The following is a 220,716-nucleotide window of genomic DNA, read 5'->3' as shown; positions in this document are numbered from 1 at the left end:
GCGACCTGCTGCTGAACTCCTTGCCGGAGGGCACCGTCCGCTGGGGCGCCAAGGTCACGGAGGCTCGCCCGGTCGGCGACGGCCGGCACGAGGTGATGTTCGCCGACGGCACCGTCCTCAGCACCGACCTGCTGGTCGGCGCCGACGGGGCGTGGTCCCGGGTCCGCCCGCTGGTCTCCGACGCGCTCCCGCAGTACACCGGGGTGTCCTTCGTCGAGGTGGAGCTGCGCGACGCCGACGAGCGCCACCCGGAGAGCGCCGCCCTGCTGGGTGGCGGCATGTTCTTCGCCCTGGGCGAGGACCGGGGCTTCCTCGCCCACCGCGAGCCCGACGGCAGCCTGCACGTCTACACCGCGTTCAGGGCGCCGGAGGACTGGCTCTCCGGTGTGGACTTCACCGACCCCGACACCCGGACGGCGAAGGCGGCCGTGCTGGAGCACTTCGCCGGCTGGGACGAGCGGCTGCGCGCGCTGGTCGCCGACGCCGACGGCCGGCTCGTCGCCCGCCCGGTGCATGCGCTGCCGGTCGGCCACAGCTGGGACCGCACTCCCGGCGTCACCCTGCTCGGGGACGCCGCCCATGTGATGTCCCCGTTCGCGGGCGAGGGCGCCAACATGGCCATGCTCGACGGGGCCGAGCTCGGCGAGGCCCTGGCCGCGCACCCCGGTGACACCGAGGCGGCCCTCGCCGCGTACGAGAAGGCTCTCCTGCCGCGGGCCACAGCCGCCGCGGCCGCGTCGGCCGACGGCCTCGTGCTCTGCTTTCGCCAGGATGCGCCGCAGGGCCTGCTCGACATGTTCGCCGGCGGCCCGGGCCAGGCCGGCTGACCGGGCCGGCTGACCGGCACGTGCCCGCCTTCGGGACAGGTCGGGACGCCGGCGGCGGCGCCGTGGGGGCGGGCGGGAGGTGTCCGCGCCACCGGGTCGGGAGGGCCGGTCGGGAGGGCCGGTCGGGAGGGCCAGGAGGGGGCGGCGGGGTTTCCGGTGCCCGGATGTGACCACGGGCACATGGTTCGGTGCTGGCAGGTCCTCGACATCGGGCGTGTGAGAAGTCTGGCCAAGGTTCTGACTCCTCGGTAACTTACCCGTGCGTAGGCGGAGTTCGCCGCCTCGGAGTGCATGCGCCTCGACCCCCCACCCGAAGGACAGTCATGCCTGGAACCCCCCACCTCGTGCTGCCCGGAACCAGACCCGACACCCGTACCGGTACCGGTATCCGCCGCCGGATCGCCACCGCACTCGCCGGCTGCGGCCTGCTCGCGGCCACCGTGATCGGCGCCGTCCCCGCCCAGGCCGGCACCGCCCAGGCGGCCGCCGCCGACCCGGTCGCGGCCGCCAAGGCCCTGGCCGCCCCGCTGGTGCCGGGCGCCAACAACTGGTCCTGCCGGCCGAGCGCGGCCCACCCCCGCCCGGTCGTGCTGGTGCACGGGACCTTCGCCAACGGCTCCGTCAACTGGCTGCCCATCGCCCCCACGCTCGCCGCCGAGGGCTACTGCGTCTTCGCGCTGACCTACGGCGAGCAGCCCGGGATCCCGATCCTGCGCGCCATCGCTCCGGTGCCCGACTCGGCCCGCCAGCTCGCCACCTTCGTCGACGGCGTACTGGCCGCGACGGGGGCCGCCAAGGCCGACCTGGTCGGCCACAGTCAGGGCGGCGGCCTGACGCCGCGCTACTACCTGAAGTTCGAGGGCGGCGCGGCCAAGGTGCACACCCTGGTCGGCCTCGCCCCCAGCAACCACGGGACGACGCTGCTGGGCCTCGCCACCCTCGCGCAGTCCATCCCCGGCGCGATGGACATCGTCGGTTCCGCCTGCCCCGCCTGCGCGGACCAGGTCGTCGGCTCGGACGTCCTCACCAGGCTCAACGCCGGGGGCGACACCATGCCGGGCGTCTCGTACACCGCCATCTACACCCGCTACGACGAGGTGGTGACCCCGTATCGGACCCAGGCACTGACCGGTCCGGACGTGCACAACGTACTGGTGCAGGACCTCTGCCCGGCCAACAGCCCGGACCACGTGCTGATGGCCTTCGATCCGGTCGTGCGGCACGAGATCCGGCACGCGCTCGACCCGGCGCACGTCGGCGAGGCCGACTGCTGGGCGAACCTCACCGGCTGACCCGGCCCGGGTACGCACACCGGTACCCGGTACCCGCAGCCCCTGTTCGGGCCGCCGTCCGGGCCGCCGTCCCGGCCCCGAACCTGAGCGCCGAGGCCCCCACCTCGGAAGCCCCCACCCGAGGCCCCCACCTCGGAAGCCCCCACCCGAGGCCCCCACCTCGGAAGCCCCCACCCGAGGCCCCCACCTCGGAAGCCCCCACCCGAGGCCCCCACCTCGGAAGCCCCCACCCGAGGCCCCCACCTCGGAAGCCCCCACCCGAGGCCCCCACCTCGGAAGGCGCCCCACCCAGTGGCCCCCGCCCCGCACCGCGCGGGCGGGGGCCCGCGGCCGGTCCGCCGGCCGCCGCCGTCCTGAGTTCCGCCGTGAGGAGTTGGGAATGCACCTGAGGACACCACACCTGAGGAACCGACGCCCGCCTGTCCCGCACCCCGCCGTCCCGCACCCCGCCGTCCCGCACCCCGCCGTCCCGCACCCCGCCGTCCCGCACCCCGCCGTCCCGCACCCCGCCGTCCCGCGCGAGCCGGCACCCCGTACCGGCGCCGCCCGAAAGGCCGCCCGTACCGCCGCCACCGGTACCGCCGCCGCCCGCCCGGAGCCGCGCCGTCCGCGCCGCCGGGCTGCTGCCGTCCTGGCCGTCGCCGCCACGGTCCTCGCGCTCGCCGCGCCGACCCCCTCGGCCGGCGCCCCCGTCGCCGCGACGGACCTCTGCGCCGGCCGGTGCCTCGACATCCTGCCGCCGGGCGAGAACGGCAACGCGACCCTCGCGGACATCCTCGCCAACCGCGCCTTCGGCACCCGCCCGGCCCACACCGACGACCAGCTGGCCCCCTATGCGGCCCTCGCCCAGGCCTACCCCACGCTGACCGCGGCGCAGTTGGGCAGCTTCTTCAACGACGCCTCGTTCGGCGTGCCGGCCGGCCAGGTGGCCGGCAGCATCAGTCCCCGCCCGGACGTCACCATCGTCCGCGACAAGGCCACCGGCGTCCCGCACATCACCGGCACCACCCGCTACGGCACCGAGTACGGCGCCGGGTACGCGGCCGCCCAGGACCGCCTCTGGGTGATGGACCTGTTCCGCCACGTCGGCCGCGGCCAGCTCTCCGGCTTCGCCGGCGGGGCCATCGCCAACCGGCAGTTGGAGCAGAGCTTCTGGCAGGCCGCTCCCTACACCGAGGCCGAACTCCAGCAACAGGTGGACACCGCGTTCGGTACCGGCCCCCGCGCCCGGCAGGCCCTCGCCGACGCCCAGGCCTACCTGGACGGCATCAACACCTACATCGACAAGGTCTACCGCGACCGGACCTTCCCCGGCGAGTACGACCTGACCGGCCACATCGACTGGTTCACCAACGCGGGCGGGATCGACCACTTCCAGCTGACCGACCTGGTGGCCCTGGCCTCCGTCGTCGGCGCCCTGTTCGGCTCCGGCGGCGGCGGTGAACTCGCCTCCGCACAGGTGAAGTCGGCCGCCGTGGCGACGTACGGACCGGCCGCCGGCGATGCGCTCTGGTCCTCGTTGCGCGAGGCCGACGACCCCGAGGCGGTGCGGACCCTGCACGACGGGCAGAGCTTCCCGTACGCGCAGCCCCCCGCGAACCCGCAGGGCACCGCGCTGCCCGATCCCGGCTCGGTCGTGCCCGAGCCGATGGTCCACGACGCCACCGGCACCGGCGCCTCCACCGCGCCGACCGCCGCCGGCGTGCTGCCGGGGAACCTGCTGACCGCCAAGCACGGCATGTCCAACGCCCTGGTGGTGTCGGGGAAGTACACCGACGACGGCCACCCGGTGGCCGTGTTCGGCCCGCAGACCGGCTACTTCGCGCCCCAGCTGCTGATGCTGGAGGAACTCCAGGGCCCCGGCATCAGCGCCCGCGGCGCGGCCTTCGCCGGGCTCAGCTTCTACGTGGAGCTCGGCCGCGGCCAGGACTACGCCTGGAGCGCCACCTCCGCCGGCCAGGACATCACCGACACGTACGCCGTGCCGCTCTGCACGACCGACGGCACCCCCGCGACCCTCGCCGCCAACTCCTACCTGTGGCACGGGACCTGCACGCCGATGGAGCGGCTGGAGCGGAAGAACGCCTGGGCGCCGACCACCGCCGACGGCACCGCGGCGGGCTCGTACACGCTGGTGATGAACCGGACGGCGTACGGGCTGGTCCAGGCCCGGGGGACGATCGGCGGACAGCCCGTCGCCTTCACCTCGCTGCGCTCCACCTACCGCCACGAGGCCGACTCGATCGTGGGCTTCCAGATGCTCAACGACCCGTCCGCGGTGCACGATCCGGCGAGCTTCCAGCAGGCCGCGCAGAACATCAACTACACCTTCAACTGGTTCTACGCGGACTCCGCCCACGCCGCGTACTACAACTCCGGCAGCAACCCGGTGCGCGCGGCCGGGGTCGACCCCGGCCTGCCGGTGCTCGCCCGACCCGCCTACGAGTGGCTGGACTTCGACCCGGTGGCGAACACCGCCCGATACACCACGCCGGACCGGCACCCGCAGTCCGTCGACCAGGACTACTACATCTCCTGGAACAACAAGCAGGCGGACGGCGTGGGCCCGGCCGGCTTCGGCAACGGCTCGGTGCACCGGGGGGACCTGTTGGACGACCGGGTGAAGGCGCTGGTCACGGGTGGGACGAAGGTCGGGAGGGCCGCGTTGGTCCAGGCGATGGAGAGCGCGGCGCTGACCGACCTGCGGGCCGAGGACGTGCTGCCCGACCTGCTGCGGGTGATCCGCAGCGCACCGGTGACCGATCCGGCGCAGGCCGCCGCGGTGCAGAGGCTGGCGGCCTGGCAGGCTGCGGGCGGGCTGCGGCGGGAGACCTCGGCCGGCAGCCACGGCTACGCCGACGCGGAGGCGATCCGGATCCTGGACGCCTGGTGGCCGCTGCTGGCCGAGGCCGAGTTCCGTCCGGGGATGGGCGATCCGCTGTTCGCGGCGCTGACCGGCGCGCTCCAGATCAACGAGTCGCCCTCCGGCGGCCAGAGCGGCCCGCTCGGCGGCGGCCCGGTCTCCGCCAACGAGTCGGTGCCGCACAAGGGGTCCGCCTTCCAGTACGGCTGGTGGAGCTATGTCGACAAGGACCTGAGGGCCGTCCTCGGCGAGCCGGTGGCCGGCCCGCTGGCCCGGCCGTTCTGCGGCGGCGGCGACCTGGGCGCCTGCCGGCAGGCCCTGCTGGACAGTCTCAAGCAGGCCGCCGGCCGGACCGCCGCCCAGGTCTACCCCGGCGACGCCGACTGCGCGGCCGGCGACCAGTGGTGCGCCGACACCATCGTCCAGCGTCCGCTGGGCGGGGTGACCGACGCAAAGACCACCTGGCAGAACCGGCCGACGTACCAGCAGGTGGTGCAGTTCCAGAGCCACCGCTGACCGTCCGCGGCCCGCGCCCCTCCGGCCGGTACGGGGGAGGGGCGCGGTGCGGGCCGGGCCGGGATCAGCCGTGGAGGAGGGCGACGTCCTCCTGGTACGCCTCGAGGACGGCCCGGCGCTTGACTTTCAGCGAGGGCGTGAGCAGGCCGCGCTCCTCGGTGAAGTCGCCCGCCACGATCCGTACCCGGCCGTCGCCGGCCCGGGCGCGCGCTGGGTGGGCCACACGGTGGGTGGGCCGCGCGGTGGCTACGGGCGGGGAGCGGCGGGGGCCTCGGTCGCGGCCGGCCCCTCGGGGGCGTGGTAGCTCTCGCCCTTGGCCCGTCGCTCCAGGCCGATCCACATCATGTTCATCAACCGGCCTGCGGTGACCTGCGGTTGCTCGCCGGGGACGGCGAGCGCCCACTCGGCCAGCGCGTCCGCGGCGCCGACCAGGGCGTGCGCGACGGCGGCGGACTCCCGGCGCAGCGCGGCGTAGTCGCTGCCGTCGCCGCCGCGGGCGGGCAACTCCATCGACTGGCGGACCAGTTCGGTGACGGTGTCGATGATCTCCGAGCGGGACCTGGCGACCTGGGCAGCCAGCGAGTCGCTCTGGCTGCGGGCCTGTTGGTAGAGCACCACCCAGCTGGCCCGGTGCTCGGCCACGTAGGTGAAGAAGGCGGTCAGCCCGTGCCAGAGCCGGTCGGCCGGGTCGTCGCCGCGGTTCAGCGCCGCCGAGCCGATGGCGTTGACCAGGCGGTCGGCCTCCCGCGCGATGCACGCGCCGAAGATCTCCTCCTTGGATCCCAGGTACAGGTACAGCAGCGGCTTCGAGACCTGGGCGCCCTCGGCCACCTCGTCCATCGAGGCGGCATGGAACCCGTGCCGGGAGAAGACCTGCACGGCGGCGTCGAGCATCTGCTGTTCGCGCACCTTGCGGGGCAGCCGCTTGCGGCTGGGTTGCGGATCCATCGTGCAAGGGTATCCAACGGCTTCCTGAACTTACCGATCAGTAAACTTACTCTCGAGTAAGAATGCACTGAAGACCTTCAGCCTCGACCTGACCGACGATCAGAGGCGGCCGACGGATGGGTGATCACCGGTCAGAAGGCCTGGATCACCAACGGCGGGATCGCCGGGTGCACGTGGTGGTGGCCTCGGTGGACCCGTCGCTCGGCGCGCGCGGCCAGGCGGCGTTCATCGTCCCGCCGGGCACCCGGGGCCTGGCCGCCAGGTCCGCCGACGTCTTCCTGGACGAGGTCCGCGTCCCCGGGCACTGCGTGCTCGGCGGGAGGAGAAGCTCGACGAGCGCCTCGCCCGGGTCCGTGAGGGCGGCGCGGGCCGCGGGCAGGCGGCGATGGCCACCTTCGAGCTGAGCCGCCGACGGTCGGTGCACAGGTGCACAGGCGCACAGGCGCACAGGCGCTCGGGATCGCCCGGGCCGCGTACGAGTACGCGCTCGAGTACGCGGGGCAGCGCGTGCAGTTCGGCCGGTGGAGCGCTGCACCGGGACAGCAAGATCTACACCATCTTCGAGGGCACCAGCGAGATCCAGCGCCCCGTGATCTCCCGAGCCATCTCGGGCCTGCCGATCCGGTAGCGGACCTGTGCCGGCCGGGGCGCCGCCGTTCGTCCCGGGACGACACGGGGGAGTCCGGCGGCGGATGAAGCGCGCCATCCGGGTCGATCGGCCGAAAATGGGGCGATCACTCCCGAACCAGGACCGGGCCGCCGCCGGGCCTACCAGGGCCGAGGCCGTTCGGGAGGAGCGGACCCCGGCCCGGCGGCCGGGCCCGGTGGACGCCGGGTGCCCGCCCGGCGGCCGGGCCGGTGGAGCGGACGAGGGAGCTGGCGTGGGAGCGATGGCACGGTTCGGCGAACGGCTCAGGGAGCACGCCGGTGACCGCCCGGTCCTGCGGCGGTGGCCGAGCTGGGGTGCCGCCGCCGGGGCGGTGCTGTTCTACTGCCTGTCGCTCACACCGTCCATGCTGCCCCGCTCCTGGTGGCTGCAGGGCGCGGAGGCCGGGGTGACCGCCGCGATCGGGTACGGCTTCGGCGCGCTGCTCGGGGCGCTCGCGCGCCGGCTCGGGGCCCGGCCCGGGCCGCAGGTGCGCCGGATCGCCTGGGCCGTGCTGGCGGTCGTGGGCAGCGTCCTGGTGATCGCGGTGACGGCGCGGAGCGTCCGCTGGCAGGGGGATGTCCGGCGGGCGGTCACGCTGCCTCCGGAGATCTCCTGGTGGCGGTGGTCCCTGGTGCCGGTGCTGGCGCTGCTGGTGCTGGCGCTGGTCGTGCTGGTGGCCCGGCTGCTCCGGCTCGGCACCCGGATCGTCGTGCACGCCCTGGGCCAGGTGGTGCCGGGGGCGGTGGCGGCGGGCGCCGGGGTCGTGGTGGTGGCGGTGCTGGTGGTCGGTTTCGTCCAGGGGTTCCTGCTGTCCGGGGTGCTGAGCGTGGTCGAGGGCGCGGCCTCGCTGACCGACGAGGGGACGACGCCCGGCATCGTCCAGCCGCAGCTGCCGACCCTGTCGGGCAGCCCGGCCTCGCTGGAGTCCTGGCAGAGCCTCGGGTCCAAGGGCCGGGACTTCGTCGGCACCGCCGCGACCAAGGCCGAGCTGACGGCCTTCGCCGGCCACGAGGCCGTGGACCCCGTCCGGGTCTACGTCGGCCTGCGGGCCGCCGACACGCTGCAGGGGCGGGCGGACCTGGCCGTCGCCGAGCTGGAGCGCACCGGCGGGTTCAGCCGCAAGGTGCTCGCCGTGATGGCCACCACCGGCAGCGGCTGGATCAACAAGCAGGCCAGCGGGCCGCTGGAGTACATGTACGCGGGGGACAGCGCGATGGTGGCGATCCAGTACTCCTACCTGCCGAGCTGGGTCTCCGTCCTGACCGAGGACGAGGCCGTCGACGCCGGGCGGGCGCTGTTCGACGCCGTGCACGCCAAGTGGGCGACGCTTCCCGCCGCCGGCCGTCCGCGCCTGGTGGTGTTCGGCGAGAGCCTGGGCTCCTTCGCCACCGAGAAGGCCTTCGACGGGCAGCTGGACCGGCTGGCGACGGAGACCGACGGCGCCCTGCTGGTCGGCCCGACGTACGACAACCCGCTGTGGAAGCGGGTCACCGCCGACCGCGAGCCCGGCAGCCCGGTCTGGCGCCCGGTCTTCGAGGACGGCCGCTCGGTGCGCTTCGCCCAGGTGCCGGCGGACCTGGACGTCCCGGCCCGGCCCTGGGACGGGACCCGGATCGTCTACCTGCAGAACGGGTCCGACCCGATCGTCTGGTGGAGCCCGTCGATGCTGTTCAGCCGGCCGGAATGGCTGGAGGACCCGCGCGCCAAGGACGTCTCCCCGGCGATGCGCTGGTACCCGGTGGTCACCTTCTGGCAGGTGGTCTGCGACCTGATGGGCGCCAACAACGTGCCGCCGGGCTTCGGTCACCGCTACGGGACGCTCCCCACCGACGCCTGGGCGGCGATCGCGGCGCCGCCGGGCTGGACGGCCGCCGACACCGCGCGGCTGGCCGCGCTGATGGGCTCCTGAGGGCCGCGCCCGGCCCGCCCTCGCCGGGTCAGCCGGCCGGCCCTCGCCGGGTCAGCCGACCGGTCCGGGCGGGGCGCCTTTACCCAGGTGGACGTCGGGCGCGCCGCGCGGCGGGGGCGGCGTCGTGGGAGCGACCTGCGGCCGTGCCTGCGGTGGGGGTGGGTGCGGCGGGGGCGCGGCCGGGCCGGCGGTCAGCCCGGCGGCGGGCCGGAACGGGCGCCCGGCCTGCGCGCAGCGCTGCTCGAACCCCGGCGGGAGCCAGCCGCCGGTCAGCAGCCGGGGATGCGCGGGGAAGGACGTCAGCGCGGCGCGGACGAACATCAGCGACGCCCACGGCGTCTGCAGCTGGACGGTGGTGTACCCGCCGCCGTAGATGTCGTGGAACCCGGCCTCGAACAGGTCGGGGCCGGAAAGCTCGATCGACTCCAGGCCGTCCCAGGACAGGTGCAGCGGGCACTGCGGGTGGCCGAAGAACACGTGCCGGTCGGTGACCGTGAGCTCGCCCGTCCCGTCCAGCAGCCAGCGCGGCCGGGCGGCCAGTTCGGCGTTGCGCCGCCGGTTGGCGTTGCCGATCGCCGAGGCGGCCAGCGTGCCGATCACGAAGGCGGGCCCGCCGATCGCGAAGGTCGAGTTGTGCTGGTAACTGCCGTCGCCGAGCGGGCGCCAGCCCAGCCGGTGCGCCGGGCCCACCGCGAGCGCCCGCTCGCCCGGCTCCAGCCGGGCCCGGGTGGCCACCGGCGGTCGCTGGGCGAGCCGGCCGGCGTGGAGGTCCGCGAGGATCTCGCAGGTGTGCCAGAGGTACTCGTCCAGCACGGACCAGGCCGGCGCCTGGGGCAGCGGGGCCCCGCCGTACGCCGGTCCATGGGTGTATGCCATGTACTGCTTCCCCCCGGGAGCATGGGTGTCGTGTGCGCAGGTCGTCGGCGGCGGACGGCGCCCGCCCAATCTAGCGCGTCGGCCGGGGGCTCCGGGCGGATCAGCGGACGGTCCGTCAGGTGAGCACGCGCAGCGCGAACCCGGTCACGATGCCCAGGGCGTTGGTGGCCCAGTGCAGGCCGGCCGGGGCGAGCAGGCTGCCGCTGCGCCGCCGCAGTTCGCAGAAGAGGACCCCGGCCAGGCCGGTGAACAGGACGGTGCCGATCTCCACGACCACCACGCCGAGCACCGAGTCGCCGAACAGCGGGTTGAGGGCGGGCTTGTCGTCGGAGAGGTGCAGCGAGGGCAGGATGTGCCAGAGCCCGAAAAGGAGGGAGGAGCCGATGGTGGCGACCTTGACGTCCCACTCCTTGCGGAGCAGGCCGTAGAGCACGCCCCGGAAGGCGACCTCCTCCAGCAGGACGGTGCCCAGCGGGATCCGGACCAGCACCTGGAAGGCGACCGTGGCGCCGCTGTCGCCCTCGGTGCGACGGTCGGTGAACAGATCCCGGGTCGGCGGGAACAGGGCCCCCACCAGATAGACCGCGGCGACCAGGCCGATCAGGACGCCCGCCCAACGGGCGCCGCGACCCCAGCCGGCCCGGTCCAGGCCGGCGTCGGCCCAGGTCCCGCCGGCCAGGCGCAGCACGCCGAGCAGCACGGCGGCGGTCAGCGGCGCGGTGATCAGGTAGGCCCCGGGGGCGAGCCGGTTGTTGAGCAGGTTGACCAGCACCAGGACCAGCACGGTGACGGCCACGCCGGTCCGTACGCCGATCACGCCGCCGGCGCCCGGCTCGCTGCTCCCTCGATGCACTGTCGCCTCCTCACGGCCCGCTCTCCATCCTCGGGGCTGCGGGCCGGGATCGCCCGGGGGCGTGCCGGTGGGCGGGCCGGTGGGCGGGTCGGCGGAGAGGCCGGCCGGGGCGGTGGAGCGCCCGGCCGGCCTCGGCCGTCGTACCGGCGGGGCCGGGCGGTGGGACGAGGAGGGCGGTGCGGCGTGATCAGGCGGCGTGATCAGGCGGCGGGCAGCGCGGCGGCCCGGCGCCGGCGGAGCTGCAGTGCGGCGGCGACCAGCACGGTGACCGCGCCGAGCAGGCCGACCGCCGCCGCCAGGCTCCCCGCTGCGGGGGCCAGCCCGAGCAGGACCAGCGGGCAGATGAACTCGCCGAGGAAGAAGGCGGCGTTCCAGAGCCCGGTGCCCCGGCCGCGGTCGGCGAAGTCGAGCAGCGCCATCGCGCGGGTGAGCAGGGTCGGCAGCAGCATGCCGCCGCCCAGGCAGTTGAGGACGGCGCCGGCCACCAGGACGGGCATGCTGTCGGCGAGCCACATCACGCCGAAGCCGGCCGCGCAGAGCGCGAGCACGGCGGGCAGCAGCCGCTCGGCGTGGTCGGCGAGGCGGGTGAAGGTGAACGCGCCGATCACGGTGGCCACGCTGGCGGTGGCGGTGGCCAGGCCGATGGTGCTGGAGGCGGTGATGCCGAGGTCGTCCAGCAGGTTCGAGGTCATCACGGGCACGGTGTAGAAGACCACCGCGCCGAAGAAGGTGAGCGCGCAGGGGCCGGCCATCCGCCGCCAGGGGAAGGGGCTGGGGGCGTCCTGCGGGGAGGGAGCGGCGGCGGGCGTCGCGGCGCGGTCCGGGGTCGTCAGCACGGTGGCCATCAGCGGGGCCAGCAGCAGGCTCACCGCGTACGCCCAGAAGGGGGCGCGCCAGCCGGCCTCGCCGATCGCGCCGCCGACGGCGAAGAAGGCGGTGGCGGACAGGGCGCTGCAGATGGTCTGCAGGGCGAGGTAGCGTTCGCGCTGCTTGCCGGAGTAGTAGTCGCCGATCAGGGTGGTGCAGCAGGTCATGATGGCGGCTTCGACGATGCCGAGCAGGGCCCGGCTGGCGACGACGGCGCCCAGCGAGTCGAGCCAGAGCGGCGCGGTGCCGATCGGGGCGTAGAGCAGGCTGGCGCCGATCAGCAGGCGCTTGCGGCCGAGCCGGTCGACCAGCAGGCCGGCGAAGGGGGCCAGCAGGCCGAGGGCCAGGGCGGGGATCGTGAGCGCGACCGGCACCAGGGCCTTCGCGCCCGCGGTGGAGGCGAAGTGGTCCTGCATCTTGGGCAGCAGCGGGGCGATCAGGACGGCCCCGAGGATGGGCAGGCAGCTGCCGGCCATCAGTACGGCGGCCTGCAGGCGCGAGGCGGTGTGGGCCTCGGGGGTGGGCGGGGCCGCCTGGTCGATGGTGGCGGTCGTGGGGGAGGGCACGGTGAGTCTCCGTCAATGGGCGGGTTCGGTAAAGGTGAGGTATACACATAACCCTTTCGTCGTACCAACGTGGTGTCAGGTAGTGAACATCCGAGGCACGTTCGACGGATCTTCCTGTACCGCTCCGCAGCAGACGGCGCGACCGGGCGGGGCGCGACCGGACGCAGGACGCGACCGGACGGGCGGAGCGGACGGTCGGCGAGCCCGACCGTCCGCTCCGCCCGCCCACCCCTCGCAGGTCAGCCGAGTTGCCCCACCAGTGCGGCGATCCGGGCCGCCGCCGTGCCCGGCCCGGTCGGACCGGTGAACGACACCGCGGACAGCTCCGGCAGACGGCTGTGGCTCAACGCCGCCTCCTGGTACCGGAAGCAGCCGAAGTGCCAGTTGAGGATGCCGGCCATCCAGTCCTCCAGCTCGCGCACATAGCCGTCCAGGACCGCCCTGGCCTCCCGTGTCAGCTTGAAGTCGTCGTACAGCACCGGGAGTTCGTGCTCCACGACGTGCTGGAACTGCCGCATCCGGGAGTTCATCAGGTCGTCCACGATCGCGAGCGCCGTCGGGTAGTCGCAGTCGAAGAAGTTCTGCACCACGAGGACGCCGTTGTGCACCTCGCCCTCGTACTCGATCTCCTTCTGGTACGAGAACACGTCGTTGATCAGGCAGGCGTAGTCCGCCGCCGAGTTCTCCAGCGAGCGCAGCGGCCCGCTGCGGTAGATCTCCGGCGGCACCTGCCGGCCGTGCGCGAGCCGGCACAGACTCATCGTCAGGTCGGAGCCGAAGGTCTTGCGGCGCATCTCCAGGTAGTCCACCGGGTCGGGGACGCGGTTCTGCGCCTGGTTGGCCAGCTCCCAGAGCCAGCTCTCGATCATGTCCTCGACGGCGGTGCGGAACTTCGCCCGGGCATCCGGCGCCATCGGCCCGGCGGTCCTGGTCCACAGGTCCGCCAGACCGCGCTCCAGCGCGTTGGCGGGGGCCGGCGCGACGGCCCCGTCCAGCGGCATGAACAGCGAGAGCCGGGCGTTGCAGGCCTTGGCGCCGATCAGGTCGCGGGGGCGGCCGTAGACCACCGGGTAGTAGTCGTCCCCGTAGGTGCCCCAGGCCAGCCAGGCGGAAGTCAGGTCGAGTTCGGCCAGGGTGGCGTCCGGGTGGATGCCCGCCGAGCAGAGCGGCAGGTCGATGTCGGCGGCCCGCTTCTCGTCCCAGACGTGCGAGGCCGGGATGCCGGGCTGCGGCTGGAGCAGGCCCATCCGGCGGCACCAGTCGACGGTGTTGCGCCGGGAGGCGTCCAGGTGCGGGCTCAGCCGCAGTTCGAACGGCATCCGGAAGTCCGGCAGCCGGGACGGCCCGACCGGGCGGTGCGGTACGTGCGTGAAGCTCCGGGCCCGGCCCGGGCCGACCGAGGCGCCCAGGCGGGTGAGGTCCAGCGCCGAGGTCCCGAGCGATCCGGCGCCGTACGGCGACCAACTCGTGGGCGCCGTGCCGGAGCCGCCGCCGTTCATGTACCGGCTGGAGCGCATGTGCCACTCGTGGCCGCCCGACTGCCAGTCCTGCAGCCCCTTGACGTACGCCAGCACCCGCGCGCAGGCCAGCGGGTCGAGGCCGTGCTCGGCGAAGAGCGGGGCCAGCTCCGTCACGCAGGTGTTCTCGAACTGGTGCAGGCGCGAGGTGAGCAGCTCGTTGACCGCGTCGGCGGCCTCCTGGGTGGTGCAGCCGAGGAAGGTCTCCAGGACCAGGACGCCGTTGCTGCGCTCGCCCTCCTCCTCGGTCTCCCGCTGGTAGGAGAACAGGTCGTTGCGCAGGTGCACGCCGTCCGAGAAGGTGTCCTTGAGCACCCGCATCGGCCGGGAGGCGGCGATCACGGCCGGCACCTCGGCGCCGACCGCGTGCTCGATCAGGCCCGCCGACCAGGGCGCGCCGCCGACCTTGCGGCGCATCTCGATGTACTCGACCGGGTTGGGCGTGCGGCCGGCGTTGATGTTCGAGAGCTCCCAGAGCGACTCGTTGAGCAGGTGCTCGGTGCTCTCCGCGAACCGGGCCCGCCAGTCGGCGGACATGCTGGGTACCGTCCTGGTCCAGAGGTCCGCGAGACCGGCCTCGACCGGGTTGGTCGGCGCGGGCACCTCGGCGCCGAGGTCCAGCGGCATGAAGGCCGGCAGGCGGTCCAGGTAGGCCTTGCCGCCCTCGCGGTCCTGGGAGCGCTTGAAGATCTCCAGGAAGTGGTCGTCGAAGAAGAACACCCACACGTACCAGTCGGTCACCAGGGCGAGTTCCTCGGCCGAGGCGTCCGGGTGGGTGTAGGCGCAGAGCAGGGCGTAGTCGTGCGAGTCGAGGTCGTGCTCGTCCCAGATGCCGGAGCCTTCCACCATGCCCATCGAACGGGCCCAGGCCTTGGTGTGGGTGCGGGCGTGCTCCAGGTGCGGGTTCAGCCGGGCGGGGTGGGGGAGGTAGAACTCCGGCAGCTGGAAGGGCTGCGCGGGAGCGGATTTCGCGGACCCGGCCGCTTTCGTGGGGTCTGCTTTCGCGGGGTCTGCTTTCGCGGGGTCCTTTTTCGCGGGCCCGGCCGCCCCGGGGCTCGGCAGGCCCGGAACGGCGAGGCCGGGAATCGGGGCGCCGGGAATCGCCGGGGCGGAGTCCGCCGGCCGGGCGGGCGTCGGGCGCGGGTGCAGCAGGGTGGGGTTGGTGAGCCGGGGATTGGTGAGGCCCGGCCCCGGGAGCCCGGGGCCGCCGGGAACCGGGAGGCCGGGGCCGGGGCCGCCGGGGCCCGGCGGGCCGGCGACGGCGAGGTGCGGATTCGTCTGATCGGGCTGCGTCATGGGTGCCGTTTCTGATGCCGTGTCATCCGTTCGGCTCAGCATTACCCGGGCCCCCGAAGGCGTATCCGGCAACAGAAACAGTCATATCACCGGACAAAAATGGGGCCCCGCCGCATGCGGGGCCCCACCAGGTCGAACAGGTCGGAATCAGTTCCGGCGCACCGGACGGGCGTACGAGGGCATCAGTACGGACGTACGAGGAAATGCGCCGCGCCCGGAATTCCGACCTTCAGCAGCTCGTCCTCCTCGGGCGTGGTCGCGGTGCCGGTCTCCTGCTTGAGGATCGCGCGGGACAGGCTCTGCACCCACATCGCGCGCGGGCGGCGGCGGGCCTCCCAGGCGGCCAGGGCCCCGGCCACGTCCGGCGCGGTGTCCAGGCTCTCGGCCAGCACCAGGGCGTCCTCCACGGCCATCGCGGCGCCCTGGGCCAGGTGCGGCGTGCTGGCGTGCGCGGCGTCGCCGGCCAGCGCCACCCGGCCGACGTACCAGGCGTCCTCGACGGTGACCTGGGAGATCCGCGAGTACACCACCGCGGCCGGGTCGGTGACGTGGGTCAGGGCCGCGGCCACCGGGCCGGCGAAGGAGGTGAGGCGCTCGGCGAGCTGCTCGTGGGCGCGCTCCGGGTCCGGCCGGAAGTCCTCGGCCTCGGCGAACACCGTGCCCAGGTACATCAGGTCCTCGGTGATCGGGGTCAGCAGCGCCTTGGCGTTCCGGTTGCCGGCGCTCATCACCACGCCCCGGACCTCGGGGTCGCGCGGCACGGTGACCCGCCAGTTGGCGAAGCCGGTGTACTCGGGCTCGAAGCGGTCCCCGTACAGGCGCTTGCGCAGCGGCGAGCCGATGCCGTCGAAGCCGACCACCAGGTCCCAGCGGCCCGAGCTGCCGTCGGAGAGGGTGACGTCGACCCCCTCGCCGTCGTCGGCCAGGTCGGTGATGGTGGTGCCGAACCGGATCTTCGCGCCCGCCTCGGCGGCCGCCCGGCCGAGCACCTTCGCCAGCGCCGGGCGGGGGATGCCGTTGTTCGACGGGGCGTCCGCCATCCGCGGCTGCGGGATCTTGGCGAGGGTGGCGCCGGCCGGGTCGCAGATGGTCAGCACCTCCCACTCGAAGCCCGCCGCCAGGCACTCCTCCAGGACGCCGATCTCGCGCATCACGTGCAGCGCGTTGGAGGGCTGGATGATGCCGACGCCGAGGGCGTCGAGCTCGTCGCGCAGCTCGGCGACGTCGACCTGGTGGCCGCGCCGGGCCAGTGCGGTGGCCAGGGTCAGGCCGCCGATGCCGCCGCCGTGGATCAGGACGCGCAGGGGAGAGGACATGACGGGGGTCTCCAAGGGGGTGGGTCAGCCGACGGGTGCGGCCAGCGGTGCGGGCAGGGTCATCAGGTGGTCGACCAGGGCGAGCAGCAGGTCGCGGCCGAAGACCCGTTCGCGGACGTCGCCGAGCAGCAGCGGCACCTGCGGGTCGAGGTCCAGGGCGGCCCTGATCTCCTCCGGGGTGCGCGTGTTGCGACCGTGGAAGCAGTTGATCGCGACGACGAAGGGGATGCCCCGGCTCTCGAAGAAGTCGATCGACGCGAAGCTGCTCTCCACCCGGCGGGTGTCGACGATGACGACGCCGCCCAGGGCGCCGTTCACCAGGTCGTTCCACATGAACCAGAAGCGCTCCTGGCCCGGTGTGCCGAAGAGGTAGACCACCAGCTCGGAGCTGATGGTGATCCGGCCGAAGTCGAGGGCGACGGTGGTGGTGTCCTTGTTGTCGACGCCGCTCAGGTCGTCGACGCCGATGCTGGCCCGGGTCAGGTACTCCTCGGTGCGCAGCGGTGCGACCTCGCTGAGGGCGCCCACCAGGGTGGTCTTGCCCACGCCGAAGCCGCCCGCGATCAGGATCTTGACGGCGGCGGGTGCCGTCTGGCTGTTCGTCCCGATGGTCATGTTCTTCAGAGTCTCCGGAGTCCTTCGCGAACGGCCGTGAGCAGGCCGAGGTTCACGCCGCCGCCGCCCGCGGCCACCGAGAGCGGGGCGCGGGCGAGCAGCAGGCCCTGGGCGATCAGGTCGCCCAGCAGGATCTTGGTCACCGAGATCGGCAGGTTGAGACCGGCGGCCACCTCGGCCACCGCGGCCGGGCGGCGGCAGCGGTCCAGGATCAGGCGGTGCTCGGGCTGGAGCCCGCGCGGGGTCCGGCCGGCTCGGCCGAACTCCGCGCGGGGGCCGTCCTGGACGGTCGTCAGCACGGTGATGAGGGTGAGGTCGTCACGCTCCGGGGCGGTCCGGCCCCGGGTGATGGTGTACGGGCGCACCATCGTGCCCGACAGGTCGTCGTCCTCCTCCTCGTCGCTCCAGTGCGGCCTCACCCTCGGCCACCCCGGGCGGCGAACGCGTCGAACTCCGAGCGGGCCGGGGTGGTCAGCTTCTGGCCGACCTGCTGGACGAGGGTGTGCATGGCCACCGACATGACCTCGGCGTCGACGTCCTGCGAGGCCACCACCGCGAGGTGGGTGCCCTGAGCGGCCGCGATGATGAACAGCCAGAGGTCGGCGAGCTCGACGATCACCTGGTGGACCTGGCCGCCGTCGAAGAGCTGTCCGACACCGCGGGCCAGGCTCTGCTGGCCGGTGGCGACGGCGGCGAGCCGCTCGGCGTCCGACCGGTCGATGCTGCGGGAGTGGCTGACCACCAGGCCGTCGTCGGAGAGCAGAACGGCGTGCCGGGTTCCGGCCACCGAGTCGACGAGTCCGTCCAGCAGCCAGTCCAGGTCCTGATGGGTGGCTATCGTGCGCGTCATGTCCGGTCTTCCGTCCTAGGGGTGTTGGGATCCGTCCGCGGTCCGTCCCACGGGGACGGGCTCGGGGCGGGAACTGCGGGGTGCTGCTGGGTTCCGGTGTCCTCGCCCTGGCCGCGCGCGGCCCGGGACTGTCGCTGGAAGGCGCCGATGGCGGCCCCGGACCGGCGTGGTGCCGGACTGCGGAAGACGTCCTCGGCGGGGGGCGGGGCCTGCGCGGGCAGACCCTGCCCGGGTGGCGGCAACCGGAGTTCGGCGGCCAGGTGGGCCTGCCGGACCCGGCGCGGCAGCGGCTTCTCGTCGGCGGTCAGAGCCTCGCCGGACTGCCCGCCGTGGCCGTACGCGTCGGGCGGCGAGGCCCAGGAGGGCCGGGCCGCCGGCCGGTCGTGCCCGGTGGGGGCGTGCTCGGTGTACGGGTGGGTGGCGCCGCGGTGGCGGTCGTCGGCGTACCCGGCGGCCGGTCCGTCGTGCTCCGGGTAGCCGAAGGCGGGCGCCGGGTCGGCCTCGCCCGGGAACCGGTCGGGCGTGTAGCCGCCGGTCGGGAAGCCGTCCGCGGGGAAGCCGGGGACGGGCAGCCGGGGCGTCATCGGCCCGTCCGTCCCGAACCCGTCGGCCGCGAACCGGTCGCCGGCGAAGCCGTCAGCCGCCGGGGCGTCCGTCCCGAAGCCGGGGGCCGGGAACCCGTCCGTCCCGAAGCCGGCGGCCGGCCGGCTGCGCCGCGGACGGCCCGCGCCGGAGTACTGGGCCTCGGCGAACTCGGCCTCGGCGTAGGTGGGTTCGGCGAATCCGGGCTCACGGTGATCGGCTTCCGGCAGTTCGGGCAGCGACAGCACGGTCGCCATCGGCTCGGGCAGCGCGGCCGGTACGCCGGCCAGCGCCCGCCCCCGGTTGCGGGCGGGCAGCGGGATCGGCTCGACGGGTACGGCGTTCTCGTGCTCCGGATTCCCGTCCGAGACCAGCTCGGCCGGGACGAGCACGACGACCCGGGTGCCGCCGAAGGCGGACGGGCGGAACTCCACCCGCAGGCCGGAGTTGGCGGCGAGCCGGGCCACCACGTAGAAGCCGAGCCGGATGTCGTCGGCCTTGGCCAGCACGTCCATCCGGGGCGGCCGGCTCATCAGCTCGTTGGCCGCGGCGAACTGCTCCGGGTCCATGCCCAGGCCGCGGTCCTCGATCTCGATGGCCAGGCCGCGTCCGACGACGGCGGCCCGCACCTCGACGGGCGTGGGCGGCCGGGAGAAGGTGGCGGCGTTCTCCATCAGCTCGGCGAGCACGTGCGCGACCGGGCCGACCGCGCGCTCGGACAGCCACGGGCTGCCCTCGACGTCCAGCATGATCCGGCGGTAGTCCTGCACCTCGCCCTGGGCGGAGCGGAGCACGTCGAGCAGCGGGACGGGCTTGCGCCAGCGGCGCTGGGGCTGGCCGCCGGCGAGGATCACCAGGTTCTCCTCGTAGCGGCGCAGCCGGGCGGTCAGGTGGTCGAGGTCGAAGAGGCCCTCCAGGACCTCCGGGTCCTCGTGCCGGCGCTCCAGCTCGTCCAGCTTCTTGAGCTGGAGGCCGATCAGCAGCTGGGTGCGGCGGGCGATCCGCTGGAGCAGCCGCTCGAAGCCGCGGTACTGGTCGGCCTGCCGGACGGCGGTCTCCAGGGCGCTGGTGCGCGCGAGGTTGAGCGCGTGGCCGAGCTGGCCGAGCTCGTCGCTCGCGGTGGCCTCGCCCTGGTCGCCGACGGCCCGGCTCTCGGCCTCGACGTCGACCTGCTCGCCGCGGCCGAGGCGTTCCACCACCTCGGGCAGGGTGCGCTCCAGCTCCTGGGCCTGGCCCTGCAGTTCGAGGATCCGGCGGCGCAGCGAGCGGGTCAGGCGCCAGGTGGTGATGATCACGGCGACGACCGCGAGCAGGCCGACCAGGCTGGTCAGCGCGACCTTGACGAGCAGGGCGATGGTGGTCGACTTGCCGACCTCCACCACGCCGGCGGTGCGGGTCTCCATCAGCTTCACCAGCTGCGGGTTGACCTGGTCGACGGCCTGGCGCCACTGGTCCTGGAGCGGCGGGAGCTTGACACCGCCGCCGGCCTCGGTGGCGGCCGGGCGCATCAGCGCCTGCTCGACGGCGGCCTTGGCCTGCCAGGCGGCGCTGTTGGTCAGCGTCTGCCAGGCCGGCGCCTCGGCGGCCGGCAGGTACGGGGTGATCTTCGTGGTGATCAGGAAGGACTGGTTGCCGATGGACTGCTGGACCAGCTGGAGGTCCGCGGTGCTCAGTTTCCCGCTCTGCCAGCCGCGGGCCAGCACGGCGTCCTCGCGGGCGAGCATCTCCTTGGCCCAGAAGGCGTCGACCAGGGCCCGGGAGATGTACGTCATCTCACCGTTGTCCACGTGGCTGAGCGCGGTGAACAGCGAGAGGTCCACCGAGATGAGGTCGGTGTAGTAGCTGAACACGGCCTGCTGGTCGGCCGAGCCGCGGTCGATCATGGCGCGCTGCGCGGGCAGCTGCGTCATCGCCTGGCGGGCCTGGAACACCGCCGTCCGGACCTCGGCCGGGGCGTCCGCGGCGACGTCCTCGGAGAGCGCCTGGAAGGTCCGGACGGCCTCGTCGGTGAGCTGGCGCTGGCGGCGCAGCGCCTCGGTGGACGCGCCCGGGTCGACCAGCGCCTCGGCGCTGAGCCGGCGTTCCTCCTGGAGGTTGTAGTACACGATGTTGGACGGCTGTCCGGCCTTCTGGGCCAGCAGCCCCTGGCCGGCCTGCCGCTGGAAGTCGAAGATGGTCTGACCGCTGGTCACCGCCCACAGCGCGGCGAGCGCGAGGCCGGGTACCACCGCCAGGACGAGGAGCGCCGTTCGCAGGGACAGCCTGGGGGGCTTCTTTCCGGCTCTGCCGCCTCTGGGGCTCGGCGGCCCGGCGGCCGCCCCCTGACCAGGTGAAGCGGTCCGCCGATTGGCACGCGCGCGCAGAGCATTCTCCTCTGGGATGGCGGTGGTCCGTCGGGACGACCGTCTGGAGTATGGCTTTTGACGAAGCGATACTAGTCATACTGTGTTACGGGAGTGAAAGTGCGCCCGTCCTATGGACGTCGGGCGGGCATCACCCGAGGTGGCCTCCACGGTTCGTGCACGTTGTCCAGACCTGTCAACTCCACGGGCCCGGACCGATGTACATGCCGGAGCGCGCCGGCACCCGCCCGACGAGGTCCCGCGCCCGGCGGAACGCCTCCGGTCGGGGCGTCAGCACCCGCGTCCCCAACAGGACCTGGCCGGGCGTCGGCCGATCCGGCGAGACCCCTGGCCGCAATCGGCGCTGGTCGTCCGGCGCCCGTCCGGCCGGTGCGCCGGGGCCCGGGCACGCCGGACGTTGCGGGGGACCACCCGCGGCGCTGCGTACGGGGATCGCGCCCCGGTGCCGGCCCGCTCCCGGGCGGGGAGCGGCCGGCGCCCACGGGCGGGGCGACGGAGGACCTCGTCGCCCCGCCCCGAGGCCGTGGTCACTCCCGGGTACCGGTCCCCGGGGCCGACCGGGTGTCGACCTGTCCGGTACCGGTCCCCGGGGCCGACCGGGTGTCGACCCGTCGTCCTCGTGCTCCGGGGACGGCCCGACGGGAGTCCGGCCTGCGCGGGGCCTCCGGCGCCCCGGGAGTGCGCCGGAACCGGCCGAAACCGGCCTGCCGGGCGAGCTCGGATCGGCCCCCGCCCGCAGTAGGGTTGACGTACCGAGGACGTTGCGGACGCCGGCATCCGGACCGGCGTCGCCCCCGGACAGTCACCCGGTTCGTCGAGAGCCGGAGACGGGCACGCCATGGCCACCGACCGCACCTTCCCGTACCCGATCTTCCAGGCGCCCGGTCTGCTCGGTCCGGTGGACCGCCGCGGCGCGCGGTTCACCCTCGATCCCTCGCTCTCCCACACCGGCATGTTCGACGGCGCCTGGTGGCCGCGCTCGCGCGAGCTGGGCCGCGAACTGCCCGCCCTGATCACCGCGCTGCGCCGCCGGGTCGGCCCGATCCTGCACGTCGGCGTCGAGCGGACGGCCTGGCACACGGTGCCGGACCGGGTCACCGTCGACGGGCGGGTCGTACGCGTCAACTGCTTCTCCTCCAGCGTCCACACCATCGGCGTCGGCGGCGGGCACCAGGACCACTTCCTGCTGCTGGTCGTCCCGCCGCGGACCCGCCCGACCGTGGCCCGCACCGCGATGGCCTCGGCGGCCTCTCCCGGCAACAGCACCCTGGCGGCCCGGATCCTCACCGCCGCGTCCCTGGCCCGGCCCGCCGCGGCGGCCCGCACCACCCGGCGCAACGCCACGTCGAGCTGGCCGCCGCCGTGGCCGCCGCCGTGGCCCGTCCCGCTGCCGCCCGGGCCGCAGCCGTTGCCGCCGCTGCCGCAGCCCGGCGGCTGACCGGCGGGCGAGCGACGGGCGACCGGGGGCGGGGACGGGCGGTCGGGTCTGCCGGGGCGTGTGCTCAGGTCCCCGCCGCGGGCTCGTCCGGGCCGGTGCCGAGGCGTTCGACGGCGACCATCGCGGCGTCGTCGTCGAGGTGTCCGCCGGCGTGCGCGAGCAGGTCGCGGCGCAGCTGTGCGAGCAGCGCGGCCGGGTGTTCCCCGGCCCAGCGGCCGATCCGTTCGTCGAGGGGGTAGAAGCTCCGTGCGGAGTCACGGGCCTCGATCACGCCGTCGGTGTACATCAGCAGCCGGTCGCCGGGCCCGAACGGGAAGACCTCCACCTGGTAGCCGTCCGGCGTCAGGTCGCCGAGCCCGAGCGGCGGGGCCGGGCGGCGGGCGGTGAGGGCGGTGACGGTGCCCCGGCGCAGCAGCAGCGGCGGCGGGTGGCCGCAGTCGACCATCCGGATCTCGGTGCCGTCGTCAGGGATGTCGAGGATCACCGCGGTGATGAACGACTCGCCCGGATCTTCGCCCGGGTCGTCGGCCGCGGCGGGCTGGGCGAGGTCCCAGCAGATGCTGCCGTCCAGGTAGGTCGCCAGCTCGGGCAGGGTGGAGTGCAGGTGCGCGGCCGCCCGGAAGGCGCCGAGCAGCAGCGCGGCGTCGCCGAGCGAGGCCAGCCCCTTGCCGCGGACGTCGCCCACCAGCAGGCGGGTGCCGGTCGGGGTCCGGGCGACGGCGTAGAGGTCCCCGCCGATCTGCGCCTCGGCCTCGGCGGCGAGGTAGACCGAGGCCAGCCGCAGCGGTCCGATCCGGTCGGGCAGCGGGCGCAGCAGGACCCGCTGGGCGGCCTCGGAGACCGAGCGGACCTGGTGCAGCTCCCGCTCGTGCCGGTCGCGGAGCACGCGCAGCAGCACGATGAAGGCCGACACCCCGATCAGGGCGGCGACCTGCGCCAGGTGGTTGGCCGTGGTCAGCCCGTCCCGGAACAGGCCGATCAGGACCTGCGCGGCGATTGCCAGCAGCGCCGCCACGGTGGTGGCCCGGGCGCCGCCGAAGGAGGCGGCCAGGGCGGGCGCCACGATCAGCAGCGGCCCCAGGTGGATCTCCGGCGGCGCGAGGATGTCGACGACGGTGATGGCCACGATCAGCACGAGCGGGATCACCTGCAGTGCACGGCCGGGCCGCCACCACCCAAGGCGTCCGGGGGAGCTCTGCTGTGGGGACACGTCTCCTCTGTACACCGGGCCCGTGCACGGCGCCATGCGGCTCGCGGTCGGTGCCCCGGGCGGCGGGCCGGCGGGCGGGGTTCGGACGGGCGGTGGGCCGGCGGACGGTGGGTCAGTCCGCCGCGCCGTAGCGGGCCAGGTAGTCGGCGAACCGCGCGACGTCCTCGTCGTCCCAGTCGGTGAACCGCTCGGTGAAGGAGAGCCGCCGCTGCTCGGCGGCCTCCCGCAGCAGGGTCAGACCGGCCTCGGTGGGGCGCAGGATCTGGCCGCGCTGGTCGTCCGGGTCGGCCTCGCGGACCAGCAGCCCGAGCTTCTCCAGCGCGCCGACCTGCCGGCTCACGGTCGACTTGTCGAGCATGAAGTACGAGGCGACGTCGGCGGCCCGGCAGCCGCCGCGCTCGTTCATCAGGTCCAGGATGCTGTAGGTGACGAGCGAGAGGTCCGGGTGGAGCTGCGAGGCCTTGTGCCGGGCACGCCGGGCGAAGGCGGTGAGCTCCCGCTGGATGGTGTCGATCGACGACTCGCGGCCGCTCACGGGCACCTCCTCGGCTTCGGGCGGACCGGCTGCGCGGTGCCGCGGACACGGTGTTGCACAGTACAACGCCGGACGGGATCGGGCCTGCTCAGGGGGTGGGCCGCCAGGCGCGGGCGGCGGCGATCCGGCGCACCGCGCTGGGGTGGGTGGCGAACAGCAGCTCCAGCACCCGCGGCGGGTCGACGTCCGACACGTTGGCCACCGCCAGCCTGCGCTGCATCGCGATGAACCGCTCGCGATCCCCGGTGAGATCCAGTGCGTGCCGGTCCGCCCGCGCCTCCACCCGCCGGCTGACCGCGCACTGCGGCGGGCCGGCCAGCGCGCCGATCAGCGCCGCGCAGGCGGCCATCAGCGGCAGCACCCGCGGATCGGCGGCGGAGTCGGCGCCGGCCGTCGAGAGCAGCGGCTCCCAGCTCGTGAGCAGCCCCAGCGCGCAGACCGCCAGGGCCGCCCCGAGCGCGCCGAGCAGCGTCCCGGTCAGCACGTCCCTGGCCTTCACATGGCCCAGCTCGTGCGCCACCACCAGCTCCACCTCGCCCGGGTCGGCGGTGCTCAGCAGGGTGTCGTACGCGACGATCCGGCGGGTGGCGCCGAGACCGGAGACGTACGCGTTGAGGGCGGTGGTCCGGCGGGAGGCGTCGGCCACCAGCACGTCCCGCACCCGGACGCCGTCCCGGGCCGCCAGCGCCAGCAGGGCCTCCCGCTGCGGCCCGGGCGGCATCGGCGCGAAGCGGTTGAACACCGGCTCGACCACCAGCGGGAACAGGAAGGACAGCGCGGCGGTCAGCAGCGCGGCGCCGGCCGCCGCCGGGATCCACCAGCCGTCGGGGGAGTGCTCGGTCAGGGCGAACAGCACCAGTACCACGGGCAGGGCCAGCGCCAGGGTCAGGGCCAGGCCGCGCAGGGCGTCCGCGGCCCAGCCGCCCCAGCCCTGGGTGACCAGCCCGTACTCCCGCCGGACGGCGGTCACCCGGGCTCCGAACGGCAGCGCGACGGCCTGGCCGAGCAGGACCAGGGCGGCCGTCCCGGCCAGCACCGTGGCCGTCCGGCCGCCGCCGAACAGCCCGCCGGCCGCCGTCACCAGGCCTGCCCCGGCCGGGGTGAGGCCCAGCCCCAGCGAGAGCGCCAGCCCGGCCAGCCGCCCGCCGAGCGCCCAGGGGGACTGCGCGCGGCGCAGCGCGCGGCCGCGGGCGCGCTCGGCGGGGGTGAAGTCGGCCGCCCCCGGTGCGGGGTCGGTGCCAGGTGCGGGGCCGGTGTCCGTGTCCGTACGCATTCCACTCCCCGGGCTCGTGGGCCGGCAGCTGCCGGGTCCAGGATCGCGCACCGGCGGGGTCGCGCGCACCGCCGCGTCCGGCCCCGGGCCGCTCCCGGGTGGGGCGCGCCGGGGCCGCCGGGCGCCGCGCCGGCGCCGTGGGCGCCCGGCGACGTGCCGGTTCATGTGGAGGCGGAGTGAAGGGCACAAGGCCGGGTGGCGTAGTCTGTCCGCGCTCTTGCCAACCCCCGGGGGGACTCCATGCGCCGCGTCGCGCCCGTGCTCGCACTGCTGCTCGCCCTCGCCCCGGTGGCCGCCTGCGGACCCGACGACCCGCCCCGCGACCGTGCCGCGGACGCGAAGCCGGCCCCCACCAGCGCCCCGGCCACCACCGCCTCCCCGTCGGCCGCACCCCGGCCGGAGGGCGTGATCACGGTGGCCTTCGCCGGTGACGTCCACTTCGAGGGCCGGACCGAGAGCCGCCTGGCCGTCGCGGCGCCCGAGCACGCGCTCGGCCAGATCTCGCAGACCCTCTCCGACGCGGACCTCGCCGTGCTCAACCTGGAGACCGCGATCACCGGGCGCGGCACGCCCGAGCCCAAGCTCTACACCTTCCGCACCTCGCCGAAGGCCCTGGACGCGCTGAAGGACTCCGGCGTCGACGTCGTCTCGCTGGCCAACAACCACGCGGTGGACTTCGGCGCCGACGGCCTGACCGACACCCTGGCCGCCAAGGACGGCTCGCCGATCCCGGTGGTGGGCCTCGGCCGCAACGCCAAGGAGGCCTACGCCCCGTACCTGACGACCGTCCGCGGGGTGAAGGTGGCCGTGGTGGCCGCCAGTCAGGTCGAGGACCTCACCAACCAGAAGTGGCGGGCCGGTGCCACCAAGCCCGGGATAGCCTCGGCACTGGACGTCCCGGCGCTGCTGAAGGCCGTCGAGCAGGCGAAGAAGCAGGCCCCCGTGGTGATCGTCTACCTGCACTGGGGGGACGAGGGCAAGGCCTGCCCGACCACCGCGCAGACCGGGATCGCCAAGAAGCTCGCCACCGCCGGGGCCACCGCCGTGGTCGGCACCCACGCCCACACCATGCTGGGCTCCGGGATGCTCGGCAACACCTACGTCGGCTACGGCTTCGGCAACTTCCTCTGGTACGGCACCTCCGACTACCCGTTCTCCAACGAGACCGGGGTCACCACGCTGACCCTGACCGCGGCCGGCAAGGTCGCCGGCGAGAGCTTCACCCCCGCGCTGGTGGACGACGCCGGGGTGCCGCAGCCGCAGACCGGCGTGGCCGCCACCGCCGCCCTCAAGCGCCGTGACGGCCTGCGCGGCTGCACCGGTCTGGCCGCCGCCCCGGCGGCCCCGGCGGCCCCGGCGCCGTAGGTCCCGGCCCCGCCGTCGCGGCTGCGGGGCGGAGCGCTCACTGCTCCGCGCCGCCCCGGTGGTCGGCCTCGCCGGCCTTCCAGTAGCCCTTGGCCCGGACGCCTTCGCGCTCGAAGCCCCGCTCCCCGAGCAGGTGCCGGCGGATCCCGGTGACCGCCCCGGCCTCGCCGGCCACCCAGGCCGCGCCCCGGCCGGGCGGCAGGGCCGCGTCCCGGACGGACTCCAGCAGCAGCTCGCCCTTGCGGTGGCCGGTGCCGGCCCGGGGCAGCCAGTGCACGGCGGCGTCGGCGGCCGTCCGGCAGGGCAGGGTGTCCTGCGGGAGGCCGGTCTCCAGCAGGGCCAGCACCGGGAACCCGCGCGGCAGCGCGGCGAGCAGGGCGAGGGCGGCGGGCTGGGCGCTCTCGTCCGCGACGAGCAGCAGGTGGCCGGCGCCCTCCGGCGTGCGCAGCCGGCCGCGCGGCCCGGCGATCCGTACCGGCTCGCCGGGGCGCGCGGCGGCGGCCCAGCGGGCGAAGGGCCCCCGGCCGTGCAGGACGACGTCGAAGTCCGCCTCGCCCGGCCCGGGCCGGTGATGGCGGACGGTGTAGGCCCTGGACACCGGGGCGCCCGCCGGGTCGGCCACGGTGAGCTTGGCCCACTGGGTGGGCTGTTCGAAGGCGAGCGCGGGCAGGGTCGGCCCGGTCAGCGTGATCCGGACCATGGCGGAGGTCAGCGGGGTCACCGCCGTCACCACCGTGTCGTGGACGGGTCGGGGACGGGAGAAGGGCAGACGCATGGCGCCTCCTGGCTGGGGTCGGGGGTGGCCGGGCGGAGCCCGGGCGGGCCGGCTGCGGCGAGTGGGCCCGCGGGCACGCCGGGCCGCCGGCTCGCGGCCGGGGACGGGAAGCGGCCGGGGACGGGAAGGGGGGCACCGGCCCGTGACGGGCCGGGGGAGTTGCGGGTACGGGCGGTCCTGCCCGCGTACGGGCCCAGGTGCGTACCGGCGCGGTGGTGCGGGGCCGGTGGTGGCCCTGGGCCTCAGGCCGTACGGGCGCGCAGGGCCCGGTCGAGCTGCTGGTCCAGCTCGACGGGGTCGGCCGGGCCGCGGACCAGCAGGGCGCGGTAGTAGAGCGGCGCGAGCAGGGCGTCCAGCAGGGCGGCGGCTTCCTCGTCGCCCACGGCGGCCCGCGGGTCCAGCTCCGCCAGGCAGGTACGGACCCGCTCGGTGTCCCGGGCCCGCAGCTCGCGCAGGAAGCCGTCGTGCAGCAGCTCCGCCGTCCGGGCGTCGAGCTGGGCGTGGCCGACGAGGGCCTGCAGCACCCGGCCGGCCGGTGCCTCGGCCAGGAAGGCCGCGAACCGGTGCAGGTAGCCGCGCAGTTCGGCGACGGTGTACCCGGCGCCCTCGGCCGGCTCCGGCCAGGCCAGCGCCTCGCCGGCGTCCAGCACCAGGTTGTCGTACAGGATGTCGACCTTGGACTTCCACCAGCGGTAGATGGTCTGCTTGGCGACGCCGGCCCGGGCGGCGATGCCCTCGATGGTCAGGCCCTCGAAGCCGCGCTCCACCAGCAGGTCGTCGGTGGCGTTCAGGACGGCCAGGCGCGCGGCCTCGTTGCGGCGCGGCCCGCTGCTGGGCGGCTCGGCGGCGGGGCCGGACGGCCTGGTGGCGGCGATGGCGCTGGAGTCCTTCCGGGCGGCTGCGGGCAGGCCGTCGCGCCGGTGGCGGGGGCCGTGATCGGCGCCCATCCTCTCACGGTGCACCGGGCCGTCCGCCTGGCGCGCCCGGCCGCCGCCCGCCCGCAGGCGGCTCACCGGCCGGTCCGCCCGGCGCGCGGGAGCCCCACCGCGACACCGGCCGCGAGCAGGGCGACCAGCCCGCTGAAGATCACCCCGGCGGTGCGCAGCCCGGCCAGCTGGATCAGCACGCCGACCCCGATGACGGGCACCGAGAGCATCGAGTACAGGTTCGCGAAGAAGGTGGAGACCGCCTCGCCGCGGCGCTGGGGCGGGGTGCCGCCGTTGATCACGCCCAGGCCGTTGCCGACCGCGATGCCGGTGGCCAGGCCGTTCACGGCGGCGCCGGCCACCAGGGGTGCGGCGGACTCGGCGAGCAGGGCGGTGGCGATCAGCGCGGCGGCCAGCACCAGGCCGGCGCAGGCCACCGGCAGGGCCCGCGGCGGTGGCAGCGCCCGGGTGGCGAACTGGCCGAGGGCGGTGCAGGTGAAGGCGAGGAAGACGACCAGCCCGGTCAGCGCGTGGTTGGTGAGGTGCAGGAGGCCGCCCAGGAAGAGCCCGGTGACGGCGGTGAGGACGCCGAGCACGGCGAAGCCGGAGCCGGCGGTGAGCGCGGCCCGCAGGAAGGGGCCGCGGATCCCGGCCGGCACCCGCAGGGCCTGCAGCCGCAGGGTCGGGCGGGTGCGCTCGCGCACGCTCTCCGGTACCAGCACGAGGGCGGGCAGCGCGGCGGCCAGCAGGATCAGGGTGACCGTCCAGGGCAGCCGCAGCGGCGAGCCGGCCCACTGGGCGAGCACGCCGGAGATCAGGGTGCCGCAGGCCAGTCCGCCCATGTTGGCGCCGATCGCGACGCTCTGGGCCCGTGCCCGGCCCTGCGGCGGCGCCAGGTCGAGCAGGGCGGCGGTGGCGCTGCCGGTGATCAGCGCGGCGGAGAGCCCGGACAGCACCCGGGCGGCCAGGATCCAGGCCAGGCCGTCGGCCGCCAGGAAGAGGCCGGCGGCGGCCGCGGCGAGCAGCAGGGCGACGGCGATCACCGGGCGGCGGCCGATCTCGTCGGAGAGCCGGCCGAGGACGAGCAGGCCGACCACCACGCCCAGCGCGTAGACCGCGAAGATCACCGTGACCATCAGCGGGGAGAAGCCGAATTCCCGCTGGTAGAGCGGGTAGAGCGGGGTCGGCACGGTGGTGCCGGTCATGGTGGCCCAGAAGGCGTAGGCCAGGGCGGGCCGGGCCGCGGCGCCGGCGCGGAACCGCCCGCCGATGCGGTCACGCAGGCCGGGGCGGGCTCCCGGCGGGCTGTCGGTGGTGGTCATCGGGGCGACTCCTCAAGCTGGACGCAACGTTGCGTTGCGCCTGAAGCTAACACTGGACGCAACGTTGCGTCTACCCGTATGCCGCTCCGCCCGGCACCCTGCCGGACGCCGGCCGGACCGCACCCGCTCGCCCCGTCCAGCCTCGCGCCTACCGGCCGACGCCGCCGCCCGGATGTGCTCTGCTGGAGAGGTGGAGCCCCGCCGCACCCCGGGAGGAACGCCCGTGACGCACCGCCGCCGCATCCGACCGGCCCGCGCCGTCGCCCTGCTGGCCGCCGCGCTGCTGCCGGCTGCCACGGCCTGCACCGGGCTCAGCCCCGCCCCCGTCACCAACCCCGGTGCCACCGACGCCGTCCAGGTGCAAGCCACCGTCGCGCAGGACCTCGACACCCCCTGGGGCATCGCGCTGCTCCCCGGCGGCGACCTGCTGGTCGGCTCCCGGGACACCGGCCGGATCGCCCGGATCGCCGCCGCCGGCGGCGCGAAGACCGACCTCGGGGCCGTCCCCGGGGCGGCGGCCGGCGGCGAGGGCGGCCTGCTCGGCCTCGCCCTGTCCCCGGCCTACGCCACCGACCACCTGGTCTACGCGTACCTCACGACCGGCAGCGACAACCGCATCGTCCGCCTCCGCTACGACCCCGCCGGGCCGGCCGGCGCCCAACTCGGCTCCCCGCAGGCGATCCTGACCGGCATCCCCAAGGGCACCTACCACGACGGCGGCCGGATCGCCTTCGGCCCGGACGGCATGCTGTACGCGGGGGCCGGCGACAGTGGCCAGGGCGGCGCGATCGCCCAGGACACCGGCTCGCTCGGCGGCAAGATCCTCCGGATGACCCCCGACGGCGCCCCCGCCCCCGGCAATCCGTTCCCCGGGTCGGTCGTCTACTCCTACGGCCACCGCAACGTCCAAGGGCTCGCCTGGGACCCGCAAGGCCGGCTCTGGGCCTCGGAGTTCGGCCAGAACACCTGGGACGAGCTCAACCTGATCCGGCCCGGCGGCAACTACGGCTGGCCGGTCGTCGAGGGCACCGGCAACCGCGAGGGCTTCGTCGACCCGGTCGTCACCTGGCACACCGACGCGGCCTCCCCCAGCGGCATCGCCTACGCCGACGGCGCCATCTGGATGGCCGCCCTGCGCGGGGCCCGGCTCTGGCGCATCCCGCTGGCCGGCACCACCACCGCCGCGCCACCGCAGGAGTTCCTCAACGGCACCTACGGCCGGCTGCGCACCGTCCTCACCGACAAGGACGGCACCCTGCTGCTCAGCACCAGCAACACCGACGGGCGCGGCGACGTACGGCCCGGCGACGACCGCGTCCTGCGCCTGCGCCTGCAAGCCCCCTGACCTGCCCCGCCGCCGCCGGCCGCGCGATCCGGGGCCCGCCCGACCCGTTGTCAGTGCGCCCCGCTACGTTCCTCCCATCACACACCAGCAGCTGGGAGGAGCGCGGCCGTGGCATGGGTTCAAGCGGGGGCGGGCGGCTATGAAGTCGCGCTGGACGCCGAGGGGAAGGTGATCTGCCGCAACGCGGCCGGGCGCCTGTTGAAAGCCGTCCCTCCCAAGCTCGGTGACGATCCGGTCGTCACCGGACTGCGCCAGCTCACCGAGTGGCTCACCGCGCACCGGGCCGGCTGCCTGGCCGACGTGGAGCGCTGGATGGTCCGCTCGCTGCCGGTGCCCTCCGCCGTCGTCACCGCGGTCTGGGCCGACGAGGCCTGGCAGGAGGTGCTCCGCGACCTGGTGGTGACCGGCGCGGACGGCGAGGTTGCCGGGTTCCTGCGCGGCGCCGACCCCGAGCGCGGCCTCGGCCTGGTCGACCTGGACGGCGACACCGTCCGGCTGACCGCCGCCGAGATCCGCATCCCGCACCCCGTCCTGCTCGAAGACCTGGACGACCTGCGGGAGTTCGCCGTCGAACTCGGCGTCGACCAGCAGGTCCAGCAGCTCTACCGCGAGGTGTGGCACCGCCCGCCGGGCCAGGACCTCACCGCCACCTCCGTCGACACCTACGCCGGCGGACGCTACAAGGAGCTGCGCGAACTCCTCGGCTGCTGCGCGCGGCTGGGCTACCGGGTGCGCGGCGGCTGCGCCGTCGTCCCGGTGGTCGAGGCCGGCCGGCAGCTGGAGGCCCGGCTCTGGGTCGGCGACTACTACGAGTACGACGCCTGCGAGACCGGCTCGCTCAGCTGGACGGGCGCCGACGGCAAGATCCTGCCGGTCGGCGAGGTCGGGCCGGTGGCCTGGTCGGAGGGCATGCGGATGGCAGCCGGGCTGTACGCCGGGCGCACGATCGAAGGGGAGGGGACGGCATGAGCGCCGATCACAGCGGGACGACCGGGTACGAGGGACTGCTCGAAGCCGGGGCCGTGCTGCCCGCGGGCACCCTGGCGGGAGCCGGCCGGCCCGGCAGCGCCGCCGATGTCCTCACCGCCCGCAGCTACGCCCACCCCGTCCTCGGCGAACGGCGCGTGGTGCGCCTGGTGCCCGCGATGCTCGGCCCCGCCGAGGACCTCGCCGCCGACTTCCTCGGCCTCGCCCCGGCGGCCGCCCCGGTCGAGGTCGGCGAGGTCCGCCAGGAGGCGCTCGGCTTCCCCGCCTGGGCCCTCGTCCACGACCCGGCCAACGGCCACCACGCGCTCGCCCTGGTCAAGGAGATGGAGCGGCTCGCCCGGCAGGCCAAGTCCAAGCCCGGCAACGCCAAGGACGGCTTCGAGGCACTCGCCGTCCGGCTCGGCCGCGCGGTGCCGCAGTTCCTCCCGACCTACTGCGAGGAGGTCGGCCGGATCTTCCTGGAACAGGGCAACCAGACCTACGCCGGCACCTTCTTCGGCAAGGCCCGCGAGGCCGAGCGCACCCACGGCCTGGAGATCGACGAGGAGCGCCTGCGCGCCGTCTTCCTGGAGTTCGCGCTGGCCGGCGCCCTCACCGTCAAGGCCCTGCGCCAGTACGTCAAGGAGCTCGCCGGCCGGCTCGACCCCGGCACGGCCTGGCAGCGCTTCCGCCAGCTCTGCACCGAACGCTCCGCGGCCGGCATGGCCCCCTACGCCGGCGTCGCCGAGGACGCCCGCGCGCTGATCAGGGCCGCCGGCCTCGACCGCGCCGAGCACGAGCGGGCCCTGCTCGCCGAACTCCTCGCCTCACCCGCCGTCGACCGCGCCCCCGGCGCCTTCTGGAAGTCCTGGCACGGCGCGCTGATCGAGCTCGCCAAGCACGACGAGGCCGTCCGCGCCCGGCTGCTGGAGATCCTGCCCAACCCCTCCGGCTCCGACGACAAGGGCGACGGCGACCGCGCCTGGCTCGCCGTCCTCGCCGAGAGCGGCGCCGAACAACTGCTCACCGGCCCCCGCCCGGCCGGCGCCGAGCCCGCCGCCGCCTGGCTCCGGCGCTGGTCCGCCCACCTCGGCCGCGGCTGGCGCAGCCGCGACTCCTGCGCCGACACCGTCGCCCTGGCCGGCCGGATGGCCGAGCGCCTGCGCGCCGACGGCGTCCCGGTCGACCTGCTGGCCGACCGGCGCCGCCGCAGCACCACCGAACTCAACCTGCTGGACCTGCTGCTCGCCGAGCGCGTGCCCCTCGCCGACCCGCCCGAGGACCTGAACTTCGACCTGGGCGCCTGGGTGAGCTCCGGCGGCCCCGGCCGCCGCGACCTCGCCGCCGTCGCCGCCGACCCCCGGCTGCGCCCGGCCCTCAAGGCCGCCACCCCCGGCGTCTGGACCGGACGCACCGACACCGAGGCCGGCCGCGCCGTGGCGAGCGCGCCGGTGCTGCGCGAACTCTTCGTCGAATGGGCCGACGACCGCGCCGACGAACTCCTCGCCGCCCGCGGCCTGACCGGCGCCCAGGACCTGCTGCTCGCCCTGCGTCCGCACCAGGAGGCCCTGACGGCCGCCAACCCGGCCGCCGCCGAGCGGATCGCCGGCCTCGACGTCGCCGCCCTGCTCGGCCGCGCCCTGCGGACCGGCATCGCCGACGAACTCGGCTGGCCCGCCCTGGACGAGGGCCTGCGGCTGCTCGGCGTCGAGGAGAGCGCCACCCCCGGCGTCGGCAAGGGCAAGGCGGGCCTGGACGGCCTGCTGATCGACAACGCCTGGCCGCACCTGATCCTGGCCCGCGGCGACAAGGCCGTGGTGGTCGGCCCGCAGGGTGTCCTGCTGGAGCACGAACTGCGTGTCCCGGACAAGCTGGAGCGCTGGCAGCGTCCGCGCTTGCGTTACACCGACGGCGAGTTGCTGGTCGTCTGGTACCACGAGGGCAAGCAGCGCGCCTACTGGTCCAACCGGCCCGCCGAGGTCTTCCACCTCGAAGGCACCTGGATCTCCGGCTACTACCACGGCGGCAACGACATCGCGCCCGCCTCCGTCCCGCTGCCCGGCGGCGGCCGGGCGAGCGGCGGCCGCGCCCTGCACGCCGGCGACACCACCCTGCCCACCGAGGACCGGCTGCTCAGCGACGGCACCGGGTACTGGACCGCCCGGTGGGTCGCCGGCCGGACCGTCCTGACCGAGCACGACCCGGCCACCGGCGCCGCCGGCCGCGACTCGCTGCCGCCGCTGTTCGCCGCCACCGAGTCGGCCGGCGAACTGCACCCGGCGCACTCCCGGCTGCTCCCGCTGCAGCCCGGCCTGGAGGACACCCCGCTCGGCACCGACGGCACCGTCCTCGGCAGCTGGATCCGCACCACCGCCGAGCGGCTCACCGTCACCGGCCCGGACGGTCGCGCCGCCGTGCTGCCGAGCCGGGGCACCCGCCTCACCCGCCCCCCGGTCGGCCTGCTGCACCTGCCCGCCGAGGCCGAGGCACTGCTCGTCGAGGAGTCCGACGGCCTCTCGCTCAGCCTCCCCGACGGCGGTGCGACCCGCGCCGACCGGACCACCGAACTCAAGCCCGGCAAGCCCGGCGGCCTGGCCGCGGCCGGCACCGCGCTCGTCCCGCCGGCCGACCACTGGCACGCGCTGCGCCCGCGCGACGAGCGGTCCTCCAAGGCCCTGCGTCAGGTCACCGACGCCCAGGCCGCCGAACTCGTCGACGCGGCCTGGCCGGTGAACCTCGAACCGGTGGCCGAGAAGGACCGGCGCTGGCTCACCGTGCAGGGCGTACGGCGCCCGCTCGCCACCGAGAAGCAGGCCCGGTCACGGGTGCCGCTGACGGCGGTCGCCGCCGTCCTGCCCGAGATCGGCCACCCGCTGCTGGCGGCCGGCGTGGCCGGCCTCGCCCGGATCGCCACCGACACCCTGGAGCGGGCCGCCCGCTTCGTCCCGCAGCCCGAGGCCGAGGCCCGCCGCGAGCCCGGCGCCCGGCCTGCCGCCGAGGCCTACCGCCCGGAGCACGGCCGCGACCACGAACTGCGCGAGGCCCTCGGGGCCGTCCGGCCCGGCGTCAGCGGCTTCGGCAACTCCTGGAAGGGCGACGGCACCTGGCACGCCCTGGGCAACCTGCGGACGGTCGCGGCCCTGCTCGCCGCAGGCGCCCCGGCCGCCCCCGGGCAGCCGGCACCCTCCTGGACCACCGACCCCGAGCGGCTGCGGCTGCTCGGCGACAGCTCCTTCTACGGCTGGGTCCAGCTGCTCGGCCGGACCGGCCCGCTCGCCCTCGCGGCGGCCGGCCCGGCGGCCACCCCGGAGCACCGCGCCTCGCTCGCCCTGCTGATCACCGAACTCAACAGCGGCGGCCTCGCCGACCGGGGCGCCACCCTGCGCGAGGTCACCCTCAGCGAGGCCCTCGACCCGGCCCGCAAGCGGGACGGGCACCACAAGCGGGTCGGCCAGGTGCTGCGCCACGGCGACCGCACCGTCGTCGTCCTCGCCTGTTACCGCCAGACCGACGAACAGGTGCACTGGCTGGCCCTGGACCACGACCCGGCCGGCGAGTTCGGGCCGGTCGACCGGTTCGGCATCCACCACGAGCGCCGCTTCGAGGAGCCGCTCCCCGCCGCCTGGACGGCCCGCTTCACCGCCCTGCTGCGCGAGCACGGCGGCTACCCCTGGCAGCCCGGCCCGGCCGCCGCCTTCGGCGAGGCCACCGGCATCGGCGCCAGCCGCGCCACCCTGCTGCTCAGCGCCCCGCCCGGCCTCTTCCAGTGGTACGGCAGCTTCCTGGACGCCGCCCTGCTCAAGCAGTTCGGCCTCCGGTCCACCGAGGCGGCCGCCGCCCGCAGCTGGCTCCGCTCGGTCGCCGGCGACGACCTGCACGCGGTCTGGACGGCGCTGCTGCCCGCCGACCCCGCCCGGCTCTGGAGCGAAGGCCCCGACACCGCCGCCGGAGCGCAGGAGTGGCTGCGCCGGATCGGACGCCTCGTCACCCTGCCCGCCGCCGCCCAGTCCACCGTCAGCGGCACCACCATCCAGGCCGTCGAGGCGATGCTCAACCCCGGGCGGACCGCCTGGCTCGCCCGCACCACCCGCCAGCGGCTGCGCACCGTCGAGAACAGCACCGAGACGCAGCTCACCGCCGACGACCCGAGTGCCGTCCCCGGCCGCAACGAGATCTCCGGCGCGGTCGAGGCGCTGCGCTGGCTCGCCTACCACCTGCCGTACGGCGACGAGCTGCGCCCGCACCTGCCGCTCGCCCTGGCCGCCCTGCGCAGCCGGCTCGCCGACCCGGGCCTGCTGCTCGACTACGACCTGACGCACACCGTCAAGGGCGAGCCGCTCGCCCCCGTGCTGCGGGCCCACGCCGGGCTCCCCGAGCAGGGCGGGGCCGGCGCCGACGGGCTGGTCGCCTGCGGGGAGGCCCTGGTGCTGGCCCCGGGCCGGGCCGTCGAGACGGCCTACCTCCGGCCCTCCGGGATCGGCGGCGTGGACGACCCGGTGTTCGACCTGATCGGCGGCCTCGCCGTCGGCTACTGGTTCCAGACCGAGGGCCCGGCCCTGCGGGCGGTGCTGGGCGAGGAGCTGCGCCGGCTGGTCGAGGACGGCGCCGGCGCGGCGGCCGGCTGGGCCCAGGACCCGCAGCTCAGCGTGCCCGAGCTGGTCACCGAGGCGGCCGAGGCGTTCGGCCTGAGGCAGGACGCCGCCGTGCTCTACCTCCAGCTGCTGGCCCTGCCCGACCCCACCGACCGCAACGTGGCCCGCTGGACGGGCTGGAAGCCCGCCCGGCTGAAGAAGGCCCGCGCCGAACTCGCCGCCACCGACCTGGTGCTGGAGGCCCAGCGGGCCCGGGCCGGCCGCCGCCTCTTCCTGCCCGGCGGCTGGCAGGAGGCCCGCACCCCCGGGCTGCCGGTCGAGACCTGGAAGTCCGGCCTCTACGAGCTGCCGCACGGCCACGCGGTGCTGCCGCACCACCCCGTCCCCGAGCTGTTCGCCCGCGCCTGGCAGCGCGTCCGCGACGGGGACACCCCCGGATACGAAGAACTCCGCACCAGCAAGCGCAAGAAGGGCCGCCGATGAGCACCGCCGTCACCGACACCGACCCCGGCACGGGCACCGCCCCCGCCCCCGCCGCCGTCGCCGCCGACCGCCAGGTCATCCCGCCGGAGGAGAGGTACGCCGCCGAGCTGGAGTTCCTCGCCGCCCACGACGGCGGCCCCCGCCCGCCCGGCTGGCGGCTCACCCCGCGCGCGGTCGTCACCTTCGTGCTGGGCAGCGACGGCGAGAAGCTGAAGGCCGGTCGGCGCGGACTGGTGATCGAGCAGAAGTTCGTCGGCGACCGCGCGCTGGTCGAACGCTGCGTGGTCACGCTGGCCGGCGAGCGCGGCCTGCTGCTGGTCGGCGAGCCCGGCACCGCCAAGTCGATGCTCTCCGAACTGCTCGCCGCCGCCGTCTGCGGCACCAGCGCGCTGACCGTCCAGGGCACCGCCGGCACCACCGAGGACCAGCTCAAGTACGGCTGGAACTACGCCCTGCTGCTGGCCAAGGGCCCCAGCCGGGACGCCCTGGTGCCGTCCCCCGTGCTCACCGCGATGACGGCCGGCGCGGTCGCCCGGGTCGAGGAGGTCACCCGCTGCCTGCCCGAGGTGCAGGATGCGCTGGTCTCCCTGCTGTCCGAGCGCCGGATCGCGGTGCCCGAGCTGGCCGGCACCCCGGACGGCCAGCTGCACGCCGCCGCCGGGTTCACCCTGATCGCCACCGCCAACCTGCGGGACAAGGGCGTCTCGGAGATGTCCGCAGCCCTCAAGCGCCGGTTCAACTTCGAGACGGTCGGCCCGATCGGCAGCCTCGCCGCCGAGGTCGAGCTGGTCCGCCGGCGCTCCACCGCCGCCGTCGCCCGGGCCGGCGCCGCCTACGCCGTGGACGACACGGTGCTGGAGGCCCTGGTCACCGCCTTCCGCGACCTGCGCACCGGCCGCTCCACCGAGGGCTGGGACGTCGAGCGGCCGTCGACGGTGATGAGCACCGCCGAGGCCGTCTCGGTGGCCACCGCCCTCGGCGTCTCGGCCGCCTACCTGCCCGGCACCGGCGACCTGCTCGGCCGGCTGCCCGGTCAGCTGATCGGCGTGGTCCGCAAGGACGACCCGGCCGACGCCGCCCGGTTGCTCGGCTACTGGGACGGCCCGGTCCGCCGCCGGGCCGAGCAGGGCGCCGCCACCTGGCGCACCCTGTGGGACCTGCGCTCGGCCCTGGAGGACTGAACACGATGAGCACGGCAGCAACCGGCACCCCCGCCGGCCCGGTCACCGCCGGGTCGGCGGGCGACGCCCGGCACACCGTCGAGACCCAGGCGGCCCGGCTGGCCTCCTCCGGCGTCGACCGCCCCGGCCCCTACCTGATCGGCGTACGGCACCACGCGCCGTCGGTCGCCGCCGTGGTGCCCGCCCTGCTGGACGCGGCGCGGCCGGACGTCGTGCTGGTCGAGCTGCCGAGCGAGTTCCAGCCCTGGCTGGCCTGGCTGGCCGACGAGGGGACGCGGGCCCCCGTCGCGCTGGCCGCCGCCCCGGCGGCCGGCGGGGAGGACGGCGCCGGGCCGGCCTTCTACCCGTTCGCCGACTTCTCCCCGGAGCTGGCCGCCCTGCGCTGGGCCGCCCGCAACGGGGTCGAGGCCGTCGCCTGCGACCTGCCCCTCGGCCACCGCGAGGAGCACCGCCGTCAGGGCCGGCCGGCCGGCGGCCCCGGGGTGGCCGACGCCCTGCGCGCCCGGCTCACCGGCCGTCCCGACGAGGACCTGTGGGACCGCCTGGTGGAGACCGCCGCGCCGGGCTCCACCCCCGAGGCGGTCCGCCGGGCCGCCCTGCTGGTCGGCTGGGCCCTGCGCCGGGACGCCGAGGGCGACGGCCGGGCGCCTGGCCCCGGCGTCGACCCGTACGACCTGCGGCGCGAGGCGTGGATGCGGGAGCGGATCGCCGAGGCGGCCACCGGCGGGCGCCGGGTCGCGGCCGTGATCGGCGCCTTCCACGCGCCCGCGCTGCTCGACGCGTACCAGCCTGCGGACGGGACGGAGCAGCCCGGGACGGAACCGGCCGCGACCGGACCGGCCGGGCCGGGGGAGAGCGGCCGCGCCGAGTCCCCCGACGCCGGGCACGTCGTCTCGCTGATCCCGTACACCTACCCGCTGCTCGACGCCCGGTCCGGCTACCCGGCCGGCATCCGCGACCCCGAGTGGCAGCACGCCGTGCTCGACGCCGGCGGCGACCCGGCCCGGCTGGCGGACGCCCTCACCCTGGCCGCCGTCCGGATCTGCGAGGCGCTGCGCGGCCAGGACCACCCCGCCGGGCCCGCCGACGGCCGGGAGATCGTCCGCCTCGCCGGGGACCTCGCCCGGCTGCGCGGCCTGCCCGGCCCCGGCCGGGGCGAACTCGTCGAGGCCGTCCAGACCGTCCTGGCCCAGGGCGAACCGCTGGGCCGGGGCCGCGCCGTCGCCGCCGCCCTGGAGCGGGTCCTGGTCGGCACCCGCACCGGCCGCCCCACCCCGGGCGCGCCGCGCAGCGGCCTGGCCCCCGCCGTCGAGGCCCTGCTCGCCGAACTCGGCCTGCCCGGGCCGGCCGACAGCGCGGACGCCCCCGCCGGGGCCCGGGCCACCTCCCCGAGAGCCGCCGTCGCCCGGCCGAGCGACGGGACGGGCCCGCGCGAACTGCGGCTCGACCCGCTGCGCTCCGCCCTCGACCGCCGCCGCGAACTGCTGCTGCGCCGGCTGGAGGCCTGCGGCGTCCCGTACGCCGAGAGCGTCGCGACCGCCGGGGCCGGCGGGACGGAGGCACTCGGCACCCGCTGGCGGGTCCACTGGACCCCGGCCGTCGCCGCGATGCTGACCGTCGCCGGGATGCGGGGCGTCACCCCGGCCCAGGCCGCCGAGGGCGCCCTGCGCGAGCGGCTCCGCCGGGAGGCCGAGGGCGACGGGACGACCGCCCGGCAGGCCGTCCAGGGCCTCGCCGACGCGGCCGCCTGCGGGCTGCCCGCACTGGCCGACAGCCGGCTCGCCCAGCTCGCCGAACTGCTCCCCGCCACCGGCACCCTGCCCGAACTCCTGGAGGCGCTCGCCCTGCTGGACCGGCTGGCCGCCGGGCACATCGCCGGGCTGGAGCCGGCCGACGAGCGCACCCGGGCCGTCGCCGAGGTGGCCGAACTGCTGACCGTCGCCGCCGTCCGGCAGCTGGAGGGCCTGGGCGGCTCCGACGACCCGGCCGACGCCCGGGCCCTGCTCGAACTGGCCCGCCGGGCCGACGAGTCCGGCGGTGTCCGGCTCGCCCACACGATCGCCGGGCTGGCCACCGACGGCACCCCGCTGATCAGGGGCGCCGCCGGGGCCGTCCAGGTCCTGCTCGGGCAGCGGACGCCCGCCGCCTTCGGCGACCGGGCGGCCTCCTGGGTGGACGGCGCCACCGACGCCGACTCCCGGCGCACCCTGGCCCGGGCGCTCACCGGCCTGCTCAGCGCCGCCGAGGGGCTGCTCAACACCGCCCCCGGTGTCCTCGACCCCCTGCTGGAGCGCGTCACCGCCCTCCCGGACACGGCCTTCCTGGACCGGCTGCCCGCCCTGCGCGGCGGCTTCGACACCCTCAGCCCGGCGGCCCGTGACCGGCTGCTCGCCCTGGTCGAGGAACGCCTCGGCGAACGTGTCGACGCCCTGCCCGACACCCTCGACCCGGCGCTGCTCGCCGCCTGGACCAGAGCCGACCTCGCGGCCCGCCGGGCCCTGCAGGCCCGGGGCCTGTTCACCACGACGGCTCCCGGCGCCGCCGGTCCCGGCGTGAGCGAGGACGGGGGCAGCACGGCCCCGGCCGCGCCGCCCGGACCCGGGGACGCCACGCCGCCGTTGACCGTCCCCGCCACCGCCCCCGTCACCACCCCCGTCCCGTCCACCGCCCGTCCCGGCTCCGCCGACCTGGCGCCGGCCGACCGTTGGCGGCTGCTGCTCGGCCGCCCCGGCAGCCGGGGCCTGAGTGGCCGCTCCGCCCGCCTCGCCACCGCCCTCGACGAGCTCTACGGCACCGGCCGGGGCGAAGGCTCCGGCCCGGACGCCGCACCGGGCCGGAGCGGCGGGCGGGACGCCCCCTACCCGGGGGTGCGCGAGTGGTCCGAGGACCTGGCCGCCCTGTTCGGGCCCGGCATCCGCGAGGAGGTGCTGGCCGCCGCCGTCGAGCACGGCCGCACCGACGCCCTGGCCGCCATCGACCCCGACGCGGTCCGGCCCTCCGTCGACCTGCTGCGCACCGTCCTGGACCACGCCGGCGGCCTGCCCGAGGCCCGGCTCGCCGCCCTGCGCCCGCTGGTCCGGCGACTGGTGGAGGAGCTGACCCGCGAGCTGGCGACCACCCTGCGCCCCGCCCTGACCGGGATCAGCGTGCCGCGCCCGAGCAGCCGCCCCGGCGGCGGCCTCGACCTGAACCGCACCATCCGTGCCAACCTCGCCACCGCCCGCCCCGGGCCGGACGGCGGCACGCTGATCGTCCCCGACCGGCCGGTGTTCCGGACCAAGGCCCGGAAGGCCTCCGACTGGCGGCTGATCCTGGTGGTCGACGTCTCCGGCTCGATGGAGGCGTCCACCGTCTGGGCCGCCCTGACCGCTTCGATCCTGGCCGGTGTGCCCTCGCTGAGCACCCACTTCGTGGCCTTCTCGACCGAGATCGTCGACCTGACCGAACGGGTGGACGACCCGCTCGGCCTGCTGCTGGAGGTCCGGGTCGGCGGTGGCACGCACATCGCGGCGGGCCTGCGGTACGCGCAGAGCCTCGTCACCGTGCCCTCGCGCACGCTGGTCGCGGTGATCAGCGACTTCGAGGAGGGCTACCCCCTGGGCGGCCTGCTGGCGCGCACCCGCGCCCTGGTCGGCGCCGGCTGCCACCTGCTGGGCTGCGCCGCGCTGGACGACGCCGGGCGCGCCCGGTACTCGAAGGCGGTGGCCGGGCAACTGGTCGCCGCCGGCATGCCCGTGGCGGCGCTCAGCCCGCTGGAACTGGCCCGTTGGGTGGGGGAGAAGATCCGATGAGTCCGAACACCGACGAGAACACCGCGGGCCGGGACGCGACGGCCCTGCCGTCGGTCCGGCCGGAGGTGGTCGCCGAGGTGGTGGCCGCCCTGTCACCCCGGCTGCAGAAACGCCTCGACGGCGCGGCCGCGAAGCTCGCCGGCCGTCCGGTGAGCAGGGAGGGGGACGACTGGCGGATCGACGTCGACGAGGACGTCCGCCTCGTCCTGCACGCCCCCGGCGGCATCATCCGTACGGCGGCGGACGTCCGCTGCGGCTGCCTGCTGGCCCCCGCCTGCCTGCACCGCGCGGCGGCGGTCACGGCGGCCCCGCTCGCCGACCCCGGTGCGGAGGAGGCCGAGACCTCGGCGGCCGGAGCGCCCGGCACCCGGCCCGGCACCCCGGAGTCCGGGGCGGAGGAGTCCGGGGCCGAGGAGTCCGGGGCCGAGGCCGACGAAACACCTGCCGGCGGCCCGGAGGCCGCCACCGAGTCCCCTGCCACCGAGCCCCCGGCCACCGAGCGTCCTGCCGCTGACCGGTCGGCCGTCGTACCCACGGCCGCGCCCCTCACCCCCGCCGAGTCCACCGCCGCCGAGCGGCTGCGCGCCTCCGCCGCGGCCGCGCTGGCCGCCGGGGTGAGCGGTGCGGGCGGGGTGCTCCAGGCGGAGCTGCTGCGGGCCGCCCACCAGGCCCGGCTGAGCGGCCTGCACCGGCCCGCCGCCGCGGCCGTCGCGGTGGCGACCCGGCTGCGCGCCGCCCGGACGGGCGAACCGGACCACCGGCTCGCGGAGCTGGCCGCGGCCCTGCGCGAACTGCTGGACCTGGCCACCACCCTCAGCGCCCCGACCGCCGCCGATCTCGCCCCCGCCGTCCTGGCCGGGCTGCGCGGCACGGCCCGCCAGGCGTACCAGGAGGCCGGCGGCCTGCGCCTGTACGGTCTGTTCGCCGAACCCGTGCTGACGGCCACCCACGCGGGTGTGCTCAGCTGGGCGGTGGACGCGTCCGGGCGGCTCAGCACCGTCGCGGAGATCACCCCGCACCCGGACGCGGCCACCGCCGCTCCCCAGGCCCTGGCCGCCGGCGGCCGCGCCGTACGGCTGGGTGACACCATGCTCAGCCACCGCGAGTTCACCCGGGCCGGCCTCTCCGTGCAGGGCGCCACCCGCTCGGCCTCGGGCCGGCTCGGGGCCGGGGCGAAGGTCCGCGCGGTCCGGGCCGCCGGGGCGGCCTGGACGGCCGAGCCGCTCGCCCGGCTCTGGGCCGAGCCGGTCGACGGGCAGATCGCCCGCGCGCTGGCCTGGGCCGCCCTGCCCTACGACAGCCGGCCGGCCGGCGGCGATCTGCTCTTCCTGGACGTCACGCTGGCCGGCACCACCACCCATGGGGACGCGGCCGCCCCCCAGGTGCTGGCCCGCTGCCAGGGGCTGACGGTGGCCCTGCGTCCGGCGCACGACCACCCCGGCCTCGCCCATCGCGCCAACCTCGCCCTGCTGGCCGGCCACCCGGGCCTGCGGCTGCGGGTGATCGGGCGACTGGAACGGGCCGCCCGCCCGGAGCTGCGGCTGCTCGCGGTGGGCCCGGCGGCCCCGGAGCACCAGCCCGGCGGGGAGGCCCGGTCCGAGGTCGAGGGCGGCGTCGAGGCCGAGGGCGGGGGCGCGACGCTCGCGCTCGCCGCCGACCGCGCGGGCCGGGTCAACCTGGGCCTGGAGCGCCTGCAGCGCGCCGACCTCCCGCCCGGGGCGGACCTTTCCACCGGGCCCGCCGCCGACCCGGCTCGGGACACCCTCCCGGATCCCGTCCAGGTCGTCCCCGGTCCGGCCGGCACCGGGTCCGCCTCGGTCGAGGCTCCCGTGCACCTGTTGACCCGCCGGGTCGAGCAGGCCGTCACCGGCGGCCGCCGCGCCCTCGGGCTGGCCGGCCCGGGCGCCGCCCGGGAATCCGCCGCCGCGGACGGGCGCCACCTGCGCGCGGCCGGGCTGGCCACGGCGGCCCTGCTGCTGGACGGCCTGCGGGAGAGCGCCACCGACCAGCCGCGGGACGTCTTCGGGCGGATCGTCGGCGACGACCACCGCGCGTTCACGGCCGCCTGGCTGGCGGCCTCCTGCTACGGGGAGGAGCTGGCCACCGCCCTGTGCGCGGCGGCCTGGTCGCGGCCGGACGATTGCTGAGCGGGACCCCCACCGCGCCCCCGCCCCGACCCCCGCCCCCGGCACCCTCCGGCCGGGCCGCGGGCGGGCAGCCCCCTGACCGGGGCCCGCCCGCCCGCCGCCCGGCTGTCCCCCCGCGCCCCGAGGCCGCCCCCGCCCGTGCCCCGCGCGTCCCGCCGCCGGCCCGGCGGCACCCCGCCCGTCCCGCCCGTCCGTGCGTCACGGGATCAGGACGAGCTTGCCCGTGACCGCCCGTCCGGCGCTGATCCGGTGTGCCTGCCCGGCCTCGGCCAGCGGCAGGGTCAGGCCCACGTGGACCCGCAGCGCCCCGGCCTCGACCAGGTCGCGCAGACCCGCCAGGTCCTCCGCGGACTGGTGCACGACGACCGGCTCGAACCGCACGCCCAGCTCCCGCGCCTCCTCCGGGGTCAGCCCCGGGTCGTGGTCGATGGCGCTGACGATCAGCCCGCCCGGCCGCAGCACCGCCACCGAGCGCCGCGCGTTCTCGCCGCCGACCAGGTCGAACACCACGTCCACCGGGTCGACCGCGTCGGCGAAGTCGGCCAGGGTGTAGTCGATCAGCTCGTCCGCCCCCAGCTTCTTCAGGATGGTGTGCTTCTCCGCCCGGGCCGTCCCGATGACGTACGCGCCGCGCGCCTTGGCGACCTGGACGGCGAGGTGGCCGACGCCGCCGGAGGCCGCGTGGATCAGCACCCGCTGCCCCGGCCGGAGTCCGGCGATCCGGACCAGCGCCTGGTAGGCGGTCAGCCCGGAGAGCGAGAGCGCGCCGGCCTCGATCACCGGCAGCGCCGCGGGTCGGTGCGCGAACTGTTCGGCGGGGGCGGCGACGTACTCGGCGTAGGCGTTGCCGGCCTGGGGGAAGCGCGGCATCCCGAACACCTCGTCACCGGCGGCGAAGCCGGTGACGCCCTCCCCGACGACTTCGACGCTGCCGGCGACGTCCCAGCCGAGCGAGAAGGGTGGCTCGCCCAGCAGCGGGAAGTACCCGGCCCGGACGGCCAGGTCGACCGGGTTGACGCCCGCCGCGTGCACCTTGACCAGGATCTCGCCCGGGCCGGCCACCGGGCGTGCGGTGCTGACCGCCTCCAGCACCTCGGGGCCGCCGAGGGTCTGCTGGGCGATGGCGTTCATCTGCGGGGCGGCGGGCAGGTTGTGCGTGCTGACCGACATGGGAGGACCTCTTCCAGAGATGGGGACCGGCTGGTGAGCACCATCCTGGTCGAGTCGGTATCCCTTGTGAAGAAGGCACCTTGACGGTATATAGGTACCTCATGGATACCATCTCTGAACTGGCCGGACAGCGAACTGCCGATGTCTACCTGCGCGAATGCGCGTCACGCTCGGTACTCCAGCTGCTCGCCAACAAGTGGACCTTCCTGGTCCTCGGTGCGCTGGCCGACGGTCCGCGGCGCTTCGGTGTCCTGCTGCGGCGCGCGGACGGCATCACCCAGAAGAGCCTGACCCAGACCTTGCGCGGACTGGAGCGCGACGGTCTGGTCTCCCGCACGGTCTACCCGACCATCCCGCCTCGGGTCGAGTACGAGCTGACCGGCCTCGGCCGCAGCGTCGGCGGCCTGATCGGCCAGATCAACGTCTGGGCCGAGGCGAACCTGTCGTCGGTGGTCGCGGCCCGCGAGGAGTACGACGAGCAGGCCGCGGAGGAGCCCCGCCCGGTCACCCGCTGACCGTACGCCAGGCCTGCGCCCGCCGCCTGCCGCCCGCCGACCGCCCGCCCGCCCGCCCGCCCGCCGCCCGCCGCCCGCCGCCCGCCCGCCGTCAGGCCGACCGTACGGTCAGGCCGCGCAGTTCGGCGAGCGCGGCGTCCTCGGTCATCGGCCGGGGCGCCGCCTTCATCAGCAGGGCGGAGACCGGGTCGAACACGCCCGAGATCCCGTGCTCCAGCGCCAGCCGGGAGTACCGGACGGCGTCCAGCACGTTGCCGGCCGCGCTCGGCGAGTCGTCCACGGTCATCCGCAGTTCGATCTCCAGTGGCGTGCCGCCGAAGGCCGAGCCCTCCAGCCGGATGAAGGCGACCTTGCGGTCCTCCAAGAAGGGGATGTACTCCGCCCCGACGTGCACGGCGGCGGCCGGGAGCGCCCCGCCCTCCGCCCCGCCGGCCATGCCCTGCGCCTTGGTGGCCTGCTTGCTGCGCAGCCGCTCCGGGTCCTGCATGTTGAGGAAGTCCATGTTGCCGCCGTTGTTGAGCTGGTAGGTGCTCCGCAGCAGCACCCCGTTGCGGGCCAGCGTGTCCAGCAGCGCGTGGTGCACCAGGGTCGACCCGAACTGGCTCTTCAGGTCGTCGCCGACCAGGGGCAGGCCGGCCTCCCGGAAGCGCTCGGCCCACCGCGGGGAGCGGGCCACCGCCGAGGGCATGCAGTTCACGAAGGCGCAGCCGGCCAGCAGCGCCGCCTCCGCGTACAGCTCGGTGGCCTGCGGGCTGCCCACCGGCAGGAAGTTGACCAGCACCGCCGTCCCGGTGGCGCGCAGCCGCTCCGCGACCTCCTCGACGCCCGCCGAGCCCCGGGCGTCGATCCGGCCGGCCGTGGTGTGCCCCACGCCGTCGCCCAGGAACCCCTCGGTGACCGGCACGCCGAGCGGAGGCACGTCGGCGAAGCGGCGCGCGTTGTTCGGCGCGGCCCAGATCGCCTCGGAGAGATCACGGCCGATCTTTTCGGAGTTGACGTCGAAGGCCGAGGTGAAGCGCACGTCGGCGACGGAGTACCCGGCGCAGACCGGGTTCGGCAGCCCGGCCGGGTCCGCGCCCTCGGCGCCGTAGAACGCGACCCCCTGCACCAGCGAGGAGGCGCAGTTCCCGACCCCGACGATGCCCACGTTCACAGTGCCCACTGGTGCCCCCGTACGTCGCTCCGGCCGCCCGGTCGGCCGCCGGCAAGATCATTGGAAGCTACCCGGCCGTCTGTCAGGTTCGCGTAAGAAGTGCCTTCCGGTCGCCGCAGCCCCTTGTTGCAACCGCCGGCCGGCCGCAACCGCCGGCCGGCCGCAACCGCCGGTCGCTGCCGCCGGCCCGGCCCGATCGGGTGAACGGCGGCGACCGGACCCGGCGGTCCGCCCGGCAGCCGTCCGGGCAGGTGGTAGGGATGGGCCGGAGGAAGACCACCGTCCCCTGGAGCGGCCCGGCATGCAGTGGTTCGCGGCGCCCGAGTACTGGCTGGGCAGGCTGCTCGCCCAGCGGATGGTGGCCGCCGTCTACCTGCTGGGTTTCCTGGCCGCCGCCCGGCAGTTCCGGGCCCTGATCGGCGAGCACGGCATGCTGCCGGTGCCGCGCTTCCTCGCCCGGGTCCCGTTCCGGCAGGCCCCGAGCCTGTTCCAGCTGCACTACTCGGACCGGCTGTTCGCCGCCGTCGCCTGGACGGGCTGCGCGCTCTCCGCCGCCGTGCTGGCCGGCCTGGCGGACCTGGTGCCGCTCTGGGCCTCGCCGCTGATCTGGGCGGCACTCTGGGCCGGCTACCTGTCGATCGTCAACGTCGGACAGACCTGGTACTCCTTCGGCTGGGAGTCGCTGCTGCTGGAAGCGGGCTTCCTGACGGCTTTCCTCGGCAACGACGAGGTCGCGCCGCCGGTGCTGACGCTCTGGCTGCTGCGCTGGCTGGTGTTCCGGGTCGAGTTCGGCGCCGGGCTGATCAAACTGCGGGGCGACAGTTGCTGGCGCGACCTGACCTGCCTGCGCTACCACCACGAGACCCAGCCGATGCCCGGCCCGCTGAGCTGGTTCTTCCACCACCTGCCCGACCCGCTGCACCGGGTGGAGGTGGCCGCCAACCACGTCACCCAGCTGCTGGTGCCGCTCTGCCTCTTCCTGCCGCAGCCGGTCGCGAGCCTGGCGGCCGGCGTCATCGTCGTCACCCAGCTCTGGCTGGTGGCCTCCGGGAACTTCGCCTGGCTGAACTGGCTGACCATCGCCCTCGCGCTGTCCGCCCTCGACGCCACCCGGCTCGACGGCCTGCTCCCGCTGCCCGCACCGCCTGCGTACGACCCGGCGCCCGGCTGGTTCGAGGGCCTGGTGATCGCGACGGCCGTCGTGGTCGCCGTGCTCAGCTACTGGCCGGCCCGCAACCTGCTCTCGCGCCGCCAGGTGATGAACCGGTCCTTCAACCGGATCCACCTCGTCAACACCTACGGAGCCTTCGGCAGCGTCAACCGGATCCGCCAGGAGGTGACCGTGGAGGGCACCGACGACCCCGAGATCACCCGGCACACCGTCTGGAAGGAGTACCAGTTCCGGGGCAAACCGGGCGATGTCCGGCGGCTGCCCCGCCAGTTCGCGCCCTACCACCTGCGCCTGGACTGGCTGATGTGGTTCGCCGGCATCTCACCCGAGTACGCCCGGCCCTGGTTCCTGCCGTTCGTGGCCAGACTGCTCGAGAACGACCCGGACACCCTCCGGCTGCTGCGCGTCAACCCGTTCCCCGCCGCGCCACCCACCCATGTGCGGGCCGTCCTGCACCGCTACCGGTTCACCGACCGGCACGAACTACGGGCCACCGGAGCCTGGTGGCACCGGACCGCCCTCCACGAGTACCTCGAACCAATCGACCGGGAAACCCTCCGCCGGGCCGGCCACGGACTCGCCCCCGCCCGCCCCGCCACCCGCCGGCGCGCGCTGCGCACCGTACCGCTCGCTCCGCCCGGCCACCGCCGTCGCGAGCGGCGGACGCCCCCGGCGCCCCGACCACCGGACCAGGACCCGGCCGCGGGCGGTGACCGGTGACCGGGGCCCGCGTCGGCCCGGCCGGGGAAACGACAAAGGGGCCGGTAGAGGGGTCTCTCGCGCCACACCGGTCCGTCGGACGGTGGGTGCGTGCAAGCCTCGAACGGGCACCCGTATTCTGGGCGTCCACACCGGATGCCTGCCGCGGCCAACGCCCGACCCGCCGCAGCCGCGCACCGCCGGTGGCCTTCTCCGCCAGTCCCCGCCGTAGACGCCCTGCCAGGAACCGGACTTCACATGACAGTGCTTCACTCGCGCAACGCCGACGCAGCCGACGTATCGGACCTGGACGAGGCCCCAGCCCAGGACGGCAGCACCGAAACCGACCTCAGGGCGGACCTCGGCAAGTACGCCGAGCTGGGCGCCTTCACCCTCAGTGCCGACACCCACGCCTGGTACGAGGCCGTCGACACCGTCGCCACCCCGGAGGACGCCCGCGCCGCCTCCACCGTCCTCGCCGAACTCCGCGGCCACGACCTGCAGCAGACCTGGCAGTCGGTCACCCGACTCGCCGGGGACGCCGGCCTGGAGGAGCCCGGCACCGTCGCCAAGGCCGCCCTCCTGGTCGAGCTGCTCCAGCGCGTCCACCGCACCTCCACCACACTGGACGGTGCCGTCTACGACACCGACCTCGACGCGCTCGCCGCCGCCACCGCCGGCGGCGCCTGGCGCAAGGAGCGCGGGGTCAAGATCTCCTGGCTCCGCGCCCGGGCCCTGCGCAAGCAGGCCCAGACCCTGGCCACCGGCCGGCTGCGCCGCGAGGAACTGCACGACGCCCTGGCCGCCGCCGAGGTCGAGCGCCGCGCCTGGGCCGTCTTCGCCACCGAGGGCGCCCGCCCGGTGGCGCCGGCCGACGGTGAACTCGTCGACGCCACGGCGCAGGCCTTCGAGGCCGTCAACGCCGGGCTCGCCGGGCTCGCCCGCCTGCTGCCGGCCCGCGACCTGGACGCCCTGACCTTCGAGGAGCTCACCGAGCTGGTCGAGCGCCTCGCCGACGACGAGGGCACCCTCTACCGCCTGCCCACCATCCGTGGCCTGCGCATCACCCTGGAGGAGAACGGCCTCGCCGAGCTGCTCACGGAGCTGACCGCGGCCCGCGCCGACCGGCGCGCCGCCGAAGCCGCCTACCAGCGCCACACCGGTGGGGCCGACGCCGCCCGGCAGGCTCTGGCCGGCGGCCAGCGTGACGGCCAGGCCGAGGCCGAGATCCAGGAGGTCGAGGCCGAGGTCGAGGCCGCTGTCGTGCCCGAGGTGGAGACGGAGGCCGTGATCACCATCCCGGCGCCCGCCACCGAGGACGCGGCTCTGGCCGTGGCGGTGGTCGAGCCGGAGGTTGAGGCCGAGGTCGAGGCTGAGGTCGAGGTGGAGGCTGCCGAGGCTGAGACCGAGACCGAGACCGAGACCGAGGCAGCTGAGGCTGAGGCTGAGGTCGTCGAGGCCGCCGTAGTTGCGGTTGAAGCCGATGCCGTCGAGCCCGAGGCGGCCGAGGTGGCCGACACTGAGGTCGCTGAGGCCGAGGTCGCCGCCGAGGCGCACGTCGACGCGACGCCGGAGGTTCGGGAGCCCGAGGCCGAGGCCGTCGAGCCCGAGGTTGCGCCCGTCGCCCCGGCGGTGGACCCTGCCCCGGTCGCTGAGGTCGCTGAGGTCGCTGAGGTCGCTGAGGTCGCTGAGGTCGCTGAGGTCGCTGAGGTCGCTGAGGTCGCTGAGGTCGCTGAGGTCGCTGAGGTCGCTGAGGTCGCTGAGGTCGCTGAGGTCGCTGAGGTCGCTGAGGTCGCTGAGGTCGCTGAGGTCGCTGAGGTCGCTGAGGTCGCTGAGGTCGCTGAGGTCGCTGAGGTCGCTGAGGTCGCTGAGGTCGCTGAGGTCGCTGAGGTCGCTGAGGTCGCTGAGACCGACGAGGTCGCTGAGACCGACGAGACCGACGAGACCGACGAGCCGGCCAAGGTCGTTCGTGCGCGCCGTCCGAAGAAGCCGGACTTCACGCCGGGCAAGCCCGTCACGGCCTACTCGGCCGCCGAGCTGCTCGCCGTGGTCCGGTGGATCGACGGCGACGCCGTCGAGCGCAGCGACGAGGAGCTGCTGCGTGCGGCGATGAAGGAGTTCGGCTTCGCGCGCCTCGGTCCCCGGATCAAGGAGGCCCTGGGCACCGCGGTGTCCGAGGCCCGTAGCTGAACCCCGGCGCCACCGAGGTACCCGTAGCAGCCGAGAGCCCGGCGGATCCGTCCGCCGGGCTCTCGTGCGTGCCGACCGCGAAGGTCGGTCGGTCGCCGGACCGACCGGGACCGCGCCCGGACCGACTGTGGGGCAGGACCGGCCGGGGCCCGTCGCCGGGCCGCGGTCAGCCGGCGGCGTTCCAGGGGGCGCTGCTCATCAGGGCCTTGACGTTGGCGACGTAGCCGGGGTTCGGGATCACCAGGCTGCCGGTGGTGGTGTTGGTGGCCGGGTCGGTGACGGTGTTGTAGTGCACATTGCCGGCGCCCGCGTTGTAGGCGGCGATCACCAGGTCGAGCAGCGGGGTCTTGCCGGTGGCCGGGTCCGGGGCGAGGTCGTACTTCCCGCCGAAGCCGGAGTCGCCGTAGTACGCGACCAGCCAGTCGATCAGCTGGGTGCCGAGCTGGACATTGCCCTCCAGCGTGGTCGCGTCCGACTTGGCGGCGAACTTGCCGTTCATCCAGGTGACGGTGTCCGGCATGACCTGCATGGTCCCGATGCCGCCGTCGCAGGCGAGGATGCCGGACTGCCAGCCGCTCTCCTGCCAGGCGATCGCCCTGACCAGGTTCGCGGGCAGCGGCGGCATCCTGTCGGTGCCGCCGTTGCTCAGGTTGAGCACCCGGGACTGGCCGGCGGCGGCGGTCAGCGCGGCGCCGACCGTGGCCCTGGGCTCGTTCGGCCTCGGGTAGCTCGGCTTGCAGGAGCTCTGCAGCGGCGGGACGTGGGTGGTGGCCGGGGCCGGCGGCGGCGGGGCCGCCGGGCCGGGCTTGGCGACGGGTACGGGGGCCGGCGCGGGGGCTGCCGCGGGCTGCGGTGCGCCGGCCTTGCCGGTGGGCGCAGCCGTGGGCTTCGCGGTGGCGCTCCGGCTCGGTGAGGCGGTGGTCGCCTTGGCCGACGGGCTGGTCGTGGCGCTGGGGGAGGCACTCGCTGTGTCGCTCGCCGTGGGCGTCGGCGACGGCGTGCCGCTCGTGGTCGCCGTCGCACCGGCGGCCGCGGGCGTGGCGCCGGCCTCGGTGCTCGCGCCGCCCTGCGCGGTGTGACCGCAGGCCGCGAGCAGTGCACCCGACAGGGCCACCGCCGTGACCAGAACCGTCGCCCGTTGTGCAGACCTCATGTGCATCCGGAACCATCCCCCCGTGGACGAACCATGCTCGAAAGAAGCGTCATCCTACGGCGGGCGGTCTGACGGCCGGTCACCAGGGCCCCGGCCGGGGCTCCGGTCAGGCGGGCGCGCCCTGCCCGCCCCGATCCTCGTCCCCGTCCTCGTTCCCGTCCACGCCTCCGAACCCGCTCGCGTCCTCGTTCCCGTCCACGCCTCCGAACCCGCTCGCGTCCTCGTTCCCGTCCACGCCTCCGAACCCGCTCGCGTCCTCGTTCCCGTCCACGCCTCCGAACCCGCTCGCGTCCTCGTTCCCGTCCACGCCTCCGAACCCGCTCGCGTCCTCGTTCCCGTCCACGCCTCCGAACCCGCTCGCGTCCTCGTTCCCGTCCACGCCTCCGAACCCGCTCGCGTCCTCGTTCCCGTCCACGCCTCCGAACCCGCTCCCGCCCCCGTCCCCGTCCCCGTCCCCGTCCTGGCCTCGGGCCCCGGCGACGGGTGGTAGGCGGGTGGCCAGCTGGGCGGCGAGCAGGTCCGGCGCCTCGGCCAGCGAGGGGCCGTACCAGGTCAGATGCCGGCCGCTGACCAGGGCGGCGGGCACACCGGGGAAGGCCTCCGGGCCGTCCTCGGCGGTGAAGCGGTAGGGCTCGTCCGGCAGGACGACCAGGTCGGGGCGGGCGGCGTTGAGCTCCCCGACCGGGACGGCGGGGTAGCGCTCGGCGTGGTCGGCGTGCAAGGGCGGGGCTCCGAGCCGGCGCAGCACGTCCCCCGCGAAGGTGTCGCGGCCGAGCACCATCCAGGGCCGGCGCCAGACCGGCACCACCGCGCGCAGCGGCGGGCCCGGCGGCCGGACGTCCTGCCAGGCGGTCTGCGCCTGGTCCAGCCAGGCCGGCCGGGCCAGGCCGCAGGCGAGGCCGAGCATCCGGTCCAGTGAGGCCAGGGCCTGGTCCAGGGTGCGGATCCCGGTGACCCAGACGGGCAGGCCGGCGGCCCGCAGGGCGTCCAGGTCGGGGAGCCGGTTCTCCTCCTCGTTGGCGAGCACCAGGTCGGGGGCGAGCGCGACGATCGCCGGTACGTCCGGGTTCTTGGTGCCGCCGATCCGGGTCACCTGGAGGTCCGCCGGGTGGGTGCACCAGTCGGTGGCGCCGACCAGCAGGCCGGGTGCGGTGACGGCCACCGCCTCGGTCAGCGAGGGCACCAGCGACACCACCCGCCGCACCGTGCCGAGTCGGACGGTCAGCCCGAGGTCGTCCTGGAGGGTCCGAAGGGACTGCGGACCGGCGGCCGGACCGGTAGCCGGACCGGTGCGCGCGGCGGTGGGTACGCGGGTGGGCGGATCAGCGGGGCGGTCGGCCATCCGGTCACGATAGCCGGGCCCGCGGTCCGGGGCGGGGGAGTGCCCGCCGCGGACCGGTCGGGTCAGCGCGACCGGGCCGCCAGGGCCTCGAAGCCGGGGACCAGCGCGGCGGGGGCCGGCAGCGCGTCGTTCTCGGCCAGCAGGGCCTTCGCGCCCGCCCGCAGCGCGGGGTCGGTGAGCAGCCGGTCGAGCAGCTCGCCGTCGACCTCCTCGGACTTGGCGCGGAGCCCGGCGCCGGCCGCCACCAGGGCGTCGGCGTTGGCGAAGTGGTCGGCGCCCTGCGGGAGGAGCAGCTGCGGGATGCCCGCCACCATGCTGGTCAGCATGGTGCCGGAGCCGCCGTGGTGGACCACCGCGTCGGCGGTGCCGAGCAGTTCGGCCAGCGGCGCCCAGGGCAGCGTCCGGACGTTGGCGGGGAGGTCGCCGAGCAGCGCGACGTCCGCGCCGCCGAGCGCGAACAGGAACTCCGCGTCCACCGAGCCGGCCGCCTCCGCCAGCGCCGTGATCGACCGGACCCCGTCCATCTGGGTCAGCACGGTGCCGAGGGTGACCACCACGCGCGGCCGGCCGGCCCGGCGCAGCAGGTCGGCCGGCAGGAACCCGCCGCCGTTGTACGGGACGTAGCGCGTCCGCCAGCCGTCGCCGTCGCCGCCGAGCGAGGCGGGCAGCACGTCCAGCGCGATCGGCCGGGCCGGCCCGGCGACCTCGTGCTTCTGGTAGACGTCCTCGAAGTGGCCGGCGAGCCTGGCGACCATCTCGTGGCCGGAGACCACCCCGAAGTTGTGCAGTACCGAGGGGATCCCGAGCTTCGCCGCGACCAGCGGCGCGGCGGCCTGGAAGGAGTCGTAGACCAGGACGTCCGGGGCCCACAGCTCGGCGGCGGCGAGCAGGCCGTCCACGGTGGGGCGGGCGAGCTCCGCGAAGCCGACGGCGGCGAGGTCGAAGATCTCCTCCTGCGTCTTGTCGTGGTTGACGTAGGTGGCGCCGCGCTCGGAGGCCCGCTCGAAGGCCTGCTGGATGTTGGTGCCGTCGCCGATCTCGGTGATCGGGAAGCCGGCGTTGCGCAGCTGGTCCAGCGGCAGGGACCCGGCGAACAGCACCTCGTGCCCGGCGGCTCGCAGCGCCTGGGCGGTCGGCACCATCGGGAACAGGTGGCCGGCCGCGGCCGGTCCGGTGAACAGTATGCGCACGGTGCTACTCCTGGCTCGGTACGGGCAAGACGGGACGCAACTCGTAGTCTCGCCGCCGGGGCTGATGAATCGTCAAACAATTCGACGGCGACCGCTCACTACCGGACGATTCGTGGACGCCCCTTGCCAAAGCCGCGCCGAGCTGATCGCGACGCGGTGGCGGTTCGCGCCGCCCGGTGCGGGCCTGCCGCGGTGGCTCCCGCCCCGGCCGGAGCGGGGCCGGAGCGGCCGCTTCCGGAGGGACGCCGCCGGCCCGGCCGCGCGAGGACGGGGCTCCGGCCGCCGTCCGGGTAGGTGCGGATCGTCCGAATCCCGGTGGCGTCCTTGTCCGTTCCGGCGCGGGCCCGGCGGCGGCCGTCGCCCTAGCGTTCGGTGACCACGGCGACGAGAGGCGGCACCGGTGAACTGGCTGATCCACGACTACCGCGAGGACGATCTTGCGGCGGTCGTCCATCTGATCGACACCACGGCGGAACTGGGCCAGGAGTCCGTGTTCTCGCTGGCGGAGTGCATCGGGGCGCTGACCTCCCGCCAGCCCGCGGTGGTCGCGGTGCACCAGGGCACGCCGATCGGGGCGGCGCTGGCCTGTGTGGCGGGGGAGCGGGCCTGGGTGATGCGGATCGCGATCGCGCCGGCCTGGCGCGGCCGCGGCCTGGCCAGTTCGCTGCTGCGCGAGCTGGAGCGGCGTCTGCTCGCGGGCCGGGTGCGGCGGATCGCGTACGTGCTGCCGGAGGAGGAGCTGCTCGGTGAGGGCCTGCACAACGCGGGGTACACCCGGCGTCCGGCGGCCGCGTACTTCGAGCGGACCGAGCCGGCCGTCGGCCCGGCGACCGGCCTGCTGGAGGAGCTGGGCGGCCGGCTGCTGCCCGGCGACCTGTGGGAGCGGGTCGCGGGGATGGAGGCGGAGAAGAACCTGATCGAGCGGCGGGTGGTGCTGCCGCTCGCCGAGCCGGAGCGGGCCGCCCGGCACGGGGTACGGGCGCCGCGGGCCATCGCCTTGTTCGGGCCGCCGGGGACGGGCAAGACCACCTTCGCCCGGGCGATCGCGTCCCGGCTGGGCTGGCCGTTCGTGGAGCTGCTGCCGTCCAGGCTGGCGGACGAGGGCAACCTGGCGGCCGCGTTGCGGGACGCCTTCGCCCGGATCGGGCAGCTGGAGCGGGCCCTGGTGTTCATCGACGAGGTGGAGGAGATCGCGCCGGTCCGCACCGAGGGCGTGCAGGGCGGCATGCACGGGGTGACCAACGAGCTGCTCAAGCTGATCCCGGGCTTCCGGGAGGGTGAGGAGCGGCTACTGGTGTGCGCCACCAACTCGGTGCGCTCGCTGGACCCGGCCTTCCTGCGCCCGGGGCGCTTCGACTACCTGATCCCGATCGGCACCCCGGACGCGGCGGCCCGGGCGGCGATCTGGTCCCGCTACGCGGCCGGCCGCGCGGACGTGGACCTGGACGTGCTGGTCGGCGCGAGCGACCTGTTCACCCCGGCGGACATCGAGCACGCCGCCCGGGTCGCCGCGCAGAGCGCCTTCGAGCGGGACCTCACCGCGCCCGACGGCACCGAGGGGGCGAGCACCCGGGACTACCTCGGTGCGATCGAGCAGGCCAGGCCGACCGTCACCCCGGCGATGATCGAGGAGTTCGGCGCGGACATCACCTCGCACGCGCGGGTCTGAGATCGCGGCCTCCGGAACGTCCCGGGCTTCCGCACCGGTAGGGCGGGACAATCAGTCATATCGTAGGGAAATAAGCATGGTTTGACACCAAACCAGTCGGTGCCCGCTAAATGTGGGCACCGACAGGCACAGGGAGAGGCACCATGAGCGCAGTCGCGGGGACTTCCACCGGAGCGGGATCCGTCCGGACCGACATCGACCTCGCCGACCCGCGGTTCTGGAAACTCCCGCCCACCGCCCGGGCGAGCGCGTTCGCCGAACTCCGCCGGCTCCCCGGCCCGGTCTTCTTCACCGAACGGCCCGCCACCGGCAAGCACCCCGCCAAGGGCTTCCACGCCCTGGTCCGGCACGCCGACGTGGTCGAGGCCAGCCGGAACGCCGGCGTCTTCATCAGCGGCCCCGGCGTCACCACGCCCGAACCCGCCCGCTGGGTCCGCACCCTGTTCGGCGACTCGATGGTCAACCTGGACGACCCCCGGCACGCCCAGCTGCGCCGGATCATCTCCCGGGCCTTCACCCCGCGCCTGCTCGCCCGCGCCGAGGACGACATCCGCCGGGTCGCGGCCCGGCTGGTCGACCAGGTGATCGAGCGGCGCCCGGCGGACTTCGTCACCTCCGTCGCCGCCGAACTCCCGTTCCAGGTCATCTGCAACATGATGGGCATCCCCGAGGAGCCCCGGCGCGGCATCCTCGACCAGGTCAACCACGCCTCCGAGCACACCGGCGTCGACCGCCCGCTGCGCAGCCGGATCCGGATCCCCGGACGCGGACTGCGCGCCCTGGCCCGGATGCAGGGCATGGTCGCCGACCTCGGCCGGGAGCGCCGCCGCAACCCCACCGACGACCTGATCTCCGCCCTGGTCACCGCCGACGTCGACGGCCGCCACCTCACCGGCCGCGAACTCGGCGCCTTCTTCTCCCTGCTGCTGGTGGCCGGCGTCGAGACCACCCGCAACGCCCTCACCCACGGGCTCAGCCTGCTCACCGAGCACCCCGGACAGCGCGACCTGCTGCTCTCCGACCTCGACCGCCACCTCGGCGGCACGGTCGACGAGATCATCCGGCACGCCACGCCGATCATCCAGTTCCGCCGCACCCTCGCCACCGACCACGAGCTCGACGGCACCCCCCTGGCCAAGGGCGACAAGGTGGTGCTCTTCTTCGGCTCGGCCAACCGGGACGAGGCCGTCTTCACCGACCCGGACGTCTTCGACATCACCCGCTCGCCCAACCCGCACCTCGGCTTCGGCGGCGGCGGCCCGCACTACTGCCTCGGCGCCCACCTGGCCCGGCAGGAGATGAAGGTGCTGCTGCGCGAGCTGTTCACCCGGCTGCCCGACCTGCGGGCGACCGGCGCGCCGGAGCTGATCCCGTCCAACTTCGACAACCGGGTGAAGTCGCTGCCCTTCACCTTCACGGCACCCACCGCCTGAGCCGGCGGACCCGGCCGCCCGGCCGCGGCCCGGGGCCAGCGCCGCCAGCGGGCGTCCGTGCAGCACAATGCGCGGTATGACAACCGGACCTGACGCCGCCACCGCCCACGCCTGGACCGCACTCGGCGGCGCCGACGCGCTGCTGGAGCGGGTCTCCTTCCACGGCCCGCCCGGCCTGCCGGACGCCCGGCTGCCGGTCCGGGAGCTGGCCCGGGCCACCGTGGCGGTGTGCTCGCTGGCCGCCGCCGAGCTGGTCGCCGCCCGGGGCGGGCGGGCCGTGCCCGGCGTCCGGATCGACGAGGGCGCGGTCGCCACCGCCTTCGTCAGCGAACGCCACCTGCGGATCGACGGGCGGCCGGCCGGCACCTTCGCGCCGCTGTCCGGCTTCTGGGAGAGCGCCGACGGCTGGGTGCGCACCCACGCCAACTACCCGCACCACCGGGTCAGGCTGCTCGCAGCCCTGGGCCTTCCGGACGGCGAGGACGAGCAGGCCGTCCGGCGGCTGGCGGCGACCCTGCGGGAGCTGCCCGGCGAGCAGATCCAGGAACGCGCGTACGCCGCAGGCGGGTTGGCCGTCGCCGTCGCGCCGCCGGCCGGTCCGACCGGGCTCCCGCCGGTCCGCAGGGCCCGGCTGGGGGAGGCCGAGCCCCGGCCGCTGCCGGCCGCGGCGCTGCCCTGCGAGGGCGTCCGGGTGCTGGACCTCACCCGGGTGATCGCGGGCCCGGTCGCCACCCGCACCCTGGCCCTGCTCGGCGCGGACGTGCTGCGGATCGACCCGCCTCGGCTCCCCGAGTCCCCGGACGCCCACGCCGACACCGGCTTCGGCAAGCGATCCACCCGTCTCGACCTGGCCTCCGCCGCCGACCGGGCGGTCTTCGAGGACCTGCTCGCCGCGGCCGACGTCGTCGTCACCGGCTACCGCCCCGGCGCGCTGGACCGGCTCGGCCTGGCCCCGGAGGCCCTGCTGGAGCGCCGCCCCGGCCTGGTCGTCGGCCAGCTCGACGCCTGGGGCCCGAGCGGTCCGTGGGCGGGCCGGCGTGGCTTCGACAGCCTGGTGCAGGCCGGTGTCGGTGTCGCGGCCCTCGAGGCGGGCCCAGACGGCCGCCCCGGCGTGCTGCCCGCCCAGGCGCTGGACCACGGTACCGGCTACCTGCTGGCCGCGGCCGTCCTGCGGGCGCTGACCGAGCGGGCCGGCACCGGCGGCGGCCACCGGCTGAACCTCTCGCTGGCGGCCACGGCGGACTGGCTGCTGCACGGCGTCCACCCCGCCGCCGAAGCGGCCGAGGACACCTCCGCCGCCCGTGCGGCCGGCGTCGGCGACCCCGCCGACCGGCTGGCCGAGCGGGACTCCCCGGTCGGCCGGCTGCGGTACGCGCTGTCCCCGGTCGGGTACGAGGGCGCGCCCGCCGACTGGTCCCGCCCGCCGGGGCGGTGGGGCACCGACGCGCCGGTCTGGAGCTGAGCCCGGCGTCGGGACACGGACACGGGCACGGGCAGGATCCGGGGCACCGGACGGGGCCGGGCCTGACGGTGTCACAGGTGCCTGAGAGGGTGGGCCCATGACCGCACACGCCACCGACTACCGCTGGTTCTCCGAGGCCTTCCCCGCTCTGCGCGAGGCGTACTGCCTGACCCTGGTGGAGGGCGTGTCCGCCGAGGAGCTGCTGCGCCGGGCGGGGGCCGAGCCCGAGGAGCGCCACACCGGGGCGTCCGAGCTGGTCGAGGCCGCCTACGACACGTGGGACGAGTACGACGGCGAGCGGCTGTTCATCGCCGCCACCTCGCTCGGTCGGTGGGCGCTGGCGATCGAGCCCAACGGCTACCTGGGCGTCGCCGCCCCGCTGCTCGCCGCGCTCTCCGAGGGCACCCGGCTGGTCTCGCACTTCCGCAACGTCAACGCGGTCGACCACTTCCACTGGCAGCGGGACGGCCACAACCTCCTGCACTTCGAGCCGCTCTTCCCGGCCCAGCGGGACGGCAGCGAGGCACCGGCCGCGGCGGAGGTCATGCGGGAGGTGGGTTTCGACCTCACCGAGGGCGACGACCACGACCACACGCTGCACACGGAGGCCGCCTTCGCGCTGGCCGAGCGCCTCACCGGCGTCCGGCTGACCGCGGAGATCCTGGCGGGCGCCGAGTTCGTGGCCGGTACCGCCCCGAGGCCGGGCCGCTGAACCGGTGCGGCCGGACCGCGGCCGGACCGGCGGCGGGTACGGGGGTCAGCCGCTGAGTCCGGTGACCCGCATGGTGATGTTCAGCCGGCCTCCGGCCAGGCCGCAGGCCGGGTCGCAGGTGTCCGGGCGGACCTTCGGCACGCCGTGGTACGCGAAGCGGGACGGGCCGCCGAAGACGAACAGGTCGCCGGAGGCCAGCTCGACGTCCGTCCAGGGCCTGGTGCGGGTCTCGGTGTTGCCGAACCGGAAGACGCAGGTGTCGCCGATGCTCAGCGAGACCACCGGGGCGCCGGACTTCTCGTCCTTGTCCTGGTGCATCCCGAGCTTCGCCTCGCCCTGGTAGAAGTTGATCAACGCGGTGTCGGGCGTGTACTCCTCGCCGGCCGCCGGGTCCTGGTAGGCCTCGACGAGGGCGCGGCGGCCCAGGTCGACCAGCCAGTCGGGGAAGGGCGCCACCGGCCGGCCGTTCACGTCCTCCGCGACCCGGGTGTACCGGTACGGCTGCCAGTGCCAGCCGATGCAGACGGTCTGCACCGACATCACGCCGCCGCGCGGCAGCCGGGTGTGCCGGATCGGCACCGGTCCGACGGCCCAGCCCCGGCAGGCGGCGACCAGCTCCCGCTGCCGGTCGAGGTCCAGCCAGCCGGGGACGTGGACCGCACCCGGCGCGATCTCCGTCCGGGCGCCGGGTGCACGGTCTCCGCCGGCGCCCGTGCCCCGACGTGCCTCGGGGCGGGCGTCGGGGAAGGGGAAGAGCGCGTCCACAGCCGCTGTCCTGCCGTTCCTGGTTCCTTGCCGGGGTCCGGTACGAGTTGCCGGGTCCTGGTACGAGGATGCTACGGATTCCGGTCAGCCGGCCAGGGCGGCGGCCGCGCCCTCCAGGAGCAGCAGCTGCCGCTTGCGCTCCGTCCCGCCCGCGTAGCCGGTCAGCGAGCCGTCCGCGCCGAGCACCCGGTGGCACGGGCGGACGATCATCAGCGGGTTGGCGCCGTTGGCCGCCCCCACGGCCCGCGCCGAGTTGGGCAGGCCCAGCTCGGCCGCCAGCCGGCCGTACGTGGTGGTGCTCCCGTACGGGATGGCGTCCAGGGCCGCCCAGACCCGGCGCTGGAAGTCGGTGCCGGTGACCGTGCACTCCAGGTCGAACCGGGTCAGGCTGCCGTCGAAGTACCGGGCGAAGCGGTCGGCGATCACCTCGAAGGCCGCCGGGTCGTGCCGCCAGCCGGGGCGGACGGTCACGGCACGCCTGGTCCCGGGTACGCAGGCGGCCGCGAGCGCGGTGCCGCCGACCGCGGTCGGGGACTCCTCGCCCATCAGCAGCAGTGGGCCCAGCGGGCTGTCGATCGTCGTGTGGACAGTCATCGGCCGTCGTCCTGTTCGTGCGTCCTCGGTGTCCGTCACCACCACTCTGGGGGGTTCGGCGGGGAATGTCCGGCGGAAATCGGACACGACCCTTCCGGCCCGCTCTGCCCGCTCGGCCCGCTCGGCCCGCTCGGCCCGCTCGGCCCGGTCGGTGAGGGCCGGGTCGGGGGCCGGTCCGGGCCGGGGAGATCGCCCCTTGGTCATCCGGCCGTCACCCGGAACACCCTTCGCATCAGTAGGATCTGACGATATGACTCATGAAGGGTGGGGGAGCCCCTCGGTCGAGCAGCAGCTGCAGCAGCACTACATCGTCTGCGGCGGCAACGCGTTGGCCCACCGGCTGGTCCTGGAACTCGTCGAGCACTACGACGTCCCCGTCGTCGCCCTCGTCCCCGACCGTACCCGGGACCACGCCCCGCGGATCGAGCAGATCCCCGGCGTCGCGGCCGTCGTGGAGTACACCAGCCTCACCGACGAGGCCCTGCGGGCCGCCCGGGTGGACACCGCCCGCGGCATCGCCCTGGTCGACGGCACCGACCAGGACCACATCCACGCGGCGCTCAGCGCCCAGGGCCACAACCCCGGCATCCGGATCGTGCTGCGGATGTTCAACCAGCGCCTCGGCGACAACATCGAGCGCCTGCTGCACAACGGCACCGCGCTCTCCGGCTCCGCCACCGCGGCCCCCGCCTTCGCCAACGCCGCGCTCGCCCGCCCCAACTCCGTCCGGGTCGGCGACCGCTTCCTGTACGTCGCGTACGACGAGGACATCGACTCCGGCCAGGTCTGCGTGGTCGCCGACCGGATCGACCGGCAGGACCTCGGCCGGCTGCGCCTGCTGCCCGACCTCGGCGGCCGGTCCGCCGAGTTCGTCGAACTCGCCCGGCGGTTCGGCGACGACGGCCCGGTCCGTTCCCCGGGCGGCCCGGGCGGAGTCCCGCGGCCGGCCGCCGACCCGGTGCCCGGCGTCGAGCCCGGGCCCGCCGCCGAACCGGAACCGGCGCCCGTACCCGACCCCGAGGACGTACTCGAACCCGAGCCCGAGCCCGAGGCCGTACCCGTGCCCGAGCCCGAGGCCGTACCCGAACCCGTGCCCGAGCCCGACCCAGAACCCGACCCCGTCGTGGACCCGGCGGACGGGGTGGCGGCCCTGCAGAGCCTGCCGAGCGAGCCGTCCGTCCGGATCCCGTGGTTCCGGCGGCTGCGCTGGCGGCTGCTCGACACCCTGCGCTACGTCACCAGCGCCCGGTTGCGGCTCGTCCTGCTCACCGCACTGGCCGCCGTCCTGTTCTCCTTCGCGGTGATCTGGTACCTCAACCGCGACTTCGGCTGGACGCTCTACCTGGCCCTGCTGGACCTCGCCGGCGCCGCCCAGCCGGACCAGCCCGGCGGCGGCGCCGGCGGAACCGGCGGGACCTGGCAGCGGGTCGCGCAGGTCGTCATCACCTTCTGCGGTATCACCTTCGCCCCGGTGGCCACCGCGATCATGGTGGAGGTGCTGGCCTCCGGCCGCCGCGGTCCGGCCCGCAACCCCGGCGCGGGCACCCGTGAGCATGTCGTGGTGGTGGGCCTCGGCAACGTGGGCACCCGGGTGGCGGCCCTGGTGCACGAACTGGGCGTCCCGGTGGTCTGCGTCGAACGGGACCCGCAGGCCCGGGGCGTCGCGGCGGTCCGCACCCTGGGGATCCCGGTGGTGGTCGGGGACGCCACCCTGGAGACCCAGCTGCGCCAGGCCCGGATCCACCGCGCCCGGGCCGTGGTCGCCGTCACCAACGACGACGCGGCCAACCTGGAGGCCGCCCTGGAGGCCCGAGCCGTCCGGCCGGGGCTGCGGGTCGTGCTGCGGCTCTTCGACGACAGTGTCTCTAAGTACAGAACCGCGGGTGTCGTGGCGTCAGTTGCGGTTCCCAGGCCAGTCCTGAGTCGCGAGGCCGATCATGTCTTCAAGCGCGCCCGCCAGGCGGTTGACCGCCAGCATCAGATCGGCGGGCTGAGGGTTGCTGAGGTCCATTGCGCGTAGGTCCCGCAGGCGTGCCTTGGCGAGCCTGACGCGCATGCGGTCGGCGGTAGAAGGGTGCGGTTCGGGCGGGGTGCTCACGTTCGTCGTCCTGTGCGCCTGGTGGTCCTCGGCGGGGTTGCGCTATCCGGCCGGGGCGCGGGAGGGGGCCGCGCTTGGTGGCTGTTTGAGCCGGTGTTCGAATTGCGACGTGGGCCATGACCGGAAGCGATTGGTGCTGCTTACGGTGGCATACGGCCCATCTCTAGAGCTACCGACATTTCGAACCGTTACAATACGTTCGAATGTTGACGATGGTCAGTTTGGAATGAATCTGGCATACCCGCATGATCTGTCTCGACACCTGCTGCATATCTGAGGCTGACTTCAGATCTTGATCGCGGCAGCGTAGCGAGATGTGCCTCCTGACGAGCCCGCATGGGTGCTAGACCTCCGACGCCAGGTCGGACGCCGCATCCGCGACCTCCGTACGGCTCGGGGCCTCAGCCAGTTGTCCCTGGCCCACCTGGCCGACATCAGCCGGCACACGATGTACAGAGCCGAGACGGGCTCACATGCCGCGTCCATTGACGTGTGCATCAAGCTGGCCGCGGCCTTAGAGGTGCCGTTGGATCGCCTTTTTCGGGACGACTAGCAGGGCAGCCCTCGTGGCCCTCTACGGCCTGCTCTCGGCCGTCCTTGGGCGGCACCAGGCTCCCCATGGCGGAGAGGCCGCAGTCCACGCAGTAGCCTCGCGTCAGGCCCATGTCGGGGCGCGAAGTCATGCGTATCCTTCCGTCCGCAATGGGGCAGTCAGTGATCGGCTGTTCGCTTCGGCGATCATGATCGGTGTCCCACACGGCGTGCTTCGTACCCGCCCGTTGCCGGGTGAACCTGGGCCCCCGGGGCCCAATCTCCCGCGCCGGACAATGCCGCGGTCGCCGCCTTGCGCTGGTCCACCCAATCCTGCGTCCGCGACCTTGCGCACCTCGAAGCGCTCGCTCACCCGGTGGCCGCTGGCACGCGAGCGGGCGTCGCCCGGACGAGACGGATCTCCCCATCGAGAGCGAACGACAACTGCAGCAAGCCGTCCTCCAGGAACGCGGCCCGCACCCGCTCTTCGGCGCCGGCCCGCAGGAAGTGCCGGTAGGCCTCCAACTGGTTCGCACCCAGCGGGAGCCGCTTCAGCTCGTCCCACAGCCGGGCCAGTGCCTCGGACAGCGGCAGCGCGACGGGCTCAACCACGCCCTCGATCTCCAGGGTCACCAGGGTCACCGGTTCTTTGGTCATCGGGTCACCTCGGATGCGTGGGCGGGACAGGCGACGACAGCCCAGCCCAGTGGGGCCTGACCGGTCGGCGTGTACACGTGGCCGGCAGGGATCAGTTGGTCGGTGACGATCCCGCAGAGGACGCAGGCCTGGCCGAGGCGCTGGGCGCCGGTGATCAGGATGTTCCGTGGGGCGGCTTGCGGGGGCCGGTACTCGGCCCAGAACGCGCCTGCGGCCCGGCGCAGGGCCTGGTGCAGCGCGGTGGCGTCGACGAGGCGGCCGGGCTGGTCGGGGTCGGGCGGGACCAGCCAGTGCGGTCCGGGTGGCCCGACCGATGTGGCGCCCGGGACGGCGATGAAGGAGCGAGCGCCGAGCACCCGGAATCCCGCGGCGGCGAGTTCGCCTGCGGAGCCGACGGGGACCAGGAAGTAGAGCCGGGCCTCGTGCCGGGTGTCCCACAGGACGGGCCCGGGCGGCGTGGTGTCCGCGTCGAGGAGGGAGAGTGCGGCGAGGCCGGCCTGCTGCGGTGTCACGACGGCGTCCCAGTGCTCGCCGGCGGCTACCGCTGAGACGGTGTCGTCCGGTGGCATCCACGGGGGTGCGCCGCGCATGAGCTGATCCACGATGATCCTCCTCGCCTGGCTGGCTGTCGGACCAGCCTGGCGTGGATCACGGGGGCTAACTATCCCAAAACTGGGATAGCTGAAGGGCTAGACAACGCCCACCCACTTCGCGTATGAGGCAACGTCCTCGTTGCCTGCGCGGCCGGCTCGGACCACGCCGACGATCGTCTCTCGTACGACAGGGCTGAGCCTGGTCTGCTGCGGCGCCAGATGGCGGGCCAGCAGGAGACGCCGGAACGCGCTGTCCGTGGTGCCCATCCACAGCTGCGCGCGGGCGACTTCGGCATGGTGGTGGGCGGCCCGAGACGCTGGCCATTCCGCGGGGGCGTGGATCCCGCGGGCGAGGTCGAGAGCCTCGGCGTACCGGGTCTGGTCGATGAGGACAGAGACGTGATGCACCGCCACGTTCGTCGGCCCAAAGCTGAGCCAGAGCTCCTGCGGGATCTCGCCGGTGGAGGCGGCGATCCGGTCGGCCTCGGCGATGTGGCCGGCGACGGTGTCGCGGTCCTGGGCGCGGGCTGCGAGGACAGCAGACGCCAGGTGGACCTGGCCGGTGACGGCGTCGCGGCTCGGTCCGGGGTCGGCCTGCGCGACGGTGCGGCGGGCGATGTCGGCGATTCGCATGCCGGTCCGGTAGTCGCCGGCGCGCAGGTAGGTGAGGGCCCGGTTGTACTGGCGGACGGCCGCGAGGTGGGCGTCGGATGCGCGCTCAGCAGCCCAGCCGGTCCGGTCGAGGGCGATGGACGCCAGGTCGTAGAAGCCGAGTTTCGAGGCCACGTCGTAGGCGCTGCGATACAGGCTCGCGAGGGCCTGCCACACTCGGCGTTCGCCCCCGGTGTGCGCGGCGGTGGTCGTCTCGACGATCGCGGCCGGCAACTCCGCGGAGACGGTGCGCAGGTCCGAGGCGCGGACGAGGCGGCACAGCCGGTCGGCGTGCGCTTCCAGGGCCTGTACCGGGCGCGGTGCGACGTCGGGGTCGGCTCCGAGGTCGTAGATGTCGAGGGCTTCCCGCAGGGGCTGGATGAGGCCGTCGAGGTGGTCGCGTCGCAGCTCCTGCAGGTAGGGCTGGCCGGTGAGGTCTGCGACGGGGACGGACAGGGCCCGGGCGAGGGCAGCAAGGACTGTCGGGCTGGCGGGTCGGCGGCCTTGCTCGATTTGCGCGAGGTGGCTGACGCTGACGCCGGACGCCCTGGCGAGGCCCTGCTGGGTGAGGTGCCGCAGCTTGCGGGTCTGGGCGATGCGGTCGCCCTCGGTGGGTGTCGTCACCTGGTGTTCTCCTTGGGTCGCCTTGCGAGTCGGTCGTGCCGCCCTGTTGCATGGGCGTCATGGCTGACCGTGTGTTGTACCTGCTGGGCTGTGCCGCTCCGCCCGTCCTGGATGCCCGCCGGGTGATCGGTGAGGCTCAGGGGCGGGGCTGGGATGTGGTGCTGGGGCTGACTCCGACCGCCGCGGAGTGGCTGGGTGAGGAGATGGCGGGTCTGGAGGAGCTGACGGGGCATCCGGTGAAGACACGGTATCGCCGTCCGGGGCAGCCAGATGTGCTGCCGCCTGCGGACGTCGTGCTGTTGGCGCCAGCGACTTTGAACAGCGTGAACTGCCTGGCGTTGGGGATCACGACGTCGTGGGTGATCGGCTATGCGGCGGAGGCGATCGGGAAGGGCCTCCCCTTGTTGGTGATGCCGTGCACGAACATGGCGTTGACTGCGCACCCGCAGTTCGGCCGGAGCGTGGAGACACTAAGGGGTGCCGGCGTGCGGGTGCTGCTCGGGGAGGGCGGCTTTGTGCCGAACGCCCCCGGGCAGGGCAACCCGAAGGTGTACCCGTGGGGCGCGGCACTGGACGCCTTGCCTGCCGTGCGGAAGTGAGCCGGCGCGGACGTTGGCCTGCGCTGATCTGTCAGTGTCGGCGCCTACGATCACGCCATGCCTGATGCTCTGCCTGTGCCCGATGACCTGATCGCCCTCCAGTGTGTCCTGGATGCGGCGCGCGCCGAGCTGGACGTGTACGTCTCCGAGACGGAGGCCGCCCGCCGGCTGGAGTACCCGGACCCGGAGCAGATCGTGGAGCGGCAGACCTGGCCGGCGGAGATCAGCGAGCGGCACCTCGCCCTGCGCGCCGCCGCGGCTGCTGCGGCCACCGCGGTCCGGCAGCACCCCACCATGCAGCAGGCACTCGCCGAAGGCTGTCACCCGGTGACGGAGCAGGCACTGAAGGACGCCGCGCGGGCCGTCGACGCCTGACCGCGGGCACGGCTACGACTGCCCGTCCCAGGTCTCGGGTCGATCCGGCAGGCACGCGTCGCACGCTCGGGCGCCGGCTGCGACCAGGGCCCGGTACTCGTCGCCCGACACCGGCCTGCTCCCGGCCGGCGCCAGCCAGCAGTCCGCCCGGTGCAGCAACCGCACCGGCTCCCTGGCCCGCCGCATCTCCGTCAGCAGCCACGCGGAGGAGGTCGCCGCCGGGCCCGGCAGGGTGCTGTAGTCCTCGCCGGGGATCGGCTGGACTGCCGGCGGCGACGCCCGGAAATCCACCTCGCGGCCGCCCGGGAGGACCAGCCGCAGGGAGTACCACCAGACGCCGTCCTCGGCCCGCTCCCGGGCCAGCACCAGGACGCCCAGCTCTTGGCCGTCGGGCAAGGTCACGCGGGCGCGGGGGTGGCTCATGGACGCATCATGCGCCAGGCGGCGCCCGACAGCACGGCGAAGCCCCGCCCTCCCGGAGGGGGCGGGGCGGTCGGTCTCCAGGGCTAGGTCGCTGCGATGGCTGCGAGCTCTTGGCCGATGTCGTTGAGCACGAAGCCGGTCAAACCGATACGCAGCGCGAGGTCATATACCTGCTGGCGCGCGTAGACATAGATCTCCTGCAGAGCGATGGGGCCGAACTCGTGGAAAACGCTCTCGGGGATTTCCTGGCCCTGCTCGATACCGTACTGGCCAACCACAATCGCGTTGAGTTGAGCCACCAAAACATCCTCAGCCGTGAGAATGTCGCAGGTCAGGGCCACCTTGTAGTTGACGCAGCCGTCGGCCAGAGAGAGGCCTGGCTCGATCGACACCCGGAACTGGCCAGGCTGATCCGCTGTAATCCGCTTGGCCGCAAGCTCGTGCGTCTCAACGACCCGAAGATTCACCCTCCCAAGGAAGTCCTTCAGCCCCGCAGAGCCACCCTCAAAGGTCCTCAGCATTATGATTGGCTCGCAATCGGCTTGATCTTGACTGAGCCGTCCATCGGAGTGAAGGTGGCAGGCCGACGCACCGAATGGGCGGTTCCGCGGAAGTGCATGGTCCCGCGGTCACCCACGTCACGCCAAGTAGTCACATTGACCAGCAGATCAGTGCTGCCAGGGATCACCGCGATGTCAGTTCGCACATCGCTGGGTGCAGCCTTCGCCGGAACGCGAGGAAATGCTGGCACGACGTCACGACCCTCGGTCAATGCCCGGCGCGGTTCACCTGCCCGAACGAGACGCACGTCCAGCTCGAAGCCCAGGGCTTCGAGGTATTCCGCAACGGTCTTGACCTGTAGGTTCCCGTCGCCGCGCAAGGCTTGGCTCACGCCGGACTTGCGGATCTTCAGGCGGGCGGCCAGCTCGTTCTGACTTACCCCGGACTCGCGGAGGGCAACATTGAGTGCACGCAATACTTCCCGCTTCAACCGGGCGACGGCAAGGAAGCGGGGGCCGTCGTCCGTACGCGCGAACCGCTCGTAGAGAGTGCTCATGATGCGAGGTCCTCCCTTCGGACCCAGATGGCCTTGTCGATGTTCTGCCGCTCGGTGAACCGCTGCCGCTTGGGGAATCCGTGCGTGAGGCGGGATGCGAACGTGGAGCCGTCCCGGGGGTGGAAGAAGGGGAACCGGTGACTCCCGGCCTTGATCTCCCGGATCCCGTCGCGCAAGTCGTTAATCTCTCGCGGAAAGTCGAGGGAGTCGCGGTGGGCGTAGTCCTCGAACACCATGATGATGACCGCGAGAGCCTCACGGTCCTGCCGCTTGCGGGAGCCTTCGAGCTTGGCCAGCCACTGATCTGCCAGGCAGCCGTCCCGACACCTGGCGGCTTCGATCATGTGATGGACCCCCTGCTCGTAGTAGATGCGTCCACAGTCCGGGCAGTCGTCACGCTCTAGTTCAGTTATGACTGTACCCCCCTCTTGGGCCTTCATAGCAGCCGCGTGCCGAGATGTAACCATTCGGGCGCCGGGGCGGCCGTGTGAGATGGACCACTCTAGCCACCGACGAGGGATACGCGAAGATGCAGGTGAGAGCTGGTTTCGCCTGCCCTGGGCATGGCAAGAACGCCCCCGCCCGGCCCGAAGGCCAGACGGGGGCGTGCTGTTGCCTGCTCATCCGGGCGGGGGCCCAGGGTCCTTCCGCTGAGCGGCGATGACCAGCCGAGTGCGCTGCACCATCAGACCGGCCAGCGCCACGAGCAGGATGGCCCGGGCCACCCGCAGGACGGACGTCACCGGCCCGGATGGCCACACCAGGGTGACCACCACGGTGTACAGGCCGAGCAGTCCGACCGCCACGGTGAAGCACATGACGTTCCGGCCCCATGCGGACTGCCACCAGCGGGCCTTCACGTGGTACACCGTCGCCGCCACGGTCGCGGTCGCCGCGATCAGGGCCGAGCCGGCGACGTTCGAAATCTGAGCCGCGTCCATCAACGGCCTCCCTCCAGCGTGAGCCGGATGCGCTCCGCGAAGTGGTTCTCGCGCCGGGCCTCCCTCAGCACCCGGGCCGCCTCCGACACCAACGGAGCCTGCTCGTGCGCCGCATCCCGCGCGCACTCCGCGAGATGCAGTGCGCTGGAAGCGGCCTGCTGCCCCCGTGTCGGCTCGCCCCTACGCCTGCGACGCCAGGCCCTGATCCACCGGAGCATGCTGCACCCCCTCGGCCGGGGGCTGAGGGTTCGGCAGCGCCCTCAGCAGGGGGACCGCGACCCGCGCGACCTCGAGCAGCTCGCCGTTCTGATCCTGGGCCACGTGCCGGGCCTCCTCGGACACCTGGTGGGCGGCCCGCCAGGTGTCCCGTTCCTCGCGCATGTCCTCGTACGTCCGGCGCGGCACCAGACGGCCGGTGAGGATGAGCAGGACTATCAGGGTGACGACCCCGACCGCCCCGCCTTGGATCATGCCGAGGCCTGCCAGCTCATCCACCGTAGGCGTCGCCGGACACCGCGGTCAGGGGCGGGAGCGGGGCCTTGGCCGGCACTGGCGCCGTCACCTGGGTACGGGTCCAGACCGCGACGGCAGCCGTGGCGATCAGCATGACCGCGGCCTGCTGCTCGGTGTTCCAGTGGAAGCCGAAGCCGATCACCAGCGAGCCGAGGGCCTGGATCAGGCCGAGGATCGCCGCGCCCAGCCCGTCGTGGACGATGACCGCGATGGCGATGGCGACGACCGTCGCAGCGGCCGTGTTGAGTGCGGCCTGCTCGCCGCTGGTCAGGTCGACGCCGAGGCCCGGCAGGCCGTTGACGACGGCGGCGACCAGCGCGAGGAGCAGGGCGGGCTCTCTGCCGAAGATCTTGGGCATGACGTGGTTCCCTTCTCAGGCGCGCAGGGCGCGGTCGTAGGCGGCGAGCTGGTTGTACTGGGCGTCGTCGCCCGGGGGGATGGTGTAGTCGAACTCGGGGCGGCCCCAGAGGTTCCACTCGGCGCCGGTGATCTGCCGGATGAAGCCGGTCGGCCAGATGCCGAAGACGGCGTTGCCGCCGGCCTGGTCAGGCTGGCCCTTGACGAGGATCACACCGGCCGGCTTGGTGAAGGTCGGTGCAGGCGGCGGGGTAGTGGGGGTGCTCATGGTCAGGCTCCGATCGCGAGGTAGGCGCGCGGCCGCCGGCGGCGGGGCGCAGGGGTGGGAGTGGTCGGCTGAACCGGCGGGACGTTCGGCTGCGGCGGGGCACCAGACGCCCGGGCGACGATGCCCGGGAACACGACGTCGTGGAACTGCGCGGTGCGGAGGTCGCCCGGGCAGGCCGTGCCGCCGTCCGACCACTGCGGGAACATGCGGTGGACGCCGTATCCGGGGTCGTCCCAGGTCCGGCAGATCCGCAGCGGGATGCCGTGCTGCTGGTGGACCCAGACGCCGAGCCGGATCAGCGCCTCGACCTGCTCCGGGGTCCACGGGTCGGTGTGCTGCAGGTTCGACGCGGACTCGCAGGAGATCGCGCCGGTGCCGTCCGGCCGGCGGTTGGCGTACATGTTGGCGTCCGCGCGGGTCTGCGTGCCGACGTACTGCCCCATCGCGCCGTCGAACCCGAGGCCGAAGTGGCTCTCCAGGTTCGTCGAGTCCCGCCAGTACTCGAAGATCCGCTGCGGCGTCCACGGCGCAGCGATGCTGTGCATGAGCAACTGGGTCGGGATGATCGCCGGCTGCGCGTCGGACTCGGGTTGAAGCTCCATGCGCTCAGCGCCGGGGTACCAGGCCATGAGGTGCCTCCTAGAGGTGCTTGTCGGACAGCCACTGCCGCGCGGCAGCCGCGAGGGCGGCGTCCGGATCGGCCGGCGTGGGGGCGGGTACCGGTACGGGCGCCGTACTGAGCACCGGCACGGTGACGTCACCCTGCTGAGAGAGGAGCCATGCGAGATCCGCGGCCGCCAGGTAGCCCCGGCCGCTCTGCCCCCAGCTGTCGCCCCACGAGTTCGTGAGCCAGTACCGGTCGGTGCCCGCGTCCCAGCCAGTAATCTCCAGCTCGTGGCCGCCGGCGACCTTCGAGGTCTTGTAGACGACGATCCGGCCGTCCGCCGCCGGCTCGAACATTGACTGCAGCCAGGGGATGCCGAGCAGCACCGGGCCGGCCTGCAGGGCCGAGGCGACGGCCGCGATGGAGAAGGCGTGGGTGTAGCCGGTGGCGAGACCGAGGGTCTTGAGGGCCTTGGCGGCGCCGAGGCCGGAGGAGCCGGTGTCGGTAGGCGGGTAGCTGCCGGGGATGTCGTCCAGCACGGTGGCGAGGGAGTACAGGTGCACGGCGAACGCCTCGTTGAGGGTGTGCTCTCCCGCCGCGAAGAGGCCGCGGGAGGCGGCGGCGCCAGCCGCGCCGATGGTGACACTGGTGGTCGCCTGCCGGCCCGCGCTGTCCGTGGCGAGCAGGCCGGTAGCGGCATTGCCGGTGCAGGAGCCGATCTCCCCCTGGTCCAGAATCGGCGCCCGGCGCTCCCAGTTGACGCTCCGCAGCGCCGACTTCGGGAGGACACCGTGTGCGTGCCGCAGAGAGCGCGGGTCGTGCTCGACATGCCTGCCGAAGGGACGGTTCATGGTGCCGGTTCCTCCGGGGATGCGATGACCCAGCCGGTGGGCAGCGTCACCGTGGCGGGCGGGGGAGTGGGCGGCGCCGCGTTCTCCGGCGTGCACCCGCAGGAGGGCAGCTTCCCCAGCAGCGGGGTGGTGCAGGTCGCCGCGTGCGTGAGTGTCGCGAGGTCCATGCTGATGGGGTGCTCGGAGCAGGCGTGGACGGCGACGTGGATGTCTGCCGCGGTGGGGAGCGGATCGAACTGGGGGGCCGGCTGCTCAGGGTCGGCGGCGGCGATGATCTCATCGCGGCGGACCTGCTCGGCGGCGACGATGTTGGCGAGTTCGGCTTCGGACGGTCGCCGGCTCCATTGGACGGCCGGTGCGCCGAGGCAACCGGTAAGCCAGCATGTTCGGTCGGTCACGGTGTGGCTCTCCTAGGCGTGGATGAAGAGGCAGCCCATGCCGGTCTGGGACGGCACGGTGTTGAGGGACACCCCGGAGGACTGGTAGGCGACGACGTCGATGTAGTCAGTGGTGCCGTTGCACTGGATGAACGCCCACGCGTCGATGGTCGTGTTGATGGCACCGGCGGATCCTTGGCCTGCTCCTTGTCCGACGTTGACGGTCACGGCGTTCTTGCGGATCTCCACGTCGCGTCCGCCCGTGGTGTTGGACGCGAAGCTCACTGCGGCGAGGACCAGGTACAGGCCCGGCGCCGTCGGCGTGTAGCGGGGGTTGTTCGTCACATTGCTGTGGCCGCCGTACGTGTCGAAGAGGGTGGTGTCGAAGCCGATGGCGGTCAGGGTGGCGTGGGCGAGGGCCTGCGCCGAGGACTGGGTGATTTGCACGATGGGCGGGTTGGTGAGGAACGTCCCGTTGTTGTAGATGTTGGAGTTCCACATCGCGGAGGTGAGCAGGTTGCCGGGGATGTTGCTGGCCCAGGTGGGGACCGGGAGGTTCACCATGCTCGGCTCCTAGTAGGCGAAGTCGACGGAGTCGAACTTGGCGGAGTTGTTCCAGGTCGTCGGGTCGGTGACACCGGCGGGCAACGGTTCGCAGATGACGTCGCCGTTGGTGTGCGACTTGGTGGTCGCCGTGGTGAGGGTGAGGACGGCCGTGGTCCACCCGGCGGTCGTGGAGGACACCGATTTGACGGTGACGGTCTCGACGTTGGCGGTGCCCAAGCCGATGATCAGTTGCTGGTTGACGCCGATCTGGGCGGCGGCCGGGTTGGTGTTGTCGCTGCCCGTGTTGATGGTGAGCGTGGTGACACCAGACGCGGGACTGCCGTTGAGCGTGGTGCGGAACGACGCGAACAGCCCGTACGGGGTGAGATCGACCGGTGAGCACTGGATGTTGAGGACGGCCTCGTTGTCGTCGGACAGGGTCCAGGCGAGGGACTCGACGAAGCAGTCGAGGGTGATGCTGCTCGCCGGGGCGGGTGGCCGGCGCACGACCCGGATGCGGGTGCCGAGTTCCAGGGCCAGGCAGACGGGCCACAGCAGGGTCGGGTTGGCGCTGGGGTGCAGGGTGAGGCTGGCGACCCGCATGGCGGGCGCCTTGTACCGGGAGATCAAGTAGTTCGCGGCGTCCTGGCATTCCTGCGCGGAGCTGGTGTTGATGGTGCGAGACAGCTTCCGCGGGAACGACCGCGTGACCGACGCGATGTCCTGGGCGGAGAAGGCTTGCCCCGTGCTCTGCTGGGTGACCGTGACCTGGTTGGCGATGTGGGTGCCGTCCCAGTCCAGGGCCAGGCCCTCGTACGGGATCTCCCCGCCCGCGGTGTTCTCCCCGAACGTGTAGACCGGTGTCAGGGCGTTGTAGCGGGTCCCGCGGGACTTGAAGGTGATGACTCCGGCCCGGTCGACGTAGTGGGCGCCGTTCTCTGTGTCCACGACCGCCTGGAGTGCCGTCAGGGCGTCCTGCCCGCCGACGTTCGCCGCAGACCCCATGGACGTCGTCTGCCCGGCCTGGATGCTGGTCGGGCCGGTGTACCCGGCCCAGCCGAGGATCCGCTGGTAGCGGGCACTGGTGGACTCCCCTGCGAACGCCGAGCGCCACGCCGAGTACACGGCCGTGCAGTCGGCGGCGGAGAGCAGGCTCGGCCATTCGGTGGCGAACGCGATGTCGCCCTGGAGGTTGTAGATGGTGGCGTCGCCGAGTTGCGGGTCGAGCCACGCGCCCAGATTGTCGTTGAGGAGGGGGCTGGGAAGGTTGGCGAAGAAAGACGTAGATCGCTGGTCGACGCCGTCGACGTTGAGGAACAGGGTGGACGCGGTCGAGCTCTGGCCGAAGATCACCAGATGCCAGTTGCCGTCGCTGAGGGTCGTGCTGGTGGAGGTGAAGATGCCGCCGTTACCGGAGGAGTCCTGGACGTTGACGCGCACCGCGCCGAAGCTGTCGAGGATGACCTGTATGGAGGTGCCGGAGGAGGTGGGGCTCGGCACGTAGTGGGCGCCGAACCCCGACCAGAGTGCGGTGAACGCCGCGGGTGGCGCGCCAGCGGTGTTCCGGAAGGCGATCATGCGGGTCCAGGCGGTGCTGGTGGGCCCGGCGATCCCGGCGGCGCCGAGGGAGATGTACGTCGCTGCGCTGGTGGTCACGGTGCCCGGGTTGGGGTTGGCGACGCTGACAACGGTGCTGCTCGCACCGGTGAAGATCCCGTTGACGGGGTCGGTGGCGGCGACCTGGTTCCCGGCGGTGAGGGTGCCCGCCCCGGACTTCGACACGGATACGACGGCAGCCGCGCAGTTGCCGGCCGCGTCCGCGAAGAGGCTGCTGTCTTGGGGGTCGCCGAGGGTGTAGACGAATCGAGGGCTGCGGGAGTAGATCTCCTCTGTCAGCGGGTCGCGAAGCTGCCGCTGGGAGAGGAGGCTGAAAGCGTCGTACCCGTTCGGCAGGACGGTGCCGTACGTGCCGGACAGGGCCCACGACTGGGGGTAGCGGTCCACGAAGCCGGCCCACATCGGGTACCAGGTGCCGGGTTCGACCCAGCTGGTCGGCGCGGCGGCCTGCTCCAGCTGCCAGGCGTCGACCTGGACATTGACGGTGGAGCCCGGCGAGGTGGCGGCGGTACGGACGCCAACCGTGCACGACGCGGTGTTCACCGGGACTGCGGCGAGCGACACGGTGACCTGTGTCCACGACGCGGTGGCGCTGCCGGTGAGGACCGAAGTGCCGCCGAGGGTGGTGCTGATGAGTGTCCCCGACGCGTTGTACCAGGCCATGTACGCCTGCACGGTGAGGCTCGTCGACGGGGTGATGTCGCGGACCCGCAGTTGCAGGGAAGCGGGCTGGCCCGGCTGCAGGGCCGGCTGCGACGTCGCGCAGACGCTGGTGCCGGATGCGGTTGCCGCGGGCACGGCGAACTGGAACGCGCGGGCGCCTTGGAATGCGGTGCCGGAGGCGACGATGCTGCCGCCAGTGCTGTCCGTCGCCGACGACACGGCGATACCGCTCTGGCCGCCGGGGATCAGGCCTGCGGAGTAGCCGCCGCTGTCACCTCCTGTGGCCTGCACCGCCGTGAGGAGGTTGACGGTCGGCGGCCACTGGGCGCGCAGGCGGTACGGCTGCCAGAGCTGCATGTGCCCGTACCAGGGACTGGCGGTGTTCAGCGCGTCGAACTCGCCGGTGGTGTTGGCCCACTCTGCGACGATGGAACCGGACCGGACTTGGTCGAGTTCGTACTGCCGGCCCCGATTGGTGCCCACCGTGCGGCGGGTTTTCGGGCCGACGTCGACGTACTGCTCCAGGGGGATCGCCGCGGCGTTGGCGTTCCACCGCGGGCCCCAGGCGTGCTCCATCCACGGCCAGTTGGAGTTGATGGCCACGGCGTTGCCCCCTTTACTGGCGCCGGTAGGGCTGCCATGTCTGCGAGTTGTGAGCACCCAGGTCGTACATCTGCCGCTCCAGGACGGTCCGCAGGTCGCGCTCCGACAGGACGGAGCCCTGAACGGTCACGTTGACGACGACCGGCGGCCCGGCGGCGTACCGGCCCCCGGCTGCGAGCGGCGCTGCTCCCGCGAAGGCGGGGGCGAGTGCGGCGCCGCCGATGCCGATGGCGGCGGCCGCAGCGAGGCCTCCGGAGGCCCGGGTGACGAGAGGCGCCGAGCGTTGCATGCCGGTGGCGAGCATCGTGCCGATGTTGTGACCGGCGATGTCGAGGGACCCGGTGCCGGACAGGGGTCCGACCTTGGCGGGGGAGAAAGGCCAGTAGCTGCGGACGCTGCCGGCGATGTCCCCGATGGCGTCCTTGACGCCGCCGGCGGCGGACTTGATGCCTTTGATGAGGCCGTTGATCAGGTTCTTTCCGGCGTCGTACAGGAGGCTCCCGAAGTCGCCTGCGACGCGGCCGAGGTAGCCGGTGATGTCGTCCCAGGCTTGGGAGACGAGGTGCCTGAGGTCGCCCCAGACCTTGCCCCACTTGAGGGTGATGATGTCGAGGACGAGGCCGATGACGTTCTCGGCGTAGTGGATGCCGGTGGTGATGACGCCCGAGATGAGGTCCCAGGCGAGCTTCACGGTGTCCTTGATGATGCCCCAGGCCACGGTCCAGGCACCTTGGATGATCGACAGGACGGGCTTCATGTAGCCGTCCCACCAGACCTGCACGATCGTCTTGACGTAGTCCCACACGAACTGCCAAACCTGGTGGATCTGGTGGGAGTGCTCGCCCCACCAGTCGACGAACTCGGCAACCCGCTCCCGGATCCACTTCAGGACGTTGTCGTTGAACCAGTTCACGACGGCGTGGACCGCGTGCAGTACCTGTTCCCAGGCGGTGCGGAACACCTCCTTGTGTGCCTGGAACCAGTCGATGACGTCGTGGATGGCTTCCTTGACGAGTGGCATGACGGTCGTCGCGAACCAATGGACGACGGTGCCGATCAGGTGCCAGGTGTTGACGAAGACGGTGGCGAGGTAGGAGCCGACGGCGTTGACGATGCGGTGGAAAGTCTCGAAGTGCTTGTAGGCGTAGACGACTGCCCCGGCCAGGGCGATGACCGCGGTGGCGATGAGGATCTCCGGGCCTGCGGCTGCCGCGACGGCGACGCCGAGGGCGATGACGGATCCGACGAGAACCCCGCCAATGACGGCGGCCAAGGCCTGTACTGCGGTCTTGTGGGACGACACCCATGTGGCTCCGCGCTGAACCCAGCCGAGGAACTTCTCCACGTACGGGATCAGCATGGTGCCGATGGCGATGCCGAGGGTCGCGGCGGTCTCCTTGAGCTGCGACATGTGGAAGCCGAAGGTCTTCTGGACCTCGGAGAAGCCTTCGACGTGCGCCGAGTTGTCCTCTGCGGCCTTGCCGATCGCATCGACGTTGTCCGCGAAGGTCTGGGCGTGGACGCCGGACAGTTCGAGGTAGGTGTTGAGGCCGGCGGAGCCGCCCATCATCTTCGACATCTCGGCGATGAACGTCTGCGAGGGGCCGGAGCCGTTCTTCAGCATCGTGCTGAAGCCCTCGGAGTTCTTGGCGAGGGCGAGGAACTGCTTCGCAAGGTCGCCCTGCAGGCCGGGCATCGAATTGGCGGCCTTGTTGAAATCGCCGAGGCTGACACCGCCGTCGAGGAAACCCTGCGACAGGGTCTTCGCAGCCGGGCCCATCCCCTCCATCATCACCTTGAGGGCTTCCGTGGCCTGCTTGCTGCGGTTCATCGTCTCGACCAGGACCATGCCGTCCTTGGTGTGCTTGGCGATCGCCTCCGCGACGATGTCGAACGTGCCCGTGAGGCCGTTCTTGCCGAGATCCTTGGCGAGCTGTTGTCCGTCGAGGCCGATGGATGCGAACGCCTTCCGGGCGGGTTCCTTCTGGTCCGACAGGTGCGAGATCGCGGCCTGCAGGTTCTGCGCGGCCTGACGCGCGGTCACACCCTGCGCGGTCATGGTCGCCATCGCGCCGAGCATCTCCTGCAGGGAGACGCCGGCGGCGGACGCCTTGCTCATGACGACGGGCAGCGCGGAGGACAGTTCCTCCATGGAGGCCTTGCCGTGCGCGGTCGTCTGGACCATCGCGTTCATGACGCCGGACACGTGGTCGACGTCGAACCCGAACGAGTTCATGGCGCTGTCGAGGGTGTTGGAGACGGTCTCCAGGCTCGCGCCTTCCGCGCGGGCGCCTTCGGCCGCGACCTCCAGCAGGCGCAGGCCCTCGGCGCCGTGGAACCCCGCCGACTCGATCTTGTAGAGGCCCTCGGAGAGTTCCTTCGTCGACGTGCCCGTGTCGATGGCCATCTTCAGGACGCCCTCGGACACCAGCTTCAGGTTGCCGGTCAGCTTCCCGCCGAGCAGCTCACCCGTCTCACCTGCGGACGTCCGCAGCCGCACCATCTCGCCCTGGAACTCCGACGCCGCGTGAATGGTCTCCACGGCGCCGAACGCCGCGGCCCCGAGCCCCAAGGTGTACTTCTTAAGGGCCGCCGCGGCGCCGGCTGTTGCGCCGGAGACGGTGGCCCCGACCCGTCCCATTGCCGCCTCGGTCTCGGCGGCGGTCGCGGTCGCTGCCGTGCCCGCCTCGGCCGCGGCGACCGAACTGCGTGTCGATGCCGCCGCCGTCGCCGCTGCGGCGCCAGTCGACGCTGCGCCCACCTCGGCCACGGAGGCTGCCGCGAGACGCGCGGATTCCCGGATGGAGACGAACGCCGCGTCCGCCGACGCTGCCATCTCCTCCGCGGACCCGGACACCGCACCCATGGCCGCGGGCATGGTCTCGCTCATACCCAGGACGGCCTTGTCGAGGGCCCGGGCCGCGGAGGCGACCTGCCGCAGACCGGTCTTCGCGACCGTCGACGCCTCCTCCACGGCGGCGGACATCTCCAGGGCCGCAGCCGACATCCGCGCGAAGGACTCGGCGACGACGGCGGACGTCTCCTGCGCCGCGGCCGCGAACTCCTCCAGCTGAGCGACGGACCTCGTCATCGCGGTGGCGAACTCGGCGACATCCGCCCCGAGATTGACGAGGACCGGTGGCAGGAACGACTCGGACACCGCGCACCCCCTTGCATGTGGTGGGCGGCGCCCAGATGCGGGCGTTGCAGATGGTCAGCCGGTGATCGCTCGCGCCCAGGCGCGGTGGAACGTGTCCTCCAGCCGGCCGCTGTGGTGCACGGCGTCGAAGGACGGCCACAGGTACGGCCGGGCGGGCAACTGCGTCCGGCCGGTGCTCCCGCCGAGCTCCTGGATCCGGGAGTAGGCGGCGGTAGGCCCCATGGCGGACAGCCACACCCCGGCACCCGCCGGCGTTGGGCCGGCCATGTCGAAGCTCGACCGGAGACGCCCGGTGACCAGCGCGGGCGGCCCCCCGGCGGGAGCCGGGGTGGGGGTGCGCCGCGGGTGGGAGTAGCGGGACAGGCGGGCCCGCGCCTCCCCCTCGATCAGCGACTGAGCAGTGATGATCGCCAGCGGGGTCGCCGCCTCAACGCGGGCGACCATGCCCTCCAACGCCTTGACGACATCGGTGAGACCCGTGACTTTGAGAGCCACAGCTCACCCCCTCGCGTTGGCTTCCTCCTGCAGATCGGCCCGCACCTCGTCGTAGACGCCCGCCAACTGCGGGAGCTGCGCATCCAGCCAGGCCGGCAGATCGTCGACCTGCGCCGGCGTCCAGCCCCACCGCTCCGCGTACCAGACGTACCCGGCGGCTTCCTCCTCCGGCGTCCACGGGCCGTCGACGGGGGCGTCGTCACCCCTCCAGCGGGCAGCTACCCGACAGAGGGCGCGGTAGGGGACGCCGGGTCGCTCTGCTGCGCACCGTCCGCCGGGTCGGCCTTCGGCGGGAACAGCGCTCGGATGACGGGCTGCACGATCTCCATGACGGCGGCGTCGTCCTCCAGCGGCAGCAGCTCCAGGGACTGCGGGGACGCCGAAGGCAGCGGCAGCTCGTACGACCAGTTGGTGACCAGCAGGGTGAGCAGGCCGTCCGCCATCTCGTAGCCGGCCGAGATTACCCGGTCGATGTCGGAGACGGCGCTGAGTGCGCGCTTCTTGTCGCCGCGGCGCAGGTCGCGCCAGTCGCGCAGCTCGATCCAGTTGCCGGAGGGCATGGGGTGACGCTCGGACATGAGGGCTCCTGCGAGGGTTAGTAGGTGTTGGGTGCGACGTTGTTGGTGACGGTGATCCGGATGGGCGACATGCCGCCGCTGCCGCCTGCGTTGGTGGTGTTGAAGACGGCCTTGAAGCCGTTCTGGTAGCCGACGGCGGTCTTGCCGGTCTCCGCTTCGGAGGAGATGAACGCGGCGACCTGGATGTCGACCTGGACGGTGATGAGTGCGTTGCCGGCGAGGCCGTTCGTTGTGACGATCTGCAGAACAGGCTGCGTGTTGTTGAGCATGTACAGCAGGGGACTTTCGTCGGCGACAGCACCGAAGTTCAGCTTCCCTTCGACGGACAGGCCGCCGCGCTGGATGACGTACGGGGTCTGCACGCCGGTGGCCGTGTAGTACACGCCGAGCTCACGCTTCATGGTGATCTCGCCGTCGGACACGGTGGACACGAGCGTGCCGCCGCTGGCGGGGCCGCCGATGCCGACCTTCGTCTGCCACCCCGCGACCGGCAGGGTCGCAGTGGGGTTGGCTGTCGGCGCGGACCCGAGCGCGACGGACGGGAAGCCCTGCGCCTTGCCGGTCCACGTCAGGAGCTCCGACTCGGCGTTGAACTTCAGCCCGAGTTCGCCCAGGCAGGTGCCTGGGTACTGGCGGGCGCCGGACGTCGCGGTCGGCCCCAGGTAGTGCGTGAGGGTGTGGCTCGGGGGCTGACCGCTGCCGGAGTTGAGGAGCGAGAACGCGTACGTGTAGGGGCCGGTGACCGGCGTGACAGCCTGCGCGGAGGCGTGGGTGTACACCAGCCCGGTCGACGGCGTGGCGATCGGAATGTTGTACGGGCCCGACCCGGTCGGGGTGCCGGTCGTCACGACCTCGGCCGTCGCGCCGGTACCGACCTGCACGAGGGTGCCGGCGGGGATCGACGCCACGGTCGACATCGTCACCGCCCCTGCGACCGCCTGAGAGCCCAGGGTGGTGGCGCCAGACCCGGTCGGCGTGCCGGTGACCGCAAGGTCGCCCATGATGTTGCGGAGGAAGAACGGCAGGCCGTCACCGTAGACCGGGCCACCCAGGTCGAAGCTGGACGCCTTGACGCCCGCGATCTGCGCGAACGACTCGGTGCCCATGGAGCCGCGCCACGACTTGTCCTCCAGGAACTTCGGCACGTCCTTCGGCTTGAGGGAGTTCACGAGCTGCGTGAACACCATGGCCACAGGGGTGCCCTGGGTGGCCTCCACGGCCATCCCGAGGAACTGCTTGGCGGGAGCGAAGGTCACAGGAGTGGGCACGTCAGGCCTCCGGGCGCGGCTCGGCCGGCATGTTGTCCGGCTGCTGGTTGGGCTTCTTGCGGGTGGCCGTCCAGCGGCCGTCGTCCGGGGCGCCGTCCGGCCACGCGAACACTGTTGCCGGTGTCGCGGCCGTACCGGGGTCCTCGTCGGTCGCGGGCAGACCTGGCTGCGCCGGCCGGGCGGTAAGCGGTACGGCGAGGTACACCGTGGCGAACGGCGCGATGTACTCGAACGCCGCGGGCGGCTCCGGGGCGACATCAGCCGTCGGCTCGGGCTCGCCGGTCGGCGGGGTCTTGGGTGCGGGCATACGGGCCTCCGGTGTGAACGCGGGACGTGGCGGGTCAGGTGGCGACGAACTCGCAGGCCGCGAACGTCACTCCGAGGTAGGACTTGGTGAGCTCCGAGCGGACCTCGGGCTGGCCGTAGGTGAAGGTGATCCCGGCGAGCGCCGCGTTCCCGTCGATGTATTCGCCGGCCTGGAACACTGCGCCGCCCAGCGTCCGGTCCGCCCGCAGCCGCTCCACGATGGCGTCCTGCAGGGCGTACACGTCGTCCTGCGCGTCCTCGGCGTACGCGGTGCGGGACCGGAGGAAGCAGCCCAGCTCGACGTCGAAGTTCCGCTGCTTCATGCCGCCGTGTTCACCGCCGAGCGCTACCCGGAACTCGGTGGAGCGGTAGATGGTCACCACCATTTGGCAGCCCGTGCGGGCACCCGTCGGCTGGCCCCGGTAGTAGTCCGCGTGGTCGTCGGCCTTGGCGAAGGCCCGTCGTACGACGCCCACGCTGGGGATCGTCGACGAGCGGTAGGTGCGTGTCTGCGCGTCGTAGGCGCCGCCGAGGTAGGTGCAGATGCCGTGCAGGGCGCTCTGGACGCTCACCGGATCCTCCCGTACGACGCGAGGATCCGCCGGGCCTCCTGGGCGTACCACTCAGCAGTGCGGCCCTGCTTGCTGCGCACCGACGACGAGGGGGCCGCGCCCGGGTAGGAGCTTTCCGCAGCCACATCGGGGCGCATCAGCAGCGACGTGGCGTAGTGGGTGACGGCCAGGCGCTGGTCGGCGGTCAGCCCGGAGACGTCGGAGCCGGCGGTGTGCACGAACAGGGCCGGGTTGGCGAGCGGAACCGCGGTCGGTGCGGGTGCGGTGCCGGGCGTCGTCGGCGTCCAGGTGTCGGCGATCGTGATGGTCTCCTCGACGCCGGGCTCCCAGATCCGGTAGCTCTCACCGGGCAGGATTCCCGTCGGGTCTTCGACGGTGAGCGTGGTCGCGCCCGCAAGGGCCGGCTGGGAGAGGATCGTGGCGACGCGTCCCGCGGCGTACTGCGCTTGGACGAAGACCTCACCGGCGGACGTCGGTGCCCCGAACTGCAGGGACCCTGACCATGCGCCGCCGCTGGCGGACAGAGCGACGACGAGGTTGGCGCCGTCCTCCACCCACGCCGGCGGACCGGCGGCGGTGGTCAGCGTGGTGGGGCTGTAGCCGTAGCCGACCGCTCCGACGGAGAGGACCGGCGAGTGCTCGGCGTGGAACCGCAGATTGCCTTGCCGGTCGACCCGGGACCGGCAGCGTTGCGTCCACGAGTGCGCGCCGAGCGGCATGTCGATCTCGTTGTCGGCCCACTGCGACGCCATCAGCAAGATGTTGGTGAGCTCTGCGTCCTGCTCGTCGCTGCTGGAGGAACCCGAGCGCAGCCCGTCGAGGTCCAGGTAGGTGGGGTGAGCCTTGAACGCCGCCGTGGAGACGTACGGGCGATTGGGCATGACGCGCTCGCCCCCTTCCTCGGCTCGTGGTCAGGGACGGCTGACGAGGGAGGCAGAGAACGTGATCGACGTGGGACTACCGGACAGGGTCCAGCCGAACCGGGCCTGGGTGGTGAGAGCAGCGGGGAATGCCCCGGGGCCGGTACCGACGCCAGCCGTGACCGTTCCGCCGGTCATGCCGTCGCCAACCGACGCGGAGCGCTTGCCGGTGGTGGTGAGGGAGCCGGATGTCCAGACGGGGTACCAGACGCCGTCGGCGCCGAGCCGGTCGAGGAAGAACGTCACACCGGGCGTGGTCCCGCCGGTGAAGGCAGTGACGCTGACATCGATCGCCAGCGCGCTGTACTTCGTGGTGTCGACGGAGTCGCCCGCGTTGTCCGCGGCGCGGGCACTCGTCGGGTAGGTGAGGCTGATGGCCGCACCGGTGGTGGTGATCGGCAGGCCTCCGCCGGTGAGGGAGATGAGGGAGCCTTCGCCGTCGGTGAGGGCGACGGCTTGTGCGGCGGGCACGTTCGGGTTGGAGCTCTGGGCGACTGCCGCGTAGCCGCTGCCGGTGACGACGGTGGCCATCAGGGGTGCTCGCGGGTCCAGCTGCCGTGCATGCAGCCGACGGCAGTGGCGGTGTCGGGCCAGCCGCCGGGGAGGCACTCGGTGCAGGGCTGGGTGTCTTCGGGGTCGGGTGCCGTGTCCTCGTTGTCGTTGAGGGGGTTGGCTTCCGGCTGCTCCGGCTGCTCCGGCTGCTCCGGCTGCTCCGGCTGCTCCGGCTGCTCCGGCTGCTCCGGCTGCTCCGGCTGCTCCGGCTGCTCCGGCTGCTCCGGCTGCTCCGGCTGCTCCGGCTGCTCCGGCTCGTCGCCGAGCGGCGGCTGCGTCTCCTCGGACTCCGACTCCTCGACCACCTCGGAGGCCAGGATCTCCTCCTGCGCCTTCGGGGCCGACTGGGTGCGCTTGCGCGGGGGCATCTCAGATCTCCTTCTCGCAGGACCCGCCACAGCGGGAGCATCGGGCGAAGTACGAACCGAAGCCGCAGTCGCCGCAACGGCGGCCGCCGCGGGTGCGGCCGCCCAGGTTCGCCGGAAAGGCCCCGAGCTCCCGCAAAGCCCGCTCGTGCTGCGGGTTCGTGACGGTCACGGTGCCGTCCCGGCCCGCGTTGTAGGTGGCGCTGGCGCCGGTGATGGCGCCCTGGACATCGACGCCGCGGACAGCGCCGTCAGGCAGACACAGGCGGGCCATGCTTCTCTCCTTGAGGGCTCGGGTGCGGGCCGCCGGCCGGGGAGTACCGGCGGCCCGCGGCTCGGTCAGACCTTCTTGATGCCGGTCACCGCGCCGTTGAAGCCCGGGGCGTAGCAGAGCAGAGTCCCGAACCAGTACGAGCTCGACTCGAAGGCGAACTGGTTGACGGGCCAGTCGATGCCCATCAGATCCTGGACGTTGTAGACCGCCCACACGTCGGAGATCTCCGTGTCCGGGATCGGCAGGGTGTCCGAGATGATCGGCGCGTTGCCCTGCGGCATCCACGGGTGGACCTCGACGGCGACGGTCTTGCCGGTGACCTCGTTGACGAGGCTGGTGACGACGTCGCCGAGGGTGACGCCGGTCAGCTCGTTCTGGGTGAGGTTGATCCGGTAGCCGTTGTTCGCCGCGCCGGACTTCAGCGCGTCGGACAGCTGCTTGCGGTCGGAGCCGTTCATCAGGACCCGGTCCGGGTCGGCCTTGACGGCGTCGTACAGCGCCGCGAACGCCGTCTGGAACTCGGAGCCGGGGTTTGCCGTCGACAGGGCCGAGTTGAGCCGGTTGACGTAGCCGGACTCGGAGCCGGTGCAGACCGCGAGCATGCCGTCGTAGCCGTTGGCGTACGCCGAGGTGTCGGCGACGACGGTGGACGCCGCGGTGCCGGCGGTCGGCAGGGCGCCCTGGATGGTGAAGGTGCTGGTCCCTGAGCGGCCGGCGTACCAGCGGGCGGCGTCACCCGGGTCCGAGGAGCCGGTGGACACGTACACGCGGACGCCGGTGGCGCCGGCGGGCAGGGTGCAGGTGACGTCGACGACCTGGGTGGACGGCGCGACGTTGACGGCCGAGGTGAGGACGGACTGGCCGAAGTCGCCGGCGTCCGAGGTGACCTTGACGTAGATGTTCGTGGAGACACCGGTGATTGCGGTCTCGCCCGCGCCGGCGGAGCGCGCGGTGAGCGCCAGGCCGGTCGGGGCGGCGAGCGCGCCGAGGAACCCGGAGGCGGTGCCGCGGCCCATGAGGAGCATCCGCTCCTCCAGCAGCATGCTGGAGTACAGCAGGCTGGTGCGGGACAGCTGGCGGATGTCCTGGAAGCCCTGGCCTGCGTACTGCGCGGACCAGGTGACCTGGTCGGAGACGGAGAACTGGGAGTAGGGGACGGTCTTGTCGTAGCCCGCGTAGGAGATCTTCGGGCCGCGCGCGTAGTACAGGCTGTTGCCGGCGCCGGACGGCGCGAAGTTCGTCTGGGTGGTGTCGGCGATACCGGGGTGGATGTTGCCGACTCCGCCGGTGCCGGTGCCAGTGAACCCGGAGATCACCTTGAAGCGGTGGGAGGTGCCGATGCCCTTGCGGCGGGCGATGCGGTTGCGCAGGGGCGTCGGGCGGGGCGCGATCAGCTTCGACGGCGCCTCCAGGTCGAACGCGACGAGTCCGGAGGCCAGCGGGGAGGTGAGGCTGAGGTCCTTCACCAGGTCGGGCTGCTGCGACTTGAGCTGCGTGAGGGCTTCGGTGACCGACGCGAGGGCGTCCGCGGACATGCCCTTGACGAGCTCGGGGGCCTGCAGGGTCTTCGACAGCATGCCGAACGCGTTGGTCGGCTGCGGCGTGAAGTCGATGCCGCGGCCTTCCTGGAAGGCGTTGACGACGTCCTGCGGGCCGAGGGTCCGGCTGGGGACGTTGTCGATCGCGGACATCAGGTTGTCGAAGCGGGTGCTCAGTTCGCCCTTGGTGAGGGCGGGGGCCTCGGGGGTCTCCCCGAAGAGGACGTCGACGTTGGGCAGCGCCATGATGGCCTGCTCCTCTCATGCGAAACGCCCCGCGGTGGGGGCGTGGTGGCTTGGCTGGGGGCGGTGCAGGGTCAGGCGTCGGCCTTGGACAGGAGCGTGTTGGCGCGCTCGATGTAGCCGTCTCGCAGCGTCCGGTCGTTGACCAGGTCGGCCTTGGCCATGAGCTGGGCGGCTTCGATGCGCATGCGGTCCGCGTCCGAGGTGCGGGCTTGTCCCTGCTGGGCGGAGGTGCGGGTGAGCACCGGGCCGCCGGGGACGGGCTGAGCCTTGATGGCTTCGAGCTCGCCGTGTGCCTTCGCCAGGTCTGCCGCGAGCACGTCGATGCGCTCCTGTGCGGCGTTGTTGGCCTCTGCCACAGCGGACTTCACCAGGTCGGTGACGTCAGCCTTCGTCATGAAGTCCGGCTGCTGGGGGGCGGCCGGGGTCTGGGGGGTGGGTTCGGTGTCGTCCGCCTTGGTGGTGTCGGCGGGGGCCGTGTCGGCGAGTTCCATCGACTCTGCGGTCTCCTCGTAGCGCTCGTTCTCCTGGAACCAGCGGAGGGAGCGGACGGCGTCGAGAAGGAGCTCGATGTCGCAGGCCTCGCCGAGGTTGCCGGCGGCGAGGGATTCCGCCTCGGAGATGATCAGCTTGGCGATCGCGGCGATGGCCTCGCCGGCGGTGGTGACGTCGGAGGCCTCCGCCTCCACGGTGTCGGTCTCGGCGGCGGCCGTCGAGGTCTCGTCCGTGGCGTCGGCCTTCGCGAGGTCCGGCAGCAGGGTGCGGACGTCCCGCAGGATCGCCTCGGCCTTCTCGGCGAGTGCCGCCTTCTCCTCGTCGGTCGTCCAGTTGCTGGGCACCAGGCCCTCCAATCCCAGGGCCGCGGCCCGCTTGACGATGTGGGCGCGGGACGTGTCGTCTCCGCTGTCGGCGCTGATCGCCTTGCGGAGATCGGCCTTGGTCGAGATGGGGAGGGAACCGTCGGGCAGCGCCGCGGCGGGGTTGCCCCTGCGGCGCGGCGCGGGGGCGGTGGGCTCGGCCGGTACATCGGTGTCGGTCTTCTCCACCACCTGGGCGTCCTCGACGAGCTGCAGGTCCCCGGCGGAGTCCGCCTTCGCCATGTCGAAGCGGCACTCCGGGTTGGCGGGCCGGTCGACGACGGACACCTCGATCACGTCGCCGCCAATGACGAGGCCGTTCGGTGCGTCGGCCTTGCCCATCTCGATCCGCGGGTTCTTGATGCCGACGGAGAAGCCGCGCAGCACACCGTGCTCGATCTTCTTGACGGCCACGGGGTCGACGATCCTGGCCGCGAGGAGATGGGTGCCGTCGTCGCCCTTGGAGAGGCCGACGCCGACGCCGACGGCCCGCTTGCTGTCGTGCTGCTCGCGGACACCTCCGCCTTCGGCCATCCAGCGGGGCATGGCGCTGTCGAGCCAAGTGCTGTCGAGGCGCTGCTGGTCGCGGTCGAGGGCGCTGGATGCTGCGGGTCCGTAGACGAGCAGGGTGCCGTCGTCCTCGCGGACGGTCTTGGTGATGGGTGCCCACGCGTAGGCGGTGGTCATGGTTCCTCCTCGCCCGTTGCGCGGGCGCGCTGTGTGGAAGGGTCCGGTCAGGCGGGGGAGAGGTAGCAGCGGCAGCGGGGGTGTGCGGGTGGGGCGGTGGTGCCGTCCGCCCAGGCGGATCCGATGGGAACCGGCCCCTCTTGCTCCAGGTCGCGGCAGCGCGGACACGTCAGGTTGTCGGGCTCGGTCTCCCAGCGGACTGCGACGATGCCCGAGTGCCGGTACGTCGCCGTGGTGCCGGCGGACGCCGCCCGGACGACCTCGGTGAGTGCGGTCATCGCGGCCCAGGCCCGGTCTCCGAGGAGCTGCCGGATCTGGTCGGCGAGGTGCGCGCTGGCGAGGCGGCCGGTGACGGCTTCGGCGAGGAGCCGGGCGAGGGCGCGGAGCCGGCCGGTGGTGATGGCCTGCGCCGCCGCGGCGTGACGGTGGATCCACTCCTCAGCCTCGGCCAGCTGCTCGTCAGGGAGGGAGCGTCCCGCTGCTTCCGGGTCTCCCGCGGGCCAGTCCCACACGGCGTCGGTGTCGGCAAGCACTGCCGACGACGCGTGGTGGCCGATGGCCCAGCCTTCGAGCCAGACCTGCCGCAAGGCCGTGGTGAGCCGGTCGAGGCCGACGCCTTGGCGCTGCAGGAAGCCGGATGCGGCGAGGTGCGCCCACGCGTCGGCGCCCGGGGCGGCGACCGCGAAGCCGTCGTCCTCTTCGTCGGTGTCCTCCAGGTCGTCGCCGAAGCCTTGGTCTTCGAGCCACCGCTCGGCAAGGGCATCTGCGTCGACGGCATCTGTCAGTTCCTGGACGAGTTGCCGGGCCCAGAGGTCTGCGGTGGCCTGGTCGCGTTCCCAGCCCGGCCAGGTGGCCGGGCTTCCGCTTTTGGGTGGCGGTCCGGTGCTGCCGCGAACACGACGGCGGTGTCGGCGAGGTCGGGTGCGTCGGCCTTGGTGACGACGGTGAACGTGAACGGCCGGACGGGTGCCGGGTTGCGGCGTGCCCACCGGCGGTAGGCGCTGAGTTCGGCTTTCACCTGCAGGGTGCGGTCCTCGCCGTCATCCTCGTCGGTCTCTGCTCCTCCCTCCTTGTCCTCGTCGTCGGCCGTCGGGATCTTCGTGTCGTTGTCGGGGCCCTGCGGGGCGTCCAGGATGCCGTCGGCATCCCTGTCGGCCAGGGGCCGGCCCTGCACGGCGCCGACGATCTCCCCCGCCGGGACGAGGTCGGATGCCCCGTTGAGGAACACCAGGCCGCGCGTGGTGCGGATCAGCGGCATGTCCGCTTCGGGGAAGTCGTACCGCGGCAGGCCCATCCGGTCCCGGTCCTCGTTGTACGTCATCCGGCCGTCCGCGACCCGCGACTTCGCGACCTCATCCGCGGTCGCCTCCCCCTCCTCCTCCAGGCCGAGGAAGCGGAACTCCAGCTCGTCGGGCATGCCCAGGTGCTGGCGGGAGATGACGGTGACGAGCTGCTGCAGCCACCGCACGGTCGGGAAGGTGCCCTTGCGTTCCTGGACGTCGGCCTGGCCCTCGTGCCAGCCGGAGCTGCCCAGGCCCCCCTCCTCGGTGAAGCCGAGTTCGGCGATCGTCACGTCGAAGTGCGAGGCGATCAGCTTGATCAGGAACAGGTCGTACTCGGGCTTGTACCGCTCGGCGGCGTCGGCCTGCGTCTCCAGTTCCATGCCGGGCGGCAGAACCCGAAGCCTGTGGCGTGAACCCGTAGAGGAGTAGGCGTCGTTGAGGAGCGTCTCGTACTCGGACGTCTGCGCGGGGGACCAGCCGGACGCGCCGCTGTTGCGGAGCAGACCGGTGGGGACGGTCCCCTCGGTGTACTCGTCGCGGATCCACTTGCGGCGCCGCAGCCACACGTCGATGTCTTCGAGGGCCTGCTCGACGGCGGAGTACCCGTACGGGGTGTGGGCGCGGATGTTGCGCCGCTTGTAGATCAGCTCGTCGGACCGGTACCCGTCGGCGATCTTGCCGTCAGCGTCGGTGTCCGCCACGAACTCGCCCCGCGGGAAGCCCTGCAGGATCTGCTGGTAGGCAGGGTTCGGGGGCATCGGCCGGCCGCCGCGGTGGTCCCGCAGCAGCTTCACGGTGGTGCCGTCGAGGATCTCCAGGGCGAACAGATCGCCGCCCCAGGTGCGGCGCGGGTAGATCGCGACGGCGTCGAGGACGAGGTGCTCCTCCAGGAGCTTGCCCATCCAGTCGGCGGTGCTCTCGTCCTGGCCCGGGTCGGGCCGGCGCCAGAACTTCGTGCAGCGGGCGATCTCCGGAGTGAGGCGCTCGCGCAGTTCCGCTTCGACCTCGGACGGGGCCCGGTCGGGGTCGGCGGCCCGGGCGGCCTCCACGGCACTCTTCGTGATCGTGATGGCCCATTCCAGGCCGACGACCTCCGTCTTGCGGATCTCGATGCAGCGCCGGGCGAGACCACCGACGTCGGCGGCGTCCCGCAGGACCTTCCACGGCACGAGGCGGTCCTCGACGCCGGGGAGGTTGGAGGAGACGGGGTAGTCGTTGAAGCGCGGCTGGGGCCGGCCGGTGCGCGGGTCGAGCGGATCGATGGCGCCCGGGATGAGCGGCATGCCCGGCCCGAACGCTACCTGCGGCTCCAGTCGGGGCAGTGGAACGATCGCGCCGGTCGTCTGCCCGCCGACGGTAGTCGACGCCAGGAGCTCAGCGACCTGCTGCGGAGTGAAGGTAGTGGCCGTTGCCGGCACGGTCAGGGCCTTCGCCTGGTCGGGCTGCTCCACGATGCGACGGAAAGGGTTCCAACGCGGCACGTCACACCCCCATCTCGGCTATCCGTTTCGGTAGTGCTGCAGCCAGTCCATGGCGCTGCCGTGCCCGCCGGCGCCGACGTAGAACGCGAGCATCAGCGCGTCCGCGTTGTCGGGGGAACGGCCGATGCGCTTCTTCGTTTCGGCTTTCGGCTCGACGACGATCCGCCCGGAGGCGTCCGTCGTGTACTTCGGTGCGGTGAGCTGGGAGACGAGGCGTTCACGGTCGTCCGCTTCGAGTTCCGACAGGTCCCAGCCGTGGTCCTCGGACAGTTGCCGGCCGATCTGCCACCAGATCTGCGAGCGCAGGCGCGCGAACTTCTCCGGCTCGGTGCTGGACTCTGAGACGTTGACGCCGATGATGTCGGCGCTGTGCGCGCCCTCCTGCCGCTTCTCCCGCAGGGACCCGACGATGCCCCAGCCGATCCCGATGGAGTCGACCTTCACGGCGCCGGCCCCGGTCAGCCCGATCACCCGGACGATCTCCTGCACGACCTTCGCCGAGTCCCTCTCCCGGCTGCGCCACTCGCGGCCCACACGCGGGCCGCGGCGTTCCCGGATGACGGTCTCGTCGCCGCCGGCGCCCAGGTCCACGCCGAGCTCCACCGGCACGAGGTCGGTGTGCAGCAGCGCGGCCGCGGGCGGCAGCGTGCACGCCCGGATCGCGGAGAGCCGCACGACACCGTCCTCGGCGTCGGACGGGAACTCGCCGAGCACCTTGGAGATGTAGGTGGGGGACTGCGCACCGAACTCGGTGCGCATGTCCTCCTCGTAGGCATGCGAGACGAGGCTCGGCCGCAGCTCGTCCGGGATCTCCTCGTCGGTGAAGTTCGGGGTGTCGAACGCCGAGATGCGGATGACGTTCCACCTGTCGGTGTTCGCGCAGACCCTCGCGAACTGGGAGCCCGGGTCGTCGGGGTTGCCGATCGCCAGGATCCTGCAGTGCTCACCGGTGGCGATCGCGTTCGCTGCGGTCCAGAACTGCTTGTTGATGCCGCACGCCTCGTCGAGGATGACCAGGACGTACTTGGCGTGGATGCCCTGGAACGCGTGCGGGTTGTAGTCGGACGGCTTACGGCCGAACGCGATGAGGCGCTTGCCGAGCTTCCAGTCCGTTTCGTTGATCCGGCCGGGCAGCGGGTTTCCGCGCGCTGCGGCGATCCCGAACGCCGCGTTGATCTCCGACCACAGGATCGCCTTCACCTGGTCGCCGGTCGGCGCGGTCGTCACGACCCGCGCCTCTCCGGGCGGGTGGATGTCGAGCCACCACGCGGTCAGCCGCGACGCCGTCCACGACTTGCCGACGCCGTGACACGACTGCACCGCGGTGAGCCGGTTGTCACGGACGGACTCCGCGATGTCGACCTGCTTCGACCACAGGTGCTCGCCGAGCTTCTCCCGCGCCCACAGGGCCGGGTCGGCGGCGTAGTCCGCCGCGCGGGACTGCTGCTCCTCGTCGGCTTCTAGCTGGTCGGCGAGGAGACTGAAGGCGGTCCGCACCGGCCACCGCCCCTGCTACTCGACGGCCCGCAGGTGCCGGGCCATGACCCGCTTGACCTTCGCGGCCTGCTCACCCGTGACGTTGATCGCCGCGAGGCCGGCCTGGACGGCGTCCATGAGGACGCGGGCCTTCTCCTCCTCGATCCGCACGAGGCGGGCGTCGATGTCGAGGCGCGCGATGTCCGCGAGGATCTTCCCCGACCGGTCCATCGCCCGCTCGTACATGACGACCTCGGCGCGCAGCTGTTCCGCGCCGGTCGCCCCTTCGTAGCGGACGTCGTCCCCGAGTGCGTTGACGAGCGGCGCGAGGGCCTCCTGCCAGGCGACGATCTGCCCGGCGACCCTGGACAGTGCGGTGAGAGGGTTGGCGATCGGCGCGACGTCCAGTTTGGCGAGGACGTCTCGGATCTCCCCGTCGACGCGAATGCGTTCGGCCTGCTTGCGGTGGGCGACGGTGCTGCCGCCGTGGAGTTTGCACCTGCCGTTGCCCGCGTGGGGGGTTCCCCATCCGGCGGGGCGCCGGCAGGTGTCGCCGGGTTCGCCTTGGCGTTTCTGGGCTCCGCAGTAGTTCACGGGTGCCTCCCTGGAGGGTTAGGTGGGGAGGAATTCGGCGGTTCGCCCGCGGGCCTGGCAGGTCGGGCCGACGTGCCACCATCGGTGCTCGCCAAGGGCAGCGGGCTGCAGGCAGCGGGAGCATGTTCCGGGGATGGGATGCCAGTCGGCGGCGGGGGTGAACGGTGCGTCGAGGGCGCGGTGCGAGTCGTCCGGGGTCGTCAAGCGGCAGGCTCCGTCGTTTCGGTGGGCCCGTCGGGCGGGGTGTCGACTTCGAGGGTGCGGCACTCGCAGGGGTAGCCGTAGGGGTCGGCGGCGCGGCAGGAGCCGGTGGAGCGGTGCTCGTCGGCGGGGTGGCCGCACAGGCAGAAGAGCCAGGTTCGGGGCACCTTGTCACCTCCGTGCGCCTGGTGGGTTCGCGGCCCGGCGTCGAGAGAGGTGCGCCGGGCCGCGAAGTGGGCCCGCCACCCTCGGAGCGGGCCCGCCCCGCCCAGCCGGTCCGAGCGGCCAGCGGCGGGGAGCAAGAGGGGAGGGTCAGGCTGCGGACTGCAGCTGGCAGCCGTTGCGGTTCTGCGTTTCGGCCTGGACACGCAGGACGTCGGAGGCCCGGTAGCGGGGCCAGCCGCGCCGGTTGACGGGCTTGAGCTTCCCGCGGTGCGCCCACGTGTAGATGACGTCGCGGGTCACTCCGGCGGCTCCGGCCGCCTGGGCGGTGGTCCACAGGGTGCCGGTGAGGTTCCCTTCGAGGTACACCATCGGGCCCTGCCTCCTTGAACGCGAAAAGCCCCCGAACCGTTATGGTCGGGGACTTGACAGACATGGTGATCCGTCGCAAATCTGACACGACTGTCAACGAAAATCAAGCTGCGTGCTTCAGCGTGCCCTTCGCGGCGACTTCCTCAGCCCAGTGCGCGTACTCGTCGGCGGTCATCAGCAGCTTGCATTCGGCGTTGCGGCACTCGATGTAGTCCTCACCATCGGCGTAGAACAGGCTCCGCCACCCGCATCGCTTGCACGGCGCCTGCCGCTGTTCCAGGCGGGCGTCGCGGCTGGTGAAACGCTGCGCCATGCGGTGCCAGGAGCGGATCTGCGCGGAGGGGTTCGCGGAGTCCCGTTCGTGGATCTCGCCGGCGGCAGGGTGGTGTTCCATCGCCCACGAGAGGTGCGTGTCGAGGAAGGAGATGCTGGCCGTCACCGCGGCGCCTTCACGAACGGCCGCGGTGCGCGGTGCGAGACCGCGCAGGGCTCGGATGTCGTCCTCCAGCTCGGCGAGGCCTCCGACGATGAGGTCGGTGAGGAGGCGGGATGCCTGCCCGGGCCACGGGGCGACGCTGGCGGGGCGGCTGGTGGTGACGTCGGCCGGCCGCGCGGTGCCGTTGGTGGCCTCCAGCCATATCGCGGCGAGGAGTTCGGGGATGGCCGCGAGGTCGCCGCGGGTGCGGGTCTGGCAGGTGTAGCAGTGCACGGGCTGACCCCAGGCGGGCTGGAGTTCGTGGGGGGTGCCGGCGGTTTCGGCTGTGCGCCAGGCTCGGGAGCAGGGGCCGGGGCAGGGGGTGGGGGTGGCGGGCAAGGGTGGCCTCCCGGGCGTGCGGTGTGATCGTCCTAGTGTGTCACCGGCTGCGGTGGTTCGGCCGGTGTAGGTGTTCGGCTAGGTGTCGGCGCCGCGGGTCAGGATGCGCCCGGTGAGGTAGAGGGCTTGCTGCTCGGTGAATCCGGCGTTGAGGTAGGCGAGGTACAGCTCGTGGGCCGCGACTGCGGCCTGGGCGAGTTGGTTGAGCGGGTTTTCGAGGGTGGGGTCGTCCATGGTTCCCATCATCCGCGCGAGGGCAAATCGAATCAGCGTCGACGGACAATGCCCAACCCATGCACGTTGGCCAGCTGGTCTGCCGGCGCTCCTGGCTTTACCCAGCTACCTCGTTGAGCCAGGGAAGAAGACCGCGCTCTCGGGCCGCACGAATGTCTCGCGCTGCAGTGGCGCGCGAGTAGTTGAGCTGGGCAGCTACAGCCTCACCCGGGGCCCGACTACCGGACGCCAGGGCTTGCTTGTAGATCTCTGCGGCTTGAGAGACCCGGTCCGCCGGTACTGCCCGTCCCCGCCCTTGCGCCGGGCCTGGAGCTACCCACGCCTGATGCTCCGGGTCGCCTGCAACCTGGAATGCGGTGGGGTGAATCTCGGGACGGGCGGTGGCCGGCATCGAGACCTCTTCAAGCGCGACGCGCATGAGCCGCTCGATTGGGATCTTGCGTAGGAGACGAGTGGTAACCGTGCCGCCCCGGTCCGTTGGGGACACCGCGAACTCGCGAATCAGCGCGCGACCTCCCGGGTCAACAATGATCGCCATGGTCACAGTCACTGCTGGCCGCCGGAGATGAATCTGCGCGTCGAACCGTGAGGGCACAGAGGCGTCGTGGCTGCTCCTCACCCATGCTGCGTCGGCGCCAGGGAGGACGAAGATCTTCCAGATCTCCAGCTTTTGGCCGCCCAACTCAGCGGTCATCAGGGTTCGCCCCCTGGCGGGTGGGCCGTCGGGACGCATGCTCTCCAGCTTGCCCCCGGCTGGCCGGTCCGAGGAAGCTCTCCCTCCGCGCCATGCAAACCCAGCGCGCCGCTGTGGAATGGGAAGCCCCGAAGTATTCGGCCACAGTCTTGGTGGGCGGGTGGCCTTGCTGCACGGCCTGCCGGTACACCGTCGAGACTTCATGGAGGTGCTGCTGAGTCACACTGTTTCGGCGGGGGAGACCACGTACTGGCACCCGCTCTACGCCGATCTGGCTGACGGCGGAAGCCATCGTCAGGAGAGCGCCCATGCGGTGGGCCTCGGTCCTGGAGAAACCTCGCACCATCACACCCTGTGTCGCCTCATCCGGAAAGAGGTCGGCGGTGACTCTGATCTCACCGTTGGACATGACCGTCACCGCGATGCCCTGGATCGGCTCTCCCATGTCGTTCATCCTCTCGCAGTAGCGCCCGCCCCGGTAATGGCCGGGGCGGGTTCGACGGTCAGGTCACGCTGCCTTGTGCTCCCACGGCCAGGCGGCACTACGGCCAGCTTCGAGAAGCGGGATCAGCCCGAAAGCCTGATCGGTCAGACCGCCGAAGGTGTGACGGTTGGCCGTCCCGGTCGGGGCGTGACCGCTGTGGTACCCGGCGAGGTTCCAGGTGTAGACGGGCACGCTGGCCGGGATGGCGTCGAGCGGGTTGCCGCCCCAGTTTGAGGGGCCGGTCTGCTCGTCGGTGACGATGACGACGCGGTCATGAGCCCGGTAGTGGGCGCGGACAGCTGCGGCGGTCGCGGTGCCGCCGAGGTCGTGGAATCGACCGATGACGGGGAGGACCGATTCGCCGGCTCGGTAGGTGACGTGCTGGGAGGTGGATCCGAACTCGATGAGGTCACTGCTCTCGGCGCGCATCGCCAGGGCGGTACCGAACACGGCGGCGGAGTCCGCGCGGTTCAGCTGGGTGCGCTCGCTGATGCCGCCGAACATCGACCCGGACCGATCGACGAGAACCAGGGTGCGACCGGGCAGGGCCGGGACGTTGGCCAGGCTGTAGCCGAGGGCCTTCTCCAGGGCGTGTCCCCAGCGCAGGGACGGGGCGTTCTTGTACGCGGCGAGGAACCTGAACGGGAACTGCCGGGACTTGGCGACAGCGGCGGGGTCGGCGAGGGTCGCCGCAACGCTGGCGGCGACATCGTCGGGCACCCCGGCCTGGTCGAAGTTCCGCAGGTTTCGTAGGAGCGCCATGTACCCCATGGACGGGATCACGGCAGTCCAAGCCGCAGCGTCGAGCGGGCCCTGCAGCCATCCGGCGAGCGCCTCCCACGTCATGCCCGCTTCTCGCAGGGACAGCTGGGCGCCGGTGGTGTCGAGGTAGGCGCGGCGGTCGGAGACGGGCATGGCAGCGAGGAACGCCCGGGCGTGCAGCATGGTCAGAGACTCGGGGATCGAGTTGTCCCGGTTGTGACGCCGGTCGAGGGCGTGCTTGAACAGGTCGCCCTGCCAGAGGGCCCTCGGGCTCGGGTGGACGAGTTCGAGGACGTCACCGAAGCGGAAGCCCTTGCTGGCGGTGTCGTACTTGAGGAGAGCCTTCTCGGTGTACAGCTGGCCGATGGCGTCCTCGATGCCGCGCTTGACGGGCTTGGGGATGTTGCGGCCGTAGTGGCTGGTCCAGTAGGCGAGGAGCTCACCGGGCTCGTCGGGGCGCTGGAGGACGGAGGCGATGACCTGCCGGGAGTGGCCGGGGAGCTGGCGCAGGATGCGCTCGGCGGTGAACTCGGCGGCGCCGACGAGGGCGGCGGTGCGCATGTTGGCGTCGGTGCGGAGCCAGCGCAGGAGGCTGGCGGTCCACTCGGGGTCGTCGGCTGCGAGCTTGCGGACGAGGCGCTGGTAGCGGTCGTCGCGGGTGCCGGCCTTCTCGTAGAAGGTGTCGTTGCTGACGGTGTTGGACACGGCGAGGAGAAACAGCTCGCTCTTCGCGTCGCGGAGGTGGCCGGTGCCGCCCTGGTGGTTGACGGTGGTCTGCCCGGTGGTGGTCACGGGCGAGGTGGCGACCGGCTGCGCGGTGCGGGTGTTGAACCTGGACAAGAGAAAGCCCCTCACATGGAGGGGAGGCTCAGCAGTGGGACGCCCGAGATCGGAGTTGGCGACGGAGGGGTTGTCATTTGCTCTACCTACTGAGCTACCGGCCGCCGTTGGGCGGTCGGGCGGGACTTGAACCCGCGACCGAATGAAGTATCCGCTGCCTTCGCACCGGGCGTCCCGATGCTGTGGCCTCCCGAGATCAGAAGCGGGCGACGGCGGCTTGTTGCAGAAGTAGCCGTTGCCCTGCGCACCGGGAGGTGCCCTGCATGAAGTTGTATGCCCAGAGATCGAGGCGGCGGAGGTGACACAGCTGCTCTGGCCGACTGAGCTACACCGACCGTAGGTCGATGACGGGACTCGAACCCGCGACCTGCCCATTACAAGTGGAAGTAACCTCTGCCTACGCACCTGGACGTTGGCCACTGTACTCCGCCCGGGGAGCGAACGCCGTTTATATGCTGCCCCGGTTGACGGTCGCTCTGCCGGAGCTCGGTCAGCCGAAGTTGTTGGTGCGTGCGCTGTTGATCGTGCTGTTGGCCCGGCCGAACAGCCCAGTGGCGGTGGTGTGGTGGGTGTGCTGCTCGGTGTGGTTGTACACCGTCCCGCCGCCAGTCCCGCCAGGGGTGGGCAGCTTCGTCTTCAGGGCGATCACCGCGACGGTTGCCGCGAGCAACGTCCCCGTCGACACCCCGGCCAGCGCGCCCAGCAGCTGCGCACCGCCCCAGCCGACACCCGCCCCGAAAACGCCGGCGCTCGCCAACAGCATCGGCCGCGGGTCGGGGGCGGCCGGCTCCGGGTACGGAATCGGCGGGTAGCCGTGGTACAGCTGCCCATCGGGGGTGACGACGACTCCGGGCATCTGCTGGAGCATCGGCTGCTGCGCCCTGGCGGGGGCGGGCAGGAAAGGGATCGGCTGCGGCAGGTGGACGGGCAGGGCGTTGGCGGTCTGCTGCTGGTTCATGGCGGGTCCTCAGATCTCGGTGTCGTCGGTGGGGAGGTAGAACTGCTCGGCCTTGCCGGCCTTGCGGACCAGCACGCCGCGGGTGATCCACAGGTCGAGGGCGCGGCGGACCGTGTCGCGGGACCCGAACGGGCCGGCCTCCGTCAGTTCGGCCTTGGTGGCGGATCCGTGCTCGGCACACAGCTCCAGGAGAACCCGATACAGGTCGGGCCACTCGTCGCGGCCGACCGACGTGCCGTCGGGGTAGGTCGGTCCGGCCGGCTTCGGCGTGGGCTCCTTGACGAGGTGCAGCTGGCCCTGCGGGGCGAACCGGCCAACCGGCCGCGAAGGTGCGGCCGAGTGCAGGTGAGCCACGTCCGCGGCGATGTCCAGGTCGGTGACGTACTCGGCCCGGCACTTCGGCGGGTCCGTCAACGGCATCTCCGGCGCACCGAGATAGAACTCGCCGGGCCTGGTGAGCTGGTGCGGTGTGAACCCGGCCGCCTTCCAGCCAGTGCCGAAGATGAACTGGGTGTGGCCGGCCTCGCCGACGCGAGTGCAGATCCTGTTGGTGTAGTTGCCGCGGGCGTCGGTGTCGCCGCCGAACACCTTGCTGGACGGCTGCTGCGTGGCGGAGATGAACTGGATGCCGAAGCCGCGGGCGATGGCCAGGAGCGATTGGTAGGTGGTAGCGGCGGCCCGCTCGGCCGGGCCGGCGTCGGGGTCGCCCTTCGCGGCGGCGGCTTCCTCCTTGCGGAGCTCTTCGTCCTGGCGGATCAGCTCGCCCAGCTCGTCGGTGACGATCCACCACGCGGTGCCGTGCACGCCCGGGACCCACTTGCGGACAGCCTTGCGGCCAGCCGCCAGCTCGCGGCGGGACAGCTCTTCGAGGAGCGCACCCCGGCGGTCGCATTCAGCGCGCACGGCCTGGAGGAGGTCGCGGGCTTCTTCGGGTCCGCGGGCGAGGCGCTTCATGAGGGGCTCCCACGGGCCGAGCTCGACGGCGCCGGGCTTCATGTCGATGCCGTACAGCTCGACGTGCTTCTTCTTGAGGAGCTTCTTGATGACGAGGTTGACGAGGCCGGACTTGCCCCAGTCGGAGGCGCCGGCAATGAGGGTGTGCCGGTACAGGAGGGTGAGGTAGACGGGGCGGCCGTATTCGTCCCAGCCGATGCGGATGGGGGCGGCGGGGTCGTCGTTGTTGTCGTCGGCGTAGGGGATGGACTCGTTGTGGAAGGGGCCCCCGGGGACGAGGACATCGGCGGCGGGGGTGATGGCGTCCGCGGTGACGGTGTTGACCTCGGTGGTCTTCGCGCCGTCGACGGGCTTGTTGCCCTTGCGGTGGGCGATGAGCCACGGCACGTACGCGCCGTACCCGGCGCCGGCAGTGACGGCCGCCGCGGTGAGGGAGACACCACCGGGGCCGGCACCGACTGCGGTGGCGACGTCGGCGAGGGCGAGCGCCACGGCGGTGCCGCCGCCGAGGAGCGGCATGTTCTTGAAGTGGAGGCCGGCGCCGCCGACAGCGGCGGATGCCAGGCCGAGGCCGGTGTAGGCGGCGACGGTCCAGCCTCCGGCGCCAGCGAGGTGCTGCCACCAGCCGAGGGCGGTGAGGGTGCTGACGGTGTAGGCGGGGGCCAGTTCGACCTTGTACCGGAGGGTGAGGGCGTAGGTGCGGCGGGCGACGGCTACGCAGCTGGTCAGGAGACGCCGGGCGGGGGCCGGCTTGGCCTTCACGGCCACGTCCGTGATCGTTGACGACGATCGGAGAACGTCCGCCGGAGCGACGGCGACCTGCGGGAATGCCGTCGTCGGGTCCGTCGTCGTCGGCATCGCCGTCACGATCGTCGCCTGGGCGGCCCGGGTCGGCCTGGGGAGGAACGGCACCTCGGCGGGGCCGATGAACTGGGCCACGGAACTCTCTCCTTCGCATGGGGTAGCGGCAGTCGGTGGTGCGGTGAAGCGTCGAGGGCTACAGGTAGCCGCCGGTGCCCTGCTGCGGGTCACCGGATGATGCGCGGGAGCAAACGGTGCGGACGTAGTTGGCGGTCACGGTGATGCCGTGCGGCGCGAGCGCATCAGCGATCTGCTGCGCCGCCGCATCGGGGTGCGCATCGCGCATCGCCCGCACCGCGGCGGCCTTCGACACTGCGGCGAAGTCCACGTCGTGCGGCGCCGCGAGCGCGTCACCGGGGTGCGCATCGTCCGATGCGGCCTGCGGGACGGTGATGATGCGCGGGGCCGTATCACGGCGCTGACGTGCGACGACATTGGGCGCATCATGCGCGGCGTGCTGCCGGCCGGCGGGTGATGCGGTGATGGCGTGCGGCTGCTGCAGGGTGATGACGATGCGCTGCGCATCGCCGTCCGCCTCTGCGGTGACCGCGTGGCGGGGTGCGGTGGTGCGCTCCAGACGATGCGCATCAGCGGGTGATGCGGCGTGCTGCGCCTCACGCTCCACGACATCCAGCTGGGCGCCAACCGATGCGCGCATCACCTTCGCGGACTTCTTCGGGAAGAGCAGCCAGGCGAGTCCGGGGATGACAGGGAGGGCGCTCTGTACGCGGCCCTGGTCCCGAAGGGCCTCACGGTGCTCGTAGCGGTGCCACATCTCGAAGGCCACCTCGGCGATGACCGGGGCGGGGGCGAGGAGGATCCCGCCGACGATGCCCCAGCCTTCCAGTTGCGCGTGGGTCCAGTTCACCCAGGAGCTGGCGGTGACCATGGCGAGCATGGCGAGGCGGGGGGCGAGGCCGGAGTCGGGGCTGGTGGCGTAGCGCTGGGCGAGGAGCGCGAAGTAGAGGGCGGCGCCGTCGAACATGCCGGAGCCGAAGACGGCGACTTTCTTGGGGGCTCCGAATTTGACGGTGAGGAGGGTGTAGATGGACCAGGTGCCGACGGTGAGTGCTGCGCCCATGACGAGGAAGAGGACGCCGCGGAGGAGCCTGTTGGGCTCGGTGGTGGTCTGCTCGTTCATGGGGGTGGGTTTCCTTAGTGGGTGGCGGGCTGGTGGTTGGGGGCGATGGTGTTGGCGGTGTAGTGGAGGAGTGCGGCGGTGAGTGCGAGGGTCGCGGCGGCGGTGAGCCGCAGGTGCTGCTGGTTGGCGGTGAGGGCGGAGGGGATGTTCCAGCGGAGGGCCCAGGCGCCAGCAGTGACGACGAGGAGTTGGGTGAGGATGGCGGCCGGCGCGGCGAGGGGGCCGGGGGTCCAGGTCCATGCGAGGAGGGCGACGGCGATGGCGATGGTGGAGAGGGTCTGATGTTCGGCGGGGCCGGCGGGTCGGCGGTTCACTGCTGGTCCTCCTCTGCGGCTTTGTTCATCCAGTAGTCGACGGTATCTTCGCCTCCGAGGCCGGCGGCGAGTTGGCGTTCGGCTTCGAGGGCGCGGTCGTAGGCGGTGGGCTGGGTCACGGCTGCTCCCGATTGGGCAGGCCGGTGATGTGGGCGACCTGGTCGCCGGTCAGGTGCCGGGCGGTGATGAGGGCTTCGGCTACGGCCTCGACGCTGGGCCAGTGGGCGGCAAGGAGGTCGTCGGTGGGGTCGTGCATGCCGCGCAGGAGGGCGTGGGTCATGCCGGGCACGGCGAGTGCGAGGGCCCGGTCGAAGTGGGCGGCGATCTCGGCGGCGATGGCGCGTTCGTCCGTCCACAGGCCGGCGATGTGGAGCCACATGTCGACGGCTCGCTCGCCAGCGCAGTCTGCGATGACTGCGGCGGGTGCGTGGCGGTCGTAGGACCACGCCTCCACGGCGCCGTTGACTTCGACGTCGAGGTCGTCGGCGAGGCTGACGTGGACGAGGTGGGCGTTGCCGCCGGCGAGGTGGGCGATGGCGTGGCCGGCTTCGTGGATGGCGACGGACGTGCGGTACTGGGTGTCGTTGAGGTTGTAGAGGTCGCGGCTGCCGTAGGCGGCGATGGGGAGAAGCGGGTAGTTCCGCGTCGGGTAGGGCTGTCCGTTGATGGTGATGACGTTGTGTTCCATGGCCGTGCTCCTTCCTGCGGGCTGGATGGTGGGGTGTCTGAGTGCCTGCGGCTGCCGCACAGCTGGGGCTGTGCGGCGCCGTACGGCCGTCAGGCGGGGACGCGGCGGCAGGTGCTGGCGTGGGTGTCGGCGGCTTGCTCGGCGGTGGCGAGCTGCACGGGCTGTCCGGCTTGGGTGTGCGACTGGCTGGTGCCGCAGCCGGAGCATTTCCAGCCGTAGCCGCGGAACCAGAAGGCGAACAACGTGGCGCGGTGGATGGTGATGCGGGCGCCGCCGAAGGTGCGGAACTCGCTGATGGGCGTGTGCTTCACCGGGTGATGACCCAGTCCGCCGGGAGGTCACGCAGGTCACCGCGGACGAAGAACTCCTCGCCCTTCGGCGGCTTCGGCGGCTCGACGGTGGTGAAGCCCTTGAGGCCGGCCTGGAAGAACAGGTCCCAGCTGTGGGCGCCGGCCTTGGTGACGAGGCCGGTGGTGTCGCGGCGGACGAAGACGTAGGCGTTGGTGGCGATGAGCTGGTCGCCGCCGCCGTTGCCGCCGACGGATACCCAGTAGTACTTGCTGTCGGCGGTCCAGTAGGTGCGGTGGAGTTCGGCGGTGCGGGCCCAGTCGGCGTGGCGGCGGCGCATTTCGTTCTCGCCGGCGTTGGTGGGGATCTGGGCGGCGATGGAGCGGCCCCATGAATCGACGCGGTCGGTGGTGGCGTTGACGAGGCGGTTGGAGAGTCGGTTGAGGAGGGCCATGATGGTTGCCTTGCTGCTCGTTGGTGGGCGGTGGGTGTGCCCGGGGCGGTCGGCGTTCTTGGTCGGATGGACGACCGCCCCGGGGCTGAGTCAGGCGAAGAGCTGCTGGTAGAGGTGGCCTTCGCCCTTGCTGTGCTTCGCGTTGCTGTAGGCGACCTGCTCGGCGCTGAACTTGGTGTTGACCTTCCAGGACTGGTGCGCGGCCTCGATGTTGGTGATGAGGATTGCCTTGGCATCGGGGTCGGTGGCGATGAGGCGCTGGCGGTTGGCTTCCATGCGGGCGGCGTCTTCGATCTCGAACGGCTCGCAGTGCATGCGGTCGCGGTTGAAGGGGTTCTTCACGGTCGGTCCTCAGGCTTGGTGGACGTGGGGGACCAGGCCGGCGGCGGTGACTGCGGTGACGCGGGTCTGCAGTTCGTCCTGGTTGTCGATCTCCATGCCGCAGTCCTCGCCCCACGGCGCTACGTAGGGGCTGCCGTCGGGGTTGGTGATGGTGAGGAGCCACGTTGCGTGGTTGCGGGTCAGGTACCAGGCGATGGTGTCGAGGGCGGCGAGGATCGCGGTGCCGATGATGAGTGGGGTGCGGGCCTCGGTGATGGGGTTGGTGCCGGTGAAGATGCCGGCGAGGCCGAACCCTGCGAGGGCGTACAGGGTCTTCTGGGGGTTCCAGAAGATGCTGATGACCTTGGCGGTGAGGTAGGCGCCGGCGTTCTTCACGGTGGTTGTTCCTTTCAGGCTTCGCGGACGTGGGGGGTGAGGCCGGCTGCCTGGATGGCGGCGACGCGCTGGTCGCGGTCGTCGGTCGTGTAGACGGTGACGACGGACGGGGTGTGGAGGTTGGCGGAGATCTGGTCCTGGTAGGGGGTGCCGTCGGGGTGGGTGACGGTGATGACGTACGCGGTGTCGGCCACGGGCTGTCCTTTCAGCGGTTGGCGTGGGCGAGCTGGTTGGGGTGGAGGCCGATGCCGCCGATGAGGCCGTTGAGACCGAAGGGTCGGAGGCCCGTGACGAAGACCTTGCCGCCGTCTTCGACGTAGTAGACGGTGCCGGTCTTGCCGGCCCATTCGCCGTGGGTGACGGTGACCTTGTCCTTGACCTTGAAGGTCATTGCCTGCTCCTCTCAGTCGCGGCCGTTGATGTGGTCGAGGTGGCGTGAGACGTACGAGGCGAGGCGGGCGCGGTCTTCGGTGGTGCCTTCGCGGGCGGCTGCGAGGAGGGCTTCTTCGGCGGCGGTGTTGTCGCCGCGGTTGACTGCGGCTCGGGCGTTGGCGAGGTGGTTGGCGGTGGTGGGGCTGAACATGGGGCCCCTTTCAGGCGGCGGCGGGCTGTTCCCAGCCGAGCTGGCGGAGGAGCCGGACGGAGTTGTCGAACACCTGCCGGTCGGCGAGCTGGTCGATGACAGCTTGGGCGTCGGCGGGGGTGGTGTTGGTGGGGATGTCGCCGAGGGTGCGGGCGACGGTGAGGGCGTTGTCCTGCTGCTCCTGGAAGGTGGCCATCAGGGCTTCTCCTTCTTCGGGGTCGGTGGGGGCTTCTTTCGTTGGCCGGGGATCTTGGGGACCACGGGGCCGCGGGCCCAGTTGTCGTCGCTCACTCGGACTCGGGCTTGGGCTCGGCGGGCGGCTCGGGGGTGGGCTCGGGGACGATGACGAGTTCGGCGAGCGGCTGGCGCTCGTTGTAGTTGCCGGCGTATCCCATGGGGTTCTCCTTGGTGGTGATGGTGGGGCCTGCGATGTGTGGGGCTCCGAGTGCGGGGATGGGGTGGGAGGGCTGGGGCCGGCTGGCGGCGGGGCCGTAGGGGTCGTCGTAGCCGTCCCACCAGCGGGGGTTCGGTGAGGCCGGCATCAGGCGGCTTCCTGCTCGCCGGCGAGCATTGCGTCGACCAGTCCCTCGGGGATGCGGATGTTGCCCTGGTAGTTGCGCTTCCGCTTGACCGGGCTGGGCTTCTTGTCTCGCTCGGCAGCGAGCTCTCCGTCCTGGACCCATCGGTAGACGGTGGACTGGCTGACTCCGAGGCGGTTGGCCACCTCCTTGACTGTGAGCATGCGTATCTCCGCTTCTTTGTTGTCTTCCAACGGCTCCAACGTTATCGCCTTACCGCTTAGGAGACAAGGTGGAGAACCTTGTAGCCTTTCAAGAACAGGTACAAGGCGTTACCTTTGAGCAGGTGAAGCGATGCGAGGGGCGCCGTGAGCAGCAGCGATGACAAGTGGTCCAGCGACTCGGCCGCCTACCTGCGCCCACGAAGCGGTGCGGACGCCTGGAGCGCCGAAGCCGAACTCCGCGGCGGGGTGGGATCGCAGCGCCTGCTCCTCGTGGAGACGACCCCAGCACCGACCCTCGTTGCCGACGAGCTTGACCTCCGGCCAGGGCACACCGTCGTTCACCGGCAACGCCTCATCGAGCTCGACGGGCACCCGGTAGAGATCGCCAGTTCCTGGTACCCGGGGGCGATCGCGGCCGGAACGGCGCTTGCGGCCAACAAGAAGATCCGCGGGGGAGCGGTCACGCTCCTTACCGGCCTGGGCCACAGAATCGCCTCTGTCGTCGAAGACGTCGAAAGCCGGCTGCCCACAGACCACGAAGCGTCAGCGCTGCGCCTCTCGGCGCACGAACCCGTACTGGTCCTCACGCGCCTGGCAAGGGACCAAGGCGAACGACCGATCGAGTTCAGCGTGATGGTGACGCCAGGCAGCGAACGACGACTCCGCTACGAAATGAAGGTCAACTGATGGGACTGCGCAGGACGTCCGAGGAACGGCAGAGGGCGCACGAAGGCGACAACCGCACTGCTCACCTGCGGATCGCAGCGGAGTACCGAGACCAGATCCTGTCTGGGGACATTGAGGCCGGCGAAGACCTCCCTTCGACCGGGGACATGTGCAAGGAGTTCGGCGCCTCCACGACTGCAGTGCAGAACGCCATGCGTGCCCTGAAGGAAGAGGGCCTGGTCGTCGGGCACAGGGGCAAGGGCATCACCGTCAGAGAGCACAGGATGACCGCCATGCGGCCAGCGGCGTACTTCGCGCCGGTTGAACCAGGGGAGCCCTACCGCTGGATCGCTGAGGCCCAGCGTCGGGGAATGACGGCGGAGAGTGAGCTGCTTCAGGTCGCCGAGGTCGTCCCGCCGCTGTCGGTTGCCAAGGCCCTCGGCATCGCATCGGATGGAACCGCGGTGCTGCGCCGTCAGCTGCTAAAGCTGAATGGCGAGCCGGCTGAGCTCGTGGAGAGCTACTACCCGATCGAAATTGCCGCCGGTACCGCGATCACCGAGCGGAAGAAAGTGAAGGGGGGTGTCCCTACGCTTCTCGCCGGCATGGGGTATCCCTTCCATCGCGCGGTGGATCGGGTGTCTGCGCGGACGCCTACGGCGGATCAGGGGGTCTACCTGAAGATGCCGGTCGGGGAGCTGCCAGTGCTCCGCACCTTCCGCACCGTATACAGCGCCGACGACCGGGTCATCGAGGTGACCGTCATGGCGAAGGCCGGGCACCTCTATGAGCTGGAGTACGAGGTCGCCAGCGACCAACTGGGCGGCTGACGCGCCAAACGGTTGGGCTCCACCCGAAAGTCTCGGGTGGAGCCCGATGTTGCGTCAGGTGTGCTTCTTCGGCGAAGGCCACACTTCGTGCTCGCGGTCCCACCAGAGAACGTGGAAGACGTTCTCAATGAGGAACCCGTAGAGTCGCGGCTTGCCTCCCAGCCGGAGCCTCGACACCCGCGTCATGTCGCCGAGCTTGAGGGCGGTCAGCCGGGCGCGGGCGAGGCTATTGGGGATGCGGTGCGGTTCGTAGTGCTTGCCCGGCTCCTCACCGTGGTTGAACAGCTCGTGCATCGTCTGCGACTCGAAGTCCACGAGCTTGGAGACGAGTGCGGCCATCTCGGGGGGCGTCAGCTTGCTGATGCCCCAGGGGCTGTCATCGTCGACGTACTGGAAGCGCCAGCAAATGCGCTGTCCCGAGTTCTTCGCACCCGGAATGATCTGCTCGATAGCGCCCAGGCTCTTGCCTGCACGCTGCGGGCCCGGCGGAAGTGCGGCCGCCCGCTTCTTGGCAGCCTTCACTCGTCGCCGGTCGCGGCGAGCGCGCCGAAGTAGTCCGCGATGTCTTCGTCTCGCAGCTGCTCGGAGCTGCGCTCAAGATCCCTAGCTCCGGTCCGCTGCCGCGCTCGATGCCAGGGGCCGTCGGCATCGTGGCTCATTTCGGAGAGGTCATGAGCGTTGTATTGAGCCAGGCGGTCGACGACCACATCGACCGACTCGCGCTGGCCGTCGCTGAGCCCGGTGGGGTCCCCTGCGATCTCGCCGGCCTGGAGGGTGTAGCGGCCACGGTGGCTGCTGTAGAGAACGGGTGCGACGGGCCCGTTGGCCCAGGCCTCGAAGGGCTCGGGAAAGAGCTGCTCGTCCTCCCAGGCGAGGTGGTAGCCGTAGGAGAAGTAGCAGAGCTTCTGGAGCTTCATCGCGGACATCGGGCCGTCCTTGGCCAGGATGTACGCGGCTACGTCGTGCACGCTTGCCATCGCGGATCTCCCTGTTCAGTGATGCTCACACAGTAGCTGAGCTTGCCTGGCGGGGCCTTGGTGCGTTCATCAGTTTGTGACTTGCCACTGACAGTCCCGGGCGTGGATTCTCACGTTCTCACCTTGTATCCATTCCGCCTAGGCGGTAATGTCGAGTTCAGGGTAGACGACGTGGCAGTGCCAGGCGACTCCCCGGAAACGCAAACGGCCGGACGGTTGCCCGTCCGACCGCAGAACCAGCGGGTTGCACCCCGCTGATCAAGGAACCGTCACTTCTCCAAGGAGCTGTTCCATGCCCAACTCTACGGTCAGCCTGGCACCCGCCGCCAGTGAGCCCCGCATCACCGTCGGCATCGTCGCGGTGACCCTCCCCGCCCACGGCCACGCCCTCAGCTACGTCTGGCTCGACCCCCAGACCTGCCTCGTCGGCTTCGACCCCGCCCGACTCACCCACAGCATCGTCACCGACCTGCTCCAGCGACAGCTCGGCCCGGCCACGATCATCACCGACGGGGTGCCGGCATGAGCGCCTCCACCGTGTCCCGACCGACGGAAGCCGCCGCGATCGGCCGGTACCGCCCGCCGGCCCTCCCCTCCGTCGCCCAGCTGCTGCACCTCCGTGCGCAGGCCCGGCACCGCCTCGACCTCGCCTTCGCGCACCTCCTCGACCACCAGCTCGTCCGCGTGCTGGCCAACGGAAAGGTCGGCGAGCTGTGAGCCTCTTCCGCATCAGCGCCAGCAGCCACAACGCCGCGTCCCGGACCGTCGAGAAGGCGCAGCAGGCCACCGAACTGGGCTACTCGGACGTGCAGACGCACTACCAGCCCGGCCAGGACGGCCAGCCCGGCACGCACTCGGTGACGGGCACGCCGCCGGCCGTACCGGACTCGCCGAAGCGTGGCCTCCTCCGCCGCTGAACACCCCGGGCCGCCCAGACCCTCCAGCTGGGCGGCCCTCCCTCGCACCTCTCACCGCTGCGCAGCGCAGCATCAGCACTGGAGACCACCGCACGTGATCGAGAACATGCGTGGACGGAGCACGGAGACGAAGTACGGCCGCATCCCCCTGTGGCTCTACGAAGCCGGTGTCTCCCTGCAGGCCATCGCCACCTACGGCTGGCTGCACGGCAAGTACGGGCACTTCGACCGTGTCGTGCCGAGCTACGCCACGCTCGCCAAAGAGCTCAAGGTGAGCCGGGGCAGCGTCATCGCGTACGTGAAGGAGCTGACCGGTGCCGGCGCGGTGCGCATCGCGACGTCCGGCGCGGCGGGTCAGACGACGAACACGTACGAGATCGCGTTCAACGAGCCCTTCCCCGTCCCTAATGTCCAGGTTTCGGGTGGTCAGAATGCTGACCAGGTGGTCAGCGGGCTGTACTCAGGTGGTCAGCCGGCTGACCAGGGTGGTCAGCCTGTTGTCCAGGAAGAAGACGTTTTTAAGAAGACGAAGAAGACCTCCTCCTCCCGCCTCCCTCGGCAGCGGTCGACCAAGCAGCTTCCGGCCGTCACCCCGGAGGAGGAGGATTCGAGCAACAGCACCAACCGCGCCCGACTCCTCCTCAGTCGGCTCCCCGCCCCCTGGACCCTCGGCCCCGTCGACGCCGAACGCCTCGCCCCCCAACTCGCCGCAACCGCGGACCGACTCGGCTGGCCCATCGACGACAAACTTGCCGCAGCGATCTGCACCAACCCCGGCGGCATCACCAACCCGGCTGAAGTCCTCGCCAAACGCCGCATCCCCAACCTCCTGCCCTACGCCACCGTCCACGGCGCCCGCAGCACCCTCCCGCCGGTCTGCCGGCCCTGCCTCGACAGCAACCCGCACGCCGCCCGCAACGCCCGCTGGCGCACCCGACACGGCCAGCCCTGCCCCACCTGCCACCCCGACGCGCTGCACGCCGCAGCCTGACCCACCGGAGCACCAGTGAGCAGCATGTACCTCGTCGAGAACCCCGAGGACGAGCCCAGCCCGCACGACGACGACCAGGCCGGCCTCGCGGGCAGCCCCCGCCACGACCTCCTCGCCGAACAGGCCGTCCTCGGCGGCATGATGTTCGACCGCGACAGCGTCGGTGACGTCTGCGGCGCCCTCACCGCCCGCGACTACTACCGGCCCGCCCACGAGGCGATCCACAACGCGATCGTGAGGCTCTTCACCCGCGGCGAGCCCACCACCGCGATTGCCGTCACTGCCGAACTCACCCGCACCGGAGACCTCGCCCGCGCCGGCGGCCCCCACTACATCCACACCTGCGTCGAAACCGCCACGGGCCTCGGCACCCCGGCCTACTACGCCGCCGAGGTCCACGACCAGGCCGTCCTGCGGCGCCTCGTCGAGGCCGGCCAGCGGATCGCCGCCATGGGCGCGGCCGGCGAAGGCGACGTCGCGGAGATCGTCGACGCCGCCCAGTCCGAGCTGTTCACCGTCGCCGACGAACGCGTCGAGGAGGACATGCTCCTCGTCGCCGACACCATGAGCGACTACCTCGACATCGTCGAGGCCCGCAAGGACAACCAGGGCAAGCTCATCGGCGTCCCCACGGGCTTCGCCGACCTGGATGCCCTCACCGGCGGGCTGCGCCCCGGCCAGATGATCGTCATCGCGGCCCGGCCCGCCATGGGCAAGTCGACCCTCGCCCTGGACATGGCCCGCTCCGCCGCGGTCAAGCACGGCATCGCGACCGTCATCTTCAGCCTGGAGATGGACCGCAACGAGATCCACGACCGCCTGCTGTCCGCCGAGGCCCGCGTCGCCCTGCACCACCTGCGGCACGGCAACATGACCGACGACGACTGGACCGCCGTGGCCCGCCGCATGCCCGACATCACCGCGGCACCGCTGTTCATCGACACGTCGTCGAACCTGACGGGCATGGACATCCGCACCAAGTCCCGCCGCCTCGCGCAGAAGCACAAGCTGGGCCTGGTCGTCGTTGACTACCTGCAGTTGATGAACTCCGGCGGGTCGAAGGCGGAGAACCGGCAGTTGGAGGTGTCGGACATTTCCCGCGGCCTGAAGTCTCTGGCGAAGGAGCTGGGCGTGCCGGTGATCGCCTTGTCGCAGTTGAACCGCGGGCCGGAGCAGCGGCAGGACAAGATCCCGGTCGTGTCGGACCTGCGGGAGTCCGGCAGCATTGAGCAGGACGCTGACATGGTGATCCTGCTGCACCGTGAGGACGCGTACGACAAGGAGTCGCCGCGGGCCGGCGAGGCGGACCTGATTGTCGGCAAGCACCGCAACGGGCCGACGGCGACGATCACTCTCGGGGCGCAGCTCCACTACAGCCGTTTCGTCGACCTCGCACGGGACGAGTGATCCCGGTGGTGGACGACTTCGACTCTGAGGACATTCACCAGATGCGCGCCGAGGGGGATCTGCGGGCGTTCATCCGGGGCCGGATGGGTAGGCCGGCGCAGGGCGATGCCATCCCAGCCGCAGCCGCGCCGAAGTCCCGGCCGGACGGCCTGCCGGTCGGTGCCTGGCCCAGGCACCTGCACAAGCCTGGCTGTCCCAAGTACGGACCCGACGCCGACGACTGCACCTGCCACAATCCACCCTCTCACCTACCTGCACCAAGGAGCAGCTGATGGCCAAGCAATTGACGGTCTTCAACGCCACCGTGACCACCGCCGCAGTGGAGGTGAAGACCCTGACCATCAGCGGCAAGCAGGTCACCCTCGCCGTGTTCCGCCAGCTCCGCGAAGAGAGACTGATCACCAAGGCCGGCGAGCTGGCGGGCGAGCCGTGGGGGTACGTCAACTACCACCCGGAGAAGTGCGAGAGCGACCGCGAGCACAGGCACTACGTGTGGCAGCAGGGTACTGAGCTCCTCCGCTCAAAGGTCTACGGCACCCCGGAATTCGACCCGGAGGAGAATCGCCGCAGGGTCCCCGCCGAGTTCCTGTCAGAGGCAGCCGACCAGCTTCTCGACGGCCGGGTCCGCGAGTGGCTTCGCGGGAGGCTCGACGGCGCGCCGCTCGTACCGCGCGACGAGTGGTCAAGCACCTTCCGCGATGAGCTCGTCCTCGGCAAGCCCTTCGGGTTCTCGGTGAAGGCTTTTGCCTCGGACTTTGCGATGGATGCTGCCGCCAAGATGAGCCGGGCGGAACGGAGTCGCAAGGACTTGGAGGGGTTGCAGGCCGCGGCCTCGGAGCCTCTTCGCCTTCTCCAAACTGCAGAGGGGCGTCAACGTGAACTGGCGCGAGGAACCACAGCCGTGGAGAAAGCTGAGGCCGACCTGGCGGAAGCCGCCGCAGCCCTGGATGCTCGGGTCGACAGCTGGGGCCTGACATATCAGGAACTCGGAGCAGCATTGACTGCTGCAGCCAAGGCTGAGGCGGAGCGGCGTGAGCGTCACCGTGAGGCGCGTCGACGCCTGGGCGAGCTGCCGCAGCTGTTCATCGCGGTCTGACTACCCGGGGCCGGCCGTGAGGCTGCCGGCCGGCCCCATCTGCTGCTCCTCGCCACCGAGTTGAGCGCATCCCGCCACGTCACAGGGCTACCCGCACGCCCAAAACCACGAGACAATTGACCACGAACCAGGAGGAATCTCCCATGACCCTCACCCCCGACCGGCCCGCCGACGCCGTCGTCCTGTACCCGCCGCACGAGCAGCTCATCGCCGACGACTACACCCCCGACCACCCCACCATCACCGGCGTCGAGCAGAACCTCGCCTTCACGGGCGTCACTGCGATGGTCGCCGTGCAGGACCTGTGGGCGCAGAACGCCGCCCGCGGCCGCGAGATCGACAAGCTCCGCGCCGAGCTTGCCAAGCTCCGGCCACAGGCCATCACCGAGACCGTCAAGCCGCGCCGGCAGGCGGAGGAGTCCACCGAGTACGGCTACCTGGTCGAGCACGACGACGGAGCCAGCTACTTCATGGGCTTCCTCGGCCCCGACCGGGAACGCGCCCTTGGGCAGTTCCACACGCTCGAAGTCGGCTCCGAGGCGCAGCGGCTTGTGTTCGTGTCCCGCCGTGTGACCCAGACCCCGTGGACGGAGGAGTCCTGATGCCCGACCAGACCCCCGCCCCCACCGCAGACCCCCGCCAGCCGGCCTGGGACGCCGTCTTCGCCTACATCCGCACCCTGCCCCGCGACACCCCGCGCCTGAGCGTCGTCGAACGCAACGCGGTCATCTGGCGGGCCGTCAACGCCGCCCTTGTCGCCCTCGGCTATCCCGACGCGGAGGCGCCGGCGGAGCAGGTAGGCCAGGTGCCCGAGACTCGGGCCGAGGTCATCGCTCAGGCCCTCCGCGACGCAGCGTTCTCCTGCGACGGGAACTGCGACCTGGAAGAGCACGACTGCGTCGAGAAGCACCCCATCCAGGTCCAGTCCTACCACCACGACACTGACGAGATCGCGTCCGTGTACGGCAGCGTCCCCGCCCTGGCCATCGTCGCCGCCGCCGCGATGCAGGCCCAGCTGAACGCCCACCGGGACCAGGTGCTCACCGAGGCCGCAGAGCTGCTCTGGTACGCCAGCGTGCCGCAGCACCAGTCGGATGGCGTGGATGCCGCTGCGGACCTGCTCCTCGCCGCCCGCACCACCCAGGAGGACTGACCGATGACTGATCCCATCGACCTGGCCGCCGAAGTGAGAGCCGACGCCAAGGTGCAGGCCGCACTTCGCAAGCTCGCCAACGCCGCCGTCGAGCTTCACCTCTCGCTCGCAGCCCTCGGCGCCGACCACCCGCACATCGGCAGCGATGCCATGGCGCTGGTCCCCGGCCTCATGGGTGAGGCGATCCAGGACGGCCTCAGCCGCGTCACCGTCGCCGGCTGGGCCACCACCGTCCGCGTCAGCGTCCACCGCGACGGCACGAAGGAGGGCTGACCGATGACCACCATCCCGCTCACCGACGAGCAGCTTACGGAGATCCGTGCCCGCCACGAACGCACCACCCACCCGGACTGGCGCGCCACCACCGACGTCGGCCGGCTCCTCGCCGAGGTCACCCGCCTCCGCGAGGAGAACAAGTCGCTCGCCGCTGACGCCGCGGTGACTCGGGCCGATCGTCGAGACCGAGCCGCCGCCATGCTCCAGCAGATCCGATTCGAGATGGCCGAAGATCCCACCGCCGCCAAGGAGGGCTGACCCCGTGATCCGCTCCCCGAAGTTCCTGATCTCCCAGAAACCGTTCGCTCTCGACCTCGCCACCATCACCGCCGAACAGAGCCCGCAGGGTGACCGCTGGTACCTCTCCGGCCACGCCGACGCCGTTTGGTTCCGTCGCAAGGACGGCACGACCCGGGCCTGCATCGGCACGCTCGGCCTGTGGCGCCACCACATGACCGACCAGGTCGACGTCACCGACGTGCAGGCGATCCTCGCCGCTGACCTGGACAGTCGGTACGGCGGTGACTGCTACGGCCGGTGGGACGGGGAGCGGTACTGGGGCGCGCAGGAGCCGGAGGTGATGGCCCGGCACCTGGCCGTGTTGCGGCCGATGCTCGACGCCTACCCGACCATCCCCGCAGGCTACGACGGCTGGTGGCGGTTCTGATGGGCCCCGCCTCTCAGCCCACCCGTTACCCACTGGCGCCCGGCCGGCCCCGCATCTACCGGCGTGTGCCCGGCCGCTGGGCCTACGAGTGCCACTGCGCGCCCCACAGTCGCCTCGGGGCCGACAGCTCGGCCATGCCGAACCTCGCCACCCAGGCCGAAGCGCTGCGCGAGGCCCTGGCCCACATCAAGTTCTGGCACGTCGACCCACTGGAGCGGCTCTACCTGATGCCGGCCGCAGCGGGCATGGAGGGCTGACCGATGTTCCACGCTGGCGACAAGGTCCTCATCAAGTCCTGTGAGGACGACCCGCGCGCGGCTGGCCTGACCGGCCGGATCGTGGACGAGGTCCCGCCCGGCCCGCTCACCGGCGGCCGGTGGACCGTCCACCGAGTCAGTTGGATGATCGGCCCACTGCTGTGCCACAGCCGTGAGCTGCAGCTGCACACCGAGTCCGCGTAACGTCCCGACCGAAGGAGACCCTCATGGGCTGGGCATCCGCCTCCCGCATCTTCGACCCCGTCGCGCAGGCCCTCATCGACGCAGGCGCCAGCGACGAACTCAAGACCCGCGTCCTCGGCAAGCTGATCAGCCAGCTGCAGAACGAGGACTGGGACACCGAGGACGAGTCCCTGGAGGACTTCCGGCATGACCCGGCGATCGTCGCCGCGTTCGCCGCCAACGACGTCACGCTCGACTGACGACCGCCCTGGTGGGACACTCCATGCCCGCCCGACCGCACGAAGGAGACCCTGATGGCTGAGCCGACCTGGCTGACTGACGAGATGCTGACCGCGGCGGGGTCGTTCACGAGCGAGTTCATGGAGCAGCGGATCGCCGACGGCAGGGCCGCGCCGGCCGGCCCGCAGCGGGACTCGGAGATGGTGGAGGTGTTCACGCAGGTGGTCCTGTTGATGGCAGCTCGCCCGTGACGGACGTGACTGCGCCCCGCCGTGCTGCTCGCGGCGGGGCGCAGCTGTGTCTACTGCTGGGGCGGTCCGGGTGGCTGCTGGGGCCACTGCCCGCTGCCGGCCCACGTGGTGCCCTGCGGCGGGGTCTGCCCTTGGGGCGGATAGGGGCCCGGTGCGGCCCCGTACGGGGGCTGTGGCGGCCCGTAGCCCGGGGGAGGCGCCGCGTATCCGGGAGGGGGCTGCGGGGCCGTATACGGTGGCATTCCGCCGTTCGTGGTCGTCACGGTCTTCCGGCCCATCGCCGCAGCGATAGGCCAACCAGTGATCGCCCACAACCCGCACGTCAGGACGCTCAACGTGACGTGCAGGCCATGATTCGCACCACGCTTCACAACCTGACGCTGAGGCGGAGGCGGCTGGTAGTTGGGGTAGGACAAGGAAAGCCCCTCGGGCTGGTCGTTCGTGGACGCCGCCGATGCTCCCAGCCCAGACCTGCTCACGCCCCCGTTGTGACTGCTTCGTAACGAAACGTCACCCGTGGGCGGAGTCGGCCTCTCCCTTGAGTACGAGTTCGCCAAGCGACCAGCCGACGACCTCGGACAGCCGGCCACGCCACGGCGTCGCCTGCTTATTCGAAAGCGACCCATCGCCACCTACGAAGCGCGCACCTTCCAGGTGGATGCAGAGCGGCCTGCTCACGTTGCCGATCGCATTCATGTAGTCGTCGGGGAGCTCTACGTTCTGCAGGCTGTCCTGAACCGCGATGGTCGTGGCGGTTTGGGCTGCGAACTTGTCACGGTAGGTCTCGTAGAACAGGACCATGGCGTTGTGGTTCTTGTCGGTGGCCTTGAGCGTCTCGATGTTCAGCTCGGCCCAGCGGGTGCTGGAGATGAGCCGGCCGGTGATGACTCCACCAACGGTGGTCAGGGTGATGCCGACCTGGACACCTGAGGTGTCGGCGAGGGAGGCGAGCGCTGCCAGTGTGCGGTCGTACGGGAGGGTGTTGGTCATCCGTCGACCATAGCGCCGGGGTCCGACAATGAGCCCGGGCGTCAGGCAGCCCCCGCTGTTAGGCGGGGGCTCGGGCTACGGGCCGTCGGGTTCGACCGGCTGGGGTGGTGGCCTCTCCGGGAGCTGGGCTCCGGGGCGGCGGACGAACCACTCGTAGAACTGCTTGCTGATGCCGGACCGGTCGGAGCCGGCGGCGGTTGCTGCGGCGCCGAAGTCGGTCCAGAGGTTGTCGTCGATCTGTCGGAGGCCGCGGAGCTTCTTGCTGTGGACGTTTGCCATGGGTCAAGTCTCGCAAGGTGGTTGACCACCTGTCCAGCATGCGGTTCAATAGAGAGGTGGTTAACCACCGATGATCTGGGAGAACTCGATGACTCAGCGCACCTGGCCCACCCGCGAAGAGTGGGCAGCCAAAGCCGAGTACTCCGTCCGCACCGCCTGCCTCCCCAACGAGCGCGTCAGCAGCAACCCCGCCGACTGGCTCACCGCAGACGAGATCAACGAAGCCCGCACGCTCATCCCCGCCATCGTCAAAGCCACCCGCGCCAGCCTCAACCGCCAGATCAAGCAGGTCCGCGGCCAGCTCGGCCACATCCCGACCGGGGTCGGCTACTACGACTGGTACGAGAACCTGCCCGCCGACCAGAAGAACCTGGCCGACCAACACGACCGACTCCTCAGCGCCCGCCGCCAGCTCAACAGCGAGTCCAAGCGGGCCCTCTACGAGTACGCCCCCGTCGACGACCTGCTGATCGCATGGGGCCGCATCGGAGGCGCAGCCGCCCACGCCAACGCCGCGCAGGCCGAGACCGACCGCCTGAACGTCCTGCAGCACGCCCTCGCCGACCGACGGAGCGCTGCCGCCGAGCAGGCCCTCGCGGACGCGATCGAGCGGACCGTCGCCCGCCGCAGCACGGACGAGGGCTGGGCCGCCGAACTGGAGCGCCGCGCCGGCATCGACGCCGGCCCCCTCGTCACCTACCACCGAACCTGAGGAAGCCCATGAACCCGACCAGCACCACCGACCATCCCCGTGCCGCCTGGTACCCGCTCGACTGGATCACGGCCGAGCAGTTCGTCGAAGCCCGCCGCCTCGTCAACGCCATCGTCAAGACCACCCGCACCGCCATCAACCACGCCGTCCGCACCGGCACTGACGAACAGGCCGCACTCCACCACCGCGCCAAGCTCAACGCCGGCAACAAGTACGCCACCGCGCTGCATCAGCGAACCGACGAACTCGCCCAGGCCTGGACGGACATCACCGCCGCCGCCAGTGCCATGGGTGTCGCCCGGGACGAGGCCGCCCGACTCGCCGAGATCCGCTCCGAGATGCTGAACAACCGTGAGGTGGCACTGTGACCGATCTTCCTGCCGACCTGCTCGACGAGCTCATCGACGTCGGCAACAAGGCCCTCAATGACCACTACCACGAGCGCGCCTGTTCCTGCTCGACCTGGCCCGCCGGCTGCGCCACCCGCGGCCACTACTTCGGCATGCACGACACCGACGCGTTCGCCCACGGCCTGCCCGCCATCATCGCCGCCTACGAGCAGCACAAGGCCCAGCAGGTCGACCCGGTGCCGGAACTCGACGACTTCGAGGTGCCGCGCTACCCCGTCACCGACGAGGAGATCGCCGCACTCCCCACCATCAGCCTCGACGACTTCTGCAAGGAGCAGCAGTGAACCCCGACGACATCCCCACCGAGATCACCGCACTCACCTACACCGCACCGTTCGCCACCGCCGGCCTGCCGATCCTCTCTCAGAACGACACCGCCAAGATGCTCGCTCACTACTGGCCCGCCATCGAGCGTCACGTCCGCGAGCAGGACGGTGCCTTCGCGACCATCCGCCGCCTCGTCGACTGGCTCGACCACGCCAACGGCACCGGCGAGGCGGAGACCGCGATGCGACTGCTGAAGCTCACCGAGGAGGTCGGCGAGGTCTCCCAGGCCTACATCGGCTTCGTCGGCCAGAACCCCCGCAAGGGCCAGACCCACACCCGCAACGACGTCGCCGACGAGCTCTGCGACGTCATCGTCACCGCCCTCGTCGCCCTCCACGCCTTCACCGACGACGCCGAGCAGCACTTCGCCGGCAAGCTCCAGCACATCGCCGACCGCGTACTGACCGCGGGCGAGGGCCGCCATGCCGAATGCACCGAACCCCACCCCGGCGTCGACGGGTACACCGACTGCGACGGCCAACCCCTGTAAGGAGCAGCAGTGACCGACATCCCCGGAGACCCGAAGTACTACGACACCATCCTCAACCAGATCCTCGACGATGCCGGGATCGGCCCCGAAGCCCGCGCCCGCATCGACGCCCCCTCCACCCGGCCGTTGATCGCCAACTGCCCGGTCTGCAAGCAGTCGTGCAACCTTCGTGCTGACGGAACCATCCCGCACCACACCCAGTACGGCACCGCCCAGGTCGGGTACCGGACGCCGTGGTGCACCGGATCGAAGGAGCGACCGTGACCTACGACCGCGACCAGCAGGCCGCCGCTGAGGAAGCCGAGTGGCAGCGCACCGGCCGCATCCGCTGCTCCGACTGCGGCACCAAGGTCACCACCAGCACCCTCGTCACTCTCCCCGAGCACGGATGCAGTCGACGTCAAGCCGCACGCCGCCAATGCGGAACAACCCACGGCTACGAGGAGCACAAGTGACCGCCAGCGCCACCGAGCCGTACTGCCCCGACGAGCAGTGCATCAAGGACGAGTGCGGCCCGAAGGATCCCTGCTGCATCAGCGTCTGCACCTGCCCCATCGCACAGGAAGACTGCCGCTGGGCAGGTAAGAACGGCGACGAGTTCGAAGACCTCGACGGCACCCTCCGGGACGTCATGTACTGCCCCGAGCACAAGACGGAGTGGATCGAATGACCTCCGCCCACCGGACCCCGCGAGAGCGGATCGAGCGCGCGTTCCACGTCTCCTTCAAGCTCCCCGAGCAAGCCGCCCAACTCATCGACGACCTCGAAGCCGAAGTCCGCGACCAGGCCCTCGCCGAAGCCGCCGCCATCGTCCACAACCTCCCGCCAGCCACCGCCACCGGCGACGACCAGCACTGGTACCGCTTCGGCCAGAACCGCGCCGCAGACGCCATCCTCAACGCCCGTACCAGCAAGGAGCCCAAGTGACGCGCCCGCTGCTCCTCATCGACATCGACGGCCCCCTCAACCCCTACGCCGCGAAAGCCACCCGCCGCCCCGCCGGCTACACCACCCACCGAATGCGCCCCGACAGCTGGATCGCCCGCTTTCCCAACCGGGCCCACGCCAAGCCGCTCAGAGTCTGGCTCAACCACGACCACGGCGCCCAACTCCAGGCCCTCCCGTACGACCTCGTCTGGTGCACCACATGGATGGCCGAAGCCAACGAGTGGATCGCCCCACACCTCGGCCTCCCCGAGCTGCCTCACGTCCCCTTCCCCGAACTGTGGGCGAAGCGCAACGACGGAACCTACTTCAAGACCTGGGAGGTCGTCCGCTGGGCCCAGGGCCGACCGTTCGCCTGGATCGACGACGAGATCGGCACCGCAGACCGCGAGTTCGTCGCCGACATCCACGAAGGCCCGGCGCTGCTCCACCACATCGACCCACGTATCGGGCTGCTCCCGGCAGACTTCAATGCCCTAGCAGAATGGGCCGGAGCCCTGAATGCAGAGACAGCTCGATGACCAACACCGTTTGCGGTACTCCGAACAACGACGGCTACCCGGTGAGCTGCACCGAGCCGATCGGGCACCAGGGACCACACAGCGCTCAAGGCGGCGGCTCCGGTGTCGTCGGCATCGCCTGGTGCACCCCGCCGACCCCATGCCGGGGCCGACTCTGCGCGGGCCCCTGTCACAGCGACGACCAGCACCCGGAGAAGCCGTGATCACCTGCCCCGTCACCAACTGCGACGCCGACGAGCTCCTCGACGACACCGACCTCGAAGACCATCTCTTCCGCGAGCACGACGAAGAGGAACTCGCCGCCACCGTCGTCCGCCTCGCCAAAGCCGTCGACAGTGCCCACGCCAACACCGAGTGCCAGCGTTGCGGCAACTACGGCGCCACACCCGGCGACCACCCCCTCTGCGTCACCTGCGAGAAGGAGATCAGCGGATGAGCAGGCCCGTCTTCGGCTTCACCGTCGAGTACGTCGACGAACCCTGGCTCGACGAAGACAACAAACCCGGCTGGAAGGTCAGCCTGCCGAACCAGTGCGACGGCTGGCGCATCGACGCCGACGACGAGTACAGCGACCCCAGCACTCAGCAGACCGCCCTCTACGCCCTCGACAAGTTCATCGCCGAAGCACAGAGAGCCCGCGAAGCCCTTGCCGCCGGCCGCGAATACCCGGGAGAGGGGGAAGCAGTAGAGAGCGACCGGAACGACCCGAAGCGCGTCGACCTCGTGGCCATCACACTCGACAACGAGAAGCTCGGCGAACTCCTCGACCACCTCGACGCCACGTACGGGCCGATCCCGGACGATGCGCTCGCCCGCGCCGAACAGGACTGGCCCACCATCGAGGAGCAGCCGTGACCGCGAAGCCCGCCCTGCGCACCTGCGCCGCCGTCTGCGGCCGGCCGCTCACCACCTGGCACGTCGGTGCCGATGACCGCCTCTGGCACCCGGCCTGCCTGCCCGACGGCACCCTGCTGCAGAAGGTCCTGTCCCCGGCCGCCGCAGCCCGCCGCATCGCCCAGCTCGAAGCCGAGCTCGCCCGACTCCAAGCCGCCGACCCGCACCACTACCTGTCCACCGGCTGCCTCCACGGGGACCACGCCTACTGCCGGTCCGACACCGGCGCCGCCGGCACCAAGACCCCCGCCGTCTGCAAGTTCTGCGCCGCCCCGTGCGTCTGTGTCTGCCACCAGGGGCAGCAGTGACCGACTGGACCGAGCAGGCCAACGCCATTGCCACCCGCTACGAGCACGGCCACGACACCCTCACTGCCGACTGCTCCCTCTGCCTCGCCGAGTATGACGAGGTCATGGCCGTGTCAGCCCGCCTGCGCGCCGCCGAAAGGCCGTGCTCCTGCGGCACCGACTGCCTGGCCAGTCCGACGTGACCGGCCCCGATCCGCAACTGCCCCTGGTCGCCGCTTCGGCGCAGGGGCGGCTCGCTGCCCGCGTCACCTGCCGCCGCTGCAAGCGCCCGTTGCACGACCCGGAATCCCGGCTGCTCCGCCTGGGCCCCGAATGCCGAGACCACACCGGCCACACCACGCGCCACCAGGTCGAGCAGGACACGCTGCCCGGCGTCTACCCCGACGGCTCATGCGGGAACTGATGCCAACCCTGCGCCGCCATCGCCTCATACATCCACGCCAGCGACACCTCCGTCAACCGGTCCGGGGTAATCAAGCCGGTCGTCAACATGGCCAGCAGCTCACCACCCAGACCGCCGCCCGCATCGCACCGCGGGCATAGTTCGAGGTGCACGTCCTTGCCGACGTTCAGGTCGGCAGTCAGCTCTGTATGTCCGCCGCAGCGTGTGCACGGCGCGGTCTTCTTCAGGCAGGCGAGAGTCAGTTGCAGCATGCGCTCTCCTCCGACGGGGACGGACAGCATGCGCCTGACCTGTTGCGGAGTCAAGACTTCCGGAACCGCCCCGGCGGGTCTACCGTGAGACCGCGGTCAACGCCCGCCGACCGCAACCCTCGGCGACTCCCACCCCGAGGGCGTCGTCCACCCGGACAGGCCCGGCATCGCACTGCCACAACCCCGCATGATCACGTTATGCGCCCCCGTAACGTGATCACCCGGCAAAGGGCCGCCCGGGAGACGACCACCGTGTGCCCCGCCGGACCCAAGCCGGCGGGGCACACGCACGTCCAACTACCTCCGAGCAGGAGCCGGCCCCTCAAAGGCATGTCCGCACGAACCCACCAACCGCACCAACCCGTCAGGGAACGAGAAGGTGAAACCCCCCGCCGGGCGGGCGTTGCACGTCGGACAAGTCACGGCGCTCGGCCCCAAGGGCTGCCCGTTCGCGAAGAACGTCCGAACGGTCGCGGCGCTGATCTTTTCGTACCGGAGGCTACTCATGCCGTCATCCTGGCGCGCACAGCCCACCGAAGTCGATGATCCGCCACGATTCGCCACCCCATCCCGGCCGAGCGCACGCGAAAGCGCCCGACCACAAAGGGCCGGGCGCAGCGTTGTTGGCAATGAAGACGGGTCAACCCAGGTCGGGGTCCCTGACAGCGAGCAGGGATTCGGTGGCGCACGGCTGGACGAGCATCGGGCCCGGCCGGACCATCTGCGGTGGCAGGGTGACGATCTGCTGAGGCGCAGCAGCGATCTCGTCGTGGGCGGGACACGGCTCACCCTCGGGGCAGTCGTGGCCGTCCAGCCGAGCAAGGAGCCCGACGTCGTCGAGCCGGCCAAGCGCCCAGCGGGCGGCCACGTCCGGGTACAGCTCCTGGGCGCCGACAGCGTCACGGCCAGCGGAGACGTGGCGGGCGATCCGGACGAGCGCACCGAAGACGTCGACAGGCAGGGCGAAGGGCTGAACCGGCGTGCCCGCGGGCCCGTCGAGCGCCTCGATCGTGGCGCACGGCCACGGCATCACCGCGCGTCGCTCCCAGTCCGCCTCACGGATGCCGGTCGACACCTTCGTCGAGCACTCGTCGCAGATGGTGATGCCGAGGTGCTGCACGGGTCGGTGCAGCGTGCGGACGGCGGCGGCTCCGGCGGCCCAGATCCGCGACTCGTTGCGGCCGACCTCCGCGAGGCCGTCGCACTCGGCCTGCAGGGAGACGATGCGGGCTTCCAACGCCGCAACCTTCGCCTGGTGCCGCTCGTCGGAGCAGATCAGCGGGGCGCCGGCGGCGAGCGCGACTTCGTCGGTGTGCCTGCGCAGTGCCTCGTCGACGATGGCTCGGGCTCCGTGGCCGCTTCGCATTCCCCACCCTGCGAGGAGGTTGAGGAGCATCGACCGGGCGTTCTGGTCGGCGTGACTGGGGCGTTCCTGAACTGGCGTGGCGCCGTCCATGGCGGCACGTACCCGCCGGACGACGTGTTCGGCGGTGATGTCGTTCTTGAGCCAGGTCATGTTGAGGTCGCGGGCGACTTCGTCGAGGGCCGCGCGGGTTGTGATGATCTCGGCTTCGGCTTGGCGGGCGCGTTCGGGCCAGTGGTTCATGGCGTTCTCGTAGCGGTGGTCGGCGTCGGCGAGGGCCTTGGCGGCGACTTCGAGCCGCTTCGAGGGGGTGGCGCGGTTCCAGTGCCAGATCCACTGGCCGGGGGTGGGGACGGTGTGTTGGTCGGGGTGCGGTTCTTCGCCCTGGTGGAGGAGCGCGAGGTTGGCTTGGACGCCGTCGAGGGTTCCGGTGGCGCGGGCGGCGCGGGTGCGGGCGGAGTGCCAGGCGGTCCGGTACCGGTCGGCGCGGCGGGCGGCGGCGAGGTACATCTGCTCGGTCTGCTCCAGTTCCTCGCGGAGGCACCAGCGCTCGACGAGCCGCTCGGGGGTGGGGGTGGTGGGCTCGGTCATGCGGCGCTCCTGACGGTGGCGGCGGGGATCGTGGTCGGGCCGGCGATGGTGGCGAGGACCTGGTCGAGGTCGACGAGGCGACAGCCGCGGATGGTGGCACACGGCTCCAAGGCGGCGACGCGCTGAAGGGCGGCCTCGATGCCGTGGGGGTCGGTGCGACCGAGGAGGCCGGCGCGGTCGGCGAGGATCGCGGCGTGGGTGCGGGCGCCGCGGCCGGTCGGGACGCCGAGTCGGCGGTAGGCGTCGTCGAGGTGGGCGTGGACGGTGCTCTCGGCGATGTACAGGCGGGCGCCGATCTGGCCGTTGGTGAGGCCTTCGGCGGCGAGGGTGAGGATGGCGGCTTGGCGGGGGGTGAGGACGGGCGGCGTACTCACGGTGCGTACTCCTTCACGGGGATGCCGGCGTTGCGGGCGGCGGCCATGCAGTTGCGGGTGCCGGGGCTGGGGCCGAGGGGGAACGCGAGGACCAGGTCGGCGCCGGCGGCGACCATGGCCTGGTTGCGGATGGGTCCGGCGGCCTTGCCGTGGGCGGTCCAGTTGGCGGGGTACGTCTCCTGCGTGATGCCGACCAGCGAGGCCCAGCGGGATGCGTAGTGGTCTGCGCCGGTGGGGCAGGCGCCGTGCACGAGGACGAGTTCGTCCCAGTCCTGCCCGTCGGCGGCTTGGGCGAGGGCGTCCCAGACGGCCTGACGGTCGGTCCAGTTGCGGCTGCCGGTGACGATGATGCGGATCACGGGGTCGGCTCCTCGGGGGTGGTGAACCCGATGTAGGGCTGTGGTCCGGGCAGGGCGGCCGCGATGGCGGTCCACATGGCGGCCATGTCGATGCAGGTCTGCCGTTCTGCGGCGGCACTGTCGGCGCTGGCGCGGTGGGCGACGACGTGGTGCTCGCAGTGCTTGATGCGGGCGTTACGGTCTGCCTCGCGGATGTGGTGGTTCCGGGTGGCTTCGGTGTCCTCGGCCTTGGCGGCCCACTCGATGGCCTTGGCGAGGGCTTCGGTGCGGGTCACGGCTTCCTCCTGGTCGGCCGGTTGCGCTTGGGCCGTTGTGCGGGGCGTTCGCCGGTGAGAATGTCGATCGCGGCCTCGATGCCATCGGCCTCGTTCGGGCCTACGTGGGCGTTGCGGAGGGTGTGCACGATGTCGGCCGCATCCGGCCGGTCCAGCAGGTCGCTGGCCGCGGCCGGGTTGGGGCAGTCGAGGTGGGCGCAGGTGACGTAGCCGTCGGCGCCGAGGATCAGCGTGGTGCGGTGGCAGGCCGGGCAGTGGCCCTGAACGGCGGGGAAGGCGGTCACTGGTGTTGTCCTTCCGGGCAGTAGAGCGAGCCGTCGGGGTGCTGCTGCCAGCCACTGTGGAGTGCGGCGCAGGTGGCTTCCTGCTTCATCTCGTAGGTCTCGCGGTGGCCGTAGCCTTGGCCGAGTTCGCGGCCACAGCCGTCGCAGGCGACGATCCAGACGGTTACCGGGCGAGCAGTCATTGGTCTTCTCCGGGGGTGGTGATCAGGCCGCTCTGGCGGGCAGCGGTCTCGGTGTCAGGTTCGGCGGGCCGGCCGCGGTCGGGGGTGCTGTCCCGGGTGAGGCGCCAGATGCCGACGGCGCCGGCCAGCGCGGTGATGGTCAGCACCGTGGCGGGGTTCACTCGGCGACCTGCTTCCTGCGTCGCATGTCGGCGGGCGGCCAGACGTACACGTAGGTGCCGACCTTGCAGTGCGCCATCCGGTAGCCGTTGAGCTCGGCGGGCGGGTAGCCGACAGTGTGGCCTCGGGTGCCGTCGAGGGGACCGAAGCGGTAGCGGATGGGGTGGAGGTCGAGGTCGTTCACTCGGCGGCCTGCTTGGTGATGGCTTCGGCTTCGGCGATGACGTGCCGGCCGGGGAGGCGGCGGAGGTCCCAGCCGAGGGTGCCGAGGACGGCGGTGATGGCGGTGAGGACGACGAGGAGGCCGGCCAGCTCCGGGCCGGTCACTCGGCGGCCTCACTGTCACCGCGCAGGATGCTGAAGTTGAAGGCGTCCCGTCGGGTGGAGCAGGGCACCAGGGCGTTGGCGTCGAGCTCCAGGACGTCGTTGACGATGTCGCGGTCGCCACCAACGCGCACGGTAACGGTGAGGCTGCGGCGGACCAGGCCGCGCAAGAGATCACGCCAGTGGATGTGGAGGGTGTGCCGGACGAACGGGTCGTCGAGGGGTTGGTGCCAGGTGATGATGCGACCGTTGATGTCGCTGGTGACGTGGTAGCGGGGTCCGGTTTTGCGGCTGTCGTAGGTGGGTTCGATGCTGCGGCGCTTCTGCACGGTGGCTCCTCGGGTCGGGGGCCGGGCCGGCCGTGTGGTGGCGGCCGGCCCGGGCGGGAGGTCAGCTGACGTCGGCGATCAACAGCCAGCCAGGATCGGCGGCCAGCTCGACGCCGCAGGACTTGGCAGCGCTGCGGATCTTGGCGTCCCAGTGGGTGCACTGGGCGGGGTGCAGCGCGTCGGCGGGGATCGAGACCGGCCTACCGAGGTCGGCGTCCTCGGCGTAGGTGGTGAAGTACAGGACGTCGTGGTCGTAGCCGCTGGCGGAGAGGTGGCTGACGTCGTGCTCGCTGAGCTGTCCGTCGAACTCCTCGCCGTCGGTGTGGCCCTTGATCGGGGCGGCGTAGGCGAGCCAGGCGCTGGTGTACATGCCCATGGGGTGCTCCTTGGTCAGCAGTGGTCGGTGTCGTCGTCGGGCGCGGGCGGCTCGATCACGAGGCGGCCGGGGCGGGCTCGCTCGCCACCTGGCAGGGCCACGGCTCGGCGTGGGTGCAGTACTCCCACTCGTCGGTGGTGAACGTGGAGTGCTGCTCGCAGGCCTGTTCCTCGCGGACGTGCGAGCAGCGGTCGACGCCGGTCGGTTCGCCGTCCTCGGTGACCAGCTCGTCGCACTCGCCTTCGAGGCAGTCGCTGGGGCCGGCGGTCAGGGTGATCGGGGTGCAGGTGTCGGGCATTGGGCGTTCCTTCGGTGGTGGGCCGGCCGCCGGGGTGCGGCGGCCGGCAGACGGACGGTCAGACGGAGGCGGGCAGCGGGCTGTCGGTCCAGTCGCCGCCGGGAACGTCGCGGTGCAGCAGGGCAGCGGGCTGCCGGTACGAGGAGTTGCCGCGTGACCGGGCGATGAAGGCGTCCCGGTCCGCTTCGGACCGCTCGTGAACGACGTAGCCGTCGGCGCAGCGCACGCCCCACAGGCAGGCGTCCTGGTCACGCTGGCGGGACTCGTCGACGTGGTCGTTGTGCAGGTTGACGGCGGCCTCCCAGCCGATCGCCGTGGCCCACTGCTCGACCTTGTCGACGTTGTCGATGAAGTAGGTCCGGAACCGGCCCATGTCGGCAGCCAGGGCCTGCATGTCGGTGGACTCGAAGTCGGGGCTGTAGTTCTCGTAGGCGTAGGTGAAGCCCTCGTTCTCGGTCTTCCAGACGTAGCTGACGAACTCCAGCCAGTCGTAGTCGGAGAGGTCGGGCATCGGGTTCTGAATGTCGGCCATCGGGTGTCTCCTGGGGTGTTGGGGCCGGGCGGTGGTCCGCCCGGCCGGGGGCAGGTCAGGCGGCGGGCTGCAGGGCGACGGCGCCCACGGCGTTCAGCAGGGCCCGGGCGAGCAGCGGCGGGCAGGCGTTTCCGATCTGCTGGGCGACGTCCCGGCCGGACCACGGGTGGTCGGCGGGGAAGGACTGCAGCAGGCCGGCCTCGGCGGGGGTGAGGCGGGGGAGGTCGTCGCCGTCGGGGCCGAGGAGCCGCAGGCGGCTGATCTTGCCGGTGACGGTGAACGCCGGCTCGGCGGAGGTGCGGCGCCCGCGGGCCTTGGGGTCGCCACCGGTGCCGTAGTTCGAGACGACACCGAACGGCCCGCGGTGCGGCAGGACATCGCCCATCGACACCCACGGCTCCAGCGTCGGGTCACCCTCGTGCTGTGGGATGCCCTTGGCGTACGGGCGGTTCGTCGGGGCGGGCAGGCTGGCGGGGTGTCCGTCGCGGCGGGCGATGAGGACGGCGCGGCGGCGGGTCTGCGGGACGCCGTGCTGTTCGGTCTTGAGAACCCCGGTCGCCACCGAGTAGCCCTCGGCCCGCAGCACTGCGGCGTAGGCGTCCCAGACGGGCAGGGCTGCGGGGACCTGCTCCAGGACGATCCGGCGGTACGGGCGCCCGGCGTCGGCCGCGGCCAGGGCCCAGCGGAGCGGCTCCAGCACGAGCAGGGTGCGCGGGTCGGTGACCCGGAGCAGACCGACGACCTGGGCGACGTAGAGGTTCTCGCGGGCGGCGGTGCGCTTCACGAGGTCGAGGACCTGGTCGAGGTCGCGGCGGCCGGTGCCGGTGCCGGTGGCGCTGAACGTCTGGCAGGGCGGGCCGGCCATCAGGGTGAGGGCGTTCGGGAACTGGCTGGGGCTGTGGCCGCGGACGTCGCCGTACACGGTGTCGAGGCCGGCGGCGATGCGGGTCTCGCAGGTGGCTGGGTCGGATTCGATGCCGAAGGGGTGGAGGCCGAGCGCCTCGGCGGCGAGGTCCATGCCGCCGGGGCCGGCGAACAGGCTCACGGTGTCGGTCGGGGTGTGCACGGTGGTCCTCCGGTCAGGTGGCGGGCTGGGTACGGGCGGCGAGGAGCAGGTCCGCGGCGCGCTTGGCGCCGGTGAACTCGAAGATCCGGTTGTCGCTGAAGTCGCGCTGGTACTTGGCCTCCGCCTCGACGCTGATCAGCTCGGCGCCTTCGGTGAGCGCGGCGTTCCGGGCGCTGGCCAGCTGCTGGCGGAGGCGGTCGCTCTCGGCGGCGTGGTTGCGCACCTGCTCGACGAGTTCCCGGCAAGTTCCGGCGTTCGCGGTACTCGCGGCGCGGGCCTGCTCGGCGTCGGCCTGTGCCTTGAGCAGGTCGGTGTACATCTCCTGGACGTGCCGCTTGTTGCCCTTGGCGACGGCGGTGAGGGTGTCGACGCGGTCGGCGAAGGCGTCCCGTTCGGCGCGGGCGGCGTCCAGCTCGGCGGCCACGCCGGCGACCTGCCGGCCCATGTACGCGGCGACGTCGGCCGTGATGATGGCGGCATAGTCGTCGACGGGCTGGCCGAGGACGTACGGGGTGCGGGCCATGGCCTGGGCGATGACGGCGTGGAGGTCGGCGAGCAGGGCGATGTGCTCGTCGGTGATCTCGGGCGGCGGGGTGGTCATGGCGGTCAGCCCTCCAGGGCGGCGGGGGAGCCAGCCCGGTCGTAGTCGGCCCAGCCGTCGAGGAAGTTGACGGCGTCGTCGTCGTGACCGGCGGCCTCCAGCAGTCGGGCGGCCTCGTGTACGGCGCCGGCCCGGGCGTCTACCAGCTCGGCGCGGAGGCGGGTGACCTCGGCGAGCAGGGCCGCAACGTCGGTGCGGGCGGCGAGGACGAATTCCCGGTCGGCGTCGGCCTGGTCGCCGTCGCCGAACCACATGTCGCCGATGCCGCGTTCGTACCCGGCGACCTCGGAGGCGACGAAGTTCGGGCCGTAGTTGGGCTGCATGTACCACTGCCCGGGGGTGGCTGCGTCGTGGCGGGCTTGGATGGGGGCGAGGTCGAGGGGCTGGTGCTGGGTCATGGCGGGTCCTCAGGTGGTCGTGGCGGGGGTGAGGCTGGCGGCCAGCACCTCGGCGTCGCTAGGGGTGGCGTTGATCTCGCGGATCAGCGGGCACGGCCACTCGACGGCGTACGGCTTCCACTCGGGCCCGTCGCCGTCCTCGTTCTCGCAGTGCTCGCAGACCTGGCCGAGGTACGACCTGATGCACACGTACTCGTCGTCGTCGCTGGGTTCGCTGTGGTCGTTCTCGTATTCGTCCGAGCCGTCGTCCTCACAGCCGCAGGCGTCGACCCGCTTGTAGACCTCGATCGGCTGATGGCTGTAGCGGGTGATCAGGTCCGGGTACGTGGCCTCGATGTGCTGGTGGAACCGGTCGCGCATCTGGGCGGCGGTCTCGGCCTTCGGGTAGGCGAACGGGCTCATCCACAGGGCGTGGCGGATGGCGCCTTCGGCTCGGAGCGCGCGGCGCTTCCACTGCTCGATGGTCAGCTCGGGCTGCGACGGCTTCATGGCGGGCTCTCCTGGGGGTGTCAGGGGCGTGCGGCGGGCGGGGTGGGGTGACGGGGCGGGCTACTCGTCGTCGTAGTCGAGGGGGTTCGGGTTGTCGCCGTCGGAGTAGTCAGCGCGCTGCGGGTTGAACCGCGGGTCGGCCTCATCGGCCAGCACCCAGTGCTCGCCCTTGCCTTCGGTCCAGCGCAGAACGCGACGCTCAGACATGACGGTCTCCTCGGTCAGTGGTAGGCGTAGGCGCGGTACTCGGCAGCGTCGTCCAGGCCGGCCGCGACGCTCAGGCAGTCCCAGCAGTGCGGGTCACCGGACGGGCCGGGCTCCAACTCGACGGGCTCGAACAGGTCCTCGCAGGCCTCGCAGGCGACGAGCTCGACCGGGACGGTGGCGGTGGCCATCAGGCGGCGAGGCGCAGCTGGGCGGCGGCGGCCTTGAAGGCCGGCTTGCGCGGGCGGTACACCGTGGCGATCAGGGCGACCTGGGCCGGGGTGAAGCGGTGCGTGGTCCGCATGCGGCGGCCGGCGTGGACGCGGTGCTCGCTGCCCTCGATGTGGAGCTTGTCGGCGGTCTTGCGGAGGGTCTGGGCCATGGAGCGGGCGTCGGCGGGGGTGAGGCCCTGGGCGACGCCGTGGGTGGTGAGGGAGGCGTTGCCGCGGCGGGTGATGCGGGCGGCGGCGCGCTGGGTGCGGGTGCGGGTCCGGAGGGCCTTGCGGGCGGTGCGGGTCTTGGCGTTCATGTGGTTCCCCTCCGGTGCGCTGGAGGGGCGACCGCCTCTCCGTGTAGCCCAACGGTACAACCCGGCGACTTGTACAAGCAAGCCCTCTTGTACAAGTTGGGCAAGATCTTTCAGGGTGAGCGCACCATGTGACCCCGGGGTATGCCCCACGCGTTCATTGCGTACTCCCGCGCCCGTCGCTCCCATCTGCGGTTCTTGCCCCAGGGCTTGCGTCCGTCCATGCAGGCCATGACCACGTTGCACTTGTCGCAGAGCAGTCCGCGTACGATCCGGCCGTCCTCTCCCCATGTGTGATCGACTACCAGCCGGCGACCACCCGTCTCCTTGCTGGCAATCCCGCAGATCTCGCAATGGCCACCCGCGCGCACATGTAGCTCGTCGAACTCGTCGCAGCTCAGGCCGTGGTACTGGAAGTGATGGCAGGTCTTGCCAAGAGGATGGTGTCGCGTCTCGGTCGAACGGGTTGGGCTCGCAGAATCGGCCATCATGCGTCTCATTGTACAAGCAGCCGTTCCGTACGATGCGGCTTTCCGTTATCATCGGCGCATGGATCACATCACTGACGACGTCCCGATCTCCGAGGCCCGCGCCAACATCACCGATGTCATCGCTTCCGTCCGACTGCTCCGCCGCTGCGTCTTCCTCACTCGGCGCGACAAGCCCCAGGCGGCCGTGATTCCCGTCGAGCTTGGACAGCTCATCCGTCAGGTTGGAGGCGTGGACGCCGCCGCTGCGATCCTCACCGGGCACGTACCGCGCAACTGACCCCCGCCCCATCCGAAGCCGCCCGGCACCGCCGCGCGGCCCACACGCATGCCCGCTCACAGCCGGATCACCCGAACCTCAATGCCAGCCGCCTTCGCCAACCGCACCGCGTTCCACGTCCCCCTGCTGGACGGCGTCGGAAACGCCAGCATCAGATCCGCGCCCGCCGCCACCATCGCCGCGTTCCGCCGCGGCCCCGCACCCGGACAGAAGTCCGAGAAGAACCCCGGATGATGCACATCCCCCCGCCGCTTCTCCACCCGATGGCCAGGCCGGCAATCCCACACACACGAATCCCAATCCGCCCGGAACGGATCCGCCACGACCCCTGCCAACTCGGCAGCCCAAGCCGCCGCAGCAGCGTCCGCACCCGTCGGACATGCACCGTGCGCCACCGTCAACCAGCCGCCGTCCAGCACGCCAAGCAGCGCCTTACGCACCAGCCACGGAGCGGCGTGATCCCGGCCGCCCGTCACAATCACCCGCCCGCTCACGACCGCACCCCCGCCGGCCGCGCCAACAGCACCAACTCCGGCGACCACTCCAGCCACAGCAACAGCGACAACAGCGTGTGAGCATCCGGCGCCGCGCCCTGCGACATCCGCGCGAACACGTTCTTCGTCGTCCCCACCAGCACGCCCAGCCGGGTCCACGACAGACCCCGCTCGGCCCGCTGCGCATCCAGCAGCGCATACAGCGTCGGCACGTCCAGTCGGTGGCTGCTCACAACGCCACCCGCCGCGGGAACGCACCGCCGGCCGACGGCGCCGGGCACAACCACAGCACCCCGAACGGCCTGGCCTTCGCCACCAGCCCGACCGATGCCGGATCCACACACCGCCGGTCTACGCCGAACACGCCCGTGCGGTGCCGGTCCGCCGCTGACTCGCTGCTGAACGTCCGGCAGCAGCTGCCGCAGTGAAGCCTCGCCAGGCCGGTCCACCACTGCCCGCATTTGCCGTGCCGGATCGCTCCGGCGGGATCGGGAGTCTGCCTGTCATCCATGGATGCCTCATTTCGTCCTAGCGGTCAGACCTTCAGCGGCCTCTCACCGTCCCGTCGGGCAATCACCCGTCCGGGGGTCTGCGCGGCCCGTAGAGGGCCGTCCCTGGATTTCGTGCTGTCATGTCCGCTGACGCTCGGCCCCTGACGCCACGACCGGTTCGACACCGGGGGCTTCGATTCGCCAGCCCAGCGATCGCAGTTCTTCGACGATCAGGTGCCCGCGCCAGCCGGGTTCGCTGCCGGGGTGGCCGTCGAGGACGGCCTGCACGATCGCGGCCACCGCGTCGGGAATCTCGGCCGACGGGCGAGTCACGACGCCTCCCCGAGGACGGGGGTGGGAACGAGCTGCGGCTTCAACCCGACCTTCTCGAACCGGGATGCGTGCTGGTTCCTGAGCTTCCGCCTGGAGGGTCCCGCGCAGGGCTGCCCGGTCGGGGCCTCGCACTGAGGGCAGACGACGGTGAGCACGGCCGGCTGGCGGCCACGGACGAGCTCGCGCAGGGACGGCGGGCACGATTTGCCCTTGCTCCGCGTCACTGGCCCCACCGCGCCCGGTCGTAGTCGGTGAAGTCGTCGTCGGCTTCCCACGCGTCGGGGTCGTCGTACACGGCGTAGCGGGGCGGCTCGGGCTCGGCGATCCGCTGGGCACTCCACGTGTGACCGCAGGACGGGCAGGCGTAGGTGCTGTGCGGGTTGCCGTCGTAGTCCTCCTCGTCGAGTCGGGGTTCGACGTCGCGGCGCAGGCAGTTGGGGCAGGTGTCGTTGACGTTCACGAGGCGTCCTGTCGGCGAAGGTCGGGGCCGTCGAGGGTGACCACGTGGGCGGCCTGGGCGAGGCGTGAGGCGAGGCGGTCGCCGAGCCGGCCGACGAGGTCGGATGCGCGGCTGCCTGCGGGGTCCCGGACGAGCAGGTTGGTGGTGATGATCAGCGGGAGCCCGGAGTTGTAGCGGGCGTTGACGATGCGGTAGGTCGCCTCTTCGGTGAACTCGGAGAGCTTTTCGGTGCCGATGTCGTCGAGGAGCAGCAGTTGGATGCGGGCGTACTGCTTGAGTTCGTGTTCGCTGCCTTTGTCCGAGCCGCCGGGACGTAGGCGTCCGTACATGTCGGGGGCGGTGACGGCGATCATTTCGAAGCGGTGGGGTCCGGTTGCGGCGATGCGGCGGAGCGCCCCGTAGGCCTGGTGGGTTTTGCCGGTGCCGATGGCGCCGTTGATGACGAGGAACCCGGCGTCGTGGATGTTGGCGGCGGCGCGGTCGGCCCAGGCTTGGATGTCCGGGTGGGTGGTGGTGGCGTTGGCGTACCGGTGGGGTACGGCGGTGTTCCAGCGGCTGAGGGCGAACGCGGCGCGGGCGCGGTGGTGGTAGCGGGGGTGGCCGGGTTCGTCTTCGTCGGGGGTCTGGTTGACGGGTCCGGCTTCTTGGGTGAGGTTGCGGTCGCGGATGCCAGCCATGATGCGGGCGAGGGCGCTGGGGCCTATGGCGCCGAGGGCTTGGGGTTCGGCCATGGTCAGAAGCCCCCTTGCTGGGTGTAGTCGGCGTTGCTGGGGGAGCGGTAGGGGCCTTGGTAGCCGCCGGTGCCGGTGGCTGCGAGGCGGATGACGTTGGCGTTCATGGCCTCGTTGACGACGGACGGCAGCGCGGACGGGTGGAGGCCCTTGGAGGTCCAGAGGGCGAGGCCGCGGCGGATGTGGTCGGGGTCGACGCCTTCGTCGAGCATCTGCTTGAGGTGCTTGGAGGCTTGGCCGATGACGTTGCCGGGCGGGCGGTGGGGAACGTGGTCGAGCCACTCCCCGACGAGGGTCTGCGCGGTGACGGCGGGGTGCGGCGCGTCCGCGCCCGCCGTAGGCGGAACGGGGTAGGGGACAGGGGTAGGGGCAGGGGCAGGGGATAGCGCGCGCGACGCCTGTGTGCGCGTCGTCTGTGCGCGCGCACGCGTAGAGCCTTTCGGACCCCCTTGCGGAGGGGCCTCGGCATGGGGTTCCGCATCCCCGTCCTGAAGGCTTCGCAAGGGGCGTGCCGGTGGGGTCGGGGCAGGCTCCCAGAAGGCGTTGCGCAGGGTCTCGATGTGGCCGGCGACTTCCTGCCGGATCGAGGTGTGACGGGCGCCGGGCTCGTTGCTCAGCTCGTGCAGCGGGATACGGTCCATCTCCTCCAGGAGCGCCCGGCGCAGGTGCCGGGAGGAGATTTCGAGGGCGCCGGACACGGCGGCTCCCATGACCTTGGGCTGCTTCCACACGCCGTCGTTGCGGATGAACGAGCGGATGAGGAGTTCCTCGGTGTCCTCGTCGACGACGATGAACCGGGCGGCGTCAAGGTCGTTGAGGGTCTTCTCCAAGCCGGCGGCGGTGAGGCCGCGGGCTTTGCGGGTCCAGCGCTTGAGGGTGAGGGGGAGGAGCCCGGCGTGGTTGAGGTTGGGTTGGCTGATGAGGAAGAAGTACGTGCCCTGCTGTTCCCGGTCGAGGGCGAGGAAGTCGTTGTCCTCCCAGATGCTGGAGAGGACGCGGCCGTGACCACGTGCCATGGGGATTTCCGTTCGGGAGGATTGGGTGGTGGACAAGGGGGGTGCCGGGGCGGCACCCCCGCCCCGGCGGGGCCGAATCAGCTGGCGAGGATGCCGGCGGCTCGGGCGGCGGGGAGCCACTGGGCGTACTCGCGGGTGATGCCGTCGTACAGTTCGGCGTCGCTGACGGTGGCCGGGCGGGCGGCGTGGAAGAAACTGGCGTTGTCTACGGCGCGGCCGGACAGCGTGTCGAGCAGCTCCAGGAACTCGACGCGGCCACCGAAGCCGACGAACGCCCAGAAGATCGGCAAATGGGAGGCGTCGCGCAGGGCCTGCTCGGCGTCCCGTCGGGAGTCCGGCTCCCCGTCGGTCTGGAAGATGACCAGCGCGGGGAGCTGGCGGACCTGCTTGGAGGCGCGGTACTCGGCGGAGATGTGGCGGATCGCGGCGGCGTAGTCGGTGCTGCCCCACCGGATCGTGCGGTGGGTGCGGTCGATGACGCCCTGGTGGTCGCCGATACGGACCTCGCCGACCTCGTCGACCATGCTGCCGAAATACACCAGGGGGACGCTGCCGTCGTCGTCGAGGTTGGCGCTGAGGCCGAGGGCCTGCTCGGCGAGGCGCTGCACGGAGCCGTCGCGGTAGTAGGGCCGCATGCTGCCGGAGTGGTCGAGGACGAGGTACACGGCCGCGCGCTCGGCGTGGAGGCCGTGCTTCTGCAGGCTGACGCCAGCGGCCTTGACGAGGCTGACGATGTCGTCGGCGGGCTTCACCGCGGTGCGGTTGAACAGTCCCATGAGGGTTCCTTTTCGGGTGAGGGTAGGAGTGGGTGTACTGCTCGGCAGGGGGACTGTTGAGCGGCCCCTGCGAGGTCAGGCGGCTGCTCGGGCTCCGAGGGCGCTTGCTAGGCGGCGCTGGCAGGGAGAGGATTGAAGTCGGGGTGGTCCAACTGCGACCTGGCCGCTTCCACTGCCGCGGCGGCTTCCTCGGGCGTGTCGTAGGTTCCGAGGTGGCGGCTTTGCCGGTGTCGCTTGATCTTCGCGACGAACCGCTTGTTGGAGGTGTGGTGGACACCTCGGGGGAGGTCGCGTTCCCGGAGCCGCCGGTTGAGGTTCGACTCCGTCGGCGTGACGAGTCGCAGGTTCTCGCGCCGGCAGTCCAGGACGTTGCGGTTGATGTGGTCGACGACGACTCGGTACTTGGTGCCGACGGGGACGTTCATGATCCAGCGGTGGAGGAGCATGACCTGGCCGTCCCACATTTGCGCGTACCCGTGGGATCCGATCGACAGCTTCCGTCGGCGGAGCCGCACGACGTCTTCCTCGTCCATGAGAACGTCGACGTAGGTCTCGCCTGCCTTCGCAGGGACGGCTATGGCGGCCATCAGAACGGCGCCTCGGTCTGTCCCTGGGGTGTTCCCCACCCGCCGTTCTGCTGCTGGTTCTGGCCGGCGGGCTGTCCCCACGCGTCGCCGCTGGCCGGGGGGCGGGACTGCTGCTGCCCGCCCTGCTGGCTGTTCTGGCGGTTGGCGCGCGTGACCTTCGCCGTGGCCGTCCGAAGGCTGGGGCCGACTTCGTCGACCTCGATCTCGAAGACGGTGCGCTTCTCGCTTTCCTTGGTCTCGTAGGAGCGCTGCTGCAGTCGGCCCTGGACGATGACGCGCATGCCGCGCTGCAGTGTCTCGGCGACGTTCTCCGCCGGCTGCCGCCAGACGTTGCAGGTGAGGAAGAGGCTCTCGCCGTCCTTCCACTCGTTCGTCTGGCGGTCGAAGGTGCGGGGGGTGGACGCGATGCGGAACTTGGCGACGGCGGCGCCGCTCGGGGTGAAGCGCAGCTCCGGGTCGTCGACGAGGTTGCCGACGAGGGTGATCTGGGTGTCTCCGGCCATCAGAGGTGGTCCTTCAAGGTGGGGGCCTGCGGTGAGCAGGCCAGCGTTGGGAAGTGGCTGGCTGTCAGGCCGACTGCTCGACGTAGGCCTCAAGGTCGGCCAGGTAGCGGCGGCGGTACACCTTGTGTCGCTCGGCGGGGGTCATTCCGCCGTGGATGCCGAAGCGCCTCGGGATCTCGGCGGCCCCTTCGGCCTCCAGTGCGTCTTCGAGGCACTGGGCCTTGATCGGGCAGTTGTTGCAGATGGCCTTGGCGTCGGCGACCTGCCACTTGTGGGAGGCGGTGTAGCCGGCCGGGTAGAAGATGTCCGGGTCGGGGACCTCGGCGCAGCGCGCCTGCAGCCAGTTGACGTTCACGACGCCACCACCGTCGGCCACTGCGCCTTGTCGATCGCGGCTCGGTTGACGGCAGGCACCTTGGCGAACGGCGCTCCGAGCCAGTCCATCCCGGCGGCCATGAGCGCCACGGCGTCCGCCAGGTTGTCGTCCCCGCCGGTCGACCAGTCGGGCCAGCGTCGGGTGACACCTTCGACGACGGCGGTCTTCCCGGCGTTGCCCTTGCCGGTGGCGTACAGGGCCCTCTGGTTGGGTGCCATGAGGGCGACGGGGATGTCGGCGCGGGTGAGCTGCCGGTACAGCTCCCACCACAGCCACGCCCGCTCGTGGCTGCCGCCGCCGGCGCGGGATGGCGCGGGGAGTTCCATGACGACGAGAGTGGGCGACTTGACGGCGAGGAGGATGCGCTTGGCGAGCTGCTCCAGCTCGGTGGCGCGCTGCGGGTGGGGGAGCCCGGTGAGCGGCTTCTTGGCGTTGCGGTAGCCGACGGACTCGCACCAGCCGGCGGACGACGCGATGCCGGTACCGGAGGACGAGGCGGAGCCGAGGGCGGTGTCGAGGCCGACGACGACGGGCGCGCTCGGCGGGGGTGTGAGGAGGATGGGCGGGGTGAGGAGGTCAGTCATTGCGGGTGCTCCACGCGGTGTAGGCGATGACCATGAGGGCGACGGCCAGGGCGCTCAGTCCATAGATGACGAGCAACGTCCAGGACGGGTCGAGCAGAGTTCGGATGGCGGCTTCGGCGATCACGCGGCGGCGGGCTCCAGGTCGACCGGCGGACGCTGAGCACCGCGGTCGGCGAGCATCGACGCAGCCTGGTGCGCGGACAACTGGTCCTGCTGCCGGTACGTCAGCTCGCGCAGCTCCCGGTTTTCGCGCCGCAGCCGCTCCAGCTCGGGGGAGGGGAGAGCAGGCTGCAAGGCCCGGTCGCCGAGACGCTCGGCATTGGTGATGAGCCGATCCTGCGCGGCAACCTGGCGCTGAAGGCTGCCAATCTCCTGGCGGTAGCGGGCGCAGGCTCTCACCGCCCGGGCAATGCGCGGTGCCTGCACGCTGAGCTGCAGGACCAAGCTGGCGTTGGCCAGCTTGGCCCGGGTCAGCTCCCGATTGTCGGCGACCCGGTCGTCACCGATCCGCTCGGCCCGCTGAGCCCACTCGGCGCGCCCCTGCGTGGCGATGGCGTAGTCGGCGCGGGCGGCTTGCAGGTGACGGCGCTGCTCGTTGACCGTGGCGGTCAAGGCGTCGATCTGCTTGCGGAGCTTGGCGTTACCGAACATGACTGTCTCCCATGGCGACGTCGGAGGGGAGTTCCTTGCGGCCGATGGCGATGGCGACCGCGTGCGCGCCGTTGTCGGCGCCCAGGCAGACGAAGGTGTCCCGCAGGTGGCCGCGGACCGTGGTGGGTGTGATTGCGAGCTCGCCTGCGATGCGCTTCGTGTCGTAGCCGCGGGCGACGAGTGCGAGCACCTCGGTCTGCTTGGGAGTCAGGCGTGGCAAGGTGCTGCTGGGCCGGCCGGTCACGCTGTCACCGCCACCGAGAAAGGGCGCATCGGCCAGGAACCGTCGATGACCTTGTTCGGGTCGCCGCCCTGCTCCACCGAGGCCTTCGTACGGAACCACTGCTGAAGACCCGCCTGCTGCTCCGCCCGCCACTCCTGCTGCACACGGAACAGGCCGCCCGCACCGAAGTTCTCCAGCTGCGGGTAGCGGGCGAACTGCGCCTCGGCGATCAGCAGTGCCGCCAGAGCATCGGCATCGGCGGTGTGCCAGTCCGTCAGCTCGATGCCGTAGACCTCGCTGGTCGGCTTGAGCTTCCGCATGCCGGTGCCCTTGCGGTACCGGTCGACCTGCTTGTCGATGACGTGCGGGTCGATCAGCGCCAGCTCCGTGTGGCCGGCGAGCCGCTGCTCCATGGTGGTGACGCCGTGGCGTCGCAGGTCCCGGTCGAGGACGGTCCAGTCGAAGCTGAGGTTGAATGCGATAACCGGCATGCCGTAGTTCAGAGCGGCGGCCAGCTTGGCGGCGATGTCCTCAAGGGCCATCTTCGGGTCCTGGCCGTCGGCCTGGACCATGGCGTCGGTGATGCCGTGGACCTCGGTGGCCTCGGCGGGGATCGGCACGCCGGGGTTGATCAGCCACGTGTAGTCCTGGTCGGGCCGTCCGCCGCCGCGAACGACGAGCGCCGCGGTGACGATGCGGGCGTCCTCGGGGTCCGGGCCGGTCGTCTCGGTGTCGAAGCCGATCTTGCGGGTGTCCTTGAAGTGCATGGGGTCCTCCTCTCTGGAGGGAAGTGAGGGGGAGGGGCCGCGCCCGAGCGGGCGGGCGCGGCCCGTTGGGGCTACGCGTTCGACTTGATGTGGTCCAGGAACCGGTTCAGCTCATCCACGTCCGCAGAGCCGGCCATCGTGCCGCCGGAGAACTCGGCGAAGCGGTCCTCGGTCTGGTCCATCGACCAGCTCTTCGAGCCGGCTGCGGTGAGGATCTGCTGCCAGACCTGCATCGGGTCGTCGTAGACGATCTCGGGGTCGATGACCTCGTCCTTCGACTCCTCGATCTTCTTCAGCTGCGCGAGGTAGTGATCGGGGGCGCCCTCGGCCTTCGCCTGGTCGTGGAGCTTGGCGACTTCCTCGGCCGTCTGGGCTTCCTTCGCCAGCTTCAGGAAGTCGTTCGACGGTCCGGTCGGTGCGGTGGGAGCGGCCTCGATCGCGGTGCGCCCCGGGACCGCGGCGCCACCCCCTTCGATCGCCATCTGCGGTACCTGGCCGGCCAAGGCCTGCCGCGCAGTCATCCCACGCACCTCGACGACGATCACCGGGAACTTCTTCGTCTCACCGTTCGCGACCCGCTGCCTCGGCTCGATCCGCAACGCCACCGGCACCAGCGCCTTGCCGCCCGTCGCGGACAGCAGCATGTCGATCTGCCCGGCGATCTCGTTCGCCGCGTAGTAGCCGTGCGTCTCCATGCGCCACACCCCGAGGTCCGGCAGATCCGGCAGCATGACGTTCAGGCGTGTCGTCGGCGCGCACACCGTCCCTTTGCGCTGCTCGAACCATCCGTCGCCGAACCGGGCGAGGCACAGGCACGGCATGTCCGACAGCTGCTCGGTGATGCCGTCGCAGCGTCGCGCGCACCCGCCTTTCGACCACATCTCGTTTGCCTGCGACAGCGGGTCTCCGGGAGGGAGGATCGCGTCGATGGACTTCGCGTCGGTAATGACCCGCCACTGCTGGGCGCCGCTGCCGAGCGGCTGCCACTTCTCGACCTTGCCGCCCCAGAGGCCGGCGGCGGCCTCCAGGTAGTGCGGGGCGTGAGAGGTGACGATCCACGTGTCGGACTTGATCGGCCGCTTTCCGTCGTTCCAGCCGGAGCGGAGCCGGCCAAGTTCGCGGGCCTGGCGCTGCATGGTGAGGATTCGTCCGGCCATCAGGCAGCCACCTTCTCGGTCACGGTCGGGAGCTGCAGGGGCTGGCCGACGACGGACTTGGAGAGGCCGGACGTCCAGGCGGCGACCCGCTGAACGTCACGGAATGCCGCGAATACCTCGTCGCCGCACTCCACCGGCACGACCCGGTAGCCCTCTGGGCGTAGGTGAAGCACGATGCCCGTCGAGTGGACCCTCGGCATGGGGATCTGCGTGCCGTCCCGCAGCCAGCAGACCTTCGCACCGCGGTACGCGGCCATCTGCAGGCCGGCCTCCGAGTACACGCCCTTCACGTCGAGCTCGCCGCCGGTCTTCGTGTCGCCCTCGAAGAGCGTGTCCGCAGGAACGCCGAGCAGGGACGCGATGATCGGGCTGCGGTACAGGTAGTCGAGGGTTCCGGCGTAGCCCTCCTCGAAGTTGCCGACGACCATCTCGGACGCTTCGAAGTCGATCTGCCAATCGCGGACGAACCCGAAGAAGTGGTCGATGTACGGCTTCATCTCGGGGTCGTCACGCAGGTCGGCGGGGACGGGAGTGCCGAGGATCTGCGCCTCGATGAGCTTGTGCACGGCGGTGCCGACGTCGCCTCGCTCTTCCTTGCGGCGGATGTGGGCCTTCCGCAGCCAGTCGTACGCCTCCTCACGGTCCTGCCTGGTGCGGGAGCTGGAGATGAGCTGCGGCAGGTTGTCGATCGCGGTCTGGGCGGTGAAGTTCGCCGACCAGAAGACGAGGGCTTCCTTGGAGGAGCCGAGGTTGAGGATGGTGGTGACGCGGCGGAGCTTGGTGCCGGTGACCTTGTCGCGGTACCAGCCGGCGGAGGGCTGCGGGATGCGGTCCGTTCCGGTGGGCGGTGCGGTGGTCTTCCGGCGGCGGGGCCGGGTGGCCGGGGGTGTGGCCGCCCCGATCGTCGAGGTGATGGTCACGTCAGTTCTCCTTGGAGGCGGTGCGCTGGCGGGGGAACGCGGGCGCCAGGTGCGAGCCCTCGGGGCACGGCTGGTTGCACCAGCACAGCGGCGCCACAGGCGCCTTCGGGGTCCGGGTGAAGGCCAGGAGCAGGAAGGCGATCAGCGCCACCACGGCCAAGATCGAGGCGATCACGCCGCGACCTCCAGCCGCAGCGCGTCCAGCTCGGCCCTGTACTGCAGCCACGTCTCCGGGCACCACTGGAACGGGTCGTCGTGCTCGCACAAGAACCGGCACAGCAACGCCCGCTCCTCCGCCTCCACCAGCTCCGGGTACGCACTCAGGTCCGACGAGAACGACAGGGTGATCGGCACGTCCCGCCACGTCGTCGACAGGAGCTCGGTCACCCGGCGGTGGCCCTCGCCGTCGACGTACAGCAGCGGCGTGAGCGGTGTCGCGTCCAGAAGGTCGACGTACAGGCGGACCATCGGTCGGGCGTCGTGGGCGGCGAGGGAACCGTGGAGGCCGGCCGAGGTGGTGCTGATCGACCAGTTCATCGCGGGGGCGTTGCACTCGCCGGTGAGCTGCACCAGCGCGAGGGCGGGGCTGTGCTGCGGGGTGGGCGTAGAGTTGGCGTTCACGCCTACTCCTCCTTCGTGTTGGGGTTGATCGGGGTAGGCCAGGGGTCGCCTGCGGAATGCCGTCCAAGGGCGGCCCTGACCCGAAGTACTAGGCGGCGGACTGAAGCTGCTTTCCGCTCATCGCGATGGCTTCCTCGCGCTGGCGGATGATGAGTGCCTCGATGGCGTCGACGGTCACCAGGCGGTGGCCGGGGTACCAGGCGGCTTCGGCGGCCTCGCGGGGGCTGAGGGCGTCCCGTTCCGCGCACGCCTCGACGAGGACCAGGGCTGCGGCCCGGATAGCCTCGCGGCGGCTGGTCATGCTGCGGCCCTGTCGGCTGTCATCAGCTTGTCGAACGGGATGCTGTACGTGTCGAGGAACAGATCCTGCGTCGCCGCGCACGGCTGGCACTTGCCCTTGGTGAGGCGGTGCATCGTGGACTGAGCTAGGCCGGTGCGCTTGGCGATGCTGTAGGCGGTTTCGTCGCCGGCCTCGGCGGCCGCGTCGAAGAGGTTCTGGACGTTCAGTCGACGGCGGGGCATGGGGCGCTCCTTTCGATCTGAGGATGTACTTCCTAATGTGGGAACAACGCTAGACCTCAAATCCGCGACACGCAAGCATTTCCACATGTGGGAATTGGATGCTTGTGGCGGGTGTCGTCCGAGGGTGTGGTGGGTGTCGCGGGCCGGGTGGGTCTGACCTGGGAGATTCCGAACATGGAACTACTGCCGCCAGTGCCAGTCGGTGAGCTATCCTGCGCCCGAGAGAGGTGACATACACATGACGATCGCCGACCAGTACGCAGCGTGGCTTCAGAAGGCCATGAGAGAAGCCGGGCTTGAGATCGACCGCCAGCGAGGCGGCGGCCGAACCGCCCTCGCCCAAGCCGTCAACGTCTCGCCCAGCACAGTCGCCCGATGGCTTGACGCCAAATCAACCCCGAGCCCAGAGCTGTTCGAGCCCATCGCTGACGCAGTGGGAGCTGACGTCGGAACAATGTTGATTGAGAGTGGAATCATTTCCGCCGGATCTCTGCCACAAAGGCACCGATCGGACGTACGATCTCAGCCAAACACCCCCGCGCAGGCCGCGGATGCACTCGGGATCACAGACCCCGTCGCGCGGGCCGCGTTCATGCGCGACCTCGCGATCCGCAACCGCCGTCACCTGCGCTCAGCCGACCCTGAAGGCGAGGCCGGGGGCGCCGTGGCCCAATAGCGGGGAGCATGCGTGACCATCAAACCGACCCCCAGGAGTCTGGCTCGAACTTCACTGCTCTCCGGACTCGTGGCCATCAGCCTCGCCGTCGCCCTGGACAACGTCGTCCTGGCGATCGTGAGCCTAACCGCCGTCATCGCCGGCATAGCAGCTGTAGTCACGCACATCATCGACCAGGCCATCCGAGACACCGGAGAGGAGCGGCGGCGCCTGCAGAGTGCCCTCACCCTCGTCGAGGAAGAGCGCATGAGGCTCGTGGCCGCCCGCGCCGCAGTCGACGCCGACGCCGAGCGGGTGGTCCGGCACGCGGCCTGGCTGGAAGCCGACACCCGGATCCGGCTCGCCGCCGAACGGGCCGAGCTGGAAGCGGAGTTCGAGGACAAGCGGGCCAGCCTCAAGCAGGAGGGCTTCTTCCTCGGCCTCGACTACAACGACCGCGGTGTCCTCGACAACGCCCTGCGGCCGCACGTCGAGGCGAAGGTCCTTCGCTTGCCGGTCGCCGCCGTAGGATCCACTGCAGGCCACGGAGCCTACTCGCCGTCCTGACAGCATCTCCGGGGGAACCATGCCTGCACTGCTACCGGCCGACGACGAGCTGACCCCCGCGATCGGCTACATCCGGGTGTCGCTCGCCCGCGAGGAGATGATCTCGCCGGAGCTGCAGCGGAAGGCGATCAGCGACTGGGCGAAGCGGACCGGACATCGCATCGTCGACTGGGTCGAGGATCTCGACAAGAGCGGCCGGAACTTCAAGCGCAAGATCATGTCTGTGATCGAACGGGTCGAAGCGGGCGAAGCGTCCGTAATCGCCGTCTGGAAATACTCCCGATTCGGGCGATCGCGAACAGGCGTACCTGCCAACCTGGCCCGAGTCGAGAAGGTCGGCGGCGAACTCCTCTCCGCCACCGAGGAAATCGACGCCCGCACGTCCATCGGCCGATTCCAGCGCGGCATGATCATGGAAATGAACGCCTTCGAGAGTGACCGCGCAGGCGAACAGTGGAGCGAAACCCACCGGTGGCGACGCGACCAGGGACTCCCCGCCACCGGCCGCAAGCGCTTCGGCTACATCTGGCACCCCCGCAAGGTCTACGCCCCCGACGGCACCATCACCCTCCAGCAGGAACGCTACGAACCGGACGTCGCGCTGATGGACACCGTCACCGACCTTTACAAGCGCTACTGCGCCGGCACCGGCTTCGCGACGCTCGCGGCCAACCTCAACGAGGCCGGCCACCGCACCGTCAGCGGCGGCCTCTGGAGCGACCGCACCATCTGCCTGTACATGGACAGCGGGTTCGCCGCCGGCTACCTCCGCTCCCACGACCCCGACTGCAAAGTCATCCCGTACCGGTCGTCATGCCCCGCACACCGGCTCCACAAGCACCCCACCAACGCCCACCCGTCGATCATCAGCGACGACCTGTGGCAGCAGTACAGGGATCGACGCGCGTTCACCAAGAATGCCGGCCCCCACGCCCGGAAAGCGCGCTACCCGCTGACGTCGCTCGCCCGGTGCGGCCTCTGTGGGGGCGCGGCCCTGCGGTCCAGCAACGGCAAGGGCTATGCCTCGTTCGTCTGCACCGCCCGCGTCCGCAAGGGGCCCTTGGCGTGCAGCGGGGTCACTGTCGGCGTGTCCATCGTGGAGGCCGCGGTCAGGGAGTGGCTCGAGGGCCTCGCCGCCGAGGTGGACGCCGAAGCCCGTACTCTGCCCGTCCCGCGGCCTGCACACGCCGTGCTGGCGCCTACGGTCGAGCAGCAGCGCGCCAAGGCGGAGGTCGAAATCGAGCGGCTGGAGCGTGCCGTGTCGAAGCACATGCGGGTATACGCGATGAGCGAGACGGAAGATCAGGACGGTTCGCTGGAGCGCGAGTACCTGGCGACGCTTGGGGACCTGCGCCGGGACAAGGCCGCGGCGACAGCCCGTCTGGCGGCTCTGGGTGAGGCGCCGACGGAGTTGCAGTCCGCCAAGATGCGGGCGACGGTGGTGCCGCTGATCCCCAGTCTGCTGGACGACTGGGACTCCATGCGTCCCGAGCGGATCAACGTGCTGCTGCGGCGCATCATCGCGCGGGTGGAGATTCGCCCTGGTCACGCGGTCGAGGTGGCTCCCGTGTGGGCCGGTATGCCTTAGAGAAACTCTTCGACGACAACTTCGCCCACCACGTCTACGCGACCCTGGACAACGCGGCCTCGCGCTCGGTCTCCTACCTGTCCGCCCCGGCCTTCGCCGCCGCGCTGATGGGGCGTGAGGTGCTCGGCACCCTGTCGGTCTTCCGGCACGTCCTGCTGATCGCCGAGCTGCGGGCCGACGAGGGCGGCGGGCTGGTCGGCATGAACCAGCACGACATCGAGGACCCGGGCGGGGTGCGGGTGATCGCCGTCCGCCTGGCCCGGCGCCCCCGGGAGCACCTCTGGAACTACGCCGACCGGACCCGGCGGCTGGTGCCGGGTGACCGGGTGGTGGTGGCCGCCACCCGGAGCGGCCTGGCCCGGCTCAACACCCCCGTGCCGAGCGCCGACTGACCCGGCACCCGGCGGCACCCGGGACCCGGCAGGGCCCGGACCCGGCCCCGCCCGGGTCGCCGCCGCGCGGCTCCCGGGCGGGCGCACCGGGCTCAGCGGTGCCGGAAGTCCGGGGTGCGCTTCTCGGCGAAGGCCGCCATGCCCTCCTTCTGGTCGGCCGTGGCGAACGCCGCGTGGAACAGCCGGCGCTCGAACCGGACCCCCTCCGCGAGGGTGGTCTCGAAGGCCCGGTTCACGCTCTCCTTCATCATGATCGCGGCCGGCGCGGACATCGCGGCCACGGTCTCCGCGGTGGCGAGCGCCTCCGCCAGCAACTCGGCCGCGGGGACGATCCGGGACACCAGCCCGGCCCGCTCGGCCTCCTCGGCGCCCATCATCCGGCCGGTCAGGCACAGCTCCATCGCCTTGGCCTTGCCGATCGCCCTGGTCAGGCGCTGCGAGCCGCCGATCCCGGGGATCACCCCGAGCTTGATCTCCGGCTGCCCGAACTTGGCGGTGTCCGCCGCCAGCAGGATGTCGCACAGCATCGCCAGCTCGCAGCCGCCGCCCAGCGCGAAGCCGGCGACCGCCGCGACCACCGGCTTGCGGAGCTGTCCGAGCCGGTCCCACGGCCCCAGCCAGTCGTCCAGGTAGACGTCCGGGAAGCCGTTGCCCTGCATCTCCTTGATGTCCGCGCCCGCCGCGAACGCCTTCTCCGAGCCGGTGACGACCAGACAGCCGATCCCCGGGTCGCGGTCGAAGGCGGTGGCGGCCGTCACCACCTCGTTCATCAGCTGGTTGTTGAGCGCGTTCAGCGCCTTGGGACGGTTGAGGGTGATCAGGCCGACCCGGCCCTTGCGCTCGACGAGGATGGTCTCGTACTCGGTCGACATGTCGTCGGTCATCGCCATTGACTCCCATTCCCTGCTCCGGCGGCACGAGGCACGCCCTGACGGTCCCACGATCTACGACCGGCCCCGCCGGGCGCCAGTCTTGGCATGCGAGACGGTGGTCACCAGCGGGCCGTGCGGGCCAGCCCGAGTTCGTCCGTCCCGCGCGGGGCGAAGAAGCGGTCCACGTCAGCGGCGGAGACCTCGGCGAGGGTGGCGGGCGACCAGTGCGGGTCGCGGTCCTTGTCGACCACCTGGGCCCGGATGCCCTCGACCAGGTCGGAGGCTTCCAGGGCGGCGCAGGAGACCCGGTACTCCTGGTCCAGGGCGGCCTCCAGCGAGTCCAGCCCGCGGGCCCGGCGCAGCGCGGCGAGGGTGACCTTCAGTGCCGTCGGCGACTTGGCCAGGATCTGCTCGGCGGCCTCCTTGGCCTCCGGGAGGCCGGCGGCGAGCAGCCGCTCCACGATCTCCTCGACGGTGTCGGCCGCGTAGCAGGAGTCGATCCAGTCGCGCTGTCCGGCCAGGCCTGCCGCCGGAGCGGGCGCGGCGAACTCCCGCAGGGCCTCGGCCGGGTCGGTGCCGGCCAGCGCGGCGGTGAACTCCGCCAGCCGGGTGCCGGGCACGAAGTGGTCGGCGAAGCCGCAGAGCAGCGCGTCGCCGGCGTCCATCGAGGCGGCGGTGAGGCCCAGGTGGGTGCCGAGTTCGCCGGGGGCGCGGGCCAGCAGCAGGCTGCCGCCGACGTCCGGGACGAGCCCGATCCGGGTCTCGGGCATCGCCACGGTGGAGCGCTCGGTGACGATCCGCACGCCGGCGTGGGCGGAGAGGCCCACCCCGCCGCCCATGGTGATGCCGTCCATCACCGCGACGTACGGCTTGGGGTAGCGGGCGATCAGCGCGTTCAGCCGGTACTCGTCCCGGAAGAAGGCGCGGGCGCCGGCCCCGCCGGCCTTGGCGTCGTCGTGGATCGCCCGGATGTCGGCGCCCGCGCAGAGGCCGCGCTCGCCGGCGCCGGTGAGTACGACGGTGGCGACCGAGTCGTCGGCGGCCCAGCTGTCGAGGGCCTCGCGGACGGCGGTGAGCATGCCGTGGGTGAGCGAGTTGAGGGCCCGTGGCCGGTCCAGCACGATCCGGCCGGCCCGGCCGTCCCTGTGCAGCTGTACCTCGGTGGTCATCGGGCCGCTCCCGTCCGCTCGGTGCCGGTTCAAGATCTCCCGGACACGGTACCCGGCCCGGTGGCGCGGCCGGCCGGCCGTGCGGCCCGCCGGAGGTGCTCCGGGGGCCGGCACGGCCGGCGGGGTCGGTGCGGCCGGGGCACGGCCGGCGCAAGTCAGGGCCGGACGCGGCCGGTGACCTCGCCGAAGCCGATCAGGGCACCGTCCGGCCCCGGCGCGGTGGCGGTGATGGTGACCTCGTCGTCGTTCTCCAGGAAGGTCCGGGCGCTGCCGTCGGGCAGCTTGACCGGGTCCTCGCCGTTCCAGGTCAGCTCGATCAGCGCGCCGCGGGTCTCCGGCGCGGGGCCGCTGACCGTACCGGAGGCGAAGAGGTCGCCGGTGCGCAGCGAGGCGCCGTTGGCGGTCATCTGGGCGAGCTGCTGGGCGCCGGTCCAGTACATGGTGGCGAACGGCGGCCGCGAGACGGTGTGCCCGTTGAGCCGGACCTCCATGGCGATGTCCAGCCCCCAGGGCTCGCCGGCCCGGTCGTCCAGGTAGGGCAGCGGCTCGACGTCACGCTCCGGCGGGGCGACCCGGGCGTGCTCCAGGGCCTCCAGCGGGACGATCCAGGGCGAGACCGAGGTGGCGAAGGACTTGCCCAGGAACGGGCCGAGCGGCACGTACTCCCAGGCCTGGATGTCGCGCGCGGACCAGTCGTTGACCAGGCAGACGCCGAACACGTGCTCGGCGAAGCCGTCCAGCGGTACGGGCGTGCCGAGCTCGGACGGGGTGCCGACGACGAAGCCGATCTCCGCCTCGATGTCCAGGCGCCTGGTCGGCCCGAAGCTCGGCACGGCGTCGGTGGGTGCCTTGCGCTGCCCGTGCGGGCGGACCACCGGGGTGCCCGAGACCACCACGGTGCCGGCCCGCCCGTGGTAACCGATCGGCAGGTGCTTCCAGTTGGGGGTGAGCGGCTCGGAGCCGGGGCGGAAGATCCGGCCCAGGTTGGTGGCGTGGTGCTCGGAGGCGTAGAAGTCGACGTAGTCGGCGACCTCGAACGGCAGGTGCATGATGGCGTCGGCCACCGGCACCAGCAGCGGTGAGAGGGCGTCCCGGTAGGTCTCGTCGGTGAGCCAGGCGGTCAGCCCGGCCCGGATCTGCGCCCAGGCGGGGCGCCCGGCGGCCAGCAGCGGGCCCAGCGAGTCGGCGTCGAGCAGGACGGACGGCACCCCGGCGGCCCGGGCGGCGCCGCCCGCGTCCAGCACGAAGTCGCCGATCCGTACGCCGATCCGGCGCCGGCCCGGGCGGGCCCCGGTGCTGAAGACCCCGTACGGGAGGTTGTGCACGCCGAACGGCGAGTCCTGTGCGGAGGCGAGCCAGGGGCGGGGGGTGGTCAACGGTCCTCCAGGTGCGGCGGTGGTGCGGGGGGCGTCAGCAGGCCGAGTCCGGCCAGGTCGTCCAACGGTTCGGCGATGCTGCAGGTGCCGAAGGCGGTGAAGGAGGCACGGGCCAGCTCCACCTGAGGTCCGGTCAGTGCGGCCGCGGCGCCCGCGAGGACACCGCCCGAGCGCTCCCGCAGGGCCTGCGTCGCGCCCTGCCGGCCGCCCTGGTGGGCGGCGAGCGCGGCCAGCAGGACGTTCAGGAACCCGTGGTGCTCGAAGCCGGTGGCCGGATCGGTGTGCCGGACGGCGTGGTGGAGCCCGGCCGTGCACTTGTACGGGACGCCGCGTTCGGCGCAGCCCGCCAGGAAGCCCGCCAGCTCCTCCGCGTCGGGGAAGGCCCCGGCGCTCAGCCCGCCGGTGCGGAACTTGGCCCGGTAGGGCGTGCCGGCGAGGACGTCCAGCGAGGCTTCCAGCCCGGCCCCGCGCGGGAGTTCGACGGCGGCGGGCACGCCGGGCGGCAGGTGGGCGTCCAGCGCCTCGACGGCGGCCCGGACGTCCGCGGTGGTGGGGCCGACGCCGCCCAGTTCCACGCCGGCGAGCAGGATCCCGCCCGGCTCGAAGCCCGCGACCGTCTTCAGCGCGCCCGGCAGGGTCGCGCTGCCCCCCGGCAGCACGATCCCGACCCGCAGCGGAACCTCCGTCAGGTACGGCAGTTCGCCGAGCCGGGCCGCCCCGCAGAGGAACGGCCCGACCGCGGCGGCGTACCAGGCGGTGCGGTGCGCGCGGTGCGCGGGCACCGCGAGGACCAGCGGCAGGTCCCCCGGGGGGAAGACCGCCGCGTCGTCGAACAGGCCCTGGAACAGCGGCGGGACCTCCCCGCCCGGCGACTGCGGGTTCATCGGCCCGGGCCCCGGCCGGACCACGTCCAGGCGTAGCCCGGGTCCTCGCTCGCCCGGCCGCCCTCGCCCAGCTCCAGCGGACGGAAGGTGTCCACCATCACGGCGAGCTCGTCGAAGAACTCGGCGCCGATGCTGCGCTCGTACGCGCCCGGCTGCGGCCCGTGGGTGTGCCCGCCCGGGTGCAGCGAGATCGAGCCCTGGGCGATGCCGGAGCCCTTGCGGGCGGCGTAGTCCCCGCCGCAGTAGAACATCACCTCGTCGCTGTCCACGTTGGAGTGGTAGTACGGCACCGGGATGGACAGCGGGTGGTAGTCGACCTTGCGCGGTACGAAGTTGCAGATCACGAAGCCGTTGCCCTCGAACACCTGGTGGGCCGGCGGCGGCTGGTGGATCCGGCCGGTGATCGGTTCGTAGTCGGCGATGTTGAAGGCGTACGGGTAGAGGCAGCCGTCCCAGCCGACCACGTCGAAGGGGTGGTGCGGCACGGTGTACCGGGTGCCCGCGATCCCGTTCGGGCCCCGGTGCTTGACCAGCACGTCGACGTCGCCGCCCTCCCCGGCGACGCTCTCGGCCAGCAGCGGCCCGGCGGGCCCGCGCAGGTCCCGCTCGCAGTAGGGCGCGTGCTCCAGCAGCTGCCCGTACTTGGAGAGGTAGCGCTTGACCGGGGTGATGTGGCTGTTCGCCTCGATGCAGTACGCCCGCAGCGGGTCGTCCCCGGTGGGGACCCAGCGGTGGGTGGTGGCCCGGGGGATGATCACGTAGTCGCCCTGGCCGACCTCCAGCGAGCCGAAGACCGTCTCCACGGTGGCGGCGCCGGACTCCACGTACACGCACTCGTCGCCGAGCCCGTTGCGGTACAGCTCGCTCGGCGCCCCGGCCACCACGTAGCTGATCCGGACGTCGCCGTTGCCCAGCACCAGGCGCCGCCCGGCGACCACGTCGGCGGACTTCCACTCCTGGCCGGCGAACAGCTCGTGCAGCTTCAGGTGACGGGGGAGCAGCGGGTGGTTGGGCACGGTGGCCTGGTCCGGCAGCTCCCAGGGCACGGCGTTCACGACGGCCGACGGGATGCCCCGGTGGTAGAGCAGCGAGGAGTCCGAGGAGAAGCCCTCCTCGCCCATCAGCTCCTCGTAGTACAGCCCGCCCTCGGGGGTGCGGTGCTGGGTGTGCCGCTTGGGCGGAATGCTGCCCAGCTGCCGGTAGTGCGCCATGGTCCGCTCTCCCTTGAGCCGATCGGTGGCCGGTCGGAGCGGCCGGCCGGGAGCGCTGCCCCCGGCCGGCCGGCACCCCGGTCAGAGGTTGCCGCGACGGTCCTGCTCGCGCTCGATGGACTCGAAGAGCGCCTTGAAGTTGCCCTTTCCGAAACCGAGCGAACCATGCCGCTCGATGAACTCGAAGAAGACCGTCGGCCGGTCGCCCTGCGGCTTGGTGAAGATCTGCAGCAGGTAGCCGTCCTCGTCACGATCGACCAGGATGCCGCGCTTCTTGAGCTCCTCCACCGGGACCCGGACGTGGCCGATCCGGGCCCGCAGCTCCGGGTCGTCGTAGTACGAGTCGGGGGTGTTGAGGAACTCCACACCGCGCGAGCGCAGCACGTCCACGGTGGTGAGGATGTCGTTGGTGGCGAGCGCCAGGTGCTGGCAGCCGGGGCCGCCGTAGAACTCCAGGTACTCGTCGATCTGCGACTTCTTCTTGGCCACGGCGGGCTCGTTCAGCGGGAACTTCACCCGGTGGTTACCGCTGGCGACCACCTTGCTCATCAGCGCCGAGTACTCGGTGGCGATGTCGTCGCCGACGAACTCGGCCATGTTCACGAAGCCCATGACCTTGTTGTAGAAGCCCACCCACTCGTTCATGTGGCCGAGCTCGACGTTGCCCACCGCGTGGTCGAGCGCCTGGAACAGCCGCTTCGGGGCGCCCTCGGGGCGCTCCACCTTGGTCTCGGCGACCACGTAGCCCGGCAGGTAGGGGCCGTGGTAGCGGGAGCGGTCCACCAGGGTGTGGCGGGTCTCGCCGTAGGTCGCGATCGCGGCGCGGCGCACGGTGCCGTTCTCGTCGGAGACGTCGTTCGGCTCCTCCAGGATCCGGGCACCCTGGGCGCGGGCGTGCGCGATGCACTTGTCGACGTCCGGGACCTCGATCGCCAGGTCGACGACGCCGTCGCCGTGCCGGCGGTGGTGCTCCAGCAGCGGGCTGTCCGGGGCGACCCCGCCCTTGATCACGAAGCGGCAGGAGCCGGAGCGCAGCACGAACGCCTTGCGGTCGCGGCGGCCGGTCTCGGGGCCGGAGTAGGCGACCAGCTCCATGCCGAAGACGACCTGGTACAGCTGGGCCGTCAGGGTGGCGTTCCCGACGACGAAGACCACCGCGTCCTGGGCGATCACCGGGAAGGGGTCGGCGGCGGGGTCGTGCTCGACCAGGCCCACCAGGCGGCGCAGCTGCTCGGCGTCGAGGCCGGCCTCGCGCTCCTCGGGGGTCAGCTCAAGGGCGTGTGACTGGGTGGTCATCGGTCTTCCTCCGCAGTGAGGCGTCCGCGCCGCGGGGGTGGGCGGTGCGGTTGATCGCCGAGCTTGCTCCAGCCGGGCGGATTGCACAACAGGTGGGGAATCCACTGCTCAATGTGTACAAGGTGAGCAGGAAATCCGCCGCTGCGCTGCACAGATTGCCTGGTCCTCGACAGGTCGGGCGCGGGGCCGGCCGCCGGGTTCACGGGCGCTCCGGCCCCGGCCCGGCCGGGCCGGAGAGGTACCGCAGGAACCAGTCGCGGGCAAGTCCCGCCGCCGCCGCCAGCGTCCCCGGCTCCTCGAACAGGTGGGTGGCGTGCGGCACGACCGCGAGCTCGTTCGGGCAGCGCAGCCGCTCGCGGGCCCGTTCGTTGAGCTCGATCACCACCGGGTCGCGGCCGCCGACGATCAGCAGGGTCGGGGCCCGGACCCGGCCCAGCCAGCTGCCGGCGAGGTCCGGGCGCCCGCCCCGGGAGACCACGGCCGCCGGCTGCGCGCCGTCCTGCCCGGCGGCCCAGAGCGCGGCGGCGGCGCCGGTGCTGGCGCCGAAGTAGCCGAACGGCAGGCCCGCCGCCCAGCGCTCGTAGGTCAGCCGGTCGGTGACCTGGGCCAGCCGGCCGCCGAGCAGCGCCACGTCGAAGACCTTCTGCCGGTCGGGCTCCTCCGCCTCGGTGAGCAGGTCGAACAGCAGGGTGGCCAGCCCGGCCCGGTTCAGCACCTCGGCGACGAAGCGGTTGCGCGGACTGTGCCGGCTGCTCCCGCTGCCGTGCGCGAACACCACCACCCCGGTGGCGCCGTCCGGGACGGTGAGCCGGCCGCCGAGCCGGCTGCCGTCGGCCAGCACGGTGACCTCGCGGTCGGTGCCCGGCGGGCCGGCGAACCGGCTCAGGCAGCGCAGCACCTCGGCGTCCTCGGTCTGGGTGAAGTCCTCGTAGAACTCGCCGATCGCGAAGAACGGGGACGGCGTGGCGACGCAGACCAGCTGGTCGGCGACGTCGCCCAGCCGGACGGTCCAGTCCTTGGGCGCCACCGGTACGGCGAGCACCACCAGGGCGGCGCCCCGGGCCCGGACGATCTCGCAGGCGGCCCTCGCGGTGGAGCCGGTGGCGACGCCGTCGTCGACCACCAGCACGGTGCGGCCGTTCAGGTCGGCCGGCGCCCGGCCGCCGCGGTAGCGCCCGGCCCGGCGCTCCAGCTCGGCCCGTTCGCTCCGTTCGACCTCGGCGATCTGGCGCGGCGAGACGCCCGCCATCCGCACCACCTGGTCGTTGATCACCCGGGCGCCGTCCTCCCCGATCGCGCCCATCCCCAGCTCCGGCTGGTAGGGGACGCCCAGCTTGCGGATCACGCAGATGTCGAGCGGGGCGTCGAGGGCGTCGGCGACCTCGGCGGCCACCGGTACCCCGCCGCGCGGGAGGGCGACCACCACGAGGTGCTCGCCGCGCAGGTGTCCGAGCCGGGCGGCGAGTTGTCGTCCGGCATCCGTCCGGTCGGTGAAGTGCGTATCCGTGAAGTGCATGACCGCCGCCTCCACGATCCACGGTACGTCTCGTGGCGGGGGTCGGGGCGGTCGTGACGAGGGCCGGCGGGCGGGCCGGGCGGGGGCCCGGGCGCCATCCGGCGGGATGCTCCGGCGGGGCGGGGCGGGGCGGGGCGACGGTCCGGGCGGTGGGTCGGGCGAGGGCGGGGCCGTCGGGGGGCCGGGACCGGGGCAACGGGACGGTGGCCGGGTGCGGCCGGTCGGGTGACGGGCCGGAGCGCGGCAGGTCGGGCGGCCCGGGGCGCAGGGCCTCTTGACGAAACCTTTATCCGGCCTAATCATCATGGTCGCGTCAACTGTGCGGGAAGGGGTCGACCGGCCCACCCGCCCGTTCCTGACGTCCGTTCCGTTCTGCCCCACCAGAATCTGGAGCCTCCATTGAGCCAGCGCGCCCTGCGGCGATCCCGCCTGCGCCGATCCGCCCTCGCGACCGGGGCGGCCTTCACCGTCGCCGCCGCCGTGTTCGCCCCCGCCGCCCAGGCCGCCCGGCCCGCGGCGCCCGCCGCCCCGGCGGCCGCCCCGTCCGCGGCCCTGGCCGCACCGGACATCCCGGTCGCCAACGTCAAGGCGCACCTCGCCCAGCTGCAGTCGATAGCCACCGCCAACGGCGGCAACCGGGCCCATGGCAAGCCCGGCTACAAGGCCTCGATCGACTACGTGAAGGGCAAGCTGGACGCGGCCGGGTTCACCACCACGCTGCAGTCCTACACCTACAGCGGCGCCACCAGCTGGAACCTGATCGCGGACTGGCCGGGCGGCGACGCCTCGCACGTCGTGATGGTCGGCGCCCACCTCGACTCGGTGACGGCCGGCCCCGGCATCAACGACGACGGCTCCGGCTCGGCCGGCATCCTGGAGGCCGCGCTGGCCGTCTCCCGCGCCGCGCTGCAACCCACCAAGCACCTGCGGTTCGGCTGGTGGGGCACCGAGGAGGCCGGCATGGTCGGCTCCAAGAACTACGTCAACAGCCTCTCCAGCGCGGACCGTTCGAAGATCGAGGCCTACCTCAACTTCGACATGATCGGCTCGCCCAACCCCGGCTACTTCGTCTATGACGACGACGCCGCACTGGACCAGTTGTTCCAGACCTACTTCTCCGGCCTCGGCGTCGCCACCGAGCCCGAGACCGAGGGTGACGGCCGCTCGGACCACTCGCCGTTCAAGAACGCGGGCATCCCGGTCGGCGGCCTGTTCAGCGGCGCCGACTACATCAAGACCAGTGCCCAGGCCGCCAAGTGGGGCGGCACCTCCGGCCAGGCCTTCGACCGCTGCTACCACCAGTCCTGCGACACCTCGGCCAACATCAACGACGTCGCGCTGGACCGGATGAGCGACGCGATCGCGTACGCGCTCTGGACGCTGGGCACCGGGTCGACCACCCCGCCCACCGGGACGGTCTTCGAGAACACCACCGACGTCCCCGTCCCGGACAACGGCGCGGCTGTGACCTCCTCGGTCACCGTCACCGGTCGCACCGGGAACGCCCCCGCCACGCTCGCGGTCGGAGTGGACATCAAGCACACCTACCGCGGTGACCTGGTGATCGACCTGGTCGCCCCGGACGGTTCGGCCTACCGGCTGAAGAACTCCAGCGGCAACGACTCCGCCGACAACGTGATCACCACCTACACGGTGAACGCGTCCAGCGAGGTCGCCAACGGCACCTGGAAGCTCAAGGTCCAGGACGTGGCCGCACAGGACACCGGCTACATCGACAGCTGGAAGCTCACCTTCTGAGCCGCTCCCGCCCGGCCCGGCCGCAACCGAAGCGCGGCGCGGACTCCCGGGCGTCCTGAACCCCGGGCGGGGTGCCGCCCGGACCCCGGGTGTGGGCGCCACGGAGCAGTGCGGCGCCCACACCCGGTCAACTCCCTTCGGAGCGGCCCGGTCGAGCCGGTCACCCGGCCGCACGGCCGCTCCTCGGCGGGCCCGCGGTCAGGCCGGCATCTCGTACGCGCCGGCCAGGCCCTCGACCTGGGCCCAGACCCGGGCCGAGCGGCCGGCGTCCGCCACCGGGCGGCGCAGGTGGGCCAGCGCCCAGGCGGCCTGCTCCTCGCTCGCGCCGGACTTGCCGTGCAGCTCGGTCGCGTGGGTGGAGAAGTCGCGCACCAGCACGTCGAAGATCTCGTCCAGCAGATCGCCGTCCAGGCCGGTCAACCCGGCCTGCTCCAGCAGCAGCTGGCCGTAGACCACGAGCGCGAACAGCTGGCCGAGCGAGAGCAGGAAGTCCAGGTCCTGCTGCTGCTCCGGGCTCGGCGCGTGGGCGACGAGCAGCGCGCAGAGGCCGTCCGCCTGCTCGCGGAACCGGGCCACGTTCGGCACGTGGGCGTGCGCGTCGTAGGCCGTGCGCCAGTCGTGGAAGCGGATCGCCCCCAGGCCGCGGGCCGGGCCCTGGCGGAACAGGAACTCGTCGTCGGCGGCGTCCAGCCGGCTCGGCACGGGCGCGTACTCGGCCGGGGCGAACAGGTAGTTGCCCATGAACTTGAGGATCAGGGCCAGGTTGACGTGGACCGTGCCCTCCAGCTTCGGCAGGCCGCGGATGTCCTTCGCGGCCTTGTCGAAGTAGGTGTCCGCCTCGAAGCCCTTGGCCGCGATGACGTCCCACATCAGGTCGATGACCTTCTCGCCCTCGGTGGTGACCTTCATCTTGGTCATCGGGTTGAAGAGCAGGTAGCGACGGTCCTCGGGGGAGGCCGAACGGAAGTAGTCCGCGGCCCGGGCGCTGAACAGCTTCATCGCGGCGAGCCGCGCGTAGGCGTCGGTCAACTCCCGCCGCACGTGCGGGAAGTCGGTGACCTTCTTGCCGTACAGCACTCGGTTGTGGGCGTGCGTCACGGCCTCGTACATGGCGTGCTCGCAGATGCCGACCGACGCCGTGCAGAGGTTGAACTTGCCGACGTTGACGGTGTTCAGCGCGGCGTCGAAGGCGGCCTTGCCGGTGTGCAGGACGTCCTCGGCGCGCACCGGGTACTCGTCGAGGCGGAACTCGCTGACGTACATCTGCGCGTTCACCACGTTCTTGACCAGGTGGTACGCCTCGTGCCGGCTGTCGGCGGCGAAGAAGACGTACCCCTCCGGGCCCTCGACGTCGGAGCGGCGGCCGAACACCGAGACCAGCCCGGCCACGTTGCCGTTGCCGATGTAGTACTTGGAGCCGCTGGCGGTGAACCCGCCCTCGCCGTCCGGGGTGAGGATCATGTCGGTGGAGTAGATGTCCGCGCCGTGGCTGCGCTCGGACAGCCCGAAGGCCATCACATGGCCCTCCGTCAGCAGCTTCGCGGCGCGCGCCCGGACGGCCTCGTTCTCGCTCTGCCAGACCGGGCCGAGACCCAGGATGGTGACCTGCCAGGTGTACCAGTAGCCGAGCCCGTAGAAGCCGAGGATCTCGTTCAGCTCGGCGATCCGTGCGGTGTCCCAGCGCTTCGCCTCCGCGCCGGCCTCCGCGCCCGCCTCGGCCGCCGGCGTCAGGAAGGCCGCGAAGAGGCCCTCCTTGGCGGCGAACTCGAGGAAGTCGCCGTACCAGGCGCGGTCGACGTAGGTGTCGATCAGGGCCTTCTTGCCGCGCGACTCGAACCAGTCGACGGTGGCGCGCAGCAGCCGGCGGGTCGGCTCGTCGAACTGCACGGGGTCGTAGGTACGCGGGTTGAACAGCATGGTGTCGTCCCTGGGGGTTGAGGGTTCAGTTGCCGAGGCGGTGCAGGGTGGCGAGCACGTCGTCCAGCCAGGCGAGGGTCATCCGCTCGTACTCGATGCCGCCGCGCAGCACCACGTGCTGCAGCTGCTGCTGGGCGTCGAGCTCGGCGCCGGCGGGGAAGTCGCGCCGCTCGCCGGAGAGGTAGCGCGCGAGCAGCGCCGCGTGGCTCTCCCGGTGCCGCTCGACCTCGGCGACCAGCGCGGACGGGTCGTCGAAGGCGGCCGCCCGGATCTTGACGGCCAGTTCGTGCCGGACGGTCTCCGGTTCGACGGGCTCGCGCAGCCAGCCGGCCAGCACCGCCCGGCCCGGCCCGGCGGCCGAGTAGACCTTCTTGTCCGGCCGGCCGTCCTGGGCGACCTCTTCGGCGGCGATCCAGCCGTCCGCCTCCATCCGCCGCAGCACCCGGTAGATCTGCTGGTGGGTGGCGGTCCAGAAGCGTCCGATGGAGCGGTCGAACCGCCGGGCCAGCTCGTACCCGGAGCCGGGCTGCTCCAGCAGTGAGACGAGGATCGCGTGCTCCAGTGCCATACCCGCATCCTGCTATGCAACGAGTTGCATAGGCAATGCCGCCCCGCCCGGGTGAGACACAGCTCACGCGGGCCGGCCGGGCCCCGGGCGGGTTCCGGCAGGAGCACCCGGCGAAGTCCGCCCGGACGCGGCAGGCCCGGCGGTAGCATCGCCGGCATGGAGCGGATCACCAGCCATCCAGCCGTCCGAGCCGTCGAGGCGGCCCTGCGGGCCGGCGGCGCCGACCCGGCCGTACAGGTGCTGCCGCAGACGGCGCCGACCGCCGCGGCCGCCGCCCAGCAGCTCGGCTGCCCGGTCGGGGCGATCGCCAACAGCCTGGTCTTCGACGCCGACGGGGTCCCGCTGCTGGTGCTCACCAGCGGCGCGCACCGGGTGGACACGGCGAAGCTGGCGGCCCTGATCGGGGTCGACCGGATCCGGCGCGCCACCCCGGACTTCGTCCGCGAGCACACCGGCCAGCCCATCGGCGGGGTAGCGCCGGTCGGCCACCCGGCCCCGGTGCGCACCCTGGTGGACGAGACCCTCGCCGGGCACCCCGAGGTCTGGGCCGCGGCCGGACACCCGCACACGGTCTTCCCGACCACCTTCGAGCAACTCCTCTCCCTCACCGGCGGTACCGCGGTGCCGGTGAACTGAACCCGGGCGCGCCGGGGTTACCGCGGCGCCGGCGAACCAGGGCGCGGCGCTCCGGCGCCGAGGCGTGCCCCGGTGGGCGCGAGCGCGAAGAATGGCCGGGTGACGACGGACGAAACGCGACTGCTGCGGTGGCGGATGCACGCCCAGTTCGGCTTCGGCCGGACCGGCCCCGACCCGGTGTCCTCCGCCGACCCGGAAAGCCCCGGCGGCCCGGGACAGCCGGACGGGGCGGCGGGCCTGGCCGCCCGGGCCGCCGGCATCCAGGCCCAGGACGCGGCGGCCGCCCGGCTCGGCCTGCGCGCCCGCGGTCTCGGCTCGGCCGCCGACGTCGAGGCGGCCTACCGGGCGGGCGAGGTGGTTGCCGGCTGGCTGATGCGCGGCACCCTGCACCTCGTCCCGGCCGTGGACCTGCCCTGGCTGCTGCGCCTCTTCGGCGCCCGCAACCTCGCGGCCGGCGCGGGCCGGCGCCGGCAGCTGGGGCTGACCGACGAGATCTGCGAGCGGGCCGTCGCGCTGCTCCCCGAGGTGCTGGCGGCTCCGCTGAGCCGGGCCGACCTGATCGCCGCGCTGATCGAACGGGGGGTGGAGGTGAACCCGGCCGGCCAGGCCCCGGCCCACCTGATGGGGTACGCGGCGGCGCGCGGCCTGCTCTGCCGGGGCGCCGAGGTGGCTCCGCGCGAGCCCGGCTACGTCTTGCGTCCTGGCCTGCCGGCCGCCCCGCCCGCCTCGGCCGCTCCGCCCGGTCCGCCCGGGGACGCCGACCTGGCCGCGCTCGCCGTCCGCTACCTGGCCGCCTTCGGCCCGGCCGGTGCCGCCGATCTGGCCGCCTGGTCGGGGTTGCCGGTGACGGTCTGCCGTCGCGCCGTCGCGGCGGCCGGGTTCCCCGAGGTGGCCCCCGGGCTGTTCGCCGACCCCGGCGCCGAGCCCACGGAAGCCGGGGCTGAGGGCGGGCCGGAGGTCCGGCTGCTCGGCGCGTACGACAACTACCTGCTGGGCTACCGCGACCGGACGGCGATGCTGGACCCGGCCTTCGCCAAGCGGATCAACGCCGGCGGCGGGGTGATCCACCCCGCGCTGGTGGCCGACGGGCGGGTGCTCGGACGCTGGCGGACCGAACGCGCCCGGGGCGCGACGACCCTGCTGGTGGAGCCCTTCGGGCCGCTCTCCGGGCCGGTCCGGGAGGGGCTGCGGGCGGAGGCGGAGGGCGTCGGCCGGTTCCTGGATGTGCCGACGGAGCTGCGGATCGCCCACCCGTGACGTTCGGCGGCCGGGATTCGTTCCCGAAAACAGGGCAAAGTGTTAGAAAAGGTCCAAAATGGGTAGTGGGCTTGCGCCTTCCATGTTCCGCAACCAAGGAGGTGGTATCGGTGTCTACCCAGATTCCGATGGGCATGGAGCATCACCCGGACATCGTCGAACTCCGGGAGCACTATGAGCGCGTCACCTCGACGCCGGCCGCTCAGGGCGTCGAGGCGCTGGCGGTCCTGGCCGGTCTCTTCCTGGCGATCTCGCCCTGGGTGGTCGGGTTCAGCGGCTTCCTGGGCTTCGGGACGCTGGTCGTCAACAATCTGGTCCTCGGACTGGCGTTCGCCCTGCTCATGGGCGGCTACGGCTCCGCCTACGAGCGCACCCACGCCCGTGCCTGGGCGGCCACGGCGATCGGTGTCTGGTGCATGATCGCGCCTTGGGTGGTTGCCGGGAACGTGGACGTCCGGCGGACCATCACGACCAATCTGATCACCGGCGGCTGCATGGCGCTCCTCGGCCTGGCAGCCATCTCGATGGCGTCCATGACCGCGAGCGGTGCGGCCATGCGCCGGGGCGCCGGCGGTCCCGCCACCGGCGGCCGTGCGGGCGGAGGAGGCGCCTGATCCATCGCGCCCCTCTGGGCCCGGGGCGCACACGGAGGGCGCGGGTGCGCAAGCCCGCGCCCTCCGGCCTGCCCCGGCCCCGGGCAGGCCGGGGAGCGGCGCCGTCAGGGGTGGGTCATCCGCAGTACATCCAGAGCCTCGTCCAGTTGCTGCTCGGTGAGCAGGCCGCGTTCCAGGTATCCGCGGTCCAGCACCACCTGACGGATCGTCCGGCGCTCCGCGACGGCCTGCTTGGCGACCTTGGCGGCCTCCTCGTAGCCGATGTAGCGGTTCAGCGGGGTGACCACCGAGGGTGAGGACTCGGCGTACTCGCGGGCCCGCTCGACGTTGGCGGTGATCCCGTCCACCGTGCGGTCGGCGAGCAGCCGGGCGCTGTTGGCCAGCAGCCGGATCGACTCCAGCACGTTGCGGGCGATCACCGGCAGCATCACGTTGAGCTCGAAGTTGCCGCCGGCGCCGGCCACCGTGACGGTGGTGTCGTTGCCGATCACCTGGGCGGCGACCATCAGCACCACCTCGGGCAGCACCGGGTTGACCTTGCCCGGCATGATCGACGAACCGGGCTGCAGGTCGGGCAGATTGATCTCGGCCAGCCCCGTGCGGGGGCCCGAGCCCATCCAGCGCAGGTCGTTGGCGATCTTGGTGAAGCCGACCGCGATGGTCCGCAGCTGGCCGCTCAGCTCGACCAGGCCGTCCCGGGCGCCCTGGGCCTCGAAGTGGTCGCGCGCCTCGGTCAGCGGCAGACCGGTCTCCCGGGCGACCTCGGCGATCACGGCGGCCGAGAAGCCGGGCGGGGTGTTGATGCCGGTGCCGACGGCCGTGCCGCCCAGCGGCAGCTCCGCGACCCTGGGCAGGGCCGCCAGCAGCCGCTCCCGCCCGTACCGGACCTGGGCCGCGTACCCGCCGAACTCCTGCCCGAGTGTGACCGGCGTGGCGTCCATCAGGTGCGTCCGGCCGGACTTCACCACCCCGGCGAACTCCGCGGACTTGCGCTCCAGCGCCTCCGCCAGGTGCTCCAAGGCGGGGATCAAGTCCCGGGTGACGGCCGCGGTGGCGGCGATGTGGATCGAGGACGGGAAGACGTCGTTGGACGACTGGCTCGCGTTGACCTGGTCGTTCGGGTGCACCGGGCGGCCGAGCCGCTCGCCCGCCAGGGTGGCGATCACCTCGTTGGTGTTCATGTTCGACGACGTCCCCGAACCGGTCTGGAACACGTCCACCGGGAACTGGTCGTCCAGACCGCCGGCGGCCACCTCCTCGGCCGCCGAGACGATCGCCGCCGCCGTGGCCTCGTCCAGTACCCCCAGCCGGGCGTTCACCTTGGCCGCCGCGGCCTTGATCCGCGCCAGCGCCGCGATGTGCTCCCGCTCCAGCCGCTGGCCGGACACCGGGAAGTTCTCCACCGCCCGCTGCGTCTGGGCCTGCCACTTCGCGGTGGCGGGCACCCGCACCTCGCCCATCGAGTCGTGCTCGACCCGCCACTCCTGCTCGCCGCCCCCGGCCTGCTGACCGGACCTGGCCTGCTCGTCACCCATGGCGCGACACCTTCTGCTCGGCTCCCGGGACTGCTGTCGACGCGACCGCCGCCCGCACGTCGGCCACCCCCACGGCAGCCGCCGATCAGCACAGCCGCGCGCGGTCCCCAGGTATTTCCGGTCTCACTCGAACGGATGACGCGAACCTGCGGCGCGGCCCGGGCGGCCCGCCCGGCAGACTGTGCCCATGACGATGAAGCCCGCCGCGCTCAAGGCCGCCTGCCTGACCCTCAACGGGGCCGAGGAGACCTTTCCGTTCGGTCCGGAGACCTCGGTCTTCAAGGTCGGCGGGAAGATCTTCGCACTGAGCACCCTGGACGCGGAGCCGCTCAAGGTGAGCCTGAAGTGCGACCCGGAGGTCGCCGTGCGGCTGCGCGAGGCCTACCCGGCGGTCACCCCCGGCTGGCACCTGAACAAGCGGCACTGGAACACCGTGCTGCTCGACGGCTCGGTGCCGGACCGGCTGGTCCGCGAGATGATCGAGGACTCGTACGACCTGATCGTCACCCAGCTCCCGCGCCGGCAGCAGCTGGTGCTGGACTGGCCCGGTGTCGCCCGCCCGGGGGAGGGGGAGCAGCCGTCCCGCTGACGCCCGGGCCGCCGACACCCCCGCCGCCCCGGCCCGGCGTCCGACCGGCTCGGACCAGCTCGGACCGGCCGTTCCAGGCAGCCCGCGGAGTTCACTCGATCGGGTGAGGCCCGGAGGGATTCCTCCGGCCCTGCCCGGGCCGCTTCGTACGCTCGGCGCGAACCCCGCCGGGAGCCGCGCACCGGCTCGTCCTGCCCGTCCGGCCGCCCGGCGCCCGGCCGCCTCGCCATGCGGACGTGCGGACATGCGGACGCGGCGTAGGCGAATCCGCAGGTACGGGCGGGCCGGCCGCGGTTGGAGGCGGCGGCCGGCGGCCGGCGGGGCGGCACAGGCGGACACCGAGGGTGGGGACGGACATGGACAGCGACACAGGACGGCACCGCGGGCGACCGGGACTCACCCGGCGCGGGCTGATCGGGGCCTCGGCCGGGCTGGGCGGAGCGGCCTGGCTGCTGCGCGGGACGGTCGGCCCGGAGCGCGCCGGCGCGGCCGGCACGGCGCCGCCCGCACTGCCCGCCGGGACGGAGGTCTACCGGCGGGAGTACGAGAACTGGTCGGGCGAGATCCGCACCGACCAGCTCTGGACCTGCGCGCCGCGCACCCCGCAGGAGGTCGCCGCCCTCGCCGACTGGGCGCACGCCCGGGGCTGGCGGCTGCGCGCCCAGGGGTACCGGCACACCTGGGCGCCGCTGACGGTCGCCGACCGGACCGGCGAGGCGGCCCGCGTCCTGCTGGTCGACACCTCCAGGTACCTGACCGCGATCTCGGCCGCCTCCGCCGACACCGTCCGGGTGCAGACCGGCGCCACCATGGAGAGCCTGCTCGCCCACCTGGCCGGCCGGGGCCTGGGCGTCACCGCCTGCCCCGCGCCCGGGGAGGTCACGGTGGGCGGCGTGCTCGCGATCGGCGGCCACGGCACCGCCGTGCCGGCCGCCGGCGAGAGCCCCCGGCCCGGCCACGGCTACGGCTCGCTGAGCAACCAGATCACCGAACTCACCGCCGTGGTACGGGACGAGGCCGCCGGCCGGTACGTGCTGCGCACCTTCGACCGGGCCGAGGCCGACAGCGCGGCCTTCCTGGTCCACCTGGGCCGGGCCTTCCTCACCGAGGTCGTCCTGCGGGCCGGCGAGGACCAGCGGCTGCGCTGCGTCAGCCGCCTGGACATCCCGGCCGACGAACTGTTCGCCCGGCCCGGCACCGCGGGCGGCCCGCGGACCTTCGCGAGTTTCGTCGACCACGACGGCCGGGCCGAGGCGATCTGGTTCGCGTACACCGACCGGCCCTGGCTGAAGACCTGGAGTCTCGCCCCGGCCCGGCCGTTCGCCGCCCGGCAGGTGGACGAGCCCTACAACTACCCGTTCACCGACAACATCCCGGAGCCGGTGGCCCGGCTGGCCGGCCAACTGGTCGGCGGAGCCTGGGGGACGGCCCCGCTGTTCGGTCAACTCCAGTACCTGATCGCGAAGCTGGCGCTCACCGCCGACCTCACCGACATCCTGCTCTCCGGCGGACTGCTGCGCGACCTGCTGACTGGCGACACCCTCACCCATCTGCTGGCCGGCGGGCTGCGATCGGACCTCTGGGGGCCGTCCCGCACCCTGCTCCAGTACGTCCGGCCGAGCACGCTGCGGATGACCGCCAACGGCTACGCCGTGCTGGCCCGGCGGGCCGATCTCCAGTGGGTGGTCAGTGAGTTCGCCGCCCACTACCGGTCGCTGCTCGGGCAGTACCGGGCCCGCGGCGAGTATCCGGTGAACGGGACGGTGGAGATCAGGGTGACCGGTCTGGACGACCCCGCCCGATGCGGCGTGCCGGGCGCCCGCCCGCCGCTGCTGTCCGCCCTGCGCCCGCGGCCGGACCGCCCCGAGTGGGACACCGCGGTCTGGCTCGACATCCTCACCCTGCCCGGCACGCCCGGCCTGCACCGCTTCTGCCGCGACATCGAGCAGTTCCTGCTGCGGACCTTCGACGGGACGCGGGCCGGCCTACGGGTCGAGTGGTCCAAGGGCTGGGCGTACACCGAGGACGCGGCCTGGAGCGAGCCGGACGTGCTCGGCCGGGTGATTCCGGACAGCCTTCGCGCCGGCGGCGGTCCCGGTTGGGACGAGGCCGTGGCCGTGCTCGACCGCCACGACCCGCACCGGGTGTTCGGCAACCCGTTCCTGGACTCGCTGCTGCGCTGACCGGTGGCACCGGGCCGGCCGGGCACCCCTGCGATCGAGGGGTGCCCGGCCGGAAGTCCGGATCGAGGCGCGGGCGTTGCCGGGGGCCAGGTCAGCCGTGGTAGGCGGCGACGATCTTCGTGAAGGCGTACGGCGCCTGGCTGATCCCGCTGCAGGCGTCGCCCGCCGGGGTGCCCGAGGGGCACTGCCGGTCGCGGTTGACGGACCAGAAGGTGAAGCGGGCCAGGTGGTGCGCCTTGGCGTAGTCGGCGATGGTGGTGAAGTCCGCGACCGAGACGGTCTCGTCGCTCTCGTCGGTCTTCCCGTTCATCGAGGAGATCCCGATGTGGCGGTAGGCCGTCGCGGAGTCGTAGCCGTAGGCGCTCGCGACGGCGTTCTTCAGGCCGTCGGCGGCGGTGACGGTCACCGAGCCCATCGAGCCGCTGTGGCCGCCGAAGTCGAAGGGCATGACGGTCCAGCCGTCGAGCGCCAGACCGGCCTTCGCGCCTTTCTTGATCAGGTCGACGCCGGCCGAGTCCGGGCCGGTGGGGGTGGTGCCGAAGGTGACGTACTCCTTGATGCCGGGGTTGTTGTTCTTGACGATCTTCAGAGCGTCGATCACCCGCTGGCGGACCGTCGCACCGGCCACCTCGGTGTCCTCGATGTCGATGTCGATCGCCTTGAGCTTGTAGGCGTTGATCACCTTCTGGTACGCCCCGGCGAGGGCGCTCGCGGAGGTGCACTTCTCGCCGAGCTTGGCGCCGCTCCAGCCGCCGAAGGAGATCACCACGTCCCCGCCGGCCGCCCGGATGCTGTTGATCGCGCCCTGGTCGCTGCCGCCGGTGAGCGCCCGACTGCCGTCCCACTTGGGGTTGCAGCCGCCGTCGCTGAGCATGAAGGCGAGCGTGAACTGCTTGACGCCGGTCGCCGACATCACGGCGGTCGGGTTCTGCGGGCTTCCCCAACCCAGGTACTCGTACGGGGCGTTGAGGCCGACCGGATCGGGGGTGGCGGCCTGTCCGGCGGGGGCCAGCGCGAAGGCGGTGCCGGTGAGCGAGACGGCGGCGGCGAGGGTGAGCAGCGGGCGGAGGGGCTTGCGCGGGTTCATGGTTCACCGTTCCGTTGGTCCGTGGGGGAGTGGAGGTGCGGCGATGCGGGGCGGCGCGGGGAGGGAGCCCCAGTCACGTTAGGAAACTTTCCTAACGTATGCAGGGTAGGGAACCAGCTGTCGCGGTACACGTCAAGAGGCCCGGCCGGAAAGCCCGTTGCGGGCCTGCCACGGGTTCGGGCGGGCATGGCGAGGCCGGGCCGCCCGGCAGTGCCGCGCGCCCGGCCGGGGCGGCTGTCCTCAGCCCGCCGGGTTGTCGCGCAGCCGCTCCTGCTGGATCTCCGGGCGCTTGCTGTCCCAGAGCAGTTCCCAGACCCGGAACACGCAGTGGTAGTCCCGCATGCTGCCGCGCGTGATCAGCAGGTACGCGTCGCCGTCCCGCAGCAGCGTGCGCTGGCGGTCGGTCACCGGGTGCTGCGGTCGGTAGCCGGGCACGATGCGCTTCAGCTCCGCGAGCGCCTCCTCGCGGGTGCCCTCGATCTCGGCGAGGACCTTTGGCGCCCACAGCCGGTTGTCGCCGATGCCGTCGGTCTCCTCGACCACCAGAGCCCAGCGCGCCATCTCGTCCACCCCTTGTCCTCGGAATAAAGCCCCTCCTGGCCCGGTCAGCCTAGTACGGGCCCGCCGACCGCCTCCGTCGCGGTGGGCGCCGCACCGGGCGGCCTCCCAGCGGCCCGACCGGCGGCCCGGTGCGGAATACTCGCCGGTACCTTCCGAGATCCCAAGGAGCGCTTCAATGACGAAGCCGAACCGCATCGACCCGGCCGACCTCCTCGCGGTCGGCGACCTGCTCACCGACGAGGAGCGGCTGATCCGCGACACCGTACGGCGCTTCGCCGACGAGCGGATCAGGCCGTACGTGGGGGAGTGGTTCGAGCGCGGCGTCTTCCCGGCCCGGGAGCTGGCCCCCGAACTCGGCGCACTCGGCGTCCTGGGCATGCACCTCGACGGGTACGGCTGCACCGGCTCGACGGCGGTGGCCTACGGCGTCGCCTGCATGGAGCTGGAGGCGGCCGACTCCGGGCTGCGCAGCTTCGTCTCCGTCCAGGGCTCGCTGGCGATGCGCGCCATCCACGCCTTCGGCTCCGAGGAGCAGAAGCAGCAGTGGTTGCCGGAGATGGCGGCCGGCCGGGCGATCGGCTGCTTCGGCCTGACCGAGCCGGACTTCGGGTCCGACCCGGCCAACATGCGGACCAGGGCCCGCCGCAAGGGCGGCGACTGGGTGCTCTCCGGCACCAAGATGTGGATCACCAACGGCAGCATCGCGGACGCCGCCGTGATCTGGGCGCAGACCGAGGAGGGCGTCCGGGGCTTCGTGGTGCCGCGCGGCACCAAGGGCTTCTCGGCCAACGACGTGCACGGCAAGCTCTCCCTGCGGGCCTCGGTGACCAGCGAGTTGGTGCTGGAGGACGTGCAGTTGCCCGGTGACGCCGTGCTGCCCGGCGTCACCGGCCTGCGCGGGCCGCTGTCCTCGCTGAACGAGGCTCGCTACGGCATCCTCTGGGGCACCGTCGGCGCCGCCCGCGACTGCTACACCACCGCGCTGGACTACGCGAAGACCCGGATCCAGTTCGACCGCCCGATCGCGGCCTTCCAGCTCACCCAGCAGAAGCTGGTCGAGATGATGCTGGAGGTCGAGAAGGCCTACCTGGTCGCCCTGCGGATCGGCCGGCTCAAGGACGCGGGCGAGTCCGTGCCGGCGCACATCAGCTTCGGCAAGCTCAACAACGTCCGGGCGGCCCTGGAGATCGCCCGCAGCGCCCGGACGATCCTCGGCGCCAACGGGATCACCACCGAGTACCCGGTGCTGCGGCACGCCAACAACCTGGAGTCGGTGCTCACCTACGAGGGCACCGGCGAGATCCACACCCTCGTGCTGGGCCAGGCCATCACCGGTGAAGCCGCCTACAGCTGAGGCCTCCTCAAGGCACGGGCCGACAGCACGGGGCCGGGATGCCGGCTCGCCGCACCGGCGGCGGGCCGGTTAGGGTGGGCGCTCCCCCCGTACCCGCTCCGAGTGGAAGGCCTGGCATGACCGGCACCACCACCCTCTGGCGTCCCACCGGCCCCGAGGAGTTGGCGCTGGTCGAGGCCTCCGGTCGGCGTGCCTGGCCGCCGCGGCTGCCGGAGCAGCCGATCTTCTACCCGGTGCTGAACGAGGACTACGCGATCCGGATCGCCCGGGACTGGAACGTCCCCGCCTCCGGCGTCGGCTACGTCACCAGGTTCGAGGTCGACACCGACTTCCTCGCCCGCTACCCCGTCCAGCAGGCGGGCGGCCGGACCATCCTGGAGCTCTGGGTCCCGGCCGAGGAGCTGGCGGAGTTCAACCGGCACATCGTCGGGCTGATCGAGGTGGTCCACGAGTTCCGCCCGGCCACCTGACGGGGTCCGGCCGCACGCAGCGACCCCGCCCGTCCCGGCGCGCACGTGCCCGGGGCGGGCAGCCGTGCGAGCGCCACCGGGCGGACGCCCGTCGTTCGCCGCCAGGACACCGTCCGGTACGCCACCCACGGCAGCATGGCCGGGCCGGTGGGCGACGCAGCGGCGGCCGACCAGGCGCAAGGCTCGGCCGCAGCACCGGAAGGAACCCCCTCATGACCACGCCTCGTACACCCCGCGTGCTCGTCGTCGGCATCGACGGCGTGCGCCACGACCTGCTGTCCGAGGTGGCGATGCCCCGGCTGGCCGAGGTCGCCGGCGCCGGGTTCCTGGTGCCCGTCGAGGTGGACGCGGACACGCCCACGATGTCGGGGCCCTGCTGGGCGACCGTCGTGACCGGGGTCACCGCGACCAAGCACGGGGTGTGGGGCAACCACCTCGCCGGCAACCGGCTGGACGTCTTCCCGGACTTCGCGACCAGGCTCGCCAAGCTGGACGGCCGGCGCACCTTCGTCGCCGCCGGCTGGGAGCCCCTGATGCTCGCCATGGCGGGCGGCCCGCTGTTCCGGGCGCCGGGGCGCTCCTCGTACATCGCGCCGGCCGCCGACACCCCGGAGGCCTGGGAGGAGGTCGACGAGGAGGTCACCCGCGAGGCCGTCCACGTGCTGACCACCGCCGACCCGGAGGCCTCCTTCGTCTACCTCGGCGCGGTGGACGAGACCGCGCACTTCCTCGGCTGCGGCTCCCGCTACCGGGCCGCGATGCGGGCGGCGGACGAACGGCTCGGCCACCTCCTGGATGCCCTCCGCAGCCGGCCGAACCACCAGCGGGAGGCGTGGACCGTCATCGTCGTCACGGACCACGGGCACCTGGACGCCGGCGGGCACGGCGGCACCACCCCCGAGGAGCGGACCGCCTGGGTGGCCTGCGCCGGGCCGGACATCCCGGCCGCCGCGCCCACCGGGGTGATCCGCCATGTGGACGTGGCCGCCCAGGTCTACGCGTCGCTGGGCCGTCCGGTGGACCCGCACTGGACGCTGGACGGGCGGCCGTTCCCCGTGGCCCGGCAGGCACCGGCGGTCGGCCCCGACGCGACGGCGGGGGCGCCGGCCACCGCCGGGCCGAGCCGGGGCCGAAGCGCGGCCGGGCTTGTCCCCTAGAGCACGTCTTCAAAGGTTGATCCAGAGCAGGGTTGAGGCGAGAGTGACGGCGGCCTGGTAGGACTCGCGGGTCTGGTCGTAGCGGGTTGCTATGCCGCGGTACTGCTTGAGCCGGTTGAAGCAGCGTTCGACTGTGTTCCGGTGGGTGTACTTCTCCCTGTCGAAACCGGGCGGCCGTCCGCCGTGTCGTCCCCTTCGGCGGCGGCCGGCTGCCTGGTCAGCGCGTTCCGGGATGGTGTGGGCGATGCCGCGCCGACGGAGGTAGGTACGGATGGCGCGGGAGCTGTAGCCCTTGTCGCCCAGGACGTGGTCGGGGCGGGTGCGCGGGCGGCCCGCCCCGAGGCGGGGCACGCGGATGTCGGCCATGACCTGTTCGAAGCGCGTGCAGTCGTTGACGTTCCCGCCGGTGACCACCAGGCCCAGTGGGCGTCCCCGCCCGTCGCAGGCGAGGTGGAGCTTCGTGGTCAGTCCGCCCCGGGATCGACCGAGGGCGTGATCATCCGCTTTGTCCCAGTCGGGAGCCCCCCTTTGCGGCCGCCAGCCGCGTGCTGGTGGGCACGGGCGATCGTGGAGTCGACCGACACCAGCCAGTCGATGTCTCCGGCCGCGTCCTTCTCCGCCTGGATCGAGCGCAGCATCCGGGTGAAGGTCCCGTCCAAGGCCCACCTGCGGAAACGCGTGTACAGGCTCTGCCACGAGCCGTACCGCTCCGGCACGTCCCGCCACGCCGAGCCGGTCCGCAGCTTCCACACGATCCCGTTCAGCACCATCCGGTCGTCCGCCCGAGGCCGTCCCGTCCCCGCTCGCGGCAGGAGACGGGACAGCACCTCCCACTCCACGTCCGACAGCTCATGACGACGAATCACGACCAACATGATCGCTCATCAGCCCATCGCCTTTGAAGACGCGCTCTAGGGGTTCCGAGCGGGGGCCGGCCGGCCCCGCGGGCGGGACCGGCGCCGACCGGAGGGCCGGCCGGGGGTCTGACAGGACGACAGCTGAGCTCCGCGGCAGGCCGCCCGGGGCCCGGCGTACCTCTCAAGGTGGAGACCGTACCCCCTGGGGTGGAGGGCGGCTCGCGACCTCGTGCTGATGCCGCGTCGGGACGCCCGGGCCAGGATGGGAGGACTGGGAGAACCGGCGCTGTGGCGTCGCCGGATGAAAGGGTTGGAGCAGTCATGGGGATGCTGGGCAAGCTCGCACTGGGGGTGGCGGGCACCGGGATGGCGCTCGCGGTCGCGACGGTGGCCGTCGGCCCCCGGATGACGGACTGGTACGAGGGGCACCACCGCGAGCAGGCCGACTACTCCACCGGCAGCGCCGCCAAGGCGGGCCAGCGCACGGTGCCGGCCTGGCTGCCGGACGACGCGTCCGCCGTCCGCTACCTGAGGTCCACCACCACCGACGACAGCCTGCTCCGGGCGACCGTCCCCGGCGGGCGCCTGCCGGCCGGCTGCACGCCTTCCGAGCGGAAGAGCGGCGCGGCCCACGCCGGGCCGGCGGCGAAGGACCGGCCCGGGGCGGCCAGGCTCAAGGCGGGCTGGTTCCCGGCCGCGCCCGCGGCCGAGGTGTCCGGCCACTGCGGCCACTACAGCGTCGTACTGTCGGGCGATCAGCTGTTCGCCTGGCAGGACGGCGCGAGCGCACGGGCCGGCGCCCAGCGGGGCGCGGCGCCCCGGCGCTGAGCCACACCCGAGGCACCGGGCGCCGGCGGGCGGTGAGCCGGTCGTCCGCCGGAGCGGCGGTGTGGTGCACAGGGACCGTTCGGCCGGCCCCCCGGATGATCCACCCGGGGGGCCCGGCTGCCGGCCGGGCGGCAGGCTGGGGTAGGACGGAGCGAGTACCCGACGCTCGTGAGGAGCCCCATGCCCGGCCCGACCGCCGATACCACCGGTGCGCAGTCGACCCTCTCCCGTCCCTCCGACCTCACCGGCATCGGCCGGACCGGCGTCGTCGTCCTCGGCGGGCTGGTCGCCCTGGGCCCGCTCACCACGGACCTCTACCTGCCCGCACTCCCCGAACTCACCGCCGACCTGCACACCGACCCGGCGGCCACCCAGCTCACGCTGACCTTCTCGCTGCTCGGCGTCGCCGCGGGCCAGCTCCTGTTCGGACCGCTCAGCGACCGCCTCGGGCGCCGCCGCCCGCTGCTGGCCGGCCTGCTGGTCTACACGGCCGCCACCCTGCTCTGCCTGCTGGCCACCAGCCTGCCGCTGCTGGTGGCCGGTCGGTTCCTGCAGGGCATGGCGGGGGCGGCGGGGCTGGTGATCGGCCGGGCCATCGCCCGGGACCGCTACGACGGTGTCGCGGTGGTCCGTTTCCTCGCCTCGATCGGACTGATATCCGGGCTCGCGCCGATGTTCGCACCGATCCTCGGCGCCCAGCTGCTGCGCGTCACCTCCTGGCGCGGCACCTTCGGCGCGCTGGCCGTCCTCGGCGTGCTGCTCACCGTCTTCGCGCTGGTCTCGCTGCGCGAGACGCTGGCCCCGGCGGACCGCCACGGCGGCGGGCTGGCCGCCACCCTGCGGACCATCGGCCGGCTGCTGCGGGACATCCGCTTCCTCGGCCTCGTGCTCACCAGCAGCTTCGCCTTCGGGGCGCTGTTCGCCTACATCAGCGGATCGTCCTTCGTGCTGCAGCAGGTCTACGGGGTGTCGCCGCAGACGTACAGCCTGCTGTTCGGGGTGAACTCCTTCGCCATCGTCGGGATGACCCAGCTCAACGGCCGACTGCTCGCCCACCGCTTCCCCGCCCGCGCGCTGATGACGGCGGGGCTGGTGGTCGGCGCGGTGGCGGCGCTGGTGCTGCTCCTGCTGACCGGGGTCTGGGACCTCGGCCTGGCGGGGTTCTGCCCGCCGGTGTTCGTGATGATGGCCAGTATGGGTGTGGTGCTGCCCAACTCGGCGGCGCAGGCCCTCACCATGGTGGAGCCGGCGGCCGCCGGCTCCGCCTCGGCCCTGCTGGGGGTGGGGACCTTCCTGTGCGGCGCGCTGGTCGCACCGCTGAGCAGTGCCGGCGGCCAGCCGTCCGCGCTGGTGCTGGGGGCCGTGGTGCTGGGCTGCTCGGCCCTGGCGGGCACGGCGTACCTGGTGCTGTGCCGGCCTTGGCGGGTGGCGGCGGTCTGAGATCGGGCGGGGCGGGGGTCGGGCGGCGACGGGCGGCCGTGGGTGACCTGGTGATGACAGAGTGTGAAATCTGTCATCTGAAATCCGTCATCCGTTGACCGTCATCTGTGATCCGTGATCCGTCATCCGTGATCGGGCATCGGGCATCGCTCAACCGTCGCTCGCCACCCCGGGTCGGCCCCGTCCGGCTACGCCGTCCGGACGCCGAAGGCCCGCAGGGTGGTGGCCACCGCGGCTGCCGTGTCGCTCGGGCGCCGGTCCAGCTGATGAAGAGCCCGGCGGGCGTCCGGGGTCAGTTCGGCACCGAGGAAGTGCAGCTCCCCGAAGGACAGCCGGGGCGGCCGGCCGGTGGCCTTCGAGGTCAGCTCGCCGACAGTGGCGCAGATCCAGGCGGCGGGGCTCGCCAGCGTGGTCGGGACCCGGGCGTTCGGCACGGCCTCCTCCCGGCGTCCGGAGGCGCCGTCCGTCCGGGGTCGCGTACCAGTCCGTCCGGGGTCGCGTACCCGTCCGTCCGGGGTCGCGTACCTGGACTCCTGGTTGGCGTGCCCGGCCTTCCCACCGGTCCCGGAAACGCCGCCGCCGGGCGTGGCGCGGGCGGGGAGCCTGCGCCACGCCCGGCGGCTGGTCGTGCGAGGCCGGGAGGAGCGGTACCGGGCAGGGCGGTGCCGGACCAGTGCGGGGCCTGCGCCGGGCGGCGACCGGACCAGGTCCGACTGCCGCCCGGCGGTGCCGGGTGCTACCCGGCGGAGTTCGTCAGGCGATGGAGAAGTCGTCGCCGAAGACGTTGCCCTGGCCGTACCAGCCGTGCAGGTAGACCGTGACGGTGCCCGAGGCGCCGGTGGTGAACGGGACGGTGAGCTTGGTCCAGCTGGTGGCGGCCGGCGTCCAGGTGCTGGCCGCCGCGCCGCCGCTCACGCCGATGTAGGCGTAGTTGCCCTGGACCCAACCCGACAGCGTGTAGCTGTGGTTGGGCAGCAGGGTGACGGTCTGGGCGCACTCGCCGGTCTGTCCGGCGGTCACGGCGGCCTGCAGCGAGCGGGTGCCGCCGTGGACCGGGGTGGCGACCACGGCGCCGCCGCTCTGGCAGGTCCACGGGGCGAGGCTGCCGGTCTCCAGACCGCCGTTGACCAGGCCGGTCGGCGTGGTCCCGCCGGTCACGGTCAGGGTGTAGGTGGCGGTGTGGCTGCCGGAGGGGCCGGTGGCCTTGACGGTCAGCGGGTAGCTGCCGGCGGTGGTGGCGGTGGTGGTGCTGATGGACAGGGTGGCGGCCGAACCGGCGTTCACCGTGCTGGGGTTGATGGTGGCGGTGACGCCGGCGGGGGCGCCGGTGACGGTCAGGGCCAGGCTCTGGGCGGAGCCGGAGGTGACGGCGGTGGCGATGTTCGCGGTGATGGCGGAGCCGGCGGCGACGGTGCCGGCGGCCGGGGTGGCGCTCACCGAGAAGTCGTTGCCCGGCTGGGTGCTGGTGACCGTCAGGGTGTAGGTGGCGGTGTGGCTGCCGGAGGCGCCGCTCGCCGTGACGGTCAGCGGGTAGCTGCCGGCGGTGGTGGCGGTGGTGGTGCTGATGGACAGGGTGGCGGCCGAACCGGCGTTCACCGTGCTGGGGTTGATGGTGGCGGTGACGCCGGCGGGGGCGCCGGTGACGGTCAGCGCGAGGCTCTGGGCGGAGCCGGAGGTGACGGCGGTGGCGATGTTCGCGGTGGTGGCGGAGCCGGCGGCGACGGTGCCGGCGGCCGGGGTGGCGCTCACCGAGAAGTCGTTCACCGGCGTGGTGGTGCCGCTGGTGTACGGCGCGAAGATGTGGGTGAAGTCCCAGGTGCCCTGGCTGATCCCGGAGCAGTTGTCGGCGCCGGCGGTGCCGACGCAGCCGCCGTTGTCCCGCTGGAGGGCCCAGAAGGAGAGCGTGTTGACGCCCTTGGAGAGCGCCCAGTTGTACACCGTGGTGGCGTTGGCGACGGTGAAGGTCTCGGCCGGGCCGAAGTCGTCGATGCCGAGCATCTCGATGATGCCGATCGAACCCCACAGCTGCGCCGAGGTCTTGCTCGGGTAGAGCTGCGCGAGCTGGTTGTACAGACCGGTGGTGGCGGTCTGGGTGTCGGTCGCCATGTTGTGCGAGGCGTTGTCGTAGTAGTCGAAGGTCATCTGGTTGACGACGTCGATCCGCGCGTTGTTGGCGATCGCGTTCTTGATGACCTTCAGCCCGCTGTCGGCCAGCCCGCTGGTGGTGGTCGGCAGGGTGTACGAGAACTGGACGGAACGGCCGTTGGCGGCCGCCCAGTCCTGGACGATCTTGATGGCCTTGTTACGGCGGTCGATGCCGGCCGTGTTGGTCAGCGAGTTGTCCTCGATGTCGAGGTCGATCCGGCTGATGTCGTAGGTCGTGATGACCTTCTCGAAGGCGGCCGCGATCTGGTTCACATCGGTGCAGCTGTCGGCGAGTTCGGTGCCGGTGTTGTCGGCCGTGTAGCCGCCGAAGGACGGGATGACGTCGCCGCCGTTGGCGCGGATGGTGGCGATGTCGGCGCCGAAGGTGGACTGCGCGACGGGCATCGAGGCGTCGCCGTTCCACAGCGGTGTGCAGGAGCCCTTGGTGGCGGTCTGCAGGAAGGCCATGGTGAGGTTCTTGGCGCCGGACTGGGCGGCCAGCGCGGCCGGGCTCTCGCCGGTCCAGGCCTCGAAGTAGGGGGCGAAGATGCGGGTGGGCAGTGGGGTCGCGGCCTCGGCGGAGGCTGTCCCCACCGTGATCAGGCCGGCTGACGCGACCAGCGTGGCACAGGTGGCCACGATGGCCTGGACGGATTTGCGCAGGCGCATGTGTGTTCTCCAACAGACGTGTTGACGTTGACAGTTGGTGACAGTGGTCCGGCCTCGGCGGGAGCCGTGGCCGGGCGCCCGGGTCATGGAGGCACCGGGGCGGACGGCGGTGCAGGGGCACGGTCGCCGTGCGGGTCGGGGGTGGTCGGGACATGGGCAGGGCAAGCCCCGCCGGCCGGTGGTCACACCCCCACAGTGCATCCCGGTCGGATGGACACCGCCTATAGTTGGACTAGACCACCTGTCTGTCAAGAGTCCTAACAGTTCGTCATCGAAGCCATCCGGCGGCGGCCTGGCGGATATCGCTTGCGAGCCGGTCGCCGCAACGGAGATGATCTCCCCATGAATGGCAACGGCAGAGAGGGCGTGCGGCGCCCGAGCGTGTGAGCGCCAGGGTTCCGCCGATCCCGGCGGACGACCCCGGCCCCCGCCTGTACGGCCTCTCCTCCCCGTCCCGTGCGTCTCCGGTTCCCGCGTCCCCCCGCCGCCCGCGGGCCGCCCCCGCGCGCTCTTGCACACTCCGACAGCACCCCTTCGGGAGGAATCAGCATGACCGATCGCTCGGCCAAGGTCCGGGAGGCCCTGCACGATGGCGACCCCGCCGCCGCCATCCGCGAACTACGGCTCGGGGCTCATGAACTGGGACTTGCGGAGGCGGCTCCGCTGGTGGCGGAGATCGCCGCCGCGGTCGGCTTCGACGACCTCGCCCGCACCGCCGGCGCGCTGGGCGACGCCCCCGGCACGGCCGGTGCGCTCTACGCCTACGGCTACGCCTGCATCGAGCGCGGCGTTCCCTTCCTCGCCGTGCCCGCCCTCGCCGAGGCGCTCCGGCTGGCGGTCGAACCGGCGCCCTCCCGTGGGCTGTTCGGCCGCGTCCGCAGGCAGCCGGCCCCCGAACCGCAGGCGATCCTGGCCGAGTTGGCCGTGGCCCTGGAGGACGACGAGCGGCACGCCGAGGCGGTCGACGTCCTGGAGCGCCACCAGGGCATCCTGCGCGACTGGCCGGACCGCTACCTGCTCGCCTACAACGCGGTGATGTCCGGTGACCTCGACCGCGCCCGCCGTACCCTCGACGCGCTACCGCCCGCCGACCGGGACTGGCGGAGCGCCGCCGACCGGCTCCACCGAGTCCTGGACCGGGCCGCCGTCGCCGGCCAGGCCGGCCCGCCCGATCACCAGGACCTGCGGGCCTGGCACTTCGTCCTCACCGGCGGCCTGCTCGGCACTCTCTCGCCCTACGGGTTCACGGCCGGCATGACCGGTCGCTACGCCTACCTGGGCGACAGCTACGACGGGTGCCGGCGGGGGCTCGACCGGCTGCGGCTGATCCTGGACGCGGCGGGCCTGCGCCCGCGCTCCGTCTCGCTCCTCCCGGACCGGCCCAGCCGCGCGCTCGGCCTGGCCGCCGCCCGGCTGTTCGGCCTGCCCGCCGAGCCCTACCGCCAGGGGACACCGGACACCCTGGTGGTGGCCTACGACCTGAACGAGGTGGACGAGGCGCTCGTCCCCGGGCTCCGCGCGCGGGCGGCGGGGGAGGTGCTGTACGAGCACGTGACCTGCTGGACCTCGCCGCCGCCGGTCTCCGCCGACGTCAGCGCCCTGCTGGTGCAGTTCGCCCGGGCGCCGTGGGACGCGGCCACCCGCTACGTCCCCGGGAGCGAGCCGCTGGAGGAGCCGGCCGACCCGCGTCCGGCCGAGGAACTGGCCGCCGACATCTGCGCGGCCGACCCGACCCCGGACGCCGGTGACGGCGACACCCCGCCGGACCTGGACGAGGCCCTCGCGGCCTTCACCCGGGCCGTCCGGGGCCGCTGGCTGACGGGCCCGCGCGACCGGGTCCGCTCCTCCGGGCCGGTGCGTAGCTCCAGGTTCGACTGACCGGAGCCCGTAGCGGGCCGGGTGTCGCCAACGGCCGGGTTGCGACGGATCGGGGTCGGTTCGGCGGGAGCCGCAGGACCGGTGGGCCGGGGCGCCGGGGGGCGTCCCGGCCCACCTCCGCGCGTCCGGACGGCCGGCGCCACCCGGTCACCCGTGCCCGCAGCCCCGACCGGCGTGGGATCCGGCGGGGCTGCGGGCACCCGGGCCGGCGGGACCCGGCGTGCGGGTCAGGACGCGGGGCAGAAGGTGCTGCGGACGGCCTCGACGATCTTCGCGGCCTGCTCGGGGCCGAGGCCCGAGGGGTGCTTCGGGGAGGTGAAGCGCTGGTTCGTCAGGTCGACCAGCTTGTCCTTGTCCTTGGGGTAACGGTAGATGTCCTGGCAGGTGCTCCGGGCCCGCTCGGCGGCCTTGTCGGGTTCGCCCGCGACGATGTCCCGGTCGATGGCGTCGAGTGCGCCGACGAGCTTGGCGATCAGGGCGCTGTCCGGCTTGGGCGGCAGGCCGGCGTCGGCCGGCGGCGAGGGCTTGGCGGTGGCCGGCGGCGCGGTCGGGTCGGCGGGGGCCGGGGCGGAGGGGGGCGCCGAGGTTGCGCCCGGGGTGTCGGCGGCGGGGGAGGCGGCTGGTGCGGAGGGGCCCGGGGACGCGGGGGTGGCGGTCGAGGGCGCCGAAGCGGCGGAGCCGCTGCCGCTGGAACAGGCCGTCAGGGTGAGGGCGGCGGCCGCCGTGAGGGTGGCGGCGAGGAGGCGTGTGCGCATCGCCATACGGTGTCATGTTCGCGGCGGGTCGTCGCCGGTCGTGACGATCTCGTAATGCCGGCTTCGGGCCGCCCGGCCAGGCCCGCCCTCGGCCCGCCGGGACAGCTCTCGGACCGGAGAGACAGCTCCAGGCCCGCCAGGCCGGCCCTCGGCCCGCCGGGAGGATCCCGGCGGGCCGAGCGGGGCGTCAGCTCAGGCCGTTGGACTTCAGCCAGTCCTTGGCGACCGCCGACGGGTCCTCCTTGTCGATCGCGACCCGCTTCATCAGCGCCGTCAGCCCGGCCGTGTCCAGCTTGGCCGAGACCGCGTTCAGCGCGGCCGTCGCGGTGGCGTCCACGCCCCCCCTTGTTCACCAGCGGTGTCACGTTCTGCGCGCCGAACACGTTCTTCGGGTCGGCCAGCGGGACGAGCTTCAGCTGGAGGATCTTCGGGTCGGTGGTGAACACGTTGCCGACCTGGACCGTGCCGTCCTTGATCGCGTTCGCGGTGGTCTCGCCGGTCGGCTTCCACTCCTTGAAGGTGAACCCGTACACGTCCTTGAACTGCTGCTCGCGGCGGGACTTGAACTCCGGCGGGCCGCCGATCACGAAGTTCGCCGCCTGCGGGTTCAGGTCGCTGATGCTCTTCAGGTTGAACTTGTCGGCGTTCTCCTGGCTGACGGTCAGCGAGTCCTTGTCCTCGGCCGGCGAGGAGTCCAGGATCCCGAGCGAGGCGGGCAGCGCCTTGGCCAGCGCCGCGTTCACCTCCTCCTTGCTGGCCGCGGTGGACTTGGCGTCCAGGTAGCCCAGCAGCGCGCCGTTGTACTCCGGCAGCACGGTCAGGCTGCCGTTCTGGACCTGCCCGTACAGCACCTCGCGGCTGCCGATGTTGAACTTCTCCTCGACCTTGACGCCCTTGGCCTTCAGCGCCTGCGAGTAGATCGAGCCGAGCAGCACGTTCTCGGGGAAGTTCGCCGAGCCGACCACCACGGTCGAGCCGGAACCGGAACTCGGCGCCGCCGCGCCCGCGGAGGACGGCGAGGCCAGCGGGTCGCCGCCGGAGGAGCCGCAGGCGGCCGCGCCGAGCGCGAGGGAGGCAAGAGTGGCGGCGGCGAGGGCGCGGCGGACAGCTCCGGCGCGTGAGGAGTTCGACATCGGGTGGAACCTTTCGGAAGGGGGAGAAGGGAAGCCTCGGGAGCCGGCGGACGGTCAGTCGCGCCGGCGCTGCGCCCGAATGCCGGGCGGCAGCGCGTAACGGGCCAGCAGGGCGAAGAACAACTGGGCGCCGACCGCGAGCAGCACCACCAGCAGCGCGCCGCCGACGGTCACCGCGTAGTCGCGGGTGGCCAGGCCGTCGATGACGTACCGGCCGAGGCCGCCGAGGCCCACGTAGGCGGCCACCGTGGCGGTCGCGATCACCTGGACGGTGGCGGTGCGCAGCCCGGCGAGCAGGGCCGGCAGCGCGGACGGCAGGCAGACCCCGAGCAGGACCTGCCGGTGCGTCATGCCCACCCCGCGGGCGGCGTCCCGGACGTCCGGATCGGTGTCCCGGACGCCCTCGACGGCGGCCACCAGCAGCGGCGGCGCGGCCAGCGCGACCAGCGGGAGCAGGACGGCGGTGTCGCCGACCCCGGCCAGCAGGACGGCCAGTGTCACCAGCCCGAGGGTGGGCAGCGCGCGGGTGGCGCCGGCCATCGCGGTCACGACGGTGACGCCGCGTCCGGTGTAGCCGATCAGCAGGCCGAGCGGGATCGCCAGCAGCGAGGCGTAGAACAGGGCCTCGGCGGACAGCGCGAGGTGCTCGGCGATCCGGTTGAGGATCGAGTCGGGGCCACTGCGGCGGTCCGGCGAGCCGAAGAAGTCGCTCAGCCAGGAGAGCCAGTTCACCTGGTCACCGCCTTCTCGCGGACGGCCCAGGGGGCGAGCAGCCGGCGGGCCGTCACCAGGACCACGTCGGTGGCCAGGGCGAGGAGGGCGATCAGCGCGATCCCGGCGACGATCGGGGTCGGGAAGGTCCGCTGGAACCCGTCGATGAAGAGGTAGCCGAGCCCGCCGCGGCCGACCAGGGCGCCGACGCTGGCGAGCGAGATGCTGGAGACCGCCGCCACCCGCAGACCCGCCACCAGGTACGGCACGCTGGCGGGCAGTTCGACGGCGGCGAGCCGGTGCCAGGGGCCGTAGCCCATCGCGGTGGCGGCCTGGCGGACGGGCTCCGGCACCGCGCGCAGGCCGTCGACCGTGGTCGGCAGCAGCACGGCGAGGGCGTAGAAGGTGAGCGGGATCATCACGGTGGCCCGGGTGGCCAGGCCGGTGTACGGGATCAGCACCACGAAGACCGCGAGCGAGGGCAGCGCGTAGACGATGTTGAAGACCGCGGCGAGCGGCTGGTAGAGCCGCGGGAACCGGGCGCAGGCCAGGCCCAGCGGCAGCGCCAGCAGCAGCCCGATCAGGACGGGGACCAGCGCGATCACGGCGTGGTCGGCCAGCAGGCCGCCCAGGTAGCCGAGGTGGTCGCCGATCCAGTACCAGCGGACCAGGGGTTCATCGTCCACCGGTGGCCCCGTCCGGGTCGCCGTCGTCCGCCGGGGCGTCCGTCGTGGCGCCGCCCGTCCCGGGGCCCGCCGGGAGGCCGGCGGAGAGGGCCGCGAGCACGGCCTCCCGGGTCGCGGTGCCGAGGGCGCGCCCCTCGGCGTCCAGCGCGACGGCGACGCCGACGGGGGAGAGCACGGCGGCGTCCAGCGCGGCGCGCAGGGTGTCGGTGGCGGGCCGGTACTCGGCGGCGGGCAGCAGCGCGGCGTCCGCCGCGCGGTCGATCCAGCCGATCGGGCGGCCGGTGTCGTCGAGCACCAACTCCCAGCTGCCGTAGCGCAGTCCGTCCTCGACCGGGCGGACGCTGACGGTGGACGCCGGGCGCAGGCCGAGCCCGCGCAGGCCGCGGTCGCGGCCGAGGAAGGCCGCCACGCCGTCGTCCGCCGGGGCGGTCAGCAGGGTGTGCGGGTCGGCCAGTTGGGCGATCCGGCCCTGCTCGCGCAGCACCACCACCTGGTCACCGAGTTTGACGGCCTCTTCGATGTCGTGCGTGACGAACAGCACGGTCTTGTTCAATTCCGACTGCAGGCGCAGCAGTTCGTCCTGGAGGCCGGCGCGGACCACCGGGTCGACGGCGCTGAACGGTTCGTCCATCAGCAGCACCGGCGGATCGGCGGCCAACGCCCTTGCCACACCGACGCGTTGCTGCTGGCCGCCGGAGAGCTGGAAGGGGTACCGGCGGGCCGTCTCCGGTGCGAGGCCGACCAGTTCGAGGAGTTCGGCGGCCCGGGCGCGGGCCTTCTTACGGTCCCGGCCCAGGAGGTAGGGGACGGTGGCGATGTTGTCGATCACCCGGCGGTGCGGGAACAGCCCGGCCTGCTGGATGACGTAGCCGATGCCCCGGCGCAGCTTGGCCGCGTCCAGTTCGGCGACGTCCGTGCCGTCCAGCAGCACCCGCCCCGAGGTCGGCTCGACCATCCGGTTGACCATCCGCAGAAGGGTGGTCTTGCCGCAGCCGGAGGGGCCGACCAGCACGGTTATCCGCCCGGTCGGCACGTCGAGGTCAAGGCTCCCGACGGCGATGGTGCCGTCGGGGTGGCGCTTGCCTGCGCCGTCGAATCTGATCACTGAGCTTCCTAGCTGTCGCGCCGCGGCGCTGGTCGTCTGAACTGATCGGGCATACGTTCGATCGTGCCCCGCTCGTGTGGCTCCCCAGGTGCGGACCGCCGGAAACCTTGATCAGGCTACGATCCGGATCTTCCGGTGTCCTGGATTTGACGCCGTTCGGCCGTTGGCCACCCGGCGACCCACCGCCCCGTGCCCTGTGCCCCGTTCCCTTCCCCGTTCCCCCGTCCCCGTGCCCCGCCCCTGCCGCCCTCTTCGCCCCGGCCGCCCCCTACCGTCCCCTACCGTCCCCTCCGTCCCCATCGGTCCCGTCCTGCGGGCAGCCCGGTGCCCGCCCGGAGGTCGAGGCCCGGACGGACACCGGCCCCGGACGGACACCCCGGGCCTCGCGGCCCTGGTCCCGTCCTCGTCTACCCGCCCGGCCGGGCCCTACTCCCGCCGCAAGCCGGACTTCAGCCGCCCGCCCGGGTGGGCAGGCCGGCGGCGGCCCAGCCGACGAACCCGCCGTCGAGGTCGGTGGCCCGGTGCAGGCCGAGTTCGCGCAGTGAGGCCGCGGCCAGGCTGGACGCGTACCCCTCGGAGCAGACCACCACGATCTCCACGTCGTACCCGGCGGCCTCCGCAATGCGGTGGCTGCCGGTGGGGTCGAGCCGCCATTCCAGCACATTGCGCTCGATGATCAGCGAGCCGGGGATCTCGCCCTCGGTGGCCCGCTGCGCGGCCGGGCGGATGTCGACCAGCAGGGCGCCCTGCTGCTGCGCGTCGTAGGCCTCGCGGGCCCGCGGTCGGTGGACGCCCTCGCGGGAGCGCTCCACCAGGTCGTCGATCGTGGTCACCATTGCTCAGGTCCTTCCACGGAGGTGCGGACGAGGCCGCCGGCCCGCAGGTCGTAGTGCGACATCTCGCTCAGCGGCGGCGAGTAGGCGTGCAGGGTGACGGCCGGGCCGGTGGTGGTGTTCCGGACGTCGTGGACGTAGTCGGGGCCGAAGGCGCGGTCGCTGCCGGCCGGCAGCCGGCGGATCAGCAGCCCCTGGTCGGGGCTGGGCAGCGACAGCTCCTCCAGCTCGCCCAGGGCGACGGTGAAGGCGCCGCGCGAGCCGCCGTGGTCGTGGAACCCGGTGGACTGGCCGGGCAGCCAGCTGATCAGCCAGACCTCGTGGTCCTCGGAGGCCTCCAGTCGCTCGTACCAGCGGTCGTCGGTGGCCAGCCGGACCTTGTGGATCCACTGGTCGGGTTCATCCGCGAAGCTGCGGACGATCTTGCGCAGGGCGTTGGGCGAGAGGGGCGTGCGGGCGCGGTCGGGCGCCAGGTCCAGGCTCATTCGGTCGTCCTCGGGAAGCGGAGGGTGCGGCGCGGCCCGTGGAGCGGGCGTGCCGAGCGGATGAGAGCGGTGCTGCGGGAGGTGCTGCCGAACCGTTCGCGGGAGCCGGTTCAGGAGTGCGCGGTGCGGGCCCTGGAAAACGTCACAGAGCGGGGACCGGCCAGGAGGTGAAGGTCAACAGGCACACATGGAACTCGCCTGGCGTCGCAGATCGACGTGCAGGCGGCAGACCAGAGCGGTGCCGGATTCCATGGGCCGATAGTTCCCGAGAGAAGGACCGCACGTCAAGCCGGTCCGCGATCCGGGCGGGCGTGTCGCGCGCCGCGCGGCCCGTGCGGGCGTCCGCGCGACGACGGCCCGTCCGGCCGTCCGGGGCGCGCCGCGCGGCCCGGCGGCCGGGAGTCGTCACGCGTCGCATGAGTACCGGCCGCACCGGCGGGGTACATCACCGTTTCATCCGATACGGGAGTTCCTGCGTGTCCGGTTAACCAGACCGACCCTGCCGCGTTACGTCCGACGTATTGTCAGGCCCCAGAGGCCGGGCCTACGGTCTACGCACGTAGATCCGCCCCGTCGACCCTCGAACCGAAGGCCCGTTCCCCCGACGGGCCACGGAGTTGCGGAGGTACCCATGTCTCGAATCGTCCGTGCGGCCCTCGTCCAGACGAAGTGGACGGGTGATCAGGAGTCCATGATCAGCCTCCATGAGCGGTACGCCCGGGAGGCCGCCGCCCAGGGCGCGCAGGTCATCGGGTTCCAGGAGGTGTTCAACGCGCCGTACTTCTGTCAGGTCCAGGAGGCCGAGCACTACCGCTGGGCCGAGGCCGTGCCCGACGGCCCGACCGTGGTCCGGATGCAGGCGCTCGCCCGCGAGCTGAACCTCGTCATGGTCGTACCGGTGTACGAGGAGGAGCAGCCGGGCGTGTACTACAACACCGCCGCCGTGATCGACGCCGACGGCAGCTACCTCGGCAAGTACCGCAAGCACCACATCCCGCAGGTCAAGGGCTTCTGGGAGAAGTACTACTTCAAGCCCGGCAACCTCGGCTGGCCGGTCTTCGAGACCGCCGTCGGCAAGGTCGGCGTCTACATCTGCTACGACCGGCACTTCCCGGAGGGCTGGCGCGCGCTCGGCCTGGCCGGCGCCGAGATCGTCTACAACCCCTCCGCCACCAGCCGCGGACTCTCCGCCTACCTCTGGCAGCTGGAACAGCCGGCCGCCGCCGTGGCGAACGAGTACTTCGTCGCCGCGATCAACCGGGTCGGCGTCGAGGAGTACGGCGACAACGACTTCTACGGCACCTCCTACTTCGTCGACCCGCGCGGCCAGTTCGTCGGCGAGCCGGCCTCCGACAAGGAGGAGGAACTGATCGTCCGCGACCTCGACCTCGGCCAGATCGAGGAGGTCCGCCAGCAGTGGGCCTTCTACCGCGACCGCCGGCCGGACGCCTACGGCCCGCTGAGCGAGGCCTGAGGGGAGGGCGAGGGCCATGACCCGCACAGTCATCCGGGGCGGCCTGGTCGTCACCGCCGCCGAGGAACTGCACGCCGACGTCCTGATCGAGGACGGCCGGATCGCCGCACTGGCCGCCACCGGCAGCTCCGCCGCCGAGGCCTGGACCGCGGACACCGTCATCGACGCCGGCGGGCACTACGTCATCCCCGGCGGGGTGGACGTCCACACCCACATGGAGCTGCCGTTCGGCGGCACCGCCGCCTCCGACACCTTCGAGACCGGAACCCGCGCCGCCGCCTGGGGCGGCACCACCACCATCGTCGACTTCGCCGTCCAGCCCGTCGGCGGCTCGCTGCGCGAGGGCCTGGACGCCTGGCACGCCAAGGCCGAGGGCAACTGCGCCATCGACTACGGCTTCCACACCATCGTCTCCGACGTCAACGAGTCGGTGCTGAAGGAGATGGACAGCCTCGTCGACTCCGGCGAGTCCACCTCCTTCAAGCTGTTCATGGCCTACCCGGGCGTCTTCTACAGCGACGACGGCCGGATCCTGCGGGCCATGCAGCGCAGCGCCGTCAACGGCGGGCTGATCATGATGCACGCCGAGAACGGCATCGCCATCGACGTCCTGGTCGAACAGGCGCTGGCCGCCGGGAGGACCGACCCGCGCTACCACGGCGAGGTCCGCCGGGAGCTGCTGGAGGCCGAGGCCACCCACCGCGCGATCAAGCTCGCCCAGGTGGCCGGCAGCCCGCTGTACGTCGTGCACGTGTCGGCCGAGAGCGCCCTCGCGGAGCTGGCCCGGGCGCGGGACGACGGGCTCAACGTCTTCGGCGAGACCTGCCCGCAGTACCTCTTCCTCTCCACCGACAACCTGGCGGAGCCGGACTTCGAGGGCGCCAAGTACGTGTGCAGCACCCCGCTGCGCCCGCGCGAGCACCAGGAGGCGCTCTGGCGGGGCCTGCGCACCAACGACCTCCAGGTGGTCTCCACCGACCACTGCCCGTTCTGCTTCGTCGGGCAGAAGGAGCTCGGCCGGGGCGACTTCTCCAAGATCCCCAACGGCCTGCCGGGGGTGGAGAACCGGATGGACCTGCTGCACCAGGCCGTGGTCGACGGCCGGATCAGCCGCCGCCGCTGGATCGAGATCGCCTGCGCCACGCCCGCCCGGATGTTCGGCCTCTACCCGCGCAAGGGCACCGTCGCCCCCGGCGCCGACGCCGACCTGGTGATCTACGACCCGGCCGCCGTGCAGACCGTCTCCGCCGCCACCCACCACATGAACGTCGACTACTCGGCGTACGAGGGGCGGCAGCTCACCGGCCGGGCCCGGACCGTCATCTCCCGCGGCACCGTCGTGCTGGACGACGGCCGGTGGCTCGGCCGGGCCGGCCACGGCGCCTTCCTGCGCCGCGACACCTGCCAGTACCTGACCTGACCTGCTCGAACACACCGCCCGGGGCCGGTGGGCCGGTCCCGGGCGGCGTTTCGCAACCCCGCGGCGTGCCGCGCCCCCGCCCGGCACACCGCCGTACGCCTCTCGTACACCGCACCGCGCACCTCGCACCCAGCACCGCGCGCAAGCCGCACGTACCCCAGGATTGGTGGACCCTCATGGACATCGGGCTCGTCCTGCAGACCGACCCGCCCGCAAGCCTGCTGATCGACCGGATGGTCCGGGCCGAGCGGGCCGGCTTCAGCCACGGCTGGACCTTCGACTCCGTCGTGCTGTGGCAGGAACCCTTCGTCATCCACAGCCGGATCCTCGCCGCCACCCAACGGCTGCGCGTCGGCACCATGGTCACCAACCCCTCCACCCGCACCTGGGAGGTGACCGCCTCGACCTTCGCCACCCTCAACGACATGTACGGCAACCGCACCGTCTGCGGCATCGGCCGCGGCGACTCCGCGATGCGGGTGGCCGGCCGCAAGCCCGCCACCCTCGCCCGGCTCTCCCAGGCCATGCACGCCATCAAGGAACTCGCCGAGGGCCGCACGGTCGAGATCGACGGCACCGAGATGCACCTGCCGTGGGTGACCGACGGCGCGCTGCCGATCTGGATGGGCGCGTACGGTCCCAAGGCCCTGGCCCTCACCGGGCAGCAGGCCGACGGGTTCATCCTGCAGCTCGCCGACCCCTACCTCACCGAGTACATGATCAAGGCCGTCCGGGCGGCCGCCGCCGAGGCCGGCCGCGACCCCGCCACCGTCACCATCTGTGTCGCCGCGCCCGCCTACGTGACCGCCGACGACTCGCCCGAGGCGCTCGCGCACGCCCGGGAGCAGTGCCGCTGGTTCGGCGGCATGGTCGGCAACCACGTCGCCGACCTGGTCGGCCACTACGGCGAGCACTCGTCGCTGGTACCGGAGGCGCTCACCGACTACATCAAGGGCCGACAGGGCTACGACTACAGCCACCACGGCCGCGCCGGCAACCCGGACACCGCGTTCGTCCCGGACGAGATCGTCGACCGCTTCTGTCTGATCGGCACCGCCGCCGCCCAGCTGGAGAAGCTGGAGCGGCTGCGGGCCCTGGGCGTCGACCAGTTCGCCGTCTACGCGATGCACGACGCGGTCGAGCAGACCATCGACGCGTACGGCAGCGACGTCATCCCGCGGCTGTGACCGGGCACTTGTGACCCGCACGACTGCGCGCCGGTGCCCCCACGCCGGTGCCTCCTGCCCTTGAACCCGTACCCGTACCCGTACCCGTGACCGCCGCGCCCGGCCCCGTGCCGGCGTGCGCGGTCGCAGGCACGGCCAGGCAGGTGGCCGTACCGCCTCCCCCCCCCGAACCCCTCCCGACCCCCCACACCCGAGACAGGTGGTGCCCGTGACCGAGATAGCGGCCGGCCGGCCCGGCGGCGATCCCTCCACGAACCCGGACGGCAGGCCGGCGACCGGCCAACTCCCGTACCCGGACGGCCGGATCGAGCTCGATCCCGCCGTGGTGGTGCCGCCGAACGGCTTCACCAACGACGACCTGCTGCCCGTCCCCGTCGCCAGGCGGACCTGGACCACCTACAACTTCCTCGCCCTGTGGGTCGGCATGGCCCACAACATCCCGTCCTGGACGCTGGCCTCGGGCCTGGTCGCGCTGGGCATGGACTGGAAGCAGGCGGTGCTGACCATCGCCCTGGCGAACGTCATCGTGCTGGTACCGATGCTCCTCACCGGGCACGCGGGCACCAAGTACGGGATCCCGTTCCCGGTCTTCGCCCGGGCCTCCTTCGGGCTGCGCGGCGCCAATCTGCCGGCGATGATCCGGGCCGCCGTCGCCTGCGCCTGGTTCGGCATCCAGACCTGGATCGGCGGCGAGGGCATCTTCCTGCTGGCCGGCAAGCTCCTCGGCGAAGGCTGGCAGACCGCCGGGGAGATCGGCGGCCACCCGTGGACGCAGTGGCTGTCGTTCCTGATCTTCTGGGTGATCGAGATGGCCGTCATCGCCCGCGGGATGGAGGCCCTGCGCCGCTTCGAGAACTGGGCCGCGCCCTTCGTCATCGTCGGCGCGCTCGCCCTGCTGGCCTGGATCACCGTCAAGGCGGGCGGGTTCGGGCCGCTGCTCGACCAGCCGTCCAGGCTCGGCTGGGACCGCGACTTCTGGAAGGTCTTCTTCCCCGCCCTGATGGGCATGATCGGTTTCTGGTCGACGCTGTCGCTGAACATCCCCGACTTCACGCGCTTCGGCGGCTCCCAGAAGGCCCAGATCCGCGGCCAGGCCCTCGGCCTGCCCACCACCATGACGCTCTTCGCCCTGCTCTCGGTGCTCGTCACCTCCGGCTCGCAGGCCGTCTACGGCGAACCGATCTGGGACCCGATCGCCTTGGCCGCCAAGATGGACAACGTGGCCGGCACCCTCTTCGCCCTGCTGGTCGTGCTGGTCGCCACCCTGTCGGTGAACATCGCCGCCAACGTGGTCAGCCCCGCGTACGACCTCGCCAACCTGCTCCCGCGCTGGGTCAACTTCCGTACCGGGGCGCTGATCACCGGCGTGATCGGCATCGTGATCTTCCCCTGGAAGCTGATCGCCGACCCGCACGTCTACATCTTCACCTGGCTCGGCGTGGTCGGCGGACTGCTCGGCACCGTCGCGGGCATCCTGATCGCCGACTACTGGATCCTCCGCCGTACCCGGCTCCACCTCGCCGACCTCTACCGCCCGTACGGCGCCTACTGGTACACCGGCGGCTGGAACTGGCGGGCCGTCGCGGTCCTGCTGACCGGCGGCCTGCTCGCGGTCGGCGGCTCGTACGGCGGCCCGTTCCCCGCCGACGGCCTGATCCCGTTCCTCAAGCCGCTCGCCGACTACGGCTGGGCGGTCGGCCTCGGCTCCGCGCTGCTGCTGCACACCGCGCTCGGTTCCGGCGTCCGGCGCACCGCCGGAGGCTGACCCCGCCCCGCACGCTCCTCCCCGCCAGGCCCGGCGCCCGCACGTCAGCGGGCCGACCGGCCCCGGTTATTCGATGGATCCGCCCGGGGCGGACTCCTACAGTGACCGGGGCCAGTCGTCGTCACCGGGAGCGGATCATGCGCGTGCAGTACCCCCGTACGCCACATCTGCCCTGGTCACCGGGCGCGGCCGCGGACGACGTGCGGACCGGTGACCTCTCCGGCCTGCGCGGCGCCGAGGTCGTGGTCACCGAGAAGCTCGACGGCGAGAACACCACCCTCTACCCCGACGGCCTGCACGCCAGGTCCCTCGACTCCGCCCACCACCCCTCCCGCACCTGGGTCAAGGCCCTCCAGGGCCGGATCGGCCCGCGGATCGCGCCCGGCCTGCGGATCTGCGGCGAGAACCTGTTCGCGCGGCACTCGATCCCGTACCGCGCCCTGGAGAGCTGGTTCTACGGCTTCTCGGTCTGGGACGGCCCGCGCTGCCTCGACTGGGACGACACTGTCCGCCTGCTGCGCGGGCTGGGCGTGCCGGCCCCGCCCGTGCTGTGGCGCGGCACCTTCGACGAACGGGCCCTGCGCGCCCTGCGGCTCGACCCCGAACGGCAGGAGGGCTACGTCGTCCGGACGGTCGAGGGCTTCGACCGGGCGGAGTTCGGCCGGCGGGTGGCCAAGTGGGTGCGCCCCCAGCATGTGCGGACCGACACCCACTGGATGCACGCCGCCGTGGTGGAGAACGGCCTCGGCCCGGCCGCCGCGCTCTGGGCGGTGCGCTCCGGCGCCACCGCCGACCCGGCGGCCCTGCTCGCCGCCCTCGGCCTGCCCGCCCGCGACCCCGAACCCGTCGAGGCGGCGGTGGCCGACGTCTGCGCCCGCCTCGACGTGTTCGGCCGCTCGGGCGACGCCCGCCTCGCCGGTGTCCTGGCGACGCTCCTGCACGACACCCACCGGGCCGCCCTGGCACCCCGGCTGGCGGCCCCGCTCGGGATGGCGTCGGCCCGCCGGGTCGCCGACCTGGTCGGGCTGCACCCCGGACCGCACCGCCCGTACCCCGACGACGAGCGCCGCCGCGGCCTCGCCCGGCTCGCCCTCGCCGCCGACCTGGGCACCCTGCACGCCGTCGCCGCGGCCGTCCTGGCCGGCCGGCCCGGCCCCGAGGCGGACCAGGCACGCGAGCAGGTCGAATGGTCCGCGCTGCACGCCGAGGAGGCCGGCCTGCTGGCGCAGGCCCCGCTGGAGCCGCTGCGCCAAGGCCTGCGCGAGGCCCTGGCGGGCCTGGGCCCGGACGCGGCCGACCGCTGCTGGGCACAGGCCCGCGAGACCCACGCGCAGGGGCGGACCAGCACCGTCGAGGAGGCGGTGGCGGCGAGTTGGCGCTGGCGCGACGGCAGCTTCCCCCGACTGGTGCACCTGACCGGCCCGGCCGGCAGCGGCAAGAGCGCCTTCGCGGCCCGCCTCACCGGCGTCGACACCCGGATCTCGCTGGACGAGCTGCGCACCGCCCGCGGCTCCCGGGCCGACCAGCGGGCCAACGGCGACGTGCTGCGCGAGGGCCTGGACCGCCTCGACACCGCCCTGGCCGCCGGCCGGACGGTGGTCTGGGACGCCACCTCCCTCAACCAGCACCAGCGCTCCCTGGTGCACCGGATCGCCCAGCGCCGGGACGCCCTGACCACCCACGCCGTGCTGCTCGTCGACGAGGACGAACTGGCCCGCCGCAACACCGTCCGGGACCATCCGGTGCCGCCCGAGGTGCTCACCGGTCAGCTGCACCGCTTCAGCCCGCCCTACCCGGGGGAGGCGCACCGCACCTGGTACGTCGGCGCCGGCGGTACCGTCGAGGACACCGACGGCACCCTGCGCACCACCGGGGAGCGATGATGCGGACCAGCGAGCAGATCTACCACCAGGTGTGCTGGGACGCCCGGTTCGACCCCGCCCGGTTCGTGCTCGGGGTCTCCCGGCGCGACGCCGGACCCAAGCGGGTGCCGCTTCCCGCCTTCGTCCCCGGCGGCGACATCCCCTGGCACCGGGTGCTGTTCGTCGAGGCCGACCGCGAACTCGTCTGGGACCGCGCCACCGGCCTGGACCGTCTCGACTCCACCCCGGCCGGCCGGGTGAGCGAACCGCGCCGCCTGCGCGCCCCGTTCTTCCTCACCCGGACCGCCCACGGCTGGGACCGGGAGCGAGGCTGGCACCCCGTCGGCGACACACCGCCGGCCCACGCACCCGCCGGGTCCCGGCTGCGCCTGCTGACCTGGAACACCCTCTGGGACCGCTACGACGGCGACCGCATCGACACCGCCCGCCGCCGCCCGCTGCTGCTGGCCGCCCTGGAGGAGGCGGACGCCGACGTCATCGCGCTGCAGGAGGTCGAGGCCCCGCTGCTCGCCCTGCTGATGCGGGCCCCCTGGGTCCGGGCCGGCTACACCCTCGGCACCGACCCGGCCGCGGACGACGTCGAGGACAGCGGCCTGCTGCTGCTCAGCCGGCTGCCCGTCCGGGAGGCCGGCTACCACCGGCTCGGCCCCCACAAGGCCGTCACCGCCGTCACCGTGCGGACCGCGACCGGGCCGCTGGTCGTCGCCGCCACCCATCTGACCAGCGACCACACCGAGGACGGCCCGGCCCGGCGGCAGGCCGAACTGGCCCGGATCGCCGAAGGCCTGTCCCGGGTGGACGGCGACCTGGCCCTGCTGGGGGACTTCAACGACGGGTCCGACGGCCCGGCCGGCCCGGCCGCCGTCCTCGGACTGCGCGACGCCTGGACGGAGGTGCACGGCCCCGGCGACCGGACGCCGACCTTCGACCCGGTGGCCAACCCGCTGGCCGCGGTCTCCTCGCTGTCCGGCCGGGCCTCCCGGCTGGACCGGATCCTGCTGCGGCCGGGCCGGCCGCACGCCGTCACGGCGGCCCTGCACGGTGACCGGCCCTCCCCGGACGGCCTGTACGCCTCCGACCACTACGGCGTCGAGGCGGACCTCGACCTCGACCTCGACCTCACCGGGACGGGACCGGCCGAGGCGCTCGACCTCGCGCCGACCGCCCGGACGGCCGTGGCCTGGCTGCCGCCCGAGGAGCTGTGGCCGGCGATCCAGGAGATCCGCCGCGCCCACGACCCGCAGGTCGACCGGTGGCCGCCGCACGTCAACCTGCTCTTCGGGTTCGTCCCCGAGTCCGACTTCGAGCAGGCCGCGCCGCTGCTCGCCGCCGCCCTGGCGGGCGTGGCGCCGTTCAGCGCCCGGCTGGCCGGGGTGCGGACCTTCCGGCACCGGGAGGACAGCACCGTCTGGCTCGACCCGGCCGCCGAGGACCCGGAGCCCTGGGCGGAGCTGCGGCACGCCCTGGAACGGCGGTTCCCGCGCTGTCGGGGCCGCGACACCGGCTTCACCCCGCACCTGACCCTGGGCCGGGCCGCCGACACCCGGGCGGTGCTGGCCGCCTGCGCGGCCGGGCTCGGCCCGCTGACCGCCCGGGTCGGGGAGGTCGTGCTGCTCTCCCGCCGGGGCGACGAGCCGATGCGACCGCGCGCCACCGTCGCGCTGGGGACGGGCGAACTGCGCCGGCTGCCCGACGCCGGGCCCGCCGTCCGGCCGCCCGACCCCGGGCCGGCCGGGGCCGTGTGGGTCCCGGGCACGCCGGCGGAGCAGGTCGTCCGTCGGGTCATGGAGGCGCTGGGGGACGGCATCGTCCAGGTGGTCGGATCACGGCGGACGGGCTGCGCGCCCGAGCACGCCGACCTGGACCTGGTGGCCGCCCTGCCGGGCACCGTCGACCTGGCGGACGTGCGGACCCGAATCGGGGCCGTGCTGCCCGAGGCGCGCCGGCTGCGGGAGGTGACCGGCGCCCGGGTGCCCGGACTACGCCTGAGCGTGGGCGAGTTGGACGTCGACCTGGTGGTGGTCGGCACCGGTGGGCTCCCGCCGTCCGAGGCCGTCTCCCGCCGGGCGGAGCTGGGCGAGGCGGGCGCGATCGCGATGAGCGCGGTGAGCGACGCCTACGCCGTCCTGGTCGCGGTGGGGGAGGACCAGCCCGCCTTCGCCCGGCTGGCCGGGCAGGTGAAGGCCTGGGCGAAGGCGCGCGGCCTCGACTCGGCGGCGCACGGCATGCTGCCCGGCCTGGCCTGGACCGTGCTGGCGGCCCGCACGCTTCGGGAGGCCGGCCCGCTCCCGGAGGGCGAGCTGCTGCGGGAGTTCTTCGCCGCCTGGGCCGCCTGGGACTGGCGGGAGCCCGTCACGCTCTCGGGCTCGGCCGGGCCCGCCGCCGTACCGCCGTCCGCCGTACCGCCGTGCACCGCACCGCCGTCCGCCGCGGTGACCGTGCTGACCCCGAGTGCCCCGGTCCGCAGCTGCACCGACCAGGTCGGCGCCGGCGGCGCGGACCTGCTCACCCAGGAGCTCTACCGGGCCTGGGAGATCCTGGAGACGGCGGCGGCGACCGGCGCCGATCCGTGGCCCCGGCTGCTGTCGCCGCCACCGCTGCACCGCCGGCACGCGGCCTGGGCGGTGCTGACCGTACGGCCGGGCGGTGCCGAGGAGTTCGAGGACGTCCTGGGCCGGGTCCGCGGCCGGGTCCGGGCGCTGCTCGCCGCCTTGGAGGAGGCCGGCGCGGGGGACGCGCACGCCTGGCCGCGCCCGTTCGAGAGCGGCCCGGCGGGGGTCCGGTACGCGATCGGCCTGGGCCGAACCCCGCCGGACGCCGCCCGCATCACCGCGATCGCCGAACGGTGGGGCCGGGGCCTGCCCGGCACCACCCTGGAGCAGGTGCCCGGGGGAGCGGTGCCGACCCTGCGCTGACTCTTGCCCGGGCCGGGCCGGGCGAGGAGTCTGCCGGGCGGCGCCCGGCCGGCCCGGCCCCGCGTCCGAGGTCAGCCCTTGCGGGCCAACGCGCCGTACATGCTCACCCGGTCCGCGCCCTGGGCCGGCGCCGCCTCCGGGCGCCAGAGCGGGACGGTCACCACACCCGGCTCCAGCAGCTCCAGCCCGTCGAAGAACTGCCGGACCTCCGCCCGCGAGCGGCCCACCAGCGGCGCCGTGGCCTTGGTGTAGACGCCCGTCACCCGGTCGCGGATCTCCGGCGGGATGAAGTCCGCCGTGCCGTGCGAGAGCACCAGGTAGCTGCCCGGCGCCAGCGCCGCCAGCAGCTCCTCGACGATCCGGTAGGGCTCGTCCTCCTCGGGGAGGAAGTGCAGGACCGCCGCCAGCACCAGCGCCACCGGCCGGTCGAGGTCCAGCAGTTCGCGCACCTGCGTGGCCGCCAGGATCCCGGCCGGGTCGCGCAGGTCGGCCTGCAGGACGTCGGTGCGGCCCCGGCCCATGCCCGCCATCAGCGCGCGGGCGTGGGTCAGCACGATCGGGTCGTTGTCGACGTACACCACGCGGGCCTGCGGATCGACCTGCTGGGCGATTTCGTGGGTGTTGCCGGCGGTCGGGATGCCGGTGCCGATGTCCAGGAACTGGTCCACACCCTGCTGCGTGACATGGCGCACCGCGCGCTGCAGGAAGCCGCGGTTGGCCCGCGCGGTGGACCGGAACTCCGGGTTCGCCGCCAGGGCCCGCTCGGCCGCCTCGCGGTCGGCGGGGAAGTTGTCCTTCCCGCCGAGGTAGTAGTCGTACATCCGGGCGGGGTGCGGTATGTCGGGCCGCAGATCCGCAGAGGTTGCGACCTCCTGCTGCCGGACGCTGTTCTGCTCCCCCACGACGACCTCCGCCTTCATCGGCAGTCCCGGCCGGCTCCGCCGACCGGTCCCGCGCTGCTCCGTCCGCGCACAGCCTAGGCGTTCGGACGATCGTCCGAGGGCCTGACGGCCGGGTCGACCGCCGCCGTACTGCTGCCGTTCCGCCGCCGGACAGCCGGACAGCCGTACCCGCCGACCGTCGTGCGCTGCCGTTCCGCCGGACCGCCGGCCGGGGGGCCGCCCGCGGCCCGGGGGCCGGCCGCGCCGGTCCGGTGCGGGCAGGTGCTGGAACCGCCCACCCCGTCGCCGGCGTCCTACCCGGCAGGCCGGCCCGAGGCGGGCCGAGCAGTGGAGGGCAGGTAGACGTCATGGGCTTTGTCGCGTGGATAGTCCTGGGGCTGGTGGCCGGAGCCATCGCCAAATTCCTGCTGCCGGGCCGCGACCCGGGCGGGCTGGTGGTCACCACGCTGATCGGGGTGGCCGGCTCCTTCGTCGGCGGCTGGATCTCCTCCCGGGTCTTCGACCGGCCGGTCTCGGCCCAGTTCTTCGACCTGACCACCTGGGTCTCGGCGATCGGCGGCGCGCTGGTGCTGCTGATCCTCTACCGGATCTTCTTCGGCAACTCCCGCCGCTGAACGGTGCCGAGGGCCGGGCCCCGAGGGACGAGCCCCTCGGCGCCCGGCCCTCGGCGGCGCCACCGCGGACGCCCGGCACCCGGCCTTCGGGTGCCGGGCGTCGACGCGTCAGACCTCGGCCGTGACCCAGCCCGGCAGGTCCTCCCGGGCCGCCAGCCAGGGCGCCGGCACCTCGGCCAGGCCCGTCCGGGCGGCGACCACACCGGCCGCGACGGCGCAGGTGGTGTCCATGTCCCCCCAGCCCGCCAGAGTGTGCCAGATCGCCTCGGGCAGTGAGTCCAGCCGCCCGGCGGCCGCCCAGAGGGCGAACGGCACGGTGTCGGGCGCCGAGATCAGCGAGCCCGATCCGAGCACCACGGCGGCATGCCGGACCGACGTCCCGTCCGCCAGCCGGGCGGCCACCCGCAGTCCGGAACGCACGTCGCTGTCGGGCAGCCGGTCGGCGACCTCCGACAGCAACTCGGCCCGCCCGGGCGCCTCCTGGCCCCGGCTGCGGGCGGCGAGCGCCGCCGCCAGCGCGACCGCCACCGCCCCGGCCGTCGCCTCGGGATGGAAATGCGTGGTGAGCGCCTGCAGTTCGGCCTGCTCCGCGACCAGATCGAGGTCCTCGGCGAACCAGGCGCCGAGCGGGGCCACCCGCATCGCCGCGCCGTTGCCGTACGATCCCTGGCCGCCGAACATCCCCGAGGTGACCACCCGCCAGTCGGCGCCCTCCTGGACCGCCCGCAGCACCTGGTGCATCGAAGGGCCGTACTTACGCCCGTACCCGGCGGTGTACTCCGCGGCGAAGCCGCGCGCCAACTCGTCCTGCCGCACGGCGCCGTGGTCGATCAGATGCCGGATCAGCACCAGGGCCATCGCGGTGTCGTCCGTCCAGTGCCACGGCGCCTTGCGCGGCATCCGGGTGGCGAGTTCGGGCTCCGCTTGGTCGGCCGGGACGGAGAACCAACGGTCGCCGAAGGCGTCGCCGAGGGCGAGGCCCTGCAGACTGTCGAGAGCCGGGACGGGCGCGCGCATGGTTCCCTCCTGAGGGGGGTGGACGGGTGCGGGCCAGTCTGCCGCCGCGGAGCCGGTACCCGCGAGCGCTTTTGTGCCGGGCGGCGCGCGGCGCCGCCCGGGGTGGAACCGTCCGCTCAGTGCGAGCGCAGGCCGTTGAGCAGGAGCGACCAGACGGCCTCGAAGTCCTCCTCGACCTTCGGGGCGGACCACTGTCCCGCGTACTCGGGGTCGTGGAATCGCGCGGTCGCGTGGAACACCGCCCGGGCGGCGTTCCCGGCGTGGGACGGGGTGAACGCCCCCTGGTGGATGCCGTCCTGGAGGATCTCGGCGATCTGGCCGGTGAGCGTCTCGATGTGCGCCTCGACGGTGTGGCTGGCCTCGCCGACCAGGGTCATGTAGGTGGCGAACAGCTCGGGGTCGTCCAGCGCCTTCTTGCGCTTCGCGGCGAAGAGCGTCGCCAGCCAGCGGTGCAGGCGCTCGACGGCCGGACCGCGCTCGACGGTGATGGTGGCCAGCTGGTCGTGCGCCTGGTCCAGCCAGCGCTGGGTCACGGACTCGCGCAGCGCCGCCTTGCTGGGGAAGTGGCGGTACACGCTCCCGTGGCTGACGCCCAGCGCGCGGGCGATGTCCACGACCGTGGCCTTCGCCGGGCCGAACCGCCGGAGGACGTCCTCCGCCGCGCTCAGGATCTGCTCGGGAGTGAGTGCGTTGTCCGTGGTCACGGGGAGGTACGTCCTTACGGGGTGATACGGCGTGCCGCGCCGGCCCGCCGGCGGTCGCCGGCGCTGGTGGTCACTGCTCGCTGTCGAGGTGGGCCATCTGAGCCGCAGCGTACCTGTCCCCGGCGGCGGACCCGGCCGGGACGGCGGCTTCGACGGCGGCCAGCTCGGCCGCGTCGAGCGTGACGTCCAGCGAGCCGAGGGCCTCGGCGAGGCGGTCCCGGCGGCGGGCGCCGACCAGCGGGACGATGTCCTCGCCCCGCGAGGCGACCCAGGCGATGGCGACCTGCGCCACGCTGACGCCCTTGGCGTCCGCGATCTCCCGCAGTGCGTCGACCAGCTGCAGGTTGTGGGTCAGGTTCTCGCCCTGGAAGCGCGGGCTGAAGCCGCGGAAGTCCGTGCCGGGCAGGTCGCGGGTGTCCTTCCAGTGGCCGCTGAGCAGGCCGCGGGAGAGCACACCGTAGGCGGTGACGCCGATGCCGAGCTCGCGGGCGGTCGGCAGGATCTCGGCCTCGATCGACCGCGACAGCAGGGAGTACTCGATCTGCAGGTCGCTGACGGGGTGCACGGCCGCGGCCCGGCGCAGGGTCTCGGCGCCAACCTCGGAGAGCCCGATGTGCCGGACGTAGCCGGCCGTCACCAGCTCGGCGATCGCGCCGACGGTCTCCTCCACGGGGACGCGCGGGTCCAGGCGGGCGGGGCGGTAGATGTCGATGTGGTCGGTGCGCAGGCGGCGCAGGGTGTAGGCGAGCGCGGTCTTGGTGGCTGCCGGGCTCGCGTCGTAGCCGAGCCAGCTGCCGTCCGGGCCGCGCTGCGCGCCGAACTTCACGCTGATCTGCACGGCGTCGCGGTCGCGTCCGCGCAGTGCCTCGTGGATGAGCAGCTCGTTGTGACCCATGCCGTAGAAGTCACCCGTGTCGAGCAGGGTGACGCCCGCGTCGAGGGCGGCGTGCACGGTGGCGATGCTCTCGGCCTCGTCGGCCGGGCCGTAGAGGTCGGACATGCCCATGCAGCCGAGGCCGAGAACGGAGGTGGTGGGGCCGGTAGTGCCAAGGGTGCGGGTGGCGCCGTGGAGGTGGGAGGGGGATGCGGAGGCCATGAGAGGTCCTTGCGGTGGGTGGAGCGGGATGGTCACGAGAGGTCGGGGCCGACCGATGTCAACTATGGCGTATCGGATGACAGATTTCAATATCTGTCATCCGATATCCGTCATCGCATACCTGTCGTCCGTCATCCGTGATCGGTTATCGGTCATCTCCTGACGCCGGCTGGACCTGCCGGTGCCCGTCCGCCCCGGCCGCCCCGGCCGCCCCGGCCGCCCCGGCCGCCCCGGCCGCCACTGCGCCCCCGTCGCCCTTGCGCCTCCACCGCCACCCCGCGTCCGACCGTTCAGTCGGTCACCCGGCTCCCGCTCTCGTACGCCAGCTCGACGTACTCGGGGTGCCGGAGCATCCATGCCTTGATGAACGGGCAGGTGGCGAGCACGGGCAGCCCCCGCGCCCGGGCGTCGTCCAGGGCGGCCCTGGCCAGTGCACCGCCCACCCCCTGACCTTCGAAGGCGGGCTCGACCACCGTGTGCGGGTACACCACCAGCCGGTCGTTGCGGATGTACTCGGCGAAGCCGGCGAGCGCGTCCCCCGCCCAGGCCTCGAACCTGCTCTGCTCCACGTTGTCGCGGATCGCGACTGCCATCCCGTACTCCTCTGCTCGGATCTGCTCGGACTCGATCCGGAACCGGGGTCGGCCCCCGGCCATCTTCGAGTCGCCCTCGCCGGCCGGGTCGCAGGCTCGCCCGCCCCGGCGGCCCGGTCACCCCCTCACGGCCCTCCCGCCACCACCACCGGAGCTGCCCTGCGCGGCCCTTGCGCCGTCGGCTCCAGCTCTTGTCAGCGCCTTGTCCGCGCCTTGTCCCCGCCCTGTCCGCGCCTTGCCGGTGCCTTGTCCGGGCCTCGTCGGAGCGGTGCCGGCGGCTCGGTCCGCCACCCGTCGGCGCCCGCCCCAGACGGTCGCCCCGGGCGCACAACTCCCGTGGCCGGCACTGCCGGTTCGGGACTCCGTCTCGTACCGGACGCTGACCTCGTGTCACCCATCCGGCGTGGATCGGGCGTGCCCGGGCCGTTTGCGCTGCCGATCCGCGACGCGAGGTCCATGGTGGAGATGGGCGCGATCCGGCGACCGCGCTCGCGCGTCGATCCAGGCCCGCGCGCCGTGCGCCCTGCGCCGATCCTCCGGCGGGCGTCCGAGGCAGGGTCCGGAACCGGCGTGCTGGGAGCAGGGCCACCTCGCAGGAAACCGAACGGTTCTTCTAGGCTCACGTCTCGGCTACCCCTGCGGCGGTGCCGCCACTGCGCCGTCGCACCGAAGCCGCCGTACACGGGGGCGCCGGATCGGACCGGGGTCACCGGATCGAGCGAGGAGGACGCAATGTTGCCAGTCATGCCGCCCAGCCGTTCCACCACATCCCGGCCGTCCAGGACGGCCCGGACGCCCCGACCACCGGTACCCGTCGCCGGCGGCAGTTCTTCCGGACGGTTCGGTTCGTGCGCCGGGCAGGGCGCGCCGGGCCGGCCGTCGAGTACCGGCGGCGGTCGGGGAGGCGTGCGTTGAGCCCCCACGCGGTCAGGCCGCCGGCCGCCCCGGTCGTCCCGCTCACCCCGGTCGTCCCGCTCGCCGTCGTCGCGTCGTCCCCCGCGCTGCCGGTGCCGCCCGTGGCGGCGGCCGGCGCCCGCGCGGTCGCCACGGTCTCCACCACCGCCACGGCGGCCGCGTCGGCCCCCTCCGTCAAGTCGGCCCCGCCCCTCGCATCAGCCCCGCTCGTCAAGTCGGCCCCGCCTGTCACGTCCGTCCCGCTCGTCGCGTCCGCCCCGGCGAAGCCGGCCACCACCGGGGCTTCTCCCGCAGTGGCGCGCCCCACGGCGGCCCTCACCGTCACCTCCGCGCCGCCTCCTCCCGCCCCGCTTCCGTCCGCCCCCGGCACCACCGCCCCCGGCGCTTCCACGTCCGCCGCCGCGTTCGCCACCCAGGGTGAGGCGGACGGTCAGGTGGTGGCCACCGCCGCACTGCCCGGCCTGCCGCGGGCGCTGAGTTCGCGGGCCCGTACGCTCGCCGGCGCCGTCCGGCGCCGGTGCGCGGACCTGGCCCGGATGGAATCGCCGAGTGGTGACGCGCCCCGGCTGGACGCGTTGGCCGAGGAGCTGGTGGCGGGCTTCGAGGCCACCGGCGCGGTGGCCCGCCGCGAACCCGGCCCGGCCGGTGACCACCTGGTGCTGACCTGGGCGGGGGAGGACGAAAGCCTGGCCCACCTGTTGGTGGTCGGCCACCACGACACCGTCTGGCCGGCCGGGACGCTGGCCGACTGGCCGGTCACCGAGCAGGACGGCCTGCTCAGCGGCCCCGGCGTGCTCGACATGAAGGCCGGACTCGCCCTCCTGGAGGGTGCCTTCGCGCTGCTCGCCGACCTGGGCCAGCGTCCGCACCGCCCGGTGCGGCTGGTGGTGGTCTCCGACGAGGAGGTCGGCAGTCCGGACGGAAGGCGCCTGGTCGAACGTCAACTCCCGGGCGCGGCTGCGGTCCTGGGGCTGGAGCCGCCACATCCGGACGGTCGGCTGAAGACCGCCCGGCGGGGCAGTACCCGGGTACTGCTGACGGTCACCGGGCGGGAGGCGCACGCGGGTCTCGACGCCGCCGAGGGCACCTCGGCGGTGGACGAGCTCGTCGACCAGCTGGTCGCGGTCCGCGGGTTGGCCTGCCAGCCCGGCACCGAGCTGAACACCGGCCGGATCAGCGGCGGATCGCGGGCCAACGTGATCGCGGGCCGGGCGGAGGCCGAACTCGGTCTGCGCTTCGCGACCCCCGAGGCCCAGCGCCGCACGCTCGACCACCTCGCCCAGTTGACCGCCCTGCGGCCCGGCGCCCGGGTGCGGACGGAGGTGCTGTCCAGCCGTCCGGCCTGGCCCGAGCGTTCGGGCAACCCGCTGCTGCGCCACGTCCGTTCGCTGGCGGCGGCGCTCGGCCAGCAGGTGGACGGCGCACCGGCCGGTGGCGCGGGTGACACCAACATCGCGGGCGCGCGCGGCCTGCCGACCCTGGACGGCCTGGGCGCGGTCGGCGCGGGCCCGCACGCCCGGCACGAGCACATCCGGGTGGACCAGCTGGCACCCCGGATCGCCCTGCTGGCCGCCCTGCTGGCCGTCCCGCTGCCACGACTGCGCGAGCGTCCCAAGGGCTAGGCCCAAGGGCTGGCTCCCAGGGCTGGGCCCAAGGGCTGGTCCAAGGGCAGGCCCCGGGGGTGGCCCCGCCGTCCGGAAGCGCGAACCCCGGACGGCGGGGCCACCCCCGGTCCCGTTCCCGCCCTCCCCGCCCCTCCCCGCCCCTCCCCACCCCGCGCGGGCTCGGCCGGGCGCCCGTCGACGGCCCGGCGCGGGCCCGGGCGGGTCAACCCTCGCCGCCGCTCGCCACGCCCCGCCGCGCAAGCCTTGTCAGGGCGGTGCCCAGCCCGCACAATGGAACCGACCGAACGGTCAGTCGGGATGATCGCCAAGGTCCGGCCGCCGTGCCGGACCGCCCGGGGTGGCGCGACCGAGATGGGAGCCGTGGTGACAGCAGAAGTGGCCGAGCCGGTGCAGGTGGAGCGGTTCGAGGCGGTGATCGCCGCCGAGCAGCGGATCGAGCCCCGCGACTGGATGCCCGACGCCTACCGCGCGACCCTGGTCCGCCAGATCGCCCAGCACGCGCACTCGGAGATCATCGGCATGCAGCCGGAGGGCAACTGGCTCACCCGGGCGCCCTCGCTGCGCCGCAAGGCGATCCTGCTGGCCAAGGCCCAGGACGAGGCGGGCCACGGGCTCTATCTCTACGCCGCCGCCGAGACGCTGGGTGTGGACCGGGCCGAACTGACCGAGAAGCTGATCTCGGGCCGGCAGAAGTACTCCTCGATCTTCAACTACCCCACGCTGACCTTCGCCGACGTCGGGGTGATCGGCTGGCTGGTGGACGGCGCCGCGATCTGCAACCAGGTGCCGCTCTGCCGGTGCTCGTACGGGCCGTACGCCCGGGCGATGGTGCGGATCTGCAAGGAGGAGTCCTTCCACCAGCGGCAGGGCTACGAGCTGCTGATGACGATGATGCGCGGCACCGAGGGTCAGCGCCGGATGGTGCAGGACGCGGTGGACCGCTGGTGGTGGCCGTCCCTGATGATGTTCGGCCCGCCGGACGGGGACTCGCCGAACACCGGCCGTTCGATGGCCTGGCGGATCAAGCGGCACACCAACGACGAGCTGCGCCAGCGCTTTGTCGACATGTCCGTACCGCAGGCCGAGCACCTCGGCGTCACCTTCCCCGACCCGGCGCTGAGCTGGAACGAGGAGCGCGGCAGCTGGGACTTCGGCGAGCCCGACTGGTCCGAGCTCAAGCGGGTGATCCAGGGCGACGGCCCCTGCAACACCCAGCGCGTGGACCGGCGGCGCCAGGCCCACGAGGACGGCGCCTGGGTCCGCGAGGCGGCCCTCGCCTACGCGGCGAAGCGCCGGGCCGAGGCCGCCCCGGAGACCGGGCCGGCCGGCGCGGAGCAGCACCCGGCGGCGCGGTCCGCCGACGAGCACGGAGAAGCACCGACCAGCACGGAGGAGCAGCGATGAACGGGATCCGGGCCGGCTGGCCGCTGTACGAGGTGTTCGTCCGGCCCAGGCGGGGCCTGAACCACGTCCACGTCGGCTCGCTGCACGCGTCCGACGACCGGATGGCCCTGCTGTCCGCCCGCGACCTGTACACCCGCCGCAACGAGGGCGTCAGCCTCTGGGTGGTCCGCTCGGACGCGATCACCGCCTCCGCCCCGGACGAGCAGGACCCGTTCTTCGTCCCCGGCGGCGACAAGGTCTACCGCCACCCGACCTTCTACGACATCCCCGAGGACGTCCCGCACATCTGAGGCGGGCGGTACCGGCGGGAGCGGAAAGCGCGAGACGGAAGTGGACACAGTGACGGGAACGGACCACGCGATGACCGACCAGCACGCGATGCCCGGCCACCACGGGGCCGGCGACGACCACGTCTACCTGGCCCTCAGCGAGGCCGGTCCGGAGCCCGACGGCGAGGCCCGCTGGGCGTACGGAACCGGCTTCTCGGACCCGCTGCTGGGCGTGGACACCACCGTGCCGGCGGGCCTGGACGGCGCCGACCTCGCCGCGTACTGCCTGATGCTCGGTGACGACGCGCTGGTGCTGGCCCAGCGGCTGACCGAGTGGTGCACCCGGGCGCCGGAGCTGGAGGAGGAGGTGGCGCTGGCCAACCTCGGCCTCGACCTGCTCGGCCAGGCCCGGCTGCTGCTCACCCGGGCCGGCCAGGCCGACGGCACCGGCCGCGGCGAGGACGAGCTGGCGTACTGGCGGGAGGAGCACGAGTTCCGCAACGTCCGCCTGGTCGAGGCCCCGAACGGCGACTTCGCCCACTCGGTCGCCCGGCTGCTGCTCTTCGCCACCGCCCGCGGCGCGCTGTACCAGCTGCTGGCCGGCCACCCGGACCCGGTGCTCGCCGCGGTGGCGGCCCGCGGGGTGCTGGAGCTGGCCTACCACCAGGAGTACGCCACCGCCTGGACGCTGCGGCTCGGCGACGGCACCTCGTACTCGGCGGCCCGGATGCAGGCCGGCCTGGACGCGGTCTGGCCGCTGCTGGACGAGCTCTTCACCCCGCACGCGGTGGAGCTGCGGATCGGTGCCGACCCGGCCGCGCTGCGGGAGCCGGTGTTGCGTACGCTCGCCGCGGTGCTCGCCGAGGCCGGCCTCACCGTGCCCGGGGCCCGGCCGCTGGCCTTCGTCGGCGGGCGGGCCGGGCGGGACGGTGTGCACACCGAGGCCCTCGGGCCGTTGCTCGCCGAGTTCCAGGTGGTGGCCAGGGCGAATCCGGGTGCGACATGGTGACGACCGCGGCCGCCGCCTGGGACGTCGCCGCGGCCGTCCCCGATCCCGAGCTGCCGATGCTGACGCTGGCCGAGCTGGGCGTGCTGGCCGGGGTGGAGACCGACGGCGGGGCCGTCACGGCCTGGCTGACCCCGACCTACTCGGGCTGCCCGGCGATCGCCGAGATGGCCGCCGACGTGGACTCCCGGCTGCGGGCGGCCGGCTACCCGGACGTCCGGGTCCGGCTGCGGCTGGACCCGCCGTGGTCCACCGACCGGATCACCGAGGACGGCCGCCGCAAGCTCGCCGAGGCCGGGATCGCCCCGCCGGGGCCGGCCGGCCCGCCGCTGCTGCGGCTCGGACCGACCCGGCACCGGGTGGTCGCCTGCCCGCAGTGCGGCGGCACCGACACCGAGGAGCTGTCCCGCTTCGGATCCACGGCCTGCAAGGCGCTCTGGCGCTGCCGTGGCTGCCGTGAGCCCTTCGAACGCATCAAGGAGATCTGAATGACCGTCCGCCGACCGGTCTTCCACCCGCTGCGGATCGCCCTGGTGGAGCGGCTCTGCGAGGACGCCGTGGCGGTCACCTTCGACGTCCCGGAGGCGCTGGCCGAGGAGTTCGCGTTCCGCCCCGGCCAGACGCTGACGCTGCGCCTGGTGCTGAACGGTGTCGACGAGCGCCGCTCGTACTCGATCTGCGCCCCCGCCGGCGGCCCGCTGCGGATCGCCGTCCGCGAGGTGCCGGGCGGGCTGTTCTCCCGCCGGCTGGTCCGCGAGGCCCGGGCGGGCGACGAGATCGAGGTGCTGCCGCCGGGCGGGCTGTTCAGCCCGGAGACCGACATCCCCGGCGAGCACGTGCTGGTCGCGGCCGGCTCCGGCATCACCCCGATGCTGTCGATCGCCGGCTCGGTGCTGGCCGCCGACCGGACGTCCCAGGTGACCCTCCTCTACGGGAACCGGCGGAGCGACACGGTGATGTTCGCCGACGAGCTGGCCGACCTCAAGGACCGCTACCTCGGCCGCTTCCAGCTGCTGCACGTGCTCTCCCGGGAGACCCGCGACGCCGAGCTGCTCACCGGCCGGCTGGACCCCGAGCGGGTCGGCGCGCTGCTGAACGCCCTGGTCGACGTCCCCGAGGTGGACCACTGGTGGCTCTGCGGCCCGTTCGGCATGGTGACCGGGGCCAAGGAGCTGCTGGCCGGATTGGGCGTGCCGGCCGAGCGGGTGCACCAGGAGCTGTTCCACGCGGACGACGAGCCCGTCGCGGACCGGCCCGAGGCGGCGGTCGACGGCGCGTCGAGCGAGGTCACCGTGGTGCTCGACGGCCGCGGCAGCACCCTGGCGCTGCCGCGCGACCGCTCGATCCTGGACGGCGCCCAGCGCTCCCGGCCGGACCTGCCGTTCGCCTGCAAGGGCGGTGTCTGCGGCACCTGCCGCGCCCTGGTGACCGAGGGCGAGGTCGAGATGCGGCGCAACTTCGCGCTGGAGGAGAAGGAGCTGGCCGAGGGCTACGTGCTGACCTGCCAGGCCAGGCCGGTGACGGACCGGGTGACGGTCGACTACGACCGCTGAGCCGGCACGGCGGCCGGGCGCCGGGCCGGGTCGCCGAGCAGCCGGACGATCCCGTTGACGGCCGCCCGCCCGGCCCGGTTGGCGCCGACGGTGCTGGCCGAGGGCCCGTAGCCGACCAGGTGGATCCGGGGGTCGGCGGCGGCCCGGGTGCCGTCCATCCGGATGCCGCCGCCCGGGCCGCGCAGCCCCAGCGGCGCCAGGTGCCCGAGCTCGGGCCGGAACCCGGTGGCCCAGACGATCGCGTCCACCGCCAGCTCCTCCTCGCCCCAGGCGACGCCGTGCTCGGTCAGCCGGTCGAACATCGGCCGGCGCTCCAGCGCGCCCAGCTCCCGGGCCCGGCGGTACGCGACGGACGGGCCGAGCCCGGTCACGCTGACCACGCTGCGCACCGGCAGCCCCTGCCGGACCCGCTCCTCCACCATCGCCACCGCCGCCCGCCCGGCCTCCGGGCTGAACGGGCCGTCGCGGTGGACCGGCGGGGTGCGGGTCACCCAGACCGTCTCGGCGACCGCCGCGACCTCCGAGAGCACCTGGATCGCGGACGCGCCGCCGCCCACCACCAGCACCCTGCCCCCGGCGAACTCCGCGGCCCCCCGGTAGTCGGCGTAGTGCAGCTGCCGCCCGGCGAACCGGCCGGGGTAGTGGGGCAGGAAGGGCCTGGTCCAGGTGCCGGTCGCGTTGATCAGCGCCCGGGCGGTCCAGCGGCCGGCGTCGGTCTCCACCAGCAGTCGGGAGTCGGGCAGCGTGCGGACGGCGGCGACTCTCACCGGGCGCACAACCGGCAGCGCGTGCCGAGCCTCGTACGCCGTGAAGTAACCCGGCACCACCTCGCGCGCCGGGGCGGCCGGGTCGGGCGGGGGCAGCTCGAAGTCGGGGAGGTCGTGGAAGCCGTGCACGGTGGCCATCCGCAGCGAGGGGGAGCGGTGCGCCCAGGCGCCGCCCGGTGCCTCGTCGGCGTCCAGCACCACGAAGCCGCCGCCGTCCGCGGCGCCCTGCACGGCGTCGTCCGTGGCGTCGGCGGGGAGCTCGCCGGGGCGGGCCGTGACCGGCGCGAAGCCGCGCCGGCGCAGGTGGTAGGCGGCGGACAGGCCCGCCTGGCCGGCGCCGATCACGACGACGTCGACGTCACGCGTACCGGTGCCCGCGACGCCCGCTTTAGTTGCCCCGTAAACAGTCACGCCCATGAAACATCGGATCCGGCGGGCCTGTTCCCGCCGGATCCGGCCGGCCCGGTGCTCAGGTCAGCGGCGAGATCACCGCTGCCGTGCCGTACGCGCAGACCTCGGTGCCCACGTCGGCGGCCTCCGAGACGTCGAAGCGCATCATCAGCACCGCGTTGCCGCCGCGCGCCTGGGTCTGCGCGACCAGCCGCTCCATCGCCTCGTTGCGGCTCTGCACCAGGGTCTTGGTCAGTCCCTTCAGCTCACCGCCCACCAGGGACTTCAGCGAGGCGCCGATCTGGCTGCCGACGTGCCGGCTGCGGACCGTCAGCCCGAAGACCTCGCCGATCACATGGTCGACCCGGAAACCCGGCACATCGTTCGTGGTCACCACCATCACCTGGGCGTTCTGTCCCTGCCCGCCGCCGAACTCGTCAAGGTTGCTCATGGGCCCATCCTGCGCGCGCCACCCGGCCCCCTCGGCGGAGGCAGGGCCGAGAAGGTGGGCCAGACCGGTGATCGGGCGCCGGAAAAGCCGTACCGTAGGCGCATGGGCGAGCGAAGCGATCATCCGCAGGGGCAGGGCGCCACGGAGGACTCCGGCGCGCGGGAAATCGAGGCGACGGTGGTGCTGGGCCTGCGCATCACCGACTGGCCCGCGCTGCGTGCCGCCGCCAGAGCGGCGGTCGAGGACCTGGACTTCGAGGGCGTCGACCCGGCCGGGCAGCGCCGTGAACTGCTGCGGGAGGTGTCCGAGGACCCGAACGCCGCCCTCGGCGTGCTGCTGCACCCGGACCGTCTGGTCGCCGCCATGCCGGGCGTCGACGCGCTCGGCGGCACCCTGGAGATCAGCGTCACCGAGGACTTCGCGCCCGACTTCGCCGAGCTCTTCCCGCTCGACGGCGACGAGGAGGGCAGCGGCGGCGTCGGCGACTGGACCCTCACCCCCCGCACCGCCTGCCTCCTGCACGCCCAACTCCTCGGCCTGGCCGACGCGGCCTACGACGATCTGGAGGAGCACGAGGGCGAGCCCGTGCAGGAGAGCGAGGAGCACGAGTGGGCGGTGCTCGGCCGCCTGCCCACCCGCACCTGGGGCCTGCACCGCGGCTGGCGCCGCTCGATGGCCCGCGCCTTCGACGACCTCGCCGACGACCTGGCCCTCGGCGAGTGGCCGCTGCCGCGCTGCCCGGCCGAGGACATCGCCCTGCGGATGGCGCTGGCCGACGCCCGCAACCTGCTGGGCGCCCAACCGGAGTCCGTCGCCGACATGATGGGCGACCTGCCCGCCGACCTCTACGACTACGACTGGGACGGCTGCCTGGACGAGCTGTTCGGCGTCTACGGCCCCGAGGACGGCGACCCGGAGGCGGACACCGCGAGCCGCACCGAGGAACTGATCGCCGCCACCCACCCCGAGGGCTGGTTCCTGCCGTACGAGGACGCCGAGGAGCGGGACCCGCAGCGCGGGTACCGGCGCTGACGGCGGCCCGGTCCGGCCCGGGCGGCGAGGGCCCGGGCCGGGCGGCGGGGGCGCCGGCGGCGGCTGGCATCCTTGACGGGTGACCACACCGTTCGACGCCCCCAGCCCCGACGACGCACCCGCCGGGCGCGACGCCAACCCCCAGTACGTGCTGCCGCTCGTCGTCCGGATGGAGCGGACCGGACCGCCCGGCCGCACCGACGCGCTGGAGACCTCGGCCCGCGCCGTGCTGACGCTGCTGGACGACCCCCGGGCGACCGACCCGGACGGCGAGTGGGCCGCTCTGGTCACCGCCTGGACCGACGCCCGGATCCGCAAGGTGGTCCGCCGGGCCCGGGGCGGTGAGTGGCGCAAGGCCGGCGAGCTGCCGGGCATCACCGTGACCGGCGTCGAGGCCGAGGTCCGGGTCTTCCCGCCGGTCCCGCTGGACGGCTGGCCCAAGGAACTGGCCAAGCTCCAGGTCTCCGGCACCGACCTGGAGGAGACCACGCCGCCGGCCGCCCCCGAGCCCGGCCTGCCCGTGCTCTGGCTCAACCCGGAGCTGGAGATGAGCGCCGGCAAGACCATGGCCCAGACCGGCCACGCCGCCCAGCTCGCCTGGTGGCGCCTGGACGAGGCCCGACGCAAGGAATGGGCCGGGGCGGGCTTCGCCCTCGCCGTCCGGACGGCGACGCCCGAGGCCTGGGCCGAGCTGACGGCCAGTGGGCTGCCGATCGTGCATGACGCGGGGTTCACCGAGATCGCCCCCGGGCCGACTGTTGCGGTGGAAGGCGGCGAGCGCTACTGCCCGCTCCCGCGCCTACGACGCCCGTAGTCACACCCTCCGACTCCGACTCCGACTCCGAGCCGGCAGCCTGGTAGGCCTGGTCAGGTCGACCCGGTGGCGGGTCCCTCGGAGCGACGCCGGTCAGGGTCCACGTCCCGCCCGCCTTGGCCGACGCCGGACCCGGCGACGCCGCCGCCTTTCGCCCGGTTCTCCAACAGCGCGGCCCGCACCATGTGGTGGGGATCCTCGGCACGTGGTGCAGGCCGCCGGGGCCCGCCCGGTCATGCCCGCCTGCAGCGGGACCGGCCGGTCGTCGGTCGCGAAGTACCCGGACAAGCCCGCGGTGTGAAGGGGCCGGCCGACCCCGCCGGGCCGAAGGCGACCAGCCGGTGTCGTATCGCCAACTCCCGCTCACCGTCGTTGATCCGCCGTCCCGCCGTGGCCGGAGCGTTCGGCTCACGACGCAGCCGACGACGTCGACGACGCCACGACGCGGCCCCGCCCACCCGTCGACCTCAAGGGTCGCCCCCGGCCGGTGCAAGCGGAGCGGGCAATGGGGTTTCTGGTCAATCAGGGGTGTGTTTCGGGTCGGCGGTACCGGGCTTCGGAGGTATTGGCAGGAGCGGGTTGCTCGGACTGGTGATCGATGATTTCCTCGATCCTCATGACAGTGTTAGCACAAGGAGCATCGTACGCAACTGAGGCATCATCAGTTGCCGTCCGCCCGTCAGAAGAGTTCCAGGGGGGCGGCTTTGGGAACGCCGTCCACGAAAATGACGGTCTGCCGGACTTATCCGACGGCCTGGGTGTGATGGTTCCCGTGGTGGTGGACAAGGGGGACCACTGCTTCTTCGACCACCCGCTCGACCACGTGCCGGGGATCGTGCTGGTGGCCGGCGTGCTGGACCTGGTCCGGGCGCGGGAACCGGGGCGGGTGGACGCGGCGGGCGGCCGGTTACGGCTGTCGCTGACCTTCGACCGGATGTGCGAGCTGGGCCAGCCGGTGTGGCTGCGCGGTGAACCGGTCGCGGCCGGCGACGGGCCCACGTGGCAGCTGACCGCGGTCCAGGACGGCGCGACCGTCTGCCGGGCGACCGTGGGCATCGGCGCTCCCGCCGGACCCGCCGGGTCGGCCGGCTCCGCCCAGGCCGCGATGTCCGGCGCCGCGCGCGGGGCCGAGGCCCCGGCGGACCCGGCGCTGGTGCACCGGCACCGGCCGGAGAACGTCCTGGTGAGCAGTGCGGTGCGGACCGAACGGGCGTCCGTGCTCGTGCCGCCGCCGGGACACCGGCTGGCGGGCGCAGGGGTGCACACCCCGGGTGCGCTGATCGAGTCGGCCCGTCAGCTGGCGACGATGTTGGGCCACACGGCCCACGGCCGGGACGCGGACGCGCAGATGCTCTGGCTGTCGCTGGAAGCGGACCTGCCGACCGGCCTGCCGGTGGCGGTGCCCCTGGAGTTGCGGTGGGAGTTCGCACCGGCGCGCGGCGCGCGATACCCGTACCGGTTCGCGGTGGTGGACGCGGAGAGCGGCGAGCGGCTCGGACGGTGCGAGATCGAGGTCCACACCCTCAGCCGCGCCGGTTACCTGAAGCGGAGGGCAGCCAAGTGAGTACGGTGGAACAGGCGGCGGGCACCGGCTCGTCCTGGGCGGCGCGGGCACCGCGGCTGCTGTTCGTCGTCGCGGTGCTCGCGACCGGCGCCGGGCTGGTGATCCACCTGCGGCACGCCGACGAGCCGGTGGACCTGGTCGCCGCCGTCCTGGCGGCCTGCTACCTGGGGTGGCTGGCGGTCGAGATCCCGGTGACCTTCCGGACCTCCGGCGCCGCGCCCCGCGAGTCGGCGACGCTGCTGCTCTACGCGGCGGCCCGGATCGCGACCGTGTCCGCGGCCGTGCTCGGCCCGCTGCCTTGGGACGCCTGGTCGCCGCTGCTGCTGGTCCCGGCGGCGGTGTTCGCCGGCGGGGTCGTGCTGCGCCAGGTCGCGATCCGCACGCTGGGACGGTTCTACTCCCACCACGTCACGCGGCAGACCGACCACCAGGTCGTCACCTGGGGCGTCTACCGCTTCATCCGGCACCCCGCCTACGCGGGCATGCTGTCGGCGCACATCGGCTTCGTCGGCTTCTTCCTGAACCCGCTGAGCCTGGCGCTGCTGATCGTGCTGGCCGCCGCGATCACCTTCCGGATCCGCACCGAGGAGCGCATGCTGATGAACATCCCCGGTTACCGCGACTACGCGGCCGACCACGCCCGCCTCGTGCCGGGACTGTGGTGAGCGCTCCCGCCCGCTCGGTGCGGGTCACGGTGCCGCTGACCCCGGACGAGCTGTTGACGACCACCCGCTCGGTGCGCCTGCGGCTGGACCTGACGCGTCCGGTGGACGTCGCGCTGGTGCGCGAGTGCGTGGAGATCGCCTTGCAGGCGCCCAACGGCGGCAACACGCAGCGCTGGCACTGGCTGGTGGTGGCCGACGCGGGCCTGCGCAAGCAGATCGCGGAGGTCTACCGGCGGGTCTTCGAGGTCCGCTACCCGCCGGCCGCCTCCGCCGCGGAGGCGGCCGGCGGCGCGGTGTCCGACCGGATGCTGGACGGGGGCCGGCACCTGGCGGAACACCTGAACGAGGTGCCGGTCCTGGTGATCCCGTGTCTGGAACTCGGCGGACGGCCACTGCCGACGGGCAGCCAGGCGGGTGTGTGGGGGTCGCTGCTGCCGGCCGCCTGGAGCTACATGCTCGCCGCCCGCGCCCGCGGGCTCGGGACGGCGTGGACGACGGTGCACCTGGACGCGGAGGAGGAGATCGCCGACATCCTCGGACTGCCGCGCGACGTGCGCCAGGGGGCGCTGATCCCCACCGCGCACGTGCTGGGGGACGGATTCGGACCGGCACCGCGCCGGCCGGTGGACAGTGTGCTGCACCTGGACGGCTGGGGCGGCGGGGCATGGGGCGGTGGGTCGGATGACTGAGCTCGTGGTGACCACGGAGACCGACGGGGACGTGCTGGCGGACGCCGCGCGGGTCGGGAACAAGTTCGCCCGTCAGGAGGTGCTGCGGCGGGCCGGGTTCCGGGTGCCGGAGTTCTTCTGCCTGCCCGCCGCCGCCTTCGACGAGGCCCTGGACGCGCTGCGCCCCGAGCTGCCGCCGCTGCCGGCGGACGACGCCGGGCGGGAGGCGGTGGAGGCCTGGTGTGCGGCGGCCCGGGCGGCGCTGACCGCGTCGAGCCTGCCCGCCGAGCTGGCGGAACGTGTCTGCAAGGAGTTCGCCGCGCTGGCCGGGCCGGACGGCCTGGTCGCGGTGCGAGCCTGCGTCGTCCCCGTGGCCGGGCCGGACACCCCTGCCGGGGACGGGCCGCAGGACGAGGCGGTGGGGGAGGACAGCGCCGTCGACCCGTTCGCGGGCATGAGCGACAGCTTCCTGTACATCGACGAGGACGGCCTTGCCGACGCGGTGGTCCGCTGCTGGGCCTCGGCGTTCAACCCGCAGGCGGTGCGCTACCGCATCCTGCGCGGACTGGACCCGCTCCGCGCCCGGGTCGCGGTCGGCGTGCAGCGGATGGTGCTCGGCACCCGCTCGTTCGTGGCGTTCACCCGCGACCCCCGGGACGGCTCGCCGCGCCGGGTGGTCGCGGCCGCGTACGGCATCGGTGAGGGCGTCGTCCAGGAAAGGGCGGACATCGACCACTTCTTCCACGACCCGGCCACCGGCGAGGTGAGCGCGCGGACCGTGCACAAGCGGTGGTCGACGGGCCTGCCCGAGGGCGCTGCCTCCGGCGCGCCGGTCCTGTTGCCGGTGGCCGAGGAGCTGGCCGACCTGCCGGTCCTCGACGACGAGCAGGTGCGCGCGGTGGGGGAGTTGGCCGCCCGGGTGGAGGAGTTCTTCGGCGTCCCGCAGGACATCGAGGGCGCCCTCACCGAGGACGGGGTCGTCCACCTGCTGCAGGCCCGCCCGATGGTCCTCGCTCCGCCCGCGCCCACCGCCGACGTCGCCGCCGGTGTCACGGGCGCGGACCCGGCGGGGGACGGGCCCGCCCGCGTCCACTGGGGCAACCACAACATCACCGAGAGCTTCCCCGGCGTCTCGGGCGCGCTCACCTTCTCCCAGTCCCGGGAGTTCTACCGCCGCTCCTTCACCGACCTCTACCGGCGGATGGGCGTGCCCGAGTCCTGGGTCCGGGACAACGCGCACCGGCTCGCCCGGATGGTCGGCTACCTGGAGGGTCAGGTCTACTACCGGCTGGAGGACTGGCACGCCCTGCACGGGCAGATGCCGATGTTCGAACTGGTGCGCCGCGGCTGGGAACAGGCCATGGGCATCACCGGCCCCGCCCGCGGTGAGCGCCGCTGGGGCGCGGCGGCGGTCGCCCGCGCCCTGCCCGGGCTGGCCTGGCGCACTGTGCTGCACCCGTGGCAGGTGAAGAGCTTCCTGCGCTGGTGGGACCAGCAGATGGCCGAGGCGGAGACCGTCGGCGACTCGCCCGAGGAGCTGATCGCCTTCTACCGGCGGCTGTGGGAGCGCGCCGGCGAGCGCTGGGGCGTGACCCTGGTCAACTCGTTCATCGCCCTGGTCGTGCTCGGCGCGGGCAGCACCCTGCTGCGCCGCTGGACCGGCGAGGGCCCGCAGGTGCTGGTCGGACTGATGGGCGGCGGGCGGGAGAACCGCTCCCTGGAAGCGGTCCGCGCGGCCATGGGTCTGGCCGAACTCGTCGGCGCCGTACCCGAGTTGCGCTCCGCCATGCTCGAAGACCGGAGCGACCCCGAGCAGCTGTGGCAGCAGATCGTCTCCGGCCGGCACGGCGTGGCCGTCGCCGACGCCGCCCGCGGCTACGTCGCCCGCTACGGCGACCGCGCGCTGCACGACCTCAAGCTGGAGGAAGCCACTCCCCGCCAGCGCCCGTGGACCGTGCTCGCCCTGATCCGCCCGCTGGTGCGCCAGGGAGCGACCGTCGCGGCCAACCGCGCCGACGAGCAGGCCGCCGCCCGGCGCGCCCGCGAGCGGCTGCGCGAGGTGTGCCCGAACCCGGCGCAGCGTGCCGTCCTGCTCGGCGTCGCCTCCCTGGCCCGGGACCTCGCCCGGATCCGCGAGGACACCCGGTTCTGCCGCACCCAGCTGTTCGGCCTGTCCCGCGACGTGATGTGGAAGCTGGGCGCGGAACTCGCCCGCGCCGGTGTGTTGGACGACCGGCTCGACGTGGCCGACCTGACCGTCGAGGAGGTCGTCGGCGCCTTCGACGGGACCGGCACCGTCACCGATCTGCGCGCTCTGGTCGCGCTGCGCCGCACCCAGCGCGAGCGGTGGGCGACGAACCCGCAGCGTCCCGCCCTGCTGGGCACCACCGCCGGTCTGCCGCTCGCCCGGGCCCTGCCCCAGGCGGTCGCGGTCGGCGCGGTCGGCGCCGCGAGCGACGACGTGCTGCGCGGCATCGGCTCCAGCGGCGGGGTGGTCCGCGGCCGGGCCAAGGTGGTGCTCGACCCGTCCACCGACCCCGACCTGGCCGCCGGGCGGATCCTCGTCGCCCGGGAGACCGACCCGGGCTGGCTGTTCCTCATGATGTCCGCCACGGGCATGGTCGTCGAACGCGGCACCCTGCTGTCCCACACCGCGATCACCGGCCGTCTGCTCGGCGTGCCGACCGTGGTCGCCGTCCCGGGGGCCACCACCGCGATCCCCGACGGCGCGTGGATCGAGATCGACGGCACTGCCGGCACCGTGCGCCTGCTCCCGCCGTCCGAGCAGCCCGCGGAGCCCGCCACCACCGCCGACGAGGCCGCCGGTGCCGAGGTCGCCGCGGACGAAGCCGCACCCGCACGCCCGTCCGCCACGACCACCGAGGCCGCCACGACCACCGACACCGCCAAGGCCGTCAACACCGCCAAGACCGTCAACACCGAGAAAGGCGAGACGATATGACCGACCCGGCCCGCTTCCCCTTTCCTCCCGCCGGTGACGTCCGCCCGCCGGACACCTACCACGACGTGCTGAGCGCCGGCACCCCGCACCCGGTGCAACTGTCCAGCGGGCAGCCCGCCCTGCTGGTCACCCGGCACGAGGACGTCACCGCCGTCCTGGGCGACGACCGGTTCAGCCGCGCCGGCTACACCGAGCTCGCCCGCCCGCTGTTCGCCCGCAGGACCGAGTCCGTCCTGCTGGCCACCGCCGACGCGCCCGACCACACCCGCCGCCGGCGCGCGATCCTCCCCGCGTTCACCGCGCGCCAGGTACGCCTGCTGCGCCCGCGCCTGGAGGCTCTCGCCGAGCAGCTGCTCGACGAGCTGACCGCCGGCGCCGCCGCCGGCGAGGCCGACCTGGTCGGCGGCTTCACCGTGCCCTTCCCGATGCAGGTCATCTGCGAGGTGCTCGGCGTGCCGCTCGACGACAGCGCCCTGCTGCGCGCCGAGGTCGACATCCTCATGTCCACCTCCGGCCACACCGGGGAGGAGGTCGCCGCCGCCCAGGCCCGGACGGACGACTACTTCACCGCCCTCGTCGCCGACAAGCGGCGTGCCGCCGAGGCCGGAAATCCTGCCGAGGACCTGCTCACCAAACTGGCGACCCGGCCCGACGACGACCCCGGCCAGCGCCTGTCCGACCGGGAGGTGGTGGCCCTCGGCTCGGGCATGCTGATGGCCGGCTACGAGACCACCGGCAACTCCTTCGGCATGTGCGTGCTGCTGCTCCTGCGCCACCCCACCCTGGCCAAGACCCTGCGCGAGCATCCCGGACGCACCCCGGCGGCGGTCGAGGAGATGCTGCGCTTCACCTCCCTCAACAACACCGGTGGCGCCCCCCACCTGGTGACCGAGGACACCGTGCTGGGCGGCTGCCCGGTGTCGGCCGGCCGGATCGTGGTGCCGCTCACCGACGCCGCCAACCGCGACCCGGCCGTCTTCGCCGACCCGGACGCCTTCGACCCCGATCGCCCGGACGTCGCCTCACACCTCGCCTTCGGCTACGGACGCCACCTCTGCCTGGGCGCCGAACTCGCCCGCGCCGAGCTGCAGATCGGCGTCAACGCGCTGCTACGCCGCTTCGACGTGCTCGAACTCGCCCTCCCCGAAGACGAGTTGGAATGGCGCCGGACGATGTTCATCAACGGCGTCTGGCGACTCCCGGTGCGCTGGAGCGTCGCCGGGTCGGCCGGACCCACCGCGAGGCAGCCGGCATGACCCACCATCAGGCCCTTCCGGCCGCCCCTGCCCCCATCGATCCCGGTCCGTTCGCCGCCCGCCTCGGCGCGTTCGTGCGCGGCAGCTTCCCGCTGCCGCTCTCGCTGGTGTTCGCCGCCGTGTGGGCGGTCGGTGCCACCGGCCTGTTCGCCGCGGCCGACGGGCGCGCCGAGCACTGGCGGCCCGGGTGGGGCACCGTGGTGGCGGCAGTGACCGTCCTGGTCGACCTGCTGCTCCTGCGGGCCGCCGACGACTTGCGCGACCTGCCCTACGACCGGCGCCACAACCCGGCCCGCCCGCTGGCCCGCGGCGCCGTGCTGCCACGCGACCTCTACGTCCTCGCCGCCGCCGGCGCCGCGGTGCTGCTGCTCCTCAACGCGGGCAACCGGGCCGCCCTGCTCCTGCTCGCCGCGCAACTCGCCTACACCACCCTGCTGGTGGGCGCGGAGCTGCGCTTCGGGTGGCCGCGCGGCGACGCGGTGGTCACCGGCGTCCTGTTGAGCTCCCCGGTGCAGATCCTGCTCAACCTCTACCTGTACGCGGTCTTCCTGCACGACACCGGCGCGGACACCGGCTCCGTCTGGGCGGGCCGGCACGTGGTCCCGCTGCTGCTGGTGATCATGTTCGCGGCCACCCACCACGAGCTCGCCCGCAAGATCGTGCGTGAGCCGGGCCCGGACGAGCGCACCTACGTACGCGTCTTCGGCCTGCGCGCGACCATCCTGCTCGCGCTGGTCTTCGCCGCCGCCTCCGCGGGGGTGTCGCTGGCGGTGCTGCGTCCCTGGGCGGGCGGGGCGGCCGGGTGGTGGGGCTGGCTGGCACTGCTGCCGGCCGTCCTCGCGGCCCTCGCGGCCCGTGGCTTCACCCGCGCCGGGGCGGCGCGCTGGCCCGTCGCGGCGGTGGCCGGCTATCTGCCGGTCGTCTTTGTCTGCCATCTGCTGATCGGCCTGGGGAGCACCTCATGAAGACGGACCACCTGTACATCGCCGGCCTGGCCGCCCACCTGCCCCGGCTGTGGCCGATCGCCGAGGCGATCGCCGCCGGCCGATCCGGCGCGGAGCAGGCCCGGGACGACGGCTGGATCAGTGTGTCGGTGGCCGACGACACCCCGGCGCCGGAACTGGCCGCCGAGGCCGCCCGGCTCGCCCTCAAGCGCTCCGGCCTGACGGCCGAGGACGTACGCCTGGTGCTGCACGCGGGCATCTACCACCAGGGCCCGGACGGCTGGTTCGCCGCGAACTACGTGCAGGACCAGGTCCTCGGTACGACGGCGCCTGCGATCGGCCTGAACCAGGGCTGCACGGCGATGCTGGACGGCACCCGCCTGGCGCACGACCACCTGGTCCACGCCCCGCAGGGGTCCGCCGTCCTCGTGTCGGCGGCGGACAACTTCGGCGCGCCGACGGTCGACCGGTTCACCTACGCCCACGGCTGGAGCACCGGGCGCGGATCGATCCTCGGCGACTCCGGCTGCGCCGTCCTGCTGTCCGCCACCGCCGGTCCACTGCGGATCCGCTCGCTCGTCCAGTCCTCGCTCTCCTCCTGGGAACGGCTGTACCGGGGGACGGAGGAGATGTTCCCGCCGGGCGCCGCGGGCGGTACCTCGATCCCGTTGGGCCTGCGGATGGGCGCCTACGCGGACCAGGTGACCGACCGGGACCTGCGCATGGCGATGGCCCGCGAACTCATGGAGGCCCGCACCGCCGTCGCTCGGCAGGCGATCGACGAGGCGGGCGTCACCTCCGCCGACATCACCCGGGTCACCCACGTCTTCAGCGGGAACCTGCGGTACATGCAGGGCCTGCTGCGCCCGCTGGGCATCGCCCCCGAACGCGGCATGCTCGACCTCGGCCGTACCGTCGGCCACCTGGGCGCCTGCGACCAGTTCCTCTCCCTGGCCCACCTGGTGGACACCGGCACCGTCGGCCCGGGCGATCACGTCCTGCTGATGAGCAACGGCGGCAGCCTCTCCCTCGCCGCCGCCGTCGTCGAGATCGTGGACCACCCCACCTGGTGACGCTCCCCGCCCCGCCCGCCCCGCGCCGCGCCCGTCGCGGGGCGTCGCGGGGCGGGATGTCCCGCCGGGCTGCGAGTCGCCGGCGATCGGTGTCCCGTCCCTGCTGTCCCTGGAGCGTGGAACGGTGTCGCGGGGTGTCGCGGTGGCCGGCGAAGGTCGCGATCGCGTGCGGCACGCCGGTCGACGCCGAGCAGGGCCTGCCGGCCACCGGGCGCTGCCCGAGGGGTGGCCGGCGCCCGGACCGGCCGGGCCGGGCGGTACGTTACTGGGCTCAGGGGGCCCGGCCGCACGGGCGTACCGGGCACAGGCCGACAAGGGGGACCACCGGTGCCGGAACTGACGGAACGGCGGCCGCCGTCCGAGGGGGACGACGCCGCCTCCGGGCACGCCGTGCCCGGCGACCGGGCGGAGCACCTGCTGGCCATGCACCGCCTGGCCGTGGGTCAGGGCGCCACGGCCGCGCTGCTGGGCTGGCTGGCCCGGCGCGGCGGCCGGTGGACCGCGCTGCTGGACGCCGACGGCGCCGTCCTCCGGGCGGCCGCCCCGGCCGGGGCGGTACCGGCCGGAGGGGCCCGGGAGGCCGGGCCCGCCGGGCTCGCCGCCGAGGGGGTGGCGCTGCTGCGGGCACAGGGCGCCGGCTCGGCGCGGATCGACCGGGCGGGCCTGACCGGCTGGTTCGTGGCGGCCGGCAGCGGTCCGGCGCGCCCGGTGCTGGCGGCGGTCGGCCCCGGGGCCGGCCCGGGCGGCCTGCCGCGGCTGCTGGCCGACGCCGCCCGGCTGGTGGAGCTGTGCCGGCAGGTCGAGGCGGCCGCCCGCGACCGCGAGCGGTCCGAACGGGCCGACGCGGGCAGCCGCGAGGCGGTCCTGCACCTGCTGATGATCGGTGAACTGCCGGCGGCCCACCGGATCGCGGCGGCGCTGGGGCCCGAACTGCCGGACCCGGTCCGGGTCCGGGTGGTGGAGGGGCCGGTCGGGCGACGGGCCGAGATCGCCGCCGAGTGGGGCGCGGCCACCGGCGAGCGGTCCTGGATCGTGCCCTGCCCGGTCAACCACGGCCACCTCATCGCGATCTCCCCGGCCGGCCTCGCGTCGAGCGCCGGGGGAGAGCCGGCCGCCCCCGCCGACTGCGCGACCGGGGTGAGCGGCGCCGTCCCGCTGCGCGAGACCGCGCTCGGCTACGAGCAGGCCTTCCACGCGCTGGCCGCGGCCCGGTCGGTGCCGGGCCGGCAGGCGGTCTTCGACGGGCACGGTGAGCTCGCGCCGCTGCTGGGGCCGGCCGGGGCCGGCTGGGCGCGGCAACTGCTCCGCCCGCTCACCGAGTACGCGCCGGTCCGCCGGGCCGATCCGGGGGCGGCCGAGCTGCTGGGCACCCTGTCCTCCTGGCTGGCCTTCGGCACCGCCGCCGTGCGCCATCTCAAGGTGCACCGCAACACCCTCGCCGCCCGGCTCGACCGGGTCCAGGAACTCCTCGGGCTGGACCTGGAGCGGCTCCCCGGCCAGGCCACCGCCTCGCTGGCGCTGCGGCTGCGGGCGGTCCCCGTGCTCCCCGCCGGCCCGGCCGCGTCCGTCGTGCCGGCCGCGTCCGTCGTGCCGGCCGGTCCGGCCGGTCTGGACCTGCTGCTCGCCACCCCGGCCACCGCGCACTGGGCCGAGGCCCTGCTGCGCCCGCTGTACGTGGCAGGCCCGCCGACCGCGACCGCCAGCGTCCGGGCCTGGCTGGCCCAGGACGCCCGGGTCGCCCCGGCGGCGGCGGTGCTCGGCATCAGCGCCCCGGCTCTGCGCAAGCGGCTGCTGCGGATCGAGGAGCTGCTGCAGCGCTCGCTGCTCGAGTCCCCGAGCGTCAAGTACGACCTCTGGCTGGCCGAACGAGCCGGTGCGTTGGCCGGGCCCCCGGGGGCCTCCACCGACCGGAGCCGCGGCGGCCGACCGGGGGCGTGACCCCCCCGGCCTGCGAGGAGCGCCGGGCAGGAGCCGGGCTTCGCGACGGCCGCCGCGCCGGCGACCGGACGGTGACCGGTCGGTGACTGTGCGGGGTGTTACGCCGCGGCCGCCCCGGTGTGCAGATCGAAGCTTTCGTCGCCGGCCGGTCCCGGTCAGGATGGGGGTGCGGCCGGCGGGCCGCCATCGCGCGGCCCCGGGGACGGGGGACGACTCCGGGACCGCGCCGACGGCCCGCGCAGCGCGACCTGGCGGGTTCCACGGGGGATCGGCAACGGGGGTGCGCCACACGTGGGTGCAGCGGGGCCGACTCGGCAGGGGCAGTACGGCGGGGGTTCGGGGGAGCAATCCCCCGAGCCCCCCGCAGTTGTGCGCCCCGTCGCTCCGTCGCTCCGCTGCCCCGCCCGACTCAGCCTTCGTAGCGGCGGAACCGCCGCAGCCCGCCGTAGGCCGCCGCGCCCGCCCAGAGGGCGAGCAGCAGCGTTCCGGTCCAGTGCGGGAAGGGCACGTCCGGGTCGCCGGCGTAGCGGATGCCGTACTGGCCGGCCTTGTCCGGCAGGAACGGGACGAGCTCGCGGACCCCGGGGACGGCGCCCAGCAGGGTGGTGCCGACCAGCAGCGTGGGGACCAGCAGGCCCATCGCGGCCGTCAGGTTGCCGAGCATCGCGGTGACGCCCAGGCAGAGCACGATCATCAGCGGCGGGTACAGCGCGGCGGCCGCCAGGCTGCGCGGTACGCCCGGGTCGGTCCAGCCGGCGGGGTGGTCCAGGGTGGCCCGGGCCGCCGCGAACGAGCCGGCCGAGAGCAGCAGCCCCAGGGCCAGCCCGTAG

General features: G+C 73.0%; 248 protein-coding genes and 5 pseudogenes (2 of these 253 only partly in view). 96 read left to right on the top strand and 157 right to left on the bottom strand.

The genetic code is table 11. The features are described from left to right. The 3 genes from OG689_RS11355 to OG689_RS11345 all read left to right on the top strand — a co-directional run. Positions 1-827, top strand: the 3' portion of a protein-coding gene (locus tag OG689_RS11355) for an NAD(P)/FAD-dependent oxidoreductase (RefSeq protein WP_266319848.1). Its footprint begins 331 nt before the window's first position; only the last 827 of its 1,158 coding nucleotides appear in the window; its start codon lies off the left edge, out of view; its stop codon occupies positions 825-827. A gap of 323 nt (positions 828-1,150) precedes the next feature. After that, on the top strand, positions 1,151-2,119 hold the full coding sequence (locus OG689_RS11350) for an alpha/beta fold hydrolase (RefSeq protein ID WP_266319846.1): 969 nt from the start codon (positions 1,151-1,153) through the stop codon (positions 2,117-2,119). A 379-nt stretch (positions 2,120-2,498) separates the two neighbouring features. After that, positions 2,499-5,498 carry a penicillin acylase family protein gene (locus tag OG689_RS11345; RefSeq protein WP_266319844.1) on the top strand — a complete coding sequence of 1,000 codons (3,000 nt, stop codon included), beginning with the start codon at positions 2,499-2,501 and terminating at the stop codon, positions 5,496-5,498. Positions 5,499-5,562: 64 nt separating this feature from the next. Here OG689_RS11345 and OG689_RS11340 read toward each other — a convergent pair whose 3' ends face one another. Next, on the bottom strand, positions 5,563-5,721 hold the full coding sequence (locus tag OG689_RS11340) for a hypothetical protein (RefSeq protein ID WP_266327781.1): 159 nt from the start codon (positions 5,719-5,721) through the stop codon (positions 5,563-5,565). A gap of 23 nt (positions 5,722-5,744) precedes the next feature. Then, positions 5,745-6,446 (bottom strand): TetR/AcrR family transcriptional regulator, encoded by a 702-nt coding sequence (locus tag OG689_RS11335; RefSeq protein ID WP_266319842.1) that lies wholly within the window; start codon positions 6,444-6,446, stop codon positions 5,745-5,747. 102 nt (positions 6,447-6,548) lie between these two features. On the opposite strand from OG689_RS11335, the pseudogene OG689_RS11330 reads away from it, so the two are divergent. Further along, a pseudogene (locus OG689_RS11330) lies at positions 6,549-7,074 on the top strand (acyl-CoA dehydrogenase family protein); the annotation flags it as partial. Between the two features lie 262 nt (positions 7,075-7,336). Continuing rightward, the gene (locus OG689_RS11325) at positions 7,337-9,004 is read left to right on the top strand and encodes an alpha/beta hydrolase (protein WP_266327022.1); all 1,668 of its coding nucleotides are present in this window, start codon (positions 7,337-7,339) and stop codon (positions 9,002-9,004) included. 51 nt (positions 9,005-9,055) lie between these two features. Here OG689_RS11325 and OG689_RS11320 read toward each other — a convergent pair whose 3' ends face one another. From OG689_RS11320 to OG689_RS11280, 9 genes are all read right to left on the bottom strand, one after another. Next, entirely contained in the window at positions 9,056-9,880 is an 825-nt protein-coding gene (locus OG689_RS11320) for a hypothetical protein (protein ID WP_266319840.1), read from the bottom strand. Positions 9,881-9,995: 115 nt separating this feature from the next. Continuing rightward, on the bottom strand, positions 9,996-10,733 hold the full coding sequence (locus OG689_RS11315) for a CPBP family intramembrane glutamic endopeptidase (RefSeq protein WP_266319839.1): 738 nt from the start codon (positions 10,731-10,733) through the stop codon (positions 9,996-9,998). Positions 10,734-10,933: 200 nt separating this feature from the next. Further along, complete coding sequence (locus tag OG689_RS11310; RefSeq protein ID WP_266327020.1) at positions 10,934-12,076, bottom strand: MFS transporter; 1,143 nt, start codon at positions 12,074-12,076, stop codon at positions 10,934-10,936. Positions 12,077-12,405: 329 nt separating this feature from the next. Next, positions 12,406-14,979: a family 2 encapsulin nanocompartment cargo protein terpene cyclase gene (locus OG689_RS11305; protein ID WP_266319838.1), complete on the bottom strand. Its 2,574-nt coding sequence runs from the start codon at positions 14,977-14,979 to the stop codon at positions 12,406-12,408. 182 nt (positions 14,980-15,161) lie between these two features. Continuing rightward, positions 15,162-16,295, bottom strand: a complete 1,134-nt coding sequence (locus OG689_RS11300; protein ID WP_266319836.1) for an FAD-dependent monooxygenase — start codon at positions 16,293-16,295, stop codon at positions 15,162-15,164. Positions 16,296-16,319: 24 nt separating this feature from the next. Continuing rightward, positions 16,320-16,910 (bottom strand): ATP/GTP-binding protein, encoded by a 591-nt coding sequence (locus tag OG689_RS11295; RefSeq protein WP_266319835.1) that lies wholly within the window; start codon positions 16,908-16,910, stop codon positions 16,320-16,322. A 5-nt stretch (positions 16,911-16,915) separates the two neighbouring features. Further along, the gene (locus tag OG689_RS11290; RefSeq protein WP_266327018.1) at positions 16,916-17,278 is read right to left on the bottom strand and encodes a DUF742 domain-containing protein; all 363 of its coding nucleotides are present in this window, start codon (positions 17,276-17,278) and stop codon (positions 16,916-16,918) included. A 47-nt stretch (positions 17,279-17,325) separates the two neighbouring features. Beyond that, positions 17,326-17,760, bottom strand: a complete 435-nt coding sequence (locus OG689_RS11285; protein WP_266319834.1) for a roadblock/LC7 domain-containing protein — start codon at positions 17,758-17,760, stop codon at positions 17,326-17,328. Beyond that, positions 17,757-20,570 (bottom strand): nitrate- and nitrite sensing domain-containing protein, encoded by a 2,814-nt coding sequence (locus tag OG689_RS11280; RefSeq protein ID WP_266319833.1) that lies wholly within the window; start codon positions 20,568-20,570, stop codon positions 17,757-17,759. Before OG689_RS11280 ends, OG689_RS11285 begins: the two co-directional genes overlap by 4 nt. A 973-nt stretch (positions 20,571-21,543) precedes the next feature. Here OG689_RS11280 and OG689_RS11275 point away from each other — a divergent pair. Beyond that, the gene (locus OG689_RS11275; RefSeq protein WP_266319831.1) at positions 21,544-22,143 is read left to right on the top strand and encodes a DUF5994 family protein; all 600 of its coding nucleotides are present in this window, start codon (positions 21,544-21,546) and stop codon (positions 22,141-22,143) included. A 64-nt stretch (positions 22,144-22,207) separates the two neighbouring features. Here OG689_RS11275 and OG689_RS11270 read toward each other — a convergent pair whose 3' ends face one another. The 3 genes from OG689_RS11270 to OG689_RS11260 all read right to left on the bottom strand — a co-directional run bounded on the left by OG689_RS11270 (position 22,208) and on the right by OG689_RS11260 (position 25,161). Then, complete coding sequence (locus tag OG689_RS11270) at positions 22,208-23,353, bottom strand: PP2C family protein-serine/threonine phosphatase (protein ID WP_266319829.1); 1,146 nt, start codon at positions 23,351-23,353, stop codon at positions 22,208-22,210. Between the two features lie 112 nt (positions 23,354-23,465). Then, positions 23,466-23,888 (bottom strand): MarR family winged helix-turn-helix transcriptional regulator, encoded by a 423-nt coding sequence (locus tag OG689_RS11265; protein WP_073922751.1) that lies wholly within the window; start codon positions 23,886-23,888, stop codon positions 23,466-23,468. 88 nt (positions 23,889-23,976) lie between these two features. Beyond that, positions 23,977-25,161, bottom strand: coding sequence for a M48 family metalloprotease (locus OG689_RS11260; RefSeq protein ID WP_266319827.1), 1,185 nt, complete (start codon positions 25,159-25,161; stop codon positions 23,977-23,979). Between the two features lie 240 nt (positions 25,162-25,401). Between OG689_RS11260 and OG689_RS11255 the strand changes: the two genes are divergently transcribed. Beyond that, entirely contained in the window at positions 25,402-26,526 is a 1,125-nt protein-coding gene (locus OG689_RS11255) for a CapA family protein (RefSeq protein WP_266319825.1), read from the top strand. Between the two features lie 37 nt (positions 26,527-26,563). Here the strand turns inward: OG689_RS11255 and OG689_RS11250 are convergent, their stop codons facing one another. The 3 genes from OG689_RS11250 to OG689_RS11240 form a co-directional block, all read right to left on the bottom strand. Next, positions 26,564-27,301 carry a siderophore-interacting protein gene (locus tag OG689_RS11250; RefSeq protein WP_266319824.1) on the bottom strand — a complete coding sequence of 246 codons (738 nt, stop codon included), beginning with the start codon at positions 27,299-27,301 and terminating at the stop codon, positions 26,564-26,566. Positions 27,302-27,543: 242 nt separating this feature from the next. Continuing rightward, positions 27,544-28,248, bottom strand: coding sequence for a TetR/AcrR family transcriptional regulator (locus OG689_RS11245; RefSeq protein ID WP_266319822.1), 705 nt, complete (start codon positions 28,246-28,248; stop codon positions 27,544-27,546). A 62-nt stretch (positions 28,249-28,310) separates the two neighbouring features. Continuing rightward, positions 28,311-29,549 carry an MFS transporter gene (locus OG689_RS11240; protein WP_266319821.1) on the bottom strand — a complete coding sequence of 413 codons (1,239 nt, stop codon included), beginning with the start codon at positions 29,547-29,549 and terminating at the stop codon, positions 28,311-28,313. A gap of 223 nt (positions 29,550-29,772) precedes the next feature. Between OG689_RS11240 and OG689_RS11235 the strand changes: the two genes are divergently transcribed. The 6 genes from OG689_RS11235 (at position 29,773) to OG689_RS11210 (ending at position 44,054) form a co-directional block, all read left to right on the top strand. Next, on the top strand, positions 29,773-30,894 hold the full coding sequence (locus OG689_RS11235; RefSeq protein ID WP_266319819.1) for a PQQ-dependent sugar dehydrogenase: 1,122 nt from the start codon (positions 29,773-29,775) through the stop codon (positions 30,892-30,894). Positions 30,895-31,002: 108 nt separating this feature from the next. Then, positions 31,003-31,863 carry a DUF4132 domain-containing protein gene (locus OG689_RS11230; RefSeq protein WP_266319818.1) on the top strand — a complete coding sequence of 287 codons (861 nt, stop codon included), beginning with the start codon at positions 31,003-31,005 and terminating at the stop codon, positions 31,861-31,863. Then, entirely contained in the window at positions 31,860-36,935 is a 5,076-nt protein-coding gene (locus tag OG689_RS11225; protein WP_266319816.1) for a hypothetical protein, read from the top strand. The genes OG689_RS11230 and OG689_RS11225 overlap by 4 nt, the downstream gene beginning before the upstream one ends. After that, on the top strand, positions 36,932-38,116 hold the full coding sequence (locus OG689_RS11220) for an AAA family ATPase (RefSeq protein WP_266319814.1): 1,185 nt from the start codon (positions 36,932-36,934) through the stop codon (positions 38,114-38,116). Before OG689_RS11225 ends, OG689_RS11220 begins: the two co-directional genes overlap by 4 nt. Before the next feature lie 5 nt (positions 38,117-38,121). Next, entirely contained in the window at positions 38,122-41,907 is a 3,786-nt protein-coding gene (locus OG689_RS11215) for a DUF5682 family protein (protein ID WP_266319812.1), read from the top strand. Then, positions 41,904-44,054: a hypothetical protein gene (locus OG689_RS11210; protein ID WP_266319810.1), complete on the top strand. Its 2,151-nt coding sequence runs from the start codon at positions 41,904-41,906 to the stop codon at positions 44,052-44,054. Before OG689_RS11215 ends, OG689_RS11210 begins: the two co-directional genes overlap by 4 nt. 198 nt (positions 44,055-44,252) lie before the next feature. Here OG689_RS11210 and OG689_RS11205 read toward each other — a convergent pair whose 3' ends face one another. Continuing rightward, complete coding sequence (locus OG689_RS11205) at positions 44,253-45,224, bottom strand: NADP-dependent oxidoreductase (RefSeq protein WP_266319808.1); 972 nt, start codon at positions 45,222-45,224, stop codon at positions 44,253-44,255. Positions 45,225-45,325: 101 nt separating this feature from the next. On the opposite strand from OG689_RS11205, the gene OG689_RS11200 reads away from it, so the two are divergent. After that, positions 45,326-45,739, top strand: coding sequence for a helix-turn-helix domain-containing protein (locus tag OG689_RS11200; RefSeq protein WP_266319807.1), 414 nt, complete (start codon positions 45,326-45,328; stop codon positions 45,737-45,739). A 91-nt stretch (positions 45,740-45,830) separates the two neighbouring features. Here the strand turns inward: OG689_RS11200 and OG689_RS11195 are convergent, their stop codons facing one another. After that, positions 45,831-46,901, bottom strand: coding sequence for an inositol-3-phosphate synthase (locus OG689_RS11195; RefSeq protein ID WP_266319806.1), 1,071 nt, complete (start codon positions 46,899-46,901; stop codon positions 45,831-45,833). 292 nt (positions 46,902-47,193) lie between these two features. Between OG689_RS11195 and OG689_RS11190 the strand changes: the two genes are divergently transcribed. After that, positions 47,194-48,783, top strand: a complete 1,590-nt coding sequence (locus OG689_RS11190) for a lipase maturation factor family protein (protein WP_266319804.1) — start codon at positions 47,194-47,196, stop codon at positions 48,781-48,783. A 237-nt stretch (positions 48,784-49,020) separates the two neighbouring features. Beyond that, positions 49,021-50,952, top strand: coding sequence for a hypothetical protein (locus tag OG689_RS11185; protein ID WP_266319802.1), 1,932 nt, complete (start codon positions 49,021-49,023; stop codon positions 50,950-50,952). A gap of 166 nt (positions 50,953-51,118) precedes the next feature. Here OG689_RS11185 and OG689_RS11180 read toward each other — a convergent pair whose 3' ends face one another. The 3 genes and pseudogenes from OG689_RS11180 to OG689_RS11170 form a co-directional block, all read right to left on the bottom strand. Continuing rightward, entirely contained in the window at positions 51,119-52,105 is a 987-nt protein-coding gene (locus tag OG689_RS11180) for a transglycosylase SLT domain-containing protein (protein WP_266319801.1), read from the bottom strand. Positions 52,106-52,616: 511 nt separating this feature from the next. Further along, a pseudogene (locus tag OG689_RS11175) lies at positions 52,617-53,300 on the bottom strand (helical backbone metal receptor); the annotation flags it as partial. A 209-nt stretch (positions 53,301-53,509) separates the two neighbouring features. Then, on the bottom strand, positions 53,510-54,637 hold the full coding sequence (locus OG689_RS11170; RefSeq protein ID WP_266319800.1) for a glycosyltransferase: 1,128 nt from the start codon (positions 54,635-54,637) through the stop codon (positions 53,510-53,512). 400 nt (positions 54,638-55,037) lie between these two features. Between OG689_RS11170 and OG689_RS11165 the strand changes: the two genes are divergently transcribed. The 4 genes from OG689_RS11165 to OG689_RS11150 all read left to right on the top strand — a co-directional run bounded on the left by OG689_RS11165 (position 55,038) and on the right by OG689_RS11150 (position 59,913). Then, entirely contained in the window at positions 55,038-56,306 is a 1,269-nt protein-coding gene (locus OG689_RS11165) for a bifunctional GNAT family N-acetyltransferase/ATP-binding protein (protein ID WP_266319799.1), read from the top strand. A gap of 143 nt (positions 56,307-56,449) precedes the next feature. After that, positions 56,450-57,739 (top strand): cytochrome P450, encoded by a 1,290-nt coding sequence (locus OG689_RS11160; protein WP_266319798.1) that lies wholly within the window; start codon positions 56,450-56,452, stop codon positions 57,737-57,739. Between the two features lie 76 nt (positions 57,740-57,815). After that, positions 57,816-59,201, top strand: coding sequence for a CoA transferase (locus OG689_RS11155; protein ID WP_266319796.1), 1,386 nt, complete (start codon positions 57,816-57,818; stop codon positions 59,199-59,201). Between the two features lie 97 nt (positions 59,202-59,298). After that, on the top strand, positions 59,299-59,913 hold the full coding sequence (locus tag OG689_RS11150) for a DUF6461 domain-containing protein (protein WP_266319795.1): 615 nt from the start codon (positions 59,299-59,301) through the stop codon (positions 59,911-59,913). Positions 59,914-59,958: 45 nt separating this feature from the next. Here OG689_RS11150 and OG689_RS11145 read toward each other — a convergent pair whose 3' ends face one another. Both OG689_RS11145 and OG689_RS11140 read right to left on the bottom strand, forming a co-directional pair. Further along, positions 59,959-60,585: an alpha-ketoglutarate-dependent dioxygenase AlkB gene (locus OG689_RS11145; RefSeq protein ID WP_266327016.1), complete on the bottom strand. Its 627-nt coding sequence runs from the start codon at positions 60,583-60,585 to the stop codon at positions 59,959-59,961. A 177-nt stretch (positions 60,586-60,762) separates the two neighbouring features. Further along, the gene (locus OG689_RS11140) at positions 60,763-61,272 is read right to left on the bottom strand and encodes a methylated-DNA--[protein]-cysteine S-methyltransferase (protein WP_266319793.1); all 510 of its coding nucleotides are present in this window, start codon (positions 61,270-61,272) and stop codon (positions 60,763-60,765) included. A gap of 250 nt (positions 61,273-61,522) precedes the next feature. Here OG689_RS11140 and OG689_RS11135 point away from each other — a divergent pair, with 250 nt between their 5' ends. Beyond that, a complete protein-coding gene (locus OG689_RS11135) occupies positions 61,523-63,292 on the top strand; it encodes an NAD-binding protein (RefSeq protein WP_266319792.1) in 1,770 nt (589 codons plus the stop codon). A gap of 394 nt (positions 63,293-63,686) precedes the next feature. Then, positions 63,687-63,923 (top strand): helix-turn-helix transcriptional regulator, encoded by a 237-nt coding sequence (locus OG689_RS45020; RefSeq protein WP_354536916.1) that lies wholly within the window; start codon positions 63,687-63,689, stop codon positions 63,921-63,923. 347 nt (positions 63,924-64,270) lie between these two features. Here the strand turns inward: OG689_RS45020 and OG689_RS11130 are convergent, their stop codons facing one another. The 3 genes from OG689_RS11130 to OG689_RS11120 all read right to left on the bottom strand — a co-directional run bounded on the left by OG689_RS11130 (position 64,271) and on the right by OG689_RS11120 (position 66,426). Continuing rightward, complete coding sequence (locus OG689_RS11130; protein WP_266319791.1) at positions 64,271-64,558, bottom strand: hypothetical protein; 288 nt, start codon at positions 64,556-64,558, stop codon at positions 64,271-64,273. Continuing rightward, the gene (locus tag OG689_RS11125) at positions 64,555-65,160 is read right to left on the bottom strand and encodes a hypothetical protein (RefSeq protein WP_266319790.1); all 606 of its coding nucleotides are present in this window, start codon (positions 65,158-65,160) and stop codon (positions 64,555-64,557) included. Before OG689_RS11125 ends, OG689_RS11130 begins: the two co-directional genes overlap by 4 nt. A gap of 87 nt (positions 65,161-65,247) precedes the next feature. Further along, positions 65,248-66,426, bottom strand: a complete 1,179-nt coding sequence (locus tag OG689_RS11120; RefSeq protein WP_266319788.1) for a helix-turn-helix transcriptional regulator — start codon at positions 66,424-66,426, stop codon at positions 65,248-65,250. Positions 66,427-66,485: 59 nt separating this feature from the next. On the opposite strand from OG689_RS11120, the gene OG689_RS11115 reads away from it, so the two are divergent. Beyond that, positions 66,486-67,025: a flavoprotein gene (locus OG689_RS11115; RefSeq protein WP_266319786.1), complete on the top strand. Its 540-nt coding sequence runs from the start codon at positions 66,486-66,488 to the stop codon at positions 67,023-67,025. A gap of 57 nt (positions 67,026-67,082) precedes the next feature. Then, the gene (locus OG689_RS11110; RefSeq protein ID WP_266319785.1) at positions 67,083-67,400 is read left to right on the top strand and encodes a hypothetical protein; all 318 of its coding nucleotides are present in this window, start codon (positions 67,083-67,085) and stop codon (positions 67,398-67,400) included. Positions 67,401-67,412: 12 nt separating this feature from the next. Here OG689_RS11110 and OG689_RS11105 read toward each other — a convergent pair whose 3' ends face one another. The 51 genes from OG689_RS11105 to OG689_RS10855 all read right to left on the bottom strand — a co-directional run bounded on the left by OG689_RS11105 (position 67,413) and on the right by OG689_RS10855 (position 105,162). Further along, positions 67,413-67,823 carry a DUF6233 domain-containing protein gene (locus OG689_RS11105; RefSeq protein ID WP_266319783.1) on the bottom strand — a complete coding sequence of 137 codons (411 nt, stop codon included), beginning with the start codon at positions 67,821-67,823 and terminating at the stop codon, positions 67,413-67,415. An 83-nt stretch (positions 67,824-67,906) separates the two neighbouring features. Beyond that, positions 67,907-68,290, bottom strand: a complete 384-nt coding sequence (locus OG689_RS11100; protein WP_266319780.1) for a hypothetical protein — start codon at positions 68,288-68,290, stop codon at positions 67,907-67,909. 53 nt (positions 68,291-68,343) lie between these two features. After that, positions 68,344-68,880, bottom strand: coding sequence for a helix-turn-helix transcriptional regulator (locus OG689_RS11095; protein ID WP_266319779.1), 537 nt, complete (start codon positions 68,878-68,880; stop codon positions 68,344-68,346). Next, entirely contained in the window at positions 68,877-69,320 is a 444-nt protein-coding gene (locus OG689_RS11090) for a hypothetical protein (RefSeq protein WP_266319777.1), read from the bottom strand. The genes OG689_RS11095 and OG689_RS11090 overlap by 4 nt, the downstream gene beginning before the upstream one ends. Positions 69,321-69,500: 180 nt before the next feature. Further along, positions 69,501-69,821, bottom strand: a complete 321-nt coding sequence (locus OG689_RS11085) for a hypothetical protein (RefSeq protein ID WP_266319776.1) — start codon at positions 69,819-69,821, stop codon at positions 69,501-69,503. Positions 69,822-70,001: 180 nt separating this feature from the next. After that, entirely contained in the window at positions 70,002-70,316 is a 315-nt protein-coding gene (locus OG689_RS11080) for a hypothetical protein (protein ID WP_266319775.1), read from the bottom strand. Further along, the gene (locus OG689_RS11075) at positions 70,309-70,692 is read right to left on the bottom strand and encodes a hypothetical protein (protein ID WP_266319773.1); all 384 of its coding nucleotides are present in this window, start codon (positions 70,690-70,692) and stop codon (positions 70,309-70,311) included. The genes OG689_RS11080 and OG689_RS11075 overlap by 8 nt, the downstream gene beginning before the upstream one ends. Positions 70,693-70,707: 15 nt before the next feature. Next, positions 70,708-70,959 (bottom strand): hypothetical protein, encoded by a 252-nt coding sequence (locus tag OG689_RS11070; RefSeq protein WP_266319772.1) that lies wholly within the window; start codon positions 70,957-70,959, stop codon positions 70,708-70,710. A 2-nt stretch (positions 70,960-70,961) separates the two neighbouring features. Continuing rightward, on the bottom strand, positions 70,962-71,588 hold the full coding sequence (locus tag OG689_RS11065; protein WP_266319770.1) for an N-acetylmuramoyl-L-alanine amidase: 627 nt from the start codon (positions 71,586-71,588) through the stop codon (positions 70,962-70,964). A 10-nt stretch (positions 71,589-71,598) separates the two neighbouring features. Then, positions 71,599-72,414 (bottom strand): C1 family peptidase, encoded by an 816-nt coding sequence (locus OG689_RS11060; RefSeq protein ID WP_266319768.1) that lies wholly within the window; start codon positions 72,412-72,414, stop codon positions 71,599-71,601. Further along, positions 72,411-72,812, bottom strand: coding sequence for a hypothetical protein (locus tag OG689_RS11055; protein ID WP_266319766.1), 402 nt, complete (start codon positions 72,810-72,812; stop codon positions 72,411-72,413). The genes OG689_RS11060 and OG689_RS11055 overlap by 4 nt, the downstream gene beginning before the upstream one ends. Before the next feature lie 12 nt (positions 72,813-72,824). Then, the gene (locus tag OG689_RS11050; RefSeq protein WP_266319765.1) at positions 72,825-73,355 is read right to left on the bottom strand and encodes a hypothetical protein; all 531 of its coding nucleotides are present in this window, start codon (positions 73,353-73,355) and stop codon (positions 72,825-72,827) included. Positions 73,356-73,364: 9 nt separating this feature from the next. After that, the gene (locus OG689_RS11045) at positions 73,365-76,220 is read right to left on the bottom strand and encodes a hypothetical protein (RefSeq protein ID WP_266319764.1); all 2,856 of its coding nucleotides are present in this window, start codon (positions 76,218-76,220) and stop codon (positions 73,365-73,367) included. Positions 76,221-76,233: 13 nt separating this feature from the next. Further along, the gene (locus OG689_RS11040) at positions 76,234-79,380 is read right to left on the bottom strand and encodes a phage tail tape measure protein (RefSeq protein WP_266319763.1); all 3,147 of its coding nucleotides are present in this window, start codon (positions 79,378-79,380) and stop codon (positions 76,234-76,236) included. 54 nt (positions 79,381-79,434) lie between these two features. Further along, complete coding sequence (locus OG689_RS11035; RefSeq protein WP_266319761.1) at positions 79,435-79,875, bottom strand: hypothetical protein; 441 nt, start codon at positions 79,873-79,875, stop codon at positions 79,435-79,437. A 218-nt stretch (positions 79,876-80,093) separates the two neighbouring features. Continuing rightward, a complete protein-coding gene (locus OG689_RS11030) occupies positions 80,094-80,453 on the bottom strand; it encodes a hypothetical protein (protein ID WP_266319760.1) in 360 nt (119 codons plus the stop codon). Between the two features lie 17 nt (positions 80,454-80,470). Next, complete coding sequence (locus tag OG689_RS11025) at positions 80,471-81,721, bottom strand: hypothetical protein (protein WP_266319759.1); 1,251 nt, start codon at positions 81,719-81,721, stop codon at positions 80,471-80,473. Position 81,722: 1 nt separating this feature from the next. Further along, positions 81,723-82,028, bottom strand: coding sequence for a hypothetical protein (locus tag OG689_RS11020; RefSeq protein ID WP_266319758.1), 306 nt, complete (start codon positions 82,026-82,028; stop codon positions 81,723-81,725). Between the two features lie 34 nt (positions 82,029-82,062). After that, positions 82,063-82,599: a hypothetical protein gene (locus tag OG689_RS11015; RefSeq protein WP_266319756.1), complete on the bottom strand. Its 537-nt coding sequence runs from the start codon at positions 82,597-82,599 to the stop codon at positions 82,063-82,065. After that, the gene (locus tag OG689_RS11010; RefSeq protein WP_266319754.1) at positions 82,596-83,480 is read right to left on the bottom strand and encodes a hypothetical protein; all 885 of its coding nucleotides are present in this window, start codon (positions 83,478-83,480) and stop codon (positions 82,596-82,598) included. The genes OG689_RS11015 and OG689_RS11010 overlap by 4 nt, the downstream gene beginning before the upstream one ends. Before the next feature lie 30 nt (positions 83,481-83,510). Beyond that, entirely contained in the window at positions 83,511-84,050 is a 540-nt protein-coding gene (locus OG689_RS11005; protein WP_266319753.1) for a hypothetical protein, read from the bottom strand. Next, positions 84,050-84,439, bottom strand: coding sequence for a hypothetical protein (locus OG689_RS11000; RefSeq protein ID WP_266319751.1), 390 nt, complete (start codon positions 84,437-84,439; stop codon positions 84,050-84,052). The genes OG689_RS11005 and OG689_RS11000 overlap by 1 nt, the downstream gene beginning before the upstream one ends. A 1-nt stretch (position 84,440) precedes the next feature. After that, positions 84,441-84,710, bottom strand: coding sequence for a hypothetical protein (locus tag OG689_RS10995; RefSeq protein ID WP_266319749.1), 270 nt, complete (start codon positions 84,708-84,710; stop codon positions 84,441-84,443). 65 nt (positions 84,711-84,775) lie between these two features. After that, positions 84,776-86,494, bottom strand: a complete 1,719-nt coding sequence (locus tag OG689_RS10990) for a hypothetical protein (protein WP_266319747.1) — start codon at positions 86,492-86,494, stop codon at positions 84,776-84,778. Positions 86,495-86,565: 71 nt separating this feature from the next. After that, positions 86,566-88,035 carry a hypothetical protein gene (locus OG689_RS10985; RefSeq protein ID WP_266319745.1) on the bottom strand — a complete coding sequence of 490 codons (1,470 nt, stop codon included), beginning with the start codon at positions 88,033-88,035 and terminating at the stop codon, positions 86,566-86,568. 47 nt (positions 88,036-88,082) lie between these two features. Further along, on the bottom strand, positions 88,083-88,547 hold the full coding sequence (locus OG689_RS10980) for a phage minor head protein (protein ID WP_266319743.1): 465 nt from the start codon (positions 88,545-88,547) through the stop codon (positions 88,083-88,085). A gap of 269 nt (positions 88,548-88,816) precedes the next feature. Further along, positions 88,817-90,769 carry a phage portal protein gene (locus OG689_RS10975; RefSeq protein WP_266319742.1) on the bottom strand — a complete coding sequence of 651 codons (1,953 nt, stop codon included), beginning with the start codon at positions 90,767-90,769 and terminating at the stop codon, positions 88,817-88,819. A 48-nt stretch (positions 90,770-90,817) separates the two neighbouring features. After that, complete coding sequence (locus tag OG689_RS10970; protein WP_266319740.1) at positions 90,818-92,296, bottom strand: hypothetical protein; 1,479 nt, start codon at positions 92,294-92,296, stop codon at positions 90,818-90,820. 15 nt (positions 92,297-92,311) lie between these two features. Then, on the bottom strand, positions 92,312-92,869 hold the full coding sequence (locus OG689_RS10965) for a hypothetical protein (RefSeq protein ID WP_266319739.1): 558 nt from the start codon (positions 92,867-92,869) through the stop codon (positions 92,312-92,314). Positions 92,870-93,069: 200 nt separating this feature from the next. Continuing rightward, the gene (locus OG689_RS10960) at positions 93,070-93,237 is read right to left on the bottom strand and encodes a hypothetical protein (protein WP_266319738.1); all 168 of its coding nucleotides are present in this window, start codon (positions 93,235-93,237) and stop codon (positions 93,070-93,072) included. A gap of 145 nt (positions 93,238-93,382) precedes the next feature. Continuing rightward, entirely contained in the window at positions 93,383-93,604 is a 222-nt protein-coding gene (locus OG689_RS10955) for a MerR family transcriptional regulator (RefSeq protein WP_266319736.1), read from the bottom strand. Between the two features lie 103 nt (positions 93,605-93,707). Then, entirely contained in the window at positions 93,708-94,418 is a 711-nt protein-coding gene (locus tag OG689_RS10950; protein WP_266319734.1) for a hypothetical protein, read from the bottom strand. A gap of 78 nt (positions 94,419-94,496) precedes the next feature. Next, positions 94,497-94,652, bottom strand: coding sequence for a hypothetical protein (locus OG689_RS10945; protein WP_266319733.1), 156 nt, complete (start codon positions 94,650-94,652; stop codon positions 94,497-94,499). Positions 94,653-95,335: 683 nt separating this feature from the next. Continuing rightward, positions 95,336-95,791, bottom strand: coding sequence for a hypothetical protein (locus OG689_RS10940; RefSeq protein WP_266319731.1), 456 nt, complete (start codon positions 95,789-95,791; stop codon positions 95,336-95,338). A gap of 63 nt (positions 95,792-95,854) precedes the next feature. Further along, the gene (locus OG689_RS10935) at positions 95,855-97,432 is read right to left on the bottom strand and encodes a TROVE domain-containing protein (protein ID WP_266319730.1); all 1,578 of its coding nucleotides are present in this window, start codon (positions 97,430-97,432) and stop codon (positions 95,855-95,857) included. 490 nt (positions 97,433-97,922) lie between these two features. Continuing rightward, a complete protein-coding gene (locus OG689_RS10930) occupies positions 97,923-98,390 on the bottom strand; it encodes a hypothetical protein (protein WP_266319729.1) in 468 nt (155 codons plus the stop codon). 9 nt (positions 98,391-98,399) lie between these two features. Then, positions 98,400-100,283, bottom strand: coding sequence for an FtsK/SpoIIIE domain-containing protein (locus OG689_RS10925; RefSeq protein ID WP_266319728.1), 1,884 nt, complete (start codon positions 100,281-100,283; stop codon positions 98,400-98,402). A gap of 58 nt (positions 100,284-100,341) precedes the next feature. Beyond that, a complete protein-coding gene (locus tag OG689_RS10920) occupies positions 100,342-101,346 on the bottom strand; it encodes a DUF2637 domain-containing protein (protein ID WP_266319727.1) in 1,005 nt (334 codons plus the stop codon). 14 nt (positions 101,347-101,360) lie between these two features. Beyond that, positions 101,361-101,660 carry a hypothetical protein gene (locus OG689_RS10915; RefSeq protein WP_266319726.1) on the bottom strand — a complete coding sequence of 100 codons (300 nt, stop codon included), beginning with the start codon at positions 101,658-101,660 and terminating at the stop codon, positions 101,361-101,363. After that, entirely contained in the window at positions 101,657-101,779 is a 123-nt protein-coding gene (locus OG689_RS10910) for a hypothetical protein (protein ID WP_266319725.1), read from the bottom strand. The genes OG689_RS10915 and OG689_RS10910 overlap by 4 nt, the downstream gene beginning before the upstream one ends. Then, on the bottom strand, positions 101,776-102,348 hold the full coding sequence (locus OG689_RS10905) for a hypothetical protein (protein ID WP_266319723.1): 573 nt from the start codon (positions 102,346-102,348) through the stop codon (positions 101,776-101,778). Before OG689_RS10905 ends, OG689_RS10910 begins: the two co-directional genes overlap by 4 nt. Positions 102,349-102,437: 89 nt before the next feature. Further along, the gene (locus OG689_RS10900) at positions 102,438-102,659 is read right to left on the bottom strand and encodes a hypothetical protein (protein WP_266319722.1); all 222 of its coding nucleotides are present in this window, start codon (positions 102,657-102,659) and stop codon (positions 102,438-102,440) included. Next, on the bottom strand, positions 102,656-103,090 hold the full coding sequence (locus OG689_RS10895) for a hypothetical protein (RefSeq protein ID WP_266319720.1): 435 nt from the start codon (positions 103,088-103,090) through the stop codon (positions 102,656-102,658). The genes OG689_RS10900 and OG689_RS10895 overlap by 4 nt, the downstream gene beginning before the upstream one ends. A 90-nt stretch (positions 103,091-103,180) precedes the next feature. Continuing rightward, a complete protein-coding gene (locus OG689_RS10890; protein ID WP_266319719.1) occupies positions 103,181-103,432 on the bottom strand; it encodes a hypothetical protein in 252 nt (83 codons plus the stop codon). Between the two features lie 9 nt (positions 103,433-103,441). Then, positions 103,442-103,807, bottom strand: coding sequence for a hypothetical protein (locus OG689_RS10885; protein ID WP_266319718.1), 366 nt, complete (start codon positions 103,805-103,807; stop codon positions 103,442-103,444). 14 nt (positions 103,808-103,821) lie between these two features. After that, on the bottom strand, positions 103,822-104,001 hold the full coding sequence (locus tag OG689_RS10880) for a hypothetical protein (RefSeq protein ID WP_266319717.1): 180 nt from the start codon (positions 103,999-104,001) through the stop codon (positions 103,822-103,824). A gap of 11 nt (positions 104,002-104,012) precedes the next feature. After that, on the bottom strand, positions 104,013-104,198 hold the full coding sequence (locus OG689_RS10875) for a hypothetical protein (RefSeq protein WP_266319716.1): 186 nt from the start codon (positions 104,196-104,198) through the stop codon (positions 104,013-104,015). Between the two features lie 12 nt (positions 104,199-104,210). Further along, complete coding sequence (locus tag OG689_RS10870) at positions 104,211-104,390, bottom strand: hypothetical protein (protein WP_266319714.1); 180 nt, start codon at positions 104,388-104,390, stop codon at positions 104,211-104,213. A 10-nt stretch (positions 104,391-104,400) separates the two neighbouring features. Continuing rightward, the gene (locus OG689_RS10865; protein ID WP_266319713.1) at positions 104,401-104,586 is read right to left on the bottom strand and encodes a hypothetical protein; all 186 of its coding nucleotides are present in this window, start codon (positions 104,584-104,586) and stop codon (positions 104,401-104,403) included. 91 nt (positions 104,587-104,677) lie between these two features. After that, the gene (locus tag OG689_RS10860; protein ID WP_266319711.1) at positions 104,678-104,932 is read right to left on the bottom strand and encodes a hypothetical protein; all 255 of its coding nucleotides are present in this window, start codon (positions 104,930-104,932) and stop codon (positions 104,678-104,680) included. Next, positions 104,932-105,162, bottom strand: coding sequence for a helix-turn-helix domain-containing protein (locus OG689_RS10855; RefSeq protein WP_323189273.1), 231 nt, complete (start codon positions 105,160-105,162; stop codon positions 104,932-104,934). Before OG689_RS10855 ends, OG689_RS10860 begins: the two co-directional genes overlap by 1 nt. 114 nt (positions 105,163-105,276) lie before the next feature. Here OG689_RS10855 and OG689_RS10850 point away from each other — a divergent pair, with 114 nt between their 5' ends. Together OG689_RS10850 and OG689_RS10845 are read left to right on the top strand one after the other, a co-directional pair. Further along, positions 105,277-105,819 (top strand): UTRA domain-containing protein, encoded by a 543-nt coding sequence (locus tag OG689_RS10850; protein WP_266319709.1) that lies wholly within the window; start codon positions 105,277-105,279, stop codon positions 105,817-105,819. Further along, complete coding sequence (locus OG689_RS10845; protein WP_266319708.1) at positions 105,819-106,628, top strand: GntR family transcriptional regulator; 810 nt, start codon at positions 105,819-105,821, stop codon at positions 106,626-106,628. Before OG689_RS10850 ends, OG689_RS10845 begins: the two co-directional genes overlap by 1 nt. Positions 106,629-106,682: 54 nt before the next feature. Here the strand turns inward: OG689_RS10845 and OG689_RS10840 are convergent, their stop codons facing one another. Continuing rightward, complete coding sequence (locus tag OG689_RS10840; protein ID WP_266319707.1) at positions 106,683-107,150, bottom strand: hypothetical protein; 468 nt, start codon at positions 107,148-107,150, stop codon at positions 106,683-106,685. Beyond that, on the bottom strand, positions 107,147-107,605 hold the full coding sequence (locus OG689_RS10835) for a type II toxin-antitoxin system antitoxin SocA domain-containing protein (protein WP_266319706.1): 459 nt from the start codon (positions 107,603-107,605) through the stop codon (positions 107,147-107,149). The genes OG689_RS10840 and OG689_RS10835 overlap by 4 nt, the downstream gene beginning before the upstream one ends. Before the next feature lie 292 nt (positions 107,606-107,897). Here OG689_RS10835 and OG689_RS10830 point away from each other — a divergent pair, with 292 nt between their 5' ends. From OG689_RS10830 to OG689_RS10760, 15 genes are all read left to right on the top strand, one after another. Further along, positions 107,898-108,131, top strand: coding sequence for a hypothetical protein (locus OG689_RS10830; RefSeq protein WP_266319704.1), 234 nt, complete (start codon positions 107,898-107,900; stop codon positions 108,129-108,131). After that, positions 108,128-108,322 (top strand): hypothetical protein, encoded by a 195-nt coding sequence (locus tag OG689_RS10825; RefSeq protein ID WP_266319703.1) that lies wholly within the window; start codon positions 108,128-108,130, stop codon positions 108,320-108,322. The genes OG689_RS10830 and OG689_RS10825 overlap by 4 nt, the downstream gene beginning before the upstream one ends. After that, on the top strand, positions 108,319-108,522 hold the full coding sequence (locus OG689_RS10820; RefSeq protein ID WP_266319702.1) for a hypothetical protein: 204 nt from the start codon (positions 108,319-108,321) through the stop codon (positions 108,520-108,522). Before OG689_RS10825 ends, OG689_RS10820 begins: the two co-directional genes overlap by 4 nt. Before the next feature lie 94 nt (positions 108,523-108,616). After that, the gene (locus OG689_RS10815; RefSeq protein ID WP_266319701.1) at positions 108,617-109,513 is read left to right on the top strand and encodes a helix-turn-helix domain-containing protein; all 897 of its coding nucleotides are present in this window, start codon (positions 108,617-108,619) and stop codon (positions 109,511-109,513) included. 24 nt (positions 109,514-109,537) lie between these two features. Then, positions 109,538-110,920: a replicative DNA helicase gene (gene dnaB / locus OG689_RS10810; protein ID WP_266327015.1), complete on the top strand. Its 1,383-nt coding sequence runs from the start codon at positions 109,538-109,540 to the stop codon at positions 110,918-110,920. A gap of 271 nt (positions 110,921-111,191) precedes the next feature. Then, complete coding sequence (locus tag OG689_RS10805) at positions 111,192-112,016, top strand: hypothetical protein (protein WP_266319700.1); 825 nt, start codon at positions 111,192-111,194, stop codon at positions 112,014-112,016. Positions 112,017-112,159: 143 nt separating this feature from the next. Beyond that, positions 112,160-112,618, top strand: coding sequence for a hypothetical protein (locus OG689_RS10800; RefSeq protein WP_266319699.1), 459 nt, complete (start codon positions 112,160-112,162; stop codon positions 112,616-112,618). Continuing rightward, a complete protein-coding gene (locus OG689_RS10795) occupies positions 112,618-113,169 on the top strand; it encodes a hypothetical protein (RefSeq protein WP_266319698.1) in 552 nt (183 codons plus the stop codon). Before OG689_RS10800 ends, OG689_RS10795 begins: the two co-directional genes overlap by 1 nt. 3 nt (positions 113,170-113,172) lie before the next feature. Next, positions 113,173-113,442 (top strand): hypothetical protein, encoded by a 270-nt coding sequence (locus tag OG689_RS10790; RefSeq protein WP_266319697.1) that lies wholly within the window; start codon positions 113,173-113,175, stop codon positions 113,440-113,442. Between the two features lie 3 nt (positions 113,443-113,445). Then, positions 113,446-113,703 carry a hypothetical protein gene (locus OG689_RS10785; protein WP_266319696.1) on the top strand — a complete coding sequence of 86 codons (258 nt, stop codon included), beginning with the start codon at positions 113,446-113,448 and terminating at the stop codon, positions 113,701-113,703. 4 nt (positions 113,704-113,707) lie between these two features. Continuing rightward, positions 113,708-114,112 carry a hypothetical protein gene (locus OG689_RS10780; RefSeq protein ID WP_266319695.1) on the top strand — a complete coding sequence of 135 codons (405 nt, stop codon included), beginning with the start codon at positions 113,708-113,710 and terminating at the stop codon, positions 114,110-114,112. 134 nt (positions 114,113-114,246) lie between these two features. After that, positions 114,247-114,369 (top strand): hypothetical protein, encoded by a 123-nt coding sequence (locus tag OG689_RS10775; RefSeq protein ID WP_266319693.1) that lies wholly within the window; start codon positions 114,247-114,249, stop codon positions 114,367-114,369. A 3-nt stretch (positions 114,370-114,372) separates the two neighbouring features. After that, entirely contained in the window at positions 114,373-114,573 is a 201-nt protein-coding gene (locus tag OG689_RS10770; RefSeq protein WP_266319691.1) for a hypothetical protein, read from the top strand. A gap of 23 nt (positions 114,574-114,596) precedes the next feature. Next, positions 114,597-114,812, top strand: coding sequence for a hypothetical protein (locus tag OG689_RS10765; RefSeq protein ID WP_266319689.1), 216 nt, complete (start codon positions 114,597-114,599; stop codon positions 114,810-114,812). Between the two features lie 54 nt (positions 114,813-114,866). Next, positions 114,867-115,043 carry a hypothetical protein gene (locus OG689_RS10760; protein WP_266319687.1) on the top strand — a complete coding sequence of 59 codons (177 nt, stop codon included), beginning with the start codon at positions 114,867-114,869 and terminating at the stop codon, positions 115,041-115,043. A 510-nt stretch (positions 115,044-115,553) separates the two neighbouring features. Here the strand turns inward: OG689_RS10760 and OG689_RS10755 are convergent. Beyond that, on the bottom strand, positions 115,554-116,033 hold the full coding sequence (locus OG689_RS10755; RefSeq protein ID WP_266319685.1) for a hypothetical protein: 480 nt from the start codon (positions 116,031-116,033) through the stop codon (positions 115,554-115,556). A gap of 75 nt (positions 116,034-116,108) precedes the next feature. After that, positions 116,109-116,312 (bottom strand): hypothetical protein, encoded by a 204-nt coding sequence (locus tag OG689_RS10750; RefSeq protein WP_266319684.1) that lies wholly within the window; start codon positions 116,310-116,312, stop codon positions 116,109-116,111. An 88-nt stretch (positions 116,313-116,400) separates the two neighbouring features. On the opposite strand from OG689_RS10750, the gene OG689_RS10745 reads away from it, so the two are divergent. The 14 genes from OG689_RS10745 (at position 116,401) to OG689_RS10680 (ending at position 121,322) form a co-directional block, all read left to right on the top strand. Continuing rightward, a complete protein-coding gene (locus OG689_RS10745; protein ID WP_266319683.1) occupies positions 116,401-117,024 on the top strand; it encodes a hypothetical protein in 624 nt (207 codons plus the stop codon). A gap of 8 nt (positions 117,025-117,032) precedes the next feature. Next, the gene (locus OG689_RS10740) at positions 117,033-117,392 is read left to right on the top strand and encodes a hypothetical protein (RefSeq protein ID WP_266319682.1); all 360 of its coding nucleotides are present in this window, start codon (positions 117,033-117,035) and stop codon (positions 117,390-117,392) included. Beyond that, positions 117,389-117,718 (top strand): hypothetical protein, encoded by a 330-nt coding sequence (locus OG689_RS10735; RefSeq protein WP_266319681.1) that lies wholly within the window; start codon positions 117,389-117,391, stop codon positions 117,716-117,718. The genes OG689_RS10740 and OG689_RS10735 overlap by 4 nt, the downstream gene beginning before the upstream one ends. After that, a complete protein-coding gene (locus OG689_RS10730) occupies positions 117,715-118,251 on the top strand; it encodes a MazG-like family protein (RefSeq protein ID WP_323189272.1) in 537 nt (178 codons plus the stop codon). The genes OG689_RS10735 and OG689_RS10730 overlap by 4 nt, the downstream gene beginning before the upstream one ends. A 9-nt stretch (positions 118,252-118,260) precedes the next feature. Continuing rightward, entirely contained in the window at positions 118,261-118,515 is a 255-nt protein-coding gene (locus OG689_RS10725) for a hypothetical protein (RefSeq protein ID WP_266319680.1), read from the top strand. Then, the gene (locus OG689_RS10720; RefSeq protein ID WP_266319679.1) at positions 118,512-118,706 is read left to right on the top strand and encodes a hypothetical protein; all 195 of its coding nucleotides are present in this window, start codon (positions 118,512-118,514) and stop codon (positions 118,704-118,706) included. The genes OG689_RS10725 and OG689_RS10720 overlap by 4 nt, the downstream gene beginning before the upstream one ends. Beyond that, positions 118,703-118,921, top strand: coding sequence for a hypothetical protein (locus tag OG689_RS10715; RefSeq protein WP_266319678.1), 219 nt, complete (start codon positions 118,703-118,705; stop codon positions 118,919-118,921). Before OG689_RS10720 ends, OG689_RS10715 begins: the two co-directional genes overlap by 4 nt. Continuing rightward, entirely contained in the window at positions 118,918-119,178 is a 261-nt protein-coding gene (locus tag OG689_RS10710; protein WP_266319677.1) for a hypothetical protein, read from the top strand. The genes OG689_RS10715 and OG689_RS10710 overlap by 4 nt, the downstream gene beginning before the upstream one ends. Beyond that, entirely contained in the window at positions 119,175-119,717 is a 543-nt protein-coding gene (locus OG689_RS10705) for a hypothetical protein (RefSeq protein WP_266319676.1), read from the top strand. The genes OG689_RS10710 and OG689_RS10705 overlap by 4 nt, the downstream gene beginning before the upstream one ends. Before the next feature lie 199 nt (positions 119,718-119,916). Beyond that, positions 119,917-120,153, top strand: a complete 237-nt coding sequence (locus OG689_RS10700) for a hypothetical protein (protein WP_266319675.1) — start codon at positions 119,917-119,919, stop codon at positions 120,151-120,153. Further along, positions 120,150-120,572, top strand: coding sequence for a hypothetical protein (locus OG689_RS10695; protein WP_266319674.1), 423 nt, complete (start codon positions 120,150-120,152; stop codon positions 120,570-120,572). Before OG689_RS10700 ends, OG689_RS10695 begins: the two co-directional genes overlap by 4 nt. After that, positions 120,569-120,919 carry a hypothetical protein gene (locus OG689_RS10690; protein WP_266319673.1) on the top strand — a complete coding sequence of 117 codons (351 nt, stop codon included), beginning with the start codon at positions 120,569-120,571 and terminating at the stop codon, positions 120,917-120,919. Before OG689_RS10695 ends, OG689_RS10690 begins: the two co-directional genes overlap by 4 nt. Beyond that, complete coding sequence (locus tag OG689_RS10685; protein WP_266319672.1) at positions 120,916-121,101, top strand: hypothetical protein; 186 nt, start codon at positions 120,916-120,918, stop codon at positions 121,099-121,101. Before OG689_RS10690 ends, OG689_RS10685 begins: the two co-directional genes overlap by 4 nt. Next, a complete protein-coding gene (locus OG689_RS10680; protein ID WP_323189271.1) occupies positions 121,062-121,322 on the top strand; it encodes a DUF6011 domain-containing protein in 261 nt (86 codons plus the stop codon). Before OG689_RS10685 ends, OG689_RS10680 begins: the two co-directional genes overlap by 40 nt. Here the strand turns inward: OG689_RS10680 and OG689_RS10675 are convergent. From OG689_RS10675 to OG689_RS10570, 22 genes are all read right to left on the bottom strand, one after another. Continuing rightward, complete coding sequence (locus OG689_RS10675; protein ID WP_266319670.1) at positions 121,295-121,573, bottom strand: DUF6300 family protein; 279 nt, start codon at positions 121,571-121,573, stop codon at positions 121,295-121,297. The genes OG689_RS10680 and OG689_RS10675 overlap by 28 nt on opposite strands. A gap of 640 nt (positions 121,574-122,213) precedes the next feature. After that, positions 122,214-123,527, bottom strand: a complete 1,314-nt coding sequence (locus OG689_RS10670; RefSeq protein WP_266319669.1) for a hypothetical protein — start codon at positions 123,525-123,527, stop codon at positions 122,214-122,216. Next, positions 123,524-123,901, bottom strand: coding sequence for a helix-turn-helix transcriptional regulator (locus tag OG689_RS10665; RefSeq protein WP_266319668.1), 378 nt, complete (start codon positions 123,899-123,901; stop codon positions 123,524-123,526). The genes OG689_RS10670 and OG689_RS10665 overlap by 4 nt, the downstream gene beginning before the upstream one ends. Continuing rightward, the gene (locus tag OG689_RS10660) at positions 123,898-124,260 is read right to left on the bottom strand and encodes a DUF2493 domain-containing protein (protein ID WP_266319667.1); all 363 of its coding nucleotides are present in this window, start codon (positions 124,258-124,260) and stop codon (positions 123,898-123,900) included. The genes OG689_RS10665 and OG689_RS10660 overlap by 4 nt, the downstream gene beginning before the upstream one ends. Further along, positions 124,257-124,535, bottom strand: coding sequence for a hypothetical protein (locus OG689_RS10655; protein WP_266319666.1), 279 nt, complete (start codon positions 124,533-124,535; stop codon positions 124,257-124,259). The genes OG689_RS10660 and OG689_RS10655 overlap by 4 nt, the downstream gene beginning before the upstream one ends. Next, positions 124,532-124,819 (bottom strand): DUF6085 family protein, encoded by a 288-nt coding sequence (locus OG689_RS10650; protein WP_266319665.1) that lies wholly within the window; start codon positions 124,817-124,819, stop codon positions 124,532-124,534. Before OG689_RS10650 ends, OG689_RS10655 begins: the two co-directional genes overlap by 4 nt. Beyond that, positions 124,816-125,001, bottom strand: coding sequence for a hypothetical protein (locus OG689_RS10645; RefSeq protein WP_266319663.1), 186 nt, complete (start codon positions 124,999-125,001; stop codon positions 124,816-124,818). The genes OG689_RS10650 and OG689_RS10645 overlap by 4 nt, the downstream gene beginning before the upstream one ends. Next, a complete protein-coding gene (locus tag OG689_RS10640; RefSeq protein ID WP_266319662.1) occupies positions 124,998-125,162 on the bottom strand; it encodes a hypothetical protein in 165 nt (54 codons plus the stop codon). The genes OG689_RS10645 and OG689_RS10640 overlap by 4 nt, the downstream gene beginning before the upstream one ends. Further along, entirely contained in the window at positions 125,159-125,344 is a 186-nt protein-coding gene (locus OG689_RS10635; RefSeq protein WP_266319661.1) for a hypothetical protein, read from the bottom strand. Before OG689_RS10635 ends, OG689_RS10640 begins: the two co-directional genes overlap by 4 nt. Beyond that, on the bottom strand, positions 125,341-125,487 hold the full coding sequence (locus OG689_RS10630; protein WP_266319660.1) for a hypothetical protein: 147 nt from the start codon (positions 125,485-125,487) through the stop codon (positions 125,341-125,343). The genes OG689_RS10635 and OG689_RS10630 overlap by 4 nt, the downstream gene beginning before the upstream one ends. Further along, positions 125,484-125,813, bottom strand: coding sequence for a hypothetical protein (locus OG689_RS10625; RefSeq protein WP_266319659.1), 330 nt, complete (start codon positions 125,811-125,813; stop codon positions 125,484-125,486). The genes OG689_RS10630 and OG689_RS10625 overlap by 4 nt, the downstream gene beginning before the upstream one ends. A 61-nt stretch (positions 125,814-125,874) precedes the next feature. After that, positions 125,875-126,189 (bottom strand): hypothetical protein, encoded by a 315-nt coding sequence (locus tag OG689_RS10620; protein WP_266319658.1) that lies wholly within the window; start codon positions 126,187-126,189, stop codon positions 125,875-125,877. A gap of 55 nt (positions 126,190-126,244) precedes the next feature. Continuing rightward, positions 126,245-126,487 (bottom strand): hypothetical protein, encoded by a 243-nt coding sequence (locus OG689_RS10615; RefSeq protein ID WP_266319656.1) that lies wholly within the window; start codon positions 126,485-126,487, stop codon positions 126,245-126,247. 58 nt (positions 126,488-126,545) lie between these two features. Then, positions 126,546-127,019, bottom strand: a complete 474-nt coding sequence (locus OG689_RS10610) for a hypothetical protein (RefSeq protein WP_266319655.1) — start codon at positions 127,017-127,019, stop codon at positions 126,546-126,548. Positions 127,020-127,074: 55 nt separating this feature from the next. Beyond that, positions 127,075-128,085, bottom strand: a complete 1,011-nt coding sequence (locus OG689_RS10605) for a DNA cytosine methyltransferase (protein WP_266319654.1) — start codon at positions 128,083-128,085, stop codon at positions 127,075-127,077. 13 nt (positions 128,086-128,098) lie between these two features. Then, a complete protein-coding gene (locus OG689_RS10600) occupies positions 128,099-128,686 on the bottom strand; it encodes a hypothetical protein (RefSeq protein ID WP_266319653.1) in 588 nt (195 codons plus the stop codon). A gap of 5 nt (positions 128,687-128,691) precedes the next feature. Continuing rightward, complete coding sequence (locus OG689_RS10595; protein ID WP_266319651.1) at positions 128,692-129,084, bottom strand: hypothetical protein; 393 nt, start codon at positions 129,082-129,084, stop codon at positions 128,692-128,694. A 9-nt stretch (positions 129,085-129,093) separates the two neighbouring features. Continuing rightward, positions 129,094-129,573 carry a hypothetical protein gene (locus OG689_RS10590; RefSeq protein ID WP_266319650.1) on the bottom strand — a complete coding sequence of 160 codons (480 nt, stop codon included), beginning with the start codon at positions 129,571-129,573 and terminating at the stop codon, positions 129,094-129,096. Positions 129,574-129,633: 60 nt separating this feature from the next. Next, on the bottom strand, positions 129,634-129,780 hold the full coding sequence (locus OG689_RS10585) for a hypothetical protein (protein ID WP_266319648.1): 147 nt from the start codon (positions 129,778-129,780) through the stop codon (positions 129,634-129,636). A 14-nt stretch (positions 129,781-129,794) separates the two neighbouring features. Beyond that, complete coding sequence (locus OG689_RS10580; RefSeq protein ID WP_266319647.1) at positions 129,795-129,968, bottom strand: hypothetical protein; 174 nt, start codon at positions 129,966-129,968, stop codon at positions 129,795-129,797. After that, a complete protein-coding gene (locus tag OG689_RS10575) occupies positions 129,968-130,306 on the bottom strand; it encodes a hypothetical protein (protein WP_266319645.1) in 339 nt (112 codons plus the stop codon). Before OG689_RS10575 ends, OG689_RS10580 begins: the two co-directional genes overlap by 1 nt. A gap of 110 nt (positions 130,307-130,416) precedes the next feature. Continuing rightward, positions 130,417-130,794 (bottom strand): endonuclease domain-containing protein, encoded by a 378-nt coding sequence (locus tag OG689_RS10570; protein WP_266319643.1) that lies wholly within the window; start codon positions 130,792-130,794, stop codon positions 130,417-130,419. Positions 130,795-130,852: 58 nt separating this feature from the next. Between OG689_RS10570 and OG689_RS10565 the strand changes: the two genes are divergently transcribed. Beyond that, on the top strand, positions 130,853-131,071 hold the full coding sequence (locus tag OG689_RS10565; protein WP_266319641.1) for a prevent-host-death family protein: 219 nt from the start codon (positions 130,853-130,855) through the stop codon (positions 131,069-131,071). An 81-nt stretch (positions 131,072-131,152) separates the two neighbouring features. Next, positions 131,153-131,305 carry a hypothetical protein gene (locus OG689_RS10560; protein ID WP_266319640.1) on the top strand — a complete coding sequence of 51 codons (153 nt, stop codon included), beginning with the start codon at positions 131,153-131,155 and terminating at the stop codon, positions 131,303-131,305. A gap of 71 nt (positions 131,306-131,376) precedes the next feature. Here OG689_RS10560 and OG689_RS45015 read toward each other — a convergent pair. The 22 genes and pseudogenes from OG689_RS45015 to OG689_RS10455 all read right to left on the bottom strand — a co-directional run. Beyond that, positions 131,377-131,547, bottom strand: a pseudogene (locus tag OG689_RS45015) (hypothetical protein); the annotation flags it as partial. Positions 131,548-131,561: 14 nt separating this feature from the next. Next, on the bottom strand, positions 131,562-131,798 hold the full coding sequence (locus OG689_RS10555) for a hypothetical protein (protein WP_266319638.1): 237 nt from the start codon (positions 131,796-131,798) through the stop codon (positions 131,562-131,564). Then, a complete protein-coding gene (locus tag OG689_RS10550; protein ID WP_266319636.1) occupies positions 131,795-132,076 on the bottom strand; it encodes a hypothetical protein in 282 nt (93 codons plus the stop codon). The genes OG689_RS10555 and OG689_RS10550 overlap by 4 nt, the downstream gene beginning before the upstream one ends. Before the next feature lie 118 nt (positions 132,077-132,194). Next, entirely contained in the window at positions 132,195-132,389 is a 195-nt protein-coding gene (locus OG689_RS10545; RefSeq protein ID WP_266319635.1) for a hypothetical protein, read from the bottom strand. A 220-nt stretch (positions 132,390-132,609) separates the two neighbouring features. Further along, positions 132,610-132,849, bottom strand: a complete 240-nt coding sequence (locus OG689_RS10540) for a hypothetical protein (protein WP_266319633.1) — start codon at positions 132,847-132,849, stop codon at positions 132,610-132,612. Further along, the gene (locus tag OG689_RS10535; RefSeq protein WP_266319631.1) at positions 132,846-133,580 is read right to left on the bottom strand and encodes an ATP-binding protein; all 735 of its coding nucleotides are present in this window, start codon (positions 133,578-133,580) and stop codon (positions 132,846-132,848) included. Before OG689_RS10535 ends, OG689_RS10540 begins: the two co-directional genes overlap by 4 nt. A 2-nt stretch (positions 133,581-133,582) precedes the next feature. Beyond that, positions 133,583-134,596, bottom strand: a complete 1,014-nt coding sequence (locus OG689_RS10530; RefSeq protein WP_266319629.1) for a hypothetical protein — start codon at positions 134,594-134,596, stop codon at positions 133,583-133,585. Between the two features lie 77 nt (positions 134,597-134,673). Continuing rightward, complete coding sequence (locus tag OG689_RS10525) at positions 134,674-135,372, bottom strand: VWA domain-containing protein (RefSeq protein ID WP_266319627.1); 699 nt, start codon at positions 135,370-135,372, stop codon at positions 134,674-134,676. 107 nt (positions 135,373-135,479) lie between these two features. After that, positions 135,480-135,959, bottom strand: a complete 480-nt coding sequence (locus OG689_RS10520) for an HNH endonuclease (protein ID WP_266319625.1) — start codon at positions 135,957-135,959, stop codon at positions 135,480-135,482. Then, positions 135,959-136,462 carry a single-stranded DNA-binding protein gene (locus tag OG689_RS10515; protein WP_266319624.1) on the bottom strand — a complete coding sequence of 168 codons (504 nt, stop codon included), beginning with the start codon at positions 136,460-136,462 and terminating at the stop codon, positions 135,959-135,961. Before OG689_RS10515 ends, OG689_RS10520 begins: the two co-directional genes overlap by 1 nt. A gap of 64 nt (positions 136,463-136,526) precedes the next feature. Continuing rightward, positions 136,527-136,817, bottom strand: a complete 291-nt coding sequence (locus OG689_RS10510) for a WhiB family transcriptional regulator (RefSeq protein WP_266319622.1) — start codon at positions 136,815-136,817, stop codon at positions 136,527-136,529. After that, entirely contained in the window at positions 136,814-137,422 is a 609-nt protein-coding gene (locus OG689_RS10505) for a hypothetical protein (RefSeq protein WP_266319621.1), read from the bottom strand. Before OG689_RS10505 ends, OG689_RS10510 begins: the two co-directional genes overlap by 4 nt. Further along, the gene (locus tag OG689_RS10500; RefSeq protein WP_266319620.1) at positions 137,415-137,546 is read right to left on the bottom strand and encodes a hypothetical protein; all 132 of its coding nucleotides are present in this window, start codon (positions 137,544-137,546) and stop codon (positions 137,415-137,417) included. The genes OG689_RS10505 and OG689_RS10500 overlap by 8 nt, the downstream gene beginning before the upstream one ends. After that, positions 137,543-138,073 (bottom strand): hypothetical protein, encoded by a 531-nt coding sequence (locus tag OG689_RS10495; RefSeq protein ID WP_266319618.1) that lies wholly within the window; start codon positions 138,071-138,073, stop codon positions 137,543-137,545. The genes OG689_RS10500 and OG689_RS10495 overlap by 4 nt, the downstream gene beginning before the upstream one ends. Beyond that, on the bottom strand, positions 138,063-138,293 hold the full coding sequence (locus OG689_RS10490) for a helix-turn-helix transcriptional regulator (protein ID WP_266319616.1): 231 nt from the start codon (positions 138,291-138,293) through the stop codon (positions 138,063-138,065). Before OG689_RS10490 ends, OG689_RS10495 begins: the two co-directional genes overlap by 11 nt. Before the next feature lie 20 nt (positions 138,294-138,313). Continuing rightward, positions 138,314-139,063 carry an exonuclease domain-containing protein gene (locus tag OG689_RS10485; protein WP_266319614.1) on the bottom strand — a complete coding sequence of 250 codons (750 nt, stop codon included), beginning with the start codon at positions 139,061-139,063 and terminating at the stop codon, positions 138,314-138,316. 71 nt (positions 139,064-139,134) lie between these two features. After that, the gene (locus OG689_RS10480; protein WP_266319612.1) at positions 139,135-140,199 is read right to left on the bottom strand and encodes a hypothetical protein; all 1,065 of its coding nucleotides are present in this window, start codon (positions 140,197-140,199) and stop codon (positions 139,135-139,137) included. 20 nt (positions 140,200-140,219) lie between these two features. After that, a complete protein-coding gene (locus OG689_RS10475) occupies positions 140,220-141,140 on the bottom strand; it encodes a hypothetical protein (RefSeq protein WP_266319611.1) in 921 nt (306 codons plus the stop codon). Between the two features lies 1 nt (position 141,141). Further along, entirely contained in the window at positions 141,142-141,315 is a 174-nt protein-coding gene (locus tag OG689_RS10470) for a hypothetical protein (protein ID WP_266319609.1), read from the bottom strand. Then, positions 141,312-141,761, bottom strand: a complete 450-nt coding sequence (locus OG689_RS10465; RefSeq protein WP_266319608.1) for a hypothetical protein — start codon at positions 141,759-141,761, stop codon at positions 141,312-141,314. Before OG689_RS10465 ends, OG689_RS10470 begins: the two co-directional genes overlap by 4 nt. Positions 141,762-141,849: 88 nt before the next feature. Next, a complete protein-coding gene (locus OG689_RS10460) occupies positions 141,850-142,062 on the bottom strand; it encodes a hypothetical protein (RefSeq protein WP_266319606.1) in 213 nt (70 codons plus the stop codon). After that, positions 142,059-142,283 (bottom strand): hypothetical protein, encoded by a 225-nt coding sequence (locus tag OG689_RS10455; protein ID WP_266319605.1) that lies wholly within the window; start codon positions 142,281-142,283, stop codon positions 142,059-142,061. The genes OG689_RS10460 and OG689_RS10455 overlap by 4 nt, the downstream gene beginning before the upstream one ends. Before the next feature lie 238 nt (positions 142,284-142,521). Between OG689_RS10455 and OG689_RS10450 the strand changes: the two genes are divergently transcribed. The 4 genes from OG689_RS10450 to OG689_RS10435 are packed head-to-tail and all read left to right on the top strand — an operon-like array spanning position 142,522 to position 145,485. Then, positions 142,522-142,959, top strand: coding sequence for a helix-turn-helix transcriptional regulator (locus OG689_RS10450; RefSeq protein WP_266319604.1), 438 nt, complete (start codon positions 142,522-142,524; stop codon positions 142,957-142,959). Between the two features lie 12 nt (positions 142,960-142,971). Then, a complete protein-coding gene (locus tag OG689_RS10445; RefSeq protein WP_266319603.1) occupies positions 142,972-143,505 on the top strand; it encodes a hypothetical protein in 534 nt (177 codons plus the stop codon). 19 nt (positions 143,506-143,524) lie between these two features. Further along, the gene (locus OG689_RS10440) at positions 143,525-145,093 is read left to right on the top strand and encodes a recombinase family protein (protein ID WP_266319602.1); all 1,569 of its coding nucleotides are present in this window, start codon (positions 143,525-143,527) and stop codon (positions 145,091-145,093) included. Then, positions 145,075-145,485, top strand: coding sequence for a TrkA C-terminal domain-containing protein (locus OG689_RS10435; RefSeq protein ID WP_266319601.1), 411 nt, complete (start codon positions 145,075-145,077; stop codon positions 145,483-145,485). Before OG689_RS10440 ends, OG689_RS10435 begins: the two co-directional genes overlap by 19 nt. A gap of 92 nt (positions 145,486-145,577) precedes the next feature. On the opposite strand, the gene OG689_RS10430 is transcribed toward OG689_RS10435, so the two are convergent. The 7 genes from OG689_RS10430 to OG689_RS10400 form a co-directional block, all read right to left on the bottom strand. After that, positions 145,578-146,369 carry an enoyl-CoA hydratase gene (locus OG689_RS10430; RefSeq protein WP_229911972.1) on the bottom strand — a complete coding sequence of 264 codons (792 nt, stop codon included), beginning with the start codon at positions 146,367-146,369 and terminating at the stop codon, positions 145,578-145,580. Positions 146,370-146,476: 107 nt separating this feature from the next. Further along, on the bottom strand, positions 146,477-147,526 hold the full coding sequence (locus tag OG689_RS10425) for an enoyl-CoA hydratase/isomerase family protein (protein WP_266319600.1): 1,050 nt from the start codon (positions 147,524-147,526) through the stop codon (positions 146,477-146,479). Positions 147,527-147,681: 155 nt separating this feature from the next. After that, positions 147,682-148,902, bottom strand: coding sequence for a fumarylacetoacetase (gene fahA / locus OG689_RS10420; protein ID WP_266319599.1), 1,221 nt, complete (start codon positions 148,900-148,902; stop codon positions 147,682-147,684). Continuing rightward, positions 148,899-149,786 (bottom strand): hypothetical protein, encoded by an 888-nt coding sequence (locus OG689_RS10415; protein WP_266319598.1) that lies wholly within the window; start codon positions 149,784-149,786, stop codon positions 148,899-148,901. Before OG689_RS10415 ends, fahA begins: the two co-directional genes overlap by 4 nt. Beyond that, positions 149,783-150,997 carry a cupin domain-containing protein gene (locus OG689_RS10410; RefSeq protein ID WP_266319596.1) on the bottom strand — a complete coding sequence of 405 codons (1,215 nt, stop codon included), beginning with the start codon at positions 150,995-150,997 and terminating at the stop codon, positions 149,783-149,785. Before OG689_RS10410 ends, OG689_RS10415 begins: the two co-directional genes overlap by 4 nt. 81 nt (positions 150,998-151,078) lie before the next feature. Then, positions 151,079-152,293 (bottom strand): 4-hydroxyphenylpyruvate dioxygenase, encoded by a 1,215-nt coding sequence (gene hppD / locus OG689_RS10405; RefSeq protein WP_266319595.1) that lies wholly within the window; start codon positions 152,291-152,293, stop codon positions 151,079-151,081. 199 nt (positions 152,294-152,492) lie between these two features. Then, positions 152,493-153,809: a phosphoribosyltransferase family protein gene (locus OG689_RS10400; RefSeq protein ID WP_266319593.1), complete on the bottom strand. Its 1,317-nt coding sequence runs from the start codon at positions 153,807-153,809 to the stop codon at positions 152,493-152,495. Positions 153,810-154,289: 480 nt separating this feature from the next. On the opposite strand from OG689_RS10400, the gene OG689_RS10395 reads away from it, so the two are divergent. Then, the gene (locus OG689_RS10395; protein ID WP_266327011.1) at positions 154,290-155,567 is read left to right on the top strand and encodes a M28 family metallopeptidase; all 1,278 of its coding nucleotides are present in this window, start codon (positions 154,290-154,292) and stop codon (positions 155,565-155,567) included. A 198-nt stretch (positions 155,568-155,765) separates the two neighbouring features. Here the strand turns inward: OG689_RS10395 and OG689_RS10390 are convergent, their stop codons facing one another. Both OG689_RS10390 and OG689_RS10385 read right to left on the bottom strand, forming a co-directional pair. Beyond that, the gene (locus OG689_RS10390) at positions 155,766-157,484 is read right to left on the bottom strand and encodes an acyl-CoA dehydrogenase family protein (RefSeq protein ID WP_266319592.1); all 1,719 of its coding nucleotides are present in this window, start codon (positions 157,482-157,484) and stop codon (positions 155,766-155,768) included. 25 nt (positions 157,485-157,509) lie between these two features. Next, on the bottom strand, positions 157,510-158,052 hold the full coding sequence (locus tag OG689_RS10385) for a PadR family transcriptional regulator (protein WP_266319591.1): 543 nt from the start codon (positions 158,050-158,052) through the stop codon (positions 157,510-157,512). Positions 158,053-158,208: 156 nt separating this feature from the next. On the opposite strand from OG689_RS10385, the gene OG689_RS10380 reads away from it, so the two are divergent. From OG689_RS10380 to OG689_RS10370, 3 genes are all read left to right on the top strand, one after another. After that, complete coding sequence (locus OG689_RS10380; protein WP_266319589.1) at positions 158,209-158,688, top strand: YbaK/EbsC family protein; 480 nt, start codon at positions 158,209-158,211, stop codon at positions 158,686-158,688. Positions 158,689-158,787: 99 nt separating this feature from the next. After that, positions 158,788-159,945: a winged helix DNA-binding domain-containing protein gene (locus tag OG689_RS10375; RefSeq protein ID WP_266319587.1), complete on the top strand. Its 1,158-nt coding sequence runs from the start codon at positions 158,788-158,790 to the stop codon at positions 159,943-159,945. A gap of 110 nt (positions 159,946-160,055) precedes the next feature. Then, positions 160,056-160,559, top strand: coding sequence for an SPW repeat protein (locus tag OG689_RS10370; RefSeq protein WP_266319585.1), 504 nt, complete (start codon positions 160,056-160,058; stop codon positions 160,557-160,559). A gap of 104 nt (positions 160,560-160,663) precedes the next feature. On the opposite strand, the gene OG689_RS10365 is transcribed toward OG689_RS10370, so the two are convergent. After that, complete coding sequence (locus OG689_RS10365; protein ID WP_266319583.1) at positions 160,664-162,094, bottom strand: class II fumarate hydratase; 1,431 nt, start codon at positions 162,092-162,094, stop codon at positions 160,664-160,666. A gap of 193 nt (positions 162,095-162,287) precedes the next feature. Between OG689_RS10365 and OG689_RS10360 the strand changes: the two genes are divergently transcribed. Beyond that, entirely contained in the window at positions 162,288-162,683 is a 396-nt protein-coding gene (locus tag OG689_RS10360; protein ID WP_266327009.1) for an MmcQ/YjbR family DNA-binding protein, read from the top strand. Positions 162,684-163,039: 356 nt separating this feature from the next. Then, positions 163,040-164,866: a cholesterol oxidase substrate-binding domain-containing protein gene (locus tag OG689_RS10355; protein ID WP_266319581.1), complete on the top strand. Its 1,827-nt coding sequence runs from the start codon at positions 163,040-163,042 to the stop codon at positions 164,864-164,866. 91 nt (positions 164,867-164,957) lie between these two features. Here OG689_RS10355 and OG689_RS10350 read toward each other — a convergent pair whose 3' ends face one another. Continuing rightward, complete coding sequence (locus OG689_RS10350) at positions 164,958-165,953, bottom strand: chitinase (RefSeq protein WP_266319579.1); 996 nt, start codon at positions 165,951-165,953, stop codon at positions 164,958-164,960. Between the two features lie 240 nt (positions 165,954-166,193). Beyond that, positions 166,194-166,523 carry a hypothetical protein gene (locus tag OG689_RS10345; RefSeq protein ID WP_266319578.1) on the bottom strand — a complete coding sequence of 110 codons (330 nt, stop codon included), beginning with the start codon at positions 166,521-166,523 and terminating at the stop codon, positions 166,194-166,196. 166 nt (positions 166,524-166,689) lie between these two features. Here OG689_RS10345 and OG689_RS10340 point away from each other — a divergent pair, with 166 nt between their 5' ends. From OG689_RS10340 to OG689_RS10330, 3 genes are all read left to right on the top strand, one after another. Continuing rightward, on the top strand, positions 166,690-167,868 hold the full coding sequence (locus OG689_RS10340) for an acyl-CoA dehydrogenase family protein (RefSeq protein WP_266319576.1): 1,179 nt from the start codon (positions 166,690-166,692) through the stop codon (positions 167,866-167,868). A gap of 116 nt (positions 167,869-167,984) precedes the next feature. Then, entirely contained in the window at positions 167,985-168,338 is a 354-nt protein-coding gene (locus tag OG689_RS10335; protein WP_266319575.1) for a hypothetical protein, read from the top strand. Between the two features lie 212 nt (positions 168,339-168,550). Beyond that, positions 168,551-169,495 carry an alkaline phosphatase family protein gene (locus OG689_RS10330; RefSeq protein ID WP_323189270.1) on the top strand — a complete coding sequence of 315 codons (945 nt, stop codon included), beginning with the start codon at positions 168,551-168,553 and terminating at the stop codon, positions 169,493-169,495. A 9-nt stretch (positions 169,496-169,504) separates the two neighbouring features. Here OG689_RS10330 and OG689_RS10325 read toward each other — a convergent pair. Then, a pseudogene (locus tag OG689_RS10325) lies at positions 169,505-170,358 on the bottom strand (IS5 family transposase). A 315-nt stretch (positions 170,359-170,673) separates the two neighbouring features. Between OG689_RS10325 and OG689_RS10320 the strand changes: the two are divergent. Then, positions 170,674-171,180 (top strand): hypothetical protein, encoded by a 507-nt coding sequence (locus OG689_RS10320; RefSeq protein WP_266319573.1) that lies wholly within the window; start codon positions 170,674-170,676, stop codon positions 171,178-171,180. 180 nt (positions 171,181-171,360) lie between these two features. Next, positions 171,361-172,620 carry a multidrug effflux MFS transporter gene (locus OG689_RS10315; protein WP_266319571.1) on the top strand — a complete coding sequence of 420 codons (1,260 nt, stop codon included), beginning with the start codon at positions 171,361-171,363 and terminating at the stop codon, positions 172,618-172,620. Between the two features lie 188 nt (positions 172,621-172,808). On the opposite strand, the gene OG689_RS10310 is transcribed toward OG689_RS10315, so the two are convergent. Next, complete coding sequence (locus OG689_RS10310; RefSeq protein ID WP_266319570.1) at positions 172,809-173,054, bottom strand: hypothetical protein; 246 nt, start codon at positions 173,052-173,054, stop codon at positions 172,809-172,811. A 319-nt stretch (positions 173,055-173,373) separates the two neighbouring features. Further along, positions 173,374-175,434 carry a glycosyl hydrolase family 18 protein gene (locus OG689_RS10305; RefSeq protein WP_266319569.1) on the bottom strand — a complete coding sequence of 687 codons (2,061 nt, stop codon included), beginning with the start codon at positions 175,432-175,434 and terminating at the stop codon, positions 173,374-173,376. 549 nt (positions 175,435-175,983) lie between these two features. Here OG689_RS10305 and OG689_RS10300 point away from each other — a divergent pair. Further along, positions 175,984-177,312 (top strand): hypothetical protein, encoded by a 1,329-nt coding sequence (locus OG689_RS10300; RefSeq protein WP_266319567.1) that lies wholly within the window; start codon positions 175,984-175,986, stop codon positions 177,310-177,312. A gap of 227 nt (positions 177,313-177,539) precedes the next feature. Here the strand turns inward: OG689_RS10300 and OG689_RS10295 are convergent, their stop codons facing one another. The 8 genes and pseudogenes from OG689_RS10295 to OG689_RS10265 all read right to left on the bottom strand — a co-directional run bounded on the left by OG689_RS10295 (position 177,540) and on the right by OG689_RS10265 (position 183,020). Beyond that, a complete protein-coding gene (locus OG689_RS10295; RefSeq protein ID WP_266319565.1) occupies positions 177,540-178,067 on the bottom strand; it encodes a DUF732 domain-containing protein in 528 nt (175 codons plus the stop codon). Positions 178,068-178,254: 187 nt separating this feature from the next. Further along, positions 178,255-178,404: a glycine betaine ABC transporter substrate-binding protein gene (locus OG689_RS44775; RefSeq protein WP_323189379.1), complete on the bottom strand. Its 150-nt coding sequence runs from the start codon at positions 178,402-178,404 to the stop codon at positions 178,255-178,257. 61 nt (positions 178,405-178,465) lie between these two features. After that, positions 178,466-179,200: pseudogene (locus OG689_RS10290) on the bottom strand (ABC transporter substrate-binding protein); the annotation flags it as partial. A gap of 54 nt (positions 179,201-179,254) precedes the next feature. Next, positions 179,255-179,932: an ABC transporter permease gene (locus tag OG689_RS10285; protein WP_266319563.1), complete on the bottom strand. Its 678-nt coding sequence runs from the start codon at positions 179,930-179,932 to the stop codon at positions 179,255-179,257. Then, positions 179,929-180,597, bottom strand: a complete 669-nt coding sequence (locus OG689_RS10280; RefSeq protein ID WP_266319561.1) for an ABC transporter permease subunit — start codon at positions 180,595-180,597, stop codon at positions 179,929-179,931. Before OG689_RS10280 ends, OG689_RS10285 begins: the two co-directional genes overlap by 4 nt. Continuing rightward, positions 180,587-181,702: an ATP-binding cassette domain-containing protein gene (locus OG689_RS10275; RefSeq protein WP_266319560.1), complete on the bottom strand. Its 1,116-nt coding sequence runs from the start codon at positions 181,700-181,702 to the stop codon at positions 180,587-180,589. The genes OG689_RS10280 and OG689_RS10275 overlap by 11 nt, the downstream gene beginning before the upstream one ends. 449 nt (positions 181,703-182,151) lie before the next feature. Continuing rightward, positions 182,152-182,538, bottom strand: coding sequence for a rhodanese-like domain-containing protein (locus OG689_RS10270; RefSeq protein ID WP_266319558.1), 387 nt, complete (start codon positions 182,536-182,538; stop codon positions 182,152-182,154). Beyond that, positions 182,532-183,020 (bottom strand): cysteine dioxygenase family protein, encoded by a 489-nt coding sequence (locus tag OG689_RS10265; RefSeq protein WP_266319557.1) that lies wholly within the window; start codon positions 183,018-183,020, stop codon positions 182,532-182,534. The genes OG689_RS10270 and OG689_RS10265 overlap by 7 nt, the downstream gene beginning before the upstream one ends. Positions 183,021-183,651: 631 nt before the next feature. Between OG689_RS10265 and OG689_RS10260 the strand changes: the two genes are divergently transcribed. The 6 genes from OG689_RS10260 (at position 183,652) to OG689_RS10235 (ending at position 193,664) form a co-directional block, all read left to right on the top strand. Beyond that, positions 183,652-184,494, top strand: a complete 843-nt coding sequence (locus OG689_RS10260) for a nitrilase-related carbon-nitrogen hydrolase (protein ID WP_266319555.1) — start codon at positions 183,652-183,654, stop codon at positions 184,492-184,494. Positions 184,495-184,510: 16 nt separating this feature from the next. Beyond that, entirely contained in the window at positions 184,511-185,914 is a 1,404-nt protein-coding gene (gene hydA / locus OG689_RS10255; protein ID WP_266319553.1) for a dihydropyrimidinase, read from the top strand. A 176-nt stretch (positions 185,915-186,090) separates the two neighbouring features. Next, positions 186,091-187,101, top strand: a complete 1,011-nt coding sequence (locus OG689_RS10250) for a TIGR03842 family LLM class F420-dependent oxidoreductase (protein ID WP_266319551.1) — start codon at positions 186,091-186,093, stop codon at positions 187,099-187,101. 304 nt (positions 187,102-187,405) lie between these two features. Continuing rightward, on the top strand, positions 187,406-188,866 hold the full coding sequence (locus OG689_RS10245; RefSeq protein ID WP_266327007.1) for an NCS1 family nucleobase:cation symporter-1: 1,461 nt from the start codon (positions 187,406-187,408) through the stop codon (positions 188,864-188,866). Between the two features lie 137 nt (positions 188,867-189,003). Next, complete coding sequence (locus OG689_RS10240; RefSeq protein WP_266319550.1) at positions 189,004-190,749, top strand: RNA ligase family protein; 1,746 nt, start codon at positions 189,004-189,006, stop codon at positions 190,747-190,749. Beyond that, positions 190,749-193,664: a poly(A) polymerase gene (locus OG689_RS10235; RefSeq protein WP_266327005.1), complete on the top strand. Its 2,916-nt coding sequence runs from the start codon at positions 190,749-190,751 to the stop codon at positions 193,662-193,664. Before OG689_RS10240 ends, OG689_RS10235 begins: the two co-directional genes overlap by 1 nt. Before the next feature lie 71 nt (positions 193,665-193,735). On the opposite strand, the gene OG689_RS10230 is transcribed toward OG689_RS10235, so the two are convergent. Next, positions 193,736-194,584, bottom strand: coding sequence for an SAM-dependent methyltransferase (locus OG689_RS10230; RefSeq protein WP_266319548.1), 849 nt, complete (start codon positions 194,582-194,584; stop codon positions 193,736-193,738). Between the two features lie 329 nt (positions 194,585-194,913). Here OG689_RS10230 and OG689_RS10225 point away from each other — a divergent pair, with 329 nt between their 5' ends. Continuing rightward, a complete protein-coding gene (locus OG689_RS10225; RefSeq protein ID WP_266319546.1) occupies positions 194,914-195,180 on the top strand; it encodes a GlsB/YeaQ/YmgE family stress response membrane protein in 267 nt (88 codons plus the stop codon). Between the two features lie 108 nt (positions 195,181-195,288). Here OG689_RS10225 and OG689_RS10220 read toward each other — a convergent pair whose 3' ends face one another. The 4 genes from OG689_RS10220 to OG689_RS10205 all read right to left on the bottom strand — a co-directional run bounded on the left by OG689_RS10220 (position 195,289) and on the right by OG689_RS10205 (position 198,590). Beyond that, positions 195,289-196,197: an ADP-ribosylglycohydrolase family protein gene (locus OG689_RS10220; protein ID WP_266319545.1), complete on the bottom strand. Its 909-nt coding sequence runs from the start codon at positions 196,195-196,197 to the stop codon at positions 195,289-195,291. Positions 196,198-196,313: 116 nt separating this feature from the next. After that, positions 196,314-196,901 carry a TetR family transcriptional regulator gene (locus OG689_RS10215; protein ID WP_266319544.1) on the bottom strand — a complete coding sequence of 196 codons (588 nt, stop codon included), beginning with the start codon at positions 196,899-196,901 and terminating at the stop codon, positions 196,314-196,316. Positions 196,902-196,971: 70 nt separating this feature from the next. Continuing rightward, positions 196,972-197,997: an aldo/keto reductase gene (locus tag OG689_RS10210; protein WP_266319543.1), complete on the bottom strand. Its 1,026-nt coding sequence runs from the start codon at positions 197,995-197,997 to the stop codon at positions 196,972-196,974. Positions 197,998-198,287: 290 nt separating this feature from the next. Next, complete coding sequence (locus OG689_RS10205) at positions 198,288-198,590, bottom strand: GNAT family N-acetyltransferase (RefSeq protein ID WP_266319542.1); 303 nt, start codon at positions 198,588-198,590, stop codon at positions 198,288-198,290. Positions 198,591-199,501: 911 nt separating this feature from the next. On the opposite strand from OG689_RS10205, the gene OG689_RS10200 reads away from it, so the two are divergent. From OG689_RS10200 to paaE, 6 genes are all read left to right on the top strand, one after another. After that, positions 199,502-201,127, top strand: coding sequence for a M20 family metallopeptidase (locus OG689_RS10200; protein ID WP_266319541.1), 1,626 nt, complete (start codon positions 199,502-199,504; stop codon positions 201,125-201,127). Positions 201,128-201,481: 354 nt separating this feature from the next. Beyond that, positions 201,482-202,534 (top strand): 1,2-phenylacetyl-CoA epoxidase subunit PaaA, encoded by a 1,053-nt coding sequence (paaA, locus tag OG689_RS10195; protein WP_266327003.1) that lies wholly within the window; start codon positions 201,482-201,484, stop codon positions 202,532-202,534. Further along, positions 202,531-202,824 (top strand): 1,2-phenylacetyl-CoA epoxidase subunit PaaB, encoded by a 294-nt coding sequence (gene paaB, locus OG689_RS10190; RefSeq protein ID WP_191287859.1) that lies wholly within the window; start codon positions 202,531-202,533, stop codon positions 202,822-202,824. Before paaA ends, paaB begins: the two co-directional genes overlap by 4 nt. Before the next feature lie 70 nt (positions 202,825-202,894). After that, complete coding sequence (gene paaC, locus OG689_RS10185) at positions 202,895-203,812, top strand: 1,2-phenylacetyl-CoA epoxidase subunit PaaC (protein ID WP_266319538.1); 918 nt, start codon at positions 202,895-202,897, stop codon at positions 203,810-203,812. Next, the gene (gene paaD, locus OG689_RS10180) at positions 203,806-204,297 is read left to right on the top strand and encodes a 1,2-phenylacetyl-CoA epoxidase subunit PaaD (RefSeq protein ID WP_266319537.1); all 492 of its coding nucleotides are present in this window, start codon (positions 203,806-203,808) and stop codon (positions 204,295-204,297) included. Before paaC ends, paaD begins: the two co-directional genes overlap by 7 nt. Beyond that, on the top strand, positions 204,298-205,362 hold the full coding sequence (gene paaE, locus OG689_RS10175) for a 1,2-phenylacetyl-CoA epoxidase subunit PaaE (protein ID WP_266319536.1): 1,065 nt from the start codon (positions 204,298-204,300) through the stop codon (positions 205,360-205,362). Here paaE and OG689_RS10170 read toward each other — a convergent pair. Both OG689_RS10170 and OG689_RS10165 read right to left on the bottom strand, forming a co-directional pair. Further along, positions 205,350-206,546 (bottom strand): NAD(P)-binding domain-containing protein, encoded by a 1,197-nt coding sequence (locus OG689_RS10170; protein ID WP_266319535.1) that lies wholly within the window; start codon positions 206,544-206,546, stop codon positions 205,350-205,352. The two genes, paaE and OG689_RS10170, sit on opposite strands and share 13 nt — an antisense overlap. A gap of 52 nt (positions 206,547-206,598) precedes the next feature. Next, positions 206,599-206,970 carry a YbjQ family protein gene (locus OG689_RS10165; RefSeq protein WP_266319534.1) on the bottom strand — a complete coding sequence of 124 codons (372 nt, stop codon included), beginning with the start codon at positions 206,968-206,970 and terminating at the stop codon, positions 206,599-206,601. A gap of 102 nt (positions 206,971-207,072) precedes the next feature. Here OG689_RS10165 and OG689_RS10160 point away from each other — a divergent pair, with 102 nt between their 5' ends. The 10 genes from OG689_RS10160 to OG689_RS10115 all read left to right on the top strand — a co-directional run bounded on the left by OG689_RS10160 (position 207,073) and on the right by OG689_RS10115 (position 219,886). Further along, positions 207,073-208,002, top strand: a complete 930-nt coding sequence (locus tag OG689_RS10160) for a hypothetical protein (RefSeq protein ID WP_266319533.1) — start codon at positions 207,073-207,075, stop codon at positions 208,000-208,002. Positions 208,003-208,081: 79 nt separating this feature from the next. Continuing rightward, on the top strand, positions 208,082-208,816 hold the full coding sequence (locus tag OG689_RS10155; protein ID WP_266319531.1) for a peptidyl-tRNA hydrolase: 735 nt from the start codon (positions 208,082-208,084) through the stop codon (positions 208,814-208,816). 763 nt (positions 208,817-209,579) lie between these two features. After that, the gene (locus tag OG689_RS10150) at positions 209,580-210,380 is read left to right on the top strand and encodes an AfsA-related hotdog domain-containing protein (protein WP_266327001.1); all 801 of its coding nucleotides are present in this window, start codon (positions 209,580-209,582) and stop codon (positions 210,378-210,380) included. Then, on the top strand, positions 210,377-211,045 hold the full coding sequence (locus OG689_RS10145) for an isoprenylcysteine carboxylmethyltransferase family protein (protein ID WP_266319530.1): 669 nt from the start codon (positions 210,377-210,379) through the stop codon (positions 211,043-211,045). The genes OG689_RS10150 and OG689_RS10145 overlap by 4 nt, the downstream gene beginning before the upstream one ends. Next, the gene (locus OG689_RS10140; RefSeq protein ID WP_266319529.1) at positions 211,042-211,734 is read left to right on the top strand and encodes a nitroreductase family protein; all 693 of its coding nucleotides are present in this window, start codon (positions 211,042-211,044) and stop codon (positions 211,732-211,734) included. The genes OG689_RS10145 and OG689_RS10140 overlap by 4 nt, the downstream gene beginning before the upstream one ends. After that, positions 211,727-214,675, top strand: coding sequence for a PEP/pyruvate-binding domain-containing protein (locus tag OG689_RS10135; RefSeq protein ID WP_266319528.1), 2,949 nt, complete (start codon positions 211,727-211,729; stop codon positions 214,673-214,675). The genes OG689_RS10140 and OG689_RS10135 overlap by 8 nt, the downstream gene beginning before the upstream one ends. Then, a complete protein-coding gene (locus OG689_RS10130; protein ID WP_266319527.1) occupies positions 214,672-215,931 on the top strand; it encodes a cytochrome P450 in 1,260 nt (419 codons plus the stop codon). Before OG689_RS10135 ends, OG689_RS10130 begins: the two co-directional genes overlap by 4 nt. Continuing rightward, a complete protein-coding gene (locus OG689_RS10125) occupies positions 215,928-216,896 on the top strand; it encodes a hypothetical protein (RefSeq protein WP_266319526.1) in 969 nt (322 codons plus the stop codon). The genes OG689_RS10130 and OG689_RS10125 overlap by 4 nt, the downstream gene beginning before the upstream one ends. Beyond that, positions 216,893-217,948 (top strand): ketoacyl-ACP synthase III family protein, encoded by a 1,056-nt coding sequence (locus tag OG689_RS10120; RefSeq protein ID WP_266319525.1) that lies wholly within the window; start codon positions 216,893-216,895, stop codon positions 217,946-217,948. The genes OG689_RS10125 and OG689_RS10120 overlap by 4 nt, the downstream gene beginning before the upstream one ends. A 327-nt stretch (positions 217,949-218,275) precedes the next feature. After that, positions 218,276-219,886, top strand: coding sequence for a helix-turn-helix domain-containing protein (locus tag OG689_RS10115; RefSeq protein ID WP_266319523.1), 1,611 nt, complete (start codon positions 218,276-218,278; stop codon positions 219,884-219,886). A gap of 409 nt (positions 219,887-220,295) precedes the next feature. Here the strand turns inward: OG689_RS10115 and OG689_RS10110 are convergent, their stop codons facing one another. Then, on the bottom strand, positions 220,296-220,716 hold the 3' portion of the coding sequence (locus tag OG689_RS10110; RefSeq protein WP_266319521.1) for a hypothetical protein. It continues 329 nt past the right edge of the window; 421 of the gene's 750 nt are visible here — the last part of the coding sequence; its start codon lies off the right edge, out of view — the gene reads right to left on this strand; its stop codon occupies positions 220,296-220,298.

The organism is Kitasatospora sp. NBC_00240, assembly GCF_026342405.1.
In the GTDB taxonomy this organism is placed as follows: Bacteria; Actinomycetota; Actinomycetes; order Streptomycetales; family Streptomycetaceae; genus Kitasatospora.
Note: the sequence above shows the minus strand (reverse complement) of the source record. Positions and strands in the feature narration are given on the sequence as shown.

Coding starts and splice junctions, on each gene's coding strand:
- OG689_RS10390 (WP_266319592.1), bottom strand. CDS start 157,484: ATGCTGTTCAACCCGCGTACCTACGACCCCGTGCAGTTCGACGAGCCG.
- OG689_RS10895 (WP_266319720.1), bottom strand. CDS start 103,090: ATGGCCCTCCTCAACCGACTCTCCAACCGCCTCGTCAACGCCACCACC.
- OG689_RS10330 (WP_323189270.1), top strand. CDS start 168,551: ATGACCACGCCTCGTACACCCCGCGTGCTCGTCGTCGGCATCGACGGC.
- OG689_RS11135 (WP_266319792.1), top strand. CDS start 61,523: ATGACTCATGAAGGGTGGGGGAGCCCCTCGGTCGAGCAGCAGCTGCAG.
- OG689_RS11250 (WP_266319824.1), bottom strand. CDS start 27,301: ATGCGTCTGCCCTTCTCCCGTCCCCGACCCGTCCACGACACGGTGGTG.
- OG689_RS11105 (WP_266319783.1), bottom strand. CDS start 67,823: ATGAGCCACCCCCGCGCCCGCGTGACCTTGCCCGACGGCCAAGAGCTG.
- OG689_RS10920 (WP_266319727.1), bottom strand. CDS start 101,346: ATGAACGAGCAGACCACCACCGAGCCCAACAGGCTCCTCCGCGGCGTC.
- OG689_RS10645 (WP_266319663.1), bottom strand. CDS start 125,001: ATGACTGCTCGCCCGGTAACCGTCTGGATCGTCGCCTGCGACGGCTGT.
- OG689_RS11290 (WP_266327018.1), bottom strand. CDS start 17,278: ATGGTGCGCCCGTACACCATCACCCGGGGCCGGACCGCCCCGGAGCGT.
- OG689_RS11150 (WP_266319795.1), top strand. CDS start 59,299: ATGACCGCACACGCCACCGACTACCGCTGGTTCTCCGAGGCCTTCCCC.
- OG689_RS10740 (WP_266319682.1), top strand. CDS start 117,033: ATGAACCCGACCAGCACCACCGACCATCCCCGTGCCGCCTGGTACCCG.
- OG689_RS10505 (WP_266319621.1), bottom strand. CDS start 137,422: ATGACTGACCTCCTCACCCCGCCCATCCTCCTCACACCCCCGCCGAGC.
- OG689_RS10570 (WP_266319643.1), bottom strand. CDS start 130,794: ATGATGGCCGATTCTGCGAGCCCAACCCGTTCGACCGAGACGCGACAC.
- OG689_RS11220 (WP_266319814.1), top strand. CDS start 36,932: ATGAGCACCGCCGTCACCGACACCGACCCCGGCACGGGCACCGCCCCC.
- OG689_RS10235 (WP_266327005.1), top strand. CDS start 190,749: ATGCGGACCAGCGAGCAGATCTACCACCAGGTGTGCTGGGACGCCCGG.
- OG689_RS10150 (WP_266327001.1), top strand. CDS start 209,580: ATGGTTCCCGTGGTGGTGGACAAGGGGGACCACTGCTTCTTCGACCAC.
- OG689_RS10710 (WP_266319677.1), top strand. CDS start 118,918: ATGACCTCCGCCCACCGGACCCCGCGAGAGCGGATCGAGCGCGCGTTC.
- OG689_RS11215 (WP_266319812.1), top strand. CDS start 38,122: ATGAGCACGGCAGCAACCGGCACCCCCGCCGGCCCGGTCACCGCCGGG.
- OG689_RS10560 (WP_266319640.1), top strand. CDS start 131,153: ATGCCAGCCGCCTTCGCCAACCGCACCGCGTTCCACGTCCCCCTGCTG.
- OG689_RS10425 (WP_266319600.1), bottom strand. CDS start 147,526: ATGACCACCGAGGTACAGCTGCACAGGGACGGCCGGGCCGGCCGGATC.
- paaD (WP_266319537.1), top strand. CDS start 203,806: ATGGTGACGACCGCGGCCGCCGCCTGGGACGTCGCCGCGGCCGTCCCC.
- OG689_RS11325 (WP_266327022.1), top strand. CDS start 7,337: ATGGCACGGTTCGGCGAACGGCTCAGGGAGCACGCCGGTGACCGCCCG.
- OG689_RS10415 (WP_266319598.1), bottom strand. CDS start 149,786: ATGAACCCGCAGTCGCCGGGCGGGGAGGTCCCGCCGCTGTTCCAGGGC.
- OG689_RS10360 (WP_266327009.1), top strand. CDS start 162,288: ATGAAGCCCGCCGCGCTCAAGGCCGCCTGCCTGACCCTCAACGGGGCC.
- OG689_RS10995 (WP_266319749.1), bottom strand. CDS start 84,710: ATGGCCCGCCTGTGTCTGCCTGACGGCGCTGTCCGCGGCGTCGATGTC.
- OG689_RS10930 (WP_266319729.1), bottom strand. CDS start 98,390: ATGAACCAGCAGCAGACCGCCAACGCCCTGCCCGTCCACCTGCCGCAG.
- OG689_RS10765 (WP_266319689.1), top strand. CDS start 114,597: ATGGGCTGGGCATCCGCCTCCCGCATCTTCGACCCCGTCGCGCAGGCC.
- OG689_RS10480 (WP_266319612.1), bottom strand. CDS start 140,199: ATGCAGCGCCAGGCCCGCGAACTTGGCCGGCTCCGCTCCGGCTGGAAC.
- dnaB (WP_266327015.1), top strand. CDS start 109,538: ATGTACCTCGTCGAGAACCCCGAGGACGAGCCCAGCCCGCACGACGAC.
- OG689_RS10595 (WP_266319651.1), bottom strand. CDS start 129,084: ATGACCCAGCACCAGCCCCTCGACCTCGCCCCCATCCAAGCCCGCCAC.
- OG689_RS11205 (WP_266319808.1), bottom strand. CDS start 45,224: ATGTCGGTCAGCACGCACAACCTGCCCGCCGCCCCGCAGATGAACGCC.
- OG689_RS10410 (WP_266319596.1), bottom strand. CDS start 150,997: ATGGCGCACTACCGGCAGCTGGGCAGCATTCCGCCCAAGCGGCACACC.
- OG689_RS10785 (WP_266319696.1), top strand. CDS start 113,446: ATGACCACCATCCCGCTCACCGACGAGCAGCTTACGGAGATCCGTGCC.
- OG689_RS10860 (WP_266319711.1), bottom strand. CDS start 104,932: ATGCCGGCCTCACCGAACCCCCGCTGGTGGGACGGCTACGACGACCCC.
- OG689_RS10755 (WP_266319685.1), bottom strand. CDS start 116,033: ATGACCAACACCCTCCCGTACGACCGCACACTGGCAGCGCTCGCCTCC.
- OG689_RS10795 (WP_266319698.1), top strand. CDS start 112,618: ATGCCCGACCAGACCCCCGCCCCCACCGCAGACCCCCGCCAGCCGGCC.
- OG689_RS10525 (WP_266319627.1), bottom strand. CDS start 135,372: ATGGGACTGTTCAACCGCACCGCGGTGAAGCCCGCCGACGACATCGTC.
- OG689_RS10875 (WP_266319716.1), bottom strand. CDS start 104,198: ATGACCTTCAAGGTCAAGGACAAGGTCACCGTCACCCACGGCGAATGG.
- OG689_RS10535 (WP_266319631.1), bottom strand. CDS start 133,580: ATGGCCGAACCCCAAGCCCTCGGCGCCATAGGCCCCAGCGCCCTCGCC.
- OG689_RS10825 (WP_266319703.1), top strand. CDS start 108,128: ATGAGCGCCTCCACCGTGTCCCGACCGACGGAAGCCGCCGCGATCGGC.
- OG689_RS11275 (WP_266319831.1), top strand. CDS start 21,544: ATGGCCACCGACCGCACCTTCCCGTACCCGATCTTCCAGGCGCCCGGT.
- OG689_RS10695 (WP_266319674.1), top strand. CDS start 120,150: ATGAGCAGGCCCGTCTTCGGCTTCACCGTCGAGTACGTCGACGAACCC.
- OG689_RS10590 (WP_266319650.1), bottom strand. CDS start 129,573: ATGAAGCCGTCGCAGCCCGAGCTGACCATCGAGCAGTGGAAGCGCCGC.
- OG689_RS10165 (WP_266319534.1), bottom strand. CDS start 206,970: ATGAGCAACCTTGACGAGTTCGGCGGCGGGCAGGGACAGAACGCCCAG.
- OG689_RS10805 (WP_266319700.1), top strand. CDS start 111,192: ATGGCCAAGCAATTGACGGTCTTCAACGCCACCGTGACCACCGCCGCA.
- OG689_RS10320 (WP_266319573.1), top strand. CDS start 170,674: ATGGGGATGCTGGGCAAGCTCGCACTGGGGGTGGCGGGCACCGGGATG.
- OG689_RS11300 (WP_266319836.1), bottom strand. CDS start 16,295: ATGTCCTCTCCCCTGCGCGTCCTGATCCACGGCGGCGGCATCGGCGGC.
- OG689_RS11115 (WP_266319786.1), top strand. CDS start 66,486: ATGGCTGACCGTGTGTTGTACCTGCTGGGCTGTGCCGCTCCGCCCGTC.
- paaE (WP_266319536.1), top strand. CDS start 204,298: ATGACCGTCCGCCGACCGGTCTTCCACCCGCTGCGGATCGCCCTGGTG.
- OG689_RS11335 (WP_266319842.1), bottom strand. CDS start 6,446: ATGGATCCGCAACCCAGCCGCAAGCGGCTGCCCCGCAAGGTGCGCGAA.
- OG689_RS10830 (WP_266319704.1), top strand. CDS start 107,898: ATGCCCAACTCTACGGTCAGCCTGGCACCCGCCGCCAGTGAGCCCCGC.
- OG689_RS10575 (WP_266319645.1), bottom strand. CDS start 130,306: ATGAACGCCAAGACCCGCACCGCCCGCAAGGCCCTCCGGACCCGCACC.
- OG689_RS11030 (WP_266319760.1), bottom strand. CDS start 80,453: ATGTCCGAGCGTCACCCCATGCCCTCCGGCAACTGGATCGAGCTGCGC.
- OG689_RS11320 (WP_266319840.1), bottom strand. CDS start 9,880: ATGGCATACACCCATGGACCGGCGTACGGCGGGGCCCCGCTGCCCCAG.
- OG689_RS10845 (WP_266319708.1), top strand. CDS start 105,819: ATGGGACTGCGCAGGACGTCCGAGGAACGGCAGAGGGCGCACGAAGGC.
- OG689_RS11095 (WP_266319779.1), bottom strand. CDS start 68,880: ATGAGCACTCTCTACGAGCGGTTCGCGCGTACGGACGACGGCCCCCGC.
- OG689_RS10770 (WP_266319691.1), top strand. CDS start 114,373: ATGTTCCACGCTGGCGACAAGGTCCTCATCAAGTCCTGTGAGGACGAC.
- OG689_RS11210 (WP_266319810.1), top strand. CDS start 41,904: ATGAGTCCGAACACCGACGAGAACACCGCGGGCCGGGACGCGACGGCC.
- OG689_RS10800 (WP_266319699.1), top strand. CDS start 112,160: ATGACCCTCACCCCCGACCGGCCCGCCGACGCCGTCGTCCTGTACCCG.
- OG689_RS10750 (WP_266319684.1), bottom strand. CDS start 116,312: ATGGCAAACGTCCACAGCAAGAAGCTCCGCGGCCTCCGACAGATCGAC.
- OG689_RS10225 (WP_266319546.1), top strand. CDS start 194,914: ATGGGCTTTGTCGCGTGGATAGTCCTGGGGCTGGTGGCCGGAGCCATC.
- OG689_RS11310 (WP_266327020.1), bottom strand. CDS start 12,076: ATGGCCGGCAGCTGCCTGCCCATCCTCGGGGCCGTCCTGATCGCCCCG.
- OG689_RS11345 (WP_266319844.1), top strand. CDS start 2,499: ATGCACCTGAGGACACCACACCTGAGGAACCGACGCCCGCCTGTCCCG.
- OG689_RS11255 (WP_266319825.1), top strand. CDS start 25,402: ATGCGCCGCGTCGCGCCCGTGCTCGCACTGCTGCTCGCCCTCGCCCCG.
- OG689_RS10260 (WP_266319555.1), top strand. CDS start 183,652: ATGTCTCGAATCGTCCGTGCGGCCCTCGTCCAGACGAAGTGGACGGGT.
- OG689_RS10315 (WP_266319571.1), top strand. CDS start 171,361: ATGCCCGGCCCGACCGCCGATACCACCGGTGCGCAGTCGACCCTCTCC.
- OG689_RS10485 (WP_266319614.1), bottom strand. CDS start 139,063: ATGCACTTCAAGGACACCCGCAAGATCGGCTTCGACACCGAGACGACC.
- OG689_RS10495 (WP_266319618.1), bottom strand. CDS start 138,073: ATGTTCGGTAACGCCAAGCTCCGCAAGCAGATCGACGCCTTGACCGCC.
- OG689_RS11000 (WP_266319751.1), bottom strand. CDS start 84,439: ATGCCCCCGCGCAAGCGCACCCAGTCGGCCCCGAAGGCGCAGGAGGAG.
- OG689_RS11225 (WP_266319816.1), top strand. CDS start 31,860: ATGAGCGCCGATCACAGCGGGACGACCGGGTACGAGGGACTGCTCGAA.
- OG689_RS10400 (WP_266319593.1), bottom strand. CDS start 153,809: ATGCACTTCACGGATACGCACTTCACCGACCGGACGGATGCCGGACGA.
- OG689_RS10120 (WP_266319525.1), top strand. CDS start 216,893: ATGAAGACGGACCACCTGTACATCGCCGGCCTGGCCGCCCACCTGCCC.
- OG689_RS11060 (WP_266319768.1), bottom strand. CDS start 72,414: ATGAACCGTCCCTTCGGCAGGCATGTCGAGCACGACCCGCGCTCTCTG.
- OG689_RS10565 (WP_266319641.1), top strand. CDS start 130,853: ATGGATCACATCACTGACGACGTCCCGATCTCCGAGGCCCGCGCCAAC.
- hppD (WP_266319595.1), bottom strand. CDS start 152,293: ATGACCACCCAGTCACACGCCCTTGAGCTGACCCCCGAGGAGCGCGAG.
- OG689_RS10295 (WP_266319565.1), bottom strand. CDS start 178,067: ATGCGCACACGCCTCCTCGCCGCCACCCTCACGGCGGCCGCCGCCCTC.
- paaA (WP_266327003.1), top strand. CDS start 201,482: ATGGGAGCCGTGGTGACAGCAGAAGTGGCCGAGCCGGTGCAGGTGGAG.
- OG689_RS11005 (WP_266319753.1), bottom strand. CDS start 84,050: ATGGCCACCGTCGTCACCGGCAGCGGCTACGCGGCAGTCGCCCAGAGC.
- OG689_RS10270 (WP_266319558.1), bottom strand. CDS start 182,538: ATGGTGACCACGATCGACGACCTGGTGGAGCGCTCCCGCGAGGGCGTC.
- OG689_RS10450 (WP_266319604.1), top strand. CDS start 142,522: ATGACGATCGCCGACCAGTACGCAGCGTGGCTTCAGAAGGCCATGAGA.
- OG689_RS11245 (WP_266319822.1), bottom strand. CDS start 28,248: ATGGGCGCCGATCACGGCCCCCGCCACCGGCGCGACGGCCTGCCCGCA.
- OG689_RS11070 (WP_266319772.1), bottom strand. CDS start 70,959: ATGAGCACCCCCACTACCCCGCCGCCTGCACCGACCTTCACCAAGCCG.
- OG689_RS10835 (WP_266319706.1), bottom strand. CDS start 107,605: ATGGCAAGCGTGCACGACGTAGCCGCGTACATCCTGGCCAAGGACGGC.
- OG689_RS10670 (WP_266319669.1), bottom strand. CDS start 123,527: ATGACCGAGCCCACCACCCCCACCCCCGAGCGGCTCGTCGAGCGCTGG.
- OG689_RS10530 (WP_266319629.1), bottom strand. CDS start 134,596: ATGGCACGTGGTCACGGCCGCGTCCTCTCCAGCATCTGGGAGGACAAC.
- OG689_RS10580 (WP_266319647.1), bottom strand. CDS start 129,968: ATGGCCACCGCCACCGTCCCGGTCGAGCTCGTCGCCTGCGAGGCCTGC.
- OG689_RS10170 (WP_266319535.1), bottom strand. CDS start 206,546: ATGGGCGTGACTGTTTACGGGGCAACTAAAGCGGGCGTCGCGGGCACC.
- OG689_RS10365 (WP_266319583.1), bottom strand. CDS start 162,094: ATGGGTGACGAGCAGGCCAGGTCCGGTCAGCAGGCCGGGGGCGGCGAG.
- OG689_RS10355 (WP_266319581.1), top strand. CDS start 163,040: ATGGACAGCGACACAGGACGGCACCGCGGGCGACCGGGACTCACCCGG.
- OG689_RS10440 (WP_266319602.1), top strand. CDS start 143,525: ATGCCTGCACTGCTACCGGCCGACGACGAGCTGACCCCCGCGATCGGC.
- OG689_RS11200 (WP_266319807.1), top strand. CDS start 45,326: ATGGATACCATCTCTGAACTGGCCGGACAGCGAACTGCCGATGTCTAC.
- OG689_RS10775 (WP_266319693.1), top strand. CDS start 114,247: ATGCCGAACCTCGCCACCCAGGCCGAAGCGCTGCGCGAGGCCCTGGCC.
- OG689_RS11050 (WP_266319765.1), bottom strand. CDS start 73,355: ATGGTGAACCTCCCGGTCCCCACCTGGGCCAGCAACATCCCCGGCAAC.
- OG689_RS10220 (WP_266319545.1), bottom strand. CDS start 196,197: ATGCGCGCGCCCGTCCCGGCTCTCGACAGTCTGCAGGGCCTCGCCCTC.
- OG689_RS10340 (WP_266319576.1), top strand. CDS start 166,690: ATGACGAAGCCGAACCGCATCGACCCGGCCGACCTCCTCGCGGTCGGC.
- OG689_RS10430 (WP_229911972.1), bottom strand. CDS start 146,369: ATGACCGACGACATGTCGACCGAGTACGAGACCATCCTCGTCGAGCGC.
- OG689_RS10265 (WP_266319557.1), bottom strand. CDS start 183,020: ATGAGCCTGGACCTGGCGCCCGACCGCGCCCGCACGCCCCTCTCGCCC.
- OG689_RS10955 (WP_266319736.1), bottom strand. CDS start 93,604: ATGGTGTACCTCGAAGGGAACCTCACCGGCACCCTGTGGACCACCGCC.
- OG689_RS10385 (WP_266319591.1), bottom strand. CDS start 158,052: ATGGCACTGGAGCACGCGATCCTCGTCTCACTGCTGGAGCAGCCCGGC.
- OG689_RS11350 (WP_266319846.1), top strand. CDS start 1,151: ATGCCTGGAACCCCCCACCTCGTGCTGCCCGGAACCAGACCCGACACC.
- OG689_RS11110 (WP_266319785.1), top strand. CDS start 67,083: ATGCCTGATGCTCTGCCTGTGCCCGATGACCTGATCGCCCTCCAGTGT.
- OG689_RS10550 (WP_266319636.1), bottom strand. CDS start 132,076: ATGGATGACAGGCAGACTCCCGATCCCGCCGGAGCGATCCGGCACGGC.
- OG689_RS10610 (WP_266319655.1), bottom strand. CDS start 127,019: ATGGCCGACATTCAGAACCCGATGCCCGACCTCTCCGACTACGACTGG.
- OG689_RS10865 (WP_266319713.1), bottom strand. CDS start 104,586: ATGGCCACCTTCCAGGAGCAGCAGGACAACGCCCTCACCGTCGCCCGC.
- OG689_RS11240 (WP_266319821.1), bottom strand. CDS start 29,549: ATGACCACCACCGACAGCCCGCCGGGAGCCCGCCCCGGCCTGCGTGAC.
- OG689_RS10745 (WP_266319683.1), top strand. CDS start 116,401: ATGACTCAGCGCACCTGGCCCACCCGCGAAGAGTGGGCAGCCAAAGCC.
- OG689_RS10350 (WP_266319579.1), bottom strand. CDS start 165,953: ATGAACCCGCGCAAGCCCCTCCGCCCGCTGCTCACCCTCGCCGCCGCC.
- OG689_RS10985 (WP_266319745.1), bottom strand. CDS start 88,035: ATGACCACCGCCTACGCGTGGGCACCCATCACCAAGACCGTCCGCGAG.
- OG689_RS10230 (WP_266319548.1), bottom strand. CDS start 194,584: ATGAAGGCGGAGGTCGTCGTGGGGGAGCAGAACAGCGTCCGGCAGCAG.
- OG689_RS10615 (WP_266319656.1), bottom strand. CDS start 126,487: ATGCCCGACACCTGCACCCCGATCACCCTGACCGCCGGCCCCAGCGAC.
- OG689_RS10300 (WP_266319567.1), top strand. CDS start 175,984: ATGACCGATCGCTCGGCCAAGGTCCGGGAGGCCCTGCACGATGGCGAC.
- paaB (WP_191287859.1), top strand. CDS start 202,531: ATGAACGGGATCCGGGCCGGCTGGCCGCTGTACGAGGTGTTCGTCCGG.
- OG689_RS10240 (WP_266319550.1), top strand. CDS start 189,004: ATGCGCGTGCAGTACCCCCGTACGCCACATCTGCCCTGGTCACCGGGC.
- OG689_RS10600 (WP_266319653.1), bottom strand. CDS start 128,686: ATGACCACCCCGCCGCCCGAGATCACCGACGAGCACATCGCCCTGCTC.
- hydA (WP_266319553.1), top strand. CDS start 184,511: ATGACCCGCACAGTCATCCGGGGCGGCCTGGTCGTCACCGCCGCCGAG.
- OG689_RS11130 (WP_266319791.1), bottom strand. CDS start 64,558: ATGACCAAAGAACCGGTGACCCTGGTGACCCTGGAGATCGAGGGCGTG.
- OG689_RS11020 (WP_266319758.1), bottom strand. CDS start 82,028: ATGCCCGCACCCAAGACCCCGCCGACCGGCGAGCCCGAGCCGACGGCT.
- OG689_RS10455 (WP_266319605.1), bottom strand. CDS start 142,283: ATGCCCCGCCGTCGACTGAACGTCCAGAACCTCTTCGACGCGGCCGCC.
- OG689_RS10130 (WP_266319527.1), top strand. CDS start 214,672: ATGACCGACCCGGCCCGCTTCCCCTTTCCTCCCGCCGGTGACGTCCGC.
- OG689_RS10990 (WP_266319747.1), bottom strand. CDS start 86,494: ATGGCGCTGCCCAACGTCGACGTCCTCTTCGGGGAGACCCCCGAGGCC.
- OG689_RS11185 (WP_266319802.1), top strand. CDS start 49,021: ATGACAGTGCTTCACTCGCGCAACGCCGACGCAGCCGACGTATCGGAC.
- OG689_RS11075 (WP_266319773.1), bottom strand. CDS start 70,692: ATGCCCAAGATCTTCGGCAGAGAGCCCGCCCTGCTCCTCGCGCTGGTC.
- OG689_RS11260 (WP_266319827.1), bottom strand. CDS start 25,161: ATGCGTACGGACACGGACACCGGCCCCGCACCTGGCACCGACCCCGCA.
- OG689_RS10520 (WP_266319625.1), bottom strand. CDS start 135,959: ATGGCCGCCATAGCCGTCCCTGCGAAGGCAGGCGAGACCTACGTCGAC.
- OG689_RS11140 (WP_266319793.1), bottom strand. CDS start 61,272: ATGACTGTCCACACGACGATCGACAGCCCGCTGGGCCCACTGCTGCTG.
- OG689_RS10135 (WP_266319528.1), top strand. CDS start 211,727: ATGACTGAGCTCGTGGTGACCACGGAGACCGACGGGGACGTGCTGGCG.
- OG689_RS10160 (WP_266319533.1), top strand. CDS start 207,073: ATGGGCGAGCGAAGCGATCATCCGCAGGGGCAGGGCGCCACGGAGGAC.
- OG689_RS10250 (WP_266319551.1), top strand. CDS start 186,091: ATGGACATCGGGCTCGTCCTGCAGACCGACCCGCCCGCAAGCCTGCTG.
- OG689_RS11155 (WP_266319796.1), top strand. CDS start 57,816: ATGACAACCGGACCTGACGCCGCCACCGCCCACGCCTGGACCGCACTC.
- OG689_RS10945 (WP_266319733.1), bottom strand. CDS start 94,652: ATGGACGACCCCACCCTCGAAAACCCGCTCAACCAACTCGCCCAGGCC.
- OG689_RS11180 (WP_266319801.1), bottom strand. CDS start 52,105: ATGAGGTCTGCACAACGGGCGACGGTTCTGGTCACGGCGGTGGCCCTG.
- OG689_RS11295 (WP_266319835.1), bottom strand. CDS start 16,910: ATGACCATCGGGACGAACAGCCAGACGGCACCCGCCGCCGTCAAGATC.
- OG689_RS10940 (WP_266319731.1), bottom strand. CDS start 95,791: ATGGGAGAGCCGATCCAGGGCATCGCGGTGACGGTCATGTCCAACGGT.
- OG689_RS11285 (WP_266319834.1), bottom strand. CDS start 17,760: ATGACGCGCACGATAGCCACCCATCAGGACCTGGACTGGCTGCTGGAC.
- OG689_RS10335 (WP_266319575.1), top strand. CDS start 167,985: ATGACCGGCACCACCACCCTCTGGCGTCCCACCGGCCCCGAGGAGTTG.
- OG689_RS10675 (WP_266319670.1), bottom strand. CDS start 121,573: ATGCTGCAACTGACTCTCGCCTGCCTGAAGAAGACCGCGCCGTGCACA.
- OG689_RS11160 (WP_266319798.1), top strand. CDS start 56,450: ATGAGCGCAGTCGCGGGGACTTCCACCGGAGCGGGATCCGTCCGGACC.
- OG689_RS10125 (WP_266319526.1), top strand. CDS start 215,928: ATGACCCACCATCAGGCCCTTCCGGCCGCCCCTGCCCCCATCGATCCC.
- OG689_RS11085 (WP_266319776.1), bottom strand. CDS start 69,821: ATGGACGCGGCTCAGATTTCGAACGTCGCCGGCTCGGCCCTGATCGCG.
- OG689_RS10790 (WP_266319697.1), top strand. CDS start 113,173: ATGACTGATCCCATCGACCTGGCCGCCGAAGTGAGAGCCGACGCCAAG.
- OG689_RS10210 (WP_266319543.1), bottom strand. CDS start 197,997: ATGGCCTCCGCATCCCCCTCCCACCTCCACGGCGCCACCCGCACCCTT.
- OG689_RS11010 (WP_266319754.1), bottom strand. CDS start 83,480: ATGCCCAATCGCCCGTACGTCTCCACGGCGGCGTTCAAGGCTCACCCC.
- OG689_RS10905 (WP_266319723.1), bottom strand. CDS start 102,348: ATGGAACACAACGTCATCACCATCAACGGACAGCCCTACCCGACGCGG.
- OG689_RS10205 (WP_266319542.1), bottom strand. CDS start 198,590: ATGGCAGTCGCGATCCGCGACAACGTGGAGCAGAGCAGGTTCGAGGCC.
- OG689_RS10760 (WP_266319687.1), top strand. CDS start 114,867: ATGGCTGAGCCGACCTGGCTGACTGACGAGATGCTGACCGCGGCGGGG.
- OG689_RS10305 (WP_266319569.1), bottom strand. CDS start 175,434: ATGCGCCTGCGCAAATCCGTCCAGGCCATCGTGGCCACCTGTGCCACG.
- OG689_RS11090 (WP_266319777.1), bottom strand. CDS start 69,320: ATGAAGGCCCAAGAGGGGGGTACAGTCATAACTGAACTAGAGCGTGAC.
- OG689_RS10460 (WP_266319606.1), bottom strand. CDS start 142,062: ATGACCAGCCGCCGCGAGGCTATCCGGGCCGCAGCCCTGGTCCTCGTC.
- OG689_RS11065 (WP_266319770.1), bottom strand. CDS start 71,588: ATGGCCTGGTACCCCGGCGCTGAGCGCATGGAGCTTCAACCCGAGTCC.
- OG689_RS10515 (WP_266319624.1), bottom strand. CDS start 136,462: ATGGCCGGAGACACCCAGATCACCCTCGTCGGCAACCTCGTCGACGAC.
- OG689_RS10620 (WP_266319658.1), bottom strand. CDS start 126,189: ATGGGCATGTACACCAGCGCCTGGCTCGCCTACGCCGCCCCGATCAAG.
- paaC (WP_266319538.1), top strand. CDS start 202,895: ATGACCGACCAGCACGCGATGCCCGGCCACCACGGGGCCGGCGACGAC.
- OG689_RS10380 (WP_266319589.1), top strand. CDS start 158,209: ATGGAGCGGATCACCAGCCATCCAGCCGTCCGAGCCGTCGAGGCGGCC.
- OG689_RS11305 (WP_266319838.1), bottom strand. CDS start 14,979: ATGACGCAGCCCGATCAGACGAATCCGCACCTCGCCGTCGCCGGCCCG.
- OG689_RS10585 (WP_266319648.1), bottom strand. CDS start 129,780: ATGTCTGAGCGTCGCGTTCTGCGCTGGACCGAAGGCAAGGGCGAGCAC.
- OG689_RS11190 (WP_266319804.1), top strand. CDS start 47,194: ATGCAGTGGTTCGCGGCGCCCGAGTACTGGCTGGGCAGGCTGCTCGCC.
- OG689_RS10870 (WP_266319714.1), bottom strand. CDS start 104,390: ATGTTCAGCCCCACCACCGCCAACCACCTCGCCAACGCCCGAGCCGCA.